Annotated in this window: 212 protein-coding genes, 1 tRNA gene, 2 other RNA genes and 2 pseudogenes (2 of these 217 cut by a window edge); 102 read left to right on the forward strand and 115 right to left on the reverse strand. The window is 51.7% G+C overall.

Translation table 11 applies throughout. The features are described from left to right. Nucleotides 1-199 carry the start of an HTH-type transcriptional activator AaeR gene (gene aaeR, locus EIP93_RS01565; RefSeq protein ID WP_039470325.1) on the reverse strand. It extends 743 nt beyond the left edge of the window, so 199 of the gene's 942 nt are visible here — the first part of the coding sequence; the start codon lies at nt 197-199; its stop codon lies off the left edge, out of view. A 334-nt stretch (nt 200-533) separates the two neighbouring features. Here aaeR and aaeX point away from each other — a divergent pair, with 334 nt between their 5' ends. The 4 genes from aaeX to EIP93_RS01585 all read left to right on the forward strand — a co-directional run bounded on the left by aaeX (nt 534) and on the right by EIP93_RS01585 (nt 5304). Beyond that, entirely contained in the window at nt 534-737 is a 204-nt protein-coding gene (gene aaeX, locus EIP93_RS01570) for a p-hydroxybenzoic acid efflux pump operon protein AaeX (protein WP_005975424.1), read from the forward strand. Nucleotides 738-744: 7 nt separating this feature from the next. Next, nucleotides 745-1710, forward strand: a complete 966-nt coding sequence (aaeA, locus tag EIP93_RS01575) for a p-hydroxybenzoic acid efflux pump subunit AaeA (RefSeq protein ID WP_125232172.1) — start codon at nt 745-747, stop codon at nt 1708-1710. A gap of 11 nt (nt 1711-1721) precedes the next feature. Further along, nucleotides 1722-3710, forward strand: a complete 1989-nt coding sequence (aaeB, locus tag EIP93_RS01580; RefSeq protein WP_103971339.1) for a p-hydroxybenzoic acid efflux pump subunit AaeB — start codon at nt 1722-1724, stop codon at nt 3708-3710. Nucleotides 3711-3849: 139 nt separating this feature from the next. Beyond that, nucleotides 3850-5304 carry an NAD-dependent succinate-semialdehyde dehydrogenase gene (locus tag EIP93_RS01585; protein ID WP_103971340.1) on the forward strand — a complete coding sequence of 485 codons (1455 nt, stop codon included), beginning with the start codon at nt 3850-3852 and terminating at the stop codon, nt 5302-5304. A gap of 99 nt (nt 5305-5403) precedes the next feature. Here EIP93_RS01585 and yjgA read toward each other — a convergent pair whose 3' ends face one another. Then, on the reverse strand, nt 5404-5955 hold the full coding sequence (yjgA, locus tag EIP93_RS01590; protein WP_040031830.1) for a ribosome biogenesis factor YjgA: 552 nt from the start codon (nt 5953-5955) through the stop codon (nt 5404-5406). 296 nt (nt 5956-6251) lie between these two features. Here yjgA and pmbA point away from each other — a divergent pair, with 296 nt between their 5' ends. Further along, on the forward strand, nt 6252-7592 hold the full coding sequence (gene pmbA, locus EIP93_RS01595; RefSeq protein WP_040031831.1) for a metalloprotease PmbA: 1341 nt from the start codon (nt 6252-6254) through the stop codon (nt 7590-7592). A 64-nt stretch (nt 7593-7656) separates the two neighbouring features. Here the strand turns inward: pmbA and rnk are convergent, their stop codons facing one another. The 12 genes from rnk to EIP93_RS01655 form a co-directional block, all read right to left on the reverse strand. Beyond that, nucleotides 7657-8067, reverse strand: coding sequence for a nucleoside diphosphate kinase regulator (rnk, locus tag EIP93_RS01600; RefSeq protein ID WP_105879895.1), 411 nt, complete (start codon nt 8065-8067; stop codon nt 7657-7659). Between the two features lie 172 nt (nt 8068-8239). Further along, the gene (npr, locus tag EIP93_RS01605; RefSeq protein WP_010296626.1) at nt 8240-8512 is read right to left on the reverse strand and encodes a PTS phosphocarrier protein NPr; all 273 of its coding nucleotides are present in this window, start codon (nt 8510-8512) and stop codon (nt 8240-8242) included. A gap of 31 nt (nt 8513-8543) precedes the next feature. After that, nucleotides 8544-9401: an RNase adapter RapZ gene (gene rapZ, locus EIP93_RS01610; RefSeq protein ID WP_010296630.1), complete on the reverse strand. Its 858-nt coding sequence runs from the start codon at nt 9399-9401 to the stop codon at nt 8544-8546. Nucleotides 9402-9561: 160 nt separating this feature from the next. Beyond that, a complete protein-coding gene (gene ptsN, locus EIP93_RS01615; protein WP_029367653.1) occupies nt 9562-10035 on the reverse strand; it encodes a PTS IIA-like nitrogen regulatory protein PtsN in 474 nt (157 codons plus the stop codon). A 95-nt stretch (nt 10036-10130) separates the two neighbouring features. Beyond that, entirely contained in the window at nt 10131-10418 is a 288-nt protein-coding gene (gene hpf / locus EIP93_RS01620) for a ribosome hibernation promoting factor (RefSeq protein WP_005975449.1), read from the reverse strand. A 23-nt stretch (nt 10419-10441) separates the two neighbouring features. After that, nucleotides 10442-11875 carry an RNA polymerase factor sigma-54 gene (gene rpoN, locus EIP93_RS01625; protein WP_040031833.1) on the reverse strand — a complete coding sequence of 478 codons (1434 nt, stop codon included), beginning with the start codon at nt 11873-11875 and terminating at the stop codon, nt 10442-10444. 49 nt (nt 11876-11924) lie between these two features. Then, nucleotides 11925-12650 (reverse strand): LPS export ABC transporter ATP-binding protein, encoded by a 726-nt coding sequence (gene lptB, locus EIP93_RS01630; protein WP_109225360.1) that lies wholly within the window; start codon nt 12648-12650, stop codon nt 11925-11927. A gap of 3 nt (nt 12651-12653) precedes the next feature. Continuing rightward, complete coding sequence (gene lptA / locus EIP93_RS01635; protein WP_014913854.1) at nt 12654-13226, reverse strand: lipopolysaccharide ABC transporter substrate-binding protein LptA; 573 nt, start codon at nt 13224-13226, stop codon at nt 12654-12656. Next, the gene (gene lptC, locus EIP93_RS01640) at nt 13207-13773 is read right to left on the reverse strand and encodes an LPS export ABC transporter periplasmic protein LptC (protein ID WP_039482324.1); all 567 of its coding nucleotides are present in this window, start codon (nt 13771-13773) and stop codon (nt 13207-13209) included. Before lptC ends, lptA begins: the two co-directional genes overlap by 20 nt. Then, nucleotides 13770-14336, reverse strand: coding sequence for a 3-deoxy-manno-octulosonate-8-phosphatase KdsC (gene kdsC, locus EIP93_RS01645; RefSeq protein ID WP_010296644.1), 567 nt, complete (start codon nt 14334-14336; stop codon nt 13770-13772). The genes lptC and kdsC overlap by 4 nt, the downstream gene beginning before the upstream one ends. Nucleotides 14337-14355: 19 nt before the next feature. Then, nucleotides 14356-15447, reverse strand: a complete 1092-nt coding sequence (gene kdsD, locus EIP93_RS01650) for an arabinose-5-phosphate isomerase KdsD (RefSeq protein ID WP_010296646.1) — start codon at nt 15445-15447, stop codon at nt 14356-14358. 36 nt (nt 15448-15483) lie between these two features. Further along, nucleotides 15484-16440, reverse strand: a complete 957-nt coding sequence (locus tag EIP93_RS01655; protein WP_125232173.1) for a calcium/sodium antiporter — start codon at nt 16438-16440, stop codon at nt 15484-15486. A 414-nt stretch (nt 16441-16854) separates the two neighbouring features. Between EIP93_RS01655 and mlaF the strand changes: the two genes are divergently transcribed. The 7 genes from mlaF to murA all read left to right on the forward strand — a co-directional run bounded on the left by mlaF (nt 16855) and on the right by murA (nt 21709). Continuing rightward, complete coding sequence (gene mlaF / locus EIP93_RS01660; RefSeq protein ID WP_103971342.1) at nt 16855-17667, forward strand: phospholipid ABC transporter ATP-binding protein MlaF; 813 nt, start codon at nt 16855-16857, stop codon at nt 17665-17667. A 7-nt stretch (nt 17668-17674) separates the two neighbouring features. Beyond that, on the forward strand, nt 17675-18457 hold the full coding sequence (mlaE, locus tag EIP93_RS01665; protein WP_010296655.1) for a lipid asymmetry maintenance ABC transporter permease subunit MlaE: 783 nt from the start codon (nt 17675-17677) through the stop codon (nt 18455-18457). A 4-nt stretch (nt 18458-18461) separates the two neighbouring features. Then, nucleotides 18462-19028, forward strand: coding sequence for an outer membrane lipid asymmetry maintenance protein MlaD (gene mlaD / locus EIP93_RS01670; RefSeq protein WP_103861654.1), 567 nt, complete (start codon nt 18462-18464; stop codon nt 19026-19028). Nucleotides 19029-19043: 15 nt separating this feature from the next. After that, nucleotides 19044-19673, forward strand: coding sequence for a phospholipid-binding protein MlaC (mlaC, locus tag EIP93_RS01675; RefSeq protein ID WP_125232174.1), 630 nt, complete (start codon nt 19044-19046; stop codon nt 19671-19673). Nucleotides 19674-19686: 13 nt separating this feature from the next. After that, nucleotides 19687-19977 carry a lipid asymmetry maintenance protein MlaB gene (gene mlaB, locus EIP93_RS01680; RefSeq protein ID WP_103943477.1) on the forward strand — a complete coding sequence of 97 codons (291 nt, stop codon included), beginning with the start codon at nt 19687-19689 and terminating at the stop codon, nt 19975-19977. Between the two features lie 134 nt (nt 19978-20111). Beyond that, entirely contained in the window at nt 20112-20366 is a 255-nt protein-coding gene (gene ibaG, locus EIP93_RS01685; protein WP_010280170.1) for a BolA family iron metabolism protein IbaG, read from the forward strand. Nucleotides 20367-20446: 80 nt separating this feature from the next. Then, a complete protein-coding gene (gene murA, locus EIP93_RS01690; RefSeq protein WP_039354621.1) occupies nt 20447-21709 on the forward strand; it encodes a UDP-N-acetylglucosamine 1-carboxyvinyltransferase in 1263 nt (420 codons plus the stop codon). A gap of 97 nt (nt 21710-21806) precedes the next feature. Here the strand turns inward: murA and degS are convergent, their stop codons facing one another. The 3 genes from degS to zapG form a co-directional block, all read right to left on the reverse strand. Then, nucleotides 21807-22904, reverse strand: coding sequence for an outer membrane-stress sensor serine endopeptidase DegS (degS, locus tag EIP93_RS01695; protein ID WP_103861651.1), 1098 nt, complete (start codon nt 22902-22904; stop codon nt 21807-21809). A gap of 136 nt (nt 22905-23040) precedes the next feature. Continuing rightward, on the reverse strand, nt 23041-24411 hold the full coding sequence (degQ, locus tag EIP93_RS01700; protein ID WP_010296670.1) for a serine endoprotease DegQ: 1371 nt from the start codon (nt 24409-24411) through the stop codon (nt 23041-23043). Nucleotides 24412-24669: 258 nt separating this feature from the next. Beyond that, the gene (gene zapG / locus EIP93_RS01705; protein WP_010296674.1) at nt 24670-25074 is read right to left on the reverse strand and encodes a Z-ring associated protein ZapG; all 405 of its coding nucleotides are present in this window, start codon (nt 25072-25074) and stop codon (nt 24670-24672) included. Between the two features lie 221 nt (nt 25075-25295). On the opposite strand from zapG, the gene zapE reads away from it, so the two are divergent. The 3 genes from zapE (at nt 25296) to rpsI (ending at nt 27520) form a co-directional block, all read left to right on the forward strand. Continuing rightward, nucleotides 25296-26447 carry a cell division protein ZapE gene (zapE, locus tag EIP93_RS01710; protein WP_107333680.1) on the forward strand — a complete coding sequence of 384 codons (1152 nt, stop codon included), beginning with the start codon at nt 25296-25298 and terminating at the stop codon, nt 26445-26447. Nucleotides 26448-26683: 236 nt separating this feature from the next. Then, on the forward strand, nt 26684-27112 hold the full coding sequence (rplM, locus tag EIP93_RS01715) for a 50S ribosomal protein L13 (RefSeq protein ID WP_005975488.1): 429 nt from the start codon (nt 26684-26686) through the stop codon (nt 27110-27112). A gap of 15 nt (nt 27113-27127) precedes the next feature. After that, a complete protein-coding gene (rpsI, locus tag EIP93_RS01720) occupies nt 27128-27520 on the forward strand; it encodes a 30S ribosomal protein S9 (RefSeq protein ID WP_010280182.1) in 393 nt (130 codons plus the stop codon). A gap of 98 nt (nt 27521-27618) precedes the next feature. On the opposite strand, the gene EIP93_RS01725 is transcribed toward rpsI, so the two are convergent. The 3 genes from EIP93_RS01725 to EIP93_RS01735 all read right to left on the reverse strand — a co-directional run bounded on the left by EIP93_RS01725 (nt 27619) and on the right by EIP93_RS01735 (nt 31091). Next, nucleotides 27619-28947 (reverse strand): MFS transporter, encoded by a 1329-nt coding sequence (locus EIP93_RS01725; protein ID WP_125232175.1) that lies wholly within the window; start codon nt 28945-28947, stop codon nt 27619-27621. Nucleotides 28948-29160: 213 nt separating this feature from the next. Then, nucleotides 29161-30207, reverse strand: a complete 1047-nt coding sequence (idnD, locus tag EIP93_RS01730) for an L-idonate 5-dehydrogenase (protein WP_107332184.1) — start codon at nt 30205-30207, stop codon at nt 29161-29163. Between the two features lie 110 nt (nt 30208-30317). Beyond that, on the reverse strand, nt 30318-31091 hold the full coding sequence (locus EIP93_RS01735; protein WP_103861647.1) for an SDR family oxidoreductase: 774 nt from the start codon (nt 31089-31091) through the stop codon (nt 30318-30320). Between the two features lie 180 nt (nt 31092-31271). Between EIP93_RS01735 and EIP93_RS01740 the strand changes: the two genes are divergently transcribed. The 4 genes from EIP93_RS01740 to sspB all read left to right on the forward strand — a co-directional run bounded on the left by EIP93_RS01740 (nt 31272) and on the right by sspB (nt 35129). Further along, nucleotides 31272-31976, forward strand: a complete 705-nt coding sequence (locus tag EIP93_RS01740; protein ID WP_125232176.1) for a FadR/GntR family transcriptional regulator — start codon at nt 31272-31274, stop codon at nt 31974-31976. 339 nt (nt 31977-32315) lie between these two features. Next, complete coding sequence (locus EIP93_RS01745) at nt 32316-33560, forward strand: enolase C-terminal domain-like protein (protein WP_125232177.1); 1245 nt, start codon at nt 32316-32318, stop codon at nt 33558-33560. 418 nt (nt 33561-33978) lie between these two features. Continuing rightward, on the forward strand, nt 33979-34620 hold the full coding sequence (gene sspA, locus EIP93_RS01750) for a stringent starvation protein SspA (protein ID WP_005975503.1): 642 nt from the start codon (nt 33979-33981) through the stop codon (nt 34618-34620). Nucleotides 34621-34625: 5 nt separating this feature from the next. Next, nucleotides 34626-35129 carry a ClpXP protease specificity-enhancing factor gene (gene sspB / locus EIP93_RS01755; protein WP_107332185.1) on the forward strand — a complete coding sequence of 168 codons (504 nt, stop codon included), beginning with the start codon at nt 34626-34628 and terminating at the stop codon, nt 35127-35129. 78 nt (nt 35130-35207) lie between these two features. Here sspB and EIP93_RS01760 read toward each other — a convergent pair whose 3' ends face one another. Beyond that, entirely contained in the window at nt 35208-35981 is a 774-nt protein-coding gene (locus EIP93_RS01760) for a (S)-acetoin forming diacetyl reductase (RefSeq protein WP_010296693.1), read from the reverse strand. A 366-nt stretch (nt 35982-36347) separates the two neighbouring features. On the opposite strand from EIP93_RS01760, the gene EIP93_RS01765 reads away from it, so the two are divergent. Next, entirely contained in the window at nt 36348-36761 is a 414-nt protein-coding gene (locus EIP93_RS01765) for a GFA family protein (protein WP_103943461.1), read from the forward strand. 47 nt (nt 36762-36808) lie between these two features. Here EIP93_RS01765 and EIP93_RS01770 read toward each other — a convergent pair whose 3' ends face one another. Together EIP93_RS01770 and gltB are read right to left on the reverse strand one after the other, a co-directional pair. Then, entirely contained in the window at nt 36809-38227 is a 1419-nt protein-coding gene (locus tag EIP93_RS01770) for a glutamate synthase small subunit (protein WP_103861643.1), read from the reverse strand. A gap of 9 nt (nt 38228-38236) precedes the next feature. Further along, nucleotides 38237-42697: a glutamate synthase large subunit gene (gene gltB / locus EIP93_RS01775; RefSeq protein ID WP_103861642.1), complete on the reverse strand. Its 4461-nt coding sequence runs from the start codon at nt 42695-42697 to the stop codon at nt 38237-38239. Nucleotides 42698-43348: 651 nt separating this feature from the next. Between gltB and mnmL the strand changes: the two genes are divergently transcribed. The 5 genes from mnmL to EIP93_RS01800 all read left to right on the forward strand — a co-directional run bounded on the left by mnmL (nt 43349) and on the right by EIP93_RS01800 (nt 50023). Next, entirely contained in the window at nt 43349-44278 is a 930-nt protein-coding gene (gene mnmL, locus EIP93_RS01780) for a tRNA modification radical SAM protein MnmL/YtqA (RefSeq protein WP_010296700.1), read from the forward strand. Between the two features lie 119 nt (nt 44279-44397). Further along, nucleotides 44398-46767, forward strand: coding sequence for an aerobic respiration two-component sensor histidine kinase ArcB (arcB, locus tag EIP93_RS01785; RefSeq protein ID WP_125232178.1), 2370 nt, complete (start codon nt 44398-44400; stop codon nt 46765-46767). Between the two features lie 505 nt (nt 46768-47272). After that, the gene (elbB, locus tag EIP93_RS01790; RefSeq protein ID WP_103861639.1) at nt 47273-47926 is read left to right on the forward strand and encodes an isoprenoid biosynthesis glyoxalase ElbB; all 654 of its coding nucleotides are present in this window, start codon (nt 47273-47275) and stop codon (nt 47924-47926) included. Further along, nucleotides 47923-48657: a monofunctional biosynthetic peptidoglycan transglycosylase gene (gene mtgA / locus EIP93_RS01795; protein ID WP_107332186.1), complete on the forward strand. Its 735-nt coding sequence runs from the start codon at nt 47923-47925 to the stop codon at nt 48655-48657. Before elbB ends, mtgA begins: the two co-directional genes overlap by 4 nt. 70 nt (nt 48658-48727) lie before the next feature. Then, complete coding sequence (locus tag EIP93_RS01800) at nt 48728-50023, forward strand: alginate lyase family protein (protein WP_103861637.1); 1296 nt, start codon at nt 48728-48730, stop codon at nt 50021-50023. Nucleotides 50024-50147: 124 nt separating this feature from the next. Here the strand turns inward: EIP93_RS01800 and dolP are convergent, their stop codons facing one another. The 4 genes from dolP to EIP93_RS01820 all read right to left on the reverse strand — a co-directional run bounded on the left by dolP (nt 50148) and on the right by EIP93_RS01820 (nt 53882). Further along, nucleotides 50148-50720, reverse strand: coding sequence for a division/outer membrane stress-associated lipid-binding lipoprotein (dolP, locus tag EIP93_RS01805; protein WP_103861636.1), 573 nt, complete (start codon nt 50718-50720; stop codon nt 50148-50150). A gap of 11 nt (nt 50721-50731) precedes the next feature. Further along, nucleotides 50732-51322, reverse strand: coding sequence for a DnaA initiator-associating protein DiaA (gene diaA, locus EIP93_RS01810; RefSeq protein WP_005975525.1), 591 nt, complete (start codon nt 51320-51322; stop codon nt 50732-50734). Nucleotides 51323-51510: 188 nt separating this feature from the next. Beyond that, nucleotides 51511-51867 carry a YraN family protein gene (locus EIP93_RS01815; protein ID WP_039279491.1) on the reverse strand — a complete coding sequence of 119 codons (357 nt, stop codon included), beginning with the start codon at nt 51865-51867 and terminating at the stop codon, nt 51511-51513. After that, nucleotides 51864-53882, reverse strand: coding sequence for a penicillin-binding protein activator (locus EIP93_RS01820; protein WP_125232179.1), 2019 nt, complete (start codon nt 53880-53882; stop codon nt 51864-51866). Before EIP93_RS01820 ends, EIP93_RS01815 begins: the two co-directional genes overlap by 4 nt. A 61-nt stretch (nt 53883-53943) precedes the next feature. Between EIP93_RS01820 and rsmI the strand changes: the two genes are divergently transcribed. From rsmI to ygiD, 5 genes are all read left to right on the forward strand, one after another. Further along, nucleotides 53944-54831 carry a 16S rRNA (cytidine(1402)-2'-O)-methyltransferase gene (gene rsmI, locus EIP93_RS01825; protein WP_116586249.1) on the forward strand — a complete coding sequence of 296 codons (888 nt, stop codon included), beginning with the start codon at nt 53944-53946 and terminating at the stop codon, nt 54829-54831. A gap of 25 nt (nt 54832-54856) precedes the next feature. Then, an RNA gene (rnpB, locus tag EIP93_RS01830) (RNase P RNA component class A) lies at nt 54857-55235 on the forward strand. Between the two features lie 164 nt (nt 55236-55399). After that, entirely contained in the window at nt 55400-55654 is a 255-nt protein-coding gene (locus tag EIP93_RS01835; protein WP_039470361.1) for a type II toxin-antitoxin system Phd/YefM family antitoxin, read from the forward strand. Further along, complete coding sequence (locus EIP93_RS01840; RefSeq protein WP_039493031.1) at nt 55644-55931, forward strand: type II toxin-antitoxin system RelE family toxin; 288 nt, start codon at nt 55644-55646, stop codon at nt 55929-55931. Before EIP93_RS01835 ends, EIP93_RS01840 begins: the two co-directional genes overlap by 11 nt. A gap of 175 nt (nt 55932-56106) precedes the next feature. Then, on the forward strand, nt 56107-56892 hold the full coding sequence (ygiD, locus tag EIP93_RS01845) for a 4,5-DOPA-extradiol-dioxygenase (protein WP_119158995.1): 786 nt from the start codon (nt 56107-56109) through the stop codon (nt 56890-56892). A gap of 68 nt (nt 56893-56960) precedes the next feature. On the opposite strand, the gene EIP93_RS01850 is transcribed toward ygiD, so the two are convergent. From EIP93_RS01850 to tolC, 3 genes are all read right to left on the reverse strand, one after another. Further along, the gene (locus EIP93_RS01850; protein ID WP_010297418.1) at nt 56961-58121 is read right to left on the reverse strand and encodes a glutathionylspermidine synthase family protein; all 1161 of its coding nucleotides are present in this window, start codon (nt 58119-58121) and stop codon (nt 56961-56963) included. 10 nt (nt 58122-58131) lie between these two features. Continuing rightward, nucleotides 58132-58806, reverse strand: a complete 675-nt coding sequence (locus EIP93_RS01855; protein WP_103861630.1) for a DUF1190 family protein — start codon at nt 58804-58806, stop codon at nt 58132-58134. A 265-nt stretch (nt 58807-59071) separates the two neighbouring features. Beyond that, on the reverse strand, nt 59072-60466 hold the full coding sequence (tolC, locus tag EIP93_RS01860; RefSeq protein WP_103861629.1) for an outer membrane channel protein TolC: 1395 nt from the start codon (nt 60464-60466) through the stop codon (nt 59072-59074). A gap of 337 nt (nt 60467-60803) precedes the next feature. Between tolC and nudF the strand changes: the two genes are divergently transcribed. The 5 genes from nudF (at nt 60804) to parE (ending at nt 65368) form a co-directional block, all read left to right on the forward strand. Next, nucleotides 60804-61436: an ADP-ribose diphosphatase gene (gene nudF / locus EIP93_RS01865; protein ID WP_103942154.1), complete on the forward strand. Its 633-nt coding sequence runs from the start codon at nt 60804-60806 to the stop codon at nt 61434-61436. 4 nt (nt 61437-61440) lie between these two features. Then, nucleotides 61441-61872: a DUF1249 family protein gene (locus tag EIP93_RS01870; RefSeq protein WP_125232180.1), complete on the forward strand. Its 432-nt coding sequence runs from the start codon at nt 61441-61443 to the stop codon at nt 61870-61872. A gap of 107 nt (nt 61873-61979) precedes the next feature. Then, nucleotides 61980-62807, forward strand: a complete 828-nt coding sequence (gene cpdA, locus EIP93_RS01875; protein WP_010297432.1) for a 3',5'-cyclic-AMP phosphodiesterase — start codon at nt 61980-61982, stop codon at nt 62805-62807. After that, nucleotides 62807-63388 (forward strand): esterase YqiA, encoded by a 582-nt coding sequence (gene yqiA, locus EIP93_RS01880; RefSeq protein ID WP_103861627.1) that lies wholly within the window; start codon nt 62807-62809, stop codon nt 63386-63388. Before cpdA ends, yqiA begins: the two co-directional genes overlap by 1 nt. An 84-nt stretch (nt 63389-63472) precedes the next feature. Further along, the gene (gene parE, locus EIP93_RS01885; RefSeq protein ID WP_102117115.1) at nt 63473-65368 is read left to right on the forward strand and encodes a DNA topoisomerase IV subunit B; all 1896 of its coding nucleotides are present in this window, start codon (nt 63473-63475) and stop codon (nt 65366-65368) included. Nucleotides 65369-65494: 126 nt separating this feature from the next. Here parE and EIP93_RS01890 read toward each other — a convergent pair whose 3' ends face one another. Continuing rightward, nucleotides 65495-66142, reverse strand: coding sequence for a TetR/AcrR family transcriptional regulator (locus tag EIP93_RS01890; protein ID WP_125232181.1), 648 nt, complete (start codon nt 66140-66142; stop codon nt 65495-65497). An 82-nt stretch (nt 66143-66224) separates the two neighbouring features. Between EIP93_RS01890 and EIP93_RS01895 the strand changes: the two genes are divergently transcribed. Together EIP93_RS01895 and EIP93_RS01900 are read left to right on the forward strand one after the other, a co-directional pair. After that, a complete protein-coding gene (locus EIP93_RS01895) occupies nt 66225-66965 on the forward strand; it encodes a 3-oxoacyl-ACP reductase family protein (protein WP_103942150.1) in 741 nt (246 codons plus the stop codon). Between the two features lie 156 nt (nt 66966-67121). Further along, nucleotides 67122-68018: a LysR family transcriptional regulator gene (locus tag EIP93_RS01900; protein WP_125232182.1), complete on the forward strand. Its 897-nt coding sequence runs from the start codon at nt 67122-67124 to the stop codon at nt 68016-68018. 40 nt (nt 68019-68058) lie between these two features. Here EIP93_RS01900 and EIP93_RS01905 read toward each other — a convergent pair whose 3' ends face one another. Together EIP93_RS01905 and EIP93_RS01910 are read right to left on the reverse strand one after the other, a co-directional pair. Beyond that, nucleotides 68059-68640 (reverse strand): NAD(P)H-dependent oxidoreductase, encoded by a 582-nt coding sequence (locus tag EIP93_RS01905; RefSeq protein WP_125232183.1) that lies wholly within the window; start codon nt 68638-68640, stop codon nt 68059-68061. A 267-nt stretch (nt 68641-68907) separates the two neighbouring features. Beyond that, complete coding sequence (locus EIP93_RS01910) at nt 68908-71310, reverse strand: TonB-dependent hemoglobin/transferrin/lactoferrin family receptor (RefSeq protein WP_125232184.1); 2403 nt, start codon at nt 71308-71310, stop codon at nt 68908-68910. 250 nt (nt 71311-71560) lie between these two features. Here EIP93_RS01910 and EIP93_RS01915 point away from each other — a divergent pair, with 250 nt between their 5' ends. From EIP93_RS01915 to EIP93_RS01945, 7 genes are all read left to right on the forward strand, one after another. Continuing rightward, on the forward strand, nt 71561-71896 hold the full coding sequence (locus tag EIP93_RS01915; protein WP_125232185.1) for a DUF2314 domain-containing protein: 336 nt from the start codon (nt 71561-71563) through the stop codon (nt 71894-71896). Between the two features lie 49 nt (nt 71897-71945). Next, on the forward strand, nt 71946-72596 hold the full coding sequence (locus tag EIP93_RS01920; protein ID WP_107332197.1) for a hypothetical protein: 651 nt from the start codon (nt 71946-71948) through the stop codon (nt 72594-72596). Between the two features lie 35 nt (nt 72597-72631). Next, on the forward strand, nt 72632-73135 hold the full coding sequence (locus EIP93_RS01925; protein ID WP_103861618.1) for an SUKH-3 domain-containing protein: 504 nt from the start codon (nt 72632-72634) through the stop codon (nt 73133-73135). Between the two features lie 199 nt (nt 73136-73334). Next, a complete protein-coding gene (parC, locus tag EIP93_RS01930; protein WP_103861617.1) occupies nt 73335-75605 on the forward strand; it encodes a DNA topoisomerase IV subunit A in 2271 nt (756 codons plus the stop codon). 150 nt (nt 75606-75755) lie between these two features. Then, complete coding sequence (locus EIP93_RS01935; RefSeq protein ID WP_125232186.1) at nt 75756-76493, forward strand: 1-acylglycerol-3-phosphate O-acyltransferase; 738 nt, start codon at nt 75756-75758, stop codon at nt 76491-76493. Nucleotides 76494-76594: 101 nt separating this feature from the next. Next, the gene (gene ftsP, locus EIP93_RS01940) at nt 76595-78010 is read left to right on the forward strand and encodes a cell division protein FtsP (protein ID WP_107332200.1); all 1416 of its coding nucleotides are present in this window, start codon (nt 76595-76597) and stop codon (nt 78008-78010) included. 340 nt (nt 78011-78350) lie between these two features. Continuing rightward, complete coding sequence (locus EIP93_RS01945) at nt 78351-79088, forward strand: GntR family transcriptional regulator (protein WP_105879905.1); 738 nt, start codon at nt 78351-78353, stop codon at nt 79086-79088. 49 nt (nt 79089-79137) lie between these two features. Here the strand turns inward: EIP93_RS01945 and dkgA are convergent, their stop codons facing one another. The 3 genes from dkgA to EIP93_RS01960 form a co-directional block, all read right to left on the reverse strand. Next, nucleotides 79138-79965, reverse strand: coding sequence for a 2,5-didehydrogluconate reductase DkgA (dkgA, locus tag EIP93_RS01950; RefSeq protein WP_039470376.1), 828 nt, complete (start codon nt 79963-79965; stop codon nt 79138-79140). 283 nt (nt 79966-80248) lie between these two features. Further along, nucleotides 80249-81412 (reverse strand): alcohol dehydrogenase, encoded by a 1164-nt coding sequence (gene yqhD / locus EIP93_RS01955; RefSeq protein ID WP_125232187.1) that lies wholly within the window; start codon nt 81410-81412, stop codon nt 80249-80251. Between the two features lie 3 nt (nt 81413-81415). Then, nucleotides 81416-82156, reverse strand: a complete 741-nt coding sequence (locus EIP93_RS01960) for an NADPH-dependent oxidoreductase (RefSeq protein WP_095701349.1) — start codon at nt 82154-82156, stop codon at nt 81416-81418. A 232-nt stretch (nt 82157-82388) separates the two neighbouring features. Between EIP93_RS01960 and EIP93_RS01965 the strand changes: the two genes are divergently transcribed. Next, nucleotides 82389-83384 (forward strand): AraC family transcriptional regulator, encoded by a 996-nt coding sequence (locus EIP93_RS01965; RefSeq protein ID WP_103861704.1) that lies wholly within the window; start codon nt 82389-82391, stop codon nt 83382-83384. A 30-nt stretch (nt 83385-83414) separates the two neighbouring features. Here EIP93_RS01965 and EIP93_RS01970 read toward each other — a convergent pair whose 3' ends face one another. The 5 genes from EIP93_RS01970 to EIP93_RS01990 all read right to left on the reverse strand — a co-directional run bounded on the left by EIP93_RS01970 (nt 83415) and on the right by EIP93_RS01990 (nt 88715). After that, nucleotides 83415-84074 (reverse strand): DedA family protein, encoded by a 660-nt coding sequence (locus EIP93_RS01970; RefSeq protein ID WP_103861613.1) that lies wholly within the window; start codon nt 84072-84074, stop codon nt 83415-83417. A gap of 330 nt (nt 84075-84404) precedes the next feature. Continuing rightward, the gene (metC, locus tag EIP93_RS01975) at nt 84405-85595 is read right to left on the reverse strand and encodes a cystathionine beta-lyase (RefSeq protein ID WP_103942127.1); all 1191 of its coding nucleotides are present in this window, start codon (nt 85593-85595) and stop codon (nt 84405-84407) included. Nucleotides 85596-85859: 264 nt separating this feature from the next. Then, entirely contained in the window at nt 85860-87152 is a 1293-nt protein-coding gene (locus tag EIP93_RS01980) for a TRAP transporter large permease (RefSeq protein ID WP_125232188.1), read from the reverse strand. A 15-nt stretch (nt 87153-87167) separates the two neighbouring features. Further along, on the reverse strand, nt 87168-87674 hold the full coding sequence (locus EIP93_RS01985; protein ID WP_107332203.1) for a TRAP transporter small permease: 507 nt from the start codon (nt 87672-87674) through the stop codon (nt 87168-87170). Nucleotides 87675-87737: 63 nt separating this feature from the next. Then, nucleotides 87738-88715: a TRAP transporter substrate-binding protein gene (locus EIP93_RS01990; protein WP_107332204.1), complete on the reverse strand. Its 978-nt coding sequence runs from the start codon at nt 88713-88715 to the stop codon at nt 87738-87740. 671 nt (nt 88716-89386) lie between these two features. Between EIP93_RS01990 and exbB the strand changes: the two genes are divergently transcribed. Next, entirely contained in the window at nt 89387-90397 is a 1011-nt protein-coding gene (exbB, locus tag EIP93_RS01995; protein ID WP_103942119.1) for a tol-pal system-associated acyl-CoA thioesterase, read from the forward strand. Nucleotides 90398-90399: 2 nt separating this feature from the next. After that, nucleotides 90400-90825 (forward strand): TonB system transport protein ExbD, encoded by a 426-nt coding sequence (exbD, locus tag EIP93_RS02000; protein ID WP_039354753.1) that lies wholly within the window; start codon nt 90400-90402, stop codon nt 90823-90825. Between the two features lie 108 nt (nt 90826-90933). Here the strand turns inward: exbD and EIP93_RS02005 are convergent, their stop codons facing one another. The 5 genes from EIP93_RS02005 to EIP93_RS02025 form a co-directional block, all read right to left on the reverse strand. Beyond that, nucleotides 90934-91953: a LacI family DNA-binding transcriptional regulator gene (locus tag EIP93_RS02005; protein WP_103861606.1), complete on the reverse strand. Its 1020-nt coding sequence runs from the start codon at nt 91951-91953 to the stop codon at nt 90934-90936. A gap of 30 nt (nt 91954-91983) precedes the next feature. Beyond that, entirely contained in the window at nt 91984-93393 is a 1410-nt protein-coding gene (locus EIP93_RS02010; RefSeq protein WP_125232189.1) for a glycoside hydrolase family 32 protein, read from the reverse strand. After that, a complete protein-coding gene (locus EIP93_RS02015; RefSeq protein ID WP_103861604.1) occupies nt 93393-94763 on the reverse strand; it encodes a sucrose-specific PTS transporter subunit IIBC in 1371 nt (456 codons plus the stop codon). The genes EIP93_RS02010 and EIP93_RS02015 overlap by 1 nt, the downstream gene beginning before the upstream one ends. A 70-nt stretch (nt 94764-94833) precedes the next feature. Next, entirely contained in the window at nt 94834-96369 is a 1536-nt protein-coding gene (locus EIP93_RS02020; RefSeq protein ID WP_116362402.1) for a carbohydrate porin, read from the reverse strand. A 198-nt stretch (nt 96370-96567) separates the two neighbouring features. Continuing rightward, the gene (locus tag EIP93_RS02025; protein WP_125232190.1) at nt 96568-97491 is read right to left on the reverse strand and encodes an aminoimidazole riboside kinase; all 924 of its coding nucleotides are present in this window, start codon (nt 97489-97491) and stop codon (nt 96568-96570) included. A gap of 323 nt (nt 97492-97814) precedes the next feature. Here EIP93_RS02025 and EIP93_RS02030 point away from each other — a divergent pair, with 323 nt between their 5' ends. The 5 genes from EIP93_RS02030 to EIP93_RS02050 all read left to right on the forward strand — a co-directional run bounded on the left by EIP93_RS02030 (nt 97815) and on the right by EIP93_RS02050 (nt 100272). After that, nucleotides 97815-98003, forward strand: a complete 189-nt coding sequence (locus EIP93_RS02030; protein ID WP_039555433.1) for a hypothetical protein — start codon at nt 97815-97817, stop codon at nt 98001-98003. Nucleotides 98004-98172: 169 nt separating this feature from the next. After that, nucleotides 98173-98724, forward strand: coding sequence for a bactofilin family protein (locus tag EIP93_RS02035; protein ID WP_125232191.1), 552 nt, complete (start codon nt 98173-98175; stop codon nt 98722-98724). Nucleotides 98725-98881: 157 nt separating this feature from the next. After that, the gene (locus EIP93_RS02040; RefSeq protein WP_095993506.1) at nt 98882-99193 is read left to right on the forward strand and encodes a type II toxin-antitoxin system HigB family toxin; all 312 of its coding nucleotides are present in this window, start codon (nt 98882-98884) and stop codon (nt 99191-99193) included. Beyond that, nucleotides 99190-99606 carry a helix-turn-helix domain-containing protein gene (locus EIP93_RS02045; protein ID WP_125232192.1) on the forward strand — a complete coding sequence of 139 codons (417 nt, stop codon included), beginning with the start codon at nt 99190-99192 and terminating at the stop codon, nt 99604-99606. The genes EIP93_RS02040 and EIP93_RS02045 overlap by 4 nt, the downstream gene beginning before the upstream one ends. A 207-nt stretch (nt 99607-99813) precedes the next feature. After that, the gene (locus EIP93_RS02050) at nt 99814-100272 is read left to right on the forward strand and encodes a hypothetical protein (RefSeq protein ID WP_039470406.1); all 459 of its coding nucleotides are present in this window, start codon (nt 99814-99816) and stop codon (nt 100270-100272) included. 97 nt (nt 100273-100369) lie between these two features. Here the strand turns inward: EIP93_RS02050 and EIP93_RS02055 are convergent, their stop codons facing one another. After that, a complete protein-coding gene (locus EIP93_RS02055) occupies nt 100370-101722 on the reverse strand; it encodes a pyridoxal phosphate-dependent decarboxylase family protein (protein WP_125232193.1) in 1353 nt (450 codons plus the stop codon). Nucleotides 101723-101773: 51 nt separating this feature from the next. Further along, on the reverse strand, nt 101774-103030 hold the full coding sequence (locus EIP93_RS02060) for an MFS transporter (protein WP_125232194.1): 1257 nt from the start codon (nt 103028-103030) through the stop codon (nt 101774-101776). A 153-nt stretch (nt 103031-103183) separates the two neighbouring features. Between EIP93_RS02060 and EIP93_RS02065 the strand changes: the two genes are divergently transcribed. The 3 genes from EIP93_RS02065 (at nt 103184) to EIP93_RS02075 (ending at nt 104849) form a co-directional block, all read left to right on the forward strand. Beyond that, a complete protein-coding gene (locus EIP93_RS02065) occupies nt 103184-103630 on the forward strand; it encodes a winged helix-turn-helix transcriptional regulator (protein ID WP_040031897.1) in 447 nt (148 codons plus the stop codon). 9 nt (nt 103631-103639) lie between these two features. Beyond that, on the forward strand, nt 103640-104107 hold the full coding sequence (locus EIP93_RS02070; protein WP_125232195.1) for a YhbP family protein: 468 nt from the start codon (nt 103640-103642) through the stop codon (nt 104105-104107). Nucleotides 104108-104195: 88 nt separating this feature from the next. Beyond that, the gene (locus tag EIP93_RS02075; protein ID WP_125232196.1) at nt 104196-104849 is read left to right on the forward strand and encodes a Rossmann-fold NAD(P)-binding domain-containing protein; all 654 of its coding nucleotides are present in this window, start codon (nt 104196-104198) and stop codon (nt 104847-104849) included. Nucleotides 104850-104860: 11 nt separating this feature from the next. On the opposite strand, the gene nrdG is transcribed toward EIP93_RS02075, so the two are convergent. From nrdG to pyrB, 5 genes are all read right to left on the reverse strand, one after another. Beyond that, nucleotides 104861-105325, reverse strand: a complete 465-nt coding sequence (nrdG, locus tag EIP93_RS02080) for an anaerobic ribonucleoside-triphosphate reductase-activating protein (RefSeq protein WP_039470412.1) — start codon at nt 105323-105325, stop codon at nt 104861-104863. Nucleotides 105326-105406: 81 nt separating this feature from the next. Beyond that, entirely contained in the window at nt 105407-107545 is a 2139-nt protein-coding gene (gene nrdD, locus EIP93_RS02085; RefSeq protein ID WP_039534742.1) for an anaerobic ribonucleoside-triphosphate reductase, read from the reverse strand. A 400-nt stretch (nt 107546-107945) separates the two neighbouring features. Beyond that, nucleotides 107946-108332 carry a 2-iminobutanoate/2-iminopropanoate deaminase gene (gene ridA / locus EIP93_RS02090; protein WP_039354809.1) on the reverse strand — a complete coding sequence of 129 codons (387 nt, stop codon included), beginning with the start codon at nt 108330-108332 and terminating at the stop codon, nt 107946-107948. 98 nt (nt 108333-108430) lie between these two features. Continuing rightward, nucleotides 108431-108895, reverse strand: a complete 465-nt coding sequence (gene pyrI / locus EIP93_RS02095; protein WP_039491703.1) for an aspartate carbamoyltransferase regulatory subunit — start codon at nt 108893-108895, stop codon at nt 108431-108433. A 15-nt stretch (nt 108896-108910) separates the two neighbouring features. Continuing rightward, complete coding sequence (gene pyrB / locus EIP93_RS02100) at nt 108911-109846, reverse strand: aspartate carbamoyltransferase (protein WP_039534745.1); 936 nt, start codon at nt 109844-109846, stop codon at nt 108911-108913. A 449-nt stretch (nt 109847-110295) separates the two neighbouring features. Between pyrB and EIP93_RS02105 the strand changes: the two genes are divergently transcribed. Continuing rightward, nucleotides 110296-110763, forward strand: coding sequence for a NanQ anomerase/TabA/YiaL family protein (locus EIP93_RS02105; protein WP_010298260.1), 468 nt, complete (start codon nt 110296-110298; stop codon nt 110761-110763). A gap of 47 nt (nt 110764-110810) precedes the next feature. Here the strand turns inward: EIP93_RS02105 and argF are convergent, their stop codons facing one another. Further along, a complete protein-coding gene (argF, locus tag EIP93_RS02110; protein ID WP_039507323.1) occupies nt 110811-111818 on the reverse strand; it encodes an ornithine carbamoyltransferase in 1008 nt (335 codons plus the stop codon). A gap of 375 nt (nt 111819-112193) precedes the next feature. Between argF and rraB the strand changes: the two genes are divergently transcribed. Beyond that, the gene (rraB, locus tag EIP93_RS02115; RefSeq protein ID WP_103861577.1) at nt 112194-112619 is read left to right on the forward strand and encodes a ribonuclease E inhibitor RraB; all 426 of its coding nucleotides are present in this window, start codon (nt 112194-112196) and stop codon (nt 112617-112619) included. 101 nt (nt 112620-112720) lie between these two features. Here rraB and EIP93_RS02120 read toward each other — a convergent pair whose 3' ends face one another. Next, nucleotides 112721-113224, reverse strand: coding sequence for a GNAT family N-acetyltransferase (locus EIP93_RS02120; RefSeq protein ID WP_103861576.1), 504 nt, complete (start codon nt 113222-113224; stop codon nt 112721-112723). Between the two features lie 293 nt (nt 113225-113517). Here EIP93_RS02120 and EIP93_RS02125 point away from each other — a divergent pair, with 293 nt between their 5' ends. The 4 genes from EIP93_RS02125 to EIP93_RS02140 all read left to right on the forward strand — a co-directional run bounded on the left by EIP93_RS02125 (nt 113518) and on the right by EIP93_RS02140 (nt 119402). After that, on the forward strand, nt 113518-114699 hold the full coding sequence (locus tag EIP93_RS02125) for a YjgN family protein (RefSeq protein WP_103861575.1): 1182 nt from the start codon (nt 113518-113520) through the stop codon (nt 114697-114699). Nucleotides 114700-114854: 155 nt separating this feature from the next. Next, nucleotides 114855-115892 carry a M48 family metallopeptidase gene (locus EIP93_RS02130; RefSeq protein WP_103861573.1) on the forward strand — a complete coding sequence of 346 codons (1038 nt, stop codon included), beginning with the start codon at nt 114855-114857 and terminating at the stop codon, nt 115890-115892. Nucleotides 115893-116366: 474 nt separating this feature from the next. Beyond that, a complete protein-coding gene (locus tag EIP93_RS02135) occupies nt 116367-117446 on the forward strand; it encodes an alpha/beta fold hydrolase (RefSeq protein WP_164496809.1) in 1080 nt (359 codons plus the stop codon). Nucleotides 117447-117782: 336 nt separating this feature from the next. Continuing rightward, nucleotides 117783-119402: a methyl-accepting chemotaxis protein gene (locus EIP93_RS02140; protein ID WP_039470421.1), complete on the forward strand. Its 1620-nt coding sequence runs from the start codon at nt 117783-117785 to the stop codon at nt 119400-119402. Between the two features lie 66 nt (nt 119403-119468). Here EIP93_RS02140 and EIP93_RS02145 read toward each other — a convergent pair whose 3' ends face one another. From EIP93_RS02145 to pepA, 5 genes are all read right to left on the reverse strand, one after another. Continuing rightward, nucleotides 119469-121139 carry a methyl-accepting chemotaxis protein gene (locus EIP93_RS02145; protein WP_125232197.1) on the reverse strand — a complete coding sequence of 557 codons (1671 nt, stop codon included), beginning with the start codon at nt 121137-121139 and terminating at the stop codon, nt 119469-119471. Nucleotides 121140-121880: 741 nt separating this feature from the next. Beyond that, nucleotides 121881-122426, reverse strand: a complete 546-nt coding sequence (locus EIP93_RS02150; RefSeq protein ID WP_125232198.1) for an RNA 2'-phosphotransferase — start codon at nt 122424-122426, stop codon at nt 121881-121883. A 120-nt stretch (nt 122427-122546) separates the two neighbouring features. Beyond that, the gene (locus tag EIP93_RS02155) at nt 122547-125402 is read right to left on the reverse strand and encodes a valine--tRNA ligase (protein WP_125232199.1); all 2856 of its coding nucleotides are present in this window, start codon (nt 125400-125402) and stop codon (nt 122547-122549) included. A 12-nt stretch (nt 125403-125414) separates the two neighbouring features. After that, nucleotides 125415-125864, reverse strand: a complete 450-nt coding sequence (locus EIP93_RS02160) for a DNA polymerase III subunit chi (RefSeq protein ID WP_010284626.1) — start codon at nt 125862-125864, stop codon at nt 125415-125417. A 295-nt stretch (nt 125865-126159) separates the two neighbouring features. Then, a complete protein-coding gene (pepA, locus tag EIP93_RS02165) occupies nt 126160-127671 on the reverse strand; it encodes a leucyl aminopeptidase (RefSeq protein WP_010284628.1) in 1512 nt (503 codons plus the stop codon). Nucleotides 127672-127953: 282 nt separating this feature from the next. Here pepA and lptF point away from each other — a divergent pair, with 282 nt between their 5' ends. The 5 genes from lptF to EIP93_RS02190 all read left to right on the forward strand — a co-directional run bounded on the left by lptF (nt 127954) and on the right by EIP93_RS02190 (nt 132521). After that, complete coding sequence (gene lptF, locus EIP93_RS02170) at nt 127954-129069, forward strand: LPS export ABC transporter permease LptF (protein ID WP_119879985.1); 1116 nt, start codon at nt 127954-127956, stop codon at nt 129067-129069. Next, a complete protein-coding gene (gene lptG / locus EIP93_RS02175) occupies nt 129069-130145 on the forward strand; it encodes an LPS export ABC transporter permease LptG (RefSeq protein WP_103861567.1) in 1077 nt (358 codons plus the stop codon). The genes lptF and lptG overlap by 1 nt, the downstream gene beginning before the upstream one ends. 230 nt (nt 130146-130375) lie before the next feature. Beyond that, nucleotides 130376-130460 (forward strand) — tRNA-Leu (locus EIP93_RS02180). A gap of 220 nt (nt 130461-130680) precedes the next feature. Then, nucleotides 130681-131940: a tyrosine-type recombinase/integrase gene (locus tag EIP93_RS02185; protein ID WP_125232200.1), complete on the forward strand. Its 1260-nt coding sequence runs from the start codon at nt 130681-130683 to the stop codon at nt 131938-131940. Nucleotides 131941-131990: 50 nt separating this feature from the next. Beyond that, nucleotides 131991-132521, forward strand: coding sequence for a hypothetical protein (locus EIP93_RS02190; protein WP_125232201.1), 531 nt, complete (start codon nt 131991-131993; stop codon nt 132519-132521). Nucleotides 132522-133188: 667 nt separating this feature from the next. Here the strand turns inward: EIP93_RS02190 and EIP93_RS02195 are convergent. The 7 genes and pseudogenes from EIP93_RS02195 to EIP93_RS02220 all read right to left on the reverse strand — a co-directional run bounded on the left by EIP93_RS02195 (nt 133189) and on the right by EIP93_RS02220 (nt 137711). After that, on the reverse strand, nt 133189-133473 hold the full coding sequence (locus EIP93_RS02195) for a helix-turn-helix domain-containing protein (protein WP_116586226.1): 285 nt from the start codon (nt 133471-133473) through the stop codon (nt 133189-133191). Then, nucleotides 133463-133783: a type II toxin-antitoxin system RelE/ParE family toxin gene (locus EIP93_RS02200; RefSeq protein ID WP_099462077.1), complete on the reverse strand. Its 321-nt coding sequence runs from the start codon at nt 133781-133783 to the stop codon at nt 133463-133465. The genes EIP93_RS02195 and EIP93_RS02200 overlap by 11 nt, the downstream gene beginning before the upstream one ends. Nucleotides 133784-134067: 284 nt before the next feature. Beyond that, nucleotides 134068-135156, reverse strand: coding sequence for a helicase RepA family protein (locus tag EIP93_RS22845; RefSeq protein WP_232486984.1), 1089 nt, complete (start codon nt 135154-135156; stop codon nt 134068-134070). 63 nt (nt 135157-135219) lie between these two features. Further along, nucleotides 135220-136134, reverse strand: a pseudogene (locus EIP93_RS22850) (primase-helicase zinc-binding domain-containing protein); the annotation flags it as partial. Beyond that, the gene (locus EIP93_RS02210) at nt 136097-136633 is read right to left on the reverse strand and encodes an ash family protein (RefSeq protein WP_125232203.1); all 537 of its coding nucleotides are present in this window, start codon (nt 136631-136633) and stop codon (nt 136097-136099) included. The gene EIP93_RS02210 and the pseudogene EIP93_RS22850, both read right to left, overlap by 38 nt. After that, on the reverse strand, nt 136630-136830 hold the full coding sequence (locus EIP93_RS02215; RefSeq protein WP_005971237.1) for a helix-turn-helix transcriptional regulator: 201 nt from the start codon (nt 136828-136830) through the stop codon (nt 136630-136632). Before EIP93_RS02215 ends, EIP93_RS02210 begins: the two co-directional genes overlap by 4 nt. 2 nt (nt 136831-136832) lie before the next feature. Next, nucleotides 136833-137711, reverse strand: a complete 879-nt coding sequence (locus EIP93_RS02220; protein ID WP_103861563.1) for an integrase domain-containing protein — start codon at nt 137709-137711, stop codon at nt 136833-136835. 1123 nt (nt 137712-138834) lie between these two features. Here EIP93_RS02220 and EIP93_RS02230 point away from each other — a divergent pair. From EIP93_RS02230 to EIP93_RS02240, 3 genes are all read left to right on the forward strand, one after another. Further along, on the forward strand, nt 138835-139158 hold the full coding sequence (locus EIP93_RS02230; RefSeq protein WP_039510456.1) for a helix-turn-helix domain-containing protein: 324 nt from the start codon (nt 138835-138837) through the stop codon (nt 139156-139158). A gap of 405 nt (nt 139159-139563) precedes the next feature. Continuing rightward, entirely contained in the window at nt 139564-140805 is a 1242-nt protein-coding gene (locus tag EIP93_RS02235; RefSeq protein WP_103861561.1) for an AAA family ATPase, read from the forward strand. Then, nucleotides 140806-141666, forward strand: a complete 861-nt coding sequence (locus EIP93_RS02240) for a DUF4435 domain-containing protein (RefSeq protein ID WP_125232204.1) — start codon at nt 140806-140808, stop codon at nt 141664-141666. Nucleotides 141667-141894: 228 nt separating this feature from the next. On the opposite strand, the gene EIP93_RS02245 is transcribed toward EIP93_RS02240, so the two are convergent. Continuing rightward, nucleotides 141895-143877, reverse strand: coding sequence for an ATP-binding protein (locus tag EIP93_RS02245; protein ID WP_125232205.1), 1983 nt, complete (start codon nt 143875-143877; stop codon nt 141895-141897). 803 nt (nt 143878-144680) lie between these two features. Here EIP93_RS02245 and EIP93_RS02250 point away from each other — a divergent pair. The 3 genes and pseudogenes from EIP93_RS02250 to EIP93_RS02260 all read left to right on the forward strand — a co-directional run. Beyond that, nucleotides 144681-145109, forward strand: coding sequence for a GNAT family N-acetyltransferase (locus EIP93_RS02250; protein WP_103942086.1), 429 nt, complete (start codon nt 144681-144683; stop codon nt 145107-145109). 90 nt (nt 145110-145199) lie between these two features. Further along, complete coding sequence (locus EIP93_RS02255) at nt 145200-146321, forward strand: ribosomal protein uL16 3-hydroxylase (RefSeq protein WP_103861557.1); 1122 nt, start codon at nt 145200-145202, stop codon at nt 146319-146321. 286 nt (nt 146322-146607) lie between these two features. Further along, nucleotides 146608-147300 (forward strand): annotated as a pseudogene (locus EIP93_RS02260) (lipase family protein); the annotation flags it as partial. 44 nt (nt 147301-147344) lie between these two features. Here the strand turns inward: EIP93_RS02260 and EIP93_RS02265 are convergent. The 7 genes from EIP93_RS02265 to EIP93_RS02295 form a co-directional block, all read right to left on the reverse strand. Further along, nucleotides 147345-148538, reverse strand: coding sequence for an ABC transporter permease (locus EIP93_RS02265; RefSeq protein WP_125232206.1), 1194 nt, complete (start codon nt 148536-148538; stop codon nt 147345-147347). After that, nucleotides 148532-149647 carry an ABC transporter permease gene (locus EIP93_RS02270; RefSeq protein ID WP_125233306.1) on the reverse strand — a complete coding sequence of 372 codons (1116 nt, stop codon included), beginning with the start codon at nt 149645-149647 and terminating at the stop codon, nt 148532-148534. Before EIP93_RS02270 ends, EIP93_RS02265 begins: the two co-directional genes overlap by 7 nt. Beyond that, nucleotides 149647-150645 carry an HlyD family secretion protein gene (locus tag EIP93_RS02275; RefSeq protein WP_125232207.1) on the reverse strand — a complete coding sequence of 333 codons (999 nt, stop codon included), beginning with the start codon at nt 150643-150645 and terminating at the stop codon, nt 149647-149649. The genes EIP93_RS02270 and EIP93_RS02275 overlap by 1 nt, the downstream gene beginning before the upstream one ends. Then, nucleotides 150642-152063, reverse strand: a complete 1422-nt coding sequence (locus tag EIP93_RS02280; RefSeq protein ID WP_125232208.1) for a TolC family protein — start codon at nt 152061-152063, stop codon at nt 150642-150644. The genes EIP93_RS02275 and EIP93_RS02280 overlap by 4 nt, the downstream gene beginning before the upstream one ends. A gap of 331 nt (nt 152064-152394) precedes the next feature. Further along, the gene (aspA, locus tag EIP93_RS02285) at nt 152395-153834 is read right to left on the reverse strand and encodes an aspartate ammonia-lyase (protein WP_010298348.1); all 1440 of its coding nucleotides are present in this window, start codon (nt 153832-153834) and stop codon (nt 152395-152397) included. Between the two features lie 236 nt (nt 153835-154070). Next, nucleotides 154071-155066: a LysR family transcriptional regulator gene (locus EIP93_RS02290; RefSeq protein ID WP_039309979.1), complete on the reverse strand. Its 996-nt coding sequence runs from the start codon at nt 155064-155066 to the stop codon at nt 154071-154073. 627 nt (nt 155067-155693) lie between these two features. Then, a complete protein-coding gene (locus EIP93_RS02295) occupies nt 155694-156029 on the reverse strand; it encodes a hypothetical protein (RefSeq protein WP_125232209.1) in 336 nt (111 codons plus the stop codon). Between the two features lie 624 nt (nt 156030-156653). Between EIP93_RS02295 and EIP93_RS02300 the strand changes: the two genes are divergently transcribed. Genes EIP93_RS02300 through EIP93_RS02310 form a run of 3 tightly spaced genes read left to right on the forward strand, consistent with a single transcriptional unit; the run spans nt 156654 to nt 160260 of the window. After that, entirely contained in the window at nt 156654-158744 is a 2091-nt protein-coding gene (locus EIP93_RS02300) for an McrB family protein (protein WP_119158974.1), read from the forward strand. Then, nucleotides 158737-160050 (forward strand): McrC family protein, encoded by a 1314-nt coding sequence (locus tag EIP93_RS02305; protein WP_125232210.1) that lies wholly within the window; start codon nt 158737-158739, stop codon nt 160048-160050. The genes EIP93_RS02300 and EIP93_RS02305 overlap by 8 nt, the downstream gene beginning before the upstream one ends. Nucleotides 160051-160065: 15 nt before the next feature. Next, nucleotides 160066-160260, forward strand: coding sequence for a CPCC family cysteine-rich protein (locus EIP93_RS02310; RefSeq protein ID WP_072037054.1), 195 nt, complete (start codon nt 160066-160068; stop codon nt 160258-160260). Nucleotides 160261-160339: 79 nt separating this feature from the next. Here EIP93_RS02310 and rtcR read toward each other — a convergent pair whose 3' ends face one another. Next, complete coding sequence (gene rtcR / locus EIP93_RS02315; protein WP_125232211.1) at nt 160340-161935, reverse strand: RNA repair transcriptional activator RtcR; 1596 nt, start codon at nt 161933-161935, stop codon at nt 160340-160342. Between the two features lie 191 nt (nt 161936-162126). Here rtcR and EIP93_RS02320 point away from each other — a divergent pair, with 191 nt between their 5' ends. The 5 genes from EIP93_RS02320 (at nt 162127) to EIP93_RS02340 (ending at nt 166206) form a co-directional block, all read left to right on the forward strand. After that, nucleotides 162127-163362, forward strand: a complete 1236-nt coding sequence (locus EIP93_RS02320; RefSeq protein WP_161502920.1) for an RtcB family protein — start codon at nt 162127-162129, stop codon at nt 163360-163362. A 4-nt stretch (nt 163363-163366) separates the two neighbouring features. Continuing rightward, nucleotides 163367-164158, forward strand: a complete 792-nt coding sequence (locus tag EIP93_RS02325; RefSeq protein WP_103942065.1) for a nucleotidyltransferase domain-containing protein — start codon at nt 163367-163369, stop codon at nt 164156-164158. Nucleotides 164159-164196: 38 nt separating this feature from the next. After that, nucleotides 164197-165540, forward strand: coding sequence for a HEAT repeat domain-containing protein (locus EIP93_RS02330; protein WP_103942063.1), 1344 nt, complete (start codon nt 164197-164199; stop codon nt 165538-165540). Between the two features lie 79 nt (nt 165541-165619). After that, nucleotides 165620-165904 carry a damage-inducible protein J gene (locus EIP93_RS02335; protein ID WP_039507360.1) on the forward strand — a complete coding sequence of 95 codons (285 nt, stop codon included), beginning with the start codon at nt 165620-165622 and terminating at the stop codon, nt 165902-165904. Next, the gene (locus EIP93_RS02340; protein ID WP_125232212.1) at nt 165901-166206 is read left to right on the forward strand and encodes a type II toxin-antitoxin system RelE/ParE family toxin; all 306 of its coding nucleotides are present in this window, start codon (nt 165901-165903) and stop codon (nt 166204-166206) included. The genes EIP93_RS02335 and EIP93_RS02340 overlap by 4 nt, the downstream gene beginning before the upstream one ends. Nucleotides 166207-166211: 5 nt before the next feature. Here EIP93_RS02340 and EIP93_RS02345 read toward each other — a convergent pair whose 3' ends face one another. Further along, nucleotides 166212-167003 carry an HNH endonuclease gene (locus EIP93_RS02345; RefSeq protein WP_125232213.1) on the reverse strand — a complete coding sequence of 264 codons (792 nt, stop codon included), beginning with the start codon at nt 167001-167003 and terminating at the stop codon, nt 166212-166214. Between the two features lie 153 nt (nt 167004-167156). On the opposite strand from EIP93_RS02345, the gene EIP93_RS02350 reads away from it, so the two are divergent. After that, on the forward strand, nt 167157-168254 hold the full coding sequence (locus EIP93_RS02350) for a DUF1615 domain-containing protein (protein WP_125232214.1): 1098 nt from the start codon (nt 167157-167159) through the stop codon (nt 168252-168254). Between the two features lie 49 nt (nt 168255-168303). On the opposite strand, the gene EIP93_RS02355 is transcribed toward EIP93_RS02350, so the two are convergent. The 9 genes from EIP93_RS02355 to rhaB all read right to left on the reverse strand — a co-directional run bounded on the left by EIP93_RS02355 (nt 168304) and on the right by rhaB (nt 182736). Further along, nucleotides 168304-169773 (reverse strand): SulP family inorganic anion transporter, encoded by a 1470-nt coding sequence (locus EIP93_RS02355; RefSeq protein WP_125232215.1) that lies wholly within the window; start codon nt 169771-169773, stop codon nt 168304-168306. After that, nucleotides 169770-170438, reverse strand: a complete 669-nt coding sequence (locus EIP93_RS02360) for a carbonic anhydrase (RefSeq protein WP_072012979.1) — start codon at nt 170436-170438, stop codon at nt 169770-169772. The genes EIP93_RS02355 and EIP93_RS02360 overlap by 4 nt, the downstream gene beginning before the upstream one ends. 703 nt (nt 170439-171141) lie before the next feature. Next, the gene (locus tag EIP93_RS02365) at nt 171142-173091 is read right to left on the reverse strand and encodes a methyl-accepting chemotaxis protein (protein ID WP_125232216.1); all 1950 of its coding nucleotides are present in this window, start codon (nt 173089-173091) and stop codon (nt 171142-171144) included. Nucleotides 173092-173529: 438 nt separating this feature from the next. Next, a complete protein-coding gene (gene mgtA / locus EIP93_RS02370; protein ID WP_125232217.1) occupies nt 173530-176241 on the reverse strand; it encodes a magnesium-translocating P-type ATPase in 2712 nt (903 codons plus the stop codon). Between the two features lie 454 nt (nt 176242-176695). Next, complete coding sequence (locus EIP93_RS02375; protein ID WP_125232218.1) at nt 176696-178273, reverse strand: methyl-accepting chemotaxis protein; 1578 nt, start codon at nt 178271-178273, stop codon at nt 176696-176698. A gap of 460 nt (nt 178274-178733) precedes the next feature. Beyond that, nucleotides 178734-179048: an L-rhamnose mutarotase gene (rhaM, locus tag EIP93_RS02380; RefSeq protein WP_119158969.1), complete on the reverse strand. Its 315-nt coding sequence runs from the start codon at nt 179046-179048 to the stop codon at nt 178734-178736. Nucleotides 179049-179157: 109 nt separating this feature from the next. Continuing rightward, a complete protein-coding gene (gene rhaD / locus EIP93_RS02385) occupies nt 179158-179982 on the reverse strand; it encodes a rhamnulose-1-phosphate aldolase (protein ID WP_103861535.1) in 825 nt (274 codons plus the stop codon). A 4-nt stretch (nt 179983-179986) separates the two neighbouring features. Further along, complete coding sequence (locus EIP93_RS02390) at nt 179987-181249, reverse strand: L-rhamnose isomerase (RefSeq protein WP_103942047.1); 1263 nt, start codon at nt 181247-181249, stop codon at nt 179987-179989. Next, the gene (gene rhaB, locus EIP93_RS02395; RefSeq protein ID WP_125232219.1) at nt 181246-182736 is read right to left on the reverse strand and encodes a rhamnulokinase; all 1491 of its coding nucleotides are present in this window, start codon (nt 182734-182736) and stop codon (nt 181246-181248) included. Before rhaB ends, EIP93_RS02390 begins: the two co-directional genes overlap by 4 nt. Nucleotides 182737-183072: 336 nt before the next feature. Here rhaB and rhaS point away from each other — a divergent pair, with 336 nt between their 5' ends. Together rhaS and EIP93_RS02405 are read left to right on the forward strand one after the other, a co-directional pair. Continuing rightward, nucleotides 183073-183912, forward strand: coding sequence for an HTH-type transcriptional activator RhaS (gene rhaS, locus EIP93_RS02400; RefSeq protein ID WP_125232220.1), 840 nt, complete (start codon nt 183073-183075; stop codon nt 183910-183912). A gap of 24 nt (nt 183913-183936) precedes the next feature. Continuing rightward, complete coding sequence (locus EIP93_RS02405) at nt 183937-184791, forward strand: helix-turn-helix domain-containing protein (RefSeq protein WP_040031929.1); 855 nt, start codon at nt 183937-183939, stop codon at nt 184789-184791. A 191-nt stretch (nt 184792-184982) separates the two neighbouring features. Here EIP93_RS02405 and EIP93_RS02410 read toward each other — a convergent pair whose 3' ends face one another. The 8 genes from EIP93_RS02410 to EIP93_RS02445 all read right to left on the reverse strand — a co-directional run bounded on the left by EIP93_RS02410 (nt 184983) and on the right by EIP93_RS02445 (nt 193345). Further along, on the reverse strand, nt 184983-186311 hold the full coding sequence (locus tag EIP93_RS02410; protein ID WP_125232221.1) for an AAA family ATPase: 1329 nt from the start codon (nt 186309-186311) through the stop codon (nt 184983-184985). Next, the gene (locus tag EIP93_RS02415; protein ID WP_125232222.1) at nt 186308-187279 is read right to left on the reverse strand and encodes a reverse transcriptase domain-containing protein; all 972 of its coding nucleotides are present in this window, start codon (nt 187277-187279) and stop codon (nt 186308-186310) included. The genes EIP93_RS02410 and EIP93_RS02415 overlap by 4 nt, the downstream gene beginning before the upstream one ends. A 376-nt stretch (nt 187280-187655) precedes the next feature. Next, nucleotides 187656-187910, reverse strand: a complete 255-nt coding sequence (locus tag EIP93_RS02420) for a Txe/YoeB family addiction module toxin (protein ID WP_039282578.1) — start codon at nt 187908-187910, stop codon at nt 187656-187658. Then, a complete protein-coding gene (yefM, locus tag EIP93_RS02425) occupies nt 187907-188158 on the reverse strand; it encodes a YoeB-YefM toxin-antitoxin system antitoxin YefM (protein WP_039324900.1) in 252 nt (83 codons plus the stop codon). The genes EIP93_RS02420 and yefM overlap by 4 nt, the downstream gene beginning before the upstream one ends. Before the next feature lie 74 nt (nt 188159-188232). Continuing rightward, a complete protein-coding gene (locus tag EIP93_RS02430; RefSeq protein WP_103972132.1) occupies nt 188233-189939 on the reverse strand; it encodes a dipeptide ABC transporter ATP-binding protein in 1707 nt (568 codons plus the stop codon). Next, a complete protein-coding gene (locus EIP93_RS02435; RefSeq protein ID WP_125232223.1) occupies nt 189936-190802 on the reverse strand; it encodes an ABC transporter permease in 867 nt (288 codons plus the stop codon). The genes EIP93_RS02430 and EIP93_RS02435 overlap by 4 nt, the downstream gene beginning before the upstream one ends. Further along, entirely contained in the window at nt 190795-191754 is a 960-nt protein-coding gene (locus EIP93_RS02440) for an ABC transporter permease (RefSeq protein WP_125232224.1), read from the reverse strand. The genes EIP93_RS02435 and EIP93_RS02440 overlap by 8 nt, the downstream gene beginning before the upstream one ends. After that, complete coding sequence (locus EIP93_RS02445; RefSeq protein WP_039507375.1) at nt 191732-193345, reverse strand: ABC transporter substrate-binding protein; 1614 nt, start codon at nt 193343-193345, stop codon at nt 191732-191734. The genes EIP93_RS02440 and EIP93_RS02445 overlap by 23 nt, the downstream gene beginning before the upstream one ends. A 255-nt stretch (nt 193346-193600) precedes the next feature. Here EIP93_RS02445 and EIP93_RS02450 point away from each other — a divergent pair, with 255 nt between their 5' ends. The 3 genes from EIP93_RS02450 to EIP93_RS02460 all read left to right on the forward strand — a co-directional run bounded on the left by EIP93_RS02450 (nt 193601) and on the right by EIP93_RS02460 (nt 196825). Next, nucleotides 193601-195328 carry a thiamine pyrophosphate-dependent enzyme gene (locus EIP93_RS02450; RefSeq protein WP_125232225.1) on the forward strand — a complete coding sequence of 576 codons (1728 nt, stop codon included), beginning with the start codon at nt 193601-193603 and terminating at the stop codon, nt 195326-195328. Between the two features lie 9 nt (nt 195329-195337). Then, nucleotides 195338-195802: an MEKHLA domain-containing protein gene (locus EIP93_RS02455; protein WP_125232226.1), complete on the forward strand. Its 465-nt coding sequence runs from the start codon at nt 195338-195340 to the stop codon at nt 195800-195802. A 408-nt stretch (nt 195803-196210) separates the two neighbouring features. Continuing rightward, complete coding sequence (locus EIP93_RS02460; RefSeq protein ID WP_103861526.1) at nt 196211-196825, forward strand: YagU family protein; 615 nt, start codon at nt 196211-196213, stop codon at nt 196823-196825. Between the two features lie 208 nt (nt 196826-197033). On the opposite strand, the gene EIP93_RS02465 is transcribed toward EIP93_RS02460, so the two are convergent. From EIP93_RS02465 to rhaT, 6 genes are all read right to left on the reverse strand, one after another. After that, on the reverse strand, nt 197034-197495 hold the full coding sequence (locus tag EIP93_RS02465) for a DUF4265 domain-containing protein (protein WP_125232227.1): 462 nt from the start codon (nt 197493-197495) through the stop codon (nt 197034-197036). Nucleotides 197496-197607: 112 nt separating this feature from the next. Then, nucleotides 197608-197994, reverse strand: coding sequence for an Imm10 family immunity protein (locus tag EIP93_RS02470; protein WP_125232228.1), 387 nt, complete (start codon nt 197992-197994; stop codon nt 197608-197610). Nucleotides 197995-198144: 150 nt separating this feature from the next. After that, the gene (locus tag EIP93_RS02475; RefSeq protein ID WP_125232229.1) at nt 198145-198522 is read right to left on the reverse strand and encodes a hypothetical protein; all 378 of its coding nucleotides are present in this window, start codon (nt 198520-198522) and stop codon (nt 198145-198147) included. Nucleotides 198523-198574: 52 nt separating this feature from the next. Then, nucleotides 198575-198976: a hypothetical protein gene (locus tag EIP93_RS02480; RefSeq protein ID WP_219600713.1), complete on the reverse strand. Its 402-nt coding sequence runs from the start codon at nt 198974-198976 to the stop codon at nt 198575-198577. A gap of 71 nt (nt 198977-199047) precedes the next feature. Next, nucleotides 199048-199431, reverse strand: a complete 384-nt coding sequence (locus EIP93_RS02485) for a DUF2750 domain-containing protein (RefSeq protein ID WP_103942030.1) — start codon at nt 199429-199431, stop codon at nt 199048-199050. Between the two features lie 111 nt (nt 199432-199542). Beyond that, on the reverse strand, nt 199543-200577 hold the full coding sequence (rhaT, locus tag EIP93_RS02490) for an L-rhamnose/proton symporter RhaT (protein WP_103942028.1): 1035 nt from the start codon (nt 200575-200577) through the stop codon (nt 199543-199545). 325 nt (nt 200578-200902) lie between these two features. On the opposite strand from rhaT, the gene EIP93_RS02495 reads away from it, so the two are divergent. Both EIP93_RS02495 and EIP93_RS02500 read left to right on the forward strand, forming a co-directional pair. Continuing rightward, a complete protein-coding gene (locus EIP93_RS02495) occupies nt 200903-201409 on the forward strand; it encodes a TIGR00645 family protein (protein WP_012822286.1) in 507 nt (168 codons plus the stop codon). Nucleotides 201410-201503: 94 nt separating this feature from the next. Next, nucleotides 201504-202541: an NADP-dependent oxidoreductase gene (locus EIP93_RS02500; RefSeq protein ID WP_103861519.1), complete on the forward strand. Its 1038-nt coding sequence runs from the start codon at nt 201504-201506 to the stop codon at nt 202539-202541. 50 nt (nt 202542-202591) lie between these two features. On the opposite strand, the gene EIP93_RS02505 is transcribed toward EIP93_RS02500, so the two are convergent. From EIP93_RS02505 to EIP93_RS02545, 9 genes are all read right to left on the reverse strand, one after another. Then, nucleotides 202592-202894 (reverse strand): DUF2645 family protein, encoded by a 303-nt coding sequence (locus tag EIP93_RS02505; protein ID WP_125232230.1) that lies wholly within the window; start codon nt 202892-202894, stop codon nt 202592-202594. Nucleotides 202895-202963: 69 nt separating this feature from the next. Continuing rightward, the gene (locus tag EIP93_RS02510; RefSeq protein WP_125232231.1) at nt 202964-203269 is read right to left on the reverse strand and encodes a DUF2645 family protein; all 306 of its coding nucleotides are present in this window, start codon (nt 203267-203269) and stop codon (nt 202964-202966) included. Between the two features lie 116 nt (nt 203270-203385). Further along, a complete protein-coding gene (locus tag EIP93_RS02515; RefSeq protein WP_125232232.1) occupies nt 203386-203814 on the reverse strand; it encodes a hypothetical protein in 429 nt (142 codons plus the stop codon). After that, nucleotides 203814-204467 carry a hypothetical protein gene (locus EIP93_RS02520; RefSeq protein WP_103972308.1) on the reverse strand — a complete coding sequence of 218 codons (654 nt, stop codon included), beginning with the start codon at nt 204465-204467 and terminating at the stop codon, nt 203814-203816. The genes EIP93_RS02515 and EIP93_RS02520 overlap by 1 nt, the downstream gene beginning before the upstream one ends. A 115-nt stretch (nt 204468-204582) precedes the next feature. Further along, nucleotides 204583-205062, reverse strand: coding sequence for an Hcp family type VI secretion system effector (locus EIP93_RS02525; protein ID WP_125232233.1), 480 nt, complete (start codon nt 205060-205062; stop codon nt 204583-204585). Between the two features lie 344 nt (nt 205063-205406). Continuing rightward, nucleotides 205407-206618, reverse strand: a complete 1212-nt coding sequence (gene ubiI / locus EIP93_RS02530; protein WP_125232234.1) for an FAD-dependent 2-octaprenylphenol hydroxylase — start codon at nt 206616-206618, stop codon at nt 205407-205409. A gap of 27 nt (nt 206619-206645) precedes the next feature. Further along, complete coding sequence (gene ubiH / locus EIP93_RS02535) at nt 206646-207824, reverse strand: 2-octaprenyl-6-methoxyphenyl hydroxylase (RefSeq protein WP_125232235.1); 1179 nt, start codon at nt 207822-207824, stop codon at nt 206646-206648. A gap of 45 nt (nt 207825-207869) precedes the next feature. Then, entirely contained in the window at nt 207870-209195 is a 1326-nt protein-coding gene (gene pepP / locus EIP93_RS02540) for a Xaa-Pro aminopeptidase (RefSeq protein ID WP_116362619.1), read from the reverse strand. Nucleotides 209196-209269: 74 nt separating this feature from the next. Next, entirely contained in the window at nt 209270-209857 is a 588-nt protein-coding gene (locus EIP93_RS02545; RefSeq protein WP_103861511.1) for a YecA/YgfB family protein, read from the reverse strand. A 192-nt stretch (nt 209858-210049) separates the two neighbouring features. Between EIP93_RS02545 and zapA the strand changes: the two genes are divergently transcribed. The 3 genes from zapA to EIP93_RS02560 all read left to right on the forward strand — a co-directional run bounded on the left by zapA (nt 210050) and on the right by EIP93_RS02560 (nt 211324). Next, nucleotides 210050-210379, forward strand: a complete 330-nt coding sequence (gene zapA, locus EIP93_RS02550; RefSeq protein ID WP_010284667.1) for a cell division protein ZapA — start codon at nt 210050-210052, stop codon at nt 210377-210379. Nucleotides 210380-210453: 74 nt separating this feature from the next. Beyond that, nucleotides 210454-210637, forward strand: a non-coding RNA gene (ssrS, locus tag EIP93_RS02555) — 6S RNA. A gap of 39 nt (nt 210638-210676) precedes the next feature. Beyond that, nucleotides 210677-211324: a 5-formyltetrahydrofolate cyclo-ligase gene (locus EIP93_RS02560; protein ID WP_107333682.1), complete on the forward strand. Its 648-nt coding sequence runs from the start codon at nt 210677-210679 to the stop codon at nt 211322-211324. Here the strand turns inward: EIP93_RS02560 and nadR are convergent. The 3 genes from nadR to serB form a co-directional block, all read right to left on the reverse strand. Then, nucleotides 211321-212574: a multifunctional transcriptional regulator/nicotinamide-nucleotide adenylyltransferase/ribosylnicotinamide kinase NadR gene (nadR, locus tag EIP93_RS02565; RefSeq protein ID WP_107332255.1), complete on the reverse strand. Its 1254-nt coding sequence runs from the start codon at nt 212572-212574 to the stop codon at nt 211321-211323. The genes EIP93_RS02560 and nadR overlap by 4 nt on opposite strands. Nucleotides 212575-212693: 119 nt before the next feature. Further along, the gene (gene radA / locus EIP93_RS02570; protein WP_103861509.1) at nt 212694-214076 is read right to left on the reverse strand and encodes a DNA repair protein RadA; all 1383 of its coding nucleotides are present in this window, start codon (nt 214074-214076) and stop codon (nt 212694-212696) included. Nucleotides 214077-214093: 17 nt separating this feature from the next. Next, complete coding sequence (gene serB / locus EIP93_RS02575) at nt 214094-215071, reverse strand: phosphoserine phosphatase (protein WP_107332256.1); 978 nt, start codon at nt 215069-215071, stop codon at nt 214094-214096. Between the two features lie 156 nt (nt 215072-215227). On the opposite strand from serB, the gene EIP93_RS02580 reads away from it, so the two are divergent. Then, nucleotides 215228-215926 (forward strand): YtjB family periplasmic protein, encoded by a 699-nt coding sequence (locus tag EIP93_RS02580; protein ID WP_010296287.1) that lies wholly within the window; start codon nt 215228-215230, stop codon nt 215924-215926. Nucleotides 215927-215974: 48 nt separating this feature from the next. Here the strand turns inward: EIP93_RS02580 and EIP93_RS02585 are convergent, their stop codons facing one another. Further along, a complete protein-coding gene (locus tag EIP93_RS02585) occupies nt 215975-216883 on the reverse strand; it encodes a hypothetical protein (RefSeq protein ID WP_125232236.1) in 909 nt (302 codons plus the stop codon). Between the two features lie 293 nt (nt 216884-217176). On the opposite strand from EIP93_RS02585, the gene prfC reads away from it, so the two are divergent. The 7 genes from prfC to EIP93_RS02620 all read left to right on the forward strand — a co-directional run bounded on the left by prfC (nt 217177) and on the right by EIP93_RS02620 (nt 223905). Beyond that, complete coding sequence (gene prfC / locus EIP93_RS02590) at nt 217177-218766, forward strand: peptide chain release factor 3 (protein ID WP_039481772.1); 1590 nt, start codon at nt 217177-217179, stop codon at nt 218764-218766. A gap of 503 nt (nt 218767-219269) precedes the next feature. Further along, nucleotides 219270-219878 carry a molecular chaperone OsmY gene (gene osmY, locus EIP93_RS02595; protein WP_103861507.1) on the forward strand — a complete coding sequence of 203 codons (609 nt, stop codon included), beginning with the start codon at nt 219270-219272 and terminating at the stop codon, nt 219876-219878. A 149-nt stretch (nt 219879-220027) separates the two neighbouring features. Beyond that, nucleotides 220028-220189, forward strand: a complete 162-nt coding sequence (locus tag EIP93_RS02600) for a DUF1328 domain-containing protein (protein WP_003019081.1) — start codon at nt 220028-220030, stop codon at nt 220187-220189. A gap of 154 nt (nt 220190-220343) precedes the next feature. Then, nucleotides 220344-220532 (forward strand): CsbD family protein, encoded by a 189-nt coding sequence (locus tag EIP93_RS02605; protein WP_010284712.1) that lies wholly within the window; start codon nt 220344-220346, stop codon nt 220530-220532. 114 nt (nt 220533-220646) lie between these two features. Beyond that, nucleotides 220647-221444, forward strand: a complete 798-nt coding sequence (locus EIP93_RS02610) for a TatD family hydrolase (protein WP_107332258.1) — start codon at nt 220647-220649, stop codon at nt 221442-221444. A 316-nt stretch (nt 221445-221760) separates the two neighbouring features. After that, entirely contained in the window at nt 221761-223038 is a 1278-nt protein-coding gene (locus EIP93_RS02615; RefSeq protein ID WP_095701486.1) for a NupC/NupG family nucleoside CNT transporter, read from the forward strand. A gap of 150 nt (nt 223039-223188) precedes the next feature. Beyond that, nucleotides 223189-223905 carry a 4'-phosphopantetheinyl transferase family protein gene (locus EIP93_RS02620; RefSeq protein WP_125233307.1) on the forward strand — a complete coding sequence of 239 codons (717 nt, stop codon included), beginning with the start codon at nt 223189-223191 and terminating at the stop codon, nt 223903-223905. 48 nt (nt 223906-223953) lie between these two features. Here EIP93_RS02620 and EIP93_RS02625 read toward each other — a convergent pair whose 3' ends face one another. Both EIP93_RS02625 and EIP93_RS02630 read right to left on the reverse strand, forming a co-directional pair. Then, a complete protein-coding gene (locus tag EIP93_RS02625) occupies nt 223954-225900 on the reverse strand; it encodes a TonB-dependent receptor domain-containing protein (protein ID WP_125232237.1) in 1947 nt (648 codons plus the stop codon). 87 nt (nt 225901-225987) lie between these two features. Continuing rightward, nucleotides 225988-227238, reverse strand: coding sequence for an MFS transporter (locus EIP93_RS02630; RefSeq protein WP_125232238.1), 1251 nt, complete (start codon nt 227236-227238; stop codon nt 225988-225990). A gap of 343 nt (nt 227239-227581) precedes the next feature. Between EIP93_RS02630 and EIP93_RS02635 the strand changes: the two genes are divergently transcribed. The 3 genes in view from EIP93_RS02635 to EIP93_RS02645 are tightly spaced (at most 14 nt apart) and all read left to right on the forward strand, a layout consistent with a single transcriptional unit that may run on beyond the window. Continuing rightward, on the forward strand, nt 227582-228778 hold the full coding sequence (locus EIP93_RS02635; protein ID WP_103861503.1) for an isochorismate synthase: 1197 nt from the start codon (nt 227582-227584) through the stop codon (nt 228776-228778). Next, the gene (locus EIP93_RS02640) at nt 228775-230415 is read left to right on the forward strand and encodes a (2,3-dihydroxybenzoyl)adenylate synthase (RefSeq protein WP_103861502.1); all 1641 of its coding nucleotides are present in this window, start codon (nt 228775-228777) and stop codon (nt 230413-230415) included. Before EIP93_RS02635 ends, EIP93_RS02640 begins: the two co-directional genes overlap by 4 nt. A gap of 14 nt (nt 230416-230429) precedes the next feature. After that, nucleotides 230430-230686 carry the start of an isochorismatase gene (locus EIP93_RS02645; protein WP_125232239.1) on the forward strand. 619 nt of this gene lie beyond the right edge of the window, so 257 of the gene's 876 nt are visible here — the first part of the coding sequence; it begins with the start codon at nt 230430-230432; its stop codon lies beyond the right edge, outside the window.

Genomic DNA, 230686 nt, shown 5'->3' on the forward strand with positions numbered 1-230686 from the left:
GGTAGTAAATTTTCCCCGCTTCTGTCAAACCAATGCTGCGCGTACTGCGATTAAGCAGCTTAATCTGTAGTTCATCTTCAAGCTTGGTGACGGTCTGGCTGACGGCGGATACGCTCATCTGCAACTGACGGGCAGCGGCGGTAAAAGAACCAAATTCCACCACGCGGGCAAACACCGACATACTCTTTAGTCTTTCCATTATTCACTCTGGCTTAAAAGTGATTTAGATCACACTATGTAGATAAGGTGATAATAAGCATCCATAATATAGCCTATCCGATGGTTCTGGGCAGAACAGAGCCATTCAATGATTGTGTTTATTTACCCAATTAGAGTAATACGCTGATTTCCCATCGTTAGTCAGCCCCTGCTGACATCGCTATTCATCAGTTTAACGTTATCCCATCCGTTGGCTGCCCGCCTGCGGGATGAGGCTCTGTTGTCGGTGCTGAAAGGCCGCGCCAGACGACATAATTTACCACCCGGTAGCACACCTGCTCGCTACCGTTACCTATTAGAAAAAGGAAAAGAGGATGAGTTCACTCCCGGTTATGGTGCTGTTCGGGCTGTCATTTCCCCCTGTATTTTTTGTCTTGCTGGTATCGCTGACCCTATTTTTTGTCGTGAACCGCCTGCTGCAACCGACGGGGATCTATGACTTCGTCTGGCATCCTGCACTGTTTAACAGCGCGCTGTTCTGCTGTCTGTTTTATTTACTGTTCCGCTACGGTCTGTGAGGTGTCTGTGAAAGCTTTCTTTTTACCCTTGTTTAGACAGCAGGCTGTGCTGATCAAAAAACTGAGCCGCGTGGTCATCACGCTGGTGATTGTGCTGTGTGCGATTGTGGCAATCTTCCGTGTCTGGGCGTTCTATACCGAATCGCCCTGGACGCGTGATGCCAAATTTACGGCGGATGTCGTGGCGATCGCGCCAGATGTCAGCGGGTTATTGACCGATGTTCGCGTCACGGACAACCAGCTGGTAAACGAAGGTGATGTGCTGTTTGTCATCGATCAGCCGCGCTACCACCAGGCCGTAGCACAGGCGGAAGCGGATGTTGCCTACTATCAGGCGCTGGTGACGGAAAAACGCCGGGAATCCGGTCGTCGGGCGCGGCTGGGCATCAGTGCGATGTCGCAGGAAAATATCGATCAGTCCAGTAATGCATTGGAAACCGCCACGCACCAGCTTGCTAAAGCACAGGCGGTATTATCGCTGGCGAAACTGGAGCTGGAACGTACCGTGGTACGCGCTCCTGCCGATGGCTGGGTCACCAATCTGCATGTGCAGAGCGGTGAGTTCATCGAACGCGGTAATACGGCGGTGGCGCTGGTGAAAAAGGATTCATTTTACCTGCTGGCGTACATGGAAGAGACCAAACTTGAAGGTGTTCGCCGTGGCTATCGTGCGGAAATCACCCCGTTGGGTAGCGAAAAAATATTTTACGGCACGGTGGATAGCGTAGCGGCTGGGGTCAATAACAGCAGCAACAGTGCGAACACGAAAGGCTTGGCTAACGTGGATTCCAATCTGGAGTGGGTGCGTCTGGCACAGCGTGTGCCGGTAAAAATCCGTCTCGATCGACAAATGGGCGATCTCTATCCGGCTGGCACGACGGCCACCGTAGTGATCACCGGCGAGCAGGTCAACAACGACAAAAAACCGTCGCCGCTCATTCGCCTGCTTTATCGCCTGCGTGAGTTTGGCTAAGTGAGGCGATGATGAAAACCCCGTCGTTGACAGTATCCAGATTCTATACCACACCGAAGTTTGCGCGTTTTCGCTTTGCCTTCAAGCTGAGCTTTGCGATTGTGCTATCCCTATTTCTGGGTTTCCACCTCCAGTTGGAAACGCCGCGCTGGTCGGTGCTGACGGCCGCGATTGTCGCCGCTGGCCCGGCGTTCGCTGCGGGTGGTGAACCGTTTTCTGGTGCGATCCGCCATCGTGGTATTCTGCGCATCATCGGTACGTTTATCGGCTGTATCGGTGCACTTATCATCATTATCGCCACCGTTCGCGCGCCCGTTGTGATGTTGATGCTGTGCTGTATTTGGGCAGGCCTCTGCACCTGGGTTTCCTCGCTGGTTAAAGTCGAAAATGCCTATATCTTCGGGCTGGCGGGTTATACCGCGCTGATTATTATTGTATCAACACAGGGAACGCCGCTGCTGACGCCGCAGTTTGCCGTGGAGCGCTGTAGCGAGATTGTGCTGGGCATCGTCTGTGCCATTCTGGCGGATTTACTGTTTTCGCCACGCTCGATCAAGCAGGATGTTGACCGCAGTATCGGTGAACTGCTGGTGGATCAGTATCGGCTACTGCAACTCAGCATGAGCGGGGCGGAGAAAGAAGCGATAGACGCGGCATGGCACGCGTTGGTGCGTAAAACGACCGCGCTAAACGGCATGCACAGCAGCCTGATGCTGGAGTCTTCACGCTGGCAGAACAGCAATCGCCGCTTAACATCGTTGCATACGCAATCGCTCACGATGATCACACAGGCGTGTGAAACCTATCTGATGTTGCAGGATGTCCCGACCCCAGTAAAAAGCAGCCTGAAATTGGTGTTGGAGCAGCCTGTTGAATCGCTCCGCGATGTGCATTGCCGTGTGAAAGCATTACGCCATCTGATTGCAGCTGACAGCCGCGATGTGCCGCCTACGTTGGTCAGTTGGGTTGGCGCGGCGACACGCTATCTGCTGCTGGCGAAGGGCGTACAGACTAACGGGCGCATTAATACGATAGAAGCTGACGTGCTGAACAGCGAGGTGGAAATTAAAGCGCCTTCGGCTGAAACTCATCATGCCATGATCAACGGTTTACGCACTGGGGTGGCGACGGCGCTGGGCTGCTTGTTCTGGCTAAGCACTGGCTGGACTTCCGGCAGTGTGTGTATGGTGATGATTGCGGTGGTGACGTCGCTTGCCATGCGTTTGCCGAATCCACAGATGATGGCGAAGGATTTTCTTTTTGGGACGATCTACGCGCTGCCGCTGGGCGCATTGATGTTCATGTTTATCATGCCGTCAACGCAGCAAAGCATGCTGCTGCTGTGTCTGAGTCTGGGGGCGATGGCTTTCTTCCTCGGGCTTGAGGTACAAAAGCGTCGGCTGGGTTCGCTGGGCGCATTAGCCAGTACGATCAATATCCTGGTGCTGGATAACCCGATGACGTTCAACATTAGCCAGTTCCTGGACAGCGCGATCGGCCAGATCATCGGCTGTTTCCTGGCACTGATGGTGATCCTGCTGATCCGGGATAACACCAAAGCACACACGGGGAGAACGCTGTTGAATCGCTTTGTGTATGGTGCCGTCTCGGCCCTGACGACCAACACCGCGCGGCGAAAAGAAAATCACCTGCCAGCTCTGTATCAACAGCTGTTCCTGCTGCTGAGCCGCTTCCCTGACGACATTGCCAAGTATCGCCTTGCGCTATGGCTGATCATCATGCACCAACGTTTGAGAACGCTGAATATTCCGCAAAACGCGGCGCTGTCTGCCTTTCATCGTCAGATTCGTGCAACCGCGGAGCAGGTGATTTCAGCTCGGCGCGATACTACGCGCAGCCGCTATTTCACACAGCTGTTGGACGAGCTTGAACGTTATCAGCAGATGCTGACAGAACAGCAACTTCCCCCGAGCGTGACGGCGCCTGTAGGACGATTAACCGGGATTCTGCGTGATTATCAGCATGCGCTAAGCAGCTAACCTCAGTGGGCGAGACGGTGCGATAACACTAACGATTAATCCGAGAGTGCCGCAGGCCGCGCCCATCACTTCTATACTGAATTATCCATAGCTTCCCTCATAACGTCATGGAATATGACCCTTTTCAGGAGGTAACACGATGTCAGGACAAAATTTGCAGAATCATGAACTGTTTAAAACCGGCTACTTTGCTGCGGGGAAATGGCAGCAGAGCGGAACCACCTTCGAGGTTGTGAATCCGGCGACGGGCGAGTCGATTGCCAGCGTGGCGAAAGCGGGAAAGAAAGAGACGCAGGCGGCGATTGACGCCGCCTATGCCGCCTTTCCTGCCTGGAAGCGTAAAACCGCGAAGGAACGGTCTGAAATTCTGTATCGCTGGTACGAACTGATTCTGGAAAATAAACGCTATCTGGCGGAGTTGATGACCGCCGAGCAGGGCAAGCCAGTACAGGAAGCCGAAGGTGAAGTCGTCTATGCGGCGAATTTTATTCAGTGGTTTGCTGAGCAGGGAAAACGGGCTAACGGTGAGATCATTCCGCCTGCGAAACCCGGATCGAAGATTTACGCCACGCGTGAACCCGTTGGGGTTGTTGTCGCTATTACACCGTGGAATTTCCCGCTGGCGATGCTGACGCGTAAGCTGGGGCCAGCGCTGGCTGCGGGATGTACCGGCGTCATCAAACCCGCGAACAATACGCCGCTGTCTGCGTTTGCGCTGTTGGCGTTGGCACAGCAGGCGGGTGTGCCGGATGGTGTACTCAACGGCGTGGCGGGCGACACGCAGGCGATTAGCGATACCGTCATGGCGAGCGATAAAGTGCGCAAAATTTCCTTCACTGGTTCGACAGAAGTAGGGAAAACGTTGGTGCGCAACGCCGCAGATACGATGAAGAAAGTGTCGATGGAGTTGGGTGGCAACGCACCTTATATCGTGTTTGATGATGCAGATATTCAGGCCGCGGTAAAAGGCGCGATTGCCAACCGCTTCCGCAATGCGGGTCAGGTTTGCGTCAGCGCCAACCGATTTTATATTCAGGATGGCGTCTACGATGAATTCGTCTCTCTGCTTGCGGAAGAAGTGAAAAAGCTGAAGGTCGGCAACGGTATGGATGACGGCGTCGTGCTCGGTCCGCTGATTGATGATGCTGCCGTTGAGAAGGTGGAAAAGCACGTCAATGACGCGGTGGAAAAGGGAGGCAAGGCGCTTGTCGGTGGTAAACGGCACAAGCTGGGCCACAGCTTCTTTGAGCCGACGGTGATTGTTGATGCCAACGAAGCGATGCTGCTGGCGCAGGAAGAAACGTTTGGTCCGGTTGCTCCCTGTTTCCGTTTCAAAACGGAAGAAGAGGTGATTCAGCGCGCCAACAATACGCCATTTGGTCTGGCGGCTTACTTCTACAGCCAGAATTTGCAGCGTGTGTTCCGCGTGGCAGAAGCGTTGGAGAGCGGCATGATTGGCATTAACGAATGCGCGGTTTCAACCGAGTTAGCACCCTTCGGCGGTGTGAAAGAGTCAGGATTAGGCCGCGAAGGCTCTGTTTTGGGGCTGGACGAGTTTCTGGAAGTAAAAACCTGGCATTTGGGCGGATTGTAATCTGGGATGCTGTCACGATCGGAATGGATCGTGGGCTCAACGAGCTACCCCGATAATACATGGGATGAGTGAGGCATACTCCTCATCCCATGATCGCCGTTAGTCTGTGGTCTCAGCCAGTTCGCGCAGATACTGGAAGATCTGGCGGGCGGATTTCGGCGGCTTATTCGTCGCTTTCTCTTTCTGCGCATTACGCACCAGAGAACGCAACTGCTGACGGTCAGCATGAGGATATAGCGCCAGAATATCGGGGACCACATCGTCACCTTCTTCAATCAGACGGTCACGCAGCTGTTCCAGTTTGTGGAATAACGCCACCTGCTGATTATGGCGGTTGTTCAGCTTATCCAGCGCGGTTTGGATCGGCTCTGGATCGCGGGCGCGCAACATTTTACCAATCAGCTGTAGCTGACGGCGGCGGCCTTCTTTCTTGATCCGCTGTGCCAGTTCCACCGCTGCACGCAGATCGTCGTCCAACGGGATCTTCTCCAGGGCGTTTTTGCCCAGCTCGACCAGTTCTGCGCCGAGATCTTTCAGCGCTTCGGCATCGCGCTTTATTTCACTTTTGCTGACCCAGATAATTTCATCATCTTCGTCGTCTTCTTGGTTCTCTGGGACGTCATTCAGCCAGTCTTCGTACTTTTGCTTCATGGTTGGCTCCTAAAAAGTGTCCAGGAGCAATTCGTAACGCTACGCGTAGCGGCTCCGGGATGGTGAACAGCGTGCCCACCAGCAAAAAAGAGGCTGATACTAACAGGTTTGGGCTTTGTGCGAAATTGTCCGTAGATCCTGTTAGACTAGAAAGCATTATGCTACACCATTTTATGCTCGTCATACTTCACGTTACCTGCGTGTTGGCTGCGCGAAGTATATAGAGTATACGCCCCTTTTGTGCTCGTTGCGGGGATGATGATGGTGAGCTTTCTTCCACTCATTATGGCAGAACAATGACGATAACTACTCAGGTTGCAGAGCAGCGTAAAGCGCTGGAGCTCGCGGTTGCTCAGGCGCTGGAACTGGCGCGTGCCGGTTCTGATGCGGCAGAAGTCGCGGTGTCAAAAACGACGGGCATTAGCGTCAGTACCCGTTATGGTGAGGTTGAAAATGTTGAATTCAACAGCGATGGCGCGTTGGGCATCACGGTTTATCACCAACAGCGTAAAGGCAGCGCATCGTCTACCGATCTCAGTCCAGATGCGATAGCCCGTACGGTACAGGCCGCGCTGGATATTGCGCGTTATACCTCTGTCGATCCTTTTGCTGGCCCAGCGGATCGGGATCTTCTGGCGTTCGACGCGCCGGATCTGGATCTGTTCCATCCGACCGAACTGGATGCGGATCGCGGCATTGAATTAGCCGCTCGCGCAGAGCAGGCGGCGTTACAGGCTGACAAGCGCATCACTAACACCGAAGGCGGCAGCTTTAACAGCCACTACGGCGTGAAGGTGTTCGGCAATAGCCACGGCCTGCTGAAAAGTTACTGCTCTAGCCGTCATTCCATGTCCAGCTGTGTGATTGCTGAAGTGAATGGCGATATGGAGCGAGATTATGCCTACACCGTTGGCCGTGCGCTGGATGACTTACTCAGCCCGGAATGGGTGGGCGAAGAGTGCGCACGCCGCACATTATCCCGCTTGTCACCGCGTAAACTGCCCACCATGCAGGCACCGGTGATGTTTTCTGCGGAAGTGGCGACGGGCCTGTTTGGCCATTTGGTTGGCGCCATCAGCGGCGGTAGCGTTTATCGTAAATCCACTTTCCTGCTGGATAAGCTGGGTCAGCAGATTCTGCCGGAGTGGCTGACGATTGAGGAGCAACCGCATTTGCTGAGAGGGCTGGCCTCTACGCCGTTCGACAGCGAAGGCGTGCGGACGCAGGCGCGTGAAATTGTGAAGGCGGGCGTGCTGCAGACCTGGCTCATGACAAGCTACTCCGCGCGTAAGCTGGGTATGCAGAGCACCGGCCATGCGGGGGGTATTCATAACTGGCGGATTGCCGGACAGGGTCTGGATTTCAACGGTATGTTGAAACAGATGGGCAAAGGCCTGCTGGTGACCGAACTGATGGGGCAAGGTGTGAGCGGTGTGACGGGGGACTATTCCCGTGGAGCATCCGGCTTCTGGGTCGAGAACGGCGAAATTCAATATCCGGTCAGCGAGATTACCATCGCGGGTAACCTGAAAGACATGCTGCGTAATATTGTGACGGTGGGGAATGATATCGAAACTCGAAGCAATATCCAGTGTGGTTCCGTTCTGCTGCCATCAATGAAGATCGCAGGGGAATAAACCTGCTCTGTGTGAGTAACCGTCGCCGTCGGCAGTGTCCGACGGCTGTTACTCTATCTCTGGCTTAGCGGTGGTACTCGCCCGCGGCTTCTGGCTGATAGAGTAGTTCTAGTACTTCAATTCGCGTTTCTTCACCGTTTGGCAATTGCCAGGTGATAGAATTTCCCACATGCATTCCCAATAGTGCCGCACCCAGCGGAGCCATCACCGACAGCGGTTCTTTGCTGTCCTTCACCGCGGCCGGATAAACCAGCGTGCGGATGTGCTCTTCGTTGGTATTCAGATCGCGGAAACGCACCCGACTATTCATGGTGACGACATGTGAGGGAATCGATGCCGCAGGCAGAATTTCCGCCCGATCCAGCTCCTCATTCAACGCCTGTGCGATATCGCTGTCCGCAAAGGCGGGCTGCTCCAATAACATATCCAGACGTTCTGCATCCAATTCACTGATTGTCAGGTTAGGTTTCGTCATACTCCTCTCCAGTTGGTATTTTCAGATGATATAAAAATAACCCCCCGCGCCCAAAGGAGCAGGGGGTATAAGAAAATATTATGATTTATATAGGTAGATAGTAGGAGGTTCGGGGAGGAAAGTGAAGCGATCCTTGTCACGAAGGCTGGCAGATAGCCTGCTAAGGAAATCGCTAGTCTTCGTCGAACCCGGCTTCAAACAGCCCGATGACAGCGGCAAGCGCCTGCTCTTCATCTGGGCCTGTCGCTTCTACCTCGATGAGTCGCCCTTTGGCCGAGTCCAGCATCAGCATGGCAATCACGCTGCTGGCTTCGGCTTCGGTGCCGCTGTCATTACGCAGTATCACTTCTGCATCAAAGCTCTGCACCAGCTCGAACAGCTTCATGGCTGGGCGAGCGTGCATGCCCAGCTTGTTTTTGATTTCAACCGTTTGCCGGACTGTCATAGGTTACCTGGCTGTGCTGGTTTGCCGACTATTACGAGGGTTTACGTTTTTCCAACGTACGGTGACGCGACTGCACGTTCTTACCGCGTGAGCGGAAGTAGTCTGCCAGCTGTTCAGCAACGTAGACGGAACGGTGTTTACCGCCGGTACAGCCAATCGCAACGGTCAGATAGCTGCGGTTATTGGTTTCCAGCATTGGCAGCCACAGTTCCAGATAGCTGCGAGTCTGGTAGATGAAGTTGTGAACTTCGGTATGCCTGTCGAGGAAAGACGCAACGGGCTTATCCAGACCGGTCATCGGGCGCAGTTTCGGATCCCAGTGCGGGTTCGGCAGGAAGCGCACGTCAAAGACGTAATCCGCATCGATAGGGATACCGTGCTTGAAGCCGAACGATTCGAACACCATCGTGAGTTCGCGTTCTCGCTTGCCGAGTAGTCGGGTACGCAGCATTTCGGCCAGCTCATGTACCGACATCTCTGAGGTGTCGATAATCAGATCGGCACGTGAACGCAGCGGCTCCAGTAGGTCGCTTTCTTCATCAATGGCGCTTTCCAGTGACAGATTCTTGCTGGAGAGCGGGTGAAGGCGACGGGTATCGCTGTAGCGACGAATCAGCGTATTGCGATCGGCATCCAGAAACAGCAATTGAGGCGAGAAGCTGGGTGGCAGTTGCTCCATAGCATGCTCGAAGATCTCTGGGGATTCCGGCATATTGCGCACGTCAATGCTGACTGCTGCGGAAATGTTACGTGCCGCAAGCGTATTAGCCAGTTCTGGCAGTAGAACCACTGGCAGGTTATCTACGCAGTAGAACCCCATATCTTCCAGTGCGCGCAGGGCGACAGATTTCCCTGAACCTGAGCGACCACTGACAATCATCAGCACCATCTGACGACTCCCCTCTGGCAACGTGATGGCGAATTTTCATTGCCACTGTTTTTATAAAGTGATGTATAGCTAAAAAAATGACGGCTTAGCGCATGGATTGCAAGCATTCTCTGAATCCACCGCGAATCGCCCGTCATCGTGAACATGACAACCATCCGGCTTAACCAGCTTCCGTCATAATCTGGTATAGCTCTTCATCGCTTTGCGCCGCACGCAGGCGTCGGCAAACCGTTTTATCCGCCAGCCGCTTGGCAACAAGCGACAGGGTATGCAAATGGGTTTTACATTGTTCCGCTGGAACCAGCAAGGCAAAAAGCAGATCAACGGCCTGATTATCAATGGCATCGAAAGCGATCGGTTGCTCTAACTGGATGAAAACACCGATGGCGCCCAGCGCATTATCGTCTTCCAGCTTACCATGAGGAATGGCAATGCCGCCGCCGATTCCCGTGCTGCCCATCCGCTCTCGGGTCAGGATGGCATCAAAGATAATCTGCGAAGGAATATTAAGCTGCTTGGCGGCGAGCTCACTGATAATTTCCAATGCCCGTTTCTTACTCTGGCAGTGGACGGTGCTTCGGGTGCACTCAGGACGTAACACTGTGCTGAGCTGCAATACGGGATCGTGGTTCATTTTATTTTCACTTAACGACGCTTTCACTTCTGGTGATCCCGACCCATCGAATGGATGGGCCGAGTTTGTCCTTTGCCAAACGGCAAAGGAGAAAATTAGTGCTGCTTGAGTTTATCTTTATGCTTATTGAGCTGTCTCGCCAGCTTATCAATCAATAAATCTATCGCGGCGTACATATCTGCCGCCTCTGAGGTTGCATGCAGCTCGCCGCCATTAACGTGGAGCGTGGCCTCGGCAATTTGCTGAACTTTTTCCACTCTCAATACCACATTGACCTGATTAATCCGGTCAAAATACTGCTCTAATTTGGCAAACTTGCCATTGACAAAATCACGCAGCGGTTCAGTGATCTCGATGTGGTGTCCGGTAATGTTGAGCTGCATAGTGTCTTCCTTCTCTGTTGAGATCAAATCAGTTGTTTACGCTGATTCGATGGTGGGATAGATAAAGACTCTCGGTATTTTGCAACGGTTCGACGCGCCACGATGATGCCCTGATCGGAGAGCAGTGCCGTAAGCTTGCTATCGCTCAGTGGCTTCACGGGGTTTTCCGCTGCAATAAGCTTCTTCACCAACGCGCGGATTGCCGTTGATGACGCTTCTCCGCCACTATCCGTATTAACGTGGCTGGAGAAGAAATATTTTAGCTCAAAAATGCCGCGCGGGCTGTGCAGGAACTTTTGTGTCGTCACGCGTGAGATAGTGGATTCATGCATATCCACCGCTTGAGCGATGTCTGCCAGTACCATGGGCTTCATGAATTCCTCGCCCTGCTCGAAGAAATCCTGTTGCTGTTCGACGATGCTGCGGGTCACTTTCAGCAGCGTGTCGTTGCGACTTTCCAGGCTTTTGATGAGCCAGCGCGCTTCTTGCAGATTGCTGCGGATAAATTGTCCGTCGCTGTCGTTGCGTGCGCTGTTACCCAGCGCCGCATATTGCTGGTTAATCTGCAAACGGGGAACGCTGTCGGTGTTCAGTTCGACGACCCAGACTCCCTGAACTTTACGTATCAGCACGTCAGGAATCACGTATTCGGATTCGCCAGTGTTGATCGACTGTCCTGGACGGGGATCGAGCGATTGGATCAACGCCAGTGCTTCTTTCAGCACTTCTTCTTTCAGGCGCGTGATGCGGATCAGGCTGCGGAAATCATGGTTGGCTAACAGATCGAGATGATCGCTGACGATCAGGCGAGCTTCGGTCAGGCGGGGCGTGTCGTCGGCGAACTGGGAAAGCTGCACCAGCAGACAATCACGCAGGTCGCGGGCGGCGACGCCAACGGGATCGAAGCGCTGCACGCGTTTGAGTACGGCTTCAACTTCTTCCAGCGTCACGTCGTCGTCACCGATGCTCTCAAGAATGTCTTGTAGCGGTACGGTCAGGTAACCGGTGTTGTCCACCGCATCGACGATAGAGGTCGCGATAGCCGCGTCGGTGTCGGAAAACGGCGTCAGCTCAACCTGCCACATCAGGTAATCCTGAAGCGTTTGCGTAGTTTCGCCTTGATAAATCGGCAGTTCTTCATCGCGATAGTCGGTGCCGGTGCCTGACGGCGTGCCTGCGGAGTAGATTTCATCCCAGGTGGCATCAAGCGGCAATTCTTCCGGCATATCCCTTTGTTCAAGGGCTTCACCGGTATCCAGTGAATCGCTGTCTACCTTTTCAAATGACTCGATTTCGTCGTGCTGATCCGTTTGTTCAAGTAACGGATTACTTTCTAACGCCAGTTGAATCTCCTGTTGCAATTCAAGCGTGGACAGTTGCAACAGGCGGATCGCCTGTTGGAGCTGTGGAGTCATGGCCAGTTGCTGGCTAAGCCTGAGTTGCAAACCTTGCTTCATAAATCGCGCTAACGTCCCATAAGTACTGCAAAGATAAAATATTACCCTATCAGAGTCGGAAGCCTTCGCCCAGATACACGCGTTTTACCTGTTCATCGGCCAGAATATCGGTCGGTGAACCGTGGGCGATCAGGTTGCCCTGACTCACGATGTAGGCTCGTTCACAGACATCAAGCGTTTCACGGACGTTATGATCGGTAATCAACACGCCAAGCCCGCTATCACGCAGATGCTCAATGATTTTTTTAATATCCAGTACGGAGATCGGGTCTACGCCCGCAAACGGTTCATCCAGCAGGATGAACTTCGGATTCGCTGCCAGCGCACGCGCAATCTCTACGCGGCGTCTTTCTCCACCGGACAGCGATTGTCCCAGACTATCGCGCAAATGAATAATATGGAATTCTTCCATTAGCTCATTGGCACGATCTTCTTGCTGTTCGGTCGTCAGATCTTTACGGATCTGTAACACCGCCATCAGATTGTCATAAACGCTTAAGCGACGGAAAATAGAGGCTTCCTGCGGCAGATAGCCGATGCCGCGTAGCGCACGTTCGTGCAAAGGAAGCAGGCTGATGTCATCGTCGTCAATGACGATGCGTCCTTCATCACGCGGAACGATGCCGACGACCATGTAGAACGTTGTCGTTTTACCGGCACCGTTCGGCCCGAGCAGGCCGACAATTTCACCGGAATTAACGGTGAGGCTGACGTTTTCCACGACCTTACGGCCTTTGTACGCCTTGGCTAGGTTTTCTGCGATTAATGTTGCCATAACTTATTCAGTGACCCGTGGTTGCGGTTGCTGAGAACGAGAAGGCTGGCTTTTGTTCTCTTTCTCCTGAAGCTGAGAAGGGACCAACACCGTCGTCACGCGCTTTCCTTTGTCGCTGGTCGCTTCCATCTGCTGCTGTTTCACCAGATAAGTGATGCGATCGCCTTTGACATTGCTGTCCTGCTGTTCCAGATAGGCATTGCCTGTCAGCACCAGAAAGTCGGTGGCCAGCTCGTAGCGGATTTTCTGTGCGTGACCTTTTACCGGCTTGCCGTTGTCCTGCATCTGGTAGAACGTCACGGGGTTGCCGTAACCTTCCACCACTTCACTGCCTTGCGCGCCCTGTGGACGCGTCACGACGACCTTGTCGGCTTTCACTTCAATCGTCCCTTGTTTCACGACAACATTGCCAGTGAACGTCACCGTGTTGCCCTGCATGTCCAGAGATTGCTGTGCTGAATCAATGTGAATAGGTTGATTGCTATCGCCGGTGACGGCAAAGGCGGAAACGCTGACGGCGAACAGCGAGCTGGCGATCAGGGTGTTACGCATCAGATTATTGGTTTTGGATTTCATAAGAGGTTTTTACCTTTTCGATCAACTCGGCCGTTTTGTTACGCAGATTCCCGCGCATTTTCATTCCGCTTGAGGTAAAGCTGGTGCCGTACAGGGTCACTTCATCATCGGAAGAAACGTCCTGCGTGACCAGATTCACCTGGGCATTATTCGTTGTGATGCGCTGAAGCTGTGCGTCTTTCGTCAGGCTATTCACCTCGACGTTGCCGTACAGATAGAGCATCTTGTCTTTTGTCAGCTTGGCGCGATCGGCGCGTACTGACCAGGTTGCCGTGCCTTGTTCATTGAACAGCGTGGCAACAGGCTTGGTAAACCAGCTCAACTGCTCGTCGTTGAAATATTCCGCTTTTTCCGAAATCAGTCTGTAGCTCAGCTTACCCGCAGGGCTGTATACCTGCGTGTTGGTCTTTTCGCTGGTATAGACCGGTACGGCGGGGTCGTTTGCATCCGGTGCTGCTACCGTGTCGTCATCCGCAATATTCCAGCCGATGAGGATAAGCACCAACAGGGCCAGAAAAGCGGTGAGCCAACGCTTGGTTTTACTCATATTGACAACCCTTTGGCATGCTCCAGCTTGTCCTGCGAGAACAGAATCAAATCACACAGCTCACGTACTGCGCCACGGCCTCCCGCAATGCGGGTGACATAATCTGCGCGTGGTAACAGCAGCGGATGGGCGTCTGCCACGGCAACGCTCAGCCCGACCTGCGCCATCACGGGCCAGTCGATCATATCGTCGCCGATATACGCCACCTGATTTGCCGTGACTGACAGTTTATCCAACAGATCGTTGAAGGCCAAAACCTTATCCGATTGCCCTTGATAAAGATGGTTAATGCCCAGCGTTTTACACCGATCTTCCAGCAATTTTGCTGAACGCCCGGTAATGATGGCAACCTCAATATCGGACGTCAGCAAGCAGCGAATACCATAACCGTCGCGGACGTTAAAGGCTTTCAGCTCTTCGCCGTGATTGCCCATATAAATCAGACCATCGGACATCACGCCGTCAACGTCGCAGATTAACAGGCGAACCTCACGGGCTTTATCCAGTACCTGTTGATCGACAGGCCCATAGCAGGTATCGGTTTGCGCCCTGACTTCACTCATTCACTATTATCCTTTCTTTTTAAACCACGCCAGCCCGCAGCATATCGTGCATATGGACGATCCCGACCAGACGATCGTTTTCTGCCACCAGCACTGAGGTGATGTGGCGCGACTGCATCAGGTTAAGTGCATCCACCGCCAGCGTTTGCGGTGCGACCCGGATGCCGCCCGCGGTCATCACATCAGCAATGCGCGCGCTGTTCAAGTCAATATTCATGTCGAAGATGCGGCGCAGGTCACCATCGGTGAAGATGCCCTGAATTTTCATATCCGCCTCGCAGATTACCGTCATACCCAGATTTTTGCGCGTAATTTCCACCAGCGCATCACGCAGCGAGGCATCGTGTGGGACATGGGGAATCTCATCACCCGAATGCATGATATCGCTGACGCGCAGTAAAAGTTTGCGGCCGAGTGCGCCACCGGGGTGAGAAAGGGCGAAATCTTCGGCAGTAAAGCCGCGCGCCTGTAATAACGCCACGGCCAGTGCGTCGCCCATGACCAGCGTTGCGGTGGTGCTGGTGGTGGGTGCCAGACCGAGCGGGCAGGCTTCCTGCGGGACGTGAACGCACAGGTGAATATCCGCAGCCTTACCCATCGTACTTTCTGGTGCGCTGGTCATGCAGATCAGGAACACTTTCTGGCGTTTCAGAACGGGAATCAGCGACAGAATTTCATGGGACTCGCCCGAGTTGGAAATGGCGATCACGATATCGTGCGGCGTGACCATGCCGAGATCACCGTGGCTGGCTTCGCCCGGATGAACAAAAAAGGCAGGCGTACCGGTGCTGGCAAAGGTCGCGGCAATCTTGCAGCCGATGTGGCCGGATTTGCCCATTCCCATCACCACCACCTTGCCCTGACAATCGAATATCTTCTTGCAGGCGAGGGTAAAATTGTCATCAATGTACTGGTCTAATTGCGCAAGCCCATCGCGCTCGATACTCAGTACCTGCTTGCCCGCCTGCTGGAAGTCGAAATCTGCTGGTAGTTCATGAGCCTTTTGTCGCGTGTGATCGGCTTGTGGTGCGTGATCGGCTTGTGGTGCATGATCGGATAGTGCACGGTCAGACTGCTGTTTTAGATGAGCATCTTGTTCAAACTGTGACATACCAATAGTCCTGATTATGATGAAAAACAAAACTTCTTATGAAAAGCAAAATAGGGCCGTCAGATAGGCGATAAACGCGCAGCATAATAATGCGCCTGCGCCCTGTCCTATACGGCGTTTTTTGCTGAGGCACAGTGCGGTTAATAGCACGCTTGCCGCCAGCATGACCCAATAGTCGCGCTGAAAAACCTGAGGGTTCAGTGCGCCCGGCGAGAGCAGAGCAGGTACGCCCAGAACAATCGCGATATTAAAAATGTTCGAGCCAATCAGGTTGCCCAGCGCAATGTCATCTTCTTTTTTCAGCGTTCCGACGATGGCGGTAGCAAGCTCAGGCAGGCTGGTGCCAATCGCCAATATGGTCAGCCCGATGGTTAACTCGCTGACATCGAAGTAGCGTGCAATGACGGTGGCGTTATCCACCACCATACGGGCGGCCATGGGTAAAATAATCATACCGAGAATCAACCACAGCACGGCGACCATCTGGCTGCTGTCATCCTGCGGGAGCTCTGCCAGCTGTTCGCGTGTCAGGCTATCCCCGCCTTCCCGCTGCGCCATGCGAAGTATCAATACCAGACACAGAATGGCGGCAAGGAGCAGCATTATGCCGTCGGTACGGCTCAGGTAGCTATCATGCAGTAAAACGCCACACAATAAAGTGACGGACAACATGAGCGGCAACTCCCGGCGCAGGATGGCTGAATGTACCGTTAGCGGGCGAATGAGCGCTGCGCTGCCGAGAATGAGTAAAATATTGGTGATATTGGAACCCAGAACATTACCGACTGCCATGTCGCTCTGATTGTTTAAAGCGGCGGTAACCGAAACGATGAGCTCGGGTAGCGAGGTGCCGAAGCCGACAATGGTGATGCCGATGACGAAAGGAGGTAAGCCAAGAGAACGCGCAAGCACGGCGGCACCATAGACAAGACGATCGGCACCGTAAACCAGTAATAGCAAACCAACGAACAAGAGTAGTGTTGCAAAAAGCATGCAGCGTCCTTTAATAGGATATATACCCGTCATACTTCAAGCTGCATGTGCGTTGGCTATACTCGCTCACCTCAGTCACTTACTGGTGTAAGCTCCTGAGGATTCACTGCGCTGCCGCCTTCCTGCAACTCGAATTATTTAGTGTATAATCACCGGCCTGTTGTCGAATAAGTCAGTATTTCTGGACGATTTTCGCACAAAAAGCATTTTCTGTGATGAGTGCTAATTCTGACGGTGCTTGGCGAAAAAGTAAAACCTGTCGCGATAAGTAAAACCCAGTAACGGTTTGTGCCGCCATTTTGGACAAGAACTTACGGTAAGTTTTTGTAAAACTCGCACCTTGATGAAAGCCAGCCGTTAGGCTGGAGTGAAAGACCTCTTTATGAGCGTACTGATGGGTAAGGAATGGAAATAATGAACCATGAGGCAACTAATCTGGTCGAGATCCGTGGTCTTAGCTTTCGGCGCGGAGAGCGAGAGATTTTTACAGACATCACGCTGAATGTGCCTAAAGGCAAGGTCACCGCGATCATGGGGCCTTCCGGTATCGGTAAAACCACATTGCTGCGCCTGATTGGCGGACAGCTATCGCCGGACAGCGGCGAAATCTGGTTTGATGGCGAGAATATCCCGACGCTGTCGCGCAGCGAGCTGTACCACGCGCGCAAGAAAATGAGCATGTTGTTTCAGTCTGGGGCGTTATTCACCGATTTGAATGTGTTTGATAATGTCGCCTGGCCGCTGCGTGAACATACCCGACTGCCGGAATCCCTGCTGCGTAGCATCGTCATGATGAAGCTGGAAGCGGTAGGGCTACGCGGTGCGGCGGAGCTGATGCCTGCGGAGCTTTCCGGCGGCATGTCGCGGCGCGCGGCGCTGGCGAGAGCGATTGCACTTGACCCAGAACTGATTATGTTTGATGAGCCTTTTGTTGGGCAAGACCCGATCACGCTGGGAATACTGGTGAAGCTCATCGACGAGTTGAATCATGCGTTGGGCGTGACCTGCATTGTGGTTTCTCACGACGTACCGGAGGTGATGAGCATCGCCGATTATGCGTATATCGTGGCCGACAAGCGGGTGGTGGGGGAAGGGACAGCGGATCAACTGAGGGCAAACAATGACCCGCAGGTTCGTCAGTTCCTGGATGGTATCGCCGACGGGCCAGTGCCTTTCCGTTTTCCTGCGGGTGACTATAAAACGTCGCTGCTAGGTTCAGGGGGTTAACGCAGTCATGTTATTACGGACGTTGGCGTCGTTGGGGCGTCAGGGAATCTCCACCAGTGCCTCGTTTGGGCGCGCCGGGCTGATGCTGTTTAATGCGCTGGTGGGTAAACCCGAATTCAGAAAACAGTGGCCGCTGTTGGTGAAACAGCTTTATAGCGTTGGCGTGCAGTCGCTGCTGATCATCATGGTTTCCGGTCTGTTCATCGGCATGGTGCTGGGGTTACAGGGCTATCTCATCCTGACGACTTACAGTGCCGAGGCCAGTCTGGGCATGATGGTGGCACTGTCGCTGCTGCGTGAACTTGGTCCGGTGGTGACGGCACTGCTGTTCGCCGGGCGTGCGGGTTCCGCGCTGACGGCGGAAATTGGCCTGATGAAAGCAACAGAACAGCTCTCCAGCATGGAAATGATGGCGGTTGACCCGCTGCGCCGCGTTGTCGCACCGCGCTTCTGGGCGGGGTTAATCAGCATGCCGCTGCTGGCGGTGATTTTTGTCGCCGTAGGGATTTGGGGAGGCGCGTTGGTCGGTGTGGACTGGAAAGGCATCGACAGCGGGTTCTTCTGGTCTGCCATGCAGGGCGCGGTTGACTGGCGTCAGGATGTCTTGAACTGCGTGATTAAAAGTATCGTATTTGCGATTACCGTGACCTGGATTGCACTGTTTAACGGCTATGACGCGATCCCGACGTCTGAGGGGATCAGCCGTGCAACGACCCGAACCGTCGTGCACTCGTCGTTAGCGGTACTGGGATTGGATTTTGTGCTGACAGCACTGATGTTTGGGAACTGAGTCGATGCAAACAAAGAAAACTGAAGTCTGGGTTGGTGTGTTTATGTTGATCGCGCTGGCTGCCATCCTCTTTTTATGCCTGAAAGTAGCCGATCTCAAATCGATCGGTAGCGAGCCGACGTACCGCCTGTATGCGACGTTTGACAATATTGGCGGGTTAAAATCGCGTTCTCCGATCAGAATTGGTGGCGTGGTGGTTGGCCGCGTAGCGGATATTTCGCTGGACGAGAAAACGTACCTGCCGCGTGTGGCGATGGATATTCAGCAGCGCTACGATCATATTCCTGATACCAGTTCTCTGGCCATTCGTACCTCCGGTTTGCTGGGCGAACAGTATCTGGCACTGAACATTGGGTTTGAAGATGAGGAAATGGGCACTGCGATCCTGAAAGACGGTGGTGTGATTCAGGACACCAAGTCAGCGATGGTGCTTGAAGACCTCATCGGCCAATTCCTATATAAGAGCGGTAGCAATAGCGAAGATAATGCCGGTCAATCGGGTACGGAGCCGGGTGCCAATCCTGCGGCAACGCCTGAGCACAACAACGAACCTGTTCCTTCACATCCATAATAAGAGGATATCTGCATGTTTAAACGTTTACTGATGGTGGCTTTACTGGTGGTCGCGCCATTAGCCAACGCGGCGGACCAAACGAATCCCTACAGTCTAATGAATGAAGCGGCGGAAAAAACGTTTAGCCGCTTGAAGAACGAACAGCCAAAGATCAAACAAAATCCTGACTATCTGCGTACGGTCGTACGTGAAGAGCTGCTGCCGTATGTTCAGGTGAGATACGCCGGTGCGTTGGTGCTGGGGCGTTACTATAAAGACGCGACACCGGCGCAGCGTGATGCCTATTTCAAAGCGTTTGAAGCCTATTTGGAACAGGCCTACGGGCAGGCGTTGGCGATGTATAACGGGCAAACCTATCAGATTGTGTCGGGACAGCCGCTGGGCAATACTGATATCGTTTCCATTCGCGTGAACATTGTTGATAACGGCGGCCGCCCTCCGGTACGTCTGGACTTCCAATGGCGTAAGAACAGCAAAACCAGTAACTGGCAGGCGTTCGACATGATTGCCGAGGGTGTCAGTATGATCACCACTAAACAGAACGAGTGGGCGGCAGTACTGCGTCAGAACGGCGTGGATGGCCTGACTAAACAGCTGGAATCCTCGGCGAAGCAGACCATCACGTTGGATCAGAAAAAGTAATTTGGGTGTGAACATGGTGAACGCATTGAACTGGCAAGCGCAGGACTCCACGCTGGCGTTAACGGGCGATCTGGATCGTGAAACGCTGTTACCGTTCTGGCAGCAGCGTGAATCGTTACTGGCGGGTAAAACTACGCTGGATGTGTCTGGATTAAACCGCGTTGATTCTGCCGGGTTAGCATTGCTGATGCACGTTTATCAGCAGCCGCCTTCAGGCGGAGAGATAGCGATTGTCGGTGCCAGCGAGCGGCTAAAAACGCTCATTGCGCTCTATAACCTGAATGAAATCATTCCTGTGTCTTAAACCGTAACGCGGGTTACTGGATTCGCCCCTTTAGGCATCGTCTGAAGGGGCGCATTCTTTGTTTAAGATAGCGCCATATTCATCTAAGATACCTCCCTGTAAATCATCTCCCCCTGACATAGAAATCGAGAGCGATGGAAAATAACGAAATTAAAGACGTGCTGATGAACGCATTGGCACTGGAAGAAGCCCATGTTTCTGGTGATGGCAGCCATTTTCAAGTCATCGTAGTGGGCGGACTTTTTGCTGGAATGAGCCGAGTAAAAAAACAGCAGGCTGTTTATGCGCCGCTGATGGAGTACATCGCGGATAACCGTATTCATGCGCTGTCGATCAAGGCCTATACGCCGGAAGAGTGGCAACGCGACCGTAAACTGAACGGCTTTTAAGTATTCCCCGTGCGAGTGGGAATAAACTGCCGGTATCAGTGTGACGATATATTGAATTAAGACATCGAGATACAAAGACTATGGATAAATTTCGTGTTCAGGGCCCAACCCGCTTAGCGGGGGAAGTGACCATTTCTGGCGCCAAGAATGCTGCGTTGCCCATCCTGTTCGCTGCGTTACTCGCAGAAGAGCCGGTAGAAATTCAGAACGTACCGAAACTACGCGATATTGATACCACCATGAAGCTGCTGGGTCAGTTGGGTGCGCGCGTTGAGCGTAACGGTTCCGTTCATGTGGATGCCAGCGATGTAAACGTGTTCTGCGCGCCGTACGATCTGGTGAAAACCATGCGCGCCTCTATTTGGGCTTTAGGGCCGCTGGTGGCGCGTTTTGGCCAAGGTCAGGTTTCACTGCCTGGCGGCTGTGCGATTGGCGCGCGCCCGGTAGATTTGCACATTTACGGCCTTGAGCAGCTTGGTGCGCAGATCGTACTGGAAGAAGGCTATGTCAAAGCGACGGTTGATGGCCGCCTGAAAGGTGCGCACATCGTGATGGACAAAGTGAGCGTGGGTGCCACGGTGACTATCATGAGCGCGGCGACGCTAGCGGAAGGCACCACGATTATTGAGAACGCGGCGCGTGAACCAGAGATTGTCGATACGGCAAACTTCCTGAATACGCTGGGTGCGAAAATCAGCGGTGCGGGCACGGATAAAATCACGATTGAAGGTGTTGCGCGTCTGGGCGGTGGTGTCTACCGCGTGGTGCCTGACCGTATTGAAACTGGGACATTCCTGGTCGCGGCTGCGGTATCTCGCGGTCAGATTATCTGTCGCAATACCCGTCCTGATACGTTGGATGCGGTATTGGCGAAGCTGCGCGAAGCGGGCGCGGAGATCGAAATTGGCGAAGACTGGATCAGTCTGGATATGCACGGTAAGCGTCCAAAAGCGGTTACCGTTCGCACGTCGCCGCATCCGGGGTTCCCGACTGATATGCAGGCACAGTTCAGCTTGCTGAACCTGGTCGCGGAAGGCACGGGTGTGATTACCGAAACCATCTTCGAAAACCGCTTCATGCATGTACCTGAGCTTATTCGTATGGGCGCACAGGCGGAAATTGAGAGCAATACGGTGATTTGCCACGGCGTTGATAAGCTGTCTGGTGCGCAGGTGATGGCGACCGACTTACGTGCATCAGCCAGCCTGGTATTAGCCGGTTGTATCGCAGAAGGTGTGACGATAGTGGATCGTATTTATCACATCGATCGTGGCTATGACCGCATCGAAGATAAGCTGCGTGCGTTAGGTGCGAATATCGAGCGCGTTAAAGAGCACGAGTAAGTGTTTCAGTCATAATTAGGTTTGTCAGCCGGGTGGGTTCCCACCCGGTTTCTTGTTTACCTGCTGATGTGACTCTATCGACCGACCTGACATGCCGTTATTGGGTAGGAAATTCCTGAATCGTCATTTGCAGCGTGACTTGATTTTTATCACGCACAATCGTGACTGGAATGACAGTGCCGGGACGTATTTCCGAAACCTGTTCCATCGTTTCAATAATCGAGCGCGCAGGCTTATTGTTCACGCTAACGATGACGTCTTCGACACGAATACCTGCTTTATCCGCCGGTCCACCTGGGTCGATAGTCTGAACGAGAATCCCGCTTAATCTGTCCTGCGCATCACGATTGTTGGTCGACGTGCTGTTCTCAATATTTTCGATCTGTACGCCGTTGACGCCAATATAGCCACGCACCACGCGACCATCGCGGATGAGCTTGCTCATTACCTTGGTTGCCAGCGCGACGGGAATGGCGAAGCTAATGCCTTCCGGCGTTTCACCATTGCTGCTTTTATCAAACGAAAGAGTATTAATCCCGACTAGCTCACCAAGCGTATTGACCAGCGCCCCACCGGAATTCCCGTGGTTAATTGAGGCATCGGTTTGCAGCAAATTTTGGCGTCCTACCTGGCTTCTTTGCTGGCCGTACGTGCTAAGGCTGACGCGCCCAGTGGCGCTGATGACGCCCTGCGTGACGGTTTGCCCCAGATTATAAGGGTTGCCGATCGCCATCACGATATCGCCGACGTGGGGTATACGGTCTGGATTCATGGGAATAACGGGCAGATTGACGCCATCAATTTGCAACACGGCTAGATCGGTCAGGCTATCGGAACCGATCACGCGGGCTTCGTACAGCCTGCCGTCTGATAGCTCTATCTGGATTTGTTGTACGTTATTAATCACATGCTTGTTGGTTAAAATATACCCTTTTTCATTCATGATGACGCCGGATCCGAGAGGATGAATGGCGACTTCGTTGGGCTTACCCTCTTTGGCAACTCGGTTATAAACGTTCACCACAGCAGGCGCCGCATGGCTGACGCCCTGATGGTAGCTTATGGGTGAACCATCAGTATTTTTGTCATTGCCTTTCAGAAACGACGTGCCAGACCCGACAAAGGGCAGTACGGCCAGAATAATACCGGCGACGAGGGCACCAAAGAGCGCTGAACGTAATAACTTAGCAAGCATGGCCGTGATTTACTGTGGAAAAGGGAGATGATGGGAGGATATCACGAGAAGTTCGGACACCGCATGGCTCGGTGTCCGATTTTTTAACATCAGCGATGTTCTGGCCAGTTAAGCTGCCGAAAAAGACGGCAAGCGATTAACGCAGCAGCAGATAAATCGTTTCTTCGCCCCGGACGATATTCAAGGCCAGAACGGAAGGCTTCGCTTCCAGCAGTTTGCGCAGTTGCGTGATGTTTTCAATGCGCTCGCGGTTTACGCCGATGATGATATCGCCTTTTTGCAGACCGACCTGCGCGGCAGGTGTGTCCTTAGCGACGTTATCAATCTGTACACCTTTGCTGCCGTCTTTCAATTGGCCATTGGTCAGAGAAGCCCCCTGCAATGACGGTGAAAGCGTTTCAGCGCTAGTTGATGCCGATGAGCTGTTATCCAACACGACGGAAACTTCCTGCGGTTTGCCATCACGTAGCAGACCGATTTTCACGGTCTTGCCCGGTGCGGTGGTGCCGACTTTGGCCCGCAGTTCTGCAAAGCTGCTGATCGGTTTACCATCCAGCGTCGTCAATACGTCGCCTGCCTTGATACCGGCTTTGGATGCGGCAGATTTCGGTAAGACTTCGCTGACGAAGGCACCGCGCTGTGCGTCGACGTTGAAAGCTTTCGCCATCTCAGACGTCATCTCGCTGCCTTTAATACCCAACAGCCCACGTTTCACTTCGCCAAATTCAACCAACTGCTGCGCCAGATTCTGGGCCATGTTGCTGGGGATAGCGAAGCCGATACCGATGTTTCCGCCGCCCGGCGCCAGGATCGCCGTGTTGATACCGATCAGCTCACCGTTGAGGTTCACCAGCGCACCGCCGGAGTTACCGCGGTTGATGGAAGCATCGGTCTGGATGAAGTTTTCTAACCCTTCAAGATTCAGGCCGCTACGACCCAGCGCGGAGATAATACCGGACGTTGCAGTCTGACCAAGGCCGAACGGGTTACCCACGGCAACGGCGAAGTCACCGACGCGCAGTTGATCGGAATCGGCCATTTTTACAGAGACCAGATTCTTGGCGTCATTCAGCTGTAGCAGAGCGATATCGGTCTGCTCATCACGCCCAATCAATTTCGCCTCATATTCACGTCCGTCATTAAGCTGGACGCGGATCTTGTCGGCGTTGTTGATCACGTGATTGTTGGTGAGCACGTAACCTTTTGCAGCATCAATAATGACGCCAGAGCCCAATCCCTCAAACGGGCGAGAATTTTGTTTGTCCGTCGGGAAGTTAGGACCAAAGAAGAATTTGAATTCTTCCGGTACGCGCTGACGCTGTACCTGTGTACCTTCAACATGCACGCTGACGACGGCTGGCAAGACTTTCTCCAGCATCGGGGCCAGACTTGGCGTCTGTTGGCCTTGAACCACGGCAGGCAGCGCAGCATTTGCAGCGGGAAGCGTGGACAGGGTCAAACCGATACTCATTGCCAGTGCACTAAATAGTAATGATGTTTTTTTCATTGTTATTAACTCTCTCACGGCCTGCGGATGAATAAAACGATGATATATAAACTTAAAGACACGGTGAAGAGTCAGACTGGCGATCAATGTGTAAAGTTCACTGCTGTTTCGTCAGCAGATTGTAACTATCGCTATTTTAGTGCGTGATCGGACGATGGCAGCCTGCGGTACGCGTCTTAAACGTACAAGCGTTTTAAGCGTAGAACAAGAGAGGGGAAAGCGTGAGACAGAAAGCCTCACGCTTAGGGGGAAACTGAATTACTTGCGAATCGGACGTTCGCCCCGCAGCAGGCCTGAGGCACCGTCTGAATAATCGCGCGGCGGCATGTTCACCGGAGCCTGATCGTTATCCGCTTCTGATTCGGTCAGACGATATTTAAACGGATTATCCTGACCGGGAACGTGAGGTAACAGATTATTGGAGCTTTTCGCCATGTGCTGATAAAGCTGACGATAATCATCCGCCATGTTATCCAGCAGCTCCGCACTGCGGGCGAAGTGACCCACCAATTCCTGACGATAATCTTCCAGTTCGGTTTTGCTTTTCTCCAGCTCGTTCTGCAAGACCTGCTGTTGCCGCAGCTTACGGTTACCAAAGCGCATAGCGACAGCACCAATAATAATACCGACAACTAAACCTATCAGCGCATACTCCCAAGTCATAATAGCTCCTATTTTGACGTCGTTGTCCCGTAGGGTTTTTCACTTAATAATAGTCACTATAACCGTTAACCTTGCCTGAGTGGAATCCTGATACTCGATGACAGAAAGGAATGTTGACCTACCGCAGACATCAAGGTTGTTAACTGCGACGATTACGGCTTAAATCGACGACAACACACAGCAAAATACGACTAACTTTTTTCTCAGGGATTGCGATGGCTATGGTTATTCCACAGACAACACAGCAGCAAACAACACCCTTAGCGCTTTACCAGCAGGCGCTTTCCGCTGGTGAATATCAGCCAGACGAGGTGCAGCGGCAAACCGTTGTGCGTCTGGAAGCGATACATCAGGCGTTATGTGAACGTGCTGCTGATGGTGATGCGGGGACATCTGAACGCGTGGGGAAATGGCGTAGCTGGCTGGGGCGACGTAATAAACGGGAATCTGCGCCGGTTCAAGGCCTGTACATGTGGGGGGGCGTCGGGCGCGGTAAAACCTGGCTGATGGATATGTTTTTCCACAGCTTGCCTGCTGAGCGCAAGATGCGCCTGCACTTTCATCGTTTTATGCTGCGTGTACATGAAGAGCTGAATCAGTTTCAGGGGCAGGAAAATCCGCTGGAGAAAGTGGCCGACGGTTTTAAAGCCGAAACGGATGTGCTGTGCTTCGATGAGTTTTTCGTCTCTGATATTACTGATGCGATGCTGCTGGCTGAACTGCTGCGTGCGCTGTTTGCTCGCGGCATTGCGCTGGTGGCGACATCGAATATTCCGCCGGACGATCTCTACCGTAATGGGCTGCAACGCGCGCGTTTTCTGCCTGCGATTGAGCTGATTAAGCAGTATTGTGAAGTGCGTAATGTCGATGCGGGTATCGATTATCGTCTGCGTACGCTGACACAGGCACACCTTTACCTCTCGCCGCTGAATGAAGAGACGGATGCGGCGATGCAGCAGATGTTTACCCGCCTGACCGGGAAACAGTGGCAGACGCCAGGGCCAGTGCTGGAGATCAATCATCGTCCGTTATCGACACTTGGCGTGAGCGACGGTGTATTGGCGGTCGATTTCCACACGCTGTGTACTGAAGCACGTAGCCAGAATGATTACATCGCACTGTCGCGCCTCTACCACACAATGCTGTTGCACAATGTGACGGTGATGGAAACGAAGGAAGAGAACACCGCCCGCCGTTTTCTGGCGCTGGTGGACGAGTGCTACGATCGCCGTATCAAATTGATTATTTCTGCGCAGGCATCGATGTTTGAAATCTATCAGGGAGAGCACCTGAAATTTGAATATCAGCGTTGTTTATCCCGTTTGCAGGAAATGCAAAGCGAAGAGTACTTGCGTCAACCCCATTTGGCGTAACGCAGACGATGGCTTTTCGTCATTTTCGAGTGAAAAAGGGTCGATTTTTAAGAATGACTTCTCTATAATCTTGCGACCCCACGTTACAACAAAGTTTTTTTCCCAAAAACTTTATAGTGCCGGCAATGGCTATTCGAAGGGGTAGGTTTGCTGGACTTGATGGTCGTGTGAGCCTCAACTGTTTTCGAGCGTTCGGGTGTTCACCAACGTGTAACTAATTATTGGGTAAGCTTTTAATGAAAACTTTTACAGCTAAACCAGAGACCGTAAAACGTGACTGGTACGTTGTTGATGCGAACGGTAAAACTTTAGGCCGTCTCGCTACTGAACTGGCTCGTCGTCTGCGCGGCAAGCATAAAGCGGAATATACCCCGCACGTTGATACGGGTGATTACATCATCGTTCTGAACGCTGACAAAGTTGCTGTAACTGGCAACAAGCGTACTGACAAGATTTATTATCATCACACCGGTCACATCGGTGGTATTAAACAAGCGACCTTTGAAGAGATGATTGCCCGCCGTCCTGAGCGTGTGATTGAAATCGCGGTTAAAGGCATGCTGCCGAAGGGCCCGTTGGGTCGTGCTATGTTCCGTAAACTGAAAGTTTACGCGGGCACCGAGCACAATCACGCGGCACAGCAACCGCAAGTTCTGGACATTTAATCGGGATTATAGGCAATGGCTGAAAATCAATACTACGGCACTGGTCGCCGCAAAAGCTCCGCCGCTCGCGTGTTCATCAAACCGGGCAACGGTAACATCGTTATCAACCAGCGTAGTCTGGAACAGTACTTCGGTCGCGAAACTGCCCGCATGGTAGTTCGTCAGCCGCTTGAACTGGTCGACATGGTTGGTAAATTTGATCTGTACATCACTGTTAAAGGTGGTGGTATCTCTGGTCAGGCTGGTGCGATCCGTCACGGTATCACCCGCGCTCTGATGGAGTATGATGAGTCTCTGCGTAGCGAACTGCGTAAAGCTGGTTTCGTTACTCGTGATGCTCGTCAGGTTGAACGTAAGAAAGTCGGCCTGCGTAAAGCACGTCGTCGTCCTCAGTTCTCCAAGCGTTAATTTCTGGCTGCTTTGCAGCGAAATCAATGCAAAAAACCCGGTGCTGGTCACCGGGTTTTTTTATGTCTAGCTTTTAACCTTTACTGCGATGATGTCTGCTATTCCGTTGCGTTTTTTACATCATGCAGGTCACGATCTTTAACTTCTGGCATCAAAAGGGCGGATAGCAGGCCAATGCAGGAGTAGCAAATTAGCATCACAACGATGGGATACCACGACCCTGTTATTTGGCAAAAAATACCTGCTAACAAAGGACCGAGCCCCGTAGCGAATAACCCGCCGATTTCTTTAGAGATTGCCATTTGGGAGAAGCGGTTTTTTGAACCAAACATCTCCGCCATCGTGATCCCCTCAATCGCTGCCTGCCCTAATACCGCAATATTGTGGATCAGGATTAAGCATACCGTGATTGTAGCGACCGCCTGCTCTTTATTCACGATGATTGAAATCATCGGATAGGCGAGAAGAATAGAGCCGAGCGTCAGGATAATATAAGGAATACGACGCCCGATTCTATCTGATAGCCACCCCATCAATGGGATTGTCAGAAAGCCGATGACTGAACTAATCATGATGGCATCGGTTGGAACGGCCTTGTTAAAGAGTAGCGTTTGTACCATGTAACCAGCCAGGAAAGTCTGGATAATGCCCGAGTTCCCCGCCTGTCCGAAGCGCAGGCCTGTTGCAATCCAAAACGCTTTTCCTTTTAGCAAAGACCAAAAAGGAGTGTGCTGGTGTGCGACTTCTTTTGTTTCTTGTACCCCTTCAAATACCGGGCTTTCTTTCAGATTCAGACGTAACCAGATAGCAAACCCCATCACCACGAAACTCGCAAGGAAGGGAAGGCGCCATGCCCAATCAATGATCTCTTCATTACTAAAGAGGTAAAACATCGCAGCCCAAATGGCCGTTGCGCTCAATGTTCCGCAGTTGGTTCCCATTGCAACCAGCGAGGCAATAATGCCTTTTTTACCCTTAGGTGCATATTCTGCCAGCATGGTACTGGCACCAGAGATCTCTGCACCGGCACCCAGTCCCTGAATAACTCTGAGCACTACCAGTAGAATCGGTGCCAGAATACCAACCTGCTGGTAAGTCGGGAGTGCGCCTATTAATGTGGTACAAACGCCCATTAATGCGATGGTAATAAACAGGACCTTTTTCCTGCCTACTCTATCTCCCATTTTCCCAAAGAAGACGGCACCGACAATACGGGCAATGTATCCTGCACCGTAGGTTCCCATCGCGAGAATTAATGCCATAGCAGCCGATTGTTCAGGGAAGAAAACTTCATGGAAGACCAGTGCGGCACCAAGAGAATAGAGCTGGAAATCCATGAATTCTAGTGTGGTACCGAGCCAGCCAGAAACGGATGCCCTGGCAAGATCGGACGTGCTTCTTTTCACTTTAACTGGAGATGAGTTCATAGTGTCACCATATGATTATTAGATTTAATTCAATATGTGGTGAGGTATAAATACCTGGTGGCACACACGAAAAATCATTTCCAGACAATGTATGGAAATAATTAATCGGTAGAAGAATAAGAAAAACACCACATCTTGATTTTTGGTCAACAGCGTATTGTCAGCATTCCTTTGCCGTATTATTCCGATTTAAAATTAAAGGTGATGTCTTTATTAAAATTTAACGAGTACTTTTGATGAAATGTTTTTATCACTTGCTGCAATTAATGCATCTTCAACATCATGATAAGAATATTCAGCGGAGATAATGGGCCGTGGGTTTATAATCCCTTTCTCCAACCATTTAACCGCAGTAGCAAATTCATTAATGAATCGGAATGATCCTTTCCAGGAGAGTTCTTTTACTAGCATTTGTGCTACGGGATAGTGAACAGGGCTTGGTCCCATACCAATTTGTACAATCAAACCATTAGGGCGTGTCGCAAAGACTGATGAGGCGATTGCCGCAGGCGCACCGCTGGCCTCGAATGTCACATCAAAGTAGCCTTTATTTTGGTTATAGATTTCCATTGCACTTTCATCAAGCGGATTGACTGAGGCATCGGCTCCCATTTCCAGCGCGATATTTCTGCACCTTTCACTAATGTCGGATGCCACAATCTCTACGGCGCCTGAGGCTTTCGCTGCGGCAATCGTCAAGGCACCAATCGGGCCCGCTCCGATGACCAGGACTTTTTTACCGACCAGGCTGCCTGCGACGTTGATGGCATGAATAACAACCGCCGTTGGTTCCGCAAGTGCCATAATTTGTGAAGGGACATTTTCATCATAGGGATAGCACTGCTGTGCGGAAACAGTGACATATTGAGCAAAACCGCCGTGTACGTGCGGATTAAACTGCGCACTTCCCATAAATCGCATACTTTGACATTCGTTCTGTTTGCCTTCCAGGCAATAGTTACATTGATTGCAAGGCTGGGAAGGATTGATCGCAACTTTTTGCCCGACTTTTAATTGACTATTTTCAGGTGCCTGATGAATTCTGCCAACAAATTCGTGACCTATGACCATAGGATGTTTTATTACAGACAAACCAGCATGGCCTTCATGATAATAATGAATATCTGAGCCACAAATACCGCCGCACTCAACGTTAACGACAATATCGTTTTCGGTATAAGTCAGTTCACGACTTTCTACTTTTACGTCTTTTTTCCCATGAACAATACATGCATCAAAGGTAAGTGTATCTTGTTTCATATTGATACCTCTAAAATAATATAGTGTGGTTTTCCTTTGTCGCGGTGGAGAGAATTAAAAACCACACGTTGACTTATCAATCATCCCTGATGAATATCGATTTCTGAGAATTAGAGCACCGCTAACCATCCGCCATCGACATAGATGACCTGACCATTGATATAATTCGATGCCTCAGCAGACAGGAAAATAGCCGTACCGATAAGTTCTTCGGTTTTCCCCCAGCGTTTAGTTGGGTTGCTACTTTTGACCCACTTATCAAATTCGACATCTTTAATCAATGCTTCATTCATGTCGGTCAGTATGTAGCCGGGGCCGATGGCGTTCGCTTGAATGTTATATTCTGCCCATTCCGCCGACATGGAGCGTGTCAACATTTTGATTCCGCCTTTAGCGGCGGTATAAGGCGCGACGGTAGGGCGTGCCTGTTCACTGGTCAGTGAACAGATATTGATAAATTTGCCGCCGCGACCGCGTTTTATCATGCGGATTGCCGCTTCGCGCGACACGAGGAATGTCCCTGTCAGGTGAATGTCGATGACGCGCTGCCAGTCCTGTAGGGCGAGTTCGACTAACGGTTGACGATGTTGGATCCCTGCGTTATTAATCACAATGTCGATTTCTATACCGGCGGCATCCATCAGGTTGAACGCATTGACGATCTGGTCTTCTTTTGAGACATCAATCACGTAACCTTTAGCGTTATAGCCCTTTGCCGTTAGCTTTTGTACCGCCTCGTTCAGCGTTTCTTCTCTGATATCGCTAAGTACAATGGCGGCACCGGCTGAGGCTAATCCTTCTGCATAGGAAAAGCCGAGGCCTCTTGCAGAACCGGTAATGAGTGCAGTTTTCCCTGATAGATCAAATAGTTTTGCGGCATCCATTATCAACTCCTTAACTGATTATTGAGCAGTGAATAGGTTATTTTTAAAGAGGTAGTATTGTCATACATCATGTTGTCATACAACTAACGAGTGGAAGTGATGGTGTCGCTTTGTTATACTTCAATCAACAGTCAAAGCGTTTTTTTGTGATCATGATTCCAATAATTGATTTGAGGCGTTATGGACAATATAGAATCAATACCAAGAAATAATATTGCTGAAGCCGTCTATCAGAAGATGCAGAAAAAAATACTCAGTGGTGAGTGGAAACAGGGTGAGAAATTACCGTCTGAGTTTGAATTAAGTGAGGCTTTTGAAGTAAGTAGAACGAGTATTCGCAGTGCGGTGCAAAAATTGAGGAACCTGGGAATCATCTATACCAAGCATGGTCGAGGTTCTTTTGTTTCAAATGAAATAGAAAGCTTCCGTATGCAGGCGAATGACAAGCCGATTCTTCACCTGACGAAAGGTGAGTTCATGGACATGATGGTGTTTCGGCAAACGGTGGAATTCAAGTGCATCGAGTTGGCGGCCAAAAACGCAACGGATGAGGATATTGCTCTTATAGAAGATGCACTTAACCGAATGCTGGTCAACAAAAATGACTATAAAAAATACTCGCAGGCCGATCTGGATTTCCACATGGCGATTATCAATGCGGCGCACAATAAAGTGTTTTCACATGCCATTAAGTATTTGAAAAATATGTACTATTTCTATCTGGAAGAGTTAAATCGTGTGTTAGGCATAACGTTAGATAGTATTGACGCGCATATCAAAATTTTTATGGCGATAAAAAACCGTGACATTGAAACCGCGAAGCTATGCCTGGATCAGGCAATGGAATGTAACATTGTTATGATTAACAACCTTGATAATAACTAACGTGTAAATGTCGCCCTATTTCTCAGGTCGCTTACCTCTCCTTTATTTGTCTGTCAGTAACGGCCTGCCGGTGCTTGCTTTGCAGCATCGGCGTAAAAATGGTGTTAATTCACTATATTTTTGTATCTGAAATGTACCCGTAGTGATCCACTATTTATCTAATTTATTAAAATTATCACCTTTGGTGATATCTCTTTCAGCCCGCTGTACTTCCCGGTTTTCTCCTCAATTAAGTTGCTTTTATTTTTTCCTTTTGATAGTAATACGTCAAGAGATATGATGTCATACAACAAATGAGATTCTACATAATCTGATTGTGGCTATCACAGGAGTTTTTGAATGATAAAGGTAACAAACGTAAAAACGATTCTAACGGCACCGGGTGGCATTGATCTGGTTGTCGTCAAGGTCGAAACCAATCAGGACGGCTTATACGGCTTAGGGTGTGCAACCTTTACCCAACGTATTTTCGCGGTTGAAGCGGCCATTAATGAATATATGAAGCCTTTTCTGATCGGGAAAGATCCTTCTCGTATTGAAGATATCTGGCAGTCTGCCGTCGTGAGCGGCTATTGGCGCAATGGGCCTGTGATGAACAATGCCATCTCGGCTATCGATATGGCGCTGTGGGATATCAAGGGTAAAGTCGCTAACTTGCCGGTCTATGAATTACTGGGCGGAAAATGCCGCGATGGTATTCCACTTTATCGTCATTGCGATGGTGCGGATGCGGTTGCGGCGGAAGATAACATCCGTGCGGCAATGGAAGAAGGGTACCAGTATGTTCGTTGTCAGATGGGCATGTACGGTGGAGCTGGGACGGAAGACCTCAAACTGATCGCCACTCAGTTGGATAAAGCCAATATCACGCCGAAGCGCTCACCAAGAACGAAGACACCCGGTATTTATTTCGATCCTGATGCTTATGCCAGAAGCATTCCGGCCTTTTTCGATCATCTGCGCAATAAGATTGGGTTTGATGTTGAATTTATTCATGATGTTCATGAACGGGTATCGCCGGTTACCGCGTTGCAAATGGCGAAGTCTCTGGAAGATTACAAGCTCTTTTATCTTGAAGATCCCGTCGCCCCAGAGAATGTTGATTTCCTTAGCGTGATGCGCCAGCAAACATCAACCCCAATCGCGATGGGGGAGCTGTTTGTTCATGTTGCTGAATACAAACACCTGATAACCAATCATCTTATTGATTTTATTCGCTGCCATATCAGTATGATCGGTGGGATTACACCCGCCAAAAAACTGGCGACACTCGCCGAGTTTCATGGCGTGAGAACAGCCTGGCATGGCCCAGGTGATATCTCCCCTATCGGCGTAGTCGCGAATATGCACATTGATATGAGCATTACTAATCTGGGTATTCAAGAATATACGCCGATGAATGAGGCCCTGCGGGACGTTTTCCCCGGTTGCCCAGATATTGAAGGCGGATACGCGTACCTGAACGATAAGCCAGGATTAGGGATTGATATCGATGAGCAAAAAGCGAAGCAATTTCCTGTTGAGGGTGGATTGCCGTTATGGACGAATGCACGCTTGCCGGATGGTACTGCGGCACGACCTTAATCACCGGCTTAACGGCATCAATTTTCTTTAATTTCTATTACTTAGAAGCCGACGGCCCTCGTCGGCTTCTATGCGTTTGACGATTCAACGCAGGCCAATACAGGGGATAGATTATTCTCTGGCGGCGTTGTTTTGACTTCGCTATTGCAGATGAAAAATTTGTATTTAATAAAAAAACTCTTATTTATCATTTTGTTAAATAAGATTATCCGCTTATATCCCCACAAAACGAACAAAATCTGATAAGCTGTTCGCCGATTTTATGCCTGTGTGTAAGCTCTCGTGTAGCGGTTTAAAACAGCCGGATTTTGTCAGGCGACGTTTACACACATTGGCGAGCAGCATTTCGAATAGCGGTTTGCAGGTTACTGACTGCACGATTATTCGCCATATTTTCTCGATAAACTTGGAGGTTTTCATGGCTGTCGCTGCCAACAAACGTTCGGTAATGACGCTGTTTTCTGGTCCATCCGACATTTTTAGCCATCAGGTCCGCATTGTATTGGCGGAAAAGGGTGTGAGTGTCGAGATTGAGCAGGTAGACATGGATAATCTGCCTCAGGATCTTATTGACCTCAATCCTTACGGTTCCGTGCCGACGCTGGTCGATCGCGAACTGACGCTCTATGAATCACGCATTATCATGGAGTATCTGGATGAACGTTTTCCTCATCCGCCGTTAATGCCTGTCTATCCGGTTGCGCGCGGTAACAGCCGCCTGATGATGCACCGCATTGAGAGCGACTGGTATTCTTTGCTGAAGAAAATTACGCACGGCAGCGCTCAGGAAGCGGATGCGGCACGTAAGCAATTGCGTGAAGAATTGCTGGCCATTGCCCCAGTATTCAATGAAGCGCCTTATTTCATGAGCGAAGAGTTCAGCCTGGTGGATTGCTATCTGGCTCCGCTGCTGTGGCGTTTGCCGCAGTTAGGCATTGAACTGAGTGGTTCGGGCGCGAAAGAGCTGAAAGGCTACATGACTCGCGTCTTTGAGCGTGATGCGTTCCTGGCTTCCCTGACGGAAGTGGAACGTGAAATGCGTTTGCAAACCCGAGGTTAAACCGTATGGCGTTGTCTCAACTGTCTCCGCGTCGTCCGTATTTATTACGGGCTTTTTATGATTGGTTGCTGGATAACCAATTAACGCCTCATCTGGTGGTAGATGTTACTCTGCCGGATGTTATGGTGCCGATGGAGTTCGCCCGTGACGGCCAGATCGTGCTGAATATCGCACCGCGCGCTGTTGGCGGCCTTGAGTTAGCTGATGACAGCGTTCGTTTCAATGCCCGTTTTGGTGGCGTACCGCGTCAGGTTTATGTGCCGATGGCGGCCGTCATGGCGATCTATGCTCGTGAGAACGGGGCTGGAACGATGTTTGAGTCCGAACCTGCTTACGAATCTGCAGGTGAATACGAAGACTTTCAGGAAGGCGCACCCGCTTCAGGGACGGTCATGTCGATTGTCGATAGCTCGCCTGATTCTGAAGCACCTGACAATGGCTATGGTTCTGATGATGAACCACCGCAGCCACCTAAAGGTGGCCGACCGTCGCTACGGGTCGTGAAGTAATTTGTTTCTAAGGGCACTTTAACAGTGCCCTTTTTATTTCGTGCCGTTAATTGAACATGTTCTTAATTGAGCATCGTGTTAATTGAACACCATTCCGCCATCAATCAATAGCGATTGCCCCGTCATATAGTCGGAATCGTGGCTGGCCAGATAGGACACACAGGCAGCGACATCTTCCGGTTCGGAAAGACGGCCCAGCGTGATGCGTTTGGCGAATTCTTCCGTCGCATAGCCACGCGGTTTTCCTGCGGATTCAGAGATCTTCCGATCAATTTCATCCCACATTGGCGTTTTTACGATACCCGGACAGTAGCCATTGACCGTGATGCCCAGCGGCGCTAAATCGCGTGCGGCCGTTTGCGTTAAGCCACGAACCGCGAATTTGCTTGAGCTGTAGACGGCGAGTTCGGGGTTGCCCACATGCCCAGCCTGCGAGCAGGCGTTGATAATTTTGCCGCCGTGCCCCAGAGATTTGAAGGCATCGAGCGCAGCCTGAATCCCCCAGATCACACCTTTGACGTTGATGTTATAAACGCGATCGACAACGTCTGGCGTGATGTCTTCAATCAGGGTTGAAGGGGCAACACCGGCGTTATTGACGATGACGTTAAAGTCACCAAAGCGCTTTTTGGTTGCGGCGACGGCAGCGAAAACCGCCTCACGATCCGCGACGTCTGCCTGTAGTGCGATGGCCTGCCCGCCGGATTTTTCGATTTCCTGCGCCACACTGCGCGCGGTTTCTTGGTTATAGTCCACGATGGCGACGGCAAAACCGTCTGCCGCCAGTCTGAGAGCAATAGCGCGGCCAATACCTTGACCGGCTCCTGTTACAAGAGCCACTTCGACTGTCATATTTCCTCCTTAATGAAATCCAATCTCAATAAAGACAAATTAATGCCGGAGGTAAGTGTAGGTCGTTAATGTGATATTGCAGGATTTATTACGAAAGGTTCTTTAGAACACAGTGGAAAGACGAAGGTTTTATTAGCCTGTCTGGTGTGATATTCCGTATGGGCGGGTCGCTATCGGCTGCTACGGTTCACTTCAGCTTCTGACCACGGCGTTTAGGGAACTACCGATGAAAGTTGAGCGCTGTCCGACTTCCTGAGAGTAAGAGCAAAGGCGTATATAATCTATGCTATAACCGAAACTAGCGGCGATATTCCTTGTTTATGGGACATTGCGATTCCAGAAGGCAGAACATTAGGAGAGGGAGCTATGCATCAAGGTCGTTGCTTATGCGGCGGGGTGACGATTTCCACGACGCATTCTGTCAGTGAAGTGGGTGTCTGCCATTGTGGTATGTGTCAGACGTGGGGCGGCGGGCCGCTCATGGCGGTGGAGTGCAAAGATCCGGCGATTAAAATAGAAGGCGAAGAAAACATTACGGTATGGCAGTCATCGGAATGGGCCGAGCGCGCGTTTTGCCGCGTGTGCGGCACACATCTGTTTTACCGTCTACGCGGTACGGATGCTTATGAAATTCCAGCAGGTTTTTTTACCGACGAAGCTAACAAGAAGATGGTCACGCAGATTTATATCGATAACAAACCGAGCTACTACTCGTTTGCGGAAAAGACGCCGATGCTGACAGAGCAGGAGGTGATCGCGCTGTATTCCGGTAAAGACTAAAAAAGAAAAGGGCAGCCAGCGCTGCCCTCAAGAGACGAGATGTGCTTCTACACTTCCAGATAGTTCATGATGCCGTCAGCGGCCTTACGACCTTCTGCAATGGCTGTCACCACCAGATCGGAACCACGTACTGCATCGCCACCCGCAAAAATTTTCGGGTTGCTGGTCTGGAATGCGTTATCGCAACTTTCTGGTGCGACAATGCGACCTTGATCGTCCAGCTTGACGTCATGTTCTGCCAGCCACGCCATTTTGTGCGGACGGAAGCCAAACGCCATGATGACCGCATCGGCTTCCAGTACGTGCTCGGAACCCTCTACGATTTCAGGACGACGACGCCCGTTGGCATCCGGTGCGCCCAGTGCTGTACGCGCCATTTTCACGCCACACACTTTGCCCGCGCCATTGATCTCGACGCTTAACGGTTGTAGGTTGAATTTGAACTCGACGCCTTCTTCACGCGCGTTTTTCACTTCGCGCTTGGAGCCCGGCATGTTCTCTTCATCACGACGATAGGCACAGGTAACGTGCGTTGCGCCTTGACGAATCGAGGTACGCACGCAGTCCATCGCGGTGTCACCACCGCCCAGCACGACAACGCGTTTACCCTGCATGCTGATGTAAGGCTCGTCAACGGCGGCTTCAAAGCCCATCAGCTGCTTGGTGTTGGCAATCAGGAACGGCAGAGCATCGTAGACGCCCTGAGCATCTTCATTGTCCAATCCGCCACGCATAGACTGATAGGTGCCGACGCCGAGGAATACCGCATCGTACTCGTCCAGCAGCGCTTTCATCTGCACGTCTTTGCCGACTTCGATATTCAGACGGAATTCGATGCCCATTTCGGTGAAGATCTCACGACGTTTCACCATCACTTCTTTTTCCAGCTTGAAAGAAGGGATACCGAAGGTCAGCAGGCCACCGATCTCAGGATGACGATCGAAGACGACAGCTTGTACGCCACTGCGTGCCAGCACGTCGGCACACGCCAGTCCTGCTGGGCCTGCACCAATGATGGCGACGCGTTTGCCAGTCGGTTTGACGTTGGCAACGCTTGGCTTCCAGCCCATCTCTATCGCTTTATCATTGATATAGCGTTCGATGTTGCCGATGGTGACCGCGCCGAATTCATCATTCAGCGTACAAGACCCTTCACACAGACGGTCTTGCGGGCATACACGACCGCAGACTTCCGGCAGGCTGTTGGTCTGGTGCGATAACTCAGCCGCTTCGATAATGCGGCCTTCGTTCGCCAGCTTCAGCCAGTTCGGGATGTAGTTATGTACCGGACATTTCCACTCACAGTAAGGGTTGCCGCATGCCAGGCAGCGGTCTGCCTGCGCTTTGGACTGGCTTTCTGAGAACGGCTCGTAGATCTCAACAAATTCAATTTTACGAATCTTCAGCGGTTTCTTGGGCGGATCAACGCGCTGTAAGTCGATAAACTGGTAAACATTCTGACTCATGATGACCTCTTACTGCGCCTGAACCCGCAGCTCGGCTGCGGAACGACTACGGTGACCCAACAATGCCTTCACATCACTTGACTTCGGTTTCACCAGAGCAAATTTCGGTGCCCAGGTCGGCCAGTTAGCGAGGATCTCTTCTCCGCGGTGTGAACCGGTATTCTGCACGTGCTCGGTGATCAGGCCACGAAGATGTTCTTCATGAATAGCCAGTTCTTCGACATCCAGCACTTCCACCAGTTCCGGGTTAACGCGTTTGCGGAATTCACCGTCTTCATCCAGCACGTAGGCGAATCCACCGGTCATCCCTGCGCCAAAGTTCACGCCAGTGCGACCCAGCACGCAGACGATACCGCCCGTCATGTATTCACAGCCGTTATCGCCGATGCCTTCTACCACGGTGATACAGCCGGAGTTACGTACGGCGAAACGCTCACCAGCACGGCCTGCGGCAAACAGCTTACCGCCGGTAGCGCCGTAGAGGCAGGTGTTACCGATGATGCTGGCTTCGTGGCTGCGGAAGGCTGAACCCACCGGAGGACGTACGGAGATGCTGCCGCCCGCCATGCCTTTGCCCACGTAGTCGTTGGCATCGCCGGTTAATTTCAGCTCCAGTCCGCCTGCGTTCCAGACACCAAAGCTTTGTCCTGCGGTACCGGAGAAGTAAGCTCTAATCGGATCGCCAGCCAGCCCTTGATCGCCATGTTTCTCTGCAATTGCGCCAGACAGCGTCGCGCCGACGGAGCGATCGGTGTTGCGGATATCGAAGTAGAGCGCTTTGCCCTGTTTCGAATCAAGGTGCGGCTGTGCTTGTGCCAGCAGCTCTTTGTTCAGCAAGCCTTTATCGAACGACAGATTGCTTTCAGTGCAGTACAGCGCTTTGCCTGGTTGAGGCTGTGCCGCGTGCAGCAACGGTGACAGATCCAGCTTGTTCTGTTTCGCAGTGAAACCGTCCAGTTCGACCAGCAAGTCGGTACGACCAATCAGATCCACCAGACGGCTGACGCCCAGTTCTGCCATCAGCACGCGAGTTTCATGCGCGATGAAGTGGAAGTAGTTGGTTACACGTTCAGGCAGGCCGTGGTAGTGATCGCGGCGCAGCTTCTCATCCTGCGTTGCAACGCCCGTTGCACAGTTATTCAGGTGACAGATACGCAGGTATTTACAGCCCAGCGCAACCATCGGTCCGGTGCCGAAGCCGAAGCTTTCTGCACCCAGAATCGCCGCTTTGACGATATCCAGACCGGTTTTCAAGCCACCGTCCACCTGAAGGCGGATTTTGTGGCGCAGACCGTTGGATACCAGAGCCTGTTGCGTTTCAACCAGGCCCAGTTCCCACGGGCAACCTGCGTATTTCACGGAGGACAGCGGGCTGGCACCCGTACCACCGTCGTAACCGGCGATGGTGATCAAATCGGCGTACGCTTTGGCAACGCCCGTAGCGATAGTACCAACGCCCGGTTCGGACACCAGTTTTACCGAAATCATCGCTTTCGGGTTGACTTGTTTCAGATCGAAAATCAGCTGTGCCAGATCTTCGATAGAGTAAATGTCGTGGTGCGGCGGTGGTGAAATCAGCGTCACGCCAGGTACGGAATAACGCAGACGGGCAATGTACGGCGTGACTTTATCACCCGGTAACTGACCCCCTTCGCCCGGCTTCGCGCCCTGTGCCACTTTAATCTGAATCACATCGGCGTTAACCAGATAGGCTGGTGTCACACCAAAGCGACCAGAAGCAACCTGCTTGATACGGGACACTTTATTGGTGCCGTAACGCGCTGGATCTTCGCCGCCTTCACCGGAGTTGGAGAAACCGCCCAGTCCGTTCATCGCTTCAGCCAGCGATTCATGGGCTTCGGGGCTCAGTGCACCGATGGACATGGCTGCGGTATCGAAGCGTTTGAACATTTCAGAGGCCGGTTCAACGCTGTCGATCGCGATAGCCGCGCCTTCTTGCGGTTTCAGTGCCAGCAGGTCGCGTAAGGTCGCTGCTGGGCGCTCGTTAACCAGTTTGGCGTATTGCTCGTAATCGCTGTACTCACCGGATTTCACTGCGGTTTGCAGCGTGGTGACGACGTCCGGGTTGTAGGCATGGTATTCACCGCCGTGAACAAATTTCAGCAGGCCGCCCTGTTCCAGCGTTTTACGTTTCAGCCAGGCGCGCTTGGACAGGTTCAACAGATCCTGTTCGAAGTCGCTATAGTTTGCCCCGCCGATGCGGCTGACGACGCCCAGGAAGCATTGCGTCGACACGTCTTTGTGCAGGCCCACCGCTTCAAACAGCTTGGAACAGCGATAAGACGCAATCGTCGAGATGCCCATTTTGGACATAATCTTGTACAGGCCTTTGTTGATACCGTTACGGTAGTTCAGCATCACGGCACGATAAGGTTTGTCGATGGTGTGGTTATCCACCATCCGCGCCAGCGTTTCATAGGCGAGGTAAGGGTAGATAGCCGTGGCGCCAAAGCCTAACAGCACGGCAAAGTGGTGCGGATCGCGCGCACTGGCGGTTTCGACAATGATGTTGGCATCACAGCGCAGGCTCTTTTCTACCAGACGGCGCTGAACCGCGCCCACGGCCATCGGCGCAGGGACAGGCAAGCGTGATTCGCTAATGCCACGGTCAGACAGCACCAGCAGAACGGCACCGTCTCTGACTTTGCTTTCAGCTTCGTCACACAGTTTTTCGATGGTCTGTTGCAGCGTTTGCTGCGACGGATCAAACGTCAGATCCAGCGTGTCGGCGCGATAGTGCAGCTCATCCTGTGACGTCAGCTGTGTGAAGTCGGAGTAAAGCAGGATCGGCGATTTAAAGCTCAGACGGTGAGCCTGACCTTCGGCTTCACAGAAGACGTTCATTTCACGGCCAATGCTGGTCGCCAGTGACATCACATGTGCTTCGCGCAGCGGATCGATCGGCGGGTTGGTCACCTGCGCGAACTGCTGACGGAAGTAGTCATAAATGATGCGTGGACGGCTGGACAGCACGGCGAACGGCGTATCATCGCCCATCGAACCCGTGGCTTCCTGACCGTTTTCGCCCAGCACGCGGATGACCTGATCCAGCTCTTCGCTGCTGTAACCGTACTGTTTCTGGAAGGTCTCCAGCAGCTCATCGTCGAATTCACGGCTGCCAACCTGATCGTCTGGCAACTCTTCAAACGGTACCAGACGCTTAACGTTTTTCTCCATCCACTCTTTGTAAGGGTGGCGGCTTTTCAGATCGTCATCGGTTTCGGCGGAGTGCAGGATGCGGCCGCTGCGGGTGTCGATCACCATCAGCTCGCCTGGACCGACGCGGCCTTTCTCAACCACTTCGTCCGGCTGATAATCCCAGATACCAACTTCAGAGGCACAGGTGATCAGCTTGTCTTTGGTGATGACGTAGCGCGCAGGGCGCAGGCCGTTACGATCTAGGTTACAGGCAGCATAGCGCCCGTCGGACATCACGATACCGGCCGGGCCATCCCACGGCTCCATGTGCATGGAGTTAAAGTCGAAGAAGGCGCGCAGTTCAGGATCCATATCCGGGTTGTTCTGCCAGGCTGGCGGAACCAGCAGGCGCATGGCACGGATGATATCCATCCCGCCGCTCAGGAACAGTTCCAGCATGTTATCCAGCGAGCTGGAGTCAGAGCCGGTTTCGTTGACGAACGGCGCAGCATCCTGCAAATCTGGGATCAGCGGGGTTTTGAATTTGTAAGCACGCGCGCGAGCCCACTGGCGGTTACCCGCGATGGTGTTGATCTCGCCGTTGTGCGCCAGATAGCGGAAGGGCTGAGCCAGCGGCCAGCGTGGAACCGTGTTGGTTGAGAAGCGCTGGTGGAACAGGCAAATTGCCGACTCCAGACGCAGATCGGCCAGATCAAGGTAGAAGCGCGGCAGATCCGCTGGCATGCACAGACCTTTATAGATCGTGACCAGATTAGAGAAGCTACAAACGTAGAACTCTTTATCTTCAATACGCTTTTCGATACGGCGACGCGCCATGAACAGGCGACGTTCCATATCACGTTGACGCCAGCCAGCCGGGGCGTTAACGAAAATTTGCTCAATACGCGGCATGGACGACAGGGCAATTTCCCCCAGTACATCCGGGTTGGTTGGAACTTCACGCCAGCCTAGTACGGATAGCGTTTCGTTCTGCAACTCTTCTTCTACAATCCGACGCGTGGCGCGAGCCAGTTCTTCGTCTTGATTGAGAAACATCATGCCAACGGCGTAGTTTTTGGCTAAACGCCAGCCGTGCTCTTCCGCCACCAGACGAAAGAAACGATCGGGCTTCTGAAGTAATAAACCGCAGCCGTCGCCAGTCTTGCCGTCAGCAAGGATTGCGCCACGGTGCTGCATGCGTGCGAGTGCGTGAATAGCAGTACGCACTACTTTATGGCTCGGCTCACCTTCTATATGGGCGATTAATCCGAAACCACAGTTATCTCTCTCTTGGGATGCATCGTACAACATGTTAGTGAACCTCCCCAGGCTCTGTGTGACTCTCACAACCTACTGCGAGAAAGCACCGTGGCGTTGAGCGGCTAGTATTACGCTCTCTTCTTCGGCCTCTCGTGACGGTCTCACAAGTGGTAAATGACTTGTTTTTAGAGGGAGTCTTCATTTACTGCATAAATATGACGAGTTGTGTGCCCGTCAGGAAAGCTTCCAGCGGATCCCCAAATTAGCGAGAAAGCCTGTTCAGGTCAAATACCAGTGTAAAATGTGCTGATAAGCGATAATTTTTAATTATACCTATGAAAGATAATGATTTTTTTAGAAAAACTATCTCGGTAAATGAATATGGGGTTTAATTGAAGTGTGAGCTGTATCACTATACAAAAGCGTGAGAACCCTTCTCCGTGCTATGTTCTTTCTGCGTCACAGCATATTGTGCTGTATATGGCTACTTTTAGATTTTATGAAACTATTTTTAAGTGTTGCTTCATCTTTTCATTAAGCGAGCATACGGGATAAGAAAAATTAATTAGCACCGACGTGAGTTTATTTTCACTAAAAGCGAATAAAAATTCATTTCATTGGGATGTGTGTGATTGATCGCGGTCATCGCGAAGGGAGCGAGAGAAAGGTAGTCTGCTGTTCCTCAAGGGAGCAGGTTAGAATATGCAATTGCAAAAATTAATCAATATGTTTGGCGGAAATCTTCAACGTCGCTATGGCGAGAAGGTTCACAAGCTGACGCTGCACGGCGGATTTAATTGCCCAAACCGTGACGGGACGCTGGGGCGAGGCGGCTGCACGTTCTGCAATGTGGCCTCGTTTGCCGATGAGCAGATGCAGCAACGCAGCATTGCACAGCAGTTGGAAGCGCAGGCGGGAAAGGTGAACCGAGCCAAACGCTATCTGGCGTATTTTCAGGCGTATACCAGCACCTATGCCGAGGTTCAGGTGCTGGAAAGCATGTATCAGGAAGCGCTGAAGCAGGCCGAAATGGTGGGGCTTTGTGTGGGCACTCGCCCCGACTGCGTGCCCGATGCGGTGCTGGATTTGCTGTCCCGCTATCATGAACAGGGTTACGAGGTCTGGCTGGAATTGGGGCTGCAAAGCGCATGTGACAAAACGCTGCACCGGATTAATCGCGGCCATGACTTCGCCTGCTATCAGGAAACCACCCGCCGTGCGCGTGAACGCGGGCTGAAAGTGTGTAGCCATCTGATTGTGGGTTTACCAGGAGAAGACGCACAGCGCTGTTTATCGACGCTGGAGCAGGTTATCGAGACCGGCGTGGAAGGCATCAAGCTTCATCCTCTCCATATCGTCGAAGGCAGCACGATGGCGAAGGCCTGGCGAGCCGGAAGGCTGCCCGAGCTGGCGCTGGATCGCTACGTGGAGACGGCGGGAGAGATGATTCGCCATACGCCGCCGGATGTGATTTATCACCGCATTTCCGCCAGCGCCCGCCGTCCGACCCTGCTGGCCCCGCTCTGGTGTGAAAACCGCTGGACGGGCATGGTCGAGTTGGATCGCTATCTGCAAACACATGGCGTACAGGGTTCCGCGCTCGGCACACCCTACCGCTACGCTAGTATGTAATGCGTCAAAAGACACGAGCAGTAGAGGCTGATATTTCGTGTTGTGAATCTACGGGGTAGCGCCGTATAAGCCGTTATTTTACGTTATGATGCGCGGGTTGGTGACTAAGGGAAATCGCTATGAAGCAAATTCGTCTGTTAGCTCAGTACTATGTTGATTTGATGGTAAAACTGGGGCTTGTCCGTTTTTCACTGCTGCTGGCCTCGGTATTGGTGCTGCTGGCGATGGTGGTGCAAATGGCGGTCACCCTGTTGCTCAGTGGGGAAGTCGAAAACATCGACGTCGTCCGCTCCATTTTCTTCGGGCTGTTGATTACGCCCTGGGCCGTTTATTTTCTCTCCGTGGTGGTGGAACAGCTTGAAGAGTCGCGCCAGCGGCTGTCGAAGCTGGTAGCGAAGCTGGAAGAAATGCGCCACCGGGATCTGGAGCTGAATGCGCAGCTTCAGGAGAATATCGCGCAGCTCAATCAGGAAATCGCCGACCGTATCAAAGCGGAAGACGCGCGTGTGCTGGTGATGAGCCGACTCAAAGAAGAAATGTCCCGCCGCGAACAGGCGCAGATTGAGCTGGAGCAACAGTCGGCGCTGCTGCGCTCGTTCCTCGATGCCTCGCCGGATTTGGTTTACTACCGTAACGAAGAGAAAGAATTCTCCGGCTGCAACCGTGCGATGGAACTGCTGGTGGGCAAAAGCCAGAAGCAGCTCATTGGCCTGACGCCGCAAGATGTTTACGCCCCCGATATTGCCGAGAAAGTGATGGAGACGGACGAAAAAGTGTTCCGCCACAACGTTTCTCTGACCTATGAACAATGGCTGGTTTATCCCGATGGCCGTAAAGCCTGTTTTGAGCTGCGCAAGGTGCCGTTTTATGACCGAATGGGCAAACGTCACGGGCTGATGGGATTTGGACGCGATATAACGGAGCGTAAGCGTTACCAGGACGCGTTAGAGAACGCCAGTAGGGAGAAGACCACTTTTATCTCAACTATCAGCCACGAGCTTCGTACGCCGCTTAATGGCATTGTCGGGTTAAGTCGTATCCTGCTGGATACGCAACTTGACCCTGAACAGCAAAAATACCTGAAAACCATCCACGTCAGCGCGATTACGCTGGGCAATATCTTTAACGACGTAATCGAGATGGACAAGCAGGAGCGCCGCAAGGTGCAACTGGATAACCAACCGATCGATTTCACCGGTTTCCTGGTGGATCTGGAAAACCTCGGCGGCCTGCTGGCGGAGCCGAAAGGCCTGAAGCTGATTATGGACCAGCATCAGCCTCTGCCGCAGAAAGTCATGACTGACGGAACGCGCCTGCGGCAGATTCTGTGGAACCTGCTCAGTAATGCGGTGAAATTCACGCCGAAGGGTGAGAACGGCAAAAAAAGCGAAATTGTGGTGCGCGTCTGGCATGAAAAGGGCGATCGCCTGCGCTTTGAGGTGGAAGATTCCGGGATGGGGATTCCGGCGGATGAGTTGGAAAAAATCTTCGCTATGTATTATCAGGTCAAAGACCAGCACGGCGGGAAGCCTGCAACGGGCACGGGAATCGGTCTGGCGGTGTCGAAGCGTCTGGCACAGAACATGGGGGGCGATATCCAGGTTTCCAGCACGCAAGGCAAGGGTTCCTGCTTTACCCTGACGGTCATTGCACCGAGCGTCGATGAAGCGGGAAGCGGTCTGGAAGACGACGATGATTTGCCGCTACCGGCACTGCACGTTCTGCTGGTGGAGGATATCGAACTGAACGTGGTGGTCGCGCGTTCGGTGTTGGAAAAACTGGGGAACAGTGTGGATGTCGCGATGACCGGGCAGAAAGCGCTGGACATGTTCGATCCCGATGAGTTCGATCTGGTACTGCTCGATATCCAACTGCCGGATATGACTGGGCTGGACGTGGCGCGTCAGCTGCGTTCACGCTATGGCAAACGTAGCATGCCGCCGCTGGTGGCGCTGACGGCGAACGTACTGAAAGATAAACGTGAATATCTGGATGCGGGTATGGATGACGTGCTCAGCAAGCCGCTGTCGGTGCCAGCGCTGACGGCCGTCATCAAACAATTCTGGGATACTCATACGGTGTGGACGGAAGAACCAGTGATTGAGGAAGGTGATGAAATGGCAAACGCAGAAGAAGATTTGCTGGATATCCCGATGCTGGAACAGTATCTGGATTTGGTGGGGCCGAAATTGATTCACCAGAGTCTGGAGATGTTTGAACAGATGATGCCGGGCTATCTGGCGATTCTGGATTCCAACATGACGGCGCGCGATGAGAAAGGTATTACGGAAGAAGGTCACAAAATCAAAGGGGCGGCGGGTTCCGTTGGGCTGCGACATCTGCAGCAAGTTGCCCAGCAGATTCAGACCTCATCGCTACCGGCATGGTGGGATAACGTGCAGGAATGGGTTGATGAGCTTAAGCACGACTGGCGCCATGACGTTCAGGTACTGCGTGATTGGGTAGCAAAAGCAGAAAAAGAATCCTGATACGGTCTGTTGCGGCCACAGGGACGTGGCGAGCAAAACGGTTAGAAAATTTTTTTCGTCTCACGCGATATCATGCAAAAAATGCAAAACGGCGTCAGATTGAGAGGTGGTTACGATTGAAGAGAGTTGGGGGATACGAGGACTTTGCACGTTTTCATACGGTAGAAAAAAATGACCCCGGCCGAAGCCGGGGTGCGCGAATTATGCGCCAACACCAGGGAAAACATGCACCTGCATTTAGATCTCAGGGTTTGTAAACTCGCAAGTGCGGATATTCGTGTCTTAACTATGTTCCTACTAGAACTGCTCTACCATAACGGTAAACGTTCTTAACGACTACAACTTACAACAGCGATTAAAACCTAGCTACTGTACATCTTCATCAAGCAACAAAATAGCAAATGTAGAAATCTTTGTTACAAGAATCATTAAAATGTGTGATGTAGATTAGTGTTTGTCAATTAAAAAATCAATTAGTTGATGTAATGAAATGAAGGAAAAGATGATGAAACGAGTCGGCATTGTCCTTAGTGGCTGTGGTGTTTATGACGGTTCCGAGATTCATGAAGCCGTGTTGACGTTACTTGCGCTGGATCGCGCGGGCGCACAAGCGGTTTGCTTTGCGCCAGATAAGCCACAATTACAGGTGGTTAATCACCTGACGGGTGACGTAACTGGTGAGAATCGCAACGTTTTAGCAGAATCAGCACGGATCGCCAGAGGAAAAATCCAGCCGCTTTCCACCGCGAATGCACAAGACTTAGATGCACTGATTGTACCGGGTGGTTTTGGCGCTGCGAAAAATTTAAGTGACTTCGCAACGCAAGGAACGGCGTGTCAGATTGATGAAACGCTGCAATTGCTCACACAGGAAATTTATAAGCAAAATAAACCAATTGGTTTTATTTGCATCTCACCTGCACTGCTGCCGACGATTTTGGGTGTACCTGTTCGCGTAACCATTGGTAACGATATTGATACCGCTGAGGCTGTCGAAGAAATGGGCGGAATCCACGTGGTTTGTCCGGTCGATGATATCGTGGTTGATGAGGAGCATAAAATCGTGACGACACCCGCCTATATGCTGGCTAACTCCATCAGCGAAGCGGCGCAAGGCATTGATAAGCTCGTTGCTCGCGTATTGGATCTCACCGAATGAGGTGGAGCCGAGGGCGTGGAGGCTTATTCACGTGGCTGAAGCGCCTGATTGTTCGGAGTCTGTTGGTTGTCATCGGTGCATGGCTGGCTGGCATCCTGTTGTTTTCCTTCCTGCCCGTGCCGTTCTCCGCAGTGATGGTCGACAGGCAGATCAGCGCATGGTTGAAGGGCGAATTCTCCTACGTTGCCCATTCGGACTGGGTTGCAATGGAGGCGATCGCACCGGAAATGGCGCTAGCGGTGATGGCGGCGGAAGATCAAAAATTCCCCCAGCACTGGGGCTTCGATCTTGATGCGATTGGCCAGGCACTGAAGCACAACGAGCGCAATACGCAGCGGATTCGAGGTGCCTCTACGCTGTCGCAGCAGATGGTGAAAAATCTGTTTCTGTGGGATGGACGTAGCTGGGTGCGCAAGGGGCTTGAGGCGGGTATTACCACCGGGGTTGAGCTGGTCTGGACGAAACGGCGGATTCTGACCGTGTATCTGAATATCGCCGAATTTGGCCCCGGGATTTTTGGTGTGGAAGCGGCTGCCAGACGTTATTTCAACAAGCCTGCCAGCAGGCTGACAGCAAGTGAATCAGCCCTACTGGCGGCGGTGCTGCCAAACCCCATTCGCTTTCGTGCAAACGCGCCCTCCGGCTATGTTATTCAACGTCAGCAGTGGATTTTACGCCAGATGAGGCAGATGGGCGGCGACGCATTTTTGCGAGATAACAATCTGAATTAATAAATTTTGTTCGTTAGTATACCGAGAAATTTTTGCGTTAACGGTCGTGTTTTCGACATCAGGAGAAAGTATGCGGTTACGTTATTGGTCAGGTTTACTGGTTGCATTGTGTTGTGTGGCTTCTGTTGCCCGTGCGGACGCGGAGTCTAAAGCGTCATCCCCCGATAATCCCTACGCCTTCTTGCAGCAGTCTCAGCTATCCTCGGTGAAACAGCAGCTACAGCAGAAAACGGAAAAGCCGCAAACGCGAATGGCGTACGAGCAGCTTATTTCGGAAGCCGATCGCGCACTGAAAATGGGTAACCCTAGCGTGATGGAAAAGAAATCCACGCCACCCAGTGGTTCAAAGCATGATTATTTGAGCCTCAGCGCCTACTGGTGGCCCGATTCCGACAAAGCTGATGGTTTGCCTTGGATTCGTCGTGATGGGCAGGTAAACCCTGCCAGCAAGGATGAGGAGACCGATGGGGTTAGGCTGGCAAAATTCACCGCTCAAACGCAGGCGTTGACGCTGGCGTGGTACTTCTCTGGCAAACAGGCTTATGCCGATAAGGCTATGTCGATGATCCGTAACTGGTTTATTGACCCCGCTACGCGCATGAACCCTAATCTCGACTTTGCGCAGGGCGTGCCGGGCATCGCGCCGGGCAGAGGCTCGGGCGTGCTGGACGGGCGCTATTTTTCCACCCGCATCGTCGACTCGCTGATTATGCTGCGTCACGCTCCGGGCTGGACGGCGCAGGATGAACAGCAGATGCAGACATGGATGAGCGATTATCTGCACTGGCTACAAACCAGCAAATTGGGGAAAAAAGAGGCAACGGCCCAGAACAACCACGGTAGCTGGTATACCGTACAGGTTGCGGGGATCGCCTGGTATCTGGGGAAAATCGACGTGGTGAAATCCATGGCGCAATTGCAGCGAGAGAAATTGGATCACCAACTGCAACCAGACGGTGCCCAGCCTGAAGAGCTGGCGCGTACCCGTTCTTTCCATTACAGCTACTTCAACCTTCAGGCGATAACAGATATGGCGATGCTGGCTTCTCGGGTCGGGGAGAATATCTGGCAGTACCAAACGCCAACGGGAAGCAGTGTGATAAAGGCGCTGGATTTTATGGCACCTTATCTGGATGAAAATAAAGCGTGGCCGCGCAAAACGATGGACAGGCAAAGCAGCCGTCTTATCCCGCTGCTATTGCAGGCAGAGCGTGGTTTGAAAACGCCGCGTTACCAAGCGCAAATCAGGCAGACGGGTTTTGCGGAATTGCTCACCGGTGAGGCTGGCGCGCGTGATAAAGAACCGAGCCACATCAGCGTTGAAACCCGCCGTGCACTCTGGTTGCTTAACCCCGCTATGCCATAGTTTTCTTGGGCCCCGATCTCATCGGGCAAAGATACGTGTCCCTGAACTGGGATAAAAAGCGCAGAGATAAAAAAACCGCTGATGGAGTCATCAGCGGTTTTTGTTTTTTAAAGAAAAAATCGCGTTATTGCAGGTAGGTGAAGGCCGTCGTGACGTGTTTCACGCTGCCAACTTTACTGGCGATTTCTGCGGCGGAGGTGCCTTCACGCTGTGTCACCAGACCTAACAGGAAGACTTCACCGTTTTCCGTTGTGACTTTCACGTTAGAGGATTTAACCGTGTCGCTCGCCAGGATCTGTGAGCGCACTTTGGTGGTGATCCAGGTATCCATGGAGGCGGTTCCCATTGAAACCGGCGTACCTTGGCGGATCTCGTTGTAGACTTCGGCTGCCCCGTCCACGCCGAGGGCGATTTGCTTAGCCCGGCTTGCCATCTCTGTGCTTGGAGCCTGCCCCGTTAACAGTACTTTCCCCTGATAAGCCGTTGCAATGATACGGGCCTCTTTTTTCAGCTGCTCGTCTTTGCTGATTGCATTCGTCACGCGGACTTCCAGTGTGCCATCATCAACCTGCGTGCCTACGGTACGCGGGTCAGTGGCTGTTTTGGTTGCCACAGCACTGCCAACAGCAACAACCCCGACACAGCCTTGTAGCAGCAGGGCGATAGACAGCACGGCAAATGCAGAACTTATCCTCATGTAGTGCTCCTTCAATCGTTCTGGTGTGGAAAAAGTGTGTTATCAATTAAATCGCACAGGCAATTTACTGTCAGCATGTGCATTTCCTGAATACGAGCGCTGCGGTGTGACGGGATGCGAATCTCCACATCCTGCGGCCCGAGCAGCCCAGCCAGTTCTCCACCATCGTAGCCGGTCAGGGCGACAATCGTCATGTCGCGGGTAACGGCAGACTCTACGGCTTTAACAATATCGCGACTGTTGCCACGGGTTGAAATTGCCAGTAGTACGTCGCCAGCCTGACCTAACGCTCTGACTTGTTTGGCATAGACCTCTTCATGCAAACGGTCATTGGCTATCGCAGTTAAGACCACATTATCCGCATTAAGTGCGATAGCCGGTAAGCTTGGGCGCTCTGCTTCAAAGCGGTTAATCATGCTGGCGGCAAAATGCTGCGAATTGGCTGCCGATGTTCCGTTACCACAGCACAGAATTTTGTTGCCGTTTAGCAGAGACTGCACCATCGCAATTGCGCCACGGGAAATGGCGTCAGGCAAGGCTTCTGCCGCTGCAATCTGCGTTTGAATACTCTCGGTAAAACAAACTTTTATTCTATCCAGCACGTTGAATTAACCTACGTAAATTGAAGTCCATCAAGGATAAGATATCCCCGAGTGGTATACCCGTCATACTTCGAGTTGCATGTGCGTTGGCTACGTTTAGTCACCCGAATCACTTACCTGAGTAAGCTCATCGGGATTCCTTCTCTTGCCGCCTGCCTGAAACTCGAATTATTTAGGGTATAAAAATGTTAGCCCTGTGCGGCAAAGGCGTTAGGGAGCCAGTCGAACTGTTCGCCTGTAATTGCCAGCACGTCAAAACGGCAATCCACCGTGTCAAAGCTGGCACCTCGTTGCGCCAACCACACGGCAGCGGCGTGCAATAACCGCTGCTGTTTGCGTCGGGTGACGCTGGCTGCGGCATCACCAAAATGGGCGTTGCGTCGATAGCGAACCTCGACAAATACCCAAATATGGCGATCTCGCATGATCAAATCCAGTTCACCGCCGCGTAGCGTAACATTCGCCGCGGTGAAGGTCAGGCCCGCGCGTTCAAGATAACGCCGGGCCTGTTGTTCGTAAACTGCACCAGCCGCTCGCTGATTCAGAGAACGGGGACCAGTTGGCCCTGACGATATTGCTGCCAGGTTAGCTGCCGGTTGATGGTGCAATCTGGTCCTGAACTCAGCATTCCTGTCGCCCCAGGAATCTGGTGACCCGGAATCTGGCGCATTTCACCAAAGTGGCTGGCGAGCGTCCAGGCATCCATCCCCATCGCATACAGGCGGACTAACGAGTAATCGTTTTTAAACTGGCTGCTGACCTGCTGCATCAGCGCTGGGTTAGCGCCGGCTAACAGTGGGATATCGCTGAACTGCAACCCTTCCATTTCGAGGCGGAAGTCTGGCCCTAATCCAGCCTGGAAGCTACGTGAGCTTGCATAGAGCGCAGGGCGAGCGCGTGATGTGGTGCGCATGTCGATCATTGGCTTAATCAGCGCCAGCTCATCTGGCGTTGCGATGATATAGACCGCATCAATGTTGCCACTGACGGACGAAGTGGACGTCGGTTGAACCTGAGAAGGAATGGTTAAGCCACCGATGGTGGTGCCCGGTTGTGCCTGCTGCTGTGACACGTTAACAGGCTGACCGCTCAGGCTTAAGCCCGCGCCGCTATTGATGGCCTGTTTTAACTCCGCCGTGTTGCCAAAGCGCTGTTGCAGTGAGCTGGTGCCGCTTTGCTGGTTCCAGGCCTGAGCGAAGGCGTTAATGATACGGTCGCCCAGTGCACCACGAGGGGCTAAGACCAGCGGCTGTTGTTTACCCTGCTGATGGATAAATTTTGCTGCGTCTCGGGCTTCATCTTCTGGAGAGAGGGCGAAATAGCAGATGTTAGGGCTATTTTCGACGTGTTCCGGCTGGTTCAACGCCAAAATATTCAGCGGTGACTGGCTGTTCGCCAACTGATCCACTTCATTTTTCAGCAGCGGACCGATGACCAGCGATGCGCCATCCTGCTGGGCCTGTGTGAGAATATTCGCCAGCGGTTGTGAAGACGTGTCATACACTTTGACCGGGAGCGAACTGGACAGCCCTGCGCTGGTCGCCTGTGCTTCCGGTGCAGGCGTTGGGGAGGTTACCGCCTGATCGCTGTACGGTGCGGGCGATTGGGCACTCTGACCCTCTGGCGATGGGGTGGCCTGTTCGGTTTGCGTGGCATCCGCTGAAGGTGCTACAGGGGCAGAGACGGCTACAGTGGCTATCTGACCGTTCTTTGCCGCGTTAAAGCCTTGCTGGATAGCATTCGCGAAAACCTGCGCCTGACCATTGAGTGGCAACAGCAATGCGATGCTGTTCACCGATGACTGCTGGTAGTTAATGACTTGATTCAACTGCGTAGGCAGCGTTTTTGCAGCAGGATGGTGCGGATAGCGGGTTTGCCAATCCTGAATCGCGCTCTTTAACTGATCGGGAGAAGTCCGGTTATCCTGATAGTTATTAAGCAGATCGACCCAGCCTTGCAGCACATTTTCATTCGCATTAATCAGCAGCGAGCTCGACTCCTGTGGTGACATTTGCGTCAATGCCAGCCAGGTCTGATCGAGGTTCATCTGATGCTCGTCGCCTTTCAGCAGCGGCTCTTGAGCAATATAGGCCCGAAGCAGCTCAATGGAAGGACGACCTTGTGCTGTTTTGATTTGCGTCTGGTAGTAACGTTGCTTCTGCTGATCGGAAAGCGCGCCCACATCAAGCTGGCTCAGCGCCGCTTTGGCCGCATCCATATTGTTTTGGGCGACGGACAGTTCCGCACTGAGTAACTGCTGTTCTTGCTTTTGCGCTGCGCTCAATTTTTCTGGCAGCGCAGTGAACTGCTGGCTTGCCTGAGGGGCTTTCCCTTCTTGTAGCAGGGAACGAATAGCAAGTAATTGCCAGTCAGCCTTGTTATTATCGCTACTTTGCTGCATCTGCTGCAGATAATAATCGGATGATGCGTCAGCTTTGCCCTGAACCTCGGGTGGCGGGCTCTGCGGTGCATGGCTTGGACAGCCTGCGAGAAACAGTGCCGCTAACAAAACAGGGATAACACGCCTTGCCTGGGTACGGACGAAATGAAAGGGAAGCATACTGTATCCAGTGATTTTTTTTAAAGATGCTCAATATTAAATCGGCAACCCGGATGAAACAATGAATCAAGACCAACAAGCAGACATTTCTGCATCTACCCTCTACATTGTCCCCACGCCAATCGGCAATCTGGGTGACATCACGCAGCGTGCGCTGGCGGTATTGGCGAGCGTTGATCTGATCGCCGCAGAGGATACCCGCCATACCGGTCTGCTGTTACAACATTTTGCGATTAATGCGCGACTGTTCGCATTACACGATCATAACGAACAACAAAAAGCGGATGTGTTGCTGGCTAAATTGCAGTCAGGACAAAGCATCGCGCTGGTTTCTGATGCGGGCACGCCGCTGATTAACGACCCCGGCTACCATTTGGTTCGACGCTGCCGCGAAGCGGGCGTTCGCGTGGTGCCGCTGCCGGGGGCGTGCGCAGCGATCACGGCGCTCTCCGCGTCCGGTTTGGCGTCTGACCGTTTTTGCTATGAAGGTTTTCTGCCTGCCAAAACCAAAGGACGCAAAGATAAGCTGCGTGAGCTAGGGGAAGAAACCCGCACGCTGATTTTCTACGAATCCACACATCGTCTTTTGGACAGCCTTCAGGATATCAGCGAAGTGCTGGGAGCCGAGCGCTACGTGGTGTTAGCGCGCGAAATCACCAAAACCTGGGAATCTATCCACGGCGCGCCCGTGGGCGAACTGCTGGCTTGGGTGAAAGAAGATGAGAACCGCCGCAAAGGGGAAATGGTGCTGATTGTGGAAGGGCATCAGGTTGATGACAGCGCGCTGTCGGCAGAAGCGTTGCGCACGCTGGCGCTATTGCGTGCTGAGCTGCCGCTGAAGAAAGCGGCTGCGCTGGCGGCTGAAATTCACGGTGTGAAGAAAAACGCGCTTTACCGCTACGGGCTGGAGCAGGAAGGCGATAGTGGTGAATCGGGGGATGACAAGTAGGGCAATTTACCCTATTATCCGCGCCGGAGTTGACCAGACAGTCGCCGCTTCACTGCCGTCCCTTTCGGGGGAGACAGGTGGAGGGGAGGAAAGTCCGGGCTCCATAGGGCAGGGTGCCAGGTAACGCCTGGGAGGCGCAAGCCTACGACTAGTGCAACAGAGAGCAAACCGCCGATGGCCCACGCAAGTGGGATCAGGTAAGGGTGAAAGGGTGCGGTAAGAGCGCACCGCGCGACTGGCAACAGTTCGTGGCACGGTAAACTCCACCCGGAGCAAGGCCAAATAGGGGTTCACATGGTACGGCCCGTACTGAACCCGGGTAGGCTGCTTGAGCCAGTGAGTGATTGCTGGCCTAGATGAATGACTGTCCACGACAGAACCCGGCTTAACGGTCAACTCCCTTCATCATAAAACCCCGCTTCGGCGGGGTTTTGCTTTTTATGAAAGAAAGCGGCTTAACGGTCAGTGTAAAACGATGCTTAGGAAATACTATAATGAGTGCTTTTAAAAGTGCTATTATTAGTATGTTTAAGTCACCTTTGACTAACCGAATTGAGTGAATGAAATTATGGCTTTCAACATCCTGACTAACACAGCCGCCAGTATTACTGAGTTGAAACGTGACCCGATGGGGACGGTACGGGCTGCTGAAGGTGAAACTATCGCTATACTGAACCGGAATGAGCCGGCGTTCTACTGTGTGCCTCCTGCCGTATTCGCTTATTTAATGGAACTGGCTGAAGATGCCGAACTGGGGCGTACCGTTGATGACCGGATGTCAGAACTAGCTGACGCGGAAGAGATTTCGCCCGATGACCTATAAGTTAAAATTTGTGCCTTCTGCATTGAAGGAATGGAAAAAATTAGGGCACCCTGTCCGGGAGCAGTTCAAGAAAAAGCTGGTTGAGCGTTTGGAAAATCCTCGTGTTCCTTCAGCCCAACTTCATGGCCGTAAAGACCAGTATAAAATTAAACTGAAGTCCGCTGGCTACAGGCTGGTGTATTTGGTCCAGGATGAGACCATTACTGTGATGGTTATGGGCGTTGGAAAGCGCGAAGGTAGCCAGATTTATTCTGATACTAAAGGTCGCTCTGCTTAATCTGGTCTTTTGCGAGTCCTATCCCTGTCGGTGGTTTTTCTTGCCGCATTATACCTTTCAAATTAATTGATGTTCTCCATCACATAACTCTGACTTTTTCTGTGTCATAAAACGCGTAAAGTAAGGCCATCGCGTGTGACTGCACGCTCGCTGACATCTTTCAGAGGATATGACTATGAACAACACTTCCCGGATGCCTGCACTGTTCCTCGGCCACGGTAGCCCGATGAACGTGTTGGAAAGCAATGTGTATACTCAGGCATGGCAAACGCTGGGTGAGACGCTGCCGCGTCCGAAGGCGATTATCGCGGTTTCCGCCCACTGGTATACCCGTGGTACGGCTGTGACGGCAATGGAAAATCCACGCACCATCCATGACTTTGGCGGTTTCCCGCAGGCGCTGTTTGATACCCAGTATCCGGCACCCGGTTCGCCTGAGTTGGCGGCGAGAATCCAGCAGGTGTTGGCGCCGTATCCCGTTACCGCCGATCAAAGCCAATGGGGTTTGGATCACGGCTCTTGGGGCGTGCTGATCAAGATGTATCCCGATGCGGATATTCCCGTTGTGCAACTGAGTGTGGACGGTACACAGCCTGCTGCATATCACTACGAATTAGGGCGCAAGCTGGCGGCACTGCGTGATGAAGGCTTCATGATTGTGGCCAGTGGCAACGTCGTGCATAACCTGCGGATGGTGAAGTGGGATGGTGACGCAGAGCCGTATCCGTGGGCCATCTCATTCAATCAATTTGTGCGTGATAACCTGACTTATCAGGGAGGCGACCATCCGTTGGTTAATTTTATGCAGCATGATGGTGCCGCATTATCCAACCCGACGCCCGATCACTATTTCCCGCTGCTCTATGTACTGGGAAGCTGGGACGGCAAAGAAGCAATCAGCATTCCGGTCGATGGGCTTGAAATGGGATCGCTGAGTATGCTGTCGGTGCAGGTGGGGTAATTCGCTTTTTGCGGTAGAAATGAGAAAGGCACGATTTTCATCGTGCCTTATTACTTTCAATTTGATGCTTAATCCAGAATGGTATGCGGATAGAAGCGCGAGAGATCCTGAGTGATCAGGGCGCGATCTTCACGTACGCCGATACCACAAGGTTGATCGTTCACCAGCCAGCTACCAATCAGCGTATAGCTGTCGCCGAATTTCGGCAGTTGATGGTATTGCTGGACGATCATCCCTTCTTCGCCGTAAGGGCCGTCGGCTGACGCAATCTCTTTGCCATTTTCGACGATCTGGATGTTCGCCCCTTCGCGTGAAAACAGTGGCTTAATGACGTAGCTGTCCAGCTCAGGATGTTCATCTTCTGCGAAATAGGCAGGAAGCAGGTTGGGGTGGTTTGGGAACATTTCCCACAGCATCGGCAGCAGCGCTTTATTAGAAATGATGCTTTTCCAGGCCGGTTCCAACCAGCGCACGCCCGCATCTTCCAGCTTGGTGGAAAACATCTCGCGCAGCATGAATTCCCACGGATACAGCTTGAACAGATTACCAATCACCTGATTTTCAGGATCGGTAAACTGGCCTTTCTCACCGAGGCCGATTTCCTCAATGTACAGAAACTCGCTCGGCAGACCCGCTTCCAGCGCGCAATCCTGAAGGTATTGCACCGTACCACGATCTTCTTCCGTATCCTGACAGCAGGCGAAATGCAGCAAGCCGAAGCCGTGATTCAGTTTTAGCTCTTCAAAGCGTTCGATCAACTTTTCCTGAATGCTGTTGTACTGGTCAGAATTCTGCGGCAGATTCCCTGCGTTGATTTGGTCTTCCAGCCAGAGCCATTGGAAAAAGGCCGCTTCGTACAGCGACGTCGGGGTATCGGCATTGTTCTCCAGCAGTTTTGCTGGGGATTTGCCGTCATACGCCAGATCGAGGCGTGAATACAGCGAAGGCTGATTGGTGCGCCATGAATGTCTGACGAATTCCCAGGTGTGTTTGGGAATACGGAATTTAGCGAGCAGCGCGTCGCTGTTGACGACTTTTTCCACCACTTGCAGACACATCTGGTGCAGCTCTGCGGTGGCTTCTTCCAGCTCTTCGATCTGGGCAAGCGTGAACTGGTAGTAAGCCTCTTCGCTCCAGTAGGGCTCGCCGTACATAGTGTGGAAACGAAAACCAAACTCGGTGGCTTTTTCCTGCCAGTCAGGACGCGCTGTAATATCTATCCGCTTCATTCAATACGCCTCAGCCGCCCATGCTACGGGAAGAGCTGGAACTTGAACTGGCGCTACTGCGCTGCATGCTGTTTTGCTTCGCGACGGTTTCACCAAATCCACCACGCGTGATGGTCGAGGTGGTTGCAGGCTTCGGTGCCAGTGCAGTTTTAGGCACGGTCATTGTGCGGCCTGTTGTCGCGTTACCGTAGTTTTTGCCGGTGGCATCAACGAATTTGCCGTTAGCCGGGCTGGCCGGTGATTTTGAACTGAACAGCGGTTGCTGTGTGAAACCGGCTCCACCACTCATCATTCTGCCCATCATGTAACCGGCCATCAGCGGCATCCAGGACATACCGCCGCCCTGCTGCGATTCTGCTGCCATACCGGCCTGTGCCGGTGCAGGCGTTTGAGTACACTGCGCTTCGCCAAATTCCGCTACGCAGTCTTCTTTGGTGGCGTATTTCGGAGCCGTTTTTTCTGCTTCTTTTAACGCATTATTGTAAGCGGTGGTGCATTGGGCAGCCATAGACGGGTTAGCTGACGAACAATCATCCGCATTCTGGTAGAGGGAGACGGTTTCATCAGTTTGTTCGCAGCCCGCGAGGAAAAATACGGCGCTGACGGCCAAAGCAACAGGTGCCAGACGGTAAGTCCGCCATTCCTTGCGGAACGTTTCCTGATTAATATTTTTTGTACGTTTCATCGTGTTTATCCCAGAGCAAAGCATCACGGCCAATAACAAATAAGTGTCCCTAAGAATAGGGGAACACTGCTTGAATTTAAAGCGGCAATAGGTGTAACGAAAGGTTTCTTTACGTTGCTATACATTCTGTTATGCAACGTTTCGCTTTATGAAAAATGAACGCGTCTTCTGCAACTTGATGAAGTTGCGTGGTTCTGCAAAAAACATCGACATAAAAAAGGGGAACCGTAGTTCCCCATCTGTATCGATAAACTCGACTTGCTGATTAACGTTGTGCCGAGGCAGTGGTTGCCAGCGGAGCGCTGTTGTCGGTTACAGCCGGCGTGGTCGATACCGGTTGACCCAGTGACGCATTCAGCGCTTGCAGGTCAGTTTCGCTCAATGTGCCCTGTGCGGACTTAATGTTTAACTGATTGATCAGGTAATCATAACGTGCACTGGAGAGCTGCTGTTTGGCGTTATACAGCGTAGTGGTGGCATCCAGTACGTCGACAATGGTACGTGTTCCTACCTGATAACCAGCTTCCATCGCATCCAGTGAGCTTTGTGCAGACACTTCAGCCTGTTTGTAAGCGTTGATGCTGCTGATGGACGCAGAAATGTTGTTAAACGATGAACGTACCGTCTGGATCACAGAACGGTGTGCGCTTTCCAGCAGCTCACTAGAGCTAACGTAGCTGTGCTGCGCCTGTTTCACCTGAGAGTTAGTTGCGCCACCGCTGTAAAGTGGCAGAGTGAAGTTGATCCCCACTTTGTGTTGCCCTGCGTCTGAATCGTTAAACGAGTTGCTGTTATTCGTCCGAGAACCGGAATAGCGAGTATCACTCACGCCCGTTGAGGCGGTGAGATCCAACGTTGGCATATAGCCTGTTTCGGCGGAGCGAATCTGCTCGCGCGCCAAATCCTGACTCAAACGTGCGGACAACAGGTTCAGGTTGCGGTTTTCGGCTTCTTTCAGCAGGTTGTTAACCGCTTCCGGTTTCTGGGTAGAGAAACGCTCGATGTTCAGCCCAGCCAGCTGTGGGTAGAAATTGCCGGTAATCTGACGCAGTGATTCCAGCGCGTTATCCAGCGTATTGCGAGTCAGCACTTCATTTGCCAGCACGCTGTCATACTGTGCACGGGCGTTCTGGACGTCGGTAATCGCGACCAGACCCACGTTGAAGCGCTGTGTCGTTTGATCCAACTGGCGATAAATCGCCTGCTTCTGTGCGTTGATGTAGGACAGCGAATCAATCGCACGCAGGACGTTGAAATAGGCGGTTGCCGTATTCAGCATCAGGTTTTGTTGAGCGGTCTGATAGGTGACGTCTTCAATACCCGCTTGTTTTTCCTGCAACGTCAGCGCACGCCATTTGGACATGTCGAACAGGGTCTGGGTCAATTGCAGTGAAGCGCCTTTGACGTTGCTGTCGACGCCTTTGCTGTCACGGTAGCCCCTGTTATAGGTATAGTCGGCCCCTAGACCGAGCTGAGGCAGTAACGGGCTGCGCGCTTGATTAATTTTTTCAAACGCGGCGTCGCGGGTTGCCGCAGAGCTGCGTAAATCAGGGTTGGTGCTTTTTGCCTGCTGGTAGACCTGTAACAGGTTTTCCGCCTGACTCATGGCGCTAAAACCGCCCAGGCTCAGACCAATAAGAAGAGGGAGCAATTTCTTCATTTGCATTCCTTGTTGTGCAGCAATCTCGCTATGGTAGCGCTGTCTGTAGACGAATAATTGTCGATTCTATCAGAATCTGCCAATAGGATAAGGTAGCTGAACGTGCCATCTTTCAGCGGAATATGCCCACAGGGTCAGGTAAATTGACCTGTAGGATGATTCAGTGCGGCGTTTTGCTGTTCAGTCAGACACCGAAAAGTGATGCGATGGATGGGAATCCCCCTCACTTAGCCGACGTCACGCCTAATAAACGTTCAAAAACAATGATGAGTATAATGACAGCGGATTCCGCCATACAATACCGGATTCCATTAATACTTGTTACAGGAGTACAGCCATGTCGTCTTCCGCATCCGGTCCGGTTACTTTCACCAAAGATGATGTAGAAATTATTGCACGCGAAACGCTGTACGACGGTTTTTTTTCGCTGGAGCGTTACCGTTTCCGTCATCGCCTGTTTAATGGTGGTATGAGCGGCGAAGTCAGCCGCGAGATTTTAGAGCGTGGCCATGCTGTGGTGTTGCTGCCTTACGATCCGGTGCGTGATGAAGTGGTATTAATAGAACAGATTCGTATCGCTGCCTACGACACCAGTGCTTCTCCTTGGCTGTTTGAGCTGGTGGCTGGCATGATTGAGCCAGGAGAAAGCCACGAAGAGGTGGCGCGGCGCGAAGCAGAGGAAGAAGCCGGATTAAGGGTTGGCCGTTGCCGACCGATAATCAACTATCTTGCTAGCCCCGGCGGCACCAGCGAGCGTCTGGCGGTGATGGTGGGAGAAGTGGATACGCGTACGGCGAAAGGCATTCACGGCCTGGCGGAAGAGAATGAAGATATCCGCGTACATGTGGTGAGCCGTAAACAAAGTTATCAATGGGTTGAAGAAGGTATTGTTGATAACGCCGCATCTGTCATTGCCTTGCAATGGTTGGCATTGCACCATGAAGAACTGAAACGTGAGTGGGTGGATTGAATTTATGAAACGTTATACTCCGGATTTCCCAGCCATGATGAGGCTATGTGAAACCAACTTCATGCAATTGCGGCGTTTGCTGCCAAAAAATGATGAAGTTGGCGAAATCGCGGTTTATCACGTCAATAATGCGGTCTACCAACTGACGATTCTTGAGTCTACTCGCTATACCTCATTGGTAGAAATTAAGCAGACAGCGCCCACTGTCAGCTACTGGAGCCTGCCAATGATGAGCGTTAGGTTGTATCATGATGCGTTGGTTGCGGAAGTGTGTGCCAGCCAGCAGATCTTTCGTTTCAAAGCACGTTATGATTATCCTAATAAGAAGTTACATCAACGTGACGAAAAGCATCAAATTAATCAGTTTCTTGCTGATTGGCTAAAGTATTGTTTGGCGTATGGTTCGATGTCGATACCGGTTTTTTATACCCAATAGATTTCAATACGCAGGAAAGTGGCTGGCGAGCCACCAAGGGAAACCAACGTATTCTGCAATTTGAAAGATGACGGGTAGAGACAGATTTACGTAACCAAGGACACCATTTGGAAAGCCTGTTGACACTGCCTGTGGCGAGTGGCGCCAGAGTCAGGATTTTACAAATAACTGATACCCATCTTTTTGCGGGCGAGCATGAAACCTTGCTGGGTATCAACACCTATCGTAGCTATCACGCTGTGCTGAATGCCATCAAGGCTCGGCAGGATGCGTTTGATTTGATCGTCGCGACGGGCGATTTGGCACAGGATCACACGCTGCAAGCCTATCACCATTTCTCACGCGGGATTGCGCAGATCCCTGCACCTTGCGTATGGCTTCCGGGTAACCACGATTTCCAACCGGCGATGGTCGATGCGCTGGCTGACGCCGGCATTGCACCGTCTAAGCATGTGCTGCTGGGCGACAAGTGGCAAATCATCTTGTTGGACAGTCAGGTGTTCGGCGTGCCGCACGGTGAGTTGAGCGAATACCAGCTTGAATGGCTGGAGCGCAGCCTGAAAAGTCAGCCTGATCGCTTTACGCTGTTGCTGCTGCACCATCATCCGCATCCTTCCGGCTGTACCTGGCTCGATCAGCATAGCCTGCGTAACGCGCATAATCTGTCTGCGGTGCTGGATCGCTATCCACAGGTGAACACCGTACTGTGCGGACATATTCATCAGGAGATGGATTTTGACTGGCATGGCCGCCGCTTGCTGGCCACGCCGTCGACCTGCGTACAGTTCAAACCACACTGCACTAACTTCACCATTGATGACGTGGCGCCGGGCTGGCGCTATCTGGACCTGCTGCCGGATGGCCGTCTGGAAACCGAGGTCTATCGTCTCTCAGGCAGTGAATTCCTGCCTGACATGGATTCGGACGGTTACTAATGCCAACGCTTCTTTATCTGCACGGCTTCAACAGTACGCCACAGTCGGCGAAAGCGACGGCCTTGCAAACGTGGCTGGCAGAGCGGCATCCTGAAATTGATATGGTGATTCCCCAGCTTCCACCGTATCCGTCGGAGGCGGCTGAGATGATGGAGTCGCTGATTATGGAGCGGGCCGGTCGTCCGGTGGGCATTGTTGGCTCTTCCCTCGGTGGTTATTATGCCACCTGGTTATCCCAGTGTTTTATGCTGCCTGCCGTGGTGGTGAATCCTGCGGTGAAGCCGTTTGAACTGTTGCTGGACCATCTCGGCGAATATCAGAACCCCTACACCGGTGAACAATATGTGCTAGAGTCTCGGCACGTTTACGATCTGAAGGTCATGCAGGTTGACCGACTGGAATCGCCGGATTTGCTCTGGCTGCTGTTGCAGGCAGGGGATGAGGTTCTAGACTATCGTCAGGCAGTCGCGTATTACACGGCCTGCCGTCAAACTGTGGAGTCAGAGGGCAATCATGCCTTTGTCGGATTTGAGCGCTTTTTCACACCGATTGTGAATTTTTTAGGGCTCACGACAGACTGAATCGCCGCATATGCATTGAAAAACGAATCGCTGAACGCGGTTCGTTAAACACCATTCACTGAACTCAAAGAATTAACGCAAACTATGGCTCAATCAAGTTATAACGCTGATGCGATTGAAGTACTCAGCGGACTGGAACCGGTGCGCCGTCGTCCGGGAATGTACACCGATACCACGCGTCCTAACCATCTGGGACAAGAGGTCATAGATAACAGCGTTGATGAAGCGCTGGCGGGTCATGCACGCCGAATTGATGTGATTCTGCACGCCGATCAGTCGCTGGAAGTGATTGATGACGGTCGTGGGATGCCGGTGGATATCCACCCGGAAGAAGGCGTACCCGCCGTTGAACTGATCCTGTGTCGTCTGCACGCAGGCGGCAAATTTTCCGGTAAAAACTACCAGTTCTCGGGCGGCTTGCACGGCGTAGGGATTTCCGTGGTGAACGCCCTGTCCACCCGTGTTGAAGTTACCGTTAAGCGCGATGGTCAGGTTCATGACATCGCGTTTGAAAACGGTGACAAAGTGCAGGAGCTCACCGTCACTGGCACCTGTGGACGTCGCAATACCGGTACGCGCGTGCATTTCTGGCCGGATGAAAAATTCTTCGACAGCCCCCGTTTTTCTGTATCCCGTTTGACGCACCTGCTGAAGGCCAAAGCGGTCTTATGCCCCGGTGTGGAAATCATCTTCAAAGATAAAGTTAACAACACCGAGCAGCGCTGGTGCTATCAGGATGGCCTGAATGACTACCTGTGCGAAGCGATAAATGGCCTGATCACGCTGCCGGAAAAACCGTTTCTGGGGTCAATTACTGGCGATACGGAAGCGGTGGATTGGGCGCTGCTCTGGCTGCCGGAAGGCGGTGAGCTGCTGACGGAAAGCTACGTTAACCTTATCCCTACGCCAATGGGCGGGACGCACGTTAACGGCCTGCGCCAAGGGCTGCTGGATGCGATGCGTGAATTCTGCGAATTCCGCAATATTCTGCCGCGCGGTGTGAAGCTGAGCGCAGATGACATCTGGGAACGCTGTGCTTACGTGCTGTCGGTCAAAATGCAGGAACCGCAGTTTGCCGGACAGACCAAAGAACGTCTCTCTTCTCGTCAGTGTGCCGCGTTTGTGTCCGGCGTCGTGAAAGACGCTTTCAGCCTGTGGCTGAACCAGAACGTACAGGCTGCGGAGCAACTGGCTGAGCTGGCGATTTCCAGTGCTCAGCGCCGTATGCGGGCCGCTAAAAAAGTGGTGCGTAAAAAGCTGACCAGCGGGCCAGCGTTGCCAGGCAAACTGGCCGATTGTACCTCGCAGGATCTCAACCGGACGGAGCTGTTTCTGGTGGAAGGGGATTCGGCAGGCGGATCGGCGAAACAGGCACGCGAACGTGAATTCCAGGCGATCATGCCGCTGAAAGGTAAGATCCTGAATACCTGGGAAGTCTCCTCCGATGAAGTCTTGGCGTCGCAGGAAGTGCATGATATTTCGGTGGCGATCGGTATCGATCCCGACAGTGCCGATCTCAGCCAGTTGCGTTACGGCAAGATCTGTATTCTGGCGGATGCGGACTCCGATGGTCTGCACATTGCCACGCTGCTGTGTGCGCTGTTTGTCCGCCATTTCCGGGCGCTGGTTCAGGGCGGGCACGTTTATGTTGCCATGCCGCCTTTATACCGTATCGATCTGGGCAAAGAGGTTTACTACGCGCTGGACGAAGAGGAAAAAGCGGGCGTGCTGGAGCAGCTTAAGCGCAAGAAAGGTAAGCCTAACGTGCAGCGCTTTAAAGGTCTGGGTGAAATGAACCCGCTACAGCTGCGCGAAACCACGCTGGATCCGAATACTCGCCGTCTGGTGCAGTTGACCATCAGCGAAGAGGATATGGACCAGACGATGGCAATGATGGATATGCTGCTGGCGAAGAAACGCTCGGAAGATCGCCGCAACTGGCTGCAAGAGAAAGGCGATAAGGCGGAGATCGAGGTCTAACCGCCGATTCATGCAGTAATTAGCTAAATAAAAAACGACACGCTGGCTGTATTATGAGCGAACAAGCCCATGATACAGCCAGTTTTCTTTACGCTGCGGGTTACTCACGACGGCTCAACGTTTCCCTCATCTCACCTGCGCGTCCCATCCGAGCAGGGCGCATTGAACGATATTCTCAAGCTCTGTTCGGCTAGCACCATCGCGTGATTGCAGCACCATTCCACCCTGTACTGCGAGAATATAGCGCGCCAGTCCGTTAACGTTCAGCGCGGCATCCAGTTCCCCCTCGGAAACCGCTTGTGAAAAGCACGCTTCTAGCTTGAGGAGAGCCTGTGCGCGTGCGTCCCGCACAATATTGCCAAGCGCGGAATGACCTTCTTCGCCGACGGCGGATAGCACCAGCATACAACCGGGCGGGTCGTCTGGGCCGTTCGCCCCTGTAAGTGCCGCGGCTGAATCCATCAGGTAGGCCTGAACGGCATCACGCGCTGTCCGAGCGCTATCGAAACCCGCCCAAACGCGTGGACCACAGTGTTCAGCGTAGTAGCGAAGTGTTTCGGCATATAACGCTTCTTTTGACCCAAACGCGGCATACAGGCTGGGCGATCCGATCCCCATTGCGGCAGTGAGATCGGACATTGAGGTGGCTGAAAAGCCTTTGCGCCAGAAGAGAAGTGTCGCCTTTTCCAGCGCTTTTTCGCGATCGAACGCACGCGGCCGCCCTTTGGCGGGACGTTCCGTTGAGGCGTTTTTAGGATCAAATGAATTCTGCATCGTTCGTTACATAAATGAATTGACGGTTACCCAGAGGGCGTTTATAACATTATATATCAATCACTACAAAATAGGATGAACGATGACTGAACTGACTGGTAAAAAAGCGCTGGTGACCGGTGCTTCCCGTGGCATTGGTGCGGCCATCGCCCTTGAGCTGGCGGAAAAAGGCGCAGATGTGGCGATCACCTACCAGAGCTCTGAGGAACGGGCATTGGACGTGGTTCGGGCGATTGAAGCAAAAGGCCGTCGTGCATTCGCGATAAAGGCTGACAGCGCGGATGCCGCTGCTGTTGTGCGTTCGGTGAATGAAGCAGCACAAGCGCTGGGCGGTCTGGATATTCTCGTCAATAACGCGGGGATTGCCCGTGGCGGCATGTTGTCACAACTGAGCCTTGCGGATATTGACGACACGCTGAACGTGAATGTGCGTGCTGTGGTGCTGGCATCGCAAGCGGCAATCCCGCATTTAGGTCAGGGCGGTCGCATTATCTCGATAGGATCGAGTGTCGCCGAGCGCGTTTCTATGCCGGGATTGTCGGTCTACGCGATGTCCAAATCGGCGCTACTTTCTTTTACCCGCGGGTTGGCGCGTGAGCTGGGGCCGAATGGCATCACCGTGAATCTGGTGCATCCGGGGTCAACTGACACAGACATGAACCCGGCTGATGGCGATTATGCAGAAGCGCAACGTGCGTCGATAGCACTCGGTCACTATGGCAAGCCCGAGGACATTGCTGCTGCGGTGGCCTTTCTGGCCAGCCCGGCAGCCCGACAGATTACGGGAACCGGGATCACCGTAGATGGCGGATCCAACGCCTAAAGCAATATTTATCGCGGTTTCATCTTGCCGAGGCGGATAGCGGCTTTGGCAGGATGATGTTCGGACGATGGCAGTCATTTACAGGTGGCTGCGGTATGATGCGAGTACACGATAACGTTTGGATAAATACCAAATCGATGGCAGGTGTACTCGTTTATGAAAGTCACGCTTGAGGAACTTCAGGCTTTTGTGGTGGTGATCGACACTGGTTCGATCACGGCAGCCGCGGAACAGCTTGGGCAAACCACGTCGGGCATTAGCCGGGCGCTGCGGCGCTTGGAGGATAAGCTGGGTACGACGTTGCTGCATCGTACGACGCGACGTCTCTCGCTTTCCGAAGAAGGCATGATGTTTCTTGAGCACGCCCGTGACGTGATTCACGCGGTGGAACATGCCGAAGAGCAGGTGCTGCTGCGCCATGAGCAACCGAGTGGACGGCTGCGGGTTAATTCGGGCTCGGCGTTTATGCAGCATGTGATTGTGCCTCTGGTGCCGGAGTTTCGCCGCCGCTATCCCAAGATCGTTCTTGAACTCAATACCAACGATTTCATTATTGATTTGCTGGAGCAGCATACCGATATCGCGATTCGCATCGGCACGCTCAAAGACTCTACCATTCATGCCCGCCCACTTGGCGCAAGCAAGCTGCACATCGTCGCCAGCCCTGACTATCTAGAACAGCATGGTACACCTGCGACGGTCGAGTCATTGGCCGATCATCGTTGTCTGGGGTTTACTCAGTCGGAGTCGCTGAACCACTGGCCGCTGCGGCATGGCCTTCAGGATTTCTACCCCATCACACCGGTGCTGTTGGCATCAAACGGTGAGATATTGCGTCAGCTTGCGCTGCAAGGCGAAGGGATTGTGCGCATGTCCAACTTCCTGATTCGAGACGATTTGGCGACGGGGCGGCTGGTGCCGATCCTCACCGGGGATACGCTGGAAGCCAGCCTGCCGGTTTACGCGGTGTATTATCGCAATAGCCAGCTAGCGGCGCGCATTACCTGTTTTCTCGATTTTATGAGCGAAAAGCTCACGGAAAATCCGCTGTGAGGCGTGACCCACAGCGGTAGAGAGGCGGGTAATACGCCGATCAGGAAAAGTGTTCGTCCAGATGCTGGCGATAATTTGCAAGATAAGCGGGGACGTCCGGTGCTTTCATCACATCATTGCAGATGAAGGTCGGCAGTGGGGACAGCCCGATGAACTGGTTTGCTTTATGGAACGGCAGATACACGCCATCAACGCCCGCACCGTGGAAGAACTGTTCAGGATCCTCGAAGGCCTCTAGCGGCGCATTCCACGTCAGAGACAGCATGTATTTCCGGCCCTGTAACAATCCCCCAGAACCGTATTTCTTGCTGGCATCCGAACGGCTGCGGCCATCGCTGGCGTAAAGTGAACCGTGACCGGCGGTAAACACCTCATCGATATATTTCTTCAGAATCCACGGCGTATCCATCCACCATCCCGGCATCTGGTAAATGATGGTATCTGCCCACAGGTAGTTCTGAATTTCCTGTTCAATATCATAGCCGTTGTCCACGACCGTCACGTGGACGTCGTGGCCTTTATCGCGCAGGAAACTGGCGGCGGCATCGGTAAGGGTATGGTTCAATTCCCCTTTGGAATGGGCGAATGACTTGCCTGCATTAATCAGCAAAATGTTCTGCATAGGTCTGCTCTCGAATCGGTTATCAACGAAGATGTTGGGCGTAGTCTAGGGCAGAGAGCTGCGCAGAAAAATGTGCGCTAGCGCATAACACTGTTGACTGAATATCAATAATAAAGGGTAAGAAGACACCATATTGAAATAATGCTACGGGGAAACCCATATGAGAAAAATAAAAAGGCAAGAAAGCCGTGGTGTGCATTCTTGCCTGAGTGGTAGCGATGCCTGAATGATGCATCGCCTTTTTTATTGAATCGTGAGTGATGTGGATTAGAAATCTACATTCACACCCAGTTGGAAGGAACGGCCAGGCTGCACGGAGAGTGCACGGTCATACTGTCCCTGCCGATCGTTGGTTTCAATCTGGCGACTGCTGAGATAATCCCAATATTTACGGTCAGTCAGGTTATACACGCCACCGTTAACTTTCACATTCTTGCTGATGCGATAGTAAGCCGTCAGGTCAACCATGCCATAGCCGGGAATCCGCATATACTCTGTGCTAGAAGTGGGGATTGCATTACCCGCATTGGTATAGCTTTCACGGCTGGTATCTTTCGCCTGTTTCCCTTTCTGGAAGGTAGAGGTCAGGGCGGCACCGTAGCGTTGGGAAGGATCGTCATAGGCGATACCTACCACCGCTTTTATCGGGGCAACGCTGTCGAGGTCGACATAGCGGTCGCCGAGGTAGCGGGATTGCGATTGGCCTTTGGTGTAGCCAAAAGCCAGTGTGGTGCTGAGACCATCAACAGCCGGGAACCAGGTGCCTAGCTGTATTTTGCTGCTGACTTCGCCACCGTAGATATAAGCCTTATCGCGGTTTTCCGCCTGATATATCGTGCTGATATTGCTTGGCACATTGGCAAATTTATCGGGGTTAGCGCTACGACGGTAGCGGGTGTTGGCGATAAAATTCTTATACGTGTTGTAGAACAGCGCGGTACGGAAGGTGATTCCCTCCGTCGCTTCACCTTTTAAGCCCCATTCTACGTTGTTGCTGGTTTCCGTTTTGAGATCGCTATTGCCGATAAAGGCATACTGGAACGGCCCGGCATAGTTGGCGTCAAGGTTGGTGCTGCCATAAAGCTGGCTGGCATCCGGGAACTGCGCGCCGCGACGGTACTGCACATAGGTTGTCAGCGTCGGGGTGATGTCATAGAGGAAGCTCAGAGAAGGCAGAACTTGCGTATCGCTGTTGGCTTTGCCGTACAGTCTGTTGACATCGGATTCACTGATGACACTGCCGTCACCGCTCAGACGAACTGTATTGGTCGGTTTGGTACGTTGATGAATGGCGCGTACGGCAGGAACAACCGAGAAAGCGTGCCCTGCAAGATCCCACGTAACGGTATCCTGTACGAAGCCGCCAACGGTGTAGCTGTTGCTATCGGCTTCCGGTTGCATGATGTTATTCGCACCCGTTTGATTAGGCGATTGCCTGAACGGGCGCTCTGTTTTGCTTTGGCTGGCATTCAGACCCCAACTGAACTCGTGGCGATCCCAGCTTTTCACCATATGGGTATCGAATCCGTAGGTGGTGACATTGTAGTCGGAATAGACTCGGTGGCTATCTGCCGCCGCCATCCCAGTAGTTGCTGGCAGCCAGGTATTGTCGTGTGATTCGCTGTTTTGGAAGTAAATGCGGCTATCAACCAAATCGACCAGCGTGTTGTTAACCGGCGTCCAACGATCTTTCAGGCTGGCGGTCCAACGGCGTGTCTGACTGCTCTGTTGCGCCGTGCCGTAAATGGTGTTGTTGCCGCTTGGCAGACTACCCCAATAGTCATAATGGGTGTGGTTGGTTTTATGGTAGTAATCCAGCGTACCGGTGAGCTGATGCTCGTCGTTAGCCTGCCAAATGCCGGACGCTAAAATAGCGTTAGAGTGCCAGTTGGCGGGGTAAGCGGCGATCTCGTCGCTGTTATTACGCGTTTGCTGGCCGTCACGGCGGCTAAATACGACCACACCGCGCAGGTTGTCATCACCGCCTGCCGCCGTGATGCCATTGTGCCAACCGTGGTTGGCGGAGTCGTAGTCACTCTGGAAACCAAAGTAGTCCTGCTTGCCTGCTTTCAGATAGTCATCGGCAGATTTGGGGCGAAAGGAGACGCTGCCTCCGAGTGCGTTGACCGTATTTTCTGCGGAGGTAACGCCCGACTCAATATCGACGCTGCTGTACAGGTAAGGGTCGATATAGTCGCGTCCCATCCCGAAGGTATTGAATCCGGCACGGCTGGCGTAGCTGCGGCCCGTGGCATTGGGCAGGGCGATACCATCGGTATCGATCGCAACACGGTTACTTTCAATGCCGCGAATGTTGTAGCCCGTGTAACCGCCGCGGTCGAAGCCGCTTTTCCCTGTATTACTGCCGCCGCTGGACCCGGTTGCGCTCACCAGGGGTTGATAACGCATGATCGTGCCGAAATTGTTGCCGCCTTCTCTTTGCATATCTGCGGCAGTCAGCGTCGTACTTGAACCGGCTTTTTTCTCGATTTTCGGCGAGTTGACTACCATCACATCGTCAGTCTGTCCCGTTTTCGCCGCCGAATCGTCTTGGTTCTTCACGTTGAGTGCGTTGTTACCTGTGGTGCTATCCGCTGCCATGCTATTCAGCGCGACGCCAGTCAAGATGCCGGTGAGAAGAATTTTATTTAAATTCTTGTTAATTAACATAATGATACTCTGCTATAAGGTTGTTCTGGCCAGCGGCGTTGGGGAAACATGGCGTGCTGGTCGCTAACGTCTGCAAGGGAAATGCAAAACGTCGAATAACATTAATTATCATGTGGAAATGATAATTATTATCAATATGCTAAGCATTATCATTTGTTGTTGCAACGATGATGAATAATTCTTAATGAAACGGTATGTGTGCTATCAATACTGACGCGACGGTATATGCGAGATGTATCAATGAGGCGTAATGAAATTACCGACTTACGAAACTGACTGCTACGAGCTGGACGATGGCGAAGCGCTTAACCGCGAGTACCCGGACTCATTCTGGATTCCAGACAACGCGGTGCGTGAATCATTAGCACCCGATGATTTTGTTAAGTTGATATTCCGTATGGAAAAAGCCGTAGGCGCGGATGCGCTGTCGGTGGAAAGGATGTGGGTCAGAGTGACGAAAAAGCATCACGCGTTTTACGAAGGTGTTTTAGATAATGACCCCACGGGAAGTGACTGCGTGCGGTGCGGCCAGATTGTGGTGTTTCAGGCTCGTCATGTGATTGGCATTTATGGAAAAGATGGCTAGCCGCGTTGCTATCTGTGCGCTGTTCTGATGGTTGATAGGGTATTTGTCGATGAAGATTGCTGCACTTAGGTCGAAGGCTCGGCGTAACACGCTGGAAGTTGAGCATATTCTTGCGGCGGCGAAAGCGCGCTTGCCGGGGTTACGCGATGAGCTTAATCGGCTATCCGCTGAGTTTAACTGGTCTCACTCACCGTACTTGCCCGACGGCACACACGTTGTTCCGTTAGCGAAATGGGCTGAAATTGCAGGCGCTTATGCTGAGGAAGGAATTGAAGCACTCGGCGTGCTGGCGGCTGAACCCGACAATGTCGCGTATGTGATTGGCCTACTGGAAGAGCTTCGGTCTCATGCCGCGGTGGATGCACTGATCGCTTTCTTTCCCGCAGTCATGCAGGTTCCTGAACAGGCACCCGAAACGGCGTGGCGCCTTACCACGGCCTATAACTTACTCCTGAGCATAAAAGGCAGTGTTGTGGCGACGGATGAGCAGGCAACCGCCGTTCGCACTTTCCTGATGCGGCTGTTACCGCTGGCGATGACGGAACATCACACCTTACTGATATTCTGTGCGCTGCGTGGCGTGGGCGATTCATCCTCTCTGGATCTGCTGGCAAGCCAGAACGATCTGGCTCCGCCCAATAACACGATAAGGATGAGTGCAATACGCGCTATTCGTCAGCGACTGCGAAATACACGCTGACTTTTTCCTTCGCTGCTACTGCGAGATGACTCACGATGTCGATTGAAATACCCGCATCCGTTCTTCCACTGTTTCACGCGGCAGGCTGGCCGCGTGCTGAAGTACAATCAATTCCGCCGTTTGTGCCGGAGAATCACCCGGCTTTCGCTATCCTGCGCGCGTTCAGTGGGCTGACGGTCGGGCAGTGCGGCACAGGAGAAACGTGTGCCAGCGGCGACATCGTTTTTGGCGGCAGCGAAGATTTGCAGCAGGATGAAACGCTGCTCGAGTGGCAAGGTATTCTGAACTCGACGTTGATTCTTATCGGTGAAACCCACCATTCTCACGGTGCTTTACTGATGGATAATGCGGGAGCCTGCTACGGGATGAGCTTTATCCATGAGGCATTCTGGTTTGAAGGGGCGTCTTTTGGTGCCGCCGTTGAACGCATTCTGTTGGGCCGCAAGGGGCAACCGATGCTGCGACCAGACCAGCCGTCAATTTCTATGTATGGCGAAACGATTACCGCAGATCATCCGAGTGTTCATCGCTACCGCTAGCCACCTTCTCCGGCAACTGTCGGATCCACACCAGTGATGATTTTCTGAGATGACAGCGTTCTCTGTGGCGTGATTTCCTGTGAATGGTTCTCTGTGACATCACCTCATCAGATAAGGTACTATTCCCGCCAAACATACCGCCGCTATGGCGTGCCGGAAAGCGTAACCATCGCGCCGCGATGTGAGGGAAGTGAGATAAATGAGTGAGATGACTCATGACGGCGCAGAAAGCCTTGCGCTGCGCACGTTTACCGAAAATGCATACCTAAATTATTCCATGTACGTCATCATGGACAGGGCATTGCCGTTCATTGGCGATGGCCTGAAGCCTGTGCAGCGTCGCATTGTGTATGCGATGTCCGAGCTGGGACTGAATTCCAGCGCCAAATTTAAAAAATCTGCCCGTACCGTGGGTGACGTGCTGGGTAAATACCATCCGCACGGCGACAGTGCCTGCTATGAAGCGATGGTGCTGATGGCGCAGCCGTTCTCTTACCGTTATCCGCTGGTGGATGGTCAGGGGAACTGGGGGGCACCGGACGATCCGAAATCGTTCGCCGCCATGCGTTATACCGAATCGCGGTTGTCCAAATATGCAGAACTGCTGCTGTCCGAGCTCGGACAGGGTACGGTCGATTACACCCCGAACTTTGACGGCACGATGCAAGAGCCGAAGATGCTGCCTGCTCGTCTGCCTAATATTCTGCTGAACGGCACCACTGGGATCGCCGTTGGGATGGCGACGGACATACCGCCGCACAACGTGCGTGAAGTCGCCGCCGCCGCAGTGATGCTGCTGGAAAACCCAAAGGCCTCGCTGGAAGAGTTGTTGCAGCATGTTCAAGGGCCGGATTTCCCGACGGAAGCCGAAATCATTACGCCACGCGATGAAGTGCGCAAACTCTACCAGAATGGCCGTGGTTCCGTGCGTATGCGTGCGGTCTGGAAGAAAGAAGACGGTGATGTCGTCATTACCGCGCTGCCACATCAGGTTTCTGGTGCCAAAGTGCTGGAGCAGATTGCCAGCCAGATGCGTGCGAAGAAGCTGCCGATGGTCGAAGACCTGCGCGATGAATCCGATCACGAGAATCCAACCCGTTTGGTGCTGGTGCCGCGCTCGAACCGTATCGATATGGATCAGGTGATGAACCACCTGTTCGCCACGACCGATCTGGAAAAAAGCTATCGCGTTAACATGAACATGATCGGTCTGGATGGTCGCCCTAGTGTGAAAGGGCTGGTCGAGATCCTGAGCGAATGGCTGGTCTTCCGTCGCGACACCGTGTGCCGCCGTCTGAACTACCGTCTGGAAAAAGTGCTCAAGCGCCTGCATATCCTTGAAGGCTTGCTGATCGCGTTCCTGAATATTGATGAAGTCATTCATATCATCCGCACGGAAGATGAGCCGAAGCCCGTTCTGATGCGCCAGTTCAGCCTGAGTGAAACACAGGCTGAAGCGATCCTGGAGCTGAAATTACGTCATTTGGCCAAGCTGGAAGAGGTGAAAATCCGCGGTGAGCAGGGCGATCTGGCAAAAGAGCGCGATCAGCTTCAAGCGCTGCTGGCATCCGATCGTAAGCTCAGCAACCTGATTAAGAAAGAAATTCAGTCCGATGCGCAAGCCTATGGTGACGATCGTCGTTCGCCGCTGCGTGAACGTGGCGAAGCGAAAGCGATGAGCGAGCACGACTTTGTGCCGTCCGAACCGGTTACCATTGTGCTGTCAGAAATGGGCTGGGTACGTAGCGCGAAAGGGCATGACATCGATCCTACTGGGCTGAGCTATAAAGCGGGCGATAGCTTCCGCGCCGTGGCGAAAGGTAAGAGCAATCAGCCTGTGGTGTTCATTGACTCCACTGGCCGCAGCTATGCGCTGGATCCGATCACGCTGCCTTCTGCACGCGGTCAGGGTGAGCCGCTGACGGGCAAACTCACGCCGCCGCCGGGCGCGACGATTGAACAGGTGCTGATGGCCGCAGACGATCAGCCGCTGCTGATGGCATCGGATGCGGGCTACGGCTTCGTCTGTACCTTCAACGATCTGGTCGCGCGTAACCGCGCGGGTAAAGCGATTATTACGCTGCCGGATAACGCGAAGGCGCTGGCACCGATCGAGATCAAAGGCGACGATAACCTGCTGATGGCGATCACCGCCGCAGGCAGAATGCTGCTGTTCCCTGTCTCCGACTTACCACAGCTGTCGAAGGGCAAGGGCAACAAGATTGTGTCCATCTCCTCGGCTGATTTTGCGGAAGGCAAAGACCGTCTGACCTGGCTGTATCTGCTGCCACCACAGGCTTCAGTCACGCTGTACTTCGGTAAGCGTAAGCTGGTGCTGCGTCCAAACGAGCTTCAGAAGTATCAGGGCGAGCGCGGGCGGAAAGGCACATTGCTGCGTGGGTTACAGCGCATCGACCGGATTGAGGTGGATGCACCGCAGCAAATTAGCACCGGCAGCAGCGAAGAATAACGCCTCCGTATTGTCATGTGCATGTTGAGAAAGGCGGTGTCATACCGCCTTTCTTTAGTTTCCGGTTGCCATCCCGTCGCAAATTGAATCACCGTGTGTTTTAGCGCGAAATCGCTATACTAGCGGCGGCTGTCGGCTCATGAGGTTGCTATGTTATCCATTTTGCGTTTTTTTATTGTCGTTATATTTTCGATTTTGATCTGTATTTTTGGCTTGTTTTACTGCCTGTTCAGCCCTCGAAATCCCCGCCATGTAGCGACCTTCGGCCATCTTTTTGGTCGCTTGTCCGTCGTGTTTGGCCTGAAAGTAGAAATGCGGATACCGGAAGAAGCAGCGCATTACGGCAACTGCATCTATATCGCGAATCATCAGAACAACTACGATATGGTCACGGTATCCAGTGCAGTTCAGCCTCGTACTGTTACCGTGGGCAAGAAAAGCCTGCTGTGGATCCCGTTCTTCGGGCCACTTTATTGGCTGACGGGTAACTTGCTGATTGACCGTGAAAACCGCGCTAAAGCGCATGGCACCATTGCCCAGGTCGTGAAGCATATTAAAGAGCGCAACACCTCTATCTGGATGTTCCCCGAAGGTACGCGCAGCCGTGGACGTGGCCTGATGCCCTTCAAAACCGGTGCCTTTCATGCCGCGATTAGCGCAGACGTGCCAGTTGTGCCGATTTGCGTTTCTACGACCAGCAATAAGGTGAAGTTGAACCGCTGGAATAACGGACTCGTTATCGTCGAAATGTTGCCACCCATCGATACCCGTGCATATACCAAAGAGCAGGTTCGCGAGCTGGCTGCACATTGCCATGATGTGATGGCTGCCAAGATTGCGGAACTGGATGCGGAAGTCGCGGCGCGCGAAGCAGCAGACAAAAAATAAAATTATCCCATCGAGTTACTCGATTATTTCTTCCGATTGTCTATTCAAGCACGAATCGGAAGTTAAACTTTGCTTACGGTTAATGGATTTACGGAGTCATTATGTCACTCAGCCGACGTCAGTTTATTCAGGCATCGGGCCTTGCGTTATGTGCGGGTATGACGCCACTGGCAGCCAAAGCCAGTGGGAACCCCGCCGCATTGCCGATACCGCCATTACTGGAGTCGCGCCGAGGCCAGCCGCTTTTTCTGACCATGCAGCGTGCCCATTGGGCATTCTCCGGTGACCGCAAGACCTCCATTTGGGGAATCAACGGCCATTATCTGGGGCCGACGGTGCGGGTGTATGACGGCGACGATGTTAAGCTGATTTACAGTAACCGCCTGAATGAGCCCGTCGCGATGACGATCGGCGGGTTGCAGGTGCCGGGGCCGCTGATGGGCGGCGCGGCTCGCATCATCTCTCCCGGAACTGACTGGTCACCGGTATTGCCTGTTCGTCAGCCAGCGGCGACCTGCTGGTATCATGCCAATACGCCGAACCGCATGGCCCCACATATCTATAACGGGCTGGCTGGGCTATGGCTGGTGGAAGACAGCGTCAGTAAATCCCTGCCGCTTCCCAATCACTACGGTGTTGATGATTTCCCATTGATTATTCAGGATAAACGACTGGATAACTTTGGTGTCCCTCTCTATAACCCGCCTTCTAACGGCGGATTTGTGGGGGACTCGCTGCTCGTCAACGGCGTGCAAAATCCCTTCATTGAAGTGTCCCGTGGCTGGGTTCGCCTGAGATTGCTGAACGCATCGAACTCCCGGCGTTATGTGATGCGGCTGAGCGATGGCCGGGCGATGCATGTGATCGCCAGCGATCAAGGGTTATTACCGGCACCAATGGCGGTGAACCAGCTTTCTCTCGCGCCCGGCGAACGACGCGAAATTCTGGTCGACATGTCGCAAGGCGAAGAGGTCACGCTGACGGCAGGCGAGTCGGCTGGGATTATGGATCGTCTGCGCGGGCTATTCGAGCCTTCCAGCATCCTGATTTCGACGCAAATACTCACGCTGAAGCCGACGGGACTGTTGCCATTAGTCACGGATAACCTGCCGATGCGCTTGCTGGCCGACAACATCATTGAAGGCAGCATCAGCCGCACGCGCGAATTCCGTCTGGGTGACAGTCTACCCGGCATCAACGGCGCGATGTGGGACATGACGCGGGCTGATGTACAAACCCAGCTTGGCCGCTGTGAGCGCTGGATAATCCACGCGGACACGCCGCAGGCTTTCCACATTCAGGGCGTCAAATTCCTGGTGCGCAGCGCGAGTGGTCGTCCGCCAGCGGTGGAAGACAGCGGCTGGAAAGATACGGTGTGGGTAGATAGTGATGTCGAGCTACTGGTTTATTTCACGCAGCCTTCCTCAATGGCGTTCCCCTTCCTGTATTACAGCCAGACGCTGGAACTGGCCGATCGCGGCTCGACGGGGCAGCTCATCGTACAATCTGCGATGTAAACCGACCCATAGCCAGCCAACTTCTCCGCGTTACCCTCCGCCGTGACAAATGTGACGGCGATGCTTATCTGTTTCTTAATGTGATCCACCTCTATTCAGACAAACCAAAATTAAAGATGCGAAGGCGTGCGGACGATACCTTATATATTGATGTTGCTATTAATTAAGGGTGAATGGCGTTTTGCGTCGCGTACTGTTCCGGGTCTGATTGGTGCTAAAAGAACATTTTTTATTACAACAATGTCAGAGTCAGAGCGTTTCGTTTCGCTATGAAATCAGGTTCACTTTCTGTTTTAACCTGTACGCAGCCAGAACGCTGCGTCACTAAAAGGGCTGCACTATGCGGGAATTACTGCTTTGGGTCAGGGATCAGCTGGCTGGAGCGCCGTCGGCGCCTCGCTATATGCAGCTCGCGTCGTTGCTTGAATCAGAAATCGGCCGCCGTAAGACGTTATCCGGCCAGTTCTTACCCGCCGAAAGACTGATTGCGCAGCAGTTGGGATTGTCGCGCGTAACGGTTTCCCGTTCCCTGTCTCTGCTGGAAGAGAAAGGGCTGATTGTGCGCCAGCAAGGGGTGGGAACCCGCGTGGCTCAACGGCTTAACTACGCGTTGAGCGCCGATGATGAAGGGTTCACCGCGCTGATATTGAAACAAGGCGGCGTCGCTGGCAGCCTTTGGTTAGAAAAGGCAATACAGGTTCCGCCTGCTGCCATCGCCGCAAAAATGTCTCTGCCGGAAGGCGAGGCCGTCACTTATCTGCGACGCGTCCGGCTCAGCAATGGCGAGCCTGTTTCGCTGGAAACGACCTGGATACCGCAAAAATTCCTACCCGATCCAGAAGCGCTTGAGCAATCTCTCTATCAATATTGGGTGACGCGTGGCATCACGCCGGACAAAAAACGCTATCGTTTCAAAGCGATTGCCTGTAAGGCGGAAATCGCCACGCTTCTTGGTATTGCGGCGGAGGCACCAGCGCTGTATTGCCAACTGCATGTTTATAACGAACGGGGTGAACTGCTGGAATACAGCGAAGCACATTGCCGTAGCGATGTGTATGAGATTCAGTTTGCCGATTAGAAGAACAATGCCAGCACGGTGAATGCTGGCATCGACGGTGGATTAGCTCTTAGTCGTTTCTGGGTTCGTCAGGGTCTGAGCCCAGACGCTTCCCGCTGTCCAGCTTGGCAATTTCCCCCAGTTCGTCTTTATCCAGACGGAAATCAAACACCTCGAAGTTTTCCTTGATGCGTGCAGGCGTCACCGATTTAGGTATCACCACCAGCCCGCTGTCCAGATGCCAGCGGATCACGATCTGTGCTGGCGTTTTTCCGTATTTGCTCGCCAGTTTACGGATAATGGGATGGTCGAAGACGCCTTCGCCACCCTGCGCCAGAGGGCTCCAGGATTCTGTCTGGATATGGTGCGTGGCGTTCCAGGAATGAAGTTGCTTTTGCTGGAGAAGAGGATGCAGCTCGACCTGATCGATGACCGGCAAGACGCCCGTTTCTTCTTTTAACCGCTGTAAGTGGTGAGTGTGGAAATTACTGACGCCGATACTTTTCGCCAGACCTTGTTCCTGGAGTTTGATGAGCCCGCGCCAGGCATCCACGAAGGTGTTCTGTTGTGGGAGCGGCCAGTGAATCAGGTAGAGATCGATATAATCTAACCGAAGTTTTCTCAGACTCTCTTCCAGTGCTTTTTGGGGATCGGTGTGATCGCCATTCCAGAGCTTGGTGGTGATGAACACCTCTTCACGCGGCAGGTTCGCGGAACTCAGTGCCTGACCAACGGCCTCCTCGTTCTTATAAATCGCGGCGGTATCGATCGCCCGATAACCGATGGACAAAGCCTCAGTCACGGCGATCACCGTGTCCTCACTGCTTGCTCGCCAGACACCAAGGCCCAACTGGGGCATGATATTGCCGTCCGCCAGTTTAACTTTCGGTTGCGTCATCTCATTCTCCTTTTATATCCGTTAATCCATAAACGTATCATAGGGTTAACTGGATGGGCGACCTGTTCATATCACGGACATAGCGGAACGTGATCCCTAGCAGGAACAGGCATATGATTTCATTCTAGTAGAAAAATTCGTCAGTTATACATTGCCTGATGATAAAGGGAGCCGGTTGGCTCCCTTTAACAGACACAGCATTGAGGGTATATCATCTGATATAGGCGTGGTTTAAACGATAGCGTTTTCTCCTGTCACTCGAAGGATTGGGGATTAGAGGGGCTTAACGTGCTGCCTCATAAATCTTCTGGCTTTCTTCCAGCGTGATGTCGCGGTGTTCGCCTAGCGCAGTCAGACCGTGCTCGCTGAGTTTGGCGACCAGCGTTGGAATGGAGCTGCCATCCAACTGATAGTCAGACATGCGAGTCGGCACGCCCATTTTCTCGAAGAAGTCACGCGTGGCGGCAATCGCGCCACCAATGCGCTGATCTTCGCTACCGTCACGCAGGTTCCAGACGCGCTCGGCGTATTGCAGCAGTTTGTCGCGCTTCTGGGCTTTTCTTGCCGCCAGCATGGCCGGCAGAATGATAGCCAGCGTCTGGGCATGGTCAAGACCGTGCAGCGCCGTTAATTCGTGTCCTAGCATGTGGGTTGACCAGTCCTGCGGCACGCCTGCGCCAATCAGGCCGTTCAACGCCATGGTAGCGCTCCACATCACATTGGCTCTGACCTTGTAGTTCTCCGGTTCAGCCAGCGCGCGCGGGCCTTCTTCAACCAGCGTCAGCAGTAAACCTTCCGCAAAACGATCCTGTACTTTGGCATCGACGGAATAGGTCAGGTACTGTTCAACCGTGTGAACGAAGGCATCGACTACGCCGTTCGCGATCTGGCGAGCGGGCAGGGTGTACGTCACGACCGGGTCGAGCACCGCGAAAAGCGGCTGCGTGTGGCGTGAGCGGAAAGCGAGCTTATCGTTGGTCGATTTACGGGTGATGACCGCGCCGTTGTTGGATTCCGAACCGGTCGCAGGCAGGGTGAGCACGGCTGCCAGTGCGACGCCGCGATCGATTTCCGCCCCACCGGTTTGCAGAATATGCCACGGGTCTTGCGCCGCCTGATAGTCTGCGGCGGCAGCGATAAATTTCGTGCCATCAACCACAGAGCCACCGCCAACCGCCAGTAGGAAGTCAATCTTCTCCGCCCGGACAACCTCGACGGCTTTCATCAGCGTTTCGTAAGTTGGGTTGGGCTCAATGCCAGCAAATTCGCGTACGTTGCGGCCTTCTAAGGCGCGATAGACCTGATCCAGCACGCCATTGTGCTTCACGCTGCCGCCGCCGTAGGTAATGAGGATACGGGCATCGGCAGGAATTTCTTTGCCTAATTCAGCAATCTGGCCTTCGCCAAACAAAATCTTGGTAGGGGTATGGAGTGTGAAATTTAGCATAGGTTATTTGTCCAGTTTAAAGCCCTGTTGGAGGATCGCGGGCAAGACTTTCGGGAAGTAGATGTGTTGATAGTAACTGGCGGTGTTGTCACCCCAGTTGTCGCCGTCTGTGCGGCTGGTTTGCTGCCAGTGTGCCACCAGCGTTTGGTTATATTGCTCAATCGCCGCAGGCAGAACGTCTTGATGATAGGTTTCATCATGGCGGAATGAGTTCAGCGGCAGGCGCGGTTTCTGATGCGCAGGGGTATCGACATAGCCGATAGCGACGCCTGCAACGGGGAACGTCAGTTCAGGAAGTTCCAGAAAGTCGATCATCGCCTGTGGGTCGCGGCGAATGCCGCCAATCGGGACAATGCCCAGCCCAAATGAACGTGCGGCGGCCATTAGCGTGCCGAGCGCGATGCCGACATCCGTTGTGCCGGAAATCAGGCTTTCAAGGCTTTCATGCGCGTGCTGCTGCTTGTCGCTCATGGCAATCCCGACCTGCGTTTTATGCATATCCAGCACCACGGTAATGAAGACGGGTGCTTGGGCAATCCACGGTTGGCCGCCAGCCAATTCGGCAATGCGTGCTTTGCGTTCTGGGTCGCGGGTGACGATGAGCGAGACCTGCTGAGAGTTTACGGACGTCGGTGCCAGATGGGCGGACTGAATAATGGCATCCAGCACGTCATCGGGAATCGCTTTATCAAGATAGCTACGTTCACTGCGGTGTGAGGTGAACAGCTCAATCGTTTTATTCATGTCTTTTCCCGTGGGATGAGGGGATGGCGGTATGCTCAATATTGTCATCAACCCACGTAAGACGTTCAATGCACATTTCTGTTTGGTTATTGCCTATTTCTCCAAAATACAGGAGAAAAGGGTGATAATAATTCGCAGGTATGTCATTTTGTTTCTTCTGTCAGGAGAGAGGCTTCGGGCAGGAAAAGTGAACCCGTAGCGAGAGAACACCATTTTGACGCAGACCCCATACATGTTGACGGAACACCAAGGCATGTCGACAGAAAGCCAATGCGAGCGGCTTGTTCAGAAACAGCCAGAACTGCAACAGATTGAGCTGCAACAGACGGTGCGGCAGCGTATCGTGCAGCAGGCAATACGCTGTTCAACCAAAAGTTGGGCTACGCCGTCGCTCGTGCCGCAGGTCAGAATTCTTTATACGGAACAGCATCATCCGCGTGTTCCGGTGATGTATGAACCGACGATTGTCATCATTTTTCAGGGCCAAAAGATTGGCTATCTGGGCGGAAAAACCTTCCAGTATGACCCGGAAAACTACCTGTTGATGACCGTGCCGCTGCCGTTCGAATGTGAAACGATAGCCAGCGTTGAACACCCGCTGGTGGGGATGGCGATCCGTATCGATATCCAGATGCTTCAGGATTTGCTGATCGACATCGGTGACGACGACAGCGCGATCCGCCCCTGTTCCTGCACGTGTGGGGTGAACAGCGCGCCGCTGACCGATGAGATTCTGTGTGCCGTTGAACGGCTGTTGGATGCGATGGATAACCCGCGTGATGCCCGCGTGCTGGGCCCGGCGATTGTGCGCGAGATTATCTATCATATGCTCTGCGGCGAACGCGGTGCGGCGTTACAGGCGTTGGTGAATCGACACACGCATTTCAGCCAGATAGCCAAGTCTCTGCGGCGTATTGAAAACCACTATGCCGATAGCCTGAATGTGGAACAGCTGGCGTCTGAAGTGAACATGAGCGTCTCGGCGTTTCATCATAACTTTAAGGCCGTCACCAACACATCGCCATTGCAGTACCTGAAATCCTACCGCTTGCATAAAGCGCGCGTGATGATGATCAACGAAGGGCTAAGAGCGGGCGTCGCGGCGGCCCGCGTCGGGTATGAGAGCGTGTCGCAGTTTAGCCGGGAATTTAAGCGCTATTTCGGTGCGACGCCGAGCGATGAAGTCACGAGAGTAAAAGCCAGTAACATGGTGGTTGAAGAAAGCTGAAGACGTTAAGAAAGCGTGCCGTTGCCCGATTTAGGCGACCGCACGTTTTTTGCGCCACACCACGATAGCCATGCCGATCAGGCCGCTCACCAGCAAAATAATCGGGAGCAGGATCAGCGCGGTCATCACCTGATCTTCATAGCGTTTGACCAGTGGAATGTGGCTGAGCGCATAGCCGAGCGTGACAATCCCCCCGACCCACAGCAGCCCGCTGAGCCAGTTGAAAATCTGAAAGCGCGTATTGTTTAACCCCGAAATCCCCGCCATCGTTGGCAGCAGCGTGCGGATAAACGCTAAAAAGCGGCCAACCAGCAGCGCCGCCAGACCGTGCTGGTGGAACAGGTGATAGGCGCGCTGGTGGTAATGCGCGGGAAGCTGTAACAGCCAGCCTTTTACCAACCGGGTATCGCTCAGCCAGCGCCCTTGCAGGTAGCTGAGCCAACAGCCGAGGCTGGCGGCGATGGTGAGGAGAATCATCGTAGGGAAAAAGCTCATCACGCCTTTGGCAATCATGGCACCAGTGAGCAACAGCAGGCTATCGCCGGGTAGAAAAGAAGCAGGCAGCAGGCCGTTTTCCAGAAACAGTGTCGTGAACAAAATGCCGTAAATCACCCAAATGACGTGGGGATCGGCCAGTGCACTAAAATCCTGCTGCCAGAGCGCCTGAATAATGTCATGAACCACACTCATATTACTTCCCGCCAGTGACGATATTCACTATCTCTCAGGCTGCGGCGTGGAACGCTGGGTTACCTGAAATCTACTGTCTATCAAGCCCTAATGGGCAAAATGCCTTGCCGCATGATGAGAAGGCGGCAGGGCTTAATGCTTAATTTTGGTTAAGGTAACGCAGTTTTTGGTAAGCGTTGACTCATGATCATCATAACGCATTACCCACCGTGCCGCAGGGGAAATCAAGATGCGGCGGTTTTATGGCCGTCACAATTTCTATATTTTATTTCCTGCCTAATTTCTTTTCCTGTCGTTTGGCAGCGGTGAGCTTGCTGACGCCTTGCTAGACTAGGCTCTCAGTCTGCTGAAACCGGCGGCCAGATCGTCGATCAGATCGTCACTGTCTTCAAGTCCAATATGTAACCGAATAAGTGTGCCAGTAAAATCCACACCGCCAACAGGGCGGATGGCTGCCAGATCTTCCGGCTGATTCGCCAGAATCAGCGATTCAAAGCCGCCCCAGGAGTACGCCATGCTGAAGTGCTCAAAATTATCCAGATAGTGTGCCAACGCTTCTTTGCTCAATTTCTCTTTCAACACAAAAGAGAACAAGCCGTTACAGCCCTTAAAGTCGCGTACGTAGAATTCATGCCCTTTGCACTCTGGTAAGGCCGGGTGGTTAACCACCGCAACTTCGGGTTGCTCCGCCAGCCACTTGGCAATGCGGATGCTGCTTTCCTGATGCTGCTTGAGTCTAACGCCCAATGTGCGCAGGCCACGGCTGGCGACATAGGCGGTATCGGCATCGACCATTTGTCCCATCAGGTAAGAGTGTTCACGCAGTTGCGCCCAGCAGCGTTCGTTAGCGACCGCCGTGCCTATCATGGCATCGGAATGGCCGACGATATATTTGGTGGCGGACTGAATGGAGATATCAATATCAAAGTCGAATGCCCTGAATAAAATGCCTGCCGCCCAGGTGTTGTCAATCATGACAATAATGTCGGGGTTGATGCGGCGCACGGCTTGTACGATGGCGGGTACATCGTGTACTTCCATCGTGATGGAGCCGGGCGATTCGAGAAAGACGACTTTGGTATTAGGCTGGATCAGCTCGGCAATACCGGCACCGATCAGCGGGTTAAAGTAGGTGGTGCTGACGTTCAGCTTGCTGAGGACTTTATTACAGAAATCCTGCGTGGGTTCATAGGCTGAACCGGTCACCAGCACATGATCGCCTGCTGAGACGAAAGAGAGAATCGCGTTAGAGATAGCCGCTGCACCGCATGGGTACAACACACAACCTGCACCGCCTTCCAGTTCAACCATCGCTTCCTGAAGCGAGAAATGGGTCAGCGTGCCGCGGCGGCCATAGAACAGCGCACCCTTGGCGCGGTTAATCGTGGCGTGTTTTTTGTCCTGCACGGTATCGAATACCAAAGAGGATGCGCGCTGAATAACGGGGTTGACGGAGCCGTGGGTGAATTTCTTGCTGCGTCCTGCGGCGACTAATGCTGTTGCCGTTTTTTTGCTTGTCATAACCACTATCACCTTTTCTGTTCAGTCCTGCCGGATGACTCACTACGCCGACTATTCCCGACCGTGAACGGTGGGGAATTGCGGGGGCATGATTGGATTTATAAGCGTTCGATTGATGAGGTCTACGTTATCACGGCTCGGGCGGCGTGTGGGCTTGAGTGGGGTAAGATCGGGTGTAGATGAAAACATTTCAGGAAGAAAATGCAGGGAAAGCGCCATGTTGTTCTGCATTGCTGTGAACGACATGACGCAATTGGGCGTGCGTTAACCCGTATGGACGCCAAAGAGTTTGGGTAGCCAGAGCGAGATAGCCGGAATATAGGTGACCAGCATCAGTACAAGAAAGAGCGCATAGTAGAAGGGCAGCATCGCTTTAACCACCTGTTCTATTTTCTGCTTACTGACTGCACTGGCGACGAATAATACTGAGCCAACTGGCGGTGTGATTAGGCCAACGCCCAAATTCACCATCATGATCATACCGAAGTGAACAGGGTCAATGCCGAGTGATACCGCTACCGGTAAAAGTACTGGAGTGAGGATTAGGATTAACGGAGCCATGTCCATCAGCGTGCCAAGTATCAGCAGCATGATGTTAATGCACATCAGGATGACGTACTTGTTATCCGAAATGGAGGTGAAAAACGCGGTAATGCGGCTCGGTAGCTGCATGTAGGTCATAACGGCCCCGAATGCGGCGGCAAAACCGATCAGGATCATCACGATCGTAACGGTTTTAACTGTGCGGTACATTAGCGTAGGCAGTTCAGACCACTTATAGTCTTTGTAGATAAACATCGTGACGAAGAAAGACCACAGACAGGCGATGGCTGCTGACTCGGTTGCGGTAAAAATGCCTGACAGAATTCCGCCCATAATGATGACAACCGTCATTAAGCCCCACAGGGTATCAACAAAGATTTTCAGCGCCTGACGAAAGGGAACCACTTCGCCTTTTGGATAACCCCGTTTATGTGCAAAGCCTACACACATGGCCATGAGTGTTAAACCCAGTAAAATACCCGGTAGAATGCCTGCGATAAATAAAGAAGCGATAGACACTGAACCGCCAGCAGCCAGTGAATAAATAACGGAGTTATGGCTGGGAGGGATCAATATTGCCTGAACTGAACCACTGGCAGTAACGGCAGCGGCGAAATCACGTGGATAACCCTTCTTCTCCATTTCCGGGATCATCACAGAGCCGATTGACGCGGTGTCTGCGACGGAGGAGCCGGATATTGCACCGAAGAACGTTGAGGCTACGATATTCACCAGCGATAAGCCGCCGCGAATAAAGCCAACAAAGATATAGGCAAAATTAACCAGACGGCGGGCGATGCCACCTTCGGCCATAATGGCCCCAGCCAGAATAAAGAACGGGATAGCCAGTAATGAGAACTTATTGACTCCACTGGTGATTTGAATCATCACCGCTTCCAGCGGAATGTCGATCCAAAAGGCACCGATAATGGCACTCAAGCCAACGGAATAGGCGACAGGCACACCAACGGCGAGCAATATCGCTAATGATGCAAGTAAAACAAAGGCATCCATAATACTCGCTCCAGATTAGGCATTGCCCATTATGACCACAGGGCGTTTATCCTGTGGGCCAAAGCAAATGCGTTCGATGATGAATAAAAAAGTGATAAATGAACCTATCGGAAGAGGTAAATAAGTTTGCCCAGCACTTAATAATGGAAATTCGGCAACCTGTTGTTCCCAAAGTTCAAGACAAAGCTGAATGCCGTAATAAAGAATAAATAGTGTGATTAACATCATTAAAAGATCGGCTAGAAAAGCACAGCCTTTTTTCATCGTTTCTGGTAAACGATCGGTTAACATCGTGACAGCAATATGCGTACAGGCTCGGTAGCTGACGGCAGCACCAACAAAGGTGAACGTCACCATACAAAGAATTGATATGGGTTCTGGCCAGGATATCCCCTCATTCATGATGTAACGAGAGAATATGCCTATTGGAATAATTATAGTCATGATGAATAAAGCAAGGCCGGATACCCACATAGCAATTTTATAGAGGATATCCATGGCTAAAATATATTTATTTGCCATCTTATTTACCTGATGAAGATAAGAACGGGTAAATACATCGTGATTTACCCGTATTTTTATCGGTTATTTCACGTCGGCGACGGCTTTAATCAGATCCTGATATTTAGCACCAAACTGATCGCGGACGGGTTGGGTGGCTTTGAAATAATAGTCATTATCTATTTCATGGAACTGGACGCCACCAGCTTTCATTTTATCCAAAGATTGCTGGGTATATTCATTCCACAGCACGCGTTGTTCTTGCTGAGCCTCTTTCGCTAATTTCAGGATCAGATCCTGATCTTCTTTAGAAAGTTTGTCCCATTTTGTTTTGGAATACAGGAACAGCTCAGGAATGATGAAGTGACGGCTCCAGGTGAAATTCTTGGCAACAGGCATGTAGTTATGCGCAACATAGGTCGGCGGATTATTTTCGGTGCCGTCAATCACCCCAGTTTGCATGCCGCTGAAGACTTCGCTGGTGCCCATGGCGATGGAATTAGCGCCCATGGCTTTCAACGTTGCGAGAGCAACTTGACTGGTTTGAACACGAATTTTCATGCCTTTGAGGTCTTCAGGTTTTGCAACGGGCTGCTTGGTGATTAAATTACGTGTGCCCGCATCCATCCAGCCCAGAAAAACCAATTTTGATTTACTGCTATGGGTAATCTTGTCACCAATTTCCTGACCGATTTTGCCATCCAGCACTTTATGCAGGTGATCTTCATCACGGAAAATATAGGGGAGCGTGAAGACTTCAATTTCTGGCAATATGGCTGCAACGGGCGTCATAGAAACACGAATGATATCAATGGCACCTAATTGTGCTTGCTCAATCATTTGTTTTTCATCGCCCAATACCCCGCCGGGAAAGGTTTTAATTTCCAGCCTGCCATTTGTGGCGGCTTTTAATTTTTCTCCCATTTTCTGAACGGCGACGACATTAGGATATCCTTCAGGGTGAACATCAGAGGCTTTAATTTGTTGTGCCTGAATCGCTTGGCTCATCAGGAGTGCAGTAGAACCCAGACAAACGCCGATCAATGTTTTCGACAGCTTCATTGAATGATCTCCAGAGGTAGGGTGACATTATCGATAATCAAAGGGTAATTAAAAAATTTAAACCCATGAAAAATAGTATGATGAAGAATGGATTTAATGATGAGAAGACGACCGCCTATTACGTATTATTGTGGCGTATGTCAGTATTCTCTGCGAGTTAAGCTAACCTATTATACAACTTCGTAGAATGACTCGCGTCACAAAAGAAAAAGCTAATATGAAATGCTGTTTTATATGGATTTAATTCCTATTTGACTTATAGAGATATACATAACGTTTTGTTTTTATTTATCTTACTGTGTGATTATGCATCTGTTTATTTCAGCAAACTTATCGCCAGTCATCATGAAATGGTGTGATAACTTAATGTCGATCACAAAAACCTCATGATATAGGGCTACGTTTTAGATGAGCACCAGCGCCTGCCATCTGCCAGATATATTCCTGAATGTTATTTTTTATAATTTTCTTATGCTTTTCCTGTCGATGTGCAGGTAATACCCCAAAAAAACCTGTTAGAACGCAAGAAAAAGTGTGTTATCTGATGTAAATAATAATGAGAACGACTATCAATTCGTTCAGGGTTTGGTATCATTTCAGGCTGCGTTATTGCGGCATTATACCTGCGGGTATGTGCAGGTATTGTACAGAATGAATGGTGGAGGCACAGCGTGAAGACGGCTGTCAGTAATACAACTCAACAGGTGTTATCAACCTGGCAAAAAAAACGTGGCGCGTTCAGCGCATTTTCCCGTAGCGTGCTGGTTATCCTGCTGTGTACGGCGGGACTAAGTGGAAATGCGTTTGCGGCTCCGGCAACGACGCCGTTGTCGACACAGAATGCAGCGCCAGCCGCGCAGCCAGCTGCTGCGTCCCCTTCTGATCCTGTGACGACTGATGCACAAGCCCCGACATCAGCGCTCACGCTTCCTGCCAGTGCGGCACCGGGCACCAATAACCTGATGAAAACCGATTTGTCCGTCTGGGGTATGTACCAGCACGCCGATGCCGTGGTGAAAACGGTGATGATCGGTTTGCTGCTGGCCTCCGTGATTACCTGGGCGATCTTCTTCAGTAAAAGCGTCGAGATGTCTGGCGCGAAACGTCGTCTGCGCCGTGAGTATCTGGCGTTGGAAGAGGCGAAAACGCTGGACGACGCGCTGGAAACCGCAGAGGCGTTCAAAGCTGGCAGCGTTGCACAGCAACTGCTGGTCGATGCGCAGAACGAACTGGAGCTTTCCGCACGTTCTGATGACAACAACGGAATTAAAGAGCGCACTGCGTTTCGTCTGGAACGTCGCGTGGCGGCTACCGGGCGTCACATGGGGCGTGGTAATGGCTATCTGGCGACGGTCGGCGCGGTTGCCCCGTTCGTGGGGCTGTTCGGTACGGTATGGGGCATCATGAACAGCTTCATCGGTATCGCGCAGACGCAAACCACTAACCTGGCAGTCGTTGCGCCGGGGATCGCAGAAGCCCTGCTGGCAACGGCGATCGGTCTGGTTGCTGCAATTCCTGCGGTGGTTATCTATAACGTCTTTGCACGCTCGATTGCTGGCTACAAAGCGATGGTCGGTGATGTCGCTGCACAAGTGCTGCTGCTGCAAAGTCGCGATCTCGACGTGGCTGCCAGCAACGATAACCGGGCGTCTTCAGCAGCGCATAAACTGCGGGTGGGTTAATCATGGCGATGCATTTGAAGGAGGACGTGAGTGATGACGGTGAAATGCATGACATTAACGTCACGCCGTTCATTGACGTCATGCTGGTTCTGCTGATTATCTTCATGGTAGCGGCCCCCTTGGCAACGGTAGATATTCGTGTCGATCTGCCGGCTTCATCGGCAGCACCGCAGCCGCGACCGGAAAAACCGCTCTATCTGACGGTAAAAGCGGATAAGCAAATGTTCCTGGGGGAAGAGGCGATTAATGAGCAGTCTCTGGCTCAGGTACTGGATGCAAAAACCAGTGCCAACAAAGAAACGACTATCTTCTTTCAGGCCGATAAAAGCGTCGATTATGAAACCATCATGAGCGTGATGGATTCACTGCGTAAGGCGGGCTACCTCAAGGTGGGTCTGGTCGGTGCGGAAACCGCTGCCGCTAAATAACGGCTGGCGGTTGTGTTGTAAGAAGGAATGCGGGGTGAACGTTCAAACCGCATTCCTTTTTTTACGCTTGTAGGTTTACATCTGGGTGATATGGCTGGCCGCTTTGGCCTACGCCCGCGAGTCAGGATGACGCCAGTGAATACGCGTCGGGATATAGCGTCGATCTTCTTCAAGCGGCTGTTGTGCAATCAAACTCGTAATCATTTCAAAGCTGTTGCGCGCCAGATTCTCACAATCCTGCGCCACGGTATCGATCTTCAGCGGTAAGCAATCAAACAGATAGTGATCGTCAAAGCAGCACAGTCGAATGCCGCTTTCCATCAGGTTATGCTGGTTCATATAACGCAGCACGCCTTCCATCAGGCCACAGGCGGCAACAAACAGCGCTTTTGGCGGACGACCCAGCGTTGCACACAGTTGAGCAAACATTTCATAACCCGCGCTAGGGTGATAGCTGCCGTGAATAATCCACTCTGGCTGGCAATCAATGCCCGCGCGCGTGAGTCCAAGTTGGAAGCCTTCCAGACGGTGGCGAGTCGGGGAAATTCGCGGCTGGCCACCAAGGAAATAGAACTCATCACGATGCTGACGGGCGATGCGCTCGACCATTTCCGCCGTGGATTCTACCGCTTCGGAAATCACCATGGGCAGCGTGGAATCACCAATCACCCGGTCAAATTGTACGACGGGCAACTGCTGATTAATTTTCTGATATTCGACATCGCTTAACAGGCTGGAAGCGACAATCAGGCCATCGACCTGACGCTGTACCAGACTGTTGACCGCCATCATCTCCTGACTGGCATTTTCGTCGGTGCAGGCAATCAGCAACTGTAGGCCTGCTTCACGGCACAGCATTTCCAACTCGCGGGAAATCACGGCAAAGCCGTAGTTGGTCATTTCTGGCACCACCAGCCCCAGCGTGTTGCTGCGTGAGGAACGCAGCGAACGGGCGTGAATACTGGGTTGATAACGTTGTTCGTGCGCGACGGCTAAAATGCGGTCGCGGGTTTCATCAGAAACGCGAAACTCTTTGCTACGTCCGTTGAGTACCAGACTGGCGGTGGATTTTGATACACCGGCCAGCGCGGCGATGTCACTGATTGTTATGCGTTTAGTCGGTTTCACCGCGAGGTCTGCTATCAGAAAAAAGGAAAGTTATTCTATCACGCATGGCGCTAACAGCCAGTGCTGTAGCGTTAATCGCCCAGAGCCGCTGAATGTCATGGTTGCTTCGCTTTCTGGGAAATAGCGTGCAGACATCACGGCTTCACCGTCGTTGATAAAAATTTCAACGCTGGAGCGATCGCACAGGATCTGCAATTGGCTCAGGTCACCGCGCCAGTAGCGATGTTCGGGCTCGCCTGTGCGGCGGTTACGTCGGCTCAGCGTCACGCGCTCACCGTCCCAACAGAGAACCAGCTGGGAGGCGAGGTTGAACTGGAATTCCCCCTGCACGGTGATGAGGATTTCTGCACTGCTAGCGTGAAGTGAAGACGCGTAGTCTGCGGCACCCTGCCAGGTGTAATGCTGTCTGCGTAGTTGTTGAAGTTCACGCGCAGGACGTTGATAAACGCGATCGCCATGCAGCGTGAGTTCACGCGGACAGGTCATGGTATGGATCCAGCCCTGTTCGATCGTGGGTTCAAAAAACTCATTGTCGTCAGGAATCGACATCCAGCCGAATAGCAGGCGTCGCCCGTCTTCACTCAATGTTGTTTGCGGTGCGTAAAACTCAAAGCCGAGATCCAGTTCGTGGAAATTCTGATGTGGGTACGTGCCGTTTTCGTAATTGAGTGAGCCAATGAAATAGCCCGCCTGAAAGGTATTCAGGTAGCGTTCCTCTTCGGCGGGAACCCCCTGCGGGCAACAAATCAGGACGTCTTTGCCATCCAATGGGAACAGGTCCGGGCACTCCCACATGTAGCCAAAATCACCGAGTCCGCCCAGACGGGAACCGGCGATCTCGCCGATCTTCTCCCACGCCAGCAGATCGGCAGAACGGTAGAGCAGCACTTTACCTTGCAGATCGAGATCCTGTGCGCCGAGCACCATGTGCCAGTGGTCGTCATGACGCCACACTTTGGGATCGCGAACGTGGCCGGTGTAGCCGTCGGGGAGCGTCAAAACTGCTCCCAGCTTGTCATATTCACCGTTAGGATTCTCACGGGCGAGGCACTGAAACGCGGTACGTGAACCGTCATCGTATTTCACGTTACCGGTGTAAATCAGCGTGATCGCGCCATGATCCACCACGGCAGAACCAGAGTAGCAGCCGTGGCTTTCATAGCTTTCGCTCGGTACCAGCGCGACGGGTTCATGCGTCCAGTTCACCAGATCGGCGGAACTCCAGTGCCCCCAGAATTTCGCTCCGTGGGCACAGGCTAAAGGATTCCACTGATAAAACAGATGGTAACGCCCGTTGTGATGAATAAATCCGTTCGGATCGTTGAGCAGACCAACGTTCGGAGACAGATGCCATTCCGGGCGATACGGATCTTCCTGTTTCCGTGAATGGCCTGACATCAGGGCGTGCGCCATGCGCTTTAGTAAGTGGACTTCCTTCATTATTCGCTATCCGTTTTATATTTCAGCAGTAAGGAAAGGATAAAGGCGGCACCGAACGCAATTAACATCCCAATCAGGTAGTTAAGCATTGAGCCCCCTTGCACAATCGCCAGTCCCGGAAAACCGGTCAGCCCGACGGCCGTCATGTTGACGTGATTGAAGACCACCCATGCGCCACCGAGCGCACCGCCTGCCAGTGCTGCCAGGAACGGTTTAATGAAGCGCAGGTTGATACCAAATATCGCGGCTTCCGTGATGCCCAGCAGGCAAGAAAGCCCGGCAGGAACGGCAATCGCTCGGGTTTTGGCATCACGCGTTTTGAAGTATACCGCCAGACATGCGCCGCCCTGCGCCACGTTCGCCATCGCCCAAATTGGCAGCAGGAAGTTGACGCCGATATTCGGGTTGCCAAGCAGTCCGGCTTCAATCGCATGGAAGCTGTGATGAACGCCAGTGATGACGATGACGGAATAGAGGCCACCGAACAGCAAACCGGCCAACCAACCCGCGTGAGCAATCAATGTGCTGAGAACCAAAGAAATGCCATCGCCCAGCGCACGCCCAGCAGGCCCGATGAGCAGCATGGCGACAAAGCCGGAAATGATGACGGTCAGGAACGGTGTGACGATGATGTCCAGTGCGTCCGGTACGACCTTACGCAGGCGTTTTTCCACGATGCTCATGAACCAGACGGCCAGAAGAACCGGAAACACGGTGCCCTGATAGCCGATCATGGCGATGTCCATGCCGAAGAAATGCATGGTCTGGAAACCACCGGCGACGCCCCAGGCGTTGGTCAACGCTGGATGCGTTAGGATACCGCCCAGTGTCGCGCCCAGATAAGGGTTGCCGCCGAATTCCCGCGCGGCGGTAAAGCCGATCAGAACAGGCAGGATAATAAATGCCGCGGAGCTGAACATATCCAGCATGACGAAGATCGCGCTGCTGGAATCGACCCAGCCGTAGGTCTTGATCATGCCGAGCAGCCCCATCAGCAGACCGGACGCGATAATCGCCGGCATGATAGGGACGAAGATGTTCGATAACAGACGCGCGAGACGTTGCAGCGGGTTCAGTTTTTTCGCGGCAATAGAGGCCGCTTCGGATTTACTCGATTCACTGATGCCTGCCGCTTTGATGAATTCGGCATACACCTTGTTAACCAGCCCGGTGCCGAAAATGATCTGCATTTGTCCGGCATTCTGGAAGCAGCCCTTAACGCCATCGACGTTCTCGATCGCTTTCTTGTCAGCCAGACTGTCGTCATTCAGTACCAGACGCAGACGAGTCGCGCAGTGGGCAGCACTGGCTATATTCTCTTTCCCGCCGAGAAGGGGGATGAGTGCGGCGGCAGTAGCGTTGATATCCATGTTATTCCTCTCTATATGCGGTTTCTTCAGCGTCGGTCACAGCGTAACCGACGCTAAGGCTGGCCAATTATCAGAACCAGGTTTCCATCTGGATACCGAAGTTCCATTCGCCGCCTGCTTTAAAGCCGGTGGAGCCAAAGGTATCTTCACTGGAGTAGTTATCCAGTCGCTTATCCCAGTCCATGTAGCTGGCAAACACGCGCAGTTCAGGGCGGCTAAAGAAGTTACCGATATCGCCGACCTTGAACGTTGGTGCAAAGGTCAGCTTGTAGAAGCCGCCGCTCACCTGATTCAGGCTCCGATAACCGCGCGGATCGAGGTCCATGTATTGATAGCTGCCTTCATAGGCCAGTGCAAAGTTTTCGGTGATTTCCTGAATCAGACGCGCATTAAAGGTGACCCATTCGTAGCTATCGCCGTTGACGTAACGGTCTTTGCTGGTTTGCGCCAGAATGGACGGCGCGAAGCTCCAGGTCTTGTTCAGCGCCGTTGTGCCGTAGGTCGCAAAGCGCCAGGTGTTGGCATCGTTAGTCAGGTTGCCGTCAGCACCGATGTTCTTCACTTCACCGCCCAGACCGTGACCGTAGAGGATCGCGGTTTTCGATGTCCCGTCGCGTAAGCCATAGAAGCTGTCGCCGTGGTAAGCCACCATCGCGTGATAACCTTTGTCGCCAGCGTTGGTGTTGGTGACGACAGTGCTATCGCGGCTGGTACCCGTGTTTTCTTTTACATCGTTGTTCTTGGCGGTTAACCCGTTCAGCATGAACTGGAATGGCCCGACGTAGTTATTTGCGGTAAAGACATAGTTTTTGATGTCGTTATCCAGCGAGGTAATTTCACCGAGGCTGCGGCCATACAGCGAGAAGTTACTCTTGGCGCTGTCCGCCCATTTCACGTCATAGATCCCGCCGCCGGTACCCGCGAGGAAGACCACGTCGCTGTCCAGCCAGTGAATATCGAAGTTATCGCGATCGAAGCGTTTACCTGCCCACAGCGTGGTGTCCTTAAAGGCACCGGTGAAGGTTGGCAGTGAACCCAGCTCGACGAACGCTTCACGAATGTTCAGGTCGCTGGTAGCCGCCGTCCAATCGTTATAGCTGCGTTGACCGTCCGCCATCATCACTTTGAAGCGGGTGGTTGCGCCGTTATCCAGCTTCTGTTTGTGCTCCAGTTTGATCTCGACGTAGGTGTCGTCTTCATTGCCTAAACGACCAATATGTCCGCCAGTCTGACCGGCAGGGGACATGCCCGGCCCGATATCGGTTTTGGAACTGGTGGCAGAATCATTGATCGACAAGCCAGAACGCGCGTAGCCGTGGAATTCAAATCCATCAGCGAACGACTTCTGCTTGGCCAGCGCCGTTGTACGCTGTTCCACCTGCTGGGTTTTTTGTTCGGTTTGGGTCGTGCGGGTGGCTAACTGCTGGGTTTGCTTTTCAGCGGCATTAGCTCTGGCTTCGGCGGCCTGAGCACGGGCCTCAGCCTGTTGCAGACGCTGTTCCATGGCGTTCAGGCGGGCTTCAATACTGTCGGTGTTGGCAGCGGAAACATAAAACGGGGAGGAAAGTAATAATCCTATCGTCACAGCAAGGTGGCTTGGTTTCATTTTTTCGTTCTCGTCGTGAAGGAGATTTATTGTTTTTGGATTTCTCATGTTTAGCTAAATTGCTAAACCGGTTTTTCATGAGGAAAATAAAAGCCAAAAGAAGGGTTAGCAAGACATTTCACTCGCCCGATTCTGTAACTGTGATCCTGACTACAAAACCGGGCGGTAACCGTATCAAACGAGGGGATTAGGGCTTGTTTACGGGAGGGCGTGCAGTTGCTGCGCATAGGGGAGTGCGGTCATCGCGCCTTTTGCCGTGGTGGCCAGTGCACCGCACCGCTGCGCCTGCGCGATAATCGGGTCCCAGCTTAGCGGCTGTGACAGGTCGTCATACTGCGCCAGGCCGTGCAGTAAACCGGCGACGAAGGCATCCCCCGCGCCAGTGGTATCGACGGGTGTCACCGATGGCGCGGCAAAGTGCCGTAGCTGGTGGCGATCGTGCAGCCAGACGCCTTCGCTACCCAGCGTCACCAGCAAGAGTTGGGTAGGGTAGCGCTGCATAAACTGCTGAATCCCCGCTTCAACATCCGGTGTTGAGCAGAGAAAGGCCAGTTCTTCACGCGATAGCTTCACCACGTCGGCCAGCATCAGCGCCTGTGTCAGACAGTCGCGCAGTTCCTGCTCGCTTTGCCAGAGATCGTCACGGATATTCGGGTCGAAGCTGATCCATCCCTGTGCGGCTTTCACCTGCTGCATCGCCGCAAATGCGGTGCTGCGCGAAGGCTCCTGCGAGAGTGCGATAGAGCAGAGGTGCAGCCATTCTCCCCGGTTGAATACCGGCAGGTCTTCCGGCTGTAAAAACAAATCGGCACTCGGGCGCACCATGAACGTGAAGGTGCGTTCCCCTGTTTCATCGAGGCTCACGACCACAGTTGAGGTTCGGTGGAGCCTGTCGTGCGCCATATAGCGAGTATCAACGCTTTCCTGTTCCAGCACTGTTTTTAGAAAATGGCCAAAAACATCGTCACCGACACGACCAACAAAGGCACTGTTTCCCCCGAGTCTGGCAATGCCGACCGCCACATTGGCGGGCGCGCCGCCAGGGCATTTCAGATAGCGTTCCGTATCTTCCGGGATGAGATCGACAACCGCGTCGCCCATGACCCAAATTCTGTTTGCCATAACGTTACTCTTATCAATGATAATTAGACTGTTTGCTAAAATAGAAGAATCGGTTTAGCTAAGCAATATCATTATGAGAATGTCTACAGGATAAAATAGCAGGGAGGAAATAAACTGGGGAAGAGATTGTGAGTTACAGGAATATTTTAAGTGTATGGATAATCATGTTTTTTTGACATCAAGGCGTAGAAAAAGGAAAGTGAACACGATCGAGTTTTTGAACACTCGGGCTAAATAAAATACCTTTTTGCCCGATATTCTTTATGTCGTTTGGCGGTACAGCATGACTGTCACAAGGAAGATACCAAGAAGGAGAGAATGGCATGACTCATAAAATCTTGGATAACATGTTGGATGAATTAAAAACTGTCGTTAAACAGCACGTCGGTGATAGTGCTGACGTTCAGATCGACATACGCTATCTGGAAGGTGGGCGTAAAGCGCTTCGTATTACCATCCCTGATATTTCCACCCTGGAAATTGAATTTAATCGGCGTTCCGATCGTGCGTAATTACAACCTGCTTTGGGGAATATGGGCGATATGGGCTTTATTGGTTATCGTCTGGCTTATTGATATTTATAGTGAATTTCCCCTTCGATATTACGGTCAGGGAGTGGCTGCCGTACTCGCCGCAAGTGCCACGATCGCATTTTTCTATACTGTTAAAAGGAATAACACGATGTTTTCATTCGATAAAAACAAAAAAGACGCAAAAGAACCGCAAGAGCGCAGTGAAATAAACAGCTCTCCCGCTATCAGTCCATCGAACGAGTTGATTAATTCAGTGAACCCTGTGCGCGTGAAAAAAGACACCTTCATTTCTCAGGGGGCGCGCATCACGGGCTCTTTGGCCGTGGATGGCAACATCACCGTGGAAGGGCGAATAGAAGGTGATGTGCAGTGTGATAACACGATTAAAGTGGAGCACACCGGTCAGGTCAACGGCGAAATGAAGTCGCAGCAGATCGTCATCAACGGCCACGTTGAAGGACGCATAGCTGCCAGCGTCGTCGCCATTCTGGCGCAGGGCAAAGTGTTCGGCGACATTTTCACCGATGAACTCTCCATCGAAAAAGGCGGCGTCTTCACCGGTCAATCCCACCCGCTGACCCCGCCAGCGCAGAACCAAGAAAAACTGACCTACGTGGAAAAGAAAAAAGAGAAACCCAGCAAAGCCCCCGCAGAGCAAGAGAACGTCGTCGCGCTAGCGAGCAATGCGCCAACGGCGTGAGGTTCTCCCTTACTCTCTGGATGTAAGCTTCGTGCTCCCCGCTCTGCGGGGATAAACCGAACAGCAGGGATGTAGATTATAACGGTTTCCTTATTGTCAACTCGTTCCATTTACGGCATATTGTTTCCAATCTGGAAACATCAGGGAGTGAATCCAGATGCATGTTATTTCGCGGGCACCTTTCGACACTGCAACCACTCAGTTTCCGAATCAGGCTACAGCACTTGCTGACCTATATCGGGTTATCAAACGCGAAATGTATGCAACACCGGACGATATGAAAAAACGTTTCCCTAGCCTAGATAGGATGAAATACCGGGAAAAATGGTGGGTTATTGATATTGGTGGCGGGCATCTTCGAGTGATGTTTTTTGCTGATTTTGAGCGGGGGAAAATCTTCATCAAGCACATTACATCCCATGCAGAGTATGACAGGCTGACAGAGTATTACCGGAGGAATAAAGAATGATGTACGCAGACGCTATCAAGGCAGCTAACAACCTGACGAGTATCGTACCATTCCTCGGAGGCAGCACCTCTCGTAAGGATTATGAGGATGCGCTGAAACTCACTGAATACCTGATCGAGAGTGAGCCTGATAGTCCGCTAATCGATATGCTGACTGCCAAAATTGACAAATACGAGAATGATGCACCGGAGTTTGCAGCCTTCAACGAACGTGTTAAAGCACTCCCGGCCGGTATCGCTTTACTGCGCGTCCTTATGGATCAGCATCAGCTAATGCAGAGTGATTTTGAAGCTGAGATTGGTAAAAAGTCTCTGGTATCCCGCATTCTAAACGGTGAGCGCACTCTAACGCTTGATCACATGAGAGCGCTTGCTAAACGATTCGATATTCCCGTGAGTGCTTTTGTTGATTGACACGACTGTTCAGCGATTCTTGCTAAGAGCAGCATAATGCACCGCGCTATAATGTGTTCCCACATCAGCGGGTTCAAATCCCGCTTCTGGCTGGCGCGATGGGGGATTGCGTGTCAGTATTAAAGCACGCTATTTTTGCGCCCACCGTCACGGTGAGGCGCTATGCCAATGATTTTTGTCTTCCATACGCTACCGTAAGGAGATGATATGAAAGTTGAAGCCGCAGAGTCGTCAGTTTTTGCCAGCCAGCAGGTGATGGCGAAGCGTTCTACCGAGCATGCAGAGAAAGCGGCGCTGTCCGAACAGCTTCAGTCTTATCAGGCGGGCAGCGGTGCCGTTCCTGCTGGTCAGACGACACGGTATGATTTCACCCGCATTAGCCCTGCTGAACTGTATGAAACGGTTGAAGGCCTTGTCAGCAGTGGTCGGTTAGGGCGTGAAGAAGGGTCCGCGCTGCTGGGTTTTGTCTCGTCGCCGAGAGCCGAAGGAGGAAGCATTCCGCCTTCCAATGTGTTCCAGCCGATTAATGTTTTCGACACCATTCAGCAAGGTGTCGCGGGCGCATCATCCCGCAGCGAAGTGCAAAATACCGAAAGCCTACAGCGTGCCGCCGAGGCGCTGAACCGCTTTCAGGGGCAGGTCTCCAGTATTAGCGTTTACGTCTAGCGCATTTCGGCGCGCATAATTTGATGAAGTCCCTTTTTTTATCCCCGCGCTTGCGGGGATAGTCGTTTTATACCGCGTTCATCGTTTTAGGCTTCGTTCAGCGTGGGGCCTGAGTCTTGATCTCCGTCAGCAGTGCGATCAACGCCTGCACGTTGTCGTCCTGCGTGCGCCAGGATGACACGCTGATGCGCAGCGCCGGACGCCCCTGCCAGACGGTGCCGCCAAACCATGCTTTACCAGACGCCTGTAGCGCCTCTCGTATCGCTGTCGTTTGGCTGTCGGTTTCCCCCCGCAGCAGGACCTGATTGAGCACAACCCGATTCAGTACTTCAAAACCCGCGTGACGAAGGCCGTCGGCGATGAATGTCGCCTGTCGGCAGTGCCGTTCGACCATCTCTGCTACGCCATCACGTCCCAGCGTACGCAGTGCTGCCCATACCGGAATGCCGCGCGGACGACGGGAAAATTCGAGCGTCAGATTCTTCTGCGCATCGCGTGCCGCACTGGAGTAAACCGCATCTGCGTTCATCGCCTCGGCCAGCACGTCCGCATCGCGGCAAATCGCCATCGCACAGTCGTAGGGGGTGTTCAGCCATTTATGCGCATCCGTTGTCCAACTGTCGGCCAGTTCGATGCCGTCGGTGAGCGCCGCGTGGGATGAGGCTCTGGCCCAGAGTCCGAATGCACCATCAACGTGAACCCAGGCACCCGCTGCTTTCGCAATGGGGATGATCTGCGCAAAGTCATCGAACTCGCCCGTGTTTACCTCGCCCGCCTGCAAACAAAGAATCGTACGATCGTCCAGCGGAGGAAGCTGTACCACATCGATCTGCCCAAACGCATTAACGGGCGCGATGCGTAAATGGCGTAGCCCAAAGCCGAGTACGCGCAGCGCTTTCTTGACGGTGATGTGCGTCAGTTCCGAAATCACGACCTTAATTTCAGGCGCGCCGTTCAGTCCATCGTTGTCAAAATCCCAGCCCTGTTTTGCCAGCAGGGCACGACGCGCGGCGGCTAAACAGGAAAGCGTACAGGCGGTGGCGCTGGTGCCGAACCCCACGGCGCTTTCTTTGGGTAAGCTCAGCGCATCGAGCACCCAGCGGCTGGCGAGGCGTTCCAGCGTGGCGGATACCGGCGAATTATCAAAGGTGGAGGCGCACTGATCCCAGGCGATCATCAATCGTTCGGAGGCGGCGGCAACCGGTAATGAGGCACCGATAACAAAACCGAAATAGTTCGGGCCATTGGAGGCGGTGGTGGCCGGTGAACCGACGTCATCCAGCAGTGCCAGCGTGCTTTCGGGCGAGAAGCCCTGTTGCTGCAGCGTTTCATCAAAACGAGCCAGCGCCGCGATGGCATCTGCATCGGGGAAAACCCGACGCTGTGCAGCCTCAGCCAGATAACGTCGGCCGCGCTCGTCGGCATCAGCCAGTAAAGTCAGTTCGCTCATGCTTTTTCCCTTATCAATATGGTTCTTTTATCAAGAAACGTTGTTTCGCTATCACGATGGTGTGGATACGGTCGGTGACGGAGCCGAAACGTGCAGCGTCATTTTCCAGAAAAGCAGCGCCAGCAGGCTGACGGTTGCACCAAGGAGGCACACGGCTGACCAGCCCGCAGCGTCATACGCCGCGGTGGTTGCCATCGCACCCAGCCCGCTGCCGATGCTATAAAACAGCATATAACAGCCAACCAGACGGCTGTGCGCATCAGGATGCGTCTTGAAAATCATGCTTTGGTTGGTGACGTGAATGGCCTGTCCGCCCAGATCGAGCACGATGATGCCGACCACCAGCGCGAAGAGAGAATAGGGCGCCAGCCACAGCGGCAGCCACGATGCCAGCAACAGTAACAGGGCGATGCCGCTGACCCACTGTTCTCGCCCTTTATCGGCCAACGAACCCGCTTTCACCGCCGCCAGCGCGCCGAGAATACCGACCAGACCAAACGCACCGATAACCGTATGAGAAAAGAAATACGGCTCGCGACTCAGCGGCAGAACTAACGCGCTCCAGAAAATGCTCAGGGCAGCAAACATCAGTAAAGCGATGACGCCACGTATTTGCAACACCCGTTCTTTACGCAACAGGGTCAACATAGAAATCAGCAGCGCGGAATAGCGCGGGCGTTGCCGGGCTGGTGGCTGATGCGGTAGTGCGCGCCATAAAAGAACGGCAAGCAGGAGCATCAGCAGCGCTGAGAAGAAGTACACGCTGCGCCAGCCTGCTAGATCGGCGATGAAGCCGGATAGCACGCGCGCCAGCAATAGCCCAATCACCACGCCGCCCTGTGCAGCACCGACAACGCGCCCGCGCTCTTGCGGGGCGGCAGCCGTCGCGGCATAAGCAATTAGACCCTGCGTCATTGCTGTGCCAAGCATGCCCACGGCCAACATGCCGATCAATAAAGACAGAGGCGTGGTGGATAGCCCAACGGCGATCAGCGCCATGATGAGCGCACCCAATTGGGCGAGCATCAGATAGCGCCGATTGAGAATATCGCCTAGCGGCACCAGCAGAATTAATGCCAGCGCACAGCCAAGCTGCGTTGCGGTCATCACGCCGCCAACGGCAGCGATACTGATGTGAAAATCTACCGATAATGCATCCAGCAGCGGCTGTGCGTAATAGACATTGGCGACGCTGAGGGCGCTGGCACAGGCAAACAGCAAAACTAAAGCGCGCGGCAATGTCATCTGCGTGCTGTAAAGATCGCCTTCGGTGACGGATGACGTGGTATGAATAGGGCTTGTTTTCATCGTATTTGCTTTCATTACTCAATTTGGTTTCAAAATAAAACCACTTGAAGCATAAATACTCTGGTTTTATTCTGCAACCAAAAAACGTGCGGTCAGTTTTCAGCCTGTGGGTAAGGCAGGTAGGATGAAAAGGAAAAAGGAGAGGAAGTATTCATGGTGAAGCGCAAAAGTCTGAAAGAGGATGCGTGTCCCGTCGCCCGCGCGCTAGATGTGGTTGGCGATCGCTGGGCGTTGCTGATTATCCGCGATGCCTTCGACAATCGCCGCCGTTTCGGCGATTTTCAACGCAGTTTGGGTGTTGCTAAAAATATTCTTACCGATCGTCTGCGTACCCTGGTTGAGGAAGGCATTTTGTCCGTTCAGCCCGTTTCCGAAAGCTCGGCCTATCAGGAATATATCCTGACGCCAAAAGGCGAACAGCTATTCCCACTCGTTGTGGCGCTACGCCAGTGGGGGGAGCAGCAGCTGTTTGCGGAGGGGGAACCTCACTCCCTGCTATTGGATAAACACACCGGCCAGCCTCTGCAAACCATGCTGCCGCATTCTGCGGAAGGGCAGTTAGTGGTCGGGCAGGATACGTTCGTTCAGAAAGTGGATTGAGGCAGCGTAATGCAGAAAGAACCGAGAGAAAAAAGCAGCGATCTTGAGGCAATCTCCCGCTATTTGAAGAAGTTGCACGTACTGACGTTGTGCGTGGGTGAAAATTCGGAATTATGGTGTGCGAGTTGCTTCTATACTTATGACGATCAACAAATAGCCTTCTATCTAATGACAGAGTTGCAGACGCGCCACGGTGAAATCATGGCAAGGTTGCCGCAGGTGGCCGGCACGGTCAGCGGCCAGCCGAAGAGTGTGATGCTGATTAAAGGCGTGCAGTTTCGGGCGCAGGCGGTGCAGTTGGAGGGAGATGACGCGCAGCAGGCCAGAGCACGGTACAACGCGCGTTTCCCTATTGCCCGTGCATCGCAAGCGCCGATCTGGCGACTCGATCTGACAGAAATCAAAATGACGGACAATATGCTGGGCTTTGGTAAGAAACGCCACTGGCAGCGCGACGAGCAGACTCTTCAGCGCTAATCGTTCTTCAGGGATAGCGGTGTCATAGATAAGAACATAAACGTAAAAAGATGGGATAGTGAAAGACGTAGAGCAAGGGGGAAAACCGATGAGCCGAGTACTGTTATTAGGTGCAACGGGGTTAGTGGGGCACGAATTGTTAGAGCTGTTGAAAGCCAATAATCGGGTAGAGACGATCTATGCGCCGACCCGTAAGCCGCTGGCATCGTCGGAGAAAGTGATCAATCCGCACGATCCCGATCTGTCTGCCGCGCTGGCGCAATTGACCGACTCTGTCGACATCGCCTTTTGCTGTCTGGGATCGACGCTCAAGACGGCAGGCAGTAAGCAGGCGTTCCGCTATGTGGATTACACGCTGGTGGTGGAAGGATCAAAAGTGGCGCTGGCGCTGGGTGCGACGCACCTGTTGGTCGTCAGTTCGCTGAGTGCGAATGCGACGTCGCCTTTCTTCTATTCGCGAGTGAAGGGAGAAGCGGAAAAATCGCTGCGTCAGCAAGGCTGGCAGCATCTGACATTAGCGCAGCCGTCGATGCTGCTAGGAGAAAGAGAGGACAGCCGTCCGCTAGAAAGTCTGGCCGCCCCGCTGTTCCGCCTGTTCCCAGCAAAGTGGCGAGCCATTGAGGGGAAAACGGTCGCGCAGGCGTTGCTGAATCAGGCGTTCTCACCCGAGCCCAAAGCGCGGGTTACCGTGCTGGAATCCGATCAATTACGTTCACTGGGTAAACAGCAGGCGCTTCAGTAGCCTCCTGTCGATCAACGCAGGCGGTGGACAACCTGATTGCTGCTGCCGCGCCAGATCAGTGCGGGATCTTTCAGATCTTGCACAAATTTTCCATCGACTAACACGTTGATGAGATCGACCACCCGCTGCTGCTCCGGCGTAAGTTCCGCCAGCACGTAGCCCGTCCAGACCCAGATATCTTTGCCTGGGCATTCCGCGCGTATCCGTTCGACCAGCCGCAGGATATCAGGCACATTCTGAGGATGAAGCGGATCGCCGCCAGACAGCGAAATTCCCTGCCGGGGGATCGCTGTATCCTGGAGATCGGCGATGATCCGATCTTCCTGTTCCTGCGTAAACGGCTGACCGGAGTTGAGTCGCCAGGTGCTTTTGTTGTAGCACCCCACGCACTCATGCACGCAGCCAGCGACAAACAGCGTGCAGCGGGTGCCGGGGCCGTTGACGACATCAACGGGATAATACTGGTGGTAATTCATGCTGTAGAGCCCATGTTATGAAGCGGGCGCGTGTTGACGGTGCCGCGAAAGGTGGGCCGCATTGCTGCGGCCCTGAAGGGATTACCCCAGTTGACCGTTACCTAAGTGTTTGATTCGACGCTTCACTTCTTCCTGCTTACCAGCGTTGAATGGGCGTGCATCCGGGCTGCCGAGGTAGCCGCACACGCGGCGCGTGACGGAAACGCGGGCCGAATCGTGGTTACCGCATTTCGGGCAGGTGAAGCCTTTGCTGGTGCACTCGAATTCACCAGTGAAGCCACACTCATAGCATTCGTCGATCGGCGTGTTGGTGCCGTAGTAAGGCACGCGGCTGTAGCTGTAATCCCACACGTCCTCCAGCGCTTTGAGGTTGTGTTGCAGGTTCGGATATTCGCCGTAGCAAATGAACCCACCATTAGCCAGCGGCGGATAGGGCAGCTCGAAGTCGATTTTCTGATAAGGGTTCACCTTCTTCTCCACATCAAGGTGGAAGCTGTTGGTGTAATACCCTTTGTCCGTCACGCCCTGCACGACGCCAAACTCGGCGGTATCCAGACGGCAGAAGCGGTCGCACAGGTTTTCACTCGGTGTGCTGTACAGGCTGAAGCCATAACCCGTTTCGTCTTTCCACTGCTCGGTGGCGGCTTTCAGGCGAGTGATAACGGCCACGGCTTTGGCACGCAGCGCCTCGTCATCAAACACATGCGTTTGGCTACCGAAGAGCGCGTTAATCGTTTCATGCAGGCCGATATAGCCCAGCGAAATCGAGGCGCGCCCATTCTTGAAGATGTCCGCAATGCTGTCGTCCGCTTTTAAACGCACGCCGCACGCGCCTTCCATATACAGGATTGGCGCGACGCGGGCTTTCACGCTTTCCAACCGCGCAATGCGCGTCATCAGTGCTTTCTTCGCCAGCGCCAGACGCTGGTCGAGCAGCGTCCAGAAGCGATCTTCATTGCCTTCGGCCTCCAGCGCAATGCGCGGCAGGTTCAGGCTGATCACACCTAAGTTATTGCGGCCGTCGTGAATCTGCTGGCCGTTTTCTTCATAAACGCCGAGGAAGCTGCGGCAGCCCATTGGCGTTTTGAACGAACCGGTGACGTTCACGACTTGATCGTAGTTGAGAATATCTGGGTACATGCGCTTGCTGGCGCACTCCAGCGCGAGCTGTTTGATATCGTAATTCGGATCGCCCGCTTTGTGGTTCAGACCGTCGCGGATAGCAAAGACCAGTTTCGGGAATACCGCCGTTTTGTGGTTTTTACCCAGCCCGGCAATGCGGTTGCGCAGGATCGATTCCTGAATCAGACGCGATTCCCAGCTGACGCCGAGCCCGAAACCAAAGGTCACGAACGGCGTCTGGCCGTTAGCGGTGTGCAGCGTGTTAACTTCGTATTCCAGTGACTGGAAGGCGTCGTAGCACTCTTTTTCCGTGCGGGTTAAAGCATAATTTTCCGCATCAGGAATCTGCCACTCTTCTGCCACCGCTTTATGTTTAGCATGGCTGGCGGTGACGAACGGCGCCAGAATTTCATCAATACGGTTAATCGTAGTGCCGCCATAAATGTGGCTGGCGACCTGCGCGATAATCTGTGCGGTGACGGCGGTAGCGGTTGAGATCGACTTCGGTGGCTCAATCTCCGCGTTGCCCATTTTGAAGCCGTTGGTCAGCATGCCGTTCAGGTCGATCAGCATGCAGTTAAACATTGGGAAAAAAGGCGAGTAGTCGAGGTCGTGATAGTGAATCTCACCGCGCTCGTGCGCCAGCACTACATCACGTGGCAGGATGTACTGTTTGGCGTAATGCTTGGCGACAATACCTGCCAGCAGATCGCGCTGGGTGGGAATCACTTTACTGTCTTTGTTGGCGTTCTCGTTCAGCAGCGCCATGTTGCTCTGCTCGACCAGACCGCGAATTTCCTGATTCAGGCGACCGTGGCGCTCACGCGCAATATCGCGGTCATGGCGGTATTCGATGTAGGTACGCGCCAGTTTTTTGTAATTGCCGGACATCAGCAGGTTTTCGACCGCGTCCTGAATATCGCGGATATCCACGCGCGATTTATCCTGCATTTGTTGAGCGACCGCACAGGCCACAGTTGCACAGTAGTCTGCATCATTGACACCGGCTGCATGTGCCGCGCGTTCGACCGCCTCTTTGATACGCACTTCATCAAAAGGCACCTGGCAACCGTCCCGTTTAATCACTACTGGTTTCACGTTTTCTTCCTCTGGAAAGGTTATCCACAGGCGAAAACCGTAACTGACAAGGGTTACAGAGGGCTGTGGATGACACTGTGGATAAACACTATATGTAGTTCATGTTTACAGGATAGGCACTATATATTGAAATTGCGTAGGGGTGCTTGCGCTTTTATCGCTGTAAAATTGATGTAGAGCAAAGAAATCCTCATGTCGCGGGGAATTTGAGCCTGAACAAAAAATAGCCAAAAAAGGCGGTGAGAGTGGGAAGGCTTGCTACGCGCGGCTTGGCGGAAACTTGTTTGTTTTTTGACCGTGATGTGTGCTGGGAATGTCAATAATGTTGTTGTGGTGAAAGAAAGAACAGAAAAAAAGCGCACCGGTTACCGTGCGCTTTTTAGGGATATTGCGGTGATATTTAGCGACGAACGGCGATCGCTTCGATCTCGATCTTCACGTCTTTTGGCAGGCGTGCGACTTCAACGCAAGAGCGAGCCGGGAACGGCGCGCTATGTTCGTTGAAGAAGGCTTCATACGCGGTGTTCACGAGAGCAAAATCGTGCAGGTCTTTCACGAACACGGTCATTTTCACGATATCGGAAACTTTCAGGCCAGCGGCTTCCACAATCGCCTGAACGTTTTCCAGTGACTGACGCGTCTGAGCGGTGATGTTATCTGCCACCAGGCCGCTTTTCGGGTTCACGGGGATCTGGCCGGACGTGAAGATCATGCTGCCAAGGTCGACGCCCTGAACATAAGGGCCGATGGCGGCTGGGGCGTGCTCAGTGCTGATAATGCGTGACATGGTATCTCCTTGATGGGGGCGTAAAAGAAACGCGGACGCCGCCATTATTCAAAAAAGCCCCGCCACAGGCAATGTTCATCGCGGGGCAATGCAGAAAACTAGCGATCTTGCAGCACTGCCTGACGCTCAAACTCTTTCTCGCAGTACTTACACTTCAGGTGAACGTCGCCGTCGCGCTGCTTCACGCTGAATGACGACGACACCGGCTCGCTGCGGCTGATGCAGTTGCTGTTCGGGCAGGTGAGCACGCCGGTAATATGGTCTGGCAGCGTCGGCACCAGCTTGCGTACCACGTCATACTCATCAATCTGATTGACGGTAGCCTGCGGTGCGTAGATCGCCAGCTGGTTCGCCTGTTGTTCAGTCAGGAAGACGTTCTCGATCTTGATCAGATCTTTGCGCCCAAGGTGGTTGGACGGCAAGTTCAGGCCGATGGTGATGCGCTGGTCTGTCGCGGTCAGTTTAAACAGCGTCAGCAGCTTAAAACCCACCTGTGCGGGAATGTGGTCGATCACCGTGCCACGTTTGATCGCTTCAACCTGTAATTTATTATCGTGTGTCATGATGGTTTCTTCCTCTTACAGAACCAGTTCGCGATTTAAGACCAGCGCCAGCAGCGCCTGACGGGCGTAGATTCCGTTGCCTGCCTGTTGGAAATAATAGGCGTAAGGCGTGGCATCCACATCAATGGTGATCTCATCGACGCGCGGCAGCGGGTGCAGCACTTTCAAATTCGGGCGGGCGCTGTGCAGGTCGGCGGCGCGCAGGACAAACTGGGATTTGATGTTGATGTATTCAGACGGGTCCAGACGCTCTTTCTGAACGCGCGTCATGTACAGAATATCCAGCTCGCCGACGACATCGTCGATGCTGTTGTGCAGGCTGTAAGCAATATTCTTCTCTTTCAGCATGCTCAGAATGTAGTCCGGCATCGCCAGCGCGTCGGGGGCGATGAAGTAGAAGCGATTACCTTCAAACTTCGCTAGCGCCTGCGTGAGCGAATGCACGGTGCGGCCATATTTCAAATCACCGACCATCGCGATATTGATGTTATTCAGTCGGCCCTGCGTTTCCTGAATGGTGAACAAATCGAGCAGCGTCTGCGTCGGGTGCTGGTTCGCGCCGTCGCCGGCGTTCAGAATCGGAATACCGCCGGAGAATTCGGTTGCAAGGCGGGAAGCGCCTTCCTGCGGGTGACGCATCACGATGGCATCAACGTACTGGCTGATGACGGAAATGGTATCTGCCAGCGTTTCGCCCTTTTTCCCCAGCGACGTGTTGTTGCTGTCAGCGAAACCGACGACGGAGGCGCCGAGGCGATGCATTGCGGTTTCAAAGGATAAACGTGTCCGGGTGGAGGCCTCGAAGAAGCAGCTGGCAATCACTTTATGTTTCAACAACTCAGGCTGAGGATTGGCTTTCAGACTGGCAGCGACACGCAGCGCCAGTTCCAAATCTTCCCGACTGAGGTCGTTAATCGAAATAATATGTTTTTGATAGAGCGGATTGACCATGTTGTCTTTCTCCTAACGTGTACACAGGAAATGTCGTATCTGGTTGCCCGGATTGTGGGCCAAAAAAAAGCCCCTCATTGAGGGGCTTTCTTCATTGAATCATTGAGCAACGGAAAGGAAAACGCTAGCTGGCTGCCGGATGGCAGTTGTGGTTGAGAACCAACATAAGCAGCGGATTTTTTGGTGTAACGGTGCATGACCCCTCCCGGCAAACTGTCGGGGATTATACGCGCCGACTAGGCTATTTCAAGCAGAAAACGTGGTTTTTTACGCATCGCAATCGGTTGCGGGTCGCGTGCCGTATGCATAACGTTCGTCAGTGAAAGAAGGCCGATTGAGAAGAGTGGTGGGCAGTTCACTTTTTCGTATTAACACGCTGGCGGGCGTCACATTTGGAGAGTATAAGGATTGTAAAACAGGGTTTCATTTTTATATTAACGAGGGTTTTTATGATTACTGGCAACGTCCACCACCTTGAACTGGTTCCTTATCTGCCTGCCAAACTGCGCGAAGCGATTGAATACGTGAAGCAAAACATTACGGCAGACACGCCGTTGGGCAAGCATGATATCGAGGGCAACAGCGTGTTTGTGTTGATCTCTAACGACAGCACCGATCTGCTGGAAAAACGCCGCGCCGAGTATCACGCCAAATATCTGGACATTCAAATTGTACTGTCCGGTGTGGAAGGGATGACGTTCAGTAATCTGCCTGCGGGCAAGCCGGATACCGATTGGCTGGCGGATAAAGACATCGCTTTCCTGCCTGCGGGCGAGCAGGAAAAACAGTTTGTGATGCAGGAAGGGGATTTTGTCGTCTTCTTCCCAGGGGAAGTGCACAAACCGCTGTGTGCCGTTGGTGAACCTGCGCACGTGCGCAAAGCCGTAGTGAAAATCGACGCGTCTCTGGTGGTATAAACCGCCGGAAAGCCTACCCCTCCCCGTTCTGGGGAGGGAAGTCAATCTTAATCCTGTACCAGCGTGGCGACCATCACCGCTTTGATGGTGTGCATGCGGTTTTCCGCCTGATCGAACACGATGCTGTGCGCGGATTCAAAGACTTCATCCGTGACTTCCATTCCACCGTGCAGACCATACTGCTCCGCCATTTGTTGGCCCATCGTCGTCTGATCGTCGTGGAACGCGGGCAGGCAGTGCAGGAACTTCACCTGCGGATTACCCGTCGCGGCGATCATCGCCATGTTCACCTGATACGGTTTCAGCAGCGCGATACGCTCTTTCCAGGTCTCTTTCGGTTCCCCCATGGAAACCCAGACGTCGGTATAAATGAAATCTGCGCCCGCGACGCCCGCGGCGATATCTTCCGTCAGCGTGATACTGCCACCGGTTTGTTCTGCCGCCGCCTGACACTCAGCCACCAGACCGGCATCCGGCCAGCAGGCTTTTGGCGCAACAAGACGTAAATCCAGCCCGGTCAGTGCGGCCGCTTCCAGCATGGTGTTACCCATGTTGTTGCGTGCATCGCCAGCGTAGACGAGCGTCATCTCTGACAGCGGTTTACTCGGCAAATGTTCCTGCATTGTCAGCAGGTCCGCCAGCAGCTGCGTAGGGTGGAATTCGTTCGTCAGCCCGTTCCAGACCGGGACGCCCGCGTATTGCGCCAGCGTTTCGACAATTTGCTGGCCATAGCCGCGATATTGAATGCCGTCGTACATTCTTCCCAGCACGCGTGCGGTATCCTTGATGGATTCTTTATGGCCGATTTGGCTACCGCTTGGGCCGAGATAGGTCACTTGCGCGCCCTGATCGTATGCAGCAACTTCGAAAGAGCAGCGAGTACGAGTCGAATCTTTTTCGAAGATGAGTGCGATGTTTTTACCTTGCAGGCGGCGGGCTTCTGTCCCGTTTTTTTTATCGGCTTTCAGTTTCGTTGACAGGGCTAAAAGATGGGCAATTTCTGCGGGTGTAAAATCCATTAACCTTAAAAAATGACGCTTATAGAACGGTTGCATGATGTATCTCTCCATGTGGCTCAACACTATCCCCGTCATACTTCAAGCTGCATGTGCGTTGGCTTCTCTTACTCACCCCAGTCACTTACTTGAGTAAGCTCCTGAGGATTCGCGCGATTGCCGCGTTACGAGGCCCATAAATGAGCCTCGCCCTAAAGGGCCAACGCTTTGCGTTGTTCAAAACGTTAACGTTTTGTCCTGCAACTCGAATTATCTAGGGCATATCTATTGGATTAAAAACTATCTTTTGAATTAAAATTCACTTTATATGTGTAATTATTCAAATTCAAGTGGTGATATCAAACTTTGTGGTGGAGCAAGCCGCAGGGCTGTGGGACAATAAGTAATATTACGTCGTTTAATGAGGACTGAGGCATGGCAAACCGCGAATTACTGGAAGAGCAACGGGAAGAGACACGCCTGATCATTGAAGAACTGCTGGATGATGGCAGCGATCCTGACGCGCTCTATACCATTGAACACCATTTCTCTGCTGAGAAGTTTGAAGTGTTGGAAAAAGTCGCTGTAGAAGCCTTCAAGCTGGGTTATGAAGTGACGGATGCGGAAGAACTGGAAGTGGAAGATGGTGTGTTGCTGATGTGCTGCGATGCCATCAGTGAAGTTGCGCTGAAGGCGGAACTGATCGACACGCAGGTAGAACAGCTACTGGCGCTGGCAGAACGCCACGGCGTGAATTACGACGGTTGGGGCACCTACTTCGAAGATCCAGATGGTGAAGGCGAAGAAGACGGGGATGATGAAGATTTTTATGACGAAGATGATGACGGCAAGCGCCACTAAGTCATTAATCTCGAAGAACACGCCTCACTGAATGCCGCAGGAACACCCTGCGGCGTTTTTTATTCGGTATGACAATGCGTGATTACCGTACTTTCAGCCTATTACAGTACCTTCAACATCGTTACTTCACAGTCGGTGTGGCCCGTGTTGCCCATTGCGTGGGGAATCGACTCGAAGCCCAGCGACTCATACAGTCGGATCGCGCTGGTCAGGTGTCCGGTTGTTTCCAGATAGCAGCGGCGAAAGCCGTGCTGACGAGCAAAATCAAGCGCCTGTATCGCTAGCTGACGTGCCAGCCCTTTGCCCCGCACGACGGGTAAGAAATACATTTTCTGTAATTCACACACATCTTCTTCGCCTGCGACCAGCGGGGCAATGCCGCCACCGCCAACCACGCGGCCTTCATATTCAACCACCCAGTAGGCGCTTTTCGGCTGGTTATACAGGGCAAATAGCGCATCCAAATTCGGATCGGAAACGGTATAGCCTTTATCGGCTGTCAAACCAAATTCAGCAGAAACCTGACGGATGACCTGAGCGATAGCGGCATCGTCCTGCGCGGTAATTGGGCGTACCTGAAGATTGGCGGAGGTCGCGGTTGTCATAATACGTACTCTTGTTCTTACGGTTTACGAGGGGGAATGATCCTAGCCGATTGTAATACCATTTCAGACCACATCGATGCAACGCCTATCCCCGTCATACTTCATGTTGGCTATGCGTTAACCTCTTTGCGGGCTTCTCTATTCCTTGTAATTAATAAGTATATGAACTTGTTTGGTTGCTGTTAACTTTTATTGTTGTCGTTAACAAGACGTGCTTAAATAAGCCGCTTTTTGTATGCCAGTAACGCTTTTAAGCGCTTTATTAGGCTTATTTCTTTTAGGATGAAAGGTTTATGACAATCAATACTTCAAAAAATAGCACGCAGCATCGCGTGCAGTTTCATGGTAAGGCTGGGGAATATTTTGCAATTTGGCTGGTGAATGCGTTATTAACGGTAATCACCTTGGGTATTTATTCTGCCTGGGCGACAGTGCGCCGTCGCCGTTATTTCTACGGCAACACGGAAATTAACGGTGACCGTTTTGATTACCACGCACAGCCCATTCAGATCCTCAAAGGGCGTTTGCTGGTTATCGCCGGTATTATTCTGTTTTATATCATAATGGGGATGTCACCCGTTCTCGGTACTATTATCGCACTGGCATTTGCGGCACTGATTCCAATTATTGTAATCCGCAACTGGCGTTATGACGCCATTATGTCCAGCTACCGTGGTGTCCGTTTTAACTATCACTGCCAGACGGGCCGCGCCTATTGGGTGTTGCTGCTTTGTCCTATTCTGCTGTTACTGGCTTTTTATGCCGTGTTGGCTGTAACTCTGTTGATTGGCTCGCAGAGCGATAGCCCGATTCTGATCGGATTTATTGTGCTGGCAGTTGCTATTCCGGGATTTGCCGCGGTGAATGGCATCATGAAAATGATGCAGCTCGATTTCTATGTTAATAACCTGTTCTTCGGCAAAACAGCGTTTAAAGCGGAATTGGCAAAAGCAGCGTTTATTAAGTTCGCCCTGATTAGCCTGCTGATTTTTGTTCCTTTCCTGATCGCATCGCTGTCATTCATGAGCTCATTCTTTTTCACGCTGTTCCAAACTATTATGATGGGCGGCGGAAATGAAGATCTTGTACTGATGATGCTGCTGAGCAACGTCTTCAATATGATCATGATGTTCGTTGTAGCGCTGCTGGGTGTGCTGGTTTCCAGCAGCTATCTGGTGGTCGCACAGCGTAATTATCTGTTTAATCAGACATCGCTGAATGGTGGTGTGAAATTGCACTCTTCCATGCAAACAATGTCTTACATGGGGTTGCTGATAACCAATAGCCTGATCACTATTTTCTCTTTGGGTTGGGCTGCTCCTGTGGCAGAGATTCGTCACGCACGCTATATCGCGAATGCGACGGCGGTTGAAGGCGATCTGGCACTGCTGCACGTTCAGGCCCATCAGGACACAGCAAACAGCGCACTGGCCGAAGAAGCCGTGCAGGCGCTCGATTTGGGTGTCGGTCTCTAAAACTATCTCATTAGGACTATTTTACTTGCCATTTTGAACCAGGGCAGTGCTCGCAATCCTCACGTACTACGTGTACGCTCCGGTTGCTGCGCGCTGTCCGTGCCCAAACTGGCTGCGACAATAACGCCTAATGGGATAAGTTATAAGGCAGGAATATGAATATTGAGGGGCATTATCAATACCCCGGATTGGCGGCCCGTGTGGCCGCTTCTCTTCATTTAACGGACAACGGTTCGATGATGGTGCTGAACACCGAGTCATCGAACACGACATTTGCGTTGGAGCAGGTCACGGTTTCTGATGCGCTGGGTTCTATTCCTCTGACATTAACGTTTCCTGACGGCAGTCGCTTTGTTCCTGCCGACGATCCTGCCTTTCGCACATGGTATTCCGCACGACGTCGCCCAGGACTTGTCCATCGTTTGGAACGCCATAAGCGTGGCGTCATTCTCACGCTACTCGCCACAATCTTACTCGTCATAAACTACGTTTACGTGGTACTGCCGTGGGCAAGTTCTGCGCTGGCGCTACGGATGCCTAGCACTATCGAACAGCAACTGGGACAAAATACGCTAAAGCTGTTACGGCACAGTGATTTTAAGCCTTCTAAATTGCCTGTTGAGCGCCAGCAGGCGATGCAAGCGCTGTTTCAACAGGTCATGCCCGCTGATATGCGGGAAGACAAAACGCCACTGCGCCTGGAGATCATGTCCGCGCCTATCGGGCCGAATGCTTTTATGCTGGCAGATGGCACGCTGATTATCAGTGACGATCTGGTGAAGCTGGCGAAAAGTGACAACGAGCTGGCCGCGGTGATGCTGCATGAAATGGGACACCACGCCTATCGCCACCCAATGCGCATGGTGGTGCGTTCATCGCTGGTATCGCTGACTTTCATGTGGATGACGGGAGATGTCAGCGGCGTGGGGGATACCTTGTTGCAGTCTGCCGCTTTTATCAACGAGATGCAGTTTTCCCGCGATATGGAACGGGAAGCCGACGCATGGGCAATAGCAGAAATGCAGCAGCAAGGGCGTTCGCTTCAGTCGATGCAGGCGATGTATCGGGCCTTGATCGCTAACGACCGCAGTCAGGATGAAATTGATTCTCTGGATTTACCGGACTGGCTGAGTACGCACCCGGATATGGATGAGCGGCTGAAAGCCATTGAAAGCGAGATGAATAAGCACTAATCCTCAGTTCTCGATTCTCACCTCCGATCTAACCCTGCCTTGTGTTAATCGTGTGTGGTTTCACCGCACACGACCCCTTTCTATACTCGTCATACTTCAAGTTGCATGTGCGTTGGCTACGTTCAGTCACCCGAATCACTTACCTGAGTAAGCTCATCGGGACTCCCTCTCTTGCCGCCTTCCTGAAACTCGAATTATTTAGAGTATGATTATATTTTTGAGCAAAAAAAACGCACTTTGCTGTTTTTATAAACGCGAATGTCGAGTGAAAAGCATGAGCTACGTAGCCGGACGATTAACAGGAATGCGTTAAATATCATCCTATTAAAAACTATCTGTAGAATCTCTCGCGATAAATAAAAAAATCAGAGAATAATCTCTTTTTATTATTAGTCCGCTTATGTTTATTGGGATTTTTCCTAATAGACATTAAAATCGCGGCTTCACGACTTCATGATTACCGAAGAGTTATTTATGATTAATCGAATTCTATCAGGGGTGGTGGGCGCATTTCTGTTAATGCTGTCACCATTAACGCATGCACAGGCCAATTTCCCAGAGCCCAAAGAAGGCGACTGGATTGCGCCAGAATTTACCTTCAACAGTGGCGAAAAATTAAAAGATCTGCGTATTCACTACTACACGATCGGTGATAAAACCAAGCCTGCTGTCTTATTGCTACATGGAACGAACCAACCGATTAAATCACTGTTAGCAAATGGCTTTGGCGGAGAGCTATTTGGGCCGGGTCAGGCGCTGGATAGCAGCAAATACTTTATTATCATGCCGGAGAGCATCGGTTCTGGAAAATCGTCCAAACCGTCAGACGGCTTACGGATGAAATTCCCGCAGTACGATTATAACGATATGGTGCAGGCACAATATCGCTTAATCAAAGAAGGGCTAGGCATTAACCACCTGCGTCTGGTGATGGGATATTCTATGGGCGGCATGCAAACCTGGCTCTGGGGTGAGAAATTCCCGGACATGATGGATGCGCTGGTGCCAATGGCATCGCTGCCGAATGAGCTGTCTGGTCGTAACTGGATGATGCGCCGCATTTTGATTGAATCCATCAAGAACGATCCGGTGTGGAATAACGGTGATTACACACAGCAGCCGCCAACGCTGAAAACGGCCAACATTATGTTCAGTATCGCCACCACTGGCGGCACGCTGGCGTATCAGAGCAAAGCGCCGACGCGTGCACAGGCTGACAAACTGGTAGAAGATCGCCTTGCGGCACCGTCGACCAGCGATGCCAACGACTTTATTTATATTTGGGGCTCGTCTGCGAATTATAACGCGGCACCGGAACTGAATAAAATTAAGGCGCCTGTTCTGGTGATTAACTCTGCGGATGATGAGCGTAATCCTATTGAAACAGGCATCTTGGATAATGAGCTTAAGAAAATTAAGCAGGCGACGCTGTTCCTTATTCCTGCCAGTAAAGATACCAGTGGGCATGGTACGATGATGTCGGCGAAATTTTATAAAGATGCATTGCAACGTTTCTTAGAAAAGAATCAGTCTCAGAAAAATAATAAAAAATAAAACGCATGGCTGGCAGGAAATCTCTTTCTGCCGGCCATCTTTTTCTTTAGACGTCTCTTTATTTTATTACGGTTTTATACCCGTCATACTTCAAGTTGCATGTGCGTTGGCTGCGTTTAGTCACCCGAATCACTTACCTGAGTAAGCTCATCGGGATTCCTTCTCTTGCCGCCTTCCTGAAACTTGAATTATTTAGTGTATATGACGAATTTATTTCAGTTCGTGGGAATTAACGCGTCTGGAAAAATGAATAACGACTATTACGTAAATAACGGAACGGCTCTGCTCTGGAGCTGGCGCTCATCCTTTCTTATTTTTAGGCCACAGGGATAATTTATGTTTCGTAAGATAAAGATCCGTACTGCACTCAGCATGATGGTGTTTTCGTTAGCGGCGTTACTGCTTTTCGTCGGCGTCTTAGGGTTAGTTGCCGTTCAGTCAGGGAATAAATCATTTGCTCGTGTCGATATGGAAGTGCTGCCAGGGCTGGTTGCGCTGAATGACAGCTCCGAACTGCTGTTGCGTGGCCGGTTGGATTTGCGTCTGTACGAATCATTAATGGGGAAAGGGGACGTCGAGGCGGCTAAAGTCGCACTGGGACGTGCCAGAGGCAAGGTCGACGGTGCCAGTGAAAAGTGGCAGGAATACCTGAAATACCCGCAGTCCGAAGCGGAGAAAGTCATTTCTGCGGACATGGCTGAAAAGCGTAATACGCTGATGCAGGAGTTTATCGACCCGGCATTTGCAGCGCTTAACGCAGGGAATCTGGATGAATATCGTCAGCGTGCCGGGAAATCGACGGTGCTGTATGCCGCGTTTGATAAATCCTCTAAAGCGCTGGTTGCCTTCAAGCTGAAGAGCATTGATGAAGCCTACGCGGATTCGAATGGACGCGTCGAGCTGATGGAAACCATCCTGTACGGTGCGATTGCCTGTGCGTTGCTGCTGGCTGTGCTGGCCTGGTCTGTGGTGACCAACATGATCGTGAAACCGCTGAATCAGGCTATTTCCGTCTTTGACCGCATCGCCGAAGGTGACCTGCGGGCACAGATTGATAGCAGCGGAAAAAATGAAATTGCACAGCTGTTTGCCGCGGTTCAACGTATGCGCGACGGGCTGGAAAATATGGTGCGCGTGGTGCGTAACGGTACCGATGCGATAAGCGTAGGTGTCGAGGAAATTGCCTCCGGTAACATCGATCTCTCCAGCCGTACCGAGCAGCAGGCGGCTTCGTTGGATGAAACCGCTTCAAGCATGGAACAGATCATGTCGACGGTGAAAAACAACGAAGACAACACGCGTAAAGCCAACGATCTGGCGCTGAAAGCCTCTAATTCCGCGTCTCGCGGCGGGAACGTTGTCTCTGAAGTGGTTGATACCATGCGTTCCATCAAGCAGAGTTCTGCCAAGATCTCCGACATTGTTGGCGTAATCGACGGCATCGCTTTCCAGACCAACCTGTTGGCGCTGAACGCGGCGGTGGAATCTGCGCGTGCGGGTCAATACGGTAAAGGCTTTGCGGTGGTGGCTTCCGAAGTGCGGATGCTGGCTGCGCGCAGTGCGACGGCCGCGAAAGAGATCGGCACCATGATCGATGATTCTCTCAGCCGTATTGAAAAGGGCGCGGGGCTGGTTGAAGTCGCGGGTAACACCATGGACGAAGTGCTGATGGATGTGAAAAAAGTGGTCGATATTATGGATGAGATCACGCTGGCTTCCAGCGAGCAGAGTCGCGGTATTTCACAGATCAATATCGCCATCAACCAGATGGATGGTGTGACTCAGCAGAATGCGTCCTTGGTATCCGAAGTCGCGACGTCAGCGAATTCACTTCAGGAGCAGGTTATTAATCTGCAACAGTCCGTTTCCCGTTTCCAGATCGCAAGAGAAAACATGGAACTGGGTAATGTGCTGCCCGGCTTGCGCCAGAACATTGCGCTGGCCGATGCCCGCTAATCGTTAAATGACTGAATCACCTGTTTTGACCCCTGACAAACGTGTTTGTCAGGGGTGTTTTCAACATTAGAAGCTGGTCCAGTCCCCTGAATTTTGGTGTGCAGCGCCAGCCGCCGCAGGAAGCATCGCTTTTGGCGATAAGGCTCGGTGTGTTAATTGTGGTGCAGGGATTGACGACTGATTGCCTGCCACTTTAAACACGGAGACCGCTCTAACAAGTAGGTCGGCTTGATCCTGAAGGCTCAGTGCCGCTGCTGCTGATTCTTCCACGAGTGCGGCGTTCTGCTGTGTTGTCTGATCCATCTGATTGACCGCGATACCCACCTGATCAACCCCCGTAGATTGCTCCGCGCTGGCTGAGCTGATTTCTGCCACCGTATCAGTTAACTGACGAATAGCGACCACGACTTGTTGCATGGTTTCCCCGGCTTTATTCGCCAAATCGGATCCCTGTTCTACGCGCTCGACGCTTGTTGTGATCAACGTTTTAATCTCTTTTGCAGCCTCTGCGCTTCGCTGCGCCAGACTACGCACTTCCCCTGCGACAACCGCGAATCCACGCCCTTGTTCGCCCGCTCGTGCTGCCTCTACCGCGGCGTTGAGGGCCAGTATGTTGGTCTGAAAAGCAATACTATCAATGACATTGATGATGTCTGCAATGCTCCGGGAACTTTCGTCAATGGCCTTCATCGTTGCTACGACGTCATCAACCACCTGGCCTCCCTGCTGTGCCACCGTGCTGGCGTTTTTGGCTAGCTGATCGGCCTGACGAGCATTATCGGCGTTATTTTTCACCGTCATGCCCAGTTGAGTCATGGTGGAAGAAGTTTCTTCTAACGCACTTGCCTGTTCTTCGGTTCGGGATGAAAGGTCCGCATTGCCTTGGGCAATTTGTATACTCGCGGTGGCGACACTCTCCGCATTATCTCTGACAGTGATGACCGTTTTGGTCAGCGAGGATTGCATATCACGCATTGCTTCCAGCAACTGGCCTACTTCATCACGGCTATCGACTGCAATCGTTCCACGCAGGTCACCTTCGCCAATGCGCTGAGCAGAAGATAGCGCAATGGATAAAGGCGCGGTCACACTGCGCGTCAGCAACCAGGCAATCAGCATCCCTAAAATGGCTGAAAAGGCTGATAGTAAGAGTGTCCAGAACAGGGCTTCGGAAATAAATAACTTTGTCTCAACTTTGGACTTGTCGACGTTTTCTTGTTGATAATCAAGAAGCTCGCCCAGTTTAGTGAAATAATTTTTTTGAATTTTAGCGACATCATTGAATAAAAATGCCGTTGCCTGTTCATCCGTCCCTTCAAGGGCATAGGTTATGGCTTGATCAATAGTAATGCCATATTGTTTTCTTATGCCTGTTAATTCATCAAACAGTTCCCGACCTTTCCCAAATTTTATTATGTTGTCTAAATGACTATATGTCGCGTTTGAGGCTGTCGTTATAGCGGTGATAGTTTGTCTTAAATTCTGTTTTTCCTGACGTTTATCACCGGGGAGTAAGATAATATCCCGTACTGTCTGGATATTATTATTTAAATGGTCTCTTATGTCGCGTAACAGATTGGTCTTAACTATTCTATCTTCGGTAATTTTATCGACCTCTTTTTCTATGTTTTTTATAAAAACATATTCGAGCGACGACAGTGTCAACGTTAGCGTAATCAGTAACCCGAACCCCAGAAAGAGTCGATTGCCAATTCTCATATTCTTCAAAAAATTCATTATGGTACTAATCCTTTCTTATACTGTTTATATTATTTTTTACATACATAATGATCGCTCTATACGTAGAGTGATTCATCATTTTCTGCATCTGGTTTATTCCCCTGACGTTTACGTCAGAGGAATGAATTGGCAGCTTCCCTTTACCTGCCATGAACGTTTGCGTGAACACGTTACTTTTTCATTCATTTTAGCCCTATGGATACTGTCGGCAGAGCTGAGACATTCTTTATTTATATTTTATATTTTATATTATTGATATATATGGTTTTTACTCCATTGCTGGATCGGTCGGGGCGCAATGTGTAATCGCTTTTATCAACCCTATTCTGATTTGAAACATAACCAAGTGTAATGTTTACCTATAGCCTCACACTATAGTAATCCTATTATCGATCGAATTCACCAATCATTAGGCCGTTCAATTTTTCATATTCGATCGTTAATTTCTATCAAAAATAAGCAATAGATTTTTGGAAATAAAGTAAGGGATTAGATAATTAATCTGTCGTTACGCTAAATAGCGTTGTTTTTATTCACGGCTATTCGGCGGTATTTAGTGGATAACGCTTAATTAGAGAAAATTTGCATAGTAAAATGAATTGAATAATGAAGGATACATGCTGCTAGTTCTTTATCGGAACACTGTGCTGGCCGATGCCCGCTAATTGTTAAATGAGCTTATCACCTGTTTTCGCTAATGTTATGTGGACAGCGAAGACAGGTGACTCATACACGTATTCATTCATCGATAAACGGCACGGGAACCGTCAGGGTTAACCAGACGCCGTTATCCGCCTGATAAAAAATTATCCCTTGTTGATGCATTTCCTGCGCCCTTATTTTTAATACTACGGGCTTGCCATGCCGCTGGCCGACGTTTATCGCCGTGGCTTCATCGGCAGACAAGTGCACATACTGACGTGAACCAGAAAGCAAACCCTGCTGATTTATCGAATCGACAAATCGGGTTGCCGTGCCGTGGTAAAGAAATTCGGGCGGCACTTTGGGCTCGTAATGCATATCGACCTGCGATGATGAGTGCCCCTGCGCTGCACGGATCGATAACCCATCCGGCGAAATAGAAAACCGCTTTTTGTCACTGTTATCAACGACAGACTGAATCACTTCTCTGGTAAGAAGCCGTCCATCTTTAGCTGCACCAGTAATCAGTTCAGCTATGTTTGCCCAGCCGTCGCTGCTTAGCGTTAACCCAATAGCTTCGGGCTTGTGCCGTAAAACGTAGCTAAGAAACTTGCTGACCTCAGCATGATTCGTGTTGCTCATTGTGTTACCCCCTTCATGCATTTTGTGAGGTGAATCAGTGTGAAGTGAATAAAATAAAAAGCCCCGTTTTGCAACGAGGCTTTCGTACTTGCCGTACTACCGTTAGAAAATCGGTTAGCGTTACAGCGCAGCGATGACCGCGTGCTGTTCCAGCAGTTTGGCTTTCGCTACGGCGTAGCCATCCAGCTTCTCACGCTCTTTGGCAACGACCGCTTCTGGTGCGCGAGCCACAAAGCCTTCGTTGGACAGCTTACTTTCGATGCGCTCAATCTCGGCTTCGATTTTCGCCACTTCTTTCGTCAGACGATCCAACTCTGCCGCTTTGTCGATCAGGCCTGCCATCGGAATTAACAGCTCGACACCCTCGATGAGTTTAGTGACGGAAACCGGACCTTTGTCGCCCGCAGGCAGCAGCGTAATGCTTTCCAGACGCGCCAGCGTTTGGATGAAGCTGCGGTTCTCTTCCACGCGACGCTGTGCTTCAGCAGTGACATCACGCAGTAAGACTTCCAGCGGTTTGCCCGGCGCGATGTTCATTTCTGCGCGAATATTACGCACAGCGATAATCGCCTGCTTGATCCACTCCAGATCGTTCAGCGCCAGCGTATCTTCCTGCGCGGCATCGAACTCAGGGAACGGCTGCAACATGATCGTGTCGGCGCTAATGCCTTTCAGTGCTTTAACGCGTAGCCAGATGGTTTCGGTAATGAAAGGAATAATCGGGTGTGCCAGACGCAGCAACGCTTCCAGTACAGTAACCAGCGTGTGACGCGTACCGCGCAGTTCCGCTTCTGAACCGCCATTCATCACGGGTTTCGTCAGCTCCAGATACCAGTCGCAGAACTGGTTCCAGGTGAATTCGTACAGAATGTTGGCCGCAATATCAAAGCGATAGCCGTCCAGCGCCTCGCGGTAGGCTTTCACCGTACGGTTGAATTCCGCCAGAATCCAGCGGTCGGCCAGCGACAGCACTTTCTCGCCTGCGCCAAAGCCGCAATCCTGATCTTCGGTGTTCATCAGCACAAAACGGCTGGCGTTCCACAGCTTGTTACAGAAGTTGCGGTAACCTTCCAGGCGCTTCATGTCCCAGTTGATGTCGCGACCCGTTGAAGCCAGCGCTGCCAGCGTGAAGCGCAGGGCGTCTGTACCGTGAGGCTCGATGCCGTTCGGGAACTGTTTCTCGGTACGCTTGCGGATTTTTTCCGCCAGCTGCGGCTGCATCATGTTGCCAGTACGTTTTTCCAGCAGTGCTTCCAGCGAAATGCCGTCGACCATATCCAGCGGGTCGATAACATTCCCTTTGGATTTGGACATCTTCTGGCCTTCATCATCACGGATCAGGCCGGTCATGTAGACGGTATGGAATGGCACCTGTGGTTTGCCGTCTTCATCTTTGATGAAGTGCATGGTCAGCATGATCATGCGGGCAATCCAGAAGAAGATGATGTCGAAGCCGCTGACCATCACACTGCTCGGGTGGAAAGCTTTCAGATCTGGCGTTTGTTCTGGCCAACCCAGCGTAGAGAACGTCCACAGCCCAGATGAGAACCAGGTATCCAGTACGTCTTCATCCTGATTCAGAACGACATCGTCAGCGAGGTTGTTTTCACTGCGTACTTCCGCTTCGGTGCGACCGACATAGACGTTGCCATTGGCATCGTACCAGGCCGGAATGCGGTGACCCCACCACAACTGACGGGAGATACACCAGTCCTGAATGTCGCGCATCCAACTGAAGTACATGTTTTCGTACTGTTTTGGTACGAACTGGATGCGACCATCTTCCACCGCTTCCACCGCTGGCTTAGCCAGCACGGCAGCACGCACATACCACTGGTCGGTCAGCATCGGCTCAATCACAACACCGCCACGGTCACCGTAAGGAACGGTCAGATCGTGCGCTTTGATCTCTTCCAGCAGGCCGAGCTCATCGAATGCGGCTACCAGCGCTTTACGTGCGGCAAAACGCTCCAGACTCTGGAAGGCTTCGGGAATGTCGCTGCTGCAAGTGGTGCTGGCTTCGCCATTGGTATCAAAGATTTCAGCGCTCTGGCGGATATCACCGTCGAACGTCAGGATATTGACCATCGGCAACTGGTGGCGTTTACCGACTTCGTAGTCGTTGAAGTCGTGCGCTGGCGTGATCTTCACACAGCCGGTGCCTTTTTCCATATCGGCATGTTCGTCGCCAACGATCGGAATACGACGGCCAATCAGCGGCAAGATCACCTCTTTGCCGATCAGATCTTTATAACGCGGATCTTCCGGGTTAACGGCGACACCGGTATCACCCAGCACGGTTTCCGGGCGGGTGGTCGCGACGACCAGATAGTCTTTACCGTCGGCGGTTTTCACACCATCGGCCAGCGGGTAGCGCAGGTGCCACATCGACCCTTTCACTTCGCGGTTTTCTACTTCCAGATCGGAAATCGCGGTGCGCAGTTTCGGATCCCAGTTCACCAGACGCTTGCCGCGGTAAATCAGGTCTTCTTTATACAGACGGACGAACACTTCTTTCACCGCGTTGGACAGGCCTTCATCCATGGTGAAACGCTCGCGTTCCCAGTCAACGGAGTTGCCCAGACGGCGCATCTGATTGGTAATGTTGCCACCGGATTCGCCTTTCCACTGCCAGATTTTGTCGATGAACGCTTCGCGGCCGTAATCGTGGCGAGTTTTGCCTTCTTCTGCGGCGATCTTGCGCTCAACGACCATTTGCGTGGCGATACCGGCGTGGTCGGTACCTGCCTGCCACAGGGTATTTTTACCCTGCATACGCTGATAGCGGATCAACGTATCCATAATGGTTTGCTGGAAAGCGTGACCCATATGCAAGCTGCCGGTGACGTTGGGCGGCGGGATCATGATGCTGAAGCTTTCTTTACTCGTGTCGCCGTGCGGCTTGAAGTAGCCTTGCTTTTCCCAGTGTTCGTAGAGCGGCTGCTCGATATCTTGCGGGTTATATTTCGTTTCCATTATGCTCAAAATTCAGTGAGTTGGCGGCGTAGCCGTGGTCAATTGGAAGCCGACGCTGCGATAGGTTTTATAGCGGTCGCGCGCCAACTGTTTCAAGGAGTCTTCGTAAGGGACAAAGTCTATCACTTCATGGAAAGCGGTGGCAAAATCTGCGAACTGCGGCAATAGGCTGATCAGTAGATCCCGTGGCGCGTTGCCACGCCGCTGCGGCCATGCCAGTTCGACCGGCGCGCCGTGGCGCGGCCCTTCGCCTGCCAGATTATGCGGCACGAATGCGTTGGGATCGCGCTGCCATAATGCTTCATCCAGTCTGATGGCCTGTTGCTCGTCTTCACAGGCAATCAGTACGCGCTTTCCTGCTCGCCAACGTTCTGCCGCCAGATCGCATGCCAGTGCCTCATGGGCGCTGAGCTCACCGCTTTTGCTGTCGTGTTCGAGAAGATAGAACGTTGCGTTTTTCATTGTTTACACTATTGATAAGGGCCGGAATATCCGGCCCGATTATACTCGTCATACTTCAAGTTGCATGTGCGTTGGCTGCGCTACTCGGCACACTTGCGTGTGCCTCGCCCCGTTGGGGCCGCTGCAAGCAGCGTTCAAACCTGCCTATGGCAGGTTTGTCAGTCACCCGAATCACTTACCTGAGTAAGCTCATCGGGAATCCTTCTCTTGCCGCCTGCCTGAAACTTGAATTATTTAGAGTATATAAGAACAAAGGCAATCGCTGGCTTTGGTCATCGCCGTTGACGTGAAAGTCTTATTCTACGTCGTTCTGTCCGGCGCGGTTAAGCAGGAACTGTGATAACAGCGCGACCGGACGACCCGTTGCGCCTTTGGCTTTACCAGAACGCCAGGCGGTGCCCGCGATATCCAGATGCGCCCAGCTGTACTTACGCGTAAAGCGCGACAGGAAGCAGCCTGCGGTAATCGCCCCGCCCGGACGACCACCAATATTCGCCATATCGGCAAAATTGGATTCCAACTGCTCCTGGAATTCGTCGGTTAGCGGCAGACGCCATGCGCGGTCGCCAGACTGCTCGGACGCGCTCAACAGCTCGTGCGCCAGCGGATTGTGGTTCGCCATCAGCCCGGTGATGTGGTGCCCCAGCGCAATCACGCACGCGCCGGTCAGCGTCGCGACGTCAATCACCACGTCCGGCTCATAACGCTCAACGTAGGTCAGCGTATCACACAAGACCAAGCGGCCTTCTGCATCGGTGTTCAGCACTTCTACCGTCTGACCGGACATTGTGGTCAGCACGTCACCCGGACGGTATGCTCGGCCATCGACCATGTTTTCACAACCCGCCAGCACGCCGATGATATTCAACGGCAGCGCCAGTTCGGCCGCCATGCGCATCACGCCGTAGACCGTGGCCGCGCCGCACATGTCGTATTTCATTTCGTCCATGCTGTCGGCAGGTTTGATGGAGATGCCGCCGGAATCGAACGTCAGCCCTTTACCTACCAGCACAATTGGGCGAGTTTCCGGGTTTGGATCGCCTTTATATTCGATCACGGACATCAGCGATTCATTCTGCGAGCCCTGACCAACGGCCAGATAGGCATTCATGCCCAGCTCTTTCATCTGCTGTTCGCCAATCACGCGTGTGATGATGTTCTGGCTGTAGGTATCGGCCAGTTGACGCGCTTGCGAAGCCAGATACGCGGCATTACAGATATTCGGCGGCATGTTGCCGAGATCTTTCGCGGCTTTGATGCCCGCTGCAATCGCCAGACCGTGCTGAATAGCGCGCTCGCCGCTGGTCAGCTCACGGCGTGTTGGCACGTTGAAGACCATTTTGCGCAGTGGACGACGCAGCTCGACTTTGTTGCTCTTAAGCTGATCGAAGGTATACAGCGTTTCTTTTGCGGTTTCGACTGCCTGACGCACTTTCCAGTACGTGTTACGGCCTTTCACGTGCAGCTCGGTCAGGAAGCAGACCGCTTCCATCGAGCCGGTTTCGTTCAGGGCGTTAATCGTCTTCTGAATCACCTGTTTGTACTGGCGTTCATCAAGTTCGCGCTCTTTGCCGCAACCAATCAGCAGAATGCGCTCGGAAAGAATGTTAGGTACATGGTGCAAAAGCAGTGATTGCCCCACTTTGCCTTCTAATTCACCACGGCGAAGCAACGCGCTGATGTAGCCGTCGCTGATTTTATCGAGTTGTTCGGCAATAGGGGACAGACGACGCGGTTCAAACACGCCGACGACAATGCAGGCACTGCGTTGTTTTTCCGGGCTACCGCTTTTTACGCTGAACTCCATGTACTCTCCTGAATCTTAAAGACAACGGCGGGGGCAACGGCTAGAATGTGACACTCCGTAATACTTCCCGCCGTTGCGTTAACATAACCTGTGTTAATCTTAACGACGTAACGAACCTGTTTTAGTGACTAATAAGCAGGTTCTGATACAACAGCTCAAACGCAGTGTGTTGTAATACAGTTTTAGCTAAGAGGGCAGCCAAAAATGAGTATAAATGGCGCGTTAGCGAAGAAACTATCGATTTTCCTGCAAAAAGACAAGTTTTCACAGGCGTAATTAAGCGTGATCATCATTCGATATCTGGTACGGGAAACCTTCAAGAGCCAACTGGCCATCCTTTTCATTCTGTTACTGATTTTCTTTTGTCAGAAATTGGTACGGATACTGGGTGCCGCGGTTGATGGTGAAATCCCGACAAATTTGGTTATCTCCCTGTTGGGATTGGGCGTGCCAGAAATGGTGCAGCTCATCCTGCCATTAAGTCTGTTTCTTGGCGTATTGATGACGTTTGGCCGCCTCTATGCGGAAAGCGAGATCACCGTCATGCACGCCTGCGGGCTGGGCAAACGCGTGTTGCTGAAAGCCGCGCTGGTCCTGGCAGTGTTCACTGCCATCGTCGCTACCATTAACGTCATGTGGCTTAGCCCGTGGTCGTCGCGGCATCAGGAAGAAGTGCTGGCGGAAGCGAAGGCGAACCCTGGAATGGCTACGCTAGTAGAAGGGCAGTTCCAGTCTGCACAGGGCGGCAACGCGGTGCTGTTCGTCGGTAATGTCAAAGGGGCGGAGTTTGAACACGTCTTTCTGGCACAGCTGCGCCCCAGCGGTAATGCACGGCCTTCTGTTGTCGTCGCCGATCGCGGCCATATCAAGCAAAACGAAGACGGTGCACAGGTCGTGACGTTGGATAACGGTTCGCGTTACGAGGGAACGGCGCTGCTGCGTGATTTTCGTATCACGGATTTCACTAACTATCAGGCTGTGATTGGGCACCAGAGCGTGACGCTCAATAATAGCGACGTGCAGCAAATGGGTATGCAGACCCTGTGGCATTCGGATGCGCACGATGCGCGTGCAGAGTTCCACTGGCGGCTGACGTTGATTGTTTCGGTGCTGATCATGGCGCTGATGGTGGTACCGCTGAGTGTGGTGAATCCACGTCAGGGCAGGGTATTGAGCATGCTGCCTGCTATGCTGCTGTACCTGATTTTCTTCCTGCTGCAAAGCTCGCTGCGTTCTAACGCCAGTAAAGGCAAAATCGATCCGATGGTATGGGTCTGGCTGACCAACCTGATGTACTTCGGTATTGCTGTGATGCTTAACCTATGGGATACCGTGCCGATGCGCAAAGTGCGCGCCCGCTTTAAGCCTCGAACTCTTAGAACACAAGGAGCGGCCTGATGTTTGGTGTATTAGACCGCTATATCGGCAAAACGATTTTCACCACCATCATGACGACGCTATTCATGCTGGTGTCGCTCTCCGGCATCATCAAGTTTGTCGACCAACTGCGTAAAGTTGGGCAGGGCGAGTATTCAGCGCTGGGCGCTGGGCTGTACACGCTGCTCAGCGTACCTAAAGATATTGAAATCTTCTTCCCTATGGCGGCGCTGCTCGGCGCATTGCTCGGGCTGGGTCAGCTTGCCACCCGCAGCGAACTGGTGGTGATGCAGGCTTCCGGCTTTACCCGCTTGCAGATTGCGACGGCCGTGATGAAAACCGCGATCCCGCTGGTGCTGCTAACGATGGCGATTGGCGAATGGGTTTCTCCACAAGGGGAACAGATGGCGCGTAACTACCGCTCTCAGATGATCTCTGGTGGGTCGATGATCTCTACGCAGGGCGGACTGTGGGCAAAAGACGGCAATGACTTTATCTATATCGAACGAGTGACGGGCGATAAAGAGCTGTCTGGCGTCAACATCTACCACTTCGACGATAAAAACAAGCTGCTATCTGTGCGCTATGCGGCCTCCGCCGAGTTTGAAGATGACAGGAATGTCTGGAAGCTCTCGCAGGTTGATGAGTCTGATTTGAGCGACGGTAAACAGATTGGCGGCAGCCAGACGTTCAGTGGAGAATGGAAAACCAACCTGACGCCGGATAAGCTGGGCGTGGTGGCGCTTGAGCCGGATGCGCTGTCGATCCGTGGGCTACATAATTACTCCAAATACCTGAAACAAAGTGGGCAAGAGTCGAATCGCTACCAGCTGAACATGTGGAGCAAAATCTTTGCACCAGTCTCAGTGGCGGTGATGATGCTCATGGCAGTCTCTTTCATCTTCGGCCCGCTGCGCAGTGTGTCGGCGGGTTCACGCATCGTGATAGGTATCAGCTTCGGCTTCCTCTTCTACCTGCTGAATGAGATTTTCCGCCCACTTAGCCTGGTCTATGGCATCCCGCCGATCCTGGGCGCTATCTTGCCGAGCTCGGTGTTTCTGTTCATCAGCGTCGCGCTGCTACTGAAACGCCGATAGCATCTAATAAATCAGAGAAAGCGCCGAGTGGATAACCCCTCGGCGCTTTTTTATTGGTCGTGACAAATCGCCTTGGCAACACCCATTACCACACAATCTTGAAGGCAAAAAAGTCATAACACGTTGCTAGAGATGATTTTTTCAGCACTTAACCGAACACTGAGTGGATTAACGTTGCGCGTGGGCTGTCAAAAGGTATAATGCACCCGTTTTCCGCATACGACTTCTGTGCCGAAGTGGCGAAATCGGTAGACGCAGTTGATTCAAAATCAACCATCGAAAGATGTGCCGGTTCGAGTCCGGCCTTCGGCACCATTGTATGAAAATCAAGTCACCTTAGGGTGGCTTTTTTTATGTCCAAAATCGTCCAGTAACGTCCATATCACACTGTAAAATAACGATTTTAATTTCATTTCTCTCTCTGCGATTTTGTCTGTTTTATACACAATGGTCTTTCTTCGTCCATTGACATCCAGATGATTTGGGGGTCAAGATGAGGGTCAATTCACTTCGATTATGAGTTGACCCCCAAATTATGGCGCTGACTGACGTTGTTGCCCGTACTGCCAAGCCTCGCGAAAAAGCCTATAAGCTCGCTGACGCGCACGGCCTGTATCTTTTGGTGAGTCCTAACGGCTCTAAGCGCTGGTATCTCAAATACCGCTTTGAAGGTAAGGAAAGCCGGATTGCGTTCGGTGCCTATCCGCTGATCTCGCTGGCAAAGGCCAGAGAGAAACGTGATGAGATACGATTGCTGCTGTTGGAGGGTATCCACCCAACGGAAAAGCGTGAAGAAGAAAAAGAGCAGGCGCAAGAAGCGTTGAATACTTTTGCGAAGGTCGCGCAGGACTGGCACCGAAATATTAGCCAAAACAGATGGTCAGAAACGCACGCCGGACGGGTATGGCGCGATATGGAACGAAATCTCCTGCCTGCTATTGGGCATCGCCATATTGCCGATCTGAAAACTAAAGACCTGCTGGAGCCGCTGAAAGCCGTCGAACAGAACGGTCATCTTGATTTGGCGTCACGGCTGCGCCAGCGTGTCACCGATATCATGCGTTACGCGGTGCAGAACGATCTGATAGAGCGCAACCCCGCGCAAGACCTCTCCGGGGCGATAGCCGCACCAAAAGCTACCCATCGGCCAGCCCTGAAGCTGAATAAACTGCCTGACTTTCTGGCACGGATAGAACGCCACAAAGGGAGGACGTTAACCAGACTGGCCTTAAAACTCACGCTGTGCGTTTTTATCCGCTCCAGCGAGCTACGTTTTGCCCGCTGGCCGGAAATCGATTTTAAACGCGCTATGTGGACGATACCGGCTGAACGTGAAGCCATCCCTGGCGTGAAGCACTCGCAGCGCGGTGCAAAGATGCGCTCTGAACATCTGGTGCCGTTATCCCGACAGGCTTTAGCACTACTGGAAGAGATTAAGGCCATCAGCGGCGCTCATGAACTGATCTTCCCCGGCGATCGTCGGCCAACCAAACCGATGAGTGAAAACACCGTCAACAACGCATTACGAACAATGGGCTACGACACCACCACCGAAGTGTGCGGACACGGCTTCCGCACGATGGCCTGTAGCGCACTGGTGGAGTCCGGCCAGTGGTCACGGGATGCGGTAGAGCGCCAGATGAGTCATCAGGAACGCAACGGCGTTCGTGCTGCCTATATCCACAAAGCGGAACATCTGGATGAGCGCAGGCTAATGCTGCAATGGTGGGCGGATTATCTGGATGCGAATCGGGAAGAGTATGTGGTGCCGTATGAGTTTAAGAGAGCTTACTAAATTATATAAATTTACTTTGCATTAAAATAACGTCATGGAGAGATAATAAGATGAGTATCGAGGTAGCAACAGCGGTCGGATTGCTTGCAATACCATTGTCAGCGGCATTAGGGTTTGTAGCAATTATAATTGGACATGCTGGATTTAATTCTGATAAGAAGAAAAAAATATCTAAATCAATAAGTAATATTAATCTGGGCTCGGAAGCAATAAATGGATTTTCTGATTATTGGTCTGGTTATTATTTTAAATTATTTGGTGATGGATTTTTCTCAAAAAGACAGCTAATAACCATTCCACTATTTACTATATTATATTCGTTTATATTGTTTTTTGCTTGGTTTATGTATGTTCTAATTTTTATTAATCCTAACAAGATAATTCCAGAGCAAATTCCAATGCCAATTAAATTAGCTATTCATGATTTTTATTTATATGGCATATGGTATTCTATTTTACTGGATTTCATATCTATTCAATTGACTAAAATGTATATAAAATCAAAAGGTAAATCTAACTTTTCGTTCATGAAGTCTGTTTTTTATTATCTATTTTTATTGTTTACTTTATTTTTACAATAATTATTTACCAACTTAAATTAGATGCAACTGATGATTTGTATAATAAATTTGGCTTATATTTTGAGTTAAGGCCTGCGTTGATCTATGAACCATTTGAGTCAATATATGAATCTTTAAGTTTGATTGAGAGTAGTACATTCATGGTCGTGACATCAAAAGGAATCTTGTCGAATTACTTTGTCCCTCAGGCAGTCATGTTTTACAGTTCTTTTATTTCTCAGATATCTTTACTTTTGATATTTCTTTCTTATTTACTTTCAAGAATTCTTATTAAATTTAAAATATTATCTATAGATTTTGTGAAGGGGGTTGGAACTGCAAAGTATACGGCCTATGGATTTCTTGGTTTAACGATAATTTCTTTTTTATTTGTTTTAATGCTTGTGGTAATCATATACTTGATAGTTTCATCATAAAGATTAACCAATAATTTAGATTGTGCATTTATTTTTGAAAAATATTCTCATTATCTACCGCGCCAGCCCCTTTTTTGGGAGGGGCTGGCGCTCATCTTTCTTCTGTGGATGATTTTCCAGCTACTCATCATATCCAAGTATCATGTTGCCAGATCGTTTTCCATCGTATAGAAGTAGCAAGTCGGAAACTGTTGCACCGACGCTAGCCGACAAGCCAGTGCAAAATCCGGCTTATAAATACAGCGCTAATCTTAACCCAGTGACAGTTTAAGCTGCATCCCGCAAGCAGCGGCATACCGTTGTAAGGTTGAGATACTCGCACTGGAAACATTTCTCTCAAGGCGGCTCACCGCAGGTTGGCTTACACCCATGCGAGCGGCGATCTCTGTACTTGTCAGGCCTGATTTGGACTTCATTTCGATCAGAACAGCGCGAAGCGCTTCTTCTTGAGTTTCGTCCTCATACGCTTTTTTAACTTCATGATTAGAAAGCGCTTTCGCTTTAACTTCAGAGAAGCTGATACCTTTAACTGCCATCTTTCAATTCCTCCCATCTTGACTTTGCTAGCGCTATTTCAGCTTTCGGGGTCTTAGGGGTTTTCTTTACGAACGTCCTTAAAATATAGATCTTACGTCCTTTTGCGTAAGCAAAAAACGTTCTGCTTATGTCCTTTCTACCAACCCGTAGCTCAAACAATCCACCTTCAATGATGTCCGTGTCTGGATATCTTAGCTCTGGCCCTTTAGCTTCAAGCTTTTCAAGCCCTTTAAGCGCTTTCGCCTGCATAACAGGTTCGAGGCCATAAATTTCGCTTGCAGCTTCGGGGTGAAAAATCAATTCATACATATCAGTCCCCTTATTAATGGGGAACATAACTCATAAGTTATAATAACTCAAATGTTATATTTTAGCGTATTGGCAGAGTAAACCATTAGCAAGCCATCCCCCACCTTTCCCCCACTTGATGAAGGATCACGGCTTCCCCCACCTGATTTTCATGATTAGGTTAAAAATGATTATTTATTAGCGAGTTAAACCATTCCCCCACTTCGCGCGTATATACAGCCGAGAAGTGGGGGAAAATGCCGGATAGGATGACGCATTATCCGTTCGCCCCCACTTTCCCCCGTTTAATCCCCCACCTTATTCCGTTGTGATAACGGCGTGATCTGTTCCCCTTCAAAGGCGATCAGGCCATCCTTTTCCAGTTTGTCCAGCCAGCGGGTGAATTTCTTGTTCACATCAAAGCCCATTGCCCGCATATCATCCCGCACCAATGAACGGGTGCAGCCTTCACCGTTGGCCGTGCGTGAACGGATGGCCTGCCACAGCGCAAAATGATTTTCCGTCAGCCGTGGGATACCGGCTAAGTCGGGATCGCTGGCAGCCTCATCCTCTCTGACTTCACGGCCTTCATCGTTCAGCACTAGCGAGGTGATCTGGTCGCCATCATCGTCCACGTACAGATCGACGGCATTCAGGTCATAGGCGCGACGCGGCGGCTCTTCCGCATCCTTCATCTTGGTGCAACTGAGGATCAACGCGCCGCCTTCACCTTCACGCCTGACGTTAAATTCCACGTCCAGCGCAGCACGGAAGGCGCTGGATCCCCGCGCCCCTTTGTCCTGATCTTTACCGGAATGATGGATAATCAGCACCGTGGCCTGTGTTGCCGCTTTAATCGCGTCACATCCCTGAATGAATGCGCCCATATCTTTAGCCGCGTTCTCATCCGAACCGCCAAAACAGCGGGCGAGCGTATCCAGAATAATCAGGCGAACTGGCATACCGGAGGCGACTTTCACATCGCGTGCGGCACGTATCACCTGCTGTACGCTCTCTGGGCTGGCCGGAAAAATCGGGCAATCGACACGATACAGCGCATCAATCGGGCTACCGCCATTAAGCGTTTGCTCCCATGCCCGGATACGGCGGGGAACGCCAATCCCACCTTCACCAACAACATAAATCACTGCGCCCTGTGTCACCGGCTTGCCTGCCCACGGTTTGCCGGTGGCGATATGACATCCCCACGATACCGCCAGAAAAGACTTATACGAGCCGCTGGCACCGTAAGCGCTGGCAACGGATGAACTCGGCAGATAGCCTTTAATCAGGTAATCCTGTCGCGTATCAAAACCGTCAGAGCCTTTACGCAGGGGTAATGAGGTGTTGAATGCCGGTGTAGCGGAATCGGTGCGGACTAAAGGCGTATACATCGTGTCAGGCTGATAACGTTGTTTGTTGAATGCGGATTTAGTAGCCTCAAGCCCATATTGCTGACGGTAATCATCCCAGTCACAGAGCGTTGTGGTGGGCGGTAACGACACCCAGCCATCCACCGCGAGCGCGGCTTTTTCCGCCTGCTCCTTACCGATATTGGTTGAGCCGTCGGCATGCAGGTCATGATCGCCCGCCAGAATAATAGTGGCATCGGGATACCAGCCACGCAGCGCGTGGGCGACGTTTATCAGGTTATTGGCCGACACCGCTGCAACCACCGCCGCCGTGGTGATCTGGCTGATGGTCAGGCCGGTGGCATACCCTTCGGTGATCACGATGGTGTCCGGCTCTTTCGGGTAATGCACCGCGATGAAGGAGCCTTTCAACTGTGAGCCCGGCAGCAGGCGTTTTTCTCCATCGTCGTTGATCAACTGTGCGCCGATCAGTTCACCGGAAACGCGATGCAATTTCAGCAGCAGGCTTCCCTCATCAAACAGCACGCCGCCGATACGCATTTTTTGCTGTGCGGTCAGGCGGGCATGGACGATAGAAAACCCTTTGGCTTTCAGATAGGCGCTTTCGCCATTCCTTGAATGGGTCAGCATCTGCTTGATTTTATCGGCCAGCGGCGGGCGCTCAGCAGCTTTTTCCCTGGCTGGCGCTGTTGAGGTGGGGAGTGTCAGCGCGGCCACCTGTTTTGCGGCGTCTGACAGGTCACAGTTTTTCACCCGTGCGACCAGATCAAGGCCATCACCATGACCGCATTGATTGCAAAACCACGTTCCCCGCCCTTCTTTGTCGTCAAAGCGGAAGCGATCTTTGCCGCCGCAGGCAGGACAAGCGCCGTGTTTACCGCCGGAAGGCACCGGAATAGCCAGTGCAGACAGAATGACACGCCAGCGGTGGCGCGACTGTGCAGTAATGTCTGAAACGAATTTACTCATCGTCAGCCACCTCCGCTTGCAGCGCGTCATTCAACTGGTTCAGACGCTCCCACAGGATAAAGATCAGCAGCTCTTTCGCGAGCGCGTTGTCCAGTTCAATGATGGCGTAGGCCAGCGCCCGACAGTGATCGACGAGTTCTTCTAACGTCAGGGGCGTGGGGTCATACATGATGTACCCCCGCAGAAAAAAAGAAAGATTGCGGGTAGAGAAAGGGAAGGATCGTAGCCATAAGGCAGCCTCCAGACTGTAGCTTCTTAGACAGCTACCACCAGAGACGCCAACCTCAAGGGTGGTAGCCCGTACGGGGTTGGCGTTACCGGACAGTCTGGCTACCGGCGCTCCTTGCGGAGCCCCCGCACGAGCCACCATTGCAGGTACGGCTCGATGCGTGCCTGAACAGCAATGCGCATGACGCGCATATTCAGGCACCAGACATTTGTTCGGAACGCCAATTCCGGCTGCGGATTTTGCCGCAGCATCAGCAGTATATCGTAAATTGCCCGCCAGAAAAAAATAACAATGCATCATGGTTTAACCTCTCCGCGCTGGCTGATACGTGCCGCGATCCAGTCATTCACCTCACTTTCCACCCACGCTACTGAGCGGGCACCGATTTTGACCGTCTGAGGGAATTCCCCCTGCTTCATCAGCAGGTAAATCCATGATTTCCTGAGGCCGGTTTTTTTCATCACACCCGATAAGCGAATCAACGTGTTATCCGTCATGTTCAATCCTCCTTCCGGGTGTAAACCCGCTCGACATAGCGTCCCCGACCATCACCGTGGCCGAGATCCATAGAGGTTAATGCTCTGGCTTCACTGCGGGAAAAGCCCTGTGACAGGTAATAACGCATGGCATCCTGCGCCCATGCGTAGCGCAGGCTGTGTGGGGAGTAGTGGCCGGTCAGCCCTAAGCGGGTGGTCTGCGTGCGCCAGAAATTCATAGCGGTTTTCAGGTCGGGTTTATCGATCAACCTGCCGTTACGCGCGTCGGCCACCTTTAGCGCTTCTTTTACTGCCCGTTGAATCGCTTCGCGATCGATAATCCGGGTTTCGCGTGGCCTGCCGCCTTTGGTGCCAAATACCACGGTCAGCGTTTGTTGGTGACGCTCAAGCTGCTTTTCCCACGTCTTCAACGAACTGGCACATTGCACCGCTTCCTGAGAACGCAGACCCAGTAATCGGGCAAGCTGAAGTGCACAGGCCAGCCCTTTATCATGCTGTTGCGCCGCGAGCAGAACAGCCTGATAGTGTTCGTCCGGGATGGCGAATTTTGTCCCGGCACGGCTTGCCCCGCTCAGCCCCAGCGCGTTATTGGTCAGGCGGTCGGACGTGGCGAGCTTTTCCCGTCCTCCCTGCTTAAACACCGTGCGCAGCGCTGCCATTTCGTTGTGCAGGGTACGAAGGGCAATCTGCTGTGACAGGCGTTCGACGACATAACTTTCGATATGTCTGGCTTTGAGATACTTAACGTCACGCACCTGAATATTCAGCGCCAGCAGATGACGGCACAGCCTGTCCATGATGCGGATACGATCATGAACCGTCTTGTAGCTTCCGCCAGCCTGTTTTGCCAGCGTGGTCATTTCACGACTTAATTTACTCATGCAACTTACCTCTCATAATTCAACTGGATGCTTTTCTCTGGCGCATGGGAAAGGGCAGAAACAATCGCAATTGACCTGCCTTGAACGATACCTGTGCGCCAGAGCGGACAGCAGTTGAGGTCTTGGGAGGTGTCGGCTAGGCACTCGGTGCGGCCGCCTGCGGTTGCAGGATTTCCTCTCAGGCGGTTAGGCCTGCCTCGGTATCGGTTCAATCTCCTGTAAAAAAAGCGGTCAGTCCGGCACAAACGGGTGTGTCAGATTCATGACGCGGTAGTTGAGGTGCATGTCTCAGGGGCTGATAGGGTCTTCGGCTGCGGCGTCACTTTCATCCGTTGACACGGAAAAAGTGACGCCGGTGCAGACGTTGCCGGCAGGCGCGTAGCAGATGCCTGACGGCATAGCAACGCGCAGCCAGCACGTTCACACGCGCAGACGCAAATCATTGAGACGAGTAAAATCGAAGTCGCGTGAAAACGCGAACTTACGAGGATAAGCGCTGTTTAAGCCGCTTATGAAGTGAAATCACCACAACGATAAACGTTGCAGCTACGGCCAGTCTCCTACGGTATGGAAGCCGCTCTCTGGCTGGGTATAGTAAGCCCACGGCAATGTTGGGCTTGAAGTAAAGTTGTCAAAACGGACCTTCATCACCACGCTCGCAACGGCGTTCAAACTACCCGGTGATATCTGCTTCCAAAGGCTGGCAGATTTACCACACGCAACTGTGCGCGTTCTTCCTTGCAGGCTACGGAAGTGTTTGTGGTCACCCGAAGGCGTCAGTCTCAGACCACGCTCCATTCCTATGACTTTGGCAGTGTGACCACCCGAAGGCGTTTCTCACAGGTCACTCGTATCATCCCGATACTGGAAACATTGGTGGCTGTCATCGACAGCAGGTTTTCATGGTCAAAAATACGACAAAGTGTTGCCGGTTTCAAGCGCTTTAACTCTGCCAGAAAAAAGAGCAATATAGCACTAAGTGCTATAGTTAAGGTGACAGGATGTCGGCACTGATGCGTGTATTCAAAACCAAATGGTTCACTAAGGCGGCTAAATCAGGATAGCGAGTTATGTGAAACTATTGAGGCGGTGGGCAAGAGTAAAGAACGGGTGGAGGTTTGCCATGACCGCAAAAAGTAAATTCAAGAGTCCTGCATTTGAGGCTATCCATAGCGCGGCTTCTGGATTATTCAGCGTCGATGCTATCCCACAGGAAACGATGCGCAACTTTGATAAGGCGTGCCTCAACAGCGTGGACGATCTTCAACCTCTTGAGATTAAGGCACTGCGTGAAAAGCTGAACGTCAGCCAGCCGGTTTTCGCCCGCTACCTGAACACCAGTGTTTCAACGGTGCAGAAATGGGAAAGCGGTGTAAAACGCCCCAGCGGGTTATCGCTGAAACTGCTTACTGTGGTGCAGAAGCATGGGTTGAAGGTATTGGTTTGATTGCGTGGTGCAGGCTTGCTTTCGGACTAGTAATTTTGGAAGATAAGTTTTTAGCTAATTGATTAATCGTTTGTGTTGAAAAGAACATTCATAGAGTTTGAGCGTATTCACAGATAGAGGCCAGACTAGCACGAACAGAAACAGTTGGCTAAGGTGGGTCGTATCCGGAGCTCCCTACGAAAGAATTTAATAATCTCTATGATCTGTGATGGAGCATACTTGGCACAGTTCCTTTCCTTCAGAAAAGAGAACCTGATGGGAAGGTTCATGGTAAAGATAGGTTTGTAATGTACTTACGCTCTGCTGCTATCTATCCCATCCTTTGTCATTTTAGGAATAATTGGAAGGATAAGAATTAAAAAATGGAACTTATCTTCAATCTTTATTTAACTCAAGGATATTAAATTGAAATTAACTGGTTTAAAAATACATAAACTATTTGGTCTTCTCGATTATGAGATCCCTCTAGATCAAAGTGAAATAACTATGCTGACTGGTCCTAATGGGTATGGAAAGACCATGATTCTTAAGATCATTAATAGCATACTATCAAATGAACTAAATATACTCTGCAAACTTAATTTTGAATACATAACACTAAATTATCAAGGTGGCAGCATATCTATTCGATGTAATAGTGCACAAACTACGCTTCAATTAGAACATTTTGGTAGTGAAGGGGAATTATTAGATACTGAGATTTTAATACTAGAAATAGAAGAGGGAAATCCAGATGAAATGATAGTTTTTTACTTAAAGTCTGAAAAAACAAGGCATAAACAAAAAAAATTAAAAGAAAAACCATTACGCTCTGATTACCTAAATAAGATAATTTCTGAAGATATCGTTTCTTTTATTCAGGCTGATCGACTAAAAGCTATAAAAGGCGATATCACAATTATTGATATGTGTGCATCTAAATTGAAAAATTTAATGGAAATGGCCCAAGATGAATCTGCCACATTAAGTCAGAAATTGGATGCAAACTTTCCCATTCGCCTATTTGAACGTTTGGAACAGCAAAAAAAATTCTCCTCAGAAAATATTCAAGCGCGTTTGAAAGGTGTTCAGGATAAGCGTCGTCGATATATGCATTATGGTTTAATTCATTCAGAAGATGATTTAATGCCAGAAAAAAGCACTTCATTAAATAGTAGTAATGAATATCTCGGCGTGCTTGATCTTTATATAGAGGATGCATTAGTCAAGCTTTCACCATTTGAGGTGTTATATCAGAAAATAGATCTTTTTGAATCAATACTCAAGGAAAAAATACTAGCATTTAAGACAGTTGTTATTGATAGAGATAGTGGGGTTTATTTCAGGAGCCTTAACGATGATATTATCGATCGTAACATGCTTTCTTCTGGAGAACAGAACCAAATTGTTTTACTCTTTAACTTAATTTTTGATCTTGCTTCTCAGAAAGTGATACTAGTCGACGAGCCAGAAATATCGTTACACGTTGCTTGGCAACAAACATTCCTTGATTCTCTCAAAAAAATACAAAAGATTAACAAGTATGAAAAAGTCATCATTGCAACACATTCTCCTCAGGTGATAAGTAAAAATTGGGCATTAACGTTTGACCTCTATGAAATGCTTAAGCATAAAGACCAATCTATACATTCAAAAGGAAATGAGTGAATGATATCTTTACGTGATGCGATTGGTGAACAAGACTGGCTTAGCAGTATGATGTTATTATTCAGAAATGAGGTGAATAGCCGCCGTATACTTATCATTGTTGAAGGTATTACTGATATAAAATTTTTTAATGTGTATAGGTTAGATAATAGATTCATATATGATTCGCCAGAAAATGGAAAACGGGAAGTAATATCAGCGGTCAATGAATTGCGTCAAGCGGGAAATGAAGCCGTATATGGGGTCTGTGATGCTGACTTTGATGGCCTAAGTGGGGTAGGTTATAATGGAATTCTTTATACTGATGCGCATGATCTAGAAATGATGCTTGTAAAAGGTGGGGTAGTTGATAAATTTATAATGATGAATACAGATAGGAAACTGATTCGTGGTGAAAAAGCTGATATTTTTTGTCATGAAGTTAAAATGAATATTCTTTGCGCTTGTTACCGACTTGGGCTTCTGAAATGGTACAATTATCTTAACCACAGCCGACTTAATTTTAAAGGAATGACTCATAGAGATTTTATTAGCGTCAATAATACAACGGTTACGGTTGATGATAGAGCATATATAAATCATGTGGTTACTAGAAGTAGCGCTTTTACAAGTGAATTAAATATATCAAATTTGTATAATGAAATGCGCAGACTTGAATTAATGTCTCCGGACCATTTCTCAATTTGTAATGGACATGACTTTACTTGTATTCTAAAGATTATGTATGAAACAGATATATCCGTTAACAAAAACATGCGTCTAGATGAAATTGATAGCTATTTACGAATGAGTTACGATCTGTCAACCTTTAAAACTACAAGATTACATACTTCATTAAATAATCTGCTTAGATTACATTAAATTAGTATTATATTTATGCCGATAGTTTTCGGCATAAGTTTCCTTGCTAAATTTTTAAAGTGTAGATTTAGTTATATTAGACAAACATTGATAAAACTACATTTACAAATTTAGGGTAACGTCTTCCTCGTTTAAGGATAGTGTTACATCGACCAGTTGAATCCACAGTTGAAAAAAACTCTGTAGGAAGTCCAGTGTTAGAAGTGGACATAGCTAAAATCACTTATATTAATCGTCGGGACAGGTCGCTCGTGTCGTGACCTGCTCAATATTTGGGATAAATTTCTCATGTGTTTCAATAAGGTATTTTGTGGCACTTTCTCTATTTGCTTCATAACTTAGTTGTTTTTGGAAATAGCTTAACCTTGTTTTAGCCATACTAAGAAGTTCTGCCCAAGTATAAATCCACACACTAATATTATCTTTTATATGGATGAGTCCTGGAGCCCGACCACTTTGACTTGCCTCTTCTTGAGCATATGCATCAAATTCGTTTGAGACTGCAATAAAAGTCCAATACGTATTAGCTTTATCAAAACGAGGGTCTGAAGCAACTGTAAATGCATAGCTTTTTATCTGAGCTATTACTGCTGCATCAATCTTTTTTGATGCTCTTTTTAATTCAACAACAAGATGATCAAATTTACCTTCGCTAGGTTTTCTCGCCTTGCTCAACATTAAGTCGACTCGTCCTGTTGAACCATCAGGTCTAATTACTTTTGATTCATTACCATTTCTCTCACCCAAAAGGTTAAGGTGTTTTAATAGCACTTCATTTAGGTTTTCTTCGCTTCCTGTGAGGTTAAAATCCTCCCTGAATATCCATGCTTCCTTTTCTAGAATTTTATGTAATTGGTCTCTTTCTAAAAATGAATTTTTGGTTTCTTCATCAAACAGAAGTTGCTCTAATCCCTTTATGAAATCTAACCTATTAGTCACAGCTTTTGACGCGCTAATTATGGTGGATAGAGTTGTTCTTTCTAATAGCAATGCTAAGTCATCTTGTTCTGTTTTTTTTAACTCTAAAACTTCACCTAATATTTTTTGGACTGAATCAGGATTGTCTTTTATTGCTTGTTTAAGAAGCCGGAAAGTGAATTTTTTAGTTTTAGTATCAGCTTTTTCAAATTTTTTCAAATAGCTTTGGACGTTAACTGCTAATATATCAAAGACCTTTCTCTCCGCATCCTCTATAGGGTTGAATATTTCATTATCTTGATATGGGTATATATTTTCTTTTTTCCAATCTTCAATAACTTTACTTTTATCTACGATTGATTTTTCCAAGAAATGCTGCCGGGTTTTATCTATGATCGTTTCGACTACATATCGAGTGTCAACCGTGAGATCTACAGATTCAAGTAAGCCAGCATCATTTAACTCAGTAAAATATTCTGAAGATGCGAAAATTGAAAAATCACAATTAGGGGCTTTTATTCTTTGACCTATCTTATATTCACCAATGCAAAAACCACTTTTGTCACAGAAATTTATAACTCGCTCTGATTTTCCTAACCATTCAACTATAGATATTTTCAGTTCGATTGTCTTGCCATTTTCAAGACGAATATCTCCGAGGTTATAATCAGTGATCTCTTTCTTAGCTAAATCAGGGGATATACAAGAATTATTCAATAGCAGTTTCTTGTTTGGGTATTTTGTAAGAAAGAAACAAAAAATCTTTGCAAGTTTTTCTTCAGAAATATCCCCAGATAATTCTGAAACTCCGTCGTATAAGTTAGATATAACAACTTTAGTACCAGTTCTTTCGTTAGTTTGAATTGGTAAAGATGGTTCTACTTGGTTTATGGTGTTAATTTTACCTTTTATCGAATACTTATAGTTTATTCCAGCTTTATTAGTATAAACAGTAAACCATTCAACATGCTCACCAAGGGCATAAGCTTTAAACCGACCTCTCCCTTTTTCTCCATGTAATATTGACGATCCTAATTTTTTAGCCTGCTTTTTCCATGAACCACCCAATCCGCCAAAATAATCTCTCAATAAGGAAGCATCAATACCTGAACCAGAATCCTGAACTTCAATACTGTCCAATACCCCTAATCCATTTTCTTTAGTAAAAATTGAAACTGTTGATGAGGAAGCATCAAATCCATTCCAAATCAATTCTGCAAGGGCGTTAAAGGGATTATCCTTTGAAACTGTTTCTAAATGATCAGTTTTTGCCTCCACTTTTATAATGCCCATTCTATATCCTTTGGTAAGCCTATTTATTTGAATTAAGATAATATTATATAATAAATATTATTTATATAGGTTTTTAAAAAATATCAAAAGTCTGTTTAAATGTACAGTTTTGTGGGCTCACTGAATACTCGGTGTCGTCATCTGAAACTTCTGCCGTTTGTAATCCATTACAGGTCATGCACTACGCGGTACTGTAAGTTCACCCATTTTGGTGCTACACATTTTTAGAAATCCGGATTCAATTTTTATATACGGTACTTTAGCAGGGTAGAAGCCTACTTTTCGCTCTTTGTTGTTGGTCAGATTTGCTTGCTTTTTCTATATCGTAGCTAGCCTTCATTATATCATTTGCCATAAAAAGAGTGCCCAAAACAGCTTTGTATAAAGCAAAATGGGGTCGGATTGGTGGTCAGTAAAATTAGTTTAGATTTAAAAAATATTTAAAATCATAAGAATAAGACCATTTTCGAGTCCGGCCTTCGCACCATCGTATGAAAATCAAGTCACCTCAGGGTGGCTTTTTTTATGCCTTAAATTCAGTAAATTATACCTGATTCCCGATCTTTTTCCTCAAAACAGCACCAAGCAGCACCAAAGAATCCAACCTTCCCTTAACCACACGAATCAGCACAATCACCATGAAAAAGAATCATATACCGAAAGTCGGATTGTGCTTATGCTGAAACGCAGTGCCTGCGTTGGGCAACGTGTAGAAACTCGGGAATCCCTGAAACCACATTTTCAGCGGCGCGTTGTTCATGCAACCTTATGATTTTTAATAAACAGGAATTGGGGGAAGACGAGTGGAATTAATCGTGACGCATGACATTATCGATAGCGATCGGGAAGAACTTTTTGCGGGTCTTCGGAGCTACAACTGCCAGTTTATTAATCCGGTCTCTTTTGGGCAAATCGGTATTTTTCACCGCAATAGTGCTGGAACCATGACCGGCGGGCTGATTGCCACGCGTAAGGGACTATGGTTGTGCATTGATTATTTATGGGTGGGTGAGGAATCCAGAGGTCTGAAGCTCGGCAGCGCGCTAGTGAAGGGAGCGGAACAGGAGGCAATGCGTCTTGGGTGCCGTCATGCGCTTGTAGATACGTTTAGTTTTCAAGCACTTCCTTTCTATGAAAAACAAGGTTACCAGTTGCAAATGTCTTTACCGGATTTTCCTGAGGAAGGCATGTTAAGGCATTATCTAATCAAGAAAAATATGCAGGCTGCATGATAGTCACCCGCCCATTGACCAATGACAAAGTCGTGCTGGCACCATCTTCCTTATAATCAGGCCCGTTTCTCTTCTCACTGGTGTGGACGTATGGCTTACCAACTCAACCTTAATTGGCCCGAATTCTTAGAAAAATACTGGCAAAAACAACCTGTTGTATTGAAGAACGCTTTCCCTAATTTCGTCGATCCGATTACGCCGGATGAGCTGGCGGGTCTGGCGATGGAGGCGGAGGTCGATAGCCGTTTGGTCAGCCATAAAAATGGTCAGTGGCAGGCCAGCAACGGGCCGTTTGAGCATTTTGATAACCTGGGTGAAACGGGTTGGTCGCTGCTGGCTCAGGCGGTGAATCACTGGCATGCACCATCTGCTGAACTCGTGAGTCCGTTCCGTGTGTTGCCGGACTGGCGTTTAGATGACCTGATGATCTCCTTTTCCGTACCGGGCGGCGGCGTGGGTCCGCATATCGATCAGTATGATGTCTTTATCATTCAGGGGATGGGCAGCCGTCGTTGGCGTGTGGGTGACAAGCTGCCGATGCGTCAGTTCTGCTCGCATCCAGCACTGCTGCATGTCGATCCCTTCCCACCAATTATTGATGAAGATCTTGAGCCGGGCGACATTCTCTATATTCCGCCAGGCTTCCCGCACGATGGTTTCACTCATGAAACCGCGCTCAACTACTCCGTAGGGTTCCGTGGGCCGAACGGCAGAGACTTAATCAGCAGCTTTGCTGACTACGTGTTGGAAAACGATCTCGGCGGTGAGCACTATAGCGACCCTGATTTGACCTGTCGGGAGCATTCGGGCCGGGTTGAGGCGTATGAGTTTGATCGTCTGCGCGAGATGATGATTGACGTGATTAATCAGCCGGAAGCGCTGAAAGCGTGGTTCGGTCGCTTTGTGACGACGCCGCGCCACGAGCTGGATATCGCTCCGGCGGAGCCACCTTACGAGCAGGACGAGATTGTGGGCGCGCTGATGGACGGTAGCGTGTTGACACGTCTGAGCGGGTTGCGCGTGCTGGAAGTAGGCGGTAGCTACTTCATCAACAGCGAACCGCTGGACACGGTCGATCCGAAAGCGGCTGATGCACTGTGTCGTTACACCATTCTCGGTAAAAAAGAGCTGGGTGAGGCGCTGGAGAATCCGGCCTTTGTGACCGAATTAACCGCGTTGGTTAATCAGGGCTACTGGTTCTTCGACGAATAAACTCCTTTCTCTTTAGCGGCTTCCTGGCACGTATGGCATGGCGTGCCTCGGGAGCCGCACACTATCATTCGAATGGTTCGCTGTATCAAAAGCGTATAGATTCGTCCTGTTAACATTCGACTATCAGCCTGATGTCAGCCGCGCGAATGTAAAGATCGGAATGGTGTTAACTTGCCTTGCCTAATAATCAGTTAGCTATTGAATTTATTGATAAAAAATAAACCCATCACGTCCAGAAATCCATAATTGGACTATCTTTTAGAGTGATACTTATACTAAATAACTCTGGAGCGTGTTGGATAGCGTAACAGCATCGCTGAGTACATTCCCGTTGCGTAATCAGTTAACGCTTGTCGGCCAGTCACAGGGGGCGCATGCGGCCTTTGCGACAGCGGGCTACCAACCGGATTATGCACCGAACCTGCGTATCATATCGACGGTATTGACCGGAACGCCCTATTTTGACGACAAAACCTCTGCGGCAGATCTTTTTGCTGGGGAAAGTGGAGAGGGCGGCGATCCGAAAATCCCTTATGTGATGTATATCTATCTGTCGGCGGCCGATACCAATAAAGGGCTGAATGTTAATGACTATTTCACGCCGAAAGCCGCTGCGGTTGTCGCTGACGCACGTACAATGTGTATCGGCGAACTGACGCAAAAAGTGATGGACGAGGGGCTGAATGCGGGCAATAGCCTGAAGCCTGCGATCCAGACATTACTGGATAGCCAAACCGCGAGTTTGCGCTATAAAACACTAGACATTAACCAGCCTGTCTTTATCGGGATTGGGACCAGTGACATCAACGTGCCGACCGCGATGCAGCGCCACTTTGCGAGTGATGTCGTTGGTGCAGGGACGTCAGCAGATGTGCATGAATATAAAGGGATGAGCCACAGCGAAACGGTTAACGTTTCACTGCGTGATTCTGTTCCCTTCGTATTGGAAAACGTGTTGGCCGATACGGCAAAACCGTAAGCCTCTTGTCCCGACGTGTCTGCCGGGACGTTATTTTTCAATCATCAATAATGCTCCAGCCATCGACGTGCGGCCTGATTCTTCCTGCGGTATTGCCGTTGCCGATACGCTAACATTCCCCATGCTAGCAGGCCGTACAGCGCGGCCAGCATCCACAAATGCCACCAAAATGCGCCGATCTGGGCAAAGTCAGCGCCCATCTGATTAAGGCGTAATATTCCCTGAATCGTGAAGACGGCGGGCACCCACTGTGCAAGCCAGTTCAGAGGCGCGGGGATCATTTCCACGGGCCAGATAAAGCCAGAAAGAAACACGATAGGGATGGAAGACAGCAGCACCGCCTGACTGGGGAGATCTTTGCGCGTAAACGCTGCGCCCAGTACCACACCGAGCCACAGCGTTGAGAGCAGAAAGGGCAACGCAAACAGCAACAGTTGGCTCATGCTAGCTTCGCGTGCAATGCCGTAGGCATCGAGACAAAAGCCGAGCATGTAGAGCAGCGAGAGCAGATAGGCTCCGCCAACGACCAGCGTACGGGCCAGCAGCAAACGCCATGGTGTCGCGTATTGCCAGTAGCGAACCTCGCCAGACTGCGTGCGCTGATTTTGTCCGGCACCGAGCAGGCCGCATCCCATTAGCAAAATCTGGTGCAGTATCAACATGAAAACACCGGGAACCACGTAATCGACATAACCCATGGTCGGGTTAAATACCGGCACGGCATTCAGAGCGGTGGCCTGCCACTGTGAGCTGGCGGCAGGTATGCCTTCCCCCTGAGCAAGCAGCCGGGCAACTTTAACCTGTGCGCCCGCAGTGCCACCGACGGTTGCCAGAGACTGCGCGATCGCGCCGTAGATCAGGAAGTAGCTGGCATCCGCCGAGTAGCTGACCGTGACGCTTTTCCCTTGCATGATATCGCGGTAGAAGTGGCGTGGAATATAGAGGATCCCTTTTGCCTCGCCCTCCAGAAGCAGCGTTTTTGCTTCATCCAGCGTATTGCGCTGTGCCACCAGATGTACTTCCGGTGTGGAATCGGCCATAAACGCCAGACGACGCGAGAGCTGGGTGCCGTCTTCATCAACCAGCACCACCGGCAGTTCACGCGGCGTCTGGGCGAGGTAAGGGCGCGGATAGAGAAAGGAATAGAGTAGAATCCCACCGAACAGGGTGAGCAAGATCGTCGGATCGCGCAGTAAACTGCGCAACTCAAACCGGATGAGTTTGGCGAAGGTCAGCATGTTGCCTCCTTGTCACCTGGCCGATAGCACCACAGCGTGAGCGGTAGCAGCAGCCAGAATAGGGCGAGCGCCGCTAGTGCCGGTGCGATCTGAATGAGTCCGGCACCGTAGCTGGTGATGGCAATCGCGATATCACCGTAGTGGGCGACGGGCAGCAGCTGTCGCCAGAACGTGGCGAAGGTCTCCATTGCTGCGGCCGGAAAGGTGATGCCCATGAACGCCAGTCCGGGAGCCATTAACGCCCCGACGATGGAAACGGCGCGTGCCGGATCGCGGATCAGCGCATAGAAAGCCATGCCCAGCGCGACGCAGGCGCCAGCGGTCACGCCGATCGAGACAAATAGCAGCAACGCTGAGCCGTTGAGCGGATAATTAAGCAGGCTATACAGCACATAGCTCCAGACGCCACCCCATGCCCAGCCGATCAGCCAATGCGTCAGGAATTTAGATCCGATGGCGGCGCGATTCTCAGGTTCCCAGTGTGTTCCACGTCGATCCTCTCGAGCCAGCGTATTCAGGCCGTATAGCGCAAGCAGAATCGACCAGATCGAGGGGATAATCGCGTTCAGCAAGAACTGGGCGTAGTTAGAATTTTGATTAAACAGCGCGGTAATCTGTCCGCCAATCGGCACTGCCAGCCCTTTGGCCTCGGGAACGGCTGCACCCTGAGCCAGCGCCTGCACCACGGCGATCTGCCCATTGAACGTTCCCGCTACCAACGCTAGTGAGCTGTTAATGACTTTGGCAATCAGCACAAACTGTCCGTTATTCCAGGCGGTGATAGTGGGTAACGTTCCCAGACGGATATCACGCTCAAAGTGACGTGGGATCACCACCAGCGCGTAGATCTCGCCGCCGCGCAATGACGTTGCGCCTTCCGCGACTGTCGAGAATTGATGATTCAGGTTGAAAGAGGGGGAAGCATGTAGCTCTCTGGCAAACTGGCGCGACATCGTGCTGTTATCCAGATCGATCAGGCCGATGGGGAGTTCGCGGACAATCGCGCCGGATAGCGTCCACCAGGCAATCAGCATGGTGATAAGCGGCAACCAGAGCGCTAAAGCCATCCCCCAGCGGTCACGCCACAGCGCCCTCCATTCGCGTATCATCACAGTTCTACCAGTGCGCTCATGCCAACGCGCAGCCCGCTAATCGGTTGAATCGGACGCGCCTCCACTTCGAATGTCCGCATATCGAATCCTTGTCGGGTATCTGTTGCGCGCCACGTGGCGAAATCCCCTATGACGGAAACGTAAGACACCTTAAACCGGAATGTCTGGTTGTTCAGCGCCGGAATGCGCGCCTCAAACTCGGTACCCATCGCAAAGCGCTCAAGGAGATCTTCGCGTACCGCCAACTGAATCCAGATGTCGCTCATGTCCAGTAGCGTAACCACAGGAAAGCCCTGTGGTGCAATTTCGCCGTTGCGTAGCAGCACATTGCTGACTTCACCCGTGTGCGGGCTGACGACGCGCGCCTCTGCCAAATAAGCTTCCACTTCGGCAACGGAGCCGGCGGCCATGCGGACTTTCTCCTCTGCCGCTGCCTGTGTTTCTTTGCGTGTGCCTTCCAGCGCCATTTGATATTCCTGCCACGCCATCCCCTCGGTATAGCGGGCGGCATCCCATGAAGCTTTGGCTTCATCCCGTTTTTGCAGCGGTAGCACACCTTCCTGATAGAGATTTAGCACGCGTAGATAGGTCTTATGGCTTAGCTCCGAACCGGCTTTGGCTTTTTGCCACTGATCTTTTGCCGCGGCGATTTGCTGTTCACGTGCACCTTTTTTGGCCTCCAGCGCCACTGCGCCAGCTGCGGCTTCACCCGCTTTCGCCTGTTCCAGCTTCGCGTCCAGTTCCGGCGTCAGGACCGTAAAGACGAGATCGCCAACGTCGAGCTGCTGGCCTTTTTCTACCCGCACATCAGCAATACGGCCCGGTACTTTTGAAGACACCGAATACTGTTGTGCTTCGATTTGTCCCTGTAGCCGTATCGGCTCGGGCTGATAGGCGAGCCAGAAGCGATAGGCTATCCAGACAATCACAATCAACAGGACGGCCTGAAGGATCCATTTGCGTTTCGAACGCGAAGAAGCGGGGGACTGTGTCATGGTGTCACCTGTATGGCGTACTGAGTCTGGTAGTCAGAGAAGCGGTTTATCTGGCCGGAAATCGCCATCAATCTGGCGATGGAAACCACGTAACGATACGCCGCAGAGGCGCGCTGCGTCTTGGCTCCGGCCAGCTGGTTTAGCGCATCGACGACGTCCAGCGAGGTAGACATGCCTTGCATAAACGCCTTGTTGCGTAGCTGGACATTCTCTTCGGCCAGTTTCTCCGTTGAAGACAGGGAATTGAACTCTTCCAGCGCCAGTCGGGCTTCTCGCCACGTGCTCTCGACCACTATTTCAAGGTTCTGCCGCATATCGGCTTCCAGATAGTTAACCTGCATTTCTGCACTTTTCGCGGCGGCGATCGTGTCGGAACGGCCTTCTCGACTGATGAGCGGGACGGAAACGCCGACGCCCACCATCCAGTCCGGCGTGGTTCTGGCCGCCAGCGTGTCCTGCTCATAGAGTTGATAGTTGCCGAACAGAAATACGTCAGGAGCATATTTGGCGCGTTCAATGCGGATAAGATCCTTAGCCTGATCGCGTTTGGCAGAGAGCACTTTTAAGCCGGGATGCGTGTTGAGCGTTTGTTTCACCAAGGCAGGCAGTTCGGGGAGCGTTTTGTTGACGAACAGCGAAGAAGAGGGCGTTGCGCCTTCTGTCTTGATCAGCTTTGCGAAGACCATTTCGGTCGTCTCCATACTGCGCCGCGCCTTTTGTGTTTCGATACGTGCCATGTCATAAGCCGATTGGGCGGACAGCACCTCGACTCGGGCGATTTGGCCTTGTGCTTCCAGCTTGCGGGCGTGGTCATAGTGCTGCACCATGCCTTTCTCTATATCCTGACGCGTCTTCATCACCTGATGCGCCATCACCACGCCGTAGTAAGTCTGTGCCAGCGCCTCAAATTGCGCCAGCGTGCGGACGATCAGCATCTGCTCAGCCTCATTAACCTGCGCGGCGCGGATCGACTGTGCCGCATCAATCCGGCCTCCGGTAAATAACGGCCAGACGACCTGAATGGAGCTGGTAACCACATTTTGTTCTGTGAAGCGGGTGACGAAGGGATTGCCGTTGGTATTAATCAGCTGATTTAGCGCGGCGAAGATATCCCGGTGATTCGACAGCGGGTTTAAGTCGCGCGCGTCCAGTTCGACAGGTTTATCGAGGCGCGTATAGCTTGCACCCACGTTGACCTGCGGCCAGTAGAGTCCTTTGGCTGATTCCTTCAGGAACTGCGCGCGATCGACCCCAGCGTGTTCGGCGGCAATACTGTCATCGCTTTGCAGCAGGCGAGCCCAGGCCTGATTAAACGAGATGGTTTGCCCAAATGCCGTGGACGACCAGCACTGCAACAGCAGCAGTGCGACGGGGAAATAAGCCAGAAGCCGAGTGTTGCCGTATGTTAATCGAGGCATGCCAAGTGAAATCATCCTTTTACCCAAATGCCGCCAACGTGGTAGGAATAAGCCCGCTGGAAAAGCGAGACCTGTATAGGATAAAGAAACAGGGCTAACGCTGAAGTAAACAAACCGCGTTATGCCCTATTATTTTCGGAGATGATTTAGTTTTGGTCTAAATTCCCAATTATTCAAATAATATAAGGGGTTAAATTGGAAAAATTATTGGAAGGGAAATAACGCCTGTGATGCGGACTTTATGATGTAAATAACGATGATTATTTTCTAATAAATAATGAGTCGGCAAAGGCCCGGATTGTCCCCGGGCCAGCGTGACAGCAAACGATAATTAAACGGCTTCGTTTTCGTCGGTATAGCGTTTGGCTTTATAGGCCGGGTGCATCAGGTTCTGGATGGAGAAAATGTCGTCCAGCTGTTCTTCGGTCAGCAGGCCGCGCTCCAGTACCACTTCACGTACGCTCTTACCGGTTTCGGCACAGATTTTCCCAACGATATCGCCGTTGTGGTGACCGATGAACGGGTTCAGGTAGGTCACGATACCGATAGAGTTGAAGACGTAAGCTTCACATACTTCTTTGTTGGCGGTGATGCCGTCGACGCATTTTTCCAGCAGGTTGTAGCAGGCGTTAGACAGAATCTGGATGGATTCGAACATCGCTTGTCCGATAACCGGTTCCATCACGTTCAGCTGTAGCTGACCGGCTTCTGCCGCCATGGTGACGCAGGTATCGTTGCCGATGACCTTGAAGCACACCTGATTCACCACTTCTGGTACGACTGGGTTAACTTTGGCTGGCATGATGGACGATCCCGCCTGCAATTCCGGCAGGTTGATTTCGTTCAGGCCAGTACGCGGGCCGGAAGACAGCAGGCGCAGGTCGTTACAGATCTTCGACATTTTAACCGCAACGCGTTTCAGGGCGCTGTGCATCATCACGTAAGCACCGCAGTCGGAGGTGGCTTCGATCAGGTCTTCAGCCGGTACGCAAGGCAGGCCGCTGACTTTTGCCAGATGTTGAACGGCCAGTTTCTGGTATTCATCTGGCGTGTTCAGGCGCGTGCCGATGGCAGTGGCGCCAAGGTTCACTTCCAGCAGCAGTTCTGCGGTGCGCAGCAGGTTACGGTTTTCTTCTTTCAGCAGCACGTTGAACGCGTGGAATTCCTGACCGAGGGTCATCGGTACGGCGTCCTGCAACTGGGTACGGCCCATTTTCAGGATATTTTCGAACTCTTTCGCTTTGCGCTCAAAGCCATCGCTCAACTGGGTAATCGCTTCAACCAGTTTCAGGATGGAGGTGTACACCGCGATACGGAAGCCGGTCGGGTAAGCATCGTTGGTGGACTGGCATTTGTTCAGGTGGTCGTTCGGGTTCAGGTATTGGTATTCACCTTTCTGGTGACCCATCAGTTCCAAACCGATATTCGCCAGCACTTCGTTGGTGTTCATGTTGACTGACGTACCCGCGCCGCCCTGATAGACATCGACAGGGAACTGGTCCAGGCACTTACCGTTATTCAGCACTTCATCACAGGCTTGCAGAATGGTATCGGCAATTTTACGTGGGATGGTTTGCAGTTCTTTATTCGCCAACGCTGCCGCTTTTTTTACCATCACCATGGCGCGGACAAACTCTGGAATATCGCTGATGGTGCTATTGCTGATATAAAAGTTCTCAATTGCACGCAGCGTATGGATACCATAATAGGCATCAGCAGGGACTTCACGGGTACCTAACAGATCTTCTTCAATACGGATATTCGTTGACATGGATCTTCTTCCTTTTTCTTGTTCGATGTACATAGCATCGTTTTCAATATTAAGACTATGATTTTTTAGGGTTTGTCTTTCCTGTTTTTTGATTTTCAGGTAACACGAACCCATCACGATTTTTATAAAATCATGACTAAAAAGCGTTCTCGGGGAGACGAACATGGAATTAGCATCGTTAAATGGCTAGTGGTGGATATATTCCTCCATTATTCTGTCTCCCAATCGTTAATAGGTTATTCCGTATTATCCGGGTTAATCTCAACCAATTTTTCTATTCCACGGTTCAGCGTTTTCAATTTCGGAAGAAATACGGTTTTAATAATGTCATGTGTGACATCGCACGCTTCTTCAAAGAACGCGCTGTATTCATCACGGTGCCCGACAATATAAAGCGAGCGCTTGATATTCACTGGTTCCGGCATATGCGTTAGCACCTCGCGGGAGTGTGCAACGGATTGCAGGAAACTGAGCGGGGTGGTTACCGCCCAACCGATACCTGCCGCCACCATCGACGTTAAGGTATCCGCATTATCAAATTCGAGCATGTTCGGCACGCGGACATCGATGCGGCGCAGGTAGCGCTCAATCTGCATCCCAATCTGCGAGTTCCGGTTAAAGCGCACCAGCGGCAGCGCTGAGGAAAGCTCACGGATGTCCTCAACCGTTTTGATGCGTTTGCGGTAATCCGGTGGCGTGATAATGAAATAGCCTTCGGAAAACAGCTGATGACGCACCACACTATCGCTGTCGATCAACGGGTCGCTGGTGACGATAAGATCCAGCTCGCGGCGCATTAACGCTTCACCCTGCTGTGGGCTGAGCCCGGTACGAATCAGCAACTGCGATGAACTCTTCATCAAACTCTTGGTAAACACCGAACCGCAGGTGATGGCAAACGAATCCACCAGGCCGATACGCAAGTCGGGTTTGATTCCTTTTCCCGCTTCCAGCACCTGTGCCTTGAGGTTTGCGATCTCCTCCGTCAGGATTTCTCCGCGGTTTTTCAACGCAATGCCGTAGGGCGTCAGGACAAAGGGGCGACGAGCCCGGTTAACCAATTTGACGCCGAAATCTTCTTCCAATAACCGGATAGTTTGCGAAATGGCAGAGGGCGTCAGGCCTAACCGCGTGGCGGCTGCCGTCATGCTTCCTGCTTCCGCCATCGTCACAAAAACATAGACGGCGTACATATCGATCGATTTATTGGCGGACACTGTGCGTTTAACCATGTGAGTTTGCCTACGCTGCAAGGTGAATGTCGTCGAAATATGAAGCGTTAGTCTATCTCATCTCGCTGACTACGACCTCGCTAACTGATGTCAGAATAGTCGGCTAACTTCAGAAAAAATACAGGTCGCGTCACTGATTAATTTTTTCTTATTTCTAGCTTTAGCGGATCTGAAGGTGAAATGGATTACATGGTGTTACTACTCGTGCATCGGTTGTATTCCTTCCCTCGCTAGTGCTGTTTTTTATACATAAATACAGGATGATTGCGGGTGTTGCTGTTATCCGGCGTAAAAAATTATGCTGAGGAGATAGCAGGCTTAGGATGAGCCGCATGGATGCGGCGAAAGCTTGCGCCACGTCGGGAACGTGTCGCAAGCGGTCCGTTAAGCCTGATACCGACGAAGGAACCGCGTCAGCGGCATAATTTCCGCCAAAAGCCTCGGGGTCACGGGGCGAGCGGCGCTTAAGCCGCCCCGTGTCGGGCGCGTGCTACGAGATAGCATGAAAATGATCGCATTGTCGCGCACGAAACTGCCTCTGTTGCGACATAGCAATGTGACTAAGAGACTGTCTTACGAAGTAGAGGGAGAGGTAACCATCCTCCTGCTAGGCATAACGTATTGTTTTTACTGCGCAGTAAAATGTGGGTCGCCCACTGGCGTTATCGTTCGTACATGACGTTCTGCCTGTTCACACATTTCCAGCAGCGCCGGAATCAGGTGTGCGGTGGCGTTGAGGCACGCGCCGAGTTGGCTGAGGCTTTCTTGCGGCAGTTCAACGTCATTTTGCAGGGTGTCGCCGAGGTAATGCAGGCCGTGGCACAGGCCTTCGATCGATTCGGCGGCAATTGCGCCGAGGTCGCAGAGCTGAACGTCATCCAACTGCGCGAAAGGTAGGCTGGCTATCAGATCGCGGAAAATAGTAATGGTGCTGTCAGCGGGTGTGGCGTGAGTGTCCGTCATGGTCATTTTTTCCTTGAGATAATTAAGTCCGCCACCACACAAGGTTCCAAATTCGGGTGGTGACACAGACAGGATTGGAACCCCGGCTCTCAAGAAGACCGGTCAACCTTGCGGTTGCCCTGCCTGCGTCACCGTAAAGAGTGTGCACGCAGCCCCTGAAAAAACAAAGTGTTTTTCAGTCTTGAGAGGTTCGGGGTTCCAAGCCCGGCTACGGATGTTGCCGCAGTACAGAGACTGTATTCCAACGGCAAAAAACGTGAAATAGGGTGGATAGATTTACAGTGGAATTACAGCGGGTTTTGGAATGGTGCTCGCAGAAATGGCTGAAAGCCTACATGAGGACTCGCATAGACAACCTGATACCATTCAACGTAAGACGAAAGCTTATAACATGTCATGTAATGTTAACGGGGTCTTGGATAAGTTTTCGTTACAATGCTACTTTTTATTCCTTGAATTAGATGTATTTTTATAGCGACTACAAGTAGTCATGCTGGCCGTTGCTATAAGTTGCACAAGTGGTAAGCACCACCTAATAACACATTCAAAACTTACCGGCTCAACCCTGTCAGCCAAACTGACGTACCGAGGTTACTGAGCACCACAGCAAAGGAATGATTACCGATGGATATTATTGCTCAAGTTGAAAAAGGCCAATGGTCATTAGACGCATTTATTAAACACCTGGTGAAATATAGCCAAGAAAAATATCCCAAGTGGGAAAACAACTACCGTGATTTGGTCAATGCAGCACAAGCGGCTTCAGCTTTTACAACGCCTGAAACCGATGAATTGCTACAGCGCCTTTGGTACGTACGTGATAACGGGATAGCGAACATCAAGCAAGGGGGGCTTTCGTTGGCAGAGTTCGAGCGTAATTTGCCTTTATTCCGGTCGATAACGGAACAAATTCGCCTGCAGCCAAATGAAGACACCTATTGGAAGATTACGCAAGAGATGGAGGAGGCAAAAGAGGATGGCAGGCTAAACAAGATGTATTACGCCTTGCGCAATCGTGTGTTTGCTGCCTTTATGCCCCATGTTTGTACGACCACTGTTGACTATAAAGCATTTAATGAGACCGCTGCCTTTTTGAATACCTGTTTTACATTGGGTTTACAGGCAGCGAATCAACGTAGTTGGTTGCAAGTTAACCACGACCTGACAAAGGAATTGGCTAAAGTCTCAATACCCGTCGATGTTTTCCAAATCAATATGGCTGTGTGGGGATTGCGTGAATTACTTAATCAGCGGAAAAAAGTACTGGAATACCAGGATGAGGAGAAAAATAATCAAGATTTTCTTCCTCATGAAAATAAAGAAATAACAGTCTCTTCTCCCTCCAACAAAATTTTCTTTGGTCCTCCAGGTACTGGTAAAACGTATATCCTTCAACAAGAAATGGCTACATCATACACCACGAAGGCAATATCGAAAGATGATGGTGCCTGGCTGGATTCCCGTCTTACACCACTAAGTTGGATGCAAGTGACAGTACTGGTATTGCTGGATTTGAACAAACCGACAAAAGTGCGGGAACTGACTGAGCATGTATGGTTTCAGCGCAAGGCGTTATTAAATGGGCGCAGCAGTAATCTTTCACAAACGGCCTGGGCGACGTTGCAAGCGTACACCATCGCGGAATCAACCACGGTTGATTATAAGAGTCGTCGTGAGCCTGCCGTTTTTGATAAGACGACCGACAGCGAATGGAGGTTGGTAGACTCCCAGCTAGAGCTGGTAGAAGAACTGGTTACGCTTTATGGAGAATTAAAGCGTGGACCAAAACACGGAGAAGAAATCCAGCGTTACTCTAGCGTCACGTTCCACCAATCTTATGGCTATGAGGAATTTATCCAAGGGATACGTGCTCGTTCGGACGACGACGGTAATGTTTTCTATTCGACCGAGCAGGGCGTTTTTTTGCAGCTTTGCGACAGAGCAAAAGCCGACCCTGAACATCGTTATGCGATATTTATTGATGAGATCAACCGCGGCAATATCTCCAAAATCTTCGGTGAACTGATTGCACTGATCGAGACGGACAAGCGAGCAGGCATGAAGAATGCGCTGAGTTTGCAGCTTGCCACGAGTGAAAGTGGAGAGCGGTTCAGCGTGCCCGCTAATATCGACATTATTGGCGCGATGAATACCGCAGACCGCTCTCTGGCGCTGATGGATACCGCGCTACGGCGGCGTTTCGAATTTGTCGAGATGATGCCGGACTTGTCACTGCTTAGCGGCGTCAAGGTTAAAGGGATAAAAATTGAGTCGCTGTTAGAAAAGCTCAATAGCCGTATTGAAGCCCTCTACGACCGTGAACATGCGCTAGGCCATGCGTTTTTTATACCGGTGAAAACAGCACTGGAAGAGAAGGGGGAAGACGATGCCTTCAAGGTGCTTCAGGCCGTGTTTCAGAAGAAAATTATCCCGTTGTTGCAAGAATACTTTTTCGATGACTGGAACAAGATTCGGCTGGTACTGGCAGATAACCAGAAAAAGAACGATAGTTTGCGGTTCATTACCGAAAAAGTTGACGCGCTGGATGAGCTGTTTGGCGACGACCATGGTTTACGTCGGCACAATCAGAAATCAACCTCGTATGAATTAAAAGGTTTTCACCAGGATGATTTCTGGGATGAACCTCTAGCCTATCGCGCCATTTACGAACCGAAAGGCGCAGAAATTTCCGATTCGGACGAACGCAATGGGTGAGGTCGTTTCCGTTTTTGAATATGGCTTGCTGGGTGTGGGGAAAGCGCTGCCCCCAGCGGTAACCGCCATTCAGCCTGAGGTGTTTGATTATCTGGAGTCTTTGGCGTTGGATGAACAAGGTTGCTCATTCCTCCGTCTGACGTCACGTTCCGGCCATCGAGTGATTCAGGTGCAGAACTATGCGGGCGCGCTGTATACCCCTTATGGCGTGCAGTTGGAGGTTCTTCCCAAAGTGGGGAGACACGTAACATCGGATCGTGCGCGTGAAACTTTGCTGGTGATGCTGAGCTATTTATCAGGTTTTCGCCATATTGAAACTCAGCAGGCCTCCGTACAGGCGAAACATATGCCGCTGCTGGAAATCTTTGTCACCCAGTTTCTGGATAGTGTCAGCCGGTTATTGAAACAGGGCCTGCGGTCGGAATATGTGCGTGAGCAAGGTAATCTCGCCTTTATGAAGGGCAAACTGATGTTTTCCCAACAGTTGCGTCATAATCTGGTCAATCGCCACAAATTCTGGGTGGATTACGAGGAGTATTTACCTGATTGTCCGGCAAATCGCTTGTTACATGCGGCGTTAGTGCGGCTCAGCGGCGTGCGTCTATCTGCAGAGAATCAGCGCTGGTGTCAGGAACTGCGTTTTGCATTTGAAGGCATTACGCCGAGTCAGGACATCGGAGGCGACATTGACTGTTTACGGCCTGAGCGCGGGTTGTCTCATTATGATGAGCCGCTTGCCTGGGCGCAGTTGATTCTGCAAGGAGTAAGCCCACTTGCGCTGCAAGGTGATACCAAAGCACTGTCTCTCCTATTCCCGATGGAGGCAGTGTTTGAATCTTTTGTGGCACAGACGATTTCTGAAGAGTTACCCCAGCATTTGCTGGCCAAAATACAGTTCTCCGGCCAGACATTGGTTCACCACGCGGGTAAAGACTGTTTTAAGCTTCGTCCTGACCTTCTGATTCAATCTCGGCATCCCGCCAAAAACCAAATGGTATTAGATACTAAATGGAAGTTAGTGAGTAATGTCACCAAAGGTCAGTCGTTGTATGGACTATCCCAAGACGATTTTTATCAAATGTTTGCTTACGGGCAGAAGTATTTGGAAGGCAAAGGGGATTTATACCTGATTTATCCAGAACATGATGGCTTCGCCCACCCTGTCGCACAACATTTTGAATTTTCTGGGGAGTTGCGATTATGGGTTGTGCCTTATCGTGTTATGGCGTTGCCGGGTGAAAGAATGGCATGGTGTAAGTCGGACTGTTTGGATCAACACGTTGTGGTGGAGCCACTTTCAGAATAATGAAGAGGGAAATCTATGTCTGATGATCCGGGGTGCCCGTGCTGTGGTTCTGATTCGGTAGAAGGTGTGGGGGAGTATGAAATTTGTTCCCGTTGCCGATGGGAGGACGATCCTTTTCAGGCGAGTAATCCTGACAGAGGTGGCGGAGCGAACCGAATGAGTTTGAATCAGGCAAGATTGGCTTTCTCGCATGGAGAACTTGTCTGGTAAAACACTACGCCATTTGATTTTCTACACTCTTGGTCTCTAGGCCTCCTCATGTATTGTGCATGAGGAGGTTTCTTCTTTGTTATTCGCTTTCCCGCTTCAACCCCTCCCAACTCAGTCCAAAACGTGCCAGATACTTACGCAGTCGGTCGGCGTCGTTGGGCTTTTGTTTTTGCAGGCGTGAGACGGCGAACAGGAGACGGCCAGCTTCGGAGAGTGAATGGGAAGTGCGGCAGACATCAAGCACGGTTTCAAGCTGGCGCTGTTCGAAGAGGTCGATGCTGGCGAGTTCGGGCGGCAGTGCAGGTGATAGCGCTGCTGCTGGGGAATCGCTCTGCCAGTTGGCTCGCAGGCGAGTGATTTCCTCTTCTACCAGTGCGGTGGTGATGCGACCTTGTTCCGCTAGTGTCGCCATGCGTGCGATGGACGAACCAAGTTCGCGGAAGTTGCCACGCCACGCTGCTTGCGGTGAGCAAGCGAAGGTGAGGTAGCGCTGCCGCGCGTCTTTATCGAAGCGGATCTGCGTTTGGTGATCGCGTGTGAAGCGCTGGAGTTCGTAGTCAATGTTGGGTTCGATATCTTCCCGACGCTCTGCCAGCCCCGGTAGAGGAAAGGTCCACATGTTGATACGCGCATAAAGGTCTTCACGGAATTTTCCCTGTGCGATCCACTCGCGGAGGTTGCGGTGTGTGCCAGCAATCAATTGGAAATCGCTGCTGACTTCTTTATCCGAGCCAAACGGTAAAAAGCGTTTTTCTTCAATGGCTTTAAGCAGCATCGCCTGTTCATCCAACCCCAGTTCGGCGATTTCATCCAGAAACAGCATTCCGCCGTCCGCTTCACGCAGCAGCCCGGTTCTCGCCTGCAACGCGCCGGTAAACGCGCCTTTTACGTGGCCGAATAGCGTCGACATCGCGTTGTCGCCGCGCAGCGTGGCACAGTTAACCGCAACAAAACGGCCGCTGACCAGATGGCGTGACTGGCGTAGCTGGTAGATACGCTGCGCCAGAAAGGATTTCCCCGCCCCGGTTGGGCCAGTTAAGAGCATCGGCGCGGTGGAGCGCAGCGCGACGCGCTCAATCTGATCGATCAGCGCATTAAACGTGGTATTGCGCGTCTCGATGCCCGATTTCAGGAACGAGACAGAGCGCTCCTGCTCATGTTGGAATCGGCTGGTGAGGGTAGCATAGCGGCTGAGATCCAGATCGATGACAGAGTAGATGCCCTGCGGTGCCGGACGATCCGATTTCTCTCCCGGTGCAGTTTGCAGCAGTTTGGCGGGCAGGTAGCGAGCTTCGGTTAACAGGAACCAGCAAATCTGCACGACGTGGGTGCCGGTGGTGATGTGAACGAAATACTCTTCGTTTTCGGTATCGAACGGGTAGCGGCTCGCAAAGTCCAGAAAGGCGCTGTAGACCTCTTCCAGATTCCACGGGTCGCGCAGTTCAACGGCCTGAAGCGTGACCTGCGTGGCGGGTGACACCACGGCGATATCCTCTGCCACCTGCTGTGCCATCCCCTCGTTGCGAGACTGGTGCAGCAGTTCCAGACGGTCGACCGGAAAATCTGGCTGCTGGCACAGGCCGACGGTGGGTCGCCATTTCGTCCAGCGATTCTCCCGTTTACCCCGTTTGTCCAGCGTGGTGCCCAGCACACCAATGACGACGCGACGCTTCATGCTATACCTTTTTATAAATTATTATCCTATGGGATAAATTTACCTGTTCTTTTATTTCGTTGCTAGTTCACGTGATAAATTTTTTATTTGTTAATTATCAATTAATTAAAATTATATTCTGTCGTTGTCAGAAAACTGGCACGCCTTTCGCTATATCTATAGTGAACAATGACAAACAAAGAGAATGAAAAATGGAAGAGATGAAAACGCAGGATTACGACATGATGTCACCAGTGAATAGCGCACCGGTAAAAATGTGGACGCAGGGCGTGCCTGTGGAGCCGGAAGCTCGGGACCAACTGCTGAATACGGCCAAAATGCCGTTCATTTTTAAACATCTGGCGGTGATGCCGGATGTGCATCTGGGAAAAGGATCGACGATTGGTAGCGTGATCCCCACGCGTGGCGCGATTATCCCGGCGGCGGTCGGCGTGGATATCGGTTGCGGGATGATTGCGGTGCGTACATCACTGGTTGCCAGCGACCTGCCGGATAACCTGATGGGGTTGCGTAGCGCGATTGAACAGGCGGTGCCGCACGGACGTAGTGTAACGCGTTCCAAACGTGATGTCGGTTCCTGGCAGAATCCGCCGCAGACGGTGGATGCGCACTGGTCACTGCTGGAACCGCGCTTTAAACGTTTGACGGATAAATACCCGCAGTTGCTGAAAACTAACAACTATCAGCATTTGGGAACCTTAGGAACGGGTAACCACTTTATCGAAATCTGTCTGGACGAAGTGGATCGCGTGTGGGTGATGTTGCATAGCGGATCACGTGGTGTGGGGAACGCGATTGGATCGCTGTTCATCAAGCTGGCGCAGGAAGATATGCAGCAGCACATTGCGAATCTGCCGGACCGTAATCTGGCGTACTTCGAGGAAGGAAGCCTGCACTTTGACGATTACATTGAAGCGGTGGAATGGGCGCAGGATTTTGCCCGTCATAACCGCGAAGTGATGATGTCGCATACGCTGGCGGCGCTGTCCCGAATTGTGACGAAGCCGTTTACGACGCAGCAGGAAGGCGTGAACTGCCACCATAACTATGTACAGCGCGAAACGCACTTTGGTGAATCGGTGCTGATCACCCGTAAAGGCGCGGTGTCGGCGCAGAAAGGCCAGATGGGAATTATTCCGGGGTCGATGGGCGCGAAGAGCTTTATCGTGCGCGGATTGGGGAACGAAGAGAGTTTCTGTTCCTGTAGTCACGGCGCGGGGAGAACGATGAGCCGTACCGCCGCGAAAAAACGCTTCACCGTGGAAGATCAGATCCGTGCGACCGCGCACGTCGAGTGCAGAAAAGACAGCGACGTTATCGATGAAATCCCGATGGCGTACAAAGATATCGATAAGGTGATGGCGGCACAGTCATCGCTGGTGGAAATTGTGCATACGCTGCGTCAGGTGGTGTGTGTGAAAGGATAAGCTCATGATGGAAAACGATTATCGCGTCGATGCCGCCATGCGGACGCGGATAAAATTAGTCTTACAGGATGTAGAAGAACGTTATCAGGTCAAAGTGCTCTATGCCTGTGAATCGGGTAGCCGTGGCTGGGGATTTTCATCCCCGGATAGCGATTACGACGTGCGTTTTCTTTACGTGCATCAACCAGAGTGGTATCTGCGCGTTGAGCCGCAGCGCGATGTGATAGAGCTACCCATCGACGATGAACTGGACGTCTGTGGTTGGGAATGGCGTAAAGCACTTGGCCTGCTCAAGCGGGCCAACCCGACGCTGATCGAGTGGCTGGATTCGCCCGTGGTCTATCAGGAGGATCGGAACGCTACGTCCGAACTACGGGCGGCGGTGCCGATGTGGTTCTCGCCATCCAAGGCGCGCTGGCACTATCTGTCGATGGCACGTAAAAACTTTCGCGGCTATCTGCAAGACGAAACGGTACGCCTCAAAAAGTATTTTTACGTCCTGCGTCCGCTTTTGGCTGTGCGCTGGATAGAGGCAGGCAAAGGCATGCCGCCTATGCGTTTCTCTCAACTGCTCGCTGAAACGGTAGACGATCCGCACCTGTTGGCTGAAATCCACCAACTGCTGGAGATCAAACAGCGCTCGGGTGAGGCGGAATACGGCCCACGTCGGGAGGTGATCCACGCATTCATCACGCAGATGCTGAACGATGCCGATAGCCCAGCAATGTTGCCAGACAGTAAGGCCGCTGACGACACGATGCTGGATGCGCTGTTGTATCGGACGGTGATGGTATAAGCATTGATATGGAAGCGAAAAAAGAGAAGGTAAGGAATATGGCATCGTACAATTTACTCCTGCAGCAGTTGGAAAAGCTGGTGGCTTTGCCAGATAACTATTATCGGCCCGCGCAGGCTGATGCACTGGGTTCAGCGTCACACCTGATAACACTCACATGCCACTATAACGGGCATATTCGGCAGCGTGCGGTGCTGTGTTTGGGCTTCATGGACGAGGTCTCGGCATTACCCGCGCTGATTGAACGAGTAAACGATTGGGCTGAACCGGTGCGCCGCGCGGCCAAGCAGAGTGTGCGGCTGCTGTTAGCGCCGAATAACACCGCGTCTTTTGTCGCCAATTTGCCCGCCATTTTCTGGCTGTTGCAGTGCCAGCGAGAAGATCATCAGCCGCTGGTGGAGGAGATCGTCAGCTTTCTATCCGAGGAGGCGCACGTGCCGTCGTTACTGATGGGATTGTGTTCGGAAGACAAAACCGTTGCCCGATTATCACTGGATATTCTCGCTGAGCGTGAGCGGTTCCCGTTGAAGCAGATCTTTGGTCAGGCGATGTTGCATCGCGATCCGTTAGTCAGGGCGAACGCGGCGCGATATCTGCTCAGTGCTGACAAGGATGTCGATCACGACGCGTTGACCATTCTGTTGAAAGACTCGTTCGCCCCCATCAAGCAGGTGGCGTTGCAGTACGTGATAGACAATGCGTTCCCTGTATCTGAGCCTCAACTGGTTGCCTTACTGTTTGATAAGAACGCATTGGTGCGTCAGCGGGCCTCAACGCTACTGCGCGAACGAAACGGCGATCCGGTTACGCATTACCTTGCGGCACTAGATCGGGCGAGTACCGTCACAGTGCGCAAAATCACGCTTTGGGGGCTGGATGAGCATCGCTACGACGGTATTGTGGCGCTGGCGGAGCGCAATCTGGACGAGTGCTATCCCAGCCTTTACTACAGTGCGTTGCGCATTCTCATTCTGCGTACTGGTGACGACGCGCGTGAGCAGTTGTTAGCCTCTCTGCGTCACCCCTCGCTGGTTATTGCGAAGGTGGCACGGAAGCTGTTTTACCAGCAGAAAATTTATCTGTCACTGCCTGAGCTTCAACGTTGTCTGGAAAGTGCATCTTCCAAAGAACATGTTGAGGTGTACTACTTTCTAGCACACAAGCTGAATAAATGGGATTGGCTGATTTTCCTGCTGGATAACGCTAAGCCAGAGAATACGGCACTAACGCAGACTAGAGTGGCGAGCTGGGTACAGCGGTTCAACCGTTCTGGCATATTACCGAATACGCGACAGCAGACGCGTTTGCGGATGCTGCTTGATGAACATCCGCACGTTATCGCGCGCGGCAGCCCGTATATCGCCCTGTTTTTGTATAGTTGATTTTCGTATGAAAAAAGAACAGGAAAAAGTGGATAGGATCGCGTAAAGTGACAACACAATTGACACCACGGAGACGGGAATGAGTACCATCCATTTCAGAATCGATGAAGAAACCAAGCAACTGGCTATGCAGGCTGCGGATCGTCATCAGGTGAGTCTGACGGAGTTGATGCGGCAACGTGCAGAGGAATTGGCAGAAGAAGAGCGTCAGTATCAGCGCAACGCGGGTGATGAATGGCTTGAAACGCAGATTCAGGAAGCGTTTTCTCGTTATGATGCGGGTGAAGGTGAGTTCGTCAGTAATGAGGACGTCAGCCAGAGAATGGATGCATTGAAAGCGCGGGCGGCGCGAGGTGAGTTGTGATATTTAAGGTCCGATGGGAGAAGCAGGCGCTGGCAGATCGTGAAGGAATATACCGCTATCTGTATAAAGAGGCGGGGCTGGATGTTGCGAATGCGGCGGATGAAAAGTTTATTTCATCAGTCTCGTTGCTCGAAGCCACGCCAGAAGCGGGTACTGATATCGGGAAATCGGGGGAGAGGCGAAAACGGGTACTGACGCGATTCCCCTTCATTATCATTTATGCACTCAAGCGAAAGATAAACGAAGTGCATATCCTGCGTATATTACATACCTCCCGCAAACTGTCGGCGACCTACCGATAGCGTATTTACCCACGCCCCAAAAAAATATGCTCACGATGGTATGCCATCTGTGACAGGCTGGGCGGGTAGGTGTCTGGCAGGCGGATTTGTTTGCCTTCGTATTGGGCGAAATTGACGTCGCTGATGGCGCTTTTCAGCTTTTTGATACGCGGCGAAAGCAGCATTTCCAGCGAATCATTGAAGCTAATCAGCCCCATATCAAAGGCTTTGTCGTGCAGGTTGGACAGACAGAGACCGTTGCTGGGATCGAGGCGATATTCTGGCGTCGTTTTCCACGGTTGAATATGGCTGGCCACCAGTAGCGCGGGCTCTTCCAACCCGGTCACGCAGCAGCGTTCGCCGTAGTTGCTGAGTACGCGTTTGCGGAATAGCTGCTGACCAATACGCGTTTTTACCTGTGTAAGGCGTTCTCTGCCGTGATAATCAGGAATTTCGCTCTCGTTGGCTTGAAACGGTGATGGCGCTGTTGTTGCTTCTGCCGCTCCTGCTTCGAGCGATACCATCGCTTGTTGGCACTGCTGTTCAAATAGCTCGGGGTTATCGTCCATTTCCTGCCACAGCGCGCGGTCAGCGTTGGACGCGCCGCGCAAGCCAGTGCGACCCGAATCGATAATAAATGGATCGAGGCTGGCGAGATTCACTAGCTTCATCGCCAGTGCGGAAGGCGTGCGGTTAATCAACTCGGCGTAGCGAATGATGTCGGGATTACGCGAATGCAGCCTGCCAAACGGTAGCTGGCTGTACAGGGTGAAGGCGATCAGGAGCTGATCTCGCGTCCAATGGTTGGTGGCAGCCATGCGTGTGTCGTCCGTTCGTTAGCGCATTCGGTTAGTGATAGCGCTAACTATGCCAGGTCAGTGCGTAAAATGCATGTGCTTGACTCCGGCTGGATAATTGGTGCGGGCTGCGCTAACGTTCTGACAGCCTTCCTATCATGATGCCGAGAGACTATGCCCCGTTCTTCTATTCCCTTGTTTCGTCCCCTGTGTGCGCTGGCTTTGCTGGTGCTGGCGGGCTGTGCCAGCAAGACCGCGACGACGCCGGAATCGCGGCCTGCGGATGTTCGTGTTCAACTACTCAAGCTGTTGCCAGACAACGTGAAAGATCGTCAGGGCTGGGCGACCGATATCGCCACCGCATTTACCACGCAGGGGCTCGATCCCAGCAATGAAAATCTGTGCTCGGTGCTCGCGGTGACCGAGCAGGAATCGACGTTTAATGCCGATCCGCAGGTGCCGAATCTGTCGAAAATCGCCTGGCAGGAGATCGACCGTCGTGCGGAGAAAGTTCATGTTCCGGCATTTCTGGTGCGCACCGCGCTACTCATCAAATCCCCTAACGGAAAAAGCTACAGCGAGCGGCTCGATAAGGTGCGCACGGAAAAAGAGCTCAGCGCGATCTTTGATGATTTCATCGACATGGTGCCGATGGGGCAGACGCTGTTCGGTCGGCTCAACCCGGTGCATACCGGTGGGCCGATGCAGGTGAGCATCGCGTTTGCAGAAGCTAACGCGAAGGGCTATCCGTATACCGTGGGCGGCACGATTCGCCAAGAGGTGTTTAGCCGTCGTGGCGGGATGTATTTTGGCATCAAACACCTGCTGGGCTATCCGGCGAATTATCCGCAGTCTATATACCGATTCGCGGATTTTAATGCAGGGTGGTATGCCAGCCGAAATGCAGCGTTCCAGCGTGCCGTGAGCCGTCTGACAGGGATCAAGCTGGCGCTGGACGGTGATTTAATCAACTACGGTTCGGATAAAGCCAGCGCTACGGAACTGGCGGTTCGCGCATTGGGGAAACGGTTGGAGATGAGTGACAGCGCCATTCGTCGTGCGTTGGAGAAGGGCAATAGCCTCGATTTTGAAGACACCAGCCTGTATGAGCGTGTCTTTGCGTTGGCGGATAAATCGGGTACGAAGGCGCCGCGCGCCATCCTGCCGGGAATCACGCTGGAAAGCCCGAAAATCACCCGTAAACTCACTACGGCGTGGTTTGCCAATCGGGTCGACGAGCGTCGCCAGCGGTGTTTGGCAAGAGCTAAATAGGCAACGCCCTCCACCGAGGGCGCTGCTGTCATTCGCTGCGGTTAGTGTGTCAAACCGGCCACTGGCTGAGTTTGATGCCGCGTTCTTGCGCATTCTCGCGGAAATCTTCCAGCATCGTGCGGACATCAGGATCGATATAGTCGGCGTTGTCGTGTTCGACAATCACGACGCTGTTGGCGGGGATTTTGTTGAGCAGGCCTTGCAGACGCGGGTTGTGCACAAACGTCAGGTTCTGCTGAAAGCTCAGGACAAAGTGATCGCCGTAGCGCGTGAGCTGCATCGCGTTGCGGTGGCTTTTATAAATGCTAAAAGCCAACTGGGTCACGATGCCAATCCCGATACCTGCCAGCATCCCAAACACGATGATTCCGATAACGGTCGCCGCGAAAGGTACGAACTGTTGTAAACCCTGACGCCACAGCAGCAGGAACTGTTGCGGAGAAGCCAGCTTATAGCCGGTATACAGCAATACGGCTGCCAGACTGGCAAGCGGGATGACGTTGAGCAAATCGGCCATGAACAGGCCGCAAAGCAGCAGCAGCACGCCGTGCAGCAGGATGGAGAACTTGGTACGCGCACCGGCGTTGACGTTGACGGAGCTGCGTACGATAACGGCAGTAATCGGCAATCCACCCAGAAAACCGCTGAGCATGTTCCCGATACCTTGCGCACGCATCTCTTTATCCGGCGAGGGCGCAGGGTGTTGCGGGCGAATTTTCTTCAACGCTTCCTGACTTAACAAGGTTTCCAGACTGGCCACCAGCGCCAATGTCACCGCGACCACATAAACCGCCGGGTTCTTCCATGCCTGCCAGTCAGGGCGGGTCATCTCCCCCATCAACTGTTCCAGACTGCCAAACTCTGGCAGGACAATACGCGGCAGGTTATCGACCATTTCTGAGGACAGGCGCTCGCCGTAGACGGTAAAGAGTCCGCCAAAGAGCACGGCGACCAGCGGGCCGGGAAGCCAGCTCAATGCGCTGATTTTCTGCACGGGCTTGGTGGTCCAAAGCCAGAGGATCGCCAGCCCGACCAGACAGACAGTCAGCGCGCTGGTGGAAAATCCAGGTTCGGAAGCGTCGAAGAGTGATTTTAGATCGTCCTCACCGTCCGAGCCGAAGGCAAGCGGGATTTGCTGAATAATCAGCAGGATGCCGATAGCAGACAGCATGCCTTTAATCACAGTGCCGGGGATGAGCGTAATAAAACGCCCGGCGCGTATCAGACCCATAATACATTGCAGCACCCCTGCGAGCATGATCGCCAATAGCAAGGCTGAAAACGATCCCAGGCTGGCGATAGAGCCGGAGACGATAGTAACCAGACCGGCGGCAGGGCCGCTGACTGCATAACGAGACGGACTGAACAGGGTGACGACGATACCGCCGACGACGCCGGTCAACAGACCGACAAAAGGAGGAAGACCACTGGCCTGCGCGATACCGAGGCTCAGCGGCAGGGCAACAAGGAAGACGACGAGCCCCGCGGGGATATCATGTCGGAGTGTACTCAGGTTCATGGGGATGCCTCCTGTTTCTGGGCGTGACGGTGGATGAGTTCTTTCAGATGGCCGCTATGCAGGTCGTAGACACAGCCGAAAACATCAAGCTCAACGCCATTACGCCAGGCTTTCTGCACCGGTTCACAGGCGATCAGGTGGGCGAACTGTGCCAGCACGTTGGCTTCCACCAGCTGATTCTGGCGCGTGCTTTCATCGGCATCGCTATCTTGCGAGGCGGCAATATGCGGCGAAAGCGCCTGACGCAAATCCGTGATGCGGCGGGAAAGGGCGGAATCCTCCTGAGCAAGCCCCATTTCGGGCAGGTTAACCGCCGCCTGAACACCGCCACAGCCATAGTGGCCGCAGAGCACGATGCGAGAAACATGCAGGTATTCGAGGGCATATTGCAGCACGCTCATGAAGTTATCGTCGTCTGCCACCACCATATTCGCGATGTTGCGGTGAACAAAAAGCTCGCCGGGCGCAGAACCCGTCAGCACTTCGGCAGGCACTCGGCTGTCTGAACAGCCGATCCAGAGTGAATGAGGCGTCTGGCCCTGCGTATGCTTTCTGAAATAGTGGGGATGGCGTTGGCGGCGCAACGTAGCCCAACTGCGATTTTTGGCTAATAGGGGTTTTAATGTCGTCAAATTAAACTCTCTCTTTAGAAAACACAGGGATATTTCCCGCCCAGTTGGGAAGGAAAACGGAATCATCAACTATTAGCCTTCACTTAATTAAGTTAGGCATAATTAAATTTAGTTCTGGTGTTTTCTAAATCGTGACGTTTATTGAGACTTTTCTTATATTGTTATTTGTTTTTTATATAATCTTTATTTCATTTAAATCATTTTAAAACAATAGTTTGTGATTTATTTCTTTATGATAATAAAAAACTATTTTACTTAACCTTCTTTGAGGCTAGGTATTTAATGTTGCATTGATATTGCAATTTATATCCTTATCGGCAAGCCTTTTTGTATAAAGTAATGCATTATTGATATCCAGTTTAATTAGTTAATTAAAGTGACGAGGGTACCAATTATAATTATGTTTGGAAATGTAAAATATATTTTATCTAAATTAACCCAATATAAAGTGTGGAAATAAATAGAGAGAATATATACCCTAAATAATTCGAGTTTCAGGAAGGCGGCAAACGAAGGAATCCCGATGAGCTTACTCAGGTAAGTGATTCGGGTGACTGAATGCAGCCAACGCATATGAAACTTGAAGTATGACGGGTATAGAGGCGGAGTGATGGGAGATATACGGGATATATCGTCTACATAATGAGGTAGGGCCGGGCGGTATCGCCCGGCTAAAAGATCAGTAGATAGCTACTGTTGGTCACCTAAGTCCGAGTTTCTCAAACGAGAATACGCACTATCTTGATAATAGCGCTTGCCGCAAAGTCTGCTGTGGTGCGCTGTTCTCAACCTTGAAACGACTGACCAGCGATTCCATTTCAATCGCCTGTTCATCCAGTAACTGGCTGGCAACGGAAGCCTGAGAAACCAGCGTCGCATTTTGCTGCGTGACCATTTCTAACTGGCTGAGCGCTTCGTTAATTTGCGCGATGCCCAGCGATTGCTCATCGGCGGCGACCGCGATTTCATTCACCAAATCGCGCACTTTACGGGTGCCGACGACGATGTCGTTAATTCCCCGGTTTGATTGATTCACCAGCTTCGTCCCTTCGCTGACGCTGGCAATACTGTCGGCGATGAGTGCGCGGATTTTGCCCGCCTCGTCTGCACTGCGCTGCGACAGCTGACGCACTTCCGCTGCGACGACAGAGAACCCGCGGCCATGCTGCCCCGCTCGAGCGGCCTCAACCGCCGCGTTCAGCGCCAGCAGGTTGGTTTGAAAGGCAATGGCATCAATGGCGGAAACCACTGCATTCACGCGCTGGCTGGCGTCCTGAATTTTTTCCATCGCACCGCTAGCCGACTCGGTAATGGTACCGACGCGGTGCGCCTGATCGTCCACCTCCGTCGTCAATTGACGCGCCTGTCCGGCAAAGTCGGCGGTTTGTTTCACCGTAACGGTAATTTCTTCCATGCTGCTGGCGGTTTGCACCAGCGAAGCGGATTGCTCTTCGGTACGCTGCGCCAGATCCTGATTGCCGTTGGCGATCTCGCTGCTGGCTTGCCCGATCGTCTGCGAACTGCGCTTAATACTCACCACCATGTCGGCGATGTTTTCCAGTGAGGCGTTATACGCCTGATTCAGTTGCGAAAGCTCGTCGGTTCCCGGCACGCGCAGGCGGCGTGTAAGATCCCCGCCCATCTCGCGAATGGTCGTCAGTGTTTGTTGAAGCTGCTCGTTGATGCTGCGCATGATCATGGAAGCAAGGCCGAGCGCCATGAGCAGAGAAACCAGCGCACCAGCCAGATAGCTAATCCATGACTGACGGGCCTTAGCGGCTAAGGTATTCACCTGTGCCGTCAGGTCGTTGGTGGCGAGCTGTTCAATCTTTTTCAACTCATCGATTTTTGCCGTTTGTTGGTTAAACCACTGAGTAGCATCGATATCAAAATTGCCGCCAGGCGAGGTGATGGCCTTATTACGCATCTGAAGTGCGCTCTGTGCAGAAGGATTGCTGAGGGCCTGTTCAAAAGCCCTGCGCAGCTCGGGATTGGCGAACATGTTATAGGCCGTGGTGTAGGCATCTCCCCGGCCAACCATCTGGTTCAGACGTTCAAACATACCAGTAGCAAAGCTATTGGCAGAGAACGCGTTGGAGAGCACGGCACGTTCAAGCCCAGCCTGTTCTTTGACGTTCAGCAGGTTGTAATAGGCCGCCAGCCGCTGGGCGATACCGCCGTCGCTGACCAGATGGGCCATATCCCCGACGATATTCAGCAGATTACTGACCGAGTCGGAATAGTAGCCAATCGCTTGGGCAACGGGTATCGATATGCTATCGACGCTGCGGCGATGTTCCGCAAGCTGCTGTGTTTTCTGTGTGACGCGACCGAGTTCTTCGCTGACGGCATCGCCAAGCTCGGCGCGGCTCAGGTTTGCGGCGGTTTGCTCAAGCACCTGCTGTGCCCGATCGGTGGCTTGCCGCTGCGTGGTGAGCTCTGGGCCAAAATTTTTCCCCTGACTGCCAAAATAGCCCGCGCTCAAGCCGCGCTCACGCTGTAACTGGTGAGCGTACTCGCCTGCATCGCGCGCCAGCGTGATGAGTTTCTCCATACGGATCATTTCATTTTCTGTGTTGCGGCGTTCCATCACGCCGGAAAAACTGAACCAGAGGAGGGCAAGGATGGGCGGGAGAAGGGCAAGAATGAACTTACTACGGATCGAGATGTGATGAAGGGATTTCATAGGTGTGCTCCATAGCCTGCAAGTAGTCCGTTCCTGACATGTGCAGTTTGCAAAAGTAGACAGGGGTTTATTTTAGTTTCGGCCTAATAAGGGAATGGTTTAGCGCTGACCCCATGATTCCCTTAAAAAAGTCATGCCTATTTTTCTTACCACCCCATGGATAAGAATATATTGCTTATTATTTAATTGTTTATATCTTTTTTTTCTCTTTTTTTACAACAAGATCGTTAACTTATACTAAATCCAAGGTGGTATGTATTTTTGCCACTGTATTGGTATTTTTACAGTCTAGATTACAGTGAGTAGCATCGTGACGTTAATCAGTGAAATCAGGGTAAGAAAGAAGACAACGATCCTGAATGCGTGGCGAGAAGGTTTCATAGCGGCTCCTGATTTGGCGGGCGACAGCGCACCCGCCGTGAAGAGGTAAAGAAGGGATCAGAACCATTGGCCGAAGCGGCGGATATAGGCGCGTTTGACCAGTTGAGCGACAGTGCAGTAGCCAATCAGCGTGGCGGCCAGCCACGGGAAATATTCCCACGGCAGCGGCTGTAAACCGACCAGCGGCCCCAGCGGTGAGAACGGTAGATAGATACCCATCGCCATCACCAGCCCGGTCATCAACATCACTGGCAGTGCCGCCGTACTCTGAATGAACGGGATCTTCTGGGTACGCAGCATGTGGACCACCAGCGTTTGTGACAGCAACCCCTCAACGAACCAGCCTGACTGAAACAGAGCCTGATGCTCTACGCTGTTGGCGGCAAACACGAACCACATCAGCGCGTAGGTGGTGATGTCAAAAATCGATGATGTCGGCCCGATACACAGCATGAAGCGCCCGATATTTTTGGCATCCCATTTACGCGGTTTACGCAGGAACTCCTTATCCATTTTGTCCCACGGCAGCGACAGCTGAGAGATGTCGTACATCAGGTTCTGAATCAGCAGATGGATCGCCAGCATCGGCAGGAATGGAATAAAGGCGCTGGCGACCAGCACGGAAAACACGTTGCCGAAATTGGAACTGGCGGTCATGTTCAGGTATTTGATGATATTCCCGAACGTCTCGCGCCCTTTGATGACGCCTTCTTCCAGCACCATCAGGTTCTTTTCCAGCAGAATGATATCGGCCGATTCTTTGGCGATATCCGTGCCTGTATCGACAGAAATCCCGATATCGGCATCGCGCAGGGCGGGGGCATCGTTGATACCGTCGCCCAAAAAGCCGACCGTATGGTTATTCCCCTGCAACGCTTTCAGCACGCGGGATTTTTGTAGCGGCGTCAGTCGGGCAAAAATGGTGCGCTGTTCTACCAGTACGCCGAGCTGTTCATCGCTGAGCGCATCGATAGCGTTGCCCTCCAGTACCTCGCCCGGCTCCAGCCCTACATCGCGGCAGATCTTGCTGGTGATAATCGCGTTATCACCCGTCAGAACTTTAACCGTCACGCCGTTTTCATGCAGGGCGCGAATGGCGGCAGAGGCGCTTTCTTTCGGTGGATCGAGGAACGTCAGCAGACCGCAAATTGTCAGGCAGCGTTCATCCTCAGCGCTAAGTGGCAGCGTGCTGCCTACTGGACTCAGTTCCCTGGTGCCAATCATCAGCACGCGGAACCCTTGCTGGTTGTAGCTTTCCGCCAGCGTTTTCAGCGCATTGCGGCGCGCGTCGTCCAGTTCATGCTGCTGTCCGTTCTCACTGACATGCGTGGCAACCGCCAGCATTTCTTCCACCGCACCTTTGCAAATCAGGCGTTGCTGGTTGTGTTCATCGGCAACGATGATGGACAGACGGCGGCGAATAAAATCAAACGGCAACTCATCGATTTTGCGATAGCGACCCAGCGCGGCGATGGCGGGATTATGACGGCCAAAATGCATGATGGCCTGATCCATCAGGTTTTTCATGCCGCTCTGGTGCGCACTGTTGAGCCAGGCGAGCTGAAGCACACTTTCATCGGCTCGACCCTGTGTATTCAGGTGATGCTCAAGGATGATGCGATCCTGCGTTAGCGTGCCGGTTTTATCGGTGCACAGGACGTCCATCGCGCCAAAGTTCTGAATCGCGTTCAGCCGTTTGACCACAACTTTGCGCCGCGCCATGGCAATCGCGCCTTTTGCCAGATTGGACGAGACAATCATCGGCAGCATTTCCGGCGTCAGGCCGACCGCGACCGCCAGCGCAAACAGGCTGGCCTCCATCCAGTCGCCTTTGGTGAAGCCGTTAATCAGCAGCACGACCGGCACCATCACGATCATAAAGCGGATCAGCAGCCAGCTTACGCTGTTAACGCCGCGATCGAAGGCGGTTTGAGAACGCGTGCCGACGATGGATTTTGCCAGCGAACCGAAGTAGGTGTGGCTGCCGGTCGCTACGACAATCGCCGTTGCTGTGCCGCTGGAAATGTTGGTGCCCATCAGACAAATGTTGGAGAGCGCCAGCAGATCGCTCTCGCCGCCGCAGTCTGCTGGCTGACAGCCTTTGGCGCTGATATCGCTGAACACGTCGTATTTTTCGATCGGCAGTGATTCACCGGTCAGGACTGCCTGGCTAACGAACAGGTCGCGTGATTCCACCAGCCGGATATCCGCTGGCACCATATCGCCGGCGGAGAGCGTCAGAATATCGCCGGGAACCAGCTGTTGAAGCGGAATTTCCTGCAAGACGGCGGTGGCATTGGCGTGAGGACGACGCAGCACGGTGGCTGTTGTCCGCACCATGGATTTCAGCGCTTCGGCGGCTTTATTGGTGCGAAACTCCTGCCAAAAACGCAGCAGGCCGCTCAGGCTAACCATCACCAGAATGATGATCACACCAGTGAGCGATGTCTCTTCGTTATGGCGCAGCGGTAGCCAGTAGTCGGTGAAAAAGCTGATAGCGGCCAGCGCCATCAGTACGTAAATAAACGGGTTATTAAACGCGGCGGCCAACTGCACCAGCGCATGGGGTGCTTTTTCGTGGGCGACGCGGTTTTCGCCATAGGTTTGCTGGCGCTCAATGACGTCATCATGGCTTAAGCCGTGCAGATGAGTATTCAGGTTAGCCAGCGTTTGGTCGAGGCTGTTTTGTGCCTCGCGGGCAATCGCAAAGGTGGCCGTAGGCGTTTTACGGGCGCGGCGATGTCCCGTTTGCGTGATCATATCGGTCATGATGCTGCTCTCTTAATGTTGCCTGTCCGCCGCGCACGGGCGCGCATCCCGGATAAAGGGACGTAAAGCGGAAAAAAATGAAGGTATTAAGGGAGGTAAACAGCGCAGGCGGAGAGAACAGAGAGGTCGAGGAAGAAGACAGTCCTTATTCTAACGGATGCGGTTTACCGGGCCATCGAGGGTGCTCGTCCATGTTGTCTCCTTATCGCCGTGCGGCGAGATGTAAAAATAATCGTCAGTTGACGAAACTGGCTACGTAAAAACACAGTACGTAGTTTAGTGGTGCAACCATAACCCTGTTTGCCTAAACCGGACGTCAACGTTTGTTCGTGAGTGAGATCGGGTGTGCTTGCCACTAATCAGCAGGCGTCGGCGGCGTATTGCTATGCAGTGGGTGAGAGGCGCTAAGAAGCCGTTTATTGCCCCGCCGAGTGGTCGGCGGGGCAGAGGGGAATTAATGGATTCTCAGCATGTGGTCTTGGTTAACTTTGAAGAAACGAACGGCATCGCGTAGCTGTTCGCCCTGTTCTGTCATGGCGTGCGCCGCCGTGGCGGATTCTTCAACCAGCGCGGCGTTCTGCTGGGTGACCCGATCCATTTGTTCTACCGCCAGGCTGATTTCTTTGATGCCAATATGCTGCTCGTTGGAGGCCTGAGAAATCTCCGCCACGATATCTGTCACCTTTTTCACCGACTGCACAATTTCCGACATCGCCTGGCTGGCTTTGTCTGCCCGCGCGGAGCCATCGGTAATCTTCTCAACGGTGCCTTCGATCAGCGTTTTGATCTCTTTGGCGGCGTTGGCGCTCTTCTGTGCCAGCGTCCGTACTTCTCCCGCTACGACGGCAAAGCCTTTCCCTTCGCTGCCTGCTCTGGCCGCTTCTACTGCGGCGTTCAGGGCAAGGATATTGGTCTGGAAGGCAATGCCTTCGATTACGGCGATAATGTCGACGATCTTCTGTGAACTATCGGAGATCTCATGCATACGCTTGAGCATGTCGTCCACGATAAGCCCGCCCTGAGAAGCCGTTTCCGAGGTTTGCTGCGCCAACTGGCTCGCTTCTTTGGCGTTATCCGCATTCTGGCGCACGGTGTGCGTCAACTGCTGCATATTGGCCGATGCCTGAATCAGCGAAGCTGCCTGCTCTTCGGTACGTTGCGACAGGTCGCTGTTGCCCTGAGCAATCTCACTGGACGCCAGCGAGATGGATTCACTGCCGTTCATGATGGTATGCACGATGCTCATCAACTGCTGGTTCATGTAGTTGATGGAGGCCAGCAGGCTGCTGTTGTCCCCCTGACGCAGCTGGATTTGCGCCGTCAAATTGCCGGAGGCAATCTCAGCCATGATTTCTTGCGCGTAATGCGGGTCGCCGCCGAGCTGGCGCGAAATATTACGTGAGATAAGGGTGGCGATAACGGCGGTCGTCAGCAGAGCGAGTAGCAGCAATCCCCAGACATAGTATTGTGAGGCGCGGTATGTCGTTTCGGCGCTGTCTACGATGTCTTTTGTGGTCGCGACTTCCATTTCGACCAGTTTCGCCAGATCCTTCATCAGTTGACCGCGATACTTGCCGGAGCTTGCACCGCTGATCTTGCTGGCTTCTGCCAGATCGCCCCGATTGACGATATCAATCAGTGTGGCATTAACTGAATTGAACGCTGAGAAGTTTTCGCCAATCACCTTGATCAGCGCTTTTTTATCCTCAGTGCTGGCAACCGCTTGATAGTTCTTAAACGCAGCAAGGAAGGCATCGGCGTTTTGCAGTAATTCTTTGCGGTGGCCTTCGCGCTCCTCGGGGGTTTTAGAATCGATATACTGAATTTGCTGCAAACGCGTTTCAGACAATGCACCGCGCATTTCCAGACTATATCGCACGCCGGGCAGGCTGCTGCTGCTTAATTCATCAATACGGCTATTATTAACGCTAAGCTGGAGTAGTGAAACTACACCTAATAACAACATCATGGCTATCAGGACGGAAAAACCGAGTAATAACTTGGAAAGTACTGTGAGTTGAGAGAATTTCATCGCTATTCTTATTGATTATAGAGAGAAGGTAGTAGTGATAACGGCAAATAAAATAAGATCTTTATAATGTGTAATTCGATAAAGTGGTGCGGGCAAATAAACAGAATTTAATAATAACCAAATTGATTATGTCGAGACTAAACTCTGTTTTATTTCAATGTGACAACGGATTGTGGTGATGGGTTGTTTTTGAAGGGAGGGTTGTTAATCATTGTTTTAATAAATGTTTTTATTTTTAATGTGAAAAATAAAGCATTCACAAACAGAGGAAATAAAATGTGACTGCCATCAATAATTAATAAATATTTATGTGTTTAATAAAAATAATGATTATATGTAACGGAATCCATTAATTAAATGACAAATTATTTCTTTCTTCTGTCCTCAGTAATCTTTCTTATGCCTTCAAAATAATGTTACAGCGGTAATCCTTGATTATATTACCGCCGCATGATTCTCCTCAGTCCAGATAGAACACGGGTTCCAGCGCATCGCTGACCGGGCTGTTATCAGGGTTGGAGGGCATGATATCGCCCATGTGTTTCCACCAGCGCTGGCAGACATCCGTTTGTGCAATCGCTTCCCAGCGTGCTTCGGACTCGACCTCGACATAGCCAAACAGCAGATTGCGCTGTTTATCCAGAAAAATGCTGTAGTGGTGCGCACCGTGGTTCTTTAGCACCTCGGCCAGTTCCGGCCAGATAGGATTGTGGCGACGCTGATATTCATCGTGGCAGTCAGGAAAAACCGACATCACAAAAGCCTTACGCAACATGGATGAATCCCCCGTAGTCATTGGCAGAACGCCACGGCGGTGATGCCGTGGCGAGTTGAGGCTGAAGCTAATGCTATACGCATTACACGCACTGCATGCGTTACACGACCTACACGCGCAACGCGGCTTCCAGTGGCGTGACGCCGAAACGTTTACCTAGGGCGATCAGCTCTTCGGTCGAGATCGTCTGCTTCTTACCGCCCATCGATCTCACTTTCACCATCACTTCAGCGGATTTCTCTGCGGTATCGATCAGGCCGAAGGCTTCATCCAGCGTTGGGCCGGTGCCGAAGATGCCGTGGAAGGGCCACAGCACCAGCGAATGACGCTTCATTTGTTCGGAAGTGGCATCGCCAATGGCATCGGTGCCCGGCACCATCCACGGCACAATCCCCACGCCGTCTGGGAAAACGACCAGACACTCCGTGCTGCCTTCCCACAGTTCACGCGTGAACTTAGCGGTATCCAGCTCCAGCACATAGCTCAGGGCGATCAGGTTGGTCGCGTGGCAGTGCATGATGACGCGGTCGCGCCCGTGGGTCACGCCCATACGCACAATGTGCGACTGGAAATGCGAGGCCAGTTCAGACGTTGGCAGGCCGCCGTTGGTCAGCCCCCAGAAAATGCGATAGCCTTTGCCGTCGCTATCGACCTGCAACACCACCAGTGAATCAGCCGGATCCAACTGCACGTTGCGGAAGAATTTGCCGGAGCCGGTGACGATAAACCAGCAGTCTGCCAGCGCAGGCATCGGCTGTGATAACGCCTCGTGGCGCGGCTGTGGGTAGAAATCGCTTTCATAAGGCGTCACATCCTCAGCCGTCAGGCGCAGGCTGACGTTACCGCCGTTACGTTCGTCCCAGCCTTTGAGCCACATGTCGCTGGTGGCTTTAATCATTCCCTGTACAAACCAGGAAGAGAGAATTGCTTGCATAATCTTACCCTTGACGTTGAGTGAGGATGGTTTCTTCATACTGACGCACCTGTTGCAGCCATTCGCTGCCCGGGATGACGTCATGACGCTGGCAGTAGTGTTCCCACACGGCCTGCCACGGTAGCGATTTTTGCTCTTCCAGCAGGGCCAGACGCGCGGTGTAATCGCCGTTTTGTTCCAGTGTGCGCAGCGTTTCTGTCGGTTCCAGCAGCGCGCGCAGCAGGGCTTTCTTCATGTTGCGGGTGCCGATGACCCAGGCCGCGATGCGGTTGATCGACGCATCAAAGAAATCGAGCCCGATATGCACGCGGTTAAGCAGCTTATGGCGCACGATTTCGTGGGCAATGGCCTGCGTTTCGTCGTCCAACAGCACCACATGGTCGCTGTCCCAGCGTACCGGGCGGCTGACGTGCAGCAGCAGGCGTGGAACGTACAGAATCGCGCTGGAGATCTTGTCGGAAATCACTTCGGTTGGATGGAAGTGTCCGGCATCCAGACAGAGCGCGGTGCCGCGGCTGGTCGCGTAGCCGAGGCAGAATTCGCTGGAGCCGACGGTAAAGCTTTCAGCGCCGATCCCGAACAGCTTACTTTCCACCGCGTCGATATGGTGTGCCTGATCGAGCGGCTCGGCGATGACCTCGTCTAACGCGCTGAGCAGCCGCTGGCGGAATGCCAGACGATCGATGGTCAAATCTTTCATGCCGTCCGGCACCCAGATGTTCATGACGGACGGCGTGCCGAGTTCGCGCCCGAAGTAGGCGGAAATACGGCGGCTGGCCTGACAGTGTTCAATCCAGAAACGGCGGACTTTTTCGTCTGGGTGCGACAGGGTAAAACCGTCCGCGCTCAGCGGATGAGAAAAGCAGGTCGGATTAAAATCCAGCCCGAGCTGGTGGCGCTTGGCCCACGCGACCCAGGAACTGAAATGCTCGGGGGCAATCTCGTTACGGGCGACGGGCTGCGCGGATTCCAGATAAATGGCGTGCAGGTTCAGCCGCTTGGGGCCGGGGATCAGCGCAAATGCCTGTTCCAGATCGGCACGTAGTTCATCCGGCGTGCTCGCTTTGCCGGGGTAGTTACCGGTGGCCTGAATGCCGCCGGTTAACGGTCCGCCGGTATTCTCGAATCCGGCCACATCGTCGCCCTGCCAGCAGTGCATTGACACCGGAATCTGGTCGAGCTGTTCCAGCACTGCCTCTACGTCAACATTTAGGTTGGCATAACGTGCTTTTGCCAACTGCCAGGCAGCTTCAATTGGTGTGCTCATTGCGTAGTCTCCTTTTTGCCCTGTGGGGCGGTTTCTGGCTGGCTGAGCGCCTGAAAACGACGCCAGTGCCCGGCAAAATCACTCTCCGCACGCGGGGTATAGCGATGCAGAGGGAAGTTATGAGTCAGCATATGCCTGAATGCGGCAAGGTCGGCAACGGCGCCCAGCGCCATCAGTTGGCAGCCGATATTGCCAAGCGTCGAGGCCTCGACCGGCCCGGCCAGAACCGGAATCTGGCACACATCGGCGCACAGTTGGTTCAGGAAGGCGTTCTGGCTGCCACCGCCGACAATATGCAACTGGCGGATTGGCGCGTGGCGCAGTTCGCCGAGTTCTAGCACCACCTGCCGATAGAGCAGCGCGAGGCTGTCGAAGATGCAGCGTGCCAGTTCGGCATCGCTGTGGGGCACAGGCTGGTCGTGCTCACGGCAATAGTCGCGGATCGCCTGATGCATGGACGGCGGATTGATAAAGCGATCGTCATTGGGATTAATCAGGCTGGCGAAGGCGGGCACGGCGGCGGCGGACTGAATCAGTGCGCCTAAATCCTTGATATTACGCTCCTGACAAACGCGCTGTAGCAGCCACAGACCCATGATGTTTTTTAGCACCCGATAGGTGCCGTCTACGCCGCCTTCGTTGGTGATATTGGCGGCCAGCGCCTGCGGACTGTTAAACGGCGTGTCGCTCTCGATGCCCATTAGCGACCAGGTGCCGGAGCTAAGGTAGGCGCTGTCGCGGCTCAGCAACGGTGCGCCGACTACCGCGCTGGCGGTATCGTGCGTGGCGACAGCAGTAACGGGAATGTGTCGTCCGCTCGGCGCTGCCCAGTTTCCGACGGCGTGCCCCGGCTGTACCGGATCGCTCAACCAGCGGCGCGGGATGCCCAGATACTCCAGCAGTTCGCTGTCCCAGGTTTTCTTTTCCAGATTAAGCAGTTGGGTCGTGCTAGCGTTGGTGTATTCGCAGACAACATTCCCCGTGAGGCGATAGTGAAAATAGTCGGGGATCATCAGCAGGTGTGCCACTTGATCCAGATCGTCAGAGGGCGCATCGCCCAGCGCTTTAAGCTGGTACAGCGTATTAAACGGCAGGAACTGAATGCCGGTACGCTGATAGATCGCCTCACGTCCCAGTTCTGCGGTAACCGCGGCCATTACGCCGTCGGTGCGGTGGTCGCGATAGGAATACGGCAGGCCAACACGCTGCCCGTCCTTATCGAGTAGCACATAGTCCACGCCCCAACTGTCGATCCCGATGCTATCGGGGGCGATACCCATGGCATCGATTTGGTGTAATCCGGTGAGGATATCGCCTTCCAGCGCGGCCAGATCCCACTGATGATGGTTGTCCTGAAACACCAGCGTATTGCTGAAACGGTGAATTTCTTTCAGCGTCAAATGCTGCGTTGCGGTGTGCAAGGTTGCCAGCATGACCCGACCACTGGATGCACCTAAATCCACCGCCACGATATTCTTCACCGCCATAGCCGCACTCCTTACTTGTTGGATGTGTTGCAGTGTAAAGAGCGGTAACAGAAGCCACCTTCCTATGAGTGCCATCAACAACAGGCGGCTGGCAAAATGACAAAGCTGGCCGTGAAAGGGCTCACAATCTGGGAAATTATTTAGGGAATAACCACGAAAAAACCAGGGAAAAGGCGGTGTGATCCTTACCACACTTCAATCAATTAGGCGGTGCGATCTTAAAAAAAGAGCAGCCAGATGGCGTGCGGGTGACGGTATTTCAAGGCTGGTTTTGTCGCTTCTGGCTACCCTTTTTCAAAGGCCGCATTTTTGCCAGAAGCTGAATGGAGAACTGAAATGACGTTACTTCGTGGTGATGATTTTTTTACTTCGCGTGCCGTAACGGTTGCGGTTGAGCCGCGTACCCCACAAGCGGCGTTTCCTGAGCACTATCATGATTTCTGGGAAATTGTGCTGGTGGAGCAGGGCGCAGGCGTCCATGTGTTTAACGATCAGCCCTATGCACTGTGCAGCGGTTCGGTATTCTTCGTTCGTGATAACGATCGGCATCTTTTTGAAGACGTCGAAGGGCTGTGCCTGACCAACATGCTGTACCGCTCGCCGCGCGGATTCCGCTTCCTTTCCGATATCGCCGCCTTTTTGCCGTATGGCCCGAACGGCGAATGGCAAGGGCAGTGGCAGGTCAATGCGGTGGGAATGCAGCAGTTGAAGCAGTCGATGAATAGTCTGGCTGAACTGGCGCAGAGCGATGCGCCAGAGGCTATTGCTGCCAGCGAAAGCCTGTTTCTGCACATTCTGGTGCAACTGCGTCAACACTGTTTCCAGACGGAGGGCAACGGCTCCGAGCGTCAAGGAGTGCAGGCGCTGCTGGGCTGGCTGCAAAACAACTACAGTGAAGAAGTGAACTGGGGCGACTTGGCTGACCAGTTCTCGTTGCCGCTGCGTACGCTGCATCGTCAGCTCAAACAACACACAGGTATGACGCCACAACGCTATCTGAATCGGTTAAGATTACTGGAGGCTCGTCGGCGGTTGCAGCAGAGTGATGATTCTATCACCACGATTGCGCACGCCTGTGGATTTAGCGACAGCAATCACTTCTCGACGCAATTCCGCAAGGCATTCTCGCAGGCGCCTAAATCACTGCGCCATCAGGCGTTTTCTCGTGAAGAGTAGGTAATGGCAACTGCGGGTGAGGGAATGGCGACAGCAATACGGGGTTTGAAATTACAGACTGAAGACTATTTCCTCACCGACAAGAATGCCGTGATGGTTGCCGAACGGCACCCACAGCCCGTGTTTCCGCTGCATCATCATGATTTTGATGAACTCGTCATCGTCTGGCGTGGCAATGGTCTGCACCTCTGGAACGATGTGCCGTACCGTATTACTCGCGGCGATATGTTCTATGTCTCCGCGAACGATCGCCACAGCTATGAATCCGTCCACGAGCTTGAGCTGGACAACATTCTCTATATTCGCAATCGCCTGACGTTATCCGCAGATTGGCAAGCGTTACTGCCGGGTGGGGAGCTTCCACAAAGCCAGCGCCACTGGTGTTTAGGCTCGGAAGGCATGGATACCCTCCGCGAGAAGGTGGACGCGCTGAGGCAGGAATGCATGAAATCGGATGCGCTGTCGCTGCAATTGAGTGAAGCGCTGCTGTTGCAGATTGCGCTGCTGGCGGCGCGCTATCGTCACACGCCGGACAGTCCGCAACTGGCCGATGCGCACCAGTTGGATATGTTGATGAATGCGCTGCGTGCCAGCATCGCGGCACCGTTCCGCTTTGAAGCCTTTTGCGAACAGCACCACTTCAGCGCCCGCAGTTTGCGTTCTCGCTTTAAAGAGCAAACGGGCATGAGCGTGCCACATTACCTGCGCCAGCTGCGGCTATGTAAGGCGATGGAGCTGCTGCGTTATGATCTGCAAACCATCGGCGACGTTGCCGCGCTGTGTGGTTTTGAGGACAGTAACTACTTCTCTGTGGTGTTCCATCAGGCGTTCGGCGTTTCGCCCAGCGCTTATCGCCAGCGCTTTCTGAATGTGGAGTGACGGCGTTAGGTATTGGGTATGAATTGTGCAGGCTCGGACTTTATCTGGCCGTGTGCCGTATTAGGGCATGACTCAACCTGATAGTTGGCAACGAGCTGAAAGCGGATGCTCATGACATCCGTAATTCTTCCTGCCCCTATCAGCAGCAAGTTATACGTAATACAGCGGTGAGCCAGAGATCTCTTACGTGCCTAACCGTTGATAAATGTGAGCAATTCCTGATAAAAAATCGACACTTTCGCATCAAAACCATGCTCAAGGATTGTAAAAATATCTTCTCGGGTAAGATTATGTTCTTTACGTTTTTCCTGCAGTTTTTTCCAGTAGGCTTTAGATTTGGCATTTTCTGGCGCGACATCTGGGAGATTATGCACCGCATTTTCTTCTTTATATTTTCTGAATATTTCATCTTCAATATCATCGTAAGGGCTGATAATAACGTCCGTACGGTGACCATATTGGGCTTTCGCATCGCCGTCCAGGACGGCTATCGCGTCTTTGGATGAACAGATGAAACCAGTCGAAGCATTACGCTTCATCAAATCAACCACATTGCTGCAGCCACCAATATAAATGACTTTGACCCTATTCTTTGTTTCCATAGTGGAGAGCTTAAGGTTGATATATTGCTCAAGCGTTACGTCTTCGGTGAAGATAAATTTGTCATACCCCTGGAATCCAAACATTTCCATTTGAATAAAGCTGTAAGAAACCCGGTTATGGCTAACTGTACCGTTTTCACTTTTCAGATAGATTATTGGTGTTCCGTATTCATAAATGGTTTTCATGATGGCGAGAGAGTGCGTGGTAAAGAGTATTTTTATTTCCCTTTCCATGCAGATATTCCTGATCGCACCCATTAGTGAAACTTGCGCAGAGGAATCAAGGGACACATCTATTTCATCTATGATGATAAGCCGGCTTGAGGAGGTTATCATCTTGAAAATACTGATAACAAAGAACTCTCCTGAACTGAAGTAGTCCTCGCGTATATATCGGTTATTATCAAGCGGAAGAAAATAGTAGTTCACGCCCTTTATGCTCACGACTTTCAGATTCTGAAACTTTTTTTCATCCCTATAAACGGAATTGAGGAAAGCTATAAGTTCGTGTGCTTCTTCATAGTCTCCTTTTAAGTACTTCTCCCTTAGCGTCATATCGATGCTGCCCAAGGCGGGAAAATCTGAGAAACGCTTACCGTAAGGAATAGGCAGTTCGACGTTCAGAAACGCTTCATCTCTGAGAATATTCTTCGTATCAAGATCGCCATCATTGAACCTGAAAGTATATACGTCTTCATTAATTTTAACATCGATCTGCGTGTTTTCGCTGATGCTAAACACTGACGATGTTTTACTGACGATAGCGGTGTCTTTGAGCAGTGCGAGCGCTTTAATGATGGACGTTTTACCCACACCATTCCTGCTTGTCATGCAGATAAGTGGGTCGCGTGAAAAGTCAAAGGACACGCTGATTTCAGCTAAGTGTTGCAACGCTCTGATATCTACACTGACGATCATTTCAGCAGCTCCTTACCTCTGAGCAGTTTACTGATGATGGCGTTACCGTATTTTTTACGTAGATGAAAAAGGTAGTCCTTGTCGATGTTGTTAATTTGACTCAGCACGCCTGCGATTGACAGAATTGATGTCATCTCATCCATGCCAGTATAATTCAGTAGTTTTTTTCTGTCAGTTTTGAGCAGATGCAGCTTCACTTCAATATCCGTTTTGGTTGCTTTGCTGACCGTCATTTTCCCGTCATTAAGTATGCTTATTCCCAGAATTTTTCTTTCATACTTTTTCGTAATGACTTTTGTTTTTTTATGATTGATGGATAGTTTCAGGAATGCGTCTGATGATAGAATCGCTGTGAGGTCGTTTGTGATTATGTCTTTATCCATTTCACCCTGCGATGAAATGATCAGATCATCCGAGTAACGACTGTAGATATAACCTTTCTTGTTACAGTAGGCCTCAATAACATTGTCATAATCATAAAAACAGAAGTTACTGATTGAGGGCGAGCATGAAAATCCAACGGGTAGACGGTTATCGATAGTACACAGATAAACAATCCTCTTTATATTTTCTCTAATCTCTTCAGGGTCCACCGTACGTATATTTACACAGTATTTTGAAAGCGTATGAGACACAGCTTCAGCGCTGATTGAGGGGAAAAATTTCGATATGTCTGTTTTAAATATAAATTCACTGTTGCAGTGCGGTCGGACGGCATCAGTAATATTCACATCTTTCTGGTAAGAAAAAACGATATCTTTTCTCATAGGCATTTCGCTGAACACAAACCGAGAAAGAAAAGTATGAATAACCTTAAGCCGGGCTGAACACTGGTAAAGCTCAACCTTATTTTTACTTAGGGGAATAAGTCTAGCTTCGTCTTCCGTTCTGAGGGTATGAAAATCAGCAAAGTCTTTTTTGTTATTGAAGTAGGAATTAAAAACACTCTCCAGACTGTTGTCTTTCATTCATCCTTTACCTATGTTTGATCTGATGAGGCCATCAGAAAGAGTTGACTGAAGCGTCTTCGAGTGCTCTGCAAATTATTAAGGCCCCCGATAATTGCTTAACGGGAGCCTTAATAATTTACGAGATTATACTGCCTATAGAGGCTTCCTAGTTGACCGGAGATACTCCATAGTCAGAAGCATGTGGTTATTATGACCACTTCCTACTCCTTTATCAAGCCCGCTGTTCTCCGGAGAATGCCTCCTCGTCGATAAACAAGCTTCGATAAATGTAACTTCCGTTTCTGGCACAGAGCTATCTGTCATATTAGGTATGGCTGTGAGTCACAAAAGTATTAGCTCGAATCTGAGCTAATACCGATGAATCAATGAGGGGTTAATAGTGGTAGCGGCAGGCGGCTATCATCATGGCGTCATCGGTGATGGCATAAACCAGACGATGTTCTTCGGTGATACGGCGCGACCAGAAACCAGCAAGGTTATGTTTAAGTGGCTCTGGTTTTCCTTTTCCTTCAAAAGGTGTTCTGCGCGTTTCTTTTATTAATTCATTGATCTTTTTGACCATCCGCTTATCGATGTCCTGCCAGTACAGATAGTCTTCCCATGCTTCTTCTGACCAGATTAGCTTCACTCAATGATATCTCTTTCTTCGCCATTGCCAGCCTTAAGGCTCTCGATTGAATTCATCAGTCTTTTTGCATTGGCTGGTGAACGCAGTAAATACGCGGTTTCCTCTAGAGAGTTATACTCTTCCAGAGACATAAGCACGCAGGCTTCACCATTCTGTCGAGTGATAAGAATAGGAGCACGGTCTTCGACCGTTTTCATCATGGTCGCCGATAGATTTTGTCGGGCTTCACTGTAGCTAATTGTACGCATCTGTACCTCCTGATATGTACTATCATTGTACAATGTCGCTGTGTTTTTAACCACTCAATCTTTCTTCAACATCCCTATTCCGCCACCGTCGAGAGCAACAGGCGCGTGTAAGGATGCTGCGGCTGATTGAAGATCTGTTCGACCGGCCCTGTTTCTACGATATCCCCGTCCTTCATGACCGCGATGCGGTGGCTCATGTGCTGTACCACGCCCAGATCGTGGGAGATGAACAGCATTGTCAGCCCCAACTGGCGCTGCAACGCTACCAGTAAATCCAACACCTGCGCCTGTGTAGTGACATCCAGTGCCGATACCGGCTCGTCACAGATCAGGATTTCAGGATCTGAGGCCAGCGCTTGTGCGATGGAGACGCGCTGACGTTGACCGCCGGACAGCGCCGTAGGGCGTCGGCTCAACAGATCGGGCGTCAAGCCGACATAGTCCAGCAGCGTCAGAATACGTCGCTGTTTCTCATCGTCGCTCAGATCGCGGCGCAAGCGCAGTGGCTGACGCAGAATCTGGGCGACGGTAAATTGTGGATCGAACGAACTGAGCGGATCCTGCGTGATCGTCTGAATGCGGGCGCGTAGCGGTCGGCGCTCGCGTTCCGTTAACGTGCTCCAGGCATTGTCCGCGAGTCGGATTTCCCCGCTGTCCGGCTTTTGCAATGCCAAAATGACTTTGCCCAGCGTGGTTTTACCGGAGCCGGATTCCCCGACGATACCCAGCGTTTCGCCGCGCTTGATCTGGAGAGAAACCTGATTGACGGCCTGCATCCGGCTACCGTCCGGGCGCTTGAACGACACTGCAATGCGATCCGCCGTCAGGGCTATCGCGTCGGTACTGGCGTGATTCGTTGCCAGAGACGCCGCTGATGGCGCAATACCGCTCTGTAACGGATCGACACCGGCCAGCCACTTTCCTCGCGTGGACGCGGTCGGGATTGCCGCCAGCAGCTTGCGAGTGTAGGGATGCGTTGGTGCTGACAGGATCTGCCTCGCCTCACCGCCTTCTACCAGCGCGCCGTGCTGCATGACAATGACGCGATCCGCGACGTCAGCAACGACGGCAAGATCGTGAGTGATCAACAGAACACCGTGCCCCGCCTGCGCCAAGGCGGTGAAGACTTTCAGCACCTGCTTTTGCACCGTGGCATCCAGCGCGGTGGTGGGTTCATCGGCAATCAGCAACTGTGGGCCGGCTGCCAGCGCGGAGGCAATAAGCGCGCGTTGACGCAGGCCGCCGGACAGCTCGTGTGGATACTGTGCCGCGCGATTCTCAGGGTCGGGAATGCCTGCTTTTGTCAGGAGTTCGGCGACGCGGATAGGAATTTGCTCGCGGGGCAATAGGCGATGGGTCAGGATCGGCTCCGCGACTTCTTGCCCGATTTTGCGCAGCGGGTCGAGAGACACCAGCGCGTCCTGCAAAACAAAGCCAATTTCACGGCCGCGAATCGCCCGCCAGTCGCGATCGGTCAGATAACGTAGATCGCACAGGCTGCCATCATGGCGCGTGAGTTCAATCGCGTTTGCTTGTACGTCAACGCCTTCACCGGATAAACCTACCAGCGTGCGGGCGGTGACGGATTTCCCTGAACCCGATTCGCCGACCAGTGCCAGAATTTCTCCAGCATTCACCTGAAAAGAGAGGTTTTTAACCGAACGAATGGGGCCGGATGGGCTGGGAAACGTGACGCTCAAGTTCTCCACACGTAGCAGCGGCATCTTCGCCGGTGCATCTGAAGACGAATGAGAGGAGTGAGGGAGTGTGTTCAGGCTCATCGTGCCTCTCCTTTTGCCAAAATAGCCTGTAAACGACGCCCCAGCAGCGTGATGGAAATTACCGACAGCGCGACGACGCTGGCGGGCAGCAGGCTGACCCACGGTGCGATATCAAGGAAGTTGCGTCCGTCAGCCAGTAACGCGCCCCATTCGGCAGTCGGCGGAACGACGCCCAATCCCAAAAAGCTCAGCGCCGAGGCGGACAGCACCGCGTGGCCGACGCCAATGGTGGCGACAATCAACAGCGGACGCAGCGTATTGGGAATGATATGGCGAAAAACGATATACAGCGGGTGTTCGCCCAGCGCAATCGCATGCTCAACGTAGCCGGATAACCTGACTTGCAGCACCTGAGAACGGATCAAACGCGCATAACCCGCAATCCCCGCCAGACCGACGGCCAGCATGGTGTTTTCCGGGCCGCGTCCTAGTACGGCGATCACCAGCAGCGCCAGCAACAGATCGGGAAACGCCAGCATGATGTCCAGCAGGCGCACCAGAACCTGACGGACACGCAGCGGCGCGAGCACCGATAGCGTACCAAACAGCACGCCGCCGAAGCAGGCGATCAGCATCGCGCCGACGCCAATACCCAGCGACAGCGAAGTGCCGTGAACAATGCGGGAAAAAATGTCGCGCCCCAGCTGATCGGTGCCGAACCAGTAAGTGCTATTCGGCGACTGGAATACCGCCCCCATATCCATTTCATCGGCGGTGCGGCTGGTAAACAGCGAGGGGAAAAAGACCGCCAGTGCCAGCAGGAAAACGATAGCGGCAGGCAGCAGCGTCGCTGTGCTCAGCCACGGGCTGCGATAGATTTTTCTTGATGGCGTCTGCGTGAAGGGCATTGGTTCGCTACTCATGGGCGCTCGCCTTCTTGCGTAAGCGGGGATCGATGAGGAGATACAGCGCATCCACCAGCAGATTGATGACGACGAACAGGAACGCGGACAGCATGACGACGCCGAGCACCAGCGGCATGTCGCGGTTTTCAATTGCACTCAGCGTGACCTGCCCGATACCCGCGCGGCCAAAGACGGTTTCGGTCAGCACGGAGCCGCCGAGTACGCTTGCCAGTAAGGTACCGGTCAGCGTTGAGGCGGCCAGCGCGGCGTGGCGCAAACCGTGACGGAAACGCAGCCGGATTTCGCTGACGCCGCGCGTGCGTACAGTGAGTGAGAACGGCTGGGAGAGCGCATCTTCCAAACCGTCGCGCAGTACCTGGCTTAGAATGGCGGCAATCGGCAAGCCCAGAGTGATAACCGGTAACACCAGCGACATAAAACCGTCGTTGCCAGTGACGGGAAACCATTGCAGGCGAAAACTGAACAGGCTTAATAGCACGATACCAATCCAGTAGACCGGTGTGCTAAGCAGCGTTAGCTCCAGCCACGATACGCTAGTGCGCAGCGCACCATAGCGACCCGCGGTGAGCAGCGCGCTGGTAATCGCGAGGAACAGTGCCAGAATCAAGCCGCCAAGCGCCAGCGGCAGGGTTTCATGCATCGCATCACTAATCACGCTACCGACTGGCAGGCGGTAGAGATAGCTGACGCCAAAATTGCCCTGTAGCGCCTGTCCACAGTAGCGCAGATATTGCACCCACAGCGGCTGATCGAGCCCAAATTGTTTGATGAGTACGGCGCGATAGGCTTCATCCACTACGTTATCGCCGCCGCTGAGAATAGCGACGGGATCGCCGGGGATCAGTTTGACGGCAATAAACGTCAATGTGGCTGCGCCCCAGAGCACAGCCAGAATGGTGAGTAGACGTTTACCTAGCGCGTACAGATTAACGTTTAATCCAGACATCATAGAAGTTCGGTTTTGCGTTGGTGGCCCAGCTTATGCCCTGTACCTGTTTGGACAGGCCGAGTTGGTAGGCTGGAACATACAGCGGAACAACATACGCCTGATCGATGACCTCACGCTGTATTTCGCTGTAGAGCTGTTTACGTTCCGCGTCACCCGCGCCAATGGCTTTTCTCAGTTTACCGTCCAGCACGCTGATGCGAGTAAAGCCGTTACCGTTCGGTGGCGCATAGGCCGAATCGAACACGGTACGCAGAATATCTGGCTCTGCACGCACGAAGAAGTTAGAGGCGATATCGTACTCGTTGGCATTGGTGCGTGTGGTGAATTCACCCGCATCAACTGGCGTCAATTTGACTTCGAAGCCTGCCTGCTTCACCTGATATTGCACCGCTTGGAACAGCGCGACATCTGCGGCTTCAACGTTGGTTGAGGCGTAAACGAAGCTGACGCTCAGGCGCTTGCCATCTTTAGTACGGAAGCCTTCGCCGTCTTTCTGTTTCCAGCCTGCGTTATCCAGCAGTTCGTTGGCTTTTTTCACATCAAAGCCCCAGCGGGACGCGACGCTCGGATCGTAGTACAGCGTGGCAGGGCCAAGAACGTTATCGGCGGCTTTCAGTGTACCGAAGAAGGCAACTTTCACTGCCGCGTTGGTATCTACCGCGCTCTGGAATGCCTTACGCACCGCGACATCCTGGAAAGGGCCTTTGGTGGTGTTGAGATAGAGCACACGGTTAACGCCCGGGTTCTCATAGGTAATCACTTCCAGCTTTGGATTGCGCTTCACCGTCGGGAAATTGGCAGGCGGCACGGCGTCAATGGCCTGAATCTGGCCGCTGCTCAGTGCGCCAAGGCGAACCGACGCTTCTGGCAGATATTTGAACACCAGACCATCCAGATAGGCTGGGCCAGTGTGCTTGGCATAACCCGGTCCCCAGTTGTAATCAGGGCGCTTCGTCAGCTTGCTGCCGCTGCCTTTCACAAAGGAATCAAGAATAAACGGACCGGAACCCACCACGGTGGTGCTGGTGTTTGGTGTTTTCTTCAGGTACGTCGGCGATTGAATGCCCAGATATGGCAGGCTCAGGCCCTGTAACAGCGCCGCAAACGGTGAGCTGTAGTGGAGCACAATCGTATAGTCATCCGGCGTTGAGATCTTGTCGATAGGACCTAACAGCGATTTCGCGTAGCTGGAGGTGGTTTTCGGATCGAGAATACGCTCAATGTTGTATTTCACCGCTTCCGCATCCAGCTTGGTGCCGTCGCTGAACGTCACGTCCTTGCGCAGGTGGAAAGTGTACTCGGTGTTGTTGTCGTTAATTTTCCAGCTTTCCGCCAACCAGGGCGTAAAGCGGTTATCTTCCGCCTGTCCTACCAGTGAATCGACCACGTTGCGGGAAATCAGCGCTGTTACGCCATAGGCCGTAATGTGCGGGTCGATGATCGGCGTATCGCTACCCAAACCTACGTTCAGAATACCACCGGATACCGGTTTTTCACCGCTTTGTGCAGCGTAAGCACCGGGATTGAGTGCGAAAAGCAGCGTGAGTAATCCTGCTGCGAGAGTCGTAACTTGCGGGTGATTTTTTTCCATTCCCTGTGTCCTTTACGATGACATGAGGCCATACACGGCGGTCTTTTCGCTACTCTAGTAGGCGGTCTTATGCATGTAAAAGAATAAAAATGGATTTTCAATTCCATAAAAATATATATGAAGAGGAAGTCCATCACGGCGAATACCGCTTCGCAACATCATGATTCAGTATGCTTTTTATTCGTTCGCAATGTATTACACAGCAATGCCAACTACGCTTATGCCATGGTCTACGACCCCCTGACGGAGGACGGCATGAGACATCCAGCATTTAATGACGTCAAATCAAATGGATATTCGCGCCTGTTTGATTTTCTCTCCGAGTCTGGCGTGATGCTCTATACGGGCGTCACAGGCGGCGGGGTCATTCATTTTGTTAAAGGCATTCATCCCGTTGACTGGTCGGCTCAGGATAAAACCGGATTTTTAACGCTAGGCGAGTACAGCGCAGGCTTTGTTCCGCTGGGCTATTACCTCGCCAGCGGGAGGCTCGCGGCAGCGGTGGCCACCACGGGAGCCGCAACGAAGTTGCTAGGATGTGGACTCAGCGATGCCAAGCTGCATGATATTCCTGCTGTCTATCTGGTCGCACTATCGGGGAAAGATACGGAAGGTCTGTTACCGTTACAGGATACGTGGGAGCACGGTAGCAATATTGTTCAGCAGTTGCGGGCCGAGCTGCCTGATTCGGTTTTCGTTCTCGATGATCCGCAGACGATAAATGAAAAACTGAGGTTGGCAGCGGCGCAACTGAATAACGCGAAGCCGGTGGTGTTGGTGTTAGTGCACCATGCGCTGATTGAGGCCACCGGCGTGAATTCTCTTCCTCCTGATTCACGACCCGCTTTTGCCTGTGGCGATCTCGGGGACGTTGTTGATCGCTTTCGTCAGGCGGTGAGGGGGAAGCGCGTGGTGATGTTGGTTGGGGAGGAAATGGCGCGTTATCCCAATGCGCCAGCGTTGACGACCCAGCTCGCTGTACACCTGCGTGCGGCAACGGTGTGGACGATCAATGGCGCAAATGCCGTCAGTCGAGAGAATCCGTATGGTTACGGTTATATCGGTTTTGGCGGAAATGATTGTGCGACGACGCTTTATGCATCGCTGAATAACAACGATGTTCTGCTGATTCTGGGAGCGAGCCCAGATGAGTATTCGGTAAATTTACAGCCTTTTACCGCTGGTGAAACTTTCTACCTAAGCAATATTACGCAGGCCTATGGCCAGATTGAGGGCGGCTTTCAGCACCGAGCTTTGGGGCACTATCACCATATTCATGGACCGCTCGATCAATCGCTGCGCAGGCTGATTGCGGTTGCGGAAGCGTGCCCATTTGCCAACACGGGGGCTGAACCTGCGCCGCAGAACCTAAATCATCATGCCTTTTCTTCCCCGCGTCAGGGTTACGCCAATATGGTGGCGCTATATCAGCGTCTGGATAGCTGGTGGCCCGCGGACTCCGTTGGGTTTGATGATGTATGCCTTGCGTATAAAGATCGCCAGTTCGTGACGCAGCGTCCTCATCCCCACATTCGTTTCTACTCGTTTTACCGTGGCTCGGCGATGGGCGGCGCATTTGGCGCTGCTGTGGGTGCGAAGCTGGCTCTGTCTGAACACGCGGTCTTTTTATTTACCGGCGATGGCTGCTTTCGCCTGTTTTCTGGAGCATTAGGAGAAGTGCGGGAATTGGGGATTGTCATTTTCCTGCTAAACAATGAGAGCCTGGGTATTGTGGCGCAAGGGTTACCCAAAATCCTGCCTGAGGTCGTGCCAGAGTATTATCACGCTGGCGTGTGTTCTCTCGACTACTGCGCGATTGCTAAGGCCTGTGGTTGGGATGCGGAGAAGCTTCAACCCGATCTCGCTAATTTAGAGGATGTGCTGGTCAGAGCCGGCGAAATTGGGCGACCTTCGCTATTGATTGAGGTGCCTGTTGATGCGCATCAGCTTCTGGGGAGTAATCCACGCTTACGAAACCTTTAAGGAGCGATTATGTCACTCACATTGCTTGAGAAGATTGATTCGTGTTACCTGGCTCAGAGTGGTTCCCTATTACCTTCCCCTGCTGATCTTGCCGATCGCGACAGATGGCTGCATGAACAGGCGCCTTATAGTGTACTAGCCCAAGGAATGGGAGGCGATCCTCTCTTTATCTATGCCAATCGCTTTGCGCTTGATTGCTTCGGATATAGCGAAGCAGAAATGCTGGCACTGCCTTCACGGCTGAGTGCTGAGACATCTTTGCAGCCAGCCCGGCAGAAGTTTCTTGAAAATGTATCTCAGCAAGGGATTGTCTATGGCTACAGCGGAATTCGAGTCAGAAAAAATGGCCAGACGTTTCCGATTTATGGCGGCGTAGTCTGGCAGCTACGTCGTCAGGATGGGACATCATGGGGAATGGCGGCATTATTCTGGCGTGAAGAGCATCAGCGTCCGGATTGGTTCCGGCAGAATTAAGGAAGAGTAAGACGGGAGTCTGGGGTGAGGTGTGCTGGATTCCTGCATCCCATCAACCCATGTTGCAGGCTGAATATCAGTATGGTGCAGCGTGAAATTATGAGTTACTGAACTGTTAGTATTTTACATAAAAATAACCGAAATGTTTTTATTGGAGAATTATTATTCGTTTTTATCGGAGGAAATATACATTTCGGACACGTTAGAGAATCTGGTTTTTCAATTATTGAGTAAAAATTTCACAAAAAATAAACGCATGGTTTCTTTTTTTATTTTTTATAAAATTTAAAACGGCGTTCCTAATAACAAAATATACTAGAGAGATTGTTCGATATATCAATTAACCTCTTTATAAGTAGATGATGTCTATGTAAGACTATAACCTTTAATGGTTAGATTGGTAAAAAAATGAACTTTTTTGAACAAACATCTCCATCTCGGAGACGCTATGGATTAGCTGCTTTTATTGGTTTGATTGCAGGTATTGTTTCATCTTTCGTAAAATGGGGCGCAGAAAATCCGCTTCCTCCACGTAGCCCTACTGATATGTTTAGCGGTGCTTGCGCTCCTGAATCACTGATTAGAGCGGCAGAACACATTGATTGTTCTCGTAATTTTCTTAATCCGCCCTACATTTTTTTACGCGATTGGCTCGGCGTTGTTGACCCTAATGCGGCTGTTTATACCTTTGCCGGCCATGTATTCAATTGGGTTGGTGTGACGCACATTATTTTCTCTATTATTTTTGCTGTAGGTTACTGTGTTGTTGCAGAAGTATTTCCTAAAATAAAATTATGGCAAGGTCTGCTGGCTGGTGCGCTGGCTCAATTATTTGTCCATATGATTTCATTCCCATTAATGGGCCTCACGCCGTCTCTGTTTGTTCTCCCTTGGTATGAACATGTATCTGAAATCGTAGGCCACCTCATTTGGTTCTGGTCTATTGAAATTATTCGTCGTGATTTACGTAATCGTATGACCCACGAACCTGATCCAGAATTTCCTTTGAATGCTTCACGATAGGCTGTGATTTTATTTTAGATCATGTGAAAGAGTGCGATGCTTATTATTTAAGTGTCGCACTATTAATGAATCGTGAAAAAATTAGCCGTAAACATTGAAGTCCATTCCAGAACGCCTTGAGGATCTCTCAGGGCGTTTTTGCTTTCCTGGAAAAATGCCGCTGATCTTAACCATGAACGTTTTCACTTGAGGGCTAGTCGATGGGCGCTTAACTATCCAGCCACCAATTTAAAAGCGTTTCGTCTTCATCGTCGTCAATATTCTTATAAATGTTCGCGAAGTACCATTGAACCCCTGTTTTTTCGCGAAAGGCATCGAAAACGTCGGCAATCTTATCCATCCCATTTCTGGCAGGAACGGCCAACGTCAAGTTGGCTTGATATACACCGTCTAAGGTTCCATTTAATTGGCTAACCACATCATGCTCTAAACGGGTAATGTCTTCGGGGGGAAGGTAATCGGCATAGATGTGAATGCAAAAATTACCGCCTCTTTGCAACACTTCTGGATGGGCATGTTTGTCTTGAATTCGGAAGATATCCCCGCGTGCCAAATTTAACGCAAGGCCGGGAGAAGACAGCAATTCGTAAGTGTCCCTCTCGATTTCTCGGACAGGCAGCACTTCAAAGGTTGGCCCATCGTTATCTGCTACGTATACATGAACTAACATAGGTGATTACCAATACCTGAATCGGTGAAGTAAAATGACGCTCGATGTTAGCTAAAACCGTACGCTCTCTATCTTGTTTTCCGCGCACCCTTTTATGTATCGAGGGCTGTTGCTATGACCGAGAGACGTGTGTTGGCGTATCGATAAATATTTCCCGAAGCGAGGCTTCAATTTCGTTAATCTCTCCCAACTGAGGCGAAATCTCTATCTCAATCGTTTCTATTTCTTTGCACCAGCTCGTCGTGCCTGAACACGTAAAAATGATTTTGTTTGTCGCAATCAAGACAGCATCAATACCGCCATACCCAGCCACGCCTGGATTGCCAATCTCAATATAATAAGTATCTTGGCCCAGTTCTTCATCTTGCTCGTCAGGTTCTTCTGCCCGTTGCAAAATGAGAAAATGTTGTGGGTCATCTTCATTGTCTGCGAATCCAACCGTCAAAACGCCCTCTTCAGAGGACGAATCATAATAGGCTGCCGGAAATCTGACGCTCATGGTTTTCTCCTGCTGTTTTACTTGTGAATATTTGAAATTTATCGCTCACCAAGATTGCGTCTGGCGATTCTGATGACGGCTTCTTCCGTGTCCGATCTATCATATTCATTTTGTTGGAACTTATCACGCAGGGGGACGTTCCTGACGATGTCAGAGCGGATTGAGTAATGTGTTGAGGCGAAAAGCCTCGCTGAGTTCTACTTCACTCTCCACATCCCCATCTTCAAAGCATTTGAACGGTTTCCCGCTTAGGGTTTCTCGCATAAGTACGTACAAATCGACAGATTTAACGTTAACCTGAAGCCACAGCGAGCTATCGTCCTCATCGATCAGGCGGATGTCATATTCAGCACGATTGTTTAGGGATGTGTCTTTCAAATAGACATCGCCGTTTTCGGCGCGAATGCAGGTTTCACTGTGTTTAATCGTACTCATGACATCTTGGGCTGCCGAGGCATCATCAAAGACTAACCTGTACTCATAGCTCATGTTCTGATTGACCTGCTCACTAATTTTCAACTTCTTCATCCGAACGACATCTCAATATTTTTAGAATATTGGGCACTGCATTTCTTTTCACCTAACACTCAGGCAGGTCGATATTATTTTTGGACAGAATCAAGGCTATCTTCGTAACAAACTCAGCCGGAAGCGTTGTTGGTGCCCCGTACATATCCACGATTCCGACCTCCACTACGACATCAACAAGATAAGAGAATGTTTCAATATCCTGTGGTGAGATCGATAGGATAAGATCTTGTGGTATATCATCTCCCCGCCCATTTAGCGGCAGCAACGCGCCTTTCCTTTCCCATTCAGCCAGACTGCCACTCTCTGGGTAATGATTAAGATGAGCTATCAACGCGCCGATCGATGGGTGTTGAATTAATTTTGCGTTGCAATAGGCCTGCAAACAGGCGGAAGCATAGCGTTGCAACTCTCTCGGGGAAAGCCTGTCTATTTCGTTAAAAAACGCTGACATCGTCATTCCCCTTTTCTCATTTCCACAAGATTCAAATAAATGTCTCTCGGGATAAATTGTAAACTGAACGGTCACTCGTATTGTTCACATTCATCTTTAATGGCGTGCAGTAAGGTTGCAGGAGGAATGAAAAAACCGTGTTCACTTGGAATGGGGAAAATCTGACATATTCTACCGTCGTTCTGCATCCCAGGGAGCCAACGTGATAGGAATTCGTTTAACTCAATGGCTTTTGCTGTGAATCCAGCCCATTCATCATTAGCGCACAGTGTGGCAAAATTTTCCTCAGGCCAGAAGGGAATCGCCATTTTCTGATCGGATATCGCCGTTGCCCATCCCTCATTAAATAATCCCCAGACAATTTCAAAATCAGTAATCTTACGGATAAAGTAATCACACCTTTCTTGTGAATCTAAACGATAAATATTTTCAATTTTTTTAGGGTGCGCGCTCACCAGAGATCTCCAGTTTTCTGTTTTTCATGCTAATCAATCTTTATCTTACTCGTCGGAATTCCATCGCGTTCGGTACTCGCTTTGGTAGCACCGAACGCGATGATAAGGTGCTTACACGGCCATTCCTAGTCCGACGATATTCGCCGCCAGAATAATGACCATGCCGCCGAGAACCAGTACGCGTACTGGCTTCTGGCCAACGGCCTTCCACTCTTTAAACAGTAGACCGACGATGCCGCCGCACAGTACGTAGAAACTCATGTGCAGCATCCAACTGATGTAGGTGTAATCAGCCGGAATGTTGGCGTGTCCCCAGGCGTAGAAGAAAAATTGCAAATACCACATGACGCCGCCCAGAATAGCGAAGAGCGCGTTGGCAATCAGTAACGGTTTGGCCTGTGCCAGATCGGCTTTTAATGAAATGCCCTTGCAGGTTGCCAAACGGATGAAGCAGAAACCCAGGTTGACGATGGCACCACCGCCCATAATCACTACGTAGCTGGGGAGTGCGACATACAGCGCATTGATCCCCAGCGTTTGTGCTGCGGTGTGCATGGGTTTCGCGGCATCCATCGCAAAGGACATGCCTGCGGAGAAGATGCCGCACATCACGGCCAGAATCAGCCCTTTTTTCAGGTTGAATTCCTCGGCGCGAATACCGAGTGCTCGCTCTTTCAGTAAGCCGGCATAGCTGACAATGGCGACGCCAATGACTGCGACCAGCACGCCCAGTAGCGTCATGCGTCCGCCCGCTGAACCAAACAGAATGGAGAACTTACCTTGCAGGACGGGTGTCATCAGCGTACCGATAATCAGCGTCACGCCAATGGCGATACCGATGCCCATCGACATGCCAAGGTAGCGCATCGTCAGGCCGTAGTTGATATTACCGATGCCCCACATCGCGCCGAAGAGAAAAATGGGGAGTAGGGTCGCCATATCGAACGAACCGTAATAACGCCAAAAATCAGGCAGTAACCACCAACTGATACTCCAGGGCAGGATAATCCACGAGAAAAATCCGCCCAGTGACCACATGGTTTCCCACGACCAGTTTTTGACTTGCTTAAACGGTGCATAAAAACAGGCCGCGCTGGCCGCACCGATGAAATGCCAGAAAATACCAAGGAAAATAGGATCGCTCATTCGTAACCCCTTGTTTTACTTTGTGGTAAGCCTGTATTCGGCTCTGAATGTAGAGTGCAGTGTATGATTGCTGCCAGACCTGCTGGCGCTAGACAGTGTAGGAAGGTGAAAAAGGGTGAACCTTCAGATGCGTGCCACGAGCGGCAGGAGGACGGCATCGGTTTGAAGGTGAGTGCAGGCCGGATCACAAAACGCGGAAATCATCGCTGGGGGCACGGCAGGGCAGAGCATTCTGTAAATGGTGCATTCTGCTCAAGAATTGATTAACACCACAGCAGGACTTTTCGCTATTATTTCCCTCTTTTCCACCTGCATATAGTGAGTTATGGAACGTTTTATTGAGAATCTGATGTACTCATCGCGCTGGCTGCTTGCCCCTGTTTATCTCGGGCTATCGCTGGGTTTGCTGGCGCTGGCGATCAAATTTTTCCAGGAGGTGTTCCACGTCCTGCCTAATATCCTGGATATCGCTGAAGCCGATTTGGTGCTGGTGTTGCTGTCACTGATCGATATGACGCTGGTCGGCGGATTGTTGGTGATGGTCATGCTATCCGGTTACGAAAACTTTGTTTCGGCATTGGATATCACCGAAGGCAGAGAAAAGCTGAGCTGGCTTGGTAAGATGGATTCTGGTTCGCTGAAAAATAAAGTTGCCGCCTCGATTGTCGCTATCTCGTCGATCCATCTGCTGCGCGTGTTCATGGATGCCCGTAATATCCCGGATAACAAGCTGATGTGGTACGTGATTATCCATTTGACGTTTGTGCTATCTGCACTTGTCATGGGGTATCTGGATCGCATGTCGCGTTACGAAAAAAGCAAAACGGCATAACGAACGCCGCACGGTTTGCGTAGCCAGATGAAAGAACAGATCCTATTGTTAACGAAGTGATTTTATCAACACGCTTTGTTTAACGGAGGATATTATGCCGCAAACCGATCAAATTAACCGCCGTGTGGTTCTGGCTCAGCGCCCGCACGGCGCGCCAACACAAGAGACTTTCCGTCTGGAACAGCAGCCTGTCCCACAGGTCGATTCAGGACATATTCTGCTGCGTACGGTGTTCCTTTCCCTTGACCCTTATATGCGTGGCCGCATGAGCGATGCGCCTTCTTATGCCAAACCCGTCGAACTGAATGACGTGATGGTCGGCGGGACAATCAGCCGCGTGGTGGAGTCAAAACACCCAGATTATCAGGCAGGTGATTGGGTGTTGTCCTACAGCGGCTGGCAGGATTATGCGATTTCTGACGGCAAAGGATTAACGAATCTGGGTCAGTCGCCGACTAATCCTTCCTACGCGTTGGGTGTGCTGGGTATGCCGGGCTTCACCGCCTATATGGGCCTGACGGATATCGGCCAGCCTAAAGCGGGTGAAACGCTGGTGGTGGCCGCCGCGACCGGTCCGGTCGGCGCGACGGTTGGACAGCTTGGGAAATTAAAAGGCTGTCGGGTTGTTGGCGTGGCGGGTGGCGCAGAGAAATGTCGCTATGCGGTTGAGGTTTTGGGGTTTGATGCTTGCCTCGACCACCGAGCGGATGATTTTGCAGAACAGCTGAAACAGGCCTGCCCGCAGGGAATCGATATCTACTTTGAAAACGTCGGCGGAAAAGTCTTTGACGCCGTGTTGCCGCTGCTAAATACCTCGGCGCGTATTCCGGTGTGCGGACTCGTCTCTGGCTACAATGCCACAGGGTTACCGGATGGGCCAGATCGCTTACCGCTACTGATGGGGACGATCCTGAAGAAACGTATTCGGATGCAGGGATTCATTATCTTTGATGATTATGGTCATCGCTTCGATGAGTTCTGGAAGGATGTGTCGCCGTGGGTGGAAGAAGGTAAGATCAAATATCGGGAAGAGATTGTCGACGGGTTGGAAAATGCCCCAGAGGCCTTTATCGGCCTGCTGCACGGCCGAAACTTCGGTAAGCTAGTGGTCAGAATCGGGCCAGATGCCTGATACACCGGACTCGCCGCTGCGGCGGCGAGTTTTGCACTCGACAGAGTATGTTACCAGTACGGGCAGATAGTCACGCGTGTATAGAAACTGCCTGAGTAATACATGAGAATAACAAGGTAAGTAATTATTCTTGGTGGCGTCCGTTTGACTAAAAGAAAAGGAATAGACAAAGGGATGATAATGAAATTTGAAAAACTCTCAGCATAGCTTCTCGGATTTTCACAAAAGCTTTTAAGTGATCTGTCGCCAAATAGCCATTCATATTCTATTGATGAAAAAGCATGAATTAAAAAAAGGCATAGGACAGAATAAGCATAAAAATAGATATTATATTTGTGGTTTTTACTAATCATGCTTTCACGTTCCTTTTTTAATTTTTCTTTTGTATTATATATTTAATCCGTCTATTTCATAGAGATAGTCTAATTTGGACAAAGACTTATTCGCGTATAAAAACGGTATGAATGATACCCAAGGATGATAAGATAAGTAATGACTCTGGGTAGGCTTCTTTTAAAAATAAAAAAAGGGATAGATAAAGGAACGATAATGAAACTGAAAAAGCCATCAGCATCAGCATCAGCATCAGCTTCTGGCACTTCACAGAAATCTGCAACTGAGTCGCCATCTATCATCCATTCATATTCGATGGTAGAAAAAGCATTGATTAAAAAAAGGCATAAAGCGGAATAGGCATAAAAGTAGATATAGCCGATTTTTCTTAACATTTTTTAATTGCCCGATTTATAATTCCTTGTGGGATGGGTTCTAAGCCAAAGGCAGATCAAACGCGAATGTACTCATTTTTTAATCGATTACGCTATTCATTAAATTATAGTGTTAATTATCCTTGTTCCTTAGAGAATATCAACATTAGACATTCGCTTTCTTTTCCTGTTTTATTGTTTTTTTCTTTCGTTTTTACAATCTGAAAATATTCCTGAAATTTCGGGTAATTACCTAAACTAAAACCATCAATTAATGGTATTTTGGTACTTTCAACATAAGAAAGCAATTCTCTGTAAGTCTCATTAATATGGGTTAAATCACAAAGATAGATAGCACTAGTTTGAGGGGTCGCCTCATCACTCGGCCCATAAGAAAAATAATAATTCTTTGATAGCCTCGGCACGTCCCTGATTTCTTTATAGGTTAATGTATAGTATTTAAAAATGTCTTTCTCTGTATAGACGGTATAAGGAACGATGATAAGCCATCCCCAAAAAAATAGCAGGGAAGATAATGAAATGAAGATGGTTAAGATCGTTTTCATTACAATTTAAATCCCAGAAATGTATTCTCATCAATCGTGTTGATAACCAGATCGTTTTCATAAGATGAAAACGGTTTTATAACAGACAAATAAGGTGGTAACGGTTTTTTATAAGGGTAAGCATGCATTTCCGGATCGGGGAAAATGAGTGGTCTGAGTTCATTATTCTTATATCTTCCCACTGGGCCATAGTAATCCCATATTTTAAAAGCATATTCTTTCGATTTTTTCTGACTAAGTGAAATATAGTCTCTGGGAAGAACTACTGAATAAAAACCGACTAAATTGGAAACCAGATCTTCACAGCTAAAACCGCTATCCGTAGCAAGCGAGAACAGGGGATTAGATTGTAACCCTTCAAACTTTAGAGAGACGTAAAACATTATGGAGAGCGCAATAGAACGTTTAGTCTCTATCGATAACCCTCTTTTTATCTTCCATTGCGCATGAACCCCCGTCTGTACACGGCGATAATGCATGGCCTGAGAATAATTAACCAGGAAATATCCTTTGAGTAACGGATTCGCAGGTTCACTGATGAGCTGCCCCCACAAATCCCTCGCATCATCACCTTTTGCGTGGCCTAAATCAATCCACCCAAGCTGTTCGGTATAAATTAAACGCTCATTTTTTATATGTTCTCTTGTTGTCATTCCAATTGACTCCGACTGAAGGTTTTATCATTGAGTTGCCATTTGTTGCTCACTATCCCTCCTCATAAAAAACCATAATGTATTAAAGAAATAATGAGGTGTGTTTTATGGCTTATCAGTACATATTTTCAGTTAATATGCTGTATCCCGATGTACCCGCGATATTGTGCTGGCAGGTAATGCTTTCATAACGCAGGCTCAGGATTTCAAATGGCTGCATGTCGTTATGCGTCAATGAATTGGGATTTTGATTAGAGAGGTTGACAATAGAGGCATCTCTTAATGTGATTGTCATGTAGTTCTCTTGTGTCCCGCTGGCGGAGGTGCGGTAATATCTCAACTCAACTTCCAGCAGTTCATTATTAGCGATGCTGGTTAGGACTAACGGTGTAGACTTATCAACGACTTTGGTCACGGAAAAGGGATGATGATTGACGTGTCGATCTCTTGATAAGTCGTAATTCGTTGCATAAACAAAAATTTCATCCTCGTGACCAGAGATATGTTTATTTCCTACAGAATCGATACTTAAACACCCTTCAGAGATCAGTCCCTGAATTTTTCCGGTGATCTTCATGAAAATAGAATTAGCCATTCGTATCACTCCCTGTTAAAAAATCCTTGTTGGGAACGTTATAACGTAAATCTTGATTGAACAAAAGAAGAACCCGACTCTTTAATAAGAAATATGATTTCAGTCAGAAAGATATCCTTTCCAAAATAATGTAATTTATTGTTTTTAATGGTGATTATCTTTTTGGGTGGGTTTTTATTACTCTGATAATTATTTTTTGATGATGAGTTTATTATATAAATAAAAATAGTGGTCGCTTAAATAACTAGAGGGATGGGTAAAGAGGTTAGCGATTTAATTAAGAAAGAAACGTTATTGATAACTCGCCGCTTAAGCGGCGAGCTTTATTATCTATTCTGGTTTTATTATTTCCCGACGCTAAGCCAGTCTGGCAGATCGTGTAATCCCATTGCCTGACGTACCAGCGTGGGTTTAATGCCGGGCAGTTTGTCCGCTAGCACCAGACCGACATCACGCAGCAGCTTTTTCGCCGGATTGTCACCGTCAAACAGTTCGCGGAATCCCTGCATACTGGCGAGCATCACCGCAGCGCTATGTTTGCGGCGGCGTTCATAGCGTCGCAGATAAAGGTGTTGGCCGATGTCTTTGCCCTGCGCCTGTAAGCGCTTCACTTCCGCAATCAGTTCGGCGACATCCATGAAGCCCAGGTTGACGCCTTGCCCCGCCAGCGGGTGAATGGTGTGCGCTGCGTCGCCGACCAGCACCAGCCGGTGTGCCGCAAAGCTGCGAGCGTAGCGTCCGGTCAGTGGGAAAGTCTGACGTTCGCTTTCCAGTTCACACAGCCCCAAACGCATATCAAACGCCATAGCGACCTGACGATTGAATTCTTCGGCAGGTAAGCTCTGCATCGCCTGAGCCTGTTCCGGTGAAAGCGACCAGACAATTGAACAAAGGTGGGGTTCGTCCAGCGGCAAGAACGCCAGAATACCGTCGCCGTGAAACGTCTGACGCGCAACGGACTGATGAGGGTGTTTAGTTCGAATATTGGCGACCAGCGCGTGATGGCCGTAGTCCCAAAAGGTCAGTGGAATATCCGCATGCTGACGCAGCCACGAATGGGCGCCGTCCGCAGCGACGACCAGCCGGGCGGTCAGCATGCTATCGTCCTGCAACGTAATGAAGGCGTCGTTCTCACCCCAGGCAACCTGTTTTAACGATGCGGGGGAGAGCAGGGTGATGTCGCTTAACTGAGCGGCGCGTTGCCACAGTACCTGCTGAATCACCGGATTTTCAATGATATGCCCAAGATGGGAAAAGCCGAACTCTTCGCCGCTAAAGCTGATTTTACCGAAGCTGTCTTTGTCCCATACCTGCATATCGTTGTAAGGACTGACGCGTTGCGCCACGAGATTTTCCCAGACGCCGATATGGCGCAGGAGGCATTCGCTGGCGGCATTAATGGCGGAGACGCGCAGGGCATAGTCTTTCCCGAGCGGCTGAGGTTCGGCCACCTGTTTCTCCAGCACGGCGATACGCAGGCCGCTGCCCTGTAAGCCGCAGGCTAGCGCCAGACCGACCATACCGCCACCGGCAATAACCACGTCGAATGATTGCATTTCCGTATTTCCTGTTGGCGAGCTTAATTAACGTTCTACCCAGCCCAGCGTGCGACGAGCAAAGGCGTCGCGCATTAGCGGTAGGTTATTCATGGCGATCAGTCCCAGATTGCGGCTGACGGTCAGCGCGGCATAGCGGTTGGCGAATAGCCTGACCAGTCCATCGGTGATCGCCACCGTGGTGTGTTGGTCGGGCTCGCGCCGCTGTTGGTAGCGGCTGAGCACGCTGTACTGGCCGATATCCTGCTGTTTTTTCGCTGCATCGACGAGGGTTTCCGCCAGCGACATGACATCGCGAATCCCCAGATTAAAGCCCTGTCCGGCAATCGGGTGCAACGTTTGCGCGGCGTTACCCACCAGCGCCAGCCGATGGCTAATATGCTGGCTTGCCGTGAGTAAGCGCAGTGGATAGCTGTGGCGTTCACCGATGTGGGTGAACGGCCCCAGACGCCAGCCAAAAGCCTGCTGTAGCTGTTGGCGAAAGCCGGCTTCACTCCAGCTATCGACCTCATGTTGACGGTGTTTATCATGGCACCAGACGAGCGAACTGCGACCGTTACTCATCGGCAAGAGCGCCAGCGGGCCGTGCGGAGTAAACCGCTCGAACGCGCGTCCGCGATGGGGTTCTGCGGTTGTTACATTGGCGATGGTCGCAATCTGATCATAATCATGCTGCTGCCATTGAATACCGCAGGACTGCGACAGCATGGAATGTGAGCCATCGGCGGCGACCAGCAGTTGGCCTGTTAGCTCGGTGCCGTCGTCCAGCGTTAGCGTTGCATTATCCTGCGTCCGCGTGACGGCAATGACTTTGGCCGGGCAATGCAGACGCACGCCCGGAGCCTGTTGTAGTAGGGAAAACAGGCGTTGCCCGACGTCGTGCAGTTCAACCACATGGCCTAACGCCTGAACGTGATAGTCCGAGGCCTTCAGATTCACTACACTGGCGTGCCCGCGTTCGCTGACGTGAATGTCGGTTATCGCCGTTGCGTTACCCGACAGCGCTTGCCAGATGCCTAACGCTGCTAGCTGTTGACGAGTGCCGTCAGACAGCGCGATGGCGCGTGCGTCAAAACCCGGATGTTCCTTGCCGAGTGGCGAGTGCGCCTCGATAAGATCGACCGGAATTGCGCCCTGCGAAAGCCGCGATATCGCCAGCGCCAGCGTTGCGCCTGCCATCCCACCACCGACAATCATGACCGCCATGCTGTTGTCCTTTGCAATTATGTCGTTGCCCTTTGAAAGCGCTGCTTAGTGTTGCTTATCATGCTGCTGCGCCATGAGCGCTTCGATGGCATCAGCGTCTTTGATTACGCCCGCCGTCAGGTTTTCATTGCCGTTTTCGGTGATCACGATGTTATCTTCGATACGTACGCCGATTCCCCGGTACTGCTGCGGCACTTTGGCATCAGGTGCGATGTAAAGACCCGGCTCGATGGTCAGTACCATACCCGGTTCAAGCGGGCGGCCCCGATCGGTGGTGCCGTAGTTACCCACGTCGTGCACGTCCAGACCCAGCCAGTGGCTGAGGCCGTGCATGAAGAACTGGCGATGTGCCTGCTCGGCAATCAGCTCTTCCACTTCACCTTTCAGCACGCCAAGCTTGATAAGCCCGCCGACCATGATGCGCACCACTTCTTCGTTCACTTCACGGATGCTGCGACCCGGACCAAACAGTTCCAGCGCACGCAGCTGTGAGCGCAGCACGATGTCATAAATGGCACGCTGCGGCGCAGTAAATTTGCCGTTGACGGGGAAGGTGCGGGTAATGTCGCCAGCATAGCTTTTGTATTCACAGCCAGCGTCAATCAGCACCAGATCGCCGTCGCGCATTTGTGTTTCATTTTCGGTGTAATGCAGGATACAGGCGTTGTCACCGCTGCCGACGATGGTGTTGTAAGAAGGATAACGTGCACCGTGACGGGTAAATTCGTGGTGAATTTCGCCTTCGAGCTGATATTCATACATGCCGGGACGGCATTTTTGCATGGCGCGGGTGTGGGCCAGCGCGGTAATTTCACAGGCGCGGCGCATCACGCTAATTTCTTCTGGTGATTTAAACAGGCGCATCTCATGCACCCACGGACGCCAGTCTGTCAGCGTAGCCGGGGCAGCAAAGCCCTGACGGGAGCCGTTGCGCAAGGTGTCTAGCGCGGCGAAGACCAGTTTGTCGGCATAATCGTACTGCCCTTGCGCGTGGTACACCACGTCCAGCCCATTCAATAAGAGATGCAGTTGTGCGCCGATTTCGCCAAATGGCAGTGCACGGTCAACGCCGAGTTTAGCTGGCGCGGCTTCCTGACCGAGACGACGACCAAACCAGATTTCGGCTGTCAGATCGCGTACGCGGTTGAAGATCACGCTGTGATGATGTTTGGCATCGCTTTTTACCAGTAGCAGAACGGCTTCTGGTTCGTTGAATCCCGTGAAATACCAGAAATCGCTATTTTGACGATAAGGATAGTCACTGTCGGCATTGCGCTGTGCTTCCGGCGCGGCAAAAATAATCGCCGCGCTGCCCGGTGCCATTTTTTCCAACAGACCCTGACGACGACGAAGAAATTCTTGTGGATTCATCACCTGCTCCTGAAAATAGTCCGTGCGGTTGCCTTTCCCTTCCGCTCTGAATGAGGCATGCCTTTCTACGTTATTTAGTGCAGCGTTGGCTTTTGCTGTTCGGGCGCAGTCACAACGCGTTGGCTGGTAAATTCGGTATGGCACAAAATGGCAGAGACGCGAACATACTCAATGATTTCTTCCAGTGATTGCGCCAGTTCTTCCTGGTCTTCATCTTCGTCGTAGCCCAACTGTGCGATGTTGCGTAAATCTTCGATAGCTTCTTTCAGCTCGCCTTTGGCTTTGTTCAACTGTGGCTGAGCCACGCCCAGCCCGAGTAGGAAGTGGTTGACCCAGCCTGCCAGCGCGTCGGCGCGATCGAAAACGCTCACGTCATCCTGCGAGTCGTCCGGCAGGAAAAGCTGGAACAGAAAGCCGTCATCTTCCAGCGCTTCACGCGTGGCCTGATACAGTTCCTGAAGCGGCTGCGACAGCGTTTGGGTAAACGCCATGCCTTCGTTAGTCAGTTCAAAAACCAGCGTTCTCCAACTGTCGTCATGGTTTCCACCACACAGCATCCCACTGATCAAACCGTGCATTTCTGCTGCGGTCAGCGCGACCTGCTGTTGGTGAAGCAGTTGGTCAAGGCCTTCATAGGCAGGAAACGTATTCTCTATAGACATGCGGATTCGTCATCGTTGGCTGGATTGGTTCGTGCTATGCTACCACCAAGCTCCCTTTCGATTCCAGAAAGGGCTTGTATCTTAGATCTCGGCTATATATAGTTGCGCCCGCTTTAACGAGCCCGATGTAACGGGTAATGCTCATGCTATGTGGCACGCGGGCGTAAGAACGACAAAAGGCAGGAAGGTGGTATGTCTGCACAACCAGTAGATATTCAAATTTTTGGCCGTTCGTTAAGAGTGAATTGCCCGCCAGAACAACAAGATGCGTTGAATCAGGCGGCGGAAGATCTTAACCAGCGGTTGCAAGATCTTAAAGTTCGCACTAGAGTCACAAACACTGAGCAACTGGTGTTTATTGCCGCGCTGAATGTGTGCCATGAGCTGGCGCAGGAGCGGGGTAAGACGCGTGATTATGCGTCGAATATGGAACAGCGTATTCGTATGTTGCAGCAGACGATCGAACAGGCGTTGCTGGAGCAAGGCAAGATCACTGAACGTCAGGGTGCACAATTTGAATAACGTCGTATTTTGACAAAAGTACGGTGTTTTTACGCGAGAAGACGTGCTAAGGTTTATCGCGAGTAACGAATAAAATTTCTCTGAGATGTTTGTCAGCGGGCCAGTCCCCTGAGCCGATATTTCATACCAACAGAATGTAATGCTCTGCGGTTGGTGAGCACGCTCGGTTCGTCCGAGAAGCCTTAAGACTGCGACGTTATGTTCACCTTGAACCAAGGGTTCAAGGGTTACAGCCTGCGGCGGCATCTCGGAGATTCCCTTTCTTTTATCATTTTTGACCCGTGGCGAATGCAGCCCATGTCATCTTCTGATTCATCTTCATCGGCACTTCCCGATACTCCACTCTCTTCTACGGCAGCATCGCGTCAGCAGATTCGTCAGGCTGTGCGTCAGCAGCGTCGTTTACTGACGCCAGAGCAGCAGTCGCGCTTTGCGCAGCAGGCGAGTGAGCGCGTCATAGCGCACCCTAAAATCATACTGGCAGATAGCGTCGCAGTATTTCTGTCATTTGATGGCGAACTGGATACGCACCCGCTGATTCAACAGCTGTGGCAGCAGGAGAAACGCGTTTATTTGCCGGTTCTGCATCCGTTTCGTTCCGGGCATCTGTTGTTCCTGCGCTATGCACCGGACACTGAGTTGGTGCGCAATCGTCTGAAGATTATGGAGCCGCGTCTGGACGTGCGTCAGGTACTGCCGTTACCACAATTAGACGTCCTGCTGACGCCGCTGGTGGCGTTTGATCATCAGGGGCAGCGGCTGGGTATGGGGGGCGGTTTTTACGACCGTACGTTGCAGTATCGCAACTATACGTCTCGCGGGCCTTACCCGATCGGTCTGGCCCACGATTGTCAGCAGGTTGACGCACTGCCAGTAGAAAGCTGGGACATTCCGCTGCCGGAAATTATTACCCCCTCCCGCCATTGGCAGTGGACCACACGCTAGCTTTTGATCGGTCCGGGCACCCGATCGTGACCCAACATTTGTTGTACCAATTCCACACAGTGCAGGAAGCGCGAATCGTAGTCCGACTCTTTGATGTAAACGTACGGGATATTATTGTTAGCCAGCATCGTTTTCAGCAGGTCCTGGAACTCCGAACGGGCGGTGGTGCTGCCTAAGCTACGCAACCCATCGGCGACCCACGGCGTGTTGTTTTCCAGCAAAATTACTAGATCGAAGCGGTATTCATCGATCAGCGCCTGAACGAACGGGTGCTCACGACCCTCGTATTTCTTGCAGAACGCCTGAGTGGTGACGAAGTCAGTGTCGATGAAGGCCACTTTATTGGCATATTTCACTGCAAAATCAATGTATTGCGCCTGACCCAGCGCAATTTTGTCGTAGTCGGAATACTGCAACGCCATCTCGTCGCCACCCAGATGGGAGAACACGTAATCGCGACCATATTCCCAGGCGCTGGTGGTGTTGAAGATATTAGCCAGCTTATTCACCAGCGTGGATTTACCGCTGGACTCGCCGCCAAGAATGGCAACGGTACGCACAAAGAACGGCTTCACTTCGGTCGGGATATAGTCCCAGTAACGGAAGGGATCGTGGCGAATCTGCGAACCGCTGATGTTCATAAAGGAGCGCTGCGGGTCGATCAGGACAGCCTCAATGCCCAGGTGCTCGCGGTATTGTGCGGCATCCTGCTCTTCGCTGGTGTAGACGAAATTCGGCGTGATGCTTTTTTCCTGCATAAACGCCTGAATCCCTTTGCTCCACACATCCCAGCCGTGCGGGTAAGGCTCCATTCCTTGCTCATTGAAGGCGTGAATATGAATATTTTTCTGATACTTAAAGGTCTGCAATAGCCAGCGCAGGCGGTCGCTGACGGTAGGCTGCTGTGACATCGAGCTGTTCTCAAACAGCAGACGGTCGCGCGGTTCGTCGTAACCTAAAATGATATGCAGTTCATCGATCTGGCTGCAAGCACGCTGAATCAGATAAATGTGGCCTGTGTGTAGCGGATAGAACTTGCCGAAGACGACGCCAATGTTCTTTTCGTAGCGTGGGAATTCCAGTTCAAGAAAGCGATGCAGCGCTTCCAGCTTCTGTGCGCTAGGGCTTTTGATTTTTGCATTAAGTAATTGACTGAGATAGCCTTTGGTCATATCGGTCGCGTCGGCAACCTGCTGTAGGGTGCAACCCTTCTGCCGGATGGCGGATTTCAGGTAATCAAATGATGACATGGTGCAGCACTCTTGTTTAGCTTACTAAACAAAGTACCACAGAATAGGGCAACATCCGCTACGCTTTCATCCCCTGTTTAGCTCAGGATGGAAGGGGCGGATGGCCTTCTGTGGTCCGTTTAGAGATCGTCGAGGATCGCCAGCGCGTCGGCTAGCTTTTTCACGCCGAATACCTGCATGCTGGCAGGGGCTTTCTTCGGCATATTGGCATGAGGAACGATGGCGCGTTTGAAGCCATGCTTGGCGGCTTCGGTAATCCGCTCTTGTCCGCTGGGAACCGGGCGGATTTCGCCCGCCAGACCGACTTCACCGAAGATGACCAGATCGTGCGGCAGCGGGCGGTCGCGGAAGCTGGAGACCAGCGATAGCAGCAGCGCTAGGTCGGCACTGGTTTCGGTGACTTTAACGCCGCCGACGACATTCACGAACACATCCTGATCCGACATCTGCAAGCCGCCGTGGCGATGCAGCACCGCCAGCAGGATGGCTAATCGGTTTTGCTCCAGCCCGACCGCAACGCGACGCGGATTGGCCATCATCGATTGATCTACCAGCGCCTGAATTTCGACCAGCAGCGGACGTGTGCCTTCCCACACCACCATGACCGAACTGCCGGACGTGATTTCGTCCCCACGGCTGAGAAAAATTGCCGACGGATTGCTGATCTCGCGTAGACCTTGTTCCGTCATCGCGAACACGCCCAGCTCATTAACGGCGCCGAAACGGTTTTTATGGCTGCGCAGGGTGCGGAAGCGAGAATCGGCATCGCCATCCAGCAGCACGGAGCAGTCGATGCAGTGTTCCAATACTTTTGGCCCGGCGAGCGAACCGTCTTTGGTGACGTGGCCGACCATCACGATAGCAACGCCGCGCGTTTTGGCGAAGCGCGTCAGGTAGGCGGCGGTTTCACGCACCTGCGCCACGCTGCCGGGAGACGATTGAATATCGGCGAGATGCATGACCTGAATGGAGTCGATCACCATCAGCTTCGGCTGTTCCTGCTCGGCAATCAGGCAAATCTGTTCGATGCTGGTTTCCGACAGCATGTTGAGGTTCTGCGTCGGCAGATTGAGTCTGTGCGCCCGCATTGCCACCTGCTGCAACGATTCTTCGCCGGTGACATACAGGGTTTTCATGTTTTCTGACAGCTTGCAGAGCGTTTGCAACAGCAGGGTACTTTTACCCGCGCCGGGGCTACCGCCGATCAGAATGGCGCTGCCGGGAACGACGCCGCCGCCCAGAACGCGGTCAAACTCCTGAAAGCCGGTAGAAAAGCGCGGCAGGGCTTCAAGACTGATTTCCGAGAGCTTCTGTACCCGGCTGATGCCAGCGCTTTCGCCTGCATAGCCAGTGAGACGGTCAGAACGTGACACAGACGCCGAGACCAGGCGGACTTCGGTAATGGTATTCCAGGCATGGCAGGCGCTGCATTGCCCTTGCCAGCGCGGGTAGTCAGCCCCGCATTCATTACATACAAACGCCCGTTTGACGGCTTTTGCCACGTATCACCTCCCACTGATTAACGCTTTTCGTGTCTCATACTGCCGCTGAGGATGCACAGCACGCCGGTCAGATCGGCATGACGGATAGTCACCGTAGACTGTTCATTGACCTTCGGTTTGGCGTGATAGGCAATACCTAAGCTGGCTACCTTGATCATCGGCAGATCGTTTGCGCCGTCGCCAATCGCAACGGTCTGATGCATGGGGATTTCCAGCTTTTCCGCCAGCTGTTGCAGCGTGGTCGCTTTATATTTTGCATCGACAATCGTGCCGATGACGTCGCCGGTCAGCTTGCCGTCTTGCATGCCTAACTCGTTGGCAACAGCGGCGACCAGACCTAACTCATCACGTAAATAATCAGCAAAGTAGGTAAACCCGCCCGATGCAATCGCGACGTGCCAGCCTGCTTCCTGAAGCTGACTAACCATATTACGCAGGCCCGGCATTAGTGGCAGTGTTTTACGCACCGTTTGTAAGATAGTGGCGTCGGCACCTTTTAATGTTCCCACGCGCTGGCGCAGGCTGGCCGCGAAATCCAGCTCGCCGCGCATCGCGCGTTCGGTGACTTCAGCGACCAGTTCACCCGTGCCCGCCAGTTTGGCGATTTCATCAATACATTCGATCTGAATCGCGGTGGAATCCATGTCCATCACCAGTAAACCCGGTGAACGCAGCGTTGGCGCGTTACGCATGGCCGCGACATCGATGCCCAGTTCGTGGGCCAGTTTGGTTGCGCGTGGTGTCAGCGTGCCTGCTAAACGCACGACCTGATAATCGCCCACGTTCCAGGCGCTCACGATCACCATCGCGCTCCCCAGCTTACGCTGGTAGCGGGAAATCAGGTTTTTATCGAGGACATCGCTGTAAATCAGCCAGCCAGTGTCGCCAGCGCGGTAGTCAAGCGGCATCACTTCGTCACCGCTCAGTGATAATGGCAGTCCCGGCCAACAGTTGATCTCATCAGGGAGGTCACGATAGGTCAGACTATTCGACATGGGGTAAATCCTCTGCTGGCAGTAGTGCGATAAAGTCGTGCGATAAAGAGGGATGCGGCGTCGACCGAACATATCCCTCCAAAAACTGGGCAACAAGCTATCCTATCGTCGGCGCTTCTGGCAACATGAAAGTATCCAAATCGTGTAAGGATTATCATGGTTCGCGCCCGGGTGAAATTTCGTCTACACCGCACGGCAATTGTGCTGATTTGCCTCGCTCTGCTAGTGGTATTAATGCAAGGTGCGTCCTATTTCAGTTTGAGCCACCAGATGGCACGATCTGAACAGGTTGAAGATCTGGCACGTACGCTCTCCAGACAGGTGGCTTACAGCCTTTCTCCGCTGATGGGCAGCGTGGATGATAATAGTCAAAAAATTAATACCATCCTCAAACAGCTTACCGATCACAGCCGCATTCTGGATGCCGGCGTATATCAGCAGGACGGCTCGCTGGTAGCGCATATCGGTGAGCAAGTGCAGTTGAGAGACAGGCTGGCGCTGGATGGCAATCGGGTCGGTAGCTACTTTAACCATCAGTTGGTTCAGCCGATTGAGGGAAAAGAAGGGCCGATTGGCTTCCTGCGGATTACCTTAGATACCCATGTGCTGGCGACCGAAGCCAGACAGGTCGATAACACCACCAATATTCTGCGTCTGATGATTTTGCTTTCACTGGCTATCGGCATCATCCTGACCCGTACGCTTTTGCAGAACCGCCGTACCCGCTGGCAGCAGTCGCCTTACCTTCTCACGGCCAGTACGCCAGTGAAAGAAGAAGGGGATGAGGTAGAAAGCGACACGCAGCCGGACAGCGGCGCGGTAGTGAAAAAAGACGGGGAGGAGAAAAGTCTCTGACACACGAACGGCCCCGAACAAACGGTCTGTTTGTTCGGGGCGATGTGGCTATTTCAATTGCTGCTGGAACTGAAACCAGTGAGCCTGATACTTGTTGACTATCGAGAGATGGGCGTTCTTGGTATAGCGGTCAGGCGTGGTCGCAGAGATATAGTTGCGAAAGCTGTCAAACAAAGAATCCGCTTGCGTTGATGCGGCCAGAGAAAAGATTTGCTGACGCTGAACCTGCGTGGCCGATGTGCCTTCCGCGTTTTTCTGTAGTTCCATAAACGTGGAGCCTGCCTTATCGGCGTCTCCTACATCGACGCTGCGCTGATACTCATCTTGCAGAATATGTTTTTCCACATTGCTCAGCGCATCAGACTGGTACTGGATGAAGTCCTGAATATCCTTATCGGCTTTCTGGTGCGCGCTGCTATCCACATAGCGGTTTTTCAGTTCTTCCAGCTTTGCCGCTTTTATGGTGATTTCCATGCTATCGGTGGTGTAGTTCCACGTTCTCACGTCGGACGGTTTAGACAGTGCTTGATGAACCAGGTTGATAAAGTCTTCTTTACTGATACCGCTGTCAGCTTTGAGATTATTTGACCAAAGTTCCAACGCTATTTCATTCGTGCCGATAGGATCAATCGGCAACTTGGCCGTTGAGTTAGTCTCGTTTTTTATCATCAGGTTACGTGCTTTAAGCATCTCTGCTTGCATCGCATCTTGATCTATTTCGCTCAAGTTAGAAGGTGGAGCGTTTGCTATATTTTCTTTCAAGCGTGCCATCGCTTCCGCAGAGATTTTTATCGTGTTGGGGAAGGTGACCGTCTTTCCGGTAATCGGATCGACGATTTGTACGCTGTCGGCCGCGCTGGACTCTGTCGTTGCTGTGTGCTGTGTTGACGATGAAGGTATCGCGGTGCTTTGGGCCTGAGAATTGCTATAACCCGTATTATTTACAGACAAGCTCATACTCTCTCCTTAAGTGCGATTAAGTGATTAAATATTGACCCAAATGTTATCGGCAAGGACAGATGGTAACTTTATAAATGATTTATTCCGTTATTATTACTTGTGACGTGGCGCTGAGGTTTGGCAAGTAAAGACGCTGCTTTGCTGTTTATGCCATCACCGATTGTGTCTGCACGTTAAATCAGGGAAAATACTCGGCTACAGTTTATTTCCGCTTTGCCTGACGATCTGACATCGGTGTGTTGTTGACTTGATGCTGACGCCGGGTGGCTAACAAAAGAAACCTGAAAATCATGTCTCCAAGTGAATACGCCCGCGAAGTCTCCAAAAGAAGAACGTTCGCTATCATTTCTCACCCCGATGCCGGTAAAACCACGATTACCGAAAAGGTCCTGCTGTTCGGACAGGCGATCCAGACTGCCGGTACGGTAAAAGGGCGTGGTTCGAACCAGCATGCGAAATCCGACTGGATGGAGATGGAAAAACAGCGTGGTATCTCCATCACCACGTCCGTGATGCAGTTCCCCTACCGCGAATGTCTGGTTAACCTGCTGGATACCCCAGGGCACGAAGACTTCTCCGAAGATACCTATCGTACGCTGACGGCGGTGGACTGCTGCCTGATGGTGATCGACGCCGCGAAAGGGGTCGAAGATCGTACGCGTAAGCTGATGGAAGTCACTCGTCTGCGCGACACCCCGATTCTGACGTTCATGAACAAACTTGACCGTGACATCCGCGATCCGATGGAAGTGCTGGATGAAGTCGAGAGTGAGCTTAAGATTGCCTGCGCCCCGATTACCTGGCCGATTGGCTGCGGCAAACTGTTCAAAGGCGTGTACCACCTTTATAAAGACGAAACCTATCTGTATCAGACCGGTAAAGGCCATACGATTCAGGAAGTGCGTATCGTTAAAGGGCTGGATAACCCGGAACTGGATACCGCCGTTGGCGAAGAACTGGCTGCACAGCTGCGTGAAGAGCTGGAGCTGGTGCAAGGGGCATCGCACGAATTTGAACTGGACGCATTTCTGGCAGGTGAACTGACGCCAGTCTTCTTTGGTACGGCGCTGGGGAACTTCGGCGTTGACCATATGCTGGATGGGCTAATCGCCTGGGCACCTGCGCCGATGCCGCGTAAAACAGATACCCGTGAAGTGACGGCAGCGGAAGAGAAATTCACCGGCTTTGTGTTCAAGATTCAGGCCAACATGGACCCGAAACACCGTGACCGCGTGGCGTTTATGCGCGTCGTGTCTGGGAGATATGAAAAAAGCATGAAGCTGCGTCAGGTGCGTACGGGCAAAGACGTGGTGATTTCAGACGCGCTGACCTTTATGGCGGGCGACCGTTCCCACATTGAAGAAGCCTACCCGGGCGATATCATCGGGTTACACAACCACGGTACTATCCAGATTGGTGATACGTTTACGCAGGGCGAAGACATGAAATTCACCGGTATCCCCAACTTTGCGCCGGAACTGTTCCGTCGTATCCGCCTGCGTGACCCGCTCAAGCAGAAACAGCTGCTTAAAGGGCTGGTACAGCTGTCCGAGGAAGGTGCGGTGCAGGTCTTCCGTCCATTGACCAACAACGACCTTATCGTGGGTGCGGTCGGTGTGCTGCAGTTTGATGTGGTCGTTGCTCGTCTGAAAACGGAATACAACGTTGAGGCGATTTACGAGTCGGTGAACGTTTCTACCGCGCGCTGGGTTGAGTGCAGCGATGTGAAGAAGTTCGAAGAGTTTAAGCGTAAGAACGAACAGCATCTGGCACTGGATGGTGGTGATAATCTGGCCTATATCGCACCGACGATGGTAAACCTGAACCTGACGCGGGAACGCTATCCAGAAGTGAAGTTCCACCAAACGCGTGAGCATTAATTTTGATTGGTAGTGCCACGGTTTCACGAAAAGAGTAGTGGCTGTGGCGTTTAAATAGTGACCATGTTGTTAAAATAATCATCACCCGGTTATGCTTGGCTTTAGGCCAAAAGTGCCGGGTGTTTTTATTTTTAAATGTATTAAAAAACAATGTATTAGTCTTTTTTTCTTCCTGCTGTTATTTCTCGTTTCAGTGCAACAGACAAATCTGAATTGCTGCGCATATTCCCTTGTTCCCCTGTGATTTTCCATTCTGTAGGCTATAGTTAACAGCGTGTTAACTGATTTAGCTTGTTCAACTGTTAGTGCAATTTAAGTTGGTTCATTATTTTGATTTGTTTCGTCTTTGCAATTCAATACTCTGATTTTTTATGCAAGTAGAGGGAATCATCGGAGTATTGATAACGTCATTATCACCTTGATTTGCTGATGACGGTGCAGGCGTTAACGTGACCCAAATCGGTTTTTCGGGTTTATAGAAGAGCATAAGAAGGAAGACATCGATGAAAAAGACCAAATTGACACAATCGCTGATCGTAGTTGCTCTGGGTTCGATTCTGGCTGGCGGTGCCATGGCTGAAGAAACGTTAGGGCAGAAAGTAGAGCGTATCGCGGACACAACTGGTGCAAAAATCGATAGCTCCGCCAATAAAGCTTCTGGCTACGTCGGTGACAGCGCTATCACAGCAAAAGTGAAGAGTGCGTTGTTGGAAGACAAATCGATTACCAGCAGCGATATTTCCGTTGAAACATCAAATGGCGTCGTCACGCTGAGCGGCTTTGTCGGTAGTCAGGAATTGAGCTCCCGTGCGGTAGAAATCACTACGCAGGTTGAGGGCGTCCAGTCTGTCAGCGATAAGCTGCAGGTGAAAGATAATCAATCACAATCGGTTGGCGCGTATGCCGATGATGCCGTGATTACCAGCACTATTAAGGCCAAGCTGCTGGCGGATGACATTGTTCCGTCCCGTAAGGTGAAAGTCGAAACGCAGGCTGGCGTCGTACAACTGAGCGGCGGGGTGGATAACAAAGCACAGTCCGACCGTGCTGAGAGTATTGCGAAGGCCGTCGACGGTGTGAAAAGCGTCAAAAACGACCTGACAGTTAAATAACCATTTGATACAGGGTTATCCGTAATGGCGGATAACCCTACCTAATCCGCATAATAAAACACCACCTGTGGATACGCAGTCAGGACGCAAGAAGCGCGTCAGGATGACCACCATGATTATTTTTCATTTTTGTCTGGTAAGGAGAGCGTATGTTTCGTTGGGGCATTATATTTTTAGTCATCGCACTGATCGCGGCAGCACTGGGTTTCGGCGGATTGGCTGGTACAGCAGCTGGCGCGGCGAAAATCGTCTTTGTGGTCGGTATTATTCTGTTTCTGGTTAGCTTGTTTACGGGTCGAAAACGGCCGTAGCACAGCACATTCCTTCATTCTTTCTCCATAGAAAGAAATGTCATACAGAGCACACAGCCGCGCCACGCGGCTGTCACATTTTACCGGCACACTATCTTCTACTGACACTACCCGCGTATTTGCTGCATTTCGACAGTTTATCAGGAGGGTTATGATGAATAGCGATATCGTTGTTGGCAAATGGAAACAGTGGAAAGGGAATTTCCTGGCGCTGTGGGCCGACTGGTTTGACAGCGACTGCGCCTGGCTGGAAGGGAGTAACGATTACCTGTCCGGCGTCTTGCAAGAGGGTTACGGAAAAGCGCACGAAGAGGTATCCTCAGAAAAAACCACGTTACACTGAGGCCTCACCGTAACGACAAGTCCGATTCTGCCATGAGGCTTTGGCAGGATAGTTCTTGGGCGTAGATTAGGTCGCCTCGTCTTGACGGGCCTAATTTTGACGGAGAGAAGCAACGTGCTTTCTGAACAACACCGCTTTATCGATACCCACTGTCATTTTGATTTTCCCCTATTCTATGATGATGCACCGGAAAGCTTGCGGCTGGCGCAAGACGCTGGCGTTGAGCGCATCATTATTCCGGCTGTGGCTTCTCAGCATTTTGAACGCGTGTTGACGCTCTCCCGCACCTACTCTCCGCTTTATGCCGCACTGGGCCTTCACCCGCTTTATATCGCAGAACATCAGGAAAGCGACCTGCTCCGTCTGGAAGAGGAACTGTGCCAGCTACCTGTAAAGCTGGTGGCGGTGGGGGAGATTGGGCTGGACCTCTATATGCCAGAACCGCAGTTTGAGCGGCAGCTTACCTTCCTTGAGGCTCAGCTTCGGCTGGCGAAAAAATACGATCTCCCGACGATCCTGCACTCGCGACGCAGTCACGACAGGCTGGCGCAATTACTCCGCCGTATCGACGTGCCGCGTACTGGCGTGGTTCACGGGTTTGCAGGCAGCCTGGCACAGGCGCAGGCCTTTATCCGGCTGGGCTATTACATCGGCGTAGGGGGAACCATTACCTATGACAGAGCGAATAAAACGCGTCAGGCGATCGCACAACTGCCGTTAGATCGGCTGCTGCTGGAAACTGATGCCCCCGACATGCCGATGAGTGGCTATCAGGGACAACCCAATCGGCCCGAGCGTATTTCGTGCGCGTTTCAAACGCTGTGTGAGTTACGTACAGAATCGCCTGAAGAGATTGCCGAGGCGCTGTTGCAGAATTCGTTCAGGCTGTTTGGACGGCTTACTCCAACGTAACGCCGAGAGTGTTACGACGCTACCCGTTACACCACTGCCATTCCCCCAAGTGGAAGAATCTTTGCTTCCGCTTTTCGCTTATTTCTGTGCAACAGCAGACAGAACAGTCATTTCGATTTCATATACCAACCATAAAATTGTGATGAAGATCACTTTTCAGTGTTTTTGACTGTTCGATGTTGTATGTATTTGTGACATAAATTAGCGACCTTCACGAGCCTGTCTTTATAATCGGCTCGCCAGCGCGTGCTTACCGTTCTGGCGAAACGATTTTTATTATGCTCTCACTTTTTTCACGCGTTATAGGGAACTGCACATGCAACTCGTTATGAGTCTCGTCGGCATGATTGTTCTGATACTGTGCGCGGTTATGCTGTCCAATAACCGTAAAGCTATCAGATTGCGCACCGTAGCTGGTGCTTTCATTCTTCAGATCGGTATTGGTGCGCTGGTGCTGTATGTACCAGTAGGCCGCAAGATTCTGGAAGGTTTGACGGGCGGTGTAGCAAACGTTATCGCCTACGGAAATCAAGGCGTTTCGTTCATGTTTGGCGGTCTGGTATCCGACAAAATGTTCGAAGTATTTGGCGGTGGTGGATTTGTTTTCGCACTCCGCGTATTGCCGATTATCGTCTTTTTCTCTTCCCTTATCGCCGTGTTGTACTACATGGGCATTATGCAGATAGTCATCAAGATACTCGGTGGCGGGTTGCAGAAACTGTTGGGAACCTCCCGTACCGAATCCCTTTCTGCGACGGCCAATATCTTTGTCGGCCAAACGGAAGCGCCGCTGGTGGTTCGTCCGTATATTGCCAACATGACGCAGTCAGAACTGTTTGCGGTGATGTGTGGCGGGTTGGCCTCGATTGCAGGTGCGGTGATGGCGGGCTATGCCCAGATGGGCGTGCCGTTGGAATACCTGATTGCGGCATCCTTCATGGCTGCACCGGGCGGGTTACTGTTCGCGAAACTGATGGTGCCGGAAACGGAAAAAACGCACGACCACGATGAGATGGTTGGCTTTGTCGATGAAGACGATCGCCCGGCTAACGTCATTGATGCCGCGGCAAGCGGTGCGGCGTCTGGTATGCAGCTGGCGCTGAATGTGGGCGCGATGCTGCTGGCGTTTATCGCGTTGATCGCCGTGTTGAACGGCATTCTGGGCGGCATTGGTGGCTGGTTTGACTACCCGCAGCTGTCACTGGAACTGATTCTGGGCTGGTGCTTTGCGCCTGTTGCGTTCCTGATTGGTATTCCGTGGAGTGAAGCAAGCGTTGCGGGCTCGTTCATTGGGCAGAAGCTGATCGTCAACGAGTTCGTCGCTTACATGAATTTCAGTGAATATCTGAAAGCGGATGACGTGGTGCAGGCTGCAGGTTTGCAGGTTCTGTCGGATCATACCAAAGCTGTGATTTCGTTCGCGCTGTGCGGCTTTGCTAACCTTTCGTCTATTGCTATCCTTATTGGAGGTTTGGGCAGTATGGCACCGACTCGGCGCCAGGATATTGCCCGCTTTGGTTTGAAAGCGGTTGCGGCAGGTACGCTTTCTAACCTGATGAGCGCCTGCATCGCAGGGTTCTTCCTGGCCCTGTAAATGTAACCAGGCATTCTTGCAGTAGCGAGATGATGGGCGGCGAAAGTCGCCCATTGTTCGTTTAATCCCCCTATGTTTTTCAGGGTTTAAACGTGGCCTATGCAGCATTTACCGAATGCGGGTGCGATATGCTTGCCTGAGTGGAGCAACATGCTTTCTGCTTTTATTGATGATGTTGAATGGATTACTTTTCCACGGGCAACGGACGGTGCCGCCTACCCAGGTATTACTGCACGCTGCCATTTCCATTTGTCTGCCTACGACGACGCGCTTTTTGCCGAGGCGAACATTCCTTTTTCTGACGCGCTAGAGCGCGCCGTACCGAAACGACGTGCCGAATTTTTGGCTGGGCGTTGTGTTGCCAAACATGTGTTGAACAAGCTGGATCACCCTGGTTTTGTTCTGCATAGCGGAGAAGACCGCTCGCCGCAGTGGCCAGGAAATATTGCTGGTTCGCTGAGCCATAACAAAGACAGCGTACTCTGCGCCGCTCATTTACGTAGCGATGCGCTATCGTGCGTGGGTGTGGATATCGAAGGATTTATGTCCGACGAGCGTGCGCAGTCGCTGTGGCCCGGCATCATTGGCGATGAAGAGTTCCAGTGGTTTCAGGAGCGAGATGAGGCATTTAGCTGCTTGCTGACGATCAGCTTCTCGGCGAAAGAGAGCCTGTTCAAGGCGCTTTACCCGCAGGTTAGGCACTATTTCGATTTTCTGGATGCCCGGCTAGTGGCGCTGGACATCACCAAACGCGAGTTCGAACTGGAACTGCTGACCGATCTGACGCCAACGTTTTATGCCGGACGCCGTTTTAAAGGTGCGTATCTGTTAAGAGAGTACGACGTCACCACCTTTCTCTGCTGCTAAAAAAGCCCGCGTTAGCGGGCTAGAGTCATTAAGCAGAATTTATCGGCATCAGAACTTATAGCTCACACCACCGTACACCGTACGTCCAGACAGGAAGTAGTCGATATCGGTAGCAACGTAGTCCCGCTTTTCGTTGGTCAGGTTAGTGACGCCCAGTTTCAGGTCCACGTTTTTAACCGGCGTGTAGGTCGCACCGATATCTACGGTATTGAAGCCGCGTGTTTTATACGCTTCTTTATCACGTAAAAATTGGTTACTGGTGTACTGATAGGACACATAGGTCGAGAGGTTATCCAGTGCCTGCCAGTTCAACTGCGTGTTAACCGTATTTTTCGGCGTTTGCTTCAGGCGCTTTCTGGTGGTGCGGTCTTCAGCATCAACCACAGTCCAGTTGGTGGTCCAGTTTAGATCCTCTATTACATCGACCCAGAATGAAGTCTCGATTCCCTGCACCCGTGCTTTACTCACGTTTTCATAGGTTCGTGTCACTGCATTGGTTTGAATCATATCCTTGATGTCATTGTTAAACAGGGTGATGCCCGTACCGAAGTGCTCGGCTTCGTAGGCGGTACCCAATTCATAGCTGATGGATGTTTCAGCCTTCAGATCAGGGTTACCGACGATGTAGCATTGGCCGCGGCATGCTGCTTTTGTATAGCCCGTGGTAAATTGAGCGAGAGTTGGGGCTTTAAACGCCTTATTGACGCCACCTTTGATCACCCAGTTGTCGGTTAGACTATAAGTGGCGTAGGCGCGTGGGCTGAACTCGGTGCCGTAGACTTCATGATGGTCAACACGACCGCCAAAGGTGAGGGCTAAATCCGCAATCTTGAATTCATCTTGCAGGAAGAGTGCGCTCTGGTTGACGTCCACTTTGCCATTTTTCAGGTTCATGCTGTGTTCCAGCGATGTGATGCGGTATTCGCCGCCGCCGGTCAGCAGGTGATCGCCCAGATAGCCAGATATTTGCCCGTCAACCGTCTGATTATTCTGAGTGATATCGGCAATGCCTTTATTAAGCTCAGAATTATCCATTAAATCGATATTTTCGTAGTAGTAGCGCAGCCGCGTATCGAAATTATCCCAGCTACCGTTATGCGTGAGTCCCAGACCGAGGCGATCAAGTTTTTGTGTGTTGTGAGCTGTTGCACCAGAGTTATTCCAATCGACGAAGCGGTCATCTTTGGTATAAGTCGCATCAAAATCCAGGCTCTGCTGAGAATCGATCAACCACGTCAGGTTGCCTAGTACGCTGTAGTTATCGCGTTTTTCCAAGGCATCTGAGTTGCGATTCTTGGATTGCTCGGTACGCCAGGCGTCACGTTTGCCACCATCCACAATCAAGCTGCCCAGCAGCGTATTTTCCACCAATGGCCCACTGACGTAGCCATTCAGACGATTATGGTCACCGCCGGAACCTTCGGTCGGTGCCTGAAAGTTATAGCCGAGTTCACCGGTAACGTTCTCACCCGGCTGGCGCAGAATCACGTTTACCACACCGCCCAGCGCGTCGGCACCGTACAAGGAAGACATTGGGCCGCGAATGACTTCGATACGTTCAATCGCCGACATAGGAATGGAGCTCAGATCGAAATCATTCCCCATATCAGTTGCGAGTGATTCTTGGGTGTTGATACGTCGACCATTCACCAGTAGCAGCGTGTAGTCTGCCCGCATACCACGGATTTTGATCTCGTTACGGCCATAGGTAGTCGACGGGTTGATATTAATCCCCGGCAGCTTTTTCACCGCGTCGGAAACGTTATTCACCGACATCTTTTCCAGTTCGGAGCGAGTGATGACAGAAACGCTGGCGGGGGCGCTCAACGTAGTGTGTTTCGTCTGTGTTGCTGTCACGACGATTTTTTCATCTGCTGCGTTTTCTGCCTGTACAAGTGCAGGCAGTGCCAGTAATCCGGTCATCAGCAGGGCGTGATACACCTTGCTGTGTGGGAAATGATGATGTGAAAAACGACTTTCCGGTTTTAGCTGCATGTCAAAGACCCCATCAAAGAGTAGAAAAAATATCCCTGTAAACGTGCTGTGTTGCGTGTATTGCCGACCCATTCGTACGTGATCGGTTTATTGCCCTGTAGCCTGTGCAGGCTGGCGTGTGGCCATCTTTCGGCTGCGTTCAGCCAACTGCGGAATTAAGCGCAGGGTCAGCAGCATGGCGGCCAGCGCAAATACGGTGCTGGCGATGGCGAGCTGCGAGAATCCGTCAATTTTTCCCCCGGCAGAGGTGCTCAGATAAGCGGCAGAAGCGACGCTGGCAAGCCCGGATGCCACGTTGGCGGCGGTTCCCTGATAGGACATGAACGCGGCGCGCTGATGCGGCAGCGGAATACCGGCGGTAATTGCCAGCGTGCTGCTGGAGCGGGCTGCGCTGAGCGCCATGAACAGGGTGAACACCAGATACAGGGAAAGTGAAAAAGGCAAAACGAAACCGCAGAGAATCACAACGGCCAGCAGCAGCGTTGTGACTACAATCGTTCGGCTGGCATATCCCCGATCCAACAGATTGCCGCACAGCTGCATGGTCACCATGCTTGCCAGCCCGCCGCAGAGATAGAGCAGGGAAATATCATCCCGCGGGAAGGCCAGATTGAACTGAAAGTAGTTGGAAAAGTGGGGAATCAGCAGGAAATGACCGAACATTTGCAGCGAGATTACCGTCAGTCCCAGCAGGAAAAGGGGGGATGCTAACAGGTCATGTAATACCGACGTGGATGCCGCCGTGGGGGAATTACCTTGCTGGACCCGATGCGTCGGCGGCATGGAAGGAAATAGCCACAGCACCAACAACACCAGCAACAGGCCACCGAGGCCGAAAGTATAAAACGGCGCTTGCCAGTTAATACGGTGAGCCAATTCCAGTGACAGCGGCATGATGACAATCGCCGCGAGCGAAAAGCTCATGCCGACATAGGCAAGCTGCTTTCCGCGCTCGTTGGCCGGCACAATATCAACAACCGCAGCCATCAAGACACCGGATGCCGGCCCGGCAACGCAGCCCGCCAGAATAAACAGCAGCAAAAGATCGGTTTGGCTGGTGGAAAACATGCAGGCTGCCGTCAGGCCAAAGCGTAGCGTCAGCAGCACGATCAGAGCATGTTTACGGTTAAATCTGTCCAGATAGGGAGCGGCGAGGAAGCCGACGATGGCGGAGGCAAACGTTGCACCGCCGCTAATGTAGCCGATGTTCTTGGCATCCATAGACAGGGCGCTGACGAAATCGGGGCCTAGCGGCATCACCATCATCAGGCTACCGAGAGAAAGCATGTTAATGAGCAGCGCCAGATGCACAACGGATCGGGTGTGCGGGCGGTACATGCTTTCATCCATGACAGGCTCACATTTAGACATAATTAGTAAAATATTTGCGCAGTCTAGCGCAGCTTAATTTTTCTGACAATGAATGATAAGTATTTTCATTATCATCTGTGATGTGGGTTTTATAATCAATACATTCCTGTTGCTAACCATTACCCATTATGAAACATGCACAAAAAAATTGATTAACATCAATATAACCCCTAATTAATGGGTGTGAATAACCATTCTGTGGAAGGATTGACCGAACACGTTACTTCAGTGTAATTTAACTGCGCTTAATATAAATGATAATGATTTTAATAATCATTGGTATTTAATTTGCGAGCGCAGGAGCTGTCTTGTGGATACACTGATTACAAAAACTGAAGCATTTAGCGGGTTAACCTATTCGGAACAAACCGCTTTTTTATATGCATCGGAACACCGAAGCCTGTCTACTTCAGGCTTATTTGAACGTATTTCGTCCCCTGTTTGTGTTCCTGGCTCGCACGATGACAGGCTTAGCCCTGCAATCGCGCAGGCATTCCAGCGAGCGCGTCAGGCAGGGCAGTCGCTGCCTATTGTTGTGGGAGCGATTCCCTTTGATACCACGCAACCGTCTTGTCTCTATATCCCTGATAGTTATAACGTTACGACGAAATCTGAACTCGTCAGCCGTGCCCGTAAGCACACGGCTGCGGGCCCTACCGCACTAACGTTAAACAGCGTCCCAGACGAATGTCAGTTCAAGTCCATCGTGGCAGAGGCGGTTGAGCGGTTCCGCCGTGGTGAACTGAGCAAAGCGGTGCTGTCACGCGTTTTGGACATTGAGCTAACGAGCCCCGTTAAGGCGCAAACGATCCTCAATAACCTGATGGTGCAGAACGCGGGTGGATACCACTTCTCACTGCCGCTGCCGGATGGTTCGGTATTGCTGGGCGCGAGCCCGGAACTGCTGGTGCGCAAGCAGGGGAACGTCATTGTCTCTAATCCGCTGGCGGGATCGGCGCGACGGATGAACGATGAACATCTGGATTACCTGAACAGCCAGCGTCTGCTGAAATCGGGTAAAGACAAGCATGAGCATAAGCTGGTGGTGGACGACATCCGCCAACGCCTGATGCCGCTATGCTCGTCGTTAACCATTCCATCGGCCCCTTCGTTGATGCATACCGCCTCCATGTGGCACCTGTCTACCGCTATCCGCGGTGAACTGGCGAACCCGGAGATGACGGCGCTTCAGGTCGCCTGCCAGCTCCATCCTACCCCCGCACTGTGCGGCTTCCCCACGCAGGAAGCGCGTCAGCTGATTGCCGAGCTGGAGCCGCACGATCGCGGCGTATTCAGCGGTATCGTCGGCTGGTGTGATGCCAACGGCGATGGTGAATGGGCGATAGCGATTCGCTGCGGCACCATCAAACACAACAAAGTCCGCCTGTTTGCCGGTGCGGGCATTGTTGAGGCGTCCGTCCCCGAGGACGAATGGGCTGAAACCGCCGCTAAATTAAACACGATGCTGAATGCGTTTGGGCTTAACTCAGGTGTGGATGGACTATGAGCATTGAATTTACGCCCTGGCCAGAGGAACTGGCACAGCGTTATCGCGACAAGGGGTACTGGGTTGGCCTGCCGCTCACGGATGCCTGGGAACGTCATCTGGCGACGCAACCTGATGCCGTTGCGGTAGTGTGCGGCGAGCGCCAGTGGAGCTATCGGGAGCTGGATCGACAGTCTTCCGCACTGGCATCACGCCTGACGGAAAGCGGCCTGCGCTGTGGCGACACCGCGCTGGTGCAGTTGCCGAACGTGGCCGAGTTTTACCTGACCTTTTTTGCGTTGCTGAAAATGGGCGTCGCGCCGGTTAACGCACTGTTCAGCCATAACAAGCTGGAGCTGTTGTCGTACGCCACGCAGATTGAACCACGCTTACTGATCGCCTCGGCTGAACATTCGCTGTTTGGCAACGGTGAATTTCTGGATCGGCTACAGACGCAGGTTCCCCGCCTGCAAACGGTGGTGATGCTCGGTGACAGCCCGCTGGGGCACAGTCTGACGGACTGGCTGCAACCGTACGCGTCGACCAGCCAGTATCAGCCTTCTGCGTCGGGGCAGGTGGCTTTCTTCCAGCTTTCTGGCGGCAGTACCGGCACGCCAAAGCTGATTCCTCGCACCCATGATGATTATTACTACAGCGTGCGCCGCAGCGTGGAAATCTGTGAGCTGACGCCACACACCCGCTATCTGTGCGCGTTGCCCGCGCCGCATAACTTCCCGTTAAGTTCGCCCGGTTCGCTTGGCGTGTTCTACGCCGGTGGACGTGTCGTGCTGGCTCCGGATCCGGGAGCGATGACCTGTTTCCCGCTGATCGAACGCCATCAGATCGATATTACCTCGCTGGTGCCGCCCGCCGCCGCGCTGTGGATCCAGGCAGCCGAACAGTTTGGTGGCGCACTGCGTAGCCTGAAGATCTTGCAGGTAGGCGGGGCGAAGCTGAGTGAAACCGTTGCCCGTCGTATTCCGGCGGTGTTGGGCTGCCAGCTACAGCAGGTGCTCGGCATGGCGGAAGGGCTGGTGAACTACACCCGACTGGACGACAGCGATGAGCACACTTTCACCACGCAGGGCTATCCGATGAGCCCGGACGATGAAGTTAAAGTGTTGGATATCGACGGTAATCCGGTGCCGAGAGGCGAAGCGGGTCTGCTGGCGACGCGTGGTCCGTATACCTTCCGCGGTTATTACCGCAGCCCGGAACACAACGCCCGCGCCTTCGACAGCGAAGGCTTCTACCACTCGGGCGATGTGGTGCAGATGACCGAAGATGGCTATTTGCGCGTGGTCGGGCGGGAAAAAGATCAGATTAACCGCGGTGGTGAAAAGATTGCCGCGGAAGAGATCGAAAACCTGCTGCTCAAGCATGATGGCATTCTCCATGCCGCGCTGGTGTCCATGCCCGATCCGATTATGGGCGAAAAGAGCTGCGCTTTTCTGGTGGTCAGCGATCCCTCGCTGAAAGCCATCACGTTAAGAAAATATCTTCGTAATCAGGGTATTGCTGAATTCAAACTGCCGGACCGCTTCGAGATGATCGACACCTTACCTGTCACGCCGGTCGGCAAGATTGATAAGAAATCACTCCGTCAGCGCATCCAGACCCAACTTAGCACTCAAAACCCAACTTGGTGTTCAAAATAAATAAGGATTTTGTGATGGCAATCCCTTCTATTGCTTCTTATCCCCTTCCGCGCGCAGAGGATTTCCCTGAGAACAAGGTTTCCTGGGCGTTTGAGCCTGAACGCGCGGTGCTGCTGATTCACGACATGCAGGAGTATTTCGTGAATTTCTATGGCGCGGACAGCCCGCTGGCGCAGCAACTGATTGAGAACATTGTGGCATTGCGAACCTACTGCAAAGCACAGGGGATTCCGGTGGTGTATACCGCGCAGCCGAATGCACAAAGTGCGGC

Source organism: Pectobacterium versatile, assembly GCF_003932035.1.
GTDB classification, from domain to species: domain Bacteria; phylum Pseudomonadota; class Gammaproteobacteria; order Enterobacterales; family Enterobacteriaceae; genus Pectobacterium; species Pectobacterium versatile.

Coding starts and splice junctions, on each gene's coding strand:
- aaeX (WP_005975424.1), top strand. CDS start 534: ATGAGTTCACTCCCGGTTATGGTGCTGTTCGGGCTGTCATTTCCCCCT.
- aaeB (WP_103971339.1), top strand. CDS start 1,722: ATGAAAACCCCGTCGTTGACAGTATCCAGATTCTATACCACACCGAAG.
- EIP93_RS01585 (WP_103971340.1), top strand. CDS start 3,850: ATGTCAGGACAAAATTTGCAGAATCATGAACTGTTTAAAACCGGCTAC.
- yjgA (WP_040031830.1), bottom strand. CDS start 5,955: ATGAAGCAAAAGTACGAAGACTGGCTGAATGACGTCCCAGAGAACCAA.
- pmbA (WP_040031831.1), top strand. CDS start 6,252: ATGACGATAACTACTCAGGTTGCAGAGCAGCGTAAAGCGCTGGAGCTC.
- rnk (WP_105879895.1), bottom strand. CDS start 8,067: ATGACGAAACCTAACCTGACAATCAGTGAATTGGATGCAGAACGTCTG.
- npr (WP_010296626.1), bottom strand. CDS start 8,512: ATGACAGTCCGGCAAACGGTTGAAATCAAAAACAAGCTGGGCATGCAC.
- rapZ (WP_010296630.1), bottom strand. CDS start 9,401: ATGGTGCTGATGATTGTCAGTGGTCGCTCAGGTTCAGGGAAATCTGTC.
- ptsN (WP_029367653.1), bottom strand. CDS start 10,035: ATGAACCACGATCCCGTATTGCAGCTCAGCACAGTGTTACGTCCTGAG.
- hpf (WP_005975449.1), bottom strand. CDS start 10,418: ATGCAGCTCAACATTACCGGACACCACATCGAGATCACTGAACCGCTG.
- rpoN (WP_040031833.1), bottom strand. CDS start 11,875: ATGAAGCAAGGTTTGCAACTCAGGCTTAGCCAGCAACTGGCCATGACT.
- lptB (WP_109225360.1), bottom strand. CDS start 12,650: ATGGCAACATTAATCGCAGAAAACCTAGCCAAGGCGTACAAAGGCCGT.
- lptA (WP_014913854.1), bottom strand. CDS start 13,226: ATGAAATCCAAAACCAATAATCTGATGCGTAACACCCTGATCGCCAGC.
- lptC (WP_039482324.1), bottom strand. CDS start 13,773: ATGAGTAAAACCAAGCGTTGGCTCACCGCTTTTCTGGCCCTGTTGGTG.
- kdsC (WP_010296644.1), bottom strand. CDS start 14,336: ATGAGTGAAGTCAGGGCGCAAACCGATACCTGCTATGGGCCTGTCGAT.
- kdsD (WP_010296646.1), bottom strand. CDS start 15,447: ATGTCACAGTTTGAACAAGATGCTCATCTAAAACAGCAGTCTGACCGT.
- EIP93_RS01655 (WP_125232173.1), bottom strand. CDS start 16,440: ATGCTTTTTGCAACACTACTCTTGTTCGTTGGTTTGCTATTACTGGTT.
- mlaF (WP_103971342.1), top strand. CDS start 16,855: ATGAACCATGAGGCAACTAATCTGGTCGAGATCCGTGGTCTTAGCTTT.
- mlaE (WP_010296655.1), top strand. CDS start 17,675: ATGTTATTACGGACGTTGGCGTCGTTGGGGCGTCAGGGAATCTCCACC.
- mlaD (WP_103861654.1), top strand. CDS start 18,462: ATGCAAACAAAGAAAACTGAAGTCTGGGTTGGTGTGTTTATGTTGATC.
- mlaC (WP_125232174.1), top strand. CDS start 19,044: ATGTTTAAACGTTTACTGATGGTGGCTTTACTGGTGGTCGCGCCATTA.
- mlaB (WP_103943477.1), top strand. CDS start 19,687: ATGGTGAACGCATTGAACTGGCAAGCGCAGGACTCCACGCTGGCGTTA.
- ibaG (WP_010280170.1), top strand. CDS start 20,112: ATGGAAAATAACGAAATTAAAGACGTGCTGATGAACGCATTGGCACTG.
- murA (WP_039354621.1), top strand. CDS start 20,447: ATGGATAAATTTCGTGTTCAGGGCCCAACCCGCTTAGCGGGGGAAGTG.
- degS (WP_103861651.1), bottom strand. CDS start 22,904: ATGCTTGCTAAGTTATTACGTTCAGCGCTCTTTGGTGCCCTCGTCGCC.
- degQ (WP_010296670.1), bottom strand. CDS start 24,411: ATGAAAAAAACATCATTACTATTTAGTGCACTGGCAATGAGTATCGGT.
- zapG (WP_010296674.1), bottom strand. CDS start 25,074: ATGACTTGGGAGTATGCGCTGATAGGTTTAGTTGTCGGTATTATTATT.
- zapE (WP_107333680.1), top strand. CDS start 25,296: ATGGTTATTCCACAGACAACACAGCAGCAAACAACACCCTTAGCGCTT.
- rplM (WP_005975488.1), top strand. CDS start 26,684: ATGAAAACTTTTACAGCTAAACCAGAGACCGTAAAACGTGACTGGTAC.
- rpsI (WP_010280182.1), top strand. CDS start 27,128: ATGGCTGAAAATCAATACTACGGCACTGGTCGCCGCAAAAGCTCCGCC.
- EIP93_RS01725 (WP_125232175.1), bottom strand. CDS start 28,947: ATGAACTCATCTCCAGTTAAAGTGAAAAGAAGCACGTCCGATCTTGCC.
- idnD (WP_107332184.1), bottom strand. CDS start 30,207: ATGAAACAAGATACACTTACCTTTGATGCATGTATTGTTCATGGGAAA.
- EIP93_RS01735 (WP_103861647.1), bottom strand. CDS start 31,091: ATGGATGCCGCAAAACTATTTGATCTATCAGGGAAAACTGCACTCATT.
- EIP93_RS01740 (WP_125232176.1), top strand. CDS start 31,272: ATGGACAATATAGAATCAATACCAAGAAATAATATTGCTGAAGCCGTC.
- EIP93_RS01745 (WP_125232177.1), top strand. CDS start 32,316: ATGATAAAGGTAACAAACGTAAAAACGATTCTAACGGCACCGGGTGGC.
- sspA (WP_005975503.1), top strand. CDS start 33,979: ATGGCTGTCGCTGCCAACAAACGTTCGGTAATGACGCTGTTTTCTGGT.
- sspB (WP_107332185.1), top strand. CDS start 34,626: ATGGCGTTGTCTCAACTGTCTCCGCGTCGTCCGTATTTATTACGGGCT.
- EIP93_RS01760 (WP_010296693.1), bottom strand. CDS start 35,981: ATGACAGTCGAAGTGGCTCTTGTAACAGGAGCCGGTCAAGGTATTGGC.
- EIP93_RS01765 (WP_103943461.1), top strand. CDS start 36,348: ATGCATCAAGGTCGTTGCTTATGCGGCGGGGTGACGATTTCCACGACG.
- EIP93_RS01770 (WP_103861643.1), bottom strand. CDS start 38,227: ATGAGTCAGAATGTTTACCAGTTTATCGACTTACAGCGCGTTGATCCG.
- gltB (WP_103861642.1), bottom strand. CDS start 42,697: ATGTTGTACGATGCATCCCAAGAGAGAGATAACTGTGGTTTCGGATTA.
- mnmL (WP_010296700.1), top strand. CDS start 43,349: ATGCAATTGCAAAAATTAATCAATATGTTTGGCGGAAATCTTCAACGT.
- arcB (WP_125232178.1), top strand. CDS start 44,398: ATGAAGCAAATTCGTCTGTTAGCTCAGTACTATGTTGATTTGATGGTA.
- elbB (WP_103861639.1), top strand. CDS start 47,273: ATGAAACGAGTCGGCATTGTCCTTAGTGGCTGTGGTGTTTATGACGGT.
- mtgA (WP_107332186.1), top strand. CDS start 47,923: ATGAGGTGGAGCCGAGGGCGTGGAGGCTTATTCACGTGGCTGAAGCGC.
- EIP93_RS01800 (WP_103861637.1), top strand. CDS start 48,728: ATGCGGTTACGTTATTGGTCAGGTTTACTGGTTGCATTGTGTTGTGTG.
- dolP (WP_103861636.1), bottom strand. CDS start 50,720: ATGAGGATAAGTTCTGCATTTGCCGTGCTGTCTATCGCCCTGCTGCTA.
- EIP93_RS01820 (WP_125232179.1), bottom strand. CDS start 53,882: ATGCTTCCCTTTCATTTCGTCCGTACCCAGGCAAGGCGTGTTATCCCT.
- rsmI (WP_116586249.1), top strand. CDS start 53,944: ATGAATCAAGACCAACAAGCAGACATTTCTGCATCTACCCTCTACATT.
- EIP93_RS01835 (WP_039470361.1), top strand. CDS start 55,400: ATGGCTTTCAACATCCTGACTAACACAGCCGCCAGTATTACTGAGTTG.
- EIP93_RS01840 (WP_039493031.1), top strand. CDS start 55,644: ATGACCTATAAGTTAAAATTTGTGCCTTCTGCATTGAAGGAATGGAAA.
- ygiD (WP_119158995.1), top strand. CDS start 56,107: ATGAACAACACTTCCCGGATGCCTGCACTGTTCCTCGGCCACGGTAGC.
- EIP93_RS01850 (WP_010297418.1), bottom strand. CDS start 58,121: ATGAAGCGGATAGATATTACAGCGCGTCCTGACTGGCAGGAAAAAGCC.
- EIP93_RS01855 (WP_103861630.1), bottom strand. CDS start 58,806: ATGAAACGTACAAAAAATATTAATCAGGAAACGTTCCGCAAGGAATGG.
- tolC (WP_103861629.1), bottom strand. CDS start 60,466: ATGAAGAAATTGCTCCCTCTTCTTATTGGTCTGAGCCTGGGCGGTTTT.
- nudF (WP_103942154.1), top strand. CDS start 60,804: ATGTCGTCTTCCGCATCCGGTCCGGTTACTTTCACCAAAGATGATGTA.
- EIP93_RS01870 (WP_125232180.1), top strand. CDS start 61,441: ATGAAACGTTATACTCCGGATTTCCCAGCCATGATGAGGCTATGTGAA.
- yqiA (WP_103861627.1), top strand. CDS start 62,807: ATGCCAACGCTTCTTTATCTGCACGGCTTCAACAGTACGCCACAGTCG.
- parE (WP_102117115.1), top strand. CDS start 63,473: ATGGCTCAATCAAGTTATAACGCTGATGCGATTGAAGTACTCAGCGGA.
- EIP93_RS01890 (WP_125232181.1), bottom strand. CDS start 66,142: ATGCAGAATTCATTTGATCCTAAAAACGCCTCAACGGAACGTCCCGCC.
- EIP93_RS01895 (WP_103942150.1), top strand. CDS start 66,225: ATGACTGAACTGACTGGTAAAAAAGCGCTGGTGACCGGTGCTTCCCGT.
- EIP93_RS01900 (WP_125232182.1), top strand. CDS start 67,122: ATGAAAGTCACGCTTGAGGAACTTCAGGCTTTTGTGGTGGTGATCGAC.
- EIP93_RS01905 (WP_125232183.1), bottom strand. CDS start 68,640: ATGCAGAACATTTTGCTGATTAATGCAGGCAAGTCATTCGCCCATTCC.
- EIP93_RS01910 (WP_125232184.1), bottom strand. CDS start 71,310: ATGTTAATTAACAAGAATTTAAATAAAATTCTTCTCACCGGCATCTTG.
- EIP93_RS01915 (WP_125232185.1), top strand. CDS start 71,561: ATGAAATTACCGACTTACGAAACTGACTGCTACGAGCTGGACGATGGC.
- EIP93_RS01920 (WP_107332197.1), top strand. CDS start 71,946: ATGAAGATTGCTGCACTTAGGTCGAAGGCTCGGCGTAACACGCTGGAA.
- EIP93_RS01925 (WP_103861618.1), top strand. CDS start 72,632: ATGTCGATTGAAATACCCGCATCCGTTCTTCCACTGTTTCACGCGGCA.
- parC (WP_103861617.1), top strand. CDS start 73,335: ATGAGTGAGATGACTCATGACGGCGCAGAAAGCCTTGCGCTGCGCACG.
- EIP93_RS01935 (WP_125232186.1), top strand. CDS start 75,756: ATGTTATCCATTTTGCGTTTTTTTATTGTCGTTATATTTTCGATTTTG.
- ftsP (WP_107332200.1), top strand. CDS start 76,595: ATGTCACTCAGCCGACGTCAGTTTATTCAGGCATCGGGCCTTGCGTTA.
- EIP93_RS01945 (WP_105879905.1), top strand. CDS start 78,351: ATGCGGGAATTACTGCTTTGGGTCAGGGATCAGCTGGCTGGAGCGCCG.
- dkgA (WP_039470376.1), bottom strand. CDS start 79,965: ATGACGCAACCGAAAGTTAAACTGGCGGACGGCAATATCATGCCCCAG.
- yqhD (WP_125232187.1), bottom strand. CDS start 81,412: ATGCTAAATTTCACACTCCATACCCCTACCAAGATTTTGTTTGGCGAA.
- EIP93_RS01960 (WP_095701349.1), bottom strand. CDS start 82,156: ATGAATAAAACGATTGAGCTGTTCACCTCACACCGCAGTGAACGTAGC.
- EIP93_RS01965 (WP_103861704.1), top strand. CDS start 82,389: ATGTTGACGGAACACCAAGGCATGTCGACAGAAAGCCAATGCGAGCGG.
- EIP93_RS01970 (WP_103861613.1), bottom strand. CDS start 84,074: ATGAGTGTGGTTCATGACATTATTCAGGCGCTCTGGCAGCAGGATTTT.
- metC (WP_103942127.1), bottom strand. CDS start 85,595: ATGACAAGCAAAAAAACGGCAACAGCATTAGTCGCCGCAGGACGCAGC.
- EIP93_RS01980 (WP_125232188.1), bottom strand. CDS start 87,152: ATGGATGCCTTTGTTTTACTTGCATCATTAGCGATATTGCTCGCCGTT.
- EIP93_RS01985 (WP_107332203.1), bottom strand. CDS start 87,674: ATGGCAAATAAATATATTTTAGCCATGGATATCCTCTATAAAATTGCT.
- EIP93_RS01990 (WP_107332204.1), bottom strand. CDS start 88,715: ATGAAGCTGTCGAAAACATTGATCGGCGTTTGTCTGGGTTCTACTGCA.
- exbD (WP_039354753.1), top strand. CDS start 90,400: ATGGCGATGCATTTGAAGGAGGACGTGAGTGATGACGGTGAAATGCAT.
- EIP93_RS02010 (WP_125232189.1), bottom strand. CDS start 93,393: ATGAAGGAAGTCCACTTACTAAAGCGCATGGCGCACGCCCTGATGTCA.
- EIP93_RS02015 (WP_103861604.1), bottom strand. CDS start 94,763: ATGGATATCAACGCTACTGCCGCCGCACTCATCCCCCTTCTCGGCGGG.
- EIP93_RS02020 (WP_116362402.1), bottom strand. CDS start 96,369: ATGAAACCAAGCCACCTTGCTGTGACGATAGGATTATTACTTTCCTCC.
- EIP93_RS02025 (WP_125232190.1), bottom strand. CDS start 97,491: ATGGCAAACAGAATTTGGGTCATGGGCGACGCGGTTGTCGATCTCATC.
- EIP93_RS02030 (WP_039555433.1), top strand. CDS start 97,815: ATGACTCATAAAATCTTGGATAACATGTTGGATGAATTAAAAACTGTC.
- EIP93_RS02035 (WP_125232191.1), top strand. CDS start 98,173: ATGTTTTCATTCGATAAAAACAAAAAAGACGCAAAAGAACCGCAAGAG.
- EIP93_RS02040 (WP_095993506.1), top strand. CDS start 98,882: ATGCATGTTATTTCGCGGGCACCTTTCGACACTGCAACCACTCAGTTT.
- EIP93_RS02045 (WP_125232192.1), top strand. CDS start 99,190: ATGATGTACGCAGACGCTATCAAGGCAGCTAACAACCTGACGAGTATC.
- EIP93_RS02050 (WP_039470406.1), top strand. CDS start 99,814: ATGAAAGTTGAAGCCGCAGAGTCGTCAGTTTTTGCCAGCCAGCAGGTG.
- EIP93_RS02055 (WP_125232193.1), bottom strand. CDS start 101,722: ATGAGCGAACTGACTTTACTGGCTGATGCCGACGAGCGCGGCCGACGT.
- EIP93_RS02060 (WP_125232194.1), bottom strand. CDS start 103,030: ATGAAAACAAGCCCTATTCATACCACGTCATCCGTCACCGAAGGCGAT.
- EIP93_RS02065 (WP_040031897.1), top strand. CDS start 103,184: ATGGTGAAGCGCAAAAGTCTGAAAGAGGATGCGTGTCCCGTCGCCCGC.
- EIP93_RS02070 (WP_125232195.1), top strand. CDS start 103,640: ATGCAGAAAGAACCGAGAGAAAAAAGCAGCGATCTTGAGGCAATCTCC.
- EIP93_RS02075 (WP_125232196.1), top strand. CDS start 104,196: ATGAGCCGAGTACTGTTATTAGGTGCAACGGGGTTAGTGGGGCACGAA.
- nrdG (WP_039470412.1), bottom strand. CDS start 105,325: ATGAATTACCACCAGTATTATCCCGTTGATGTCGTCAACGGCCCCGGC.
- ridA (WP_039354809.1), bottom strand. CDS start 108,332: ATGTCACGCATTATCAGCACTGAGCACGCCCCAGCCGCCATCGGCCCT.
- pyrI (WP_039491703.1), bottom strand. CDS start 108,895: ATGACACACGATAATAAATTACAGGTTGAAGCGATCAAACGTGGCACG.
- pyrB (WP_039534745.1), bottom strand. CDS start 109,846: ATGGTCAATCCGCTCTATCAAAAACATATTATTTCGATTAACGACCTC.
- EIP93_RS02105 (WP_010298260.1), top strand. CDS start 110,296: ATGATTACTGGCAACGTCCACCACCTTGAACTGGTTCCTTATCTGCCT.
- argF (WP_039507323.1), bottom strand. CDS start 111,818: ATGCAACCGTTCTATAAGCGTCATTTTTTAAGGTTAATGGATTTTACA.
- rraB (WP_103861577.1), top strand. CDS start 112,194: ATGGCAAACCGCGAATTACTGGAAGAGCAACGGGAAGAGACACGCCTG.
- EIP93_RS02120 (WP_103861576.1), bottom strand. CDS start 113,224: ATGACAACCGCGACCTCCGCCAATCTTCAGGTACGCCCAATTACCGCG.
- EIP93_RS02125 (WP_103861575.1), top strand. CDS start 113,518: ATGACAATCAATACTTCAAAAAATAGCACGCAGCATCGCGTGCAGTTT.
- EIP93_RS02130 (WP_103861573.1), top strand. CDS start 114,855: ATGAATATTGAGGGGCATTATCAATACCCCGGATTGGCGGCCCGTGTG.
- EIP93_RS02135 (WP_164496809.1), top strand. CDS start 116,367: ATGATTAATCGAATTCTATCAGGGGTGGTGGGCGCATTTCTGTTAATG.
- EIP93_RS02140 (WP_039470421.1), top strand. CDS start 117,783: ATGTTTCGTAAGATAAAGATCCGTACTGCACTCAGCATGATGGTGTTT.
- EIP93_RS02145 (WP_125232197.1), bottom strand. CDS start 121,139: ATGAATTTTTTGAAGAATATGAGAATTGGCAATCGACTCTTTCTGGGG.
- EIP93_RS02150 (WP_125232198.1), bottom strand. CDS start 122,426: ATGAGCAACACGAATCATGCTGAGGTCAGCAAGTTTCTTAGCTACGTT.
- EIP93_RS02155 (WP_125232199.1), bottom strand. CDS start 125,402: ATGGAAACGAAATATAACCCGCAAGATATCGAGCAGCCGCTCTACGAA.
- EIP93_RS02160 (WP_010284626.1), bottom strand. CDS start 125,864: ATGAAAAACGCAACGTTCTATCTTCTCGAACACGACAGCAAAAGCGGT.
- pepA (WP_010284628.1), bottom strand. CDS start 127,671: ATGGAGTTCAGCGTAAAAAGCGGTAGCCCGGAAAAACAACGCAGTGCC.
- lptG (WP_103861567.1), top strand. CDS start 129,069: ATGTTTGGTGTATTAGACCGCTATATCGGCAAAACGATTTTCACCACC.
- EIP93_RS02185 (WP_125232200.1), top strand. CDS start 130,681: ATGGCGCTGACTGACGTTGTTGCCCGTACTGCCAAGCCTCGCGAAAAA.
- EIP93_RS02190 (WP_125232201.1), top strand. CDS start 131,991: ATGAGTATCGAGGTAGCAACAGCGGTCGGATTGCTTGCAATACCATTG.
- EIP93_RS02195 (WP_116586226.1), bottom strand. CDS start 133,473: ATGGCAGTTAAAGGTATCAGCTTCTCTGAAGTTAAAGCGAAAGCGCTT.
- EIP93_RS02200 (WP_099462077.1), bottom strand. CDS start 133,783: ATGTATGAATTGATTTTTCACCCCGAAGCTGCAAGCGAAATTTATGGC.
- EIP93_RS22845 (WP_232486984.1), bottom strand. CDS start 135,156: ATGTATACGCCTTTAGTCCGCACCGATTCCGCTACACCGGCATTCAAC.
- EIP93_RS02210 (WP_125232203.1), bottom strand. CDS start 136,633: ATGATGCATTGTTATTTTTTTCTGGCGGGCAATTTACGATATACTGCT.
- EIP93_RS02215 (WP_005971237.1), bottom strand. CDS start 136,830: ATGACGGATAACACGTTGATTCGCTTATCGGGTGTGATGAAAAAAACC.
- EIP93_RS02220 (WP_103861563.1), bottom strand. CDS start 137,711: ATGAGTAAATTAAGTCGTGAAATGACCACGCTGGCAAAACAGGCTGGC.
- EIP93_RS02230 (WP_039510456.1), top strand. CDS start 138,835: ATGACCGCAAAAAGTAAATTCAAGAGTCCTGCATTTGAGGCTATCCAT.
- EIP93_RS02240 (WP_125232204.1), top strand. CDS start 140,806: ATGATATCTTTACGTGATGCGATTGGTGAACAAGACTGGCTTAGCAGT.
- EIP93_RS02245 (WP_125232205.1), bottom strand. CDS start 143,877: ATGGGCATTATAAAAGTGGAGGCAAAAACTGATCATTTAGAAACAGTT.
- EIP93_RS02255 (WP_103861557.1), top strand. CDS start 145,200: ATGGCTTACCAACTCAACCTTAATTGGCCCGAATTCTTAGAAAAATAC.
- EIP93_RS02265 (WP_125232206.1), bottom strand. CDS start 148,538: ATGCTGACCTTCGCCAAACTCATCCGGTTTGAGTTGCGCAGTTTACTG.
- EIP93_RS02270 (WP_125233306.1), bottom strand. CDS start 149,647: ATGATACGCGAATGGAGGGCGCTGTGGCGTGACCGCTGGGGGATGGCT.
- EIP93_RS02275 (WP_125232207.1), bottom strand. CDS start 150,645: ATGACACAGTCCCCCGCTTCTTCGCGTTCGAAACGCAAATGGATCCTT.
- EIP93_RS02280 (WP_125232208.1), bottom strand. CDS start 152,063: ATGCCTCGATTAACATACGGCAACACTCGGCTTCTGGCTTATTTCCCC.
- aspA (WP_010298348.1), bottom strand. CDS start 153,834: ATGTCAACGAATATCCGTATTGAAGAAGATCTGTTAGGTACCCGTGAA.
- EIP93_RS02290 (WP_039309979.1), bottom strand. CDS start 155,066: ATGGTTAAACGCACAGTGTCCGCCAATAAATCGATCGATATGTACGCC.
- EIP93_RS02295 (WP_125232209.1), bottom strand. CDS start 156,029: ATGACGGACACTCACGCCACACCCGCTGACAGCACCATTACTATTTTC.
- EIP93_RS02300 (WP_119158974.1), top strand. CDS start 156,654: ATGGATATTATTGCTCAAGTTGAAAAAGGCCAATGGTCATTAGACGCA.
- EIP93_RS02305 (WP_125232210.1), top strand. CDS start 158,737: ATGGGTGAGGTCGTTTCCGTTTTTGAATATGGCTTGCTGGGTGTGGGG.
- EIP93_RS02310 (WP_072037054.1), top strand. CDS start 160,066: ATGTCTGATGATCCGGGGTGCCCGTGCTGTGGTTCTGATTCGGTAGAA.
- rtcR (WP_125232211.1), bottom strand. CDS start 161,935: ATGAAGCGTCGCGTCGTCATTGGTGTGCTGGGCACCACGCTGGACAAA.
- EIP93_RS02320 (WP_161502920.1), top strand. CDS start 162,127: ATGGAAGAGATGAAAACGCAGGATTACGACATGATGTCACCAGTGAAT.
- EIP93_RS02325 (WP_103942065.1), top strand. CDS start 163,367: ATGATGGAAAACGATTATCGCGTCGATGCCGCCATGCGGACGCGGATA.
- EIP93_RS02330 (WP_103942063.1), top strand. CDS start 164,197: ATGGCATCGTACAATTTACTCCTGCAGCAGTTGGAAAAGCTGGTGGCT.
- EIP93_RS02335 (WP_039507360.1), top strand. CDS start 165,620: ATGAGTACCATCCATTTCAGAATCGATGAAGAAACCAAGCAACTGGCT.
- EIP93_RS02345 (WP_125232213.1), bottom strand. CDS start 167,003: ATGGCTGCCACCAACCATTGGACGCGAGATCAGCTCCTGATCGCCTTC.
- EIP93_RS02350 (WP_125232214.1), top strand. CDS start 167,157: ATGCCCCGTTCTTCTATTCCCTTGTTTCGTCCCCTGTGTGCGCTGGCT.
- EIP93_RS02355 (WP_125232215.1), bottom strand. CDS start 169,773: ATGAACCTGAGTACACTCCGACATGATATCCCCGCGGGGCTCGTCGTC.
- EIP93_RS02365 (WP_125232216.1), bottom strand. CDS start 173,091: ATGAAATCCCTTCATCACATCTCGATCCGTAGTAAGTTCATTCTTGCC.
- mgtA (WP_125232217.1), bottom strand. CDS start 176,241: ATGACCGATATGATCACGCAAACGGGACATCGCCGCGCCCGTAAAACG.
- EIP93_RS02375 (WP_125232218.1), bottom strand. CDS start 178,273: ATGAAATTCTCTCAACTCACAGTACTTTCCAAGTTATTACTCGGTTTT.
- rhaM (WP_119158969.1), bottom strand. CDS start 179,048: ATGTTGCGTAAGGCTTTTGTGATGTCGGTTTTTCCTGACTGCCACGAT.
- rhaD (WP_103861535.1), bottom strand. CDS start 179,982: ATGCAAGCAATTCTCTCTTCCTGGTTTGTACAGGGAATGATTAAAGCC.
- EIP93_RS02390 (WP_103942047.1), bottom strand. CDS start 181,249: ATGAGCACACCAATTGAAGCTGCCTGGCAGTTGGCAAAAGCACGTTAT.
- rhaB (WP_125232219.1), bottom strand. CDS start 182,736: ATGGCGGTGAAGAATATCGTGGCGGTGGATTTAGGTGCATCCAGTGGT.
- rhaS (WP_125232220.1), top strand. CDS start 183,073: ATGACGTTACTTCGTGGTGATGATTTTTTTACTTCGCGTGCCGTAACG.
- EIP93_RS02405 (WP_040031929.1), top strand. CDS start 183,937: ATGGCGACAGCAATACGGGGTTTGAAATTACAGACTGAAGACTATTTC.
- EIP93_RS02410 (WP_125232221.1), bottom strand. CDS start 186,311: ATGATCGTCAGTGTAGATATCAGAGCGTTGCAACACTTAGCTGAAATC.
- EIP93_RS02415 (WP_125232222.1), bottom strand. CDS start 187,279: ATGAAAGACAACAGTCTGGAGAGTGTTTTTAATTCCTACTTCAATAAC.
- yefM (WP_039324900.1), bottom strand. CDS start 188,158: ATGCGTACAATTAGCTACAGTGAAGCCCGACAAAATCTATCGGCGACC.
- EIP93_RS02430 (WP_103972132.1), bottom strand. CDS start 189,939: ATGAGCCTGAACACACTCCCTCACTCCTCTCATTCGTCTTCAGATGCA.
- EIP93_RS02435 (WP_125232223.1), bottom strand. CDS start 190,802: ATGAGTAGCGAACCAATGCCCTTCACGCAGACGCCATCAAGAAAAATC.
- EIP93_RS02440 (WP_125232224.1), bottom strand. CDS start 191,754: ATGATGTCTGGATTAAACGTTAATCTGTACGCGCTAGGTAAACGTCTA.
- EIP93_RS02445 (WP_039507375.1), bottom strand. CDS start 193,345: ATGGAAAAAAATCACCCGCAAGTTACGACTCTCGCAGCAGGATTACTC.
- EIP93_RS02450 (WP_125232225.1), top strand. CDS start 193,601: ATGAGACATCCAGCATTTAATGACGTCAAATCAAATGGATATTCGCGC.
- EIP93_RS02455 (WP_125232226.1), top strand. CDS start 195,338: ATGTCACTCACATTGCTTGAGAAGATTGATTCGTGTTACCTGGCTCAG.
- EIP93_RS02460 (WP_103861526.1), top strand. CDS start 196,211: ATGAACTTTTTTGAACAAACATCTCCATCTCGGAGACGCTATGGATTA.
- EIP93_RS02465 (WP_125232227.1), bottom strand. CDS start 197,495: ATGTTAGTTCATGTATACGTAGCAGATAACGATGGGCCAACCTTTGAA.
- EIP93_RS02470 (WP_125232228.1), bottom strand. CDS start 197,994: ATGAGCGTCAGATTTCCGGCAGCCTATTATGATTCGTCCTCTGAAGAG.
- EIP93_RS02475 (WP_125232229.1), bottom strand. CDS start 198,522: ATGAAGAAGTTGAAAATTAGTGAGCAGGTCAATCAGAACATGAGCTAT.
- EIP93_RS02480 (WP_219600713.1), bottom strand. CDS start 198,976: ATGTCAGCGTTTTTTAACGAAATAGACAGGCTTTCCCCGAGAGAGTTG.
- rhaT (WP_103942028.1), bottom strand. CDS start 200,577: ATGAGCGATCCTATTTTCCTTGGTATTTTCTGGCATTTCATCGGTGCG.
- EIP93_RS02495 (WP_012822286.1), top strand. CDS start 200,903: ATGGAACGTTTTATTGAGAATCTGATGTACTCATCGCGCTGGCTGCTT.
- EIP93_RS02500 (WP_103861519.1), top strand. CDS start 201,504: ATGCCGCAAACCGATCAAATTAACCGCCGTGTGGTTCTGGCTCAGCGC.
- EIP93_RS02505 (WP_125232230.1), bottom strand. CDS start 202,894: ATGATTAGTAAAAACCACAAATATAATATCTATTTTTATGCTTATTCT.
- EIP93_RS02510 (WP_125232231.1), bottom strand. CDS start 203,269: ATGTTAAGAAAAATCGGCTATATCTACTTTTATGCCTATTCCGCTTTA.
- EIP93_RS02515 (WP_125232232.1), bottom strand. CDS start 203,814: ATGAAAACGATCTTAACCATCTTCATTTCATTATCTTCCCTGCTATTT.
- EIP93_RS02520 (WP_103972308.1), bottom strand. CDS start 204,467: ATGACAACAAGAGAACATATAAAAAATGAGCGTTTAATTTATACCGAA.
- EIP93_RS02525 (WP_125232233.1), bottom strand. CDS start 205,062: ATGGCTAATTCTATTTTCATGAAGATCACCGGAAAAATTCAGGGACTG.
- ubiI (WP_125232234.1), bottom strand. CDS start 206,618: ATGCAATCATTCGACGTGGTTATTGCCGGTGGCGGTATGGTCGGTCTG.
- ubiH (WP_125232235.1), bottom strand. CDS start 207,824: ATGGCGGTCATGATTGTCGGTGGTGGGATGGCAGGCGCAACGCTGGCG.
- pepP (WP_116362619.1), bottom strand. CDS start 209,195: ATGAATCCACAAGAATTTCTTCGTCGTCGTCAGGGTCTGTTGGAAAAA.
- EIP93_RS02545 (WP_103861511.1), bottom strand. CDS start 209,857: ATGTCTATAGAGAATACGTTTCCTGCCTATGAAGGCCTTGACCAACTG.
- zapA (WP_010284667.1), top strand. CDS start 210,050: ATGTCTGCACAACCAGTAGATATTCAAATTTTTGGCCGTTCGTTAAGA.
- EIP93_RS02560 (WP_107333682.1), top strand. CDS start 210,677: ATGTCATCTTCTGATTCATCTTCATCGGCACTTCCCGATACTCCACTC.
- nadR (WP_107332255.1), bottom strand. CDS start 212,574: ATGTCATCATTTGATTACCTGAAATCCGCCATCCGGCAGAAGGGTTGC.
- serB (WP_107332256.1), bottom strand. CDS start 215,071: ATGTCGAATAGTCTGACCTATCGTGACCTCCCTGATGAGATCAACTGT.
- EIP93_RS02580 (WP_010296287.1), top strand. CDS start 215,228: ATGGTTCGCGCCCGGGTGAAATTTCGTCTACACCGCACGGCAATTGTG.
- EIP93_RS02585 (WP_125232236.1), bottom strand. CDS start 216,883: ATGAGCTTGTCTGTAAATAATACGGGTTATAGCAATTCTCAGGCCCAA.
- prfC (WP_039481772.1), top strand. CDS start 217,177: ATGTCTCCAAGTGAATACGCCCGCGAAGTCTCCAAAAGAAGAACGTTC.
- osmY (WP_103861507.1), top strand. CDS start 219,270: ATGAAAAAGACCAAATTGACACAATCGCTGATCGTAGTTGCTCTGGGT.
- EIP93_RS02600 (WP_003019081.1), top strand. CDS start 220,028: ATGTTTCGTTGGGGCATTATATTTTTAGTCATCGCACTGATCGCGGCA.
- EIP93_RS02605 (WP_010284712.1), top strand. CDS start 220,344: ATGAATAGCGATATCGTTGTTGGCAAATGGAAACAGTGGAAAGGGAAT.
- EIP93_RS02615 (WP_095701486.1), top strand. CDS start 221,761: ATGCAACTCGTTATGAGTCTCGTCGGCATGATTGTTCTGATACTGTGC.
- EIP93_RS02620 (WP_125233307.1), top strand. CDS start 223,189: ATGCTTTCTGCTTTTATTGATGATGTTGAATGGATTACTTTTCCACGG.
- EIP93_RS02625 (WP_125232237.1), bottom strand. CDS start 225,900: ATGCAGCTAAAACCGGAAAGTCGTTTTTCACATCATCATTTCCCACAC.
- EIP93_RS02630 (WP_125232238.1), bottom strand. CDS start 227,238: ATGTACCGCCCGCACACCCGATCCGTTGTGCATCTGGCGCTGCTCATT.
- EIP93_RS02640 (WP_103861502.1), top strand. CDS start 228,775: ATGAGCATTGAATTTACGCCCTGGCCAGAGGAACTGGCACAGCGTTAT.